Raw genomic sequence first — 230,686 nt, forward strand, 5'->3', positions numbered from 1 at the left:
CAATGTCTCTAATTTTCTCACGTACAATTTTTTGAAAATCTACCTGCGCGTTTGTGGTCACTTCACCAGCAAGAATAACCATTCCGGTACTTATCATAGTCTCGCAAGCTACTCTTGATTTTGGATCTTGTCCCAACATGGCATCTAAAACAGCGTCACTAATTTGGTCGGCCATCTTATCAGGGTGACCTTCAGTAACTGACTCTGAAGTAAAAACATAATCTTTCAACATTAACGCACCTCCCCCGTGACTAAATAAAAAAACTAAATAAATATTACACTATCTAATTGCACAGAACTTACACCATGCCTTCTTACTCGGCAAGTAAATTCAAACCATCGTTCATTGCTCTACATGAGTATTTTCAGGGCCCTTTTTGAAATAACGAAAATGGTGACGATTTCGATATTTATAAAAAGTTTTAGTTTGCGGATAATATGCGTATTTGTTATTTTTAATCTCAACAACTTTGAAAATTTTTCCATTGGGATCAATGAAATGATAGTAATACTCATATTTTTTTCTGTCATAGAGGTTAGAGAGCCTTTTAGAGTTTTTTATTTCATTTCCCGCTCTTTCAGGAATTGGAAGATAATCAACCCATAATCCAGACATATCTATCCTACCAAGCATTCCTCCACGTGAGAAATACCTGAGTCCTTTGAAATCATAATTAGGAGATCTTAGAAGCTTCAGTGCTAAATTTAAGTTTTCTTTTCTTAAAAACCTAGAAACTCTCGTTTTAGAGGGACAATAAATTCGAAGATTGCCATTAATAAAATAATAGGTAAATGAAAACTCGCCTTCTTTAAAAAGTACGTTGAGCCAAGGGTATTCATTATATTTTTCAATCCCTCTATTTATCAAATATTCAAGAATGCTATCTTCTTTTGAAAGTTGATTATAAAACTTTATCTCAGATCTATTGATAACAACTTGAAGAACATCTTTTCTCTCTAATGCATCTTCACCATCAATCCGTCCCACTTCATTATAAAGAATCGTTGATAAAGAATATAATGCTCTATTTAAGAGTGTTTGTTTTGACCAAAACTCAAATGATTCAGCTTGTTTTAATAAAGAATATTCCTTGAGGTTTTTGCGAGAATGAGCTTTTTCGAGAGAGAGCATTTTTCTAAGCTTTAGGCCTTCTTCATCGTTTTTGAGAAGTGAACTATAAAATACGTATGCTCCGGCCGTTCTTCTTTGCCATTCAAGTAATCTTTCTAAAATTTTTCGTTGTCCACGTTTTAGTTGAGAAGTAATTTTGTCTAAAACATAAACAACATCTGATCTGATATCTTCACTTAAAAAATCTTCTTTCTGTTCTAATTTTAAAAATAAAGCGTTGATTGAAGTTCTTAGAAACATATCACTACGTGAATGATCTTTATCTTGTGCTCCGTCTTCATAGATTTTTCTTACAAAGTAGATCATGTTACCCTCTGATTTTCCTACTTTATCATTTCTATGTTTTAGAGAATCGTACTTCCGTCTAAGCTCGAGATGGTCGACGGGAAATTTAAATGTTTGTAAAAATGTAAGTCTTTCAAGAAAAGATCGTAATTTGATTCTAAATTTTTCATACAAAGGCCCAGAGTTTCTTAGGACTTGATCTTTTATAGTTAAGTCATTCTCATCAAAATACTGTTCTTTCAAATCAAGTAATTCAGATATTAATATTTCTAAATCTTTAATTTCAACAAAATAATTTTTTAATGTTGTAATCTTTTCGAATTTTGCTATTTCGTTTTTTATCCATTTTTCTTTTTCAATAATCATTCTAATATGAAGTTCTACAACTTTTGTGTCGATATTATCTTCATAATCTATGGGAGTATAATAGCCACCACTATTAAATTTTTTAAAAAGATCCCAATACCTTGGTTCAACATCTGCAGGGCATACTTCTTGTGAGAACTCAGTATGGAGTTTTAAATAATTATCAATAATCTCAGTATCTTTGCCTTTGATTGGGATAATTCCAAAGGCGCTAGAATACAATAAATGAAATATTATAAGTTTTTTAAGCATGTTGAAGTTGATTAACAAAGTCTGATTGCCAAAGTCCAAGGCAAGTTCCATTACTCATTACACAAATTAAATTATCAGAACTCGTTCTTTGATCTATTTCACTTAAGAGTTCGTCAACACTTGTCACACTTACGGCATCTTTTCCTTTATTTTTCAAAGCTGTAGTTAATTTACTCACATCAAGTTGTTTGGCCCAAGTCACACTGGTTTTGATTTGAGGTGTAGCAATGATTACTTTGTTAACCTCATCAAAACAATTTTCAAATTCATTTTGAAAAATATCACTTCGTCCAGTTGCTGATGCAGGCTCTATTACAGCGACAATATTTTTACCCGGAAATCTTCTTTTTAATCCATTTAAAGTCATTGATATGGCCCTCGGATGATGGGCAAAATCATCTATGACAAGAGAGTTTTTATATGTTCCTCTCACTTCTTGCCTTCGCTTTACTTGAGCTAAATTCTTTACGGCCTCTGTCACTTTCTTCACTTCAAAACCTTCACTGAGGCAAAATAAGATCACTGCAGTTAGATTTAATATATTATGATCGCCATGTAAGTTTGTTGTAAATTCAATTTTTTTCTCATTGAATTCGAGTACGAATCTTGTCCCTTTATCATTATGTTCAATAATCTTAGGCGAAATTTCTAGGTTTCCATATTTTAAAATTGTCTTAGCTACTGCATCTTTTAAAATTTCACAAATGCCAGGATATGTTTCATTATAGATTAACGAATGATCTACAACTTCAAAAATTGCTTTAAACTCATCTTGGATTTGATTTAAATTTTGATAAATATCGGCATGATCAAATTCTAGCGACGTTACGATGAGATTATTGATATTATATAATCTAAATTTTGCAAACTTTTCAAAATAAGCGCTATCGTATTCATCTGATTCTATAAGAAAGTAATCTTCTCCTAAAAGCGAAGATGGCCTTCCTTCAATAACTCCACCAATTAAATAACCTGGTTTCTTACCAAGTTTTTCAAGAATCTGTGTAAGATAATATGTTGTCGTCGTCTTTCCATGTGTTCCTGAAATTCCAACTACATTTCTCTGTGCCAGAACAAAAGAACCAATGGTTGCAGGAAAAGAAGCAAAAGGAACTCCACACTCTTCAATAAGTCTAGCATGTTCACTCTTTCTATGGACTGCATTGCCCACAACAATGAGATCATATTCCTGCAATGTTTCACGAGTAACATCCTCAACTTTGCAAGTGGGAATAGACATTTTAATCAAATAATCACTCATGGGAGGATAAAAATTATAATCACACCCCCCAACATCATAACCGGCCTCACGTAGTAAACACGCGGCGGCCCCCATACCTGTACCACATATTCTAAAAAAGAAGATTTTTTTTACTTCTTTTTTCATTTTAACTAGATCTTCCTGACTTTTTTTATTAGTTAAATCCATTTGCCACCAATTTGATCATACATGTTGTGTTATCTTACATTTTCCAGATCATTTCGCCAATGGCCCTCCGCAAATGATTTAGGCCCCCTCGATCGTACCAAAAATTTTTAGTAGCGTTGCTTAGAATAATACTTCCTCTATCTTTTTGACAATCTATCCATATTGAAGTTCCTGTAAAGCCTAAATGTCCAAAAGTCTCCAATGAGCAACCTTTACCGGCCAATGTCTCTTCAGGTGAACTAATCGTATCCCAACCATAAATAAAACGTCCGTGTTTTTGCTCAAAAAAAGTTTTCATTTTCTGGTTGAGTTTAATCTTCTTGTTGGCCTGAATTAAAAAATCACATAGTGAAGAGATTGAAGAAAAAAGACCCGCATGTGAAATCTTCTGCTGCAAATAATAGGCATTATCATCATGAACTACACCTTGGATAATTTTTCCTTTTCTCATCCCTGTTATAACACATTTCTCTTTTTGATCAGCATTTAACTCAGTCCAGTGAGTTACTTCTTTGTTCGAATATTTTTCAACAAAACTGTAAACAGAATGACCAATTTCTTCTTCAATTAAAATCTGTGCCAACAAAGAAGAATAATCTGAATAACTTGTAGGAGAACTTATAAGCTTATAACCAAGAAGTTGTTCTCTCCAAGTCGTTTTAGAAAGTCTTCCCCCGATAGGAACACCCATTGTGTGATTAAGAAGTCCAAATATTTTTTTATTTTTGATTTTATCCAAGTTTGAAATAACACTTAAAGAATTTGTTAATGGTTTTGTAAGACTGGCCAGATCATAAATCAGATAGGGACTAGAGTGCCACTGGCCCTTACTGTATTCAAAACATTTAGAAGTACCTTTTTTAAAATCAAGCACTCCAACAGCAATACTGTCAAAGTGCTGATTTTTCATTAGTTTTTCAATCAGTTTTTTCATTGAAGATTTACTGCAGCTTGAGCTGCTGCAAGTCTCGCAATAGGTACCCTGTAAGGAGAGCAACTCACATAATCTAGGCCTGCCTTATGACAAAACTCAATTGATTTTGGATCTCCCCCATGTTCTCCACAAATTCCAATATGCATATTAGGATTTGTTTTCTTACCTTCTTTGGTAGCATGTTCAACCAAAAACCCTACTCCTTCAGTATCTATTGAAATAAATGGATCAACGGCCAATATCCCCTGATGTTCATACTCAGTCAAAAACTTACCAGCATCATCTCGAGATAGTCCAAAAGTTGTTTGAGTTAAATCATTCGTTCCAAAGGAGAAAAAGTCAGCATCTTTGGCGATTTCAGCAGCAGTAATGGCCGCTCTTGGGAGCTCTATCATAGTTCCAAGCTTGAAATTAACTTCTTTCTTTTTTTCCTTAAAGACTTCTTTAATTGTCTTCAATGAAACTTCTTTAAGTAAGATAAGCTCTTTACCGATGGCCACTAAAGGAATCATAATTTCAGGTTTAACTTCTATACCTTGCCCACTGGCATCGATGGCCGCTTCCATAATTGCTCTCACTTGCATAGTGTAGATTTCTGGATAGGTAATACCTAATCTGCACCCTCTATGTCCAAGCATTGGATTAAATTCATGAAGTGCTGATTCTCGCCTATTTATTTCCTCAATTGATACTTTCAAACCGTTTGCTAACTCTTGCTTTTCTTCAATAGTATGAGGCATAAACTCATGTAAAGGTGGATCAAGTAATCTAATATTAACAGGCCTTCCGTTCATGACTTTAAAAATTCCAAGAAAATCTTCTCTCTGAAAAGGAAGTAATTTTTCAATGGCCTTACATCTTCCTTCTTTATCCTTTGAAAAAATCATTTCTCTTACAGATAAAATTCGCTCGGCCTCAAAAAACATATGTTCAGTCCTACACAGTCCTATACCTTCTGCTCCAAATTTAATAGCTACCTCACTATCATGAGGATTATCTGCATTTGTTCGGATTTTAAGTTTTCTAACTTCATCGGCCCAAGACATATACTTAGCAAAGTCAGGAGAAATTTCTGCATCTATCGTAGGAACGAGTCCATCTAAAACTTCTCCACTTGAACCGTCAATTGTGAGTAGATCCCCCTCTTTAAAAGTTCTACCATTAATCACAAGCGTCTTCTCATTTTGATTGATAACGAGTTCAGTACATCCGGCCACACATGTTTTTCCCATTCCTCTGGCCACAACAGCTGCATGCGAAGTCATACCACCTCGCGCGGTTAGAATTCCCTCGGCCGCAACCATTCCCGCTATATCTTCAGGACTTGTTTCCTGCCTTACAAGTAAAACTTTCTTTCCACCTTCAGCAAAACTATGAGCTTGCTCTGAAGAAAAAACAATTTCACCTCCAGCTGCCCCTGGAGAGGCCGGTAGTCCTTTTGCTAAAACTTTCTTTGTTGCTTTAGGATCAAGCCTTGGATGCAGTAATTGGTTCAAATCATCAGGTGCAATTCTAAGTAGGGCCTCATTCTTGGAGATAATTCCTTCCTCTACAAGGTCAGTTGCAATTTTAATGGCCGCAGCAGTTGTTCTTTTTCCATTTCTCGTCTGCAAAATAAAAAGTTTACTTTTTTCTATCGTAAACTCAATGTCTTGCATATCTTTGTAATGAGACTCAAGTTTCATGTACAACTCTACTAATTCATCATACATTTTAGGTTGTACCTCACTTAACGTTTTTAAATTTTTGTTGGAGTCATTTTTAGACTCTTCATTAATTGGTGCAGGTGTTCTGATTCCAGCAACAACATCTTCCCCTTGAGCGTTCATGAGATATTCACCAAAAAATCTCTTATCCCCAGTTGAAGGATCCCTCGTGAAACAAACTCCTGTCCCTGAATCTTCACCCATATTTCCAAACACCATGCTTTGAACATTTACCGCTGTTCCCCAATTCCCTGGAATATTGTTAATTTCCCGATATTTGATAGCTCTTGGATTATTCCATGATTTAAAAACTGCAGCAATCGCTTGCCAAAGTTGATCATAGGGATCAATAGGAAAGGACTTACCACTTTCTTCCAAAATTGTTCTACGATAAACTGCAACTAAATCTTGCCAGTCTTCAGCTGTTAGTTCCGTATCTTCTCTGGCCCCGCGCGCTTCCTTTAAATCTTCAAGTGAATGTTCAAGTACTGAAGTATTAAAACCCATCACTACGTTTGCATACATTTGTATGAATCTTCGATACGAGTCCCAAGCAAATCTTGGATTTCCAGTTAACTTGGCCACTCCGGCAACTGTCTCATCATTCATTCCTAGATTTAAAACTGTATCCATCATCCCCGGCATTGAGACCCGAGCACCTGATCGAACTGAGAACAAAAGTGGATTACTACTATCCCCAAATTTTTTACCAGTTTGTTTCTCAACTTCTTTAATCGCATCTAAAATTTGATTGCGGATTTCTTCAGATATTTTTTGATCATTTTTTTCAAAATCAAGACAGGCCTCTGTACTGACAGTTAAACCAGGAGGAACTGGTAAACCCAAAGAGGACATCTCTGCAAGATTGGCCCCTTTTCCTCCTAAAATATTTTTCATTCCGCGATTGCCATCAGTGTTTTTAGCATTAAATCGATAAACCCACTTGTCACTCATACAAACCTCTTTATAAAAAAAAAGGCCCACATACGTGGGCCTTATATAGTAAACTATTTTGTCTATGATTAGTTTAATTTGCGATTCAAATAGTTGACAAGCTCTGAGATAGAAACCCTTTCTTGGGACATCGTATCCCTATCTCTTACTGTAACAGCATTATCTTCAAGCGTATCAAAATCAAAAGTTACGCAAAAAGGAGTTCCGATTTCATCTTGTCTTCTGTAACGCTTACCAATCGTACCCGCCAGGTCATATTCTGCCCTAAAATGCTTTTGAATGTCATTGAATAATTTCTTAGCTTCGGTATCAAGTTTTTTGACCAATGGAAGGATTGCCACTTTTATAGGGGCCAACGCTGGGTGAAATTTCATCACAACTCTTTCTTTTTCTTTATCACCTTCATTTTCAAGTCTGTATGCATCGCACATCAAAGCGAGAAGTGATCTATCACAACCTACAGAAGTTTCGATCACATAAGGTAAGTATTTTTCATTCGTTCCTTGATCTGTGTAGAGAAGATTTTTACCAGAGAATTCTTGATGTTGCTTCAAGTCAAAATCAGTTCGTGAATGAATTCCTTCCATCTCTCCCCAGCCATGAGGAAATTCATATTCGATATCGACAGCAGCATCAGCGTAGTGGGCCAACTCATCTGGCCCATGAGGGGCCCAACGTAATTTTTCTGCTCGCATTCCATTATTTAAATGCCATTGCCATCTAGTTTCTCTCCAAAGTTCCATTGATTCTTTTTGTGACCCTGGTTTTACAAAATATTGCATCTCCATTTGTTCAAATTCTCTTGTTCTAAAAATAAAATTACCTGGAGTAATTTCATTTCTGAAGGCCTTGCCGATTTGTGCAATACCAAAAGGAATTTTTTTTCTTGAAGTAGTTTGAACGTTGAGAAAATTTACAAAGATACCTTGAGCAGTTTCTGGCCTTAGGTACACCATTGAAGAGGTATCTTCTACAGGGCCCATTTGGGTTTTAAACATAAGATTGAAATCTTTTGGTTCAGTAAATTGATCTCTTGTTCCACAGACTGGACAAGCTTCATTTACGTTAATTTTATCTTCACGAAAACGAGACTTACAATTTTTGCAATCAACCATTGGATCATGAAATCCATCCACATGTCCTGAAGCTTTCCAAACAGTTGGATGCATAAAAATTGAAGCATCAACACCAACTACATCTTCACGAAACGTCATTGACTCCCACCATCTACGTTTTAAGTTATTTTTAAGCTCTACCCCTAAAGGCCCATAGTCCCAACAAGAAGCTAGCCCTCCGTAAATTTCAGAAGATTGAAAAATAAAACCCCGTCTTTTTGACAAGGCCACTAGGTCGTTCATTGATTTAATACTGGCTTCAGACACTGTATGCTCCGGTTTATTTTGCGACGTGTGACTTTATAAAATATTTTTAAAAGTGTCAGTAGTTTCTTGGACGAACAGTCTTTGAGAGATCATATAAAATAAATAGTATTTACCTTTACGGCCCAATTTTATTTTTGAACAGGACAAGAATAGGCAATACCTCGTATTTCACCTGAATCATTTTCTTCAACTTCAGATTCTGAGGAGATTTTATTAATATCTTTTGAAATGGTTGTCACATATTTCTTTTTCATTCCATCATTTGTAATAACAACTAGATTTGCTCCTATTTCATCAGCACTAATTCTAATCGTTTTACTTTTATAGTCATGGTTAAATCCATAACCATGAACTTCTCCAATTTCTGTACAATTCATTGGAGCATCTGATTTGTACAGAACTCGGATTTTTTTCTGGGCCGGAGTTAGTACTAATTCTGCACACGAAGTAATGAAAAAAACTATTAAAAAAGAAACAAATATTTTCATAAACTACCAAATCCTCTAAAAAGTAATCGCTCCGTTTAGGTAAAGAAACCATGTGTTTCGGTTAGATTTTTCTGTAGCTGTTAATTGTGATACTGCACCACTTTGGATATTTTTTTGACTTGTAGTTGTTCCAACATCTGGAAGTAAATTAAACCCAGAACCCAATGTGACTTTTGAATCCGTTGTAGTCAAAAAAGAAAACTCTAGCCCCATTTTTGTTTCGAAATAAGATTCTTGCGTTTCTCCATTTGTATATTGCATTGTAGTAGCACCTGAATTGAGATCATACGTCGTCGTTTGTTCTGGCACTCCTTTGAAATCCATGTACAATTTGGCAGCGACAGTAGGTGTGAAAAAGAACTGGCCACTAAAACCAAAAGCAATAGATAAGTATGATTCGATTTCTTTTTCTAAATCTTTTCTTTTTGTCAAATCTGAGCTTGTTGAATCTCCTTCGATTTCGGAAATTTTTGTCGTTGAATTAAAAATAGTATGAATATATGAACCGACTCTTAAATCTCCAAAATGTTTGTAAAGTTGTGCTCCAAAAACGAATTCGTGTGATCCACGAGAAGCATTTCCATCCGTACTATAAAATCGACTTAGGGCCTCGTATTGTACACCCCTCTGGGCATCTATGAGATTTGGGGAAAAAGATAAAAGTAGATCTAAATCAAATAAACCATGTGTGTTTCTCATGAGTCGATAAAGTACTTCTATTCCAAAATTCTCTAACCCCCAGTTGTTAATGCTTTCTCCGTTATAAATTTCATCATTAGTATTATTGACAGTACCTGAAGTTTTAACTGTCCCATCACTTTTTGTCGCAGATGAAATTTCTTTTTTATTCTTAAGCGAGAGATTCATGAAAATTGATGTCTTTAAAAATGGCATAGGAGAAAAACTAAACCTACCATCAATATTTAATTTTGGATTTTTGTATTCAGTTTTTGGATTTTCACTGTTTTGATTTTTGATTGTGTATTCTTGATTTAAATATTTGGTTTCTATTTCAAAATAGAGTCGATTCATTGGTACAAAATAATTTAAATCTAAAATATTTTGCTCCGCTTTTTTATTCTCACTAGTATCTTGCTTTGGATTACCTACTCTCAATTCTTTTTTGTTTTGTGCAAATAGTGAAATTGAAAATAAAAGAGTACTCAATACTAGAATTTTTTTCATTCAGAAGGCCTTGTTAAAAATATATATTTATATTTTGCTGGAGTTTTTTACTTTATTCAAATAAAAAGCAAAAAAGTCTTCAATGTTTTTTCTTTTAAGATAAAAAACATATCATTTGTCTAAGGTACTTAATTCATAAAGTTTAGAATATTCTTTTTTCTGAGCGATAAGATATTCGTGATTACCTTCTTCAACAAGTTCTCCATTTGAAAGAACGAGGATTTTATCAAAGTGTTGTATCGTGCTCAGTCTATGAGCAACTGCTATAACGGTTTTATGGCCAGCAATTTTTTCAAGTGCTTTTTGTACAAGCTTTTCTGATTCATTATCCAAGGCCGATGTCGCTTCATCAAATAAAAGTATATCCGTGTCTTGCAAAAATGCTCTGGCAATAGTGATTCTTTGAGATTGCCCACCAGATAATCTCATACCTCTATCTCCGACAATTGTTTCTTCTTTTTCAGGGAGCTCATTTACAAACTCAGTTGCATAGGCCATATCTAGCGCTCTTTTCAATTGGTCTTTTGAAATATCCATTCCCAAACGTAGATTATTTTCTATCGTATCGTGAAATAAAAAAATATCCTGACTGACAAGCCCAAAAAGATTTCTAAGTGATGATAGTTTGATATCTTTAATGTTCACCCCATCAATGAGAAGCTCTCCTTCTGTAATGGGATAAAGTCCAAGTAAAAGATTTATCAAAGTTGATTTTCCCGAACCAGAAAGACCAACTAATGCCACTTTTTCACCTTTTTTTATAGTCGCAGAAAAATTTTTAACAACGTTGTACTCTCCGTAAGAAAAACTCAGATTTTTAAATTCGATAGATTCACTAAATTGTCCAATTTCTTTTTGTCCATTATCAATTTCATCTTCAATCAAAAATAGTTCTCTCAATCTTTCACTGGCCGCACGGGCCTGATTGAGTTTTACATTGGCCTGAGAAAATTTTCGAATAGGGTCATTTATAAGGGCCAATCCTCCTAGAAAACTTACAAAGTCTCCAGTTGTCATCGCTCCCATTGTAACTCTAGTATGGGCCATATAAAGAACGATACAAACGCCAACCCCACTAATTACTTCGACTAATGGATGAGCTATTTCTTCTATTTTAGTTGTAAGCATTTGTGCGTTAAAAAACCTCAGTTCAGCATCCTTAAATCTACCTAAGATAAAATTTTGTAAATTGAAGGCCTTAAAAACTTTTTGACCATGAACACCTTCTCCCGTGAGGTGGGTAATGTTTGCAAGTTCATTTTGAACGTTTCTCTGATTATTTTTTACAATTTTGCCAGTTTTTTTGAAAGTTATTACAAATATCGGTGCCAAGAAAACAAGTACAAGAGTGAGCTGCCAATCTCGCATCAATAGGATAACAAAGAGAACAATTCCCGTAATTGGTTCTTTCACCATGTCGACCAGATTTCTAAAGCCTATGGCAAAGGTCATCGTATCATTGAGTACATTGGAGATAAGTTCTCCTTGTTTGCTTTTTGCATAATAGCTCATGGGGAGCTTCATTAATTTTCGGTAGATTCTTTGTCTTAGTTGACAGTGGGCCTCTGTACAAATATAGCGCACCCAGTAATAATGAAAGAATCTGGCCGGAAAATTGATGAGAACGACTCCTAAAAGTAAGAAAATGACCTTTAGCATTTCTTCTGATGTACCGGTTAGACCTTCATCGATAAAACGCTTTATAATTTCAACTTCGGCCCCTTTTACAGCTGCCAAGACGAAGGATAGTAAAATCGCTGAAAGTGCTTTCTTCCAATGAGGTGTAACATAAGGTAAAAGTTCTTTAAGTAGTTTGATCATTTTTTGACTATAACGTTTTTGGTGGAGGACGTAAATTTATGCGCAAGGCAATATTTTTAGATAGAGATGGTACAGTCATTGTGGATAAGCATTATCAATATTGCCCGAAAAGTATTGAGTATTTTAATGATACATTTAATTCACTTAAGGAGCTGCAAAAGAATGGATTTGATTTAGTCCTCATTACGAACCAATCTGGTATCGGAAGAGGCAAATTCACAGTTGATCAAATGCATGATTTACATAAACAAATGAATCAAGATCTAGAAAGTCATGGCCTGGATCCGTTTTTAGATATTTTTTATTGCCCACATGCCCCTGAGGAAAATTGTGAATGTCGTAAACCCGGCCCAGTCATGATTTTAAGAGCATGTGAAAAATGGAATATCGACCCAACACAATCATACATGATTGGCGATAAGGATATTGATGTTGAGGCCGGGACTAAAGCAGGGGTAAAGTCTTTTAAAGTAGATTATAAAAAAAAAGAGACTCTTTCAAATATACTTTCAAAAATAATTTGTTAGGTTGGAGAAGTTATTTTCTCAAAATATACCTGATATCCATCTTCTAGATCAAAGTCATCAGAGAATAGATTAAGAAGAGCTTGAGCTCCGTATTGTGCACCCTCGATGGTTTTTTCATCACTGGCCTCAACTAGTTCAATTTTTTGTCCATTTTCATCTTCTATAAACAGTTTATACATTTCAAACTCCTAAAATTTTTTTCTTCTTTGAAAGATTTTAACGCCAGAACTTTTACTTTTTGTTTTAAAAAAACTTCCTTTTTTTTGATTTTGTGTGGGAACTTCTTTCAAATTATTTACTGGAGTTGGAGAGTAAATTGGTGCAGCACTTTTTACTGAGATTTCATCACTTTTTTTGCTTAGCAATTTATCTGCAAGAACATTTCCGACTATACTTCCTGTGACAGCTCCGGCCGCTCCGGATATGAAGGGCCCCCAGCTTCCGACTTCTTTTGTTTCGTTTGTCTTAGAATCAAACTGTTTGACAGCAATTTTAAATTCTTCAGAGATAAACGCCTTATATTTCCCATCAGAATATTCTATATATGCTTTTTCTCTACTTTCTTCATTAATTCTAGCTAATTCAAGTTTTTGGATTTCGTGAGGTACTTTCAAACAAGAGGGAGCTCCAATCAAAATTGCTTCATAACTTTGTTTATCTTTCATGAGAGTTAAGTTTTGAATTGAATACTTGCCTTCTTTAAGTTCACATATTAATTCTTTCTCAATTTGAGTGTTCATCTGTTTTTGACAAGAAATAAGTCCTATGACAAGAGAATAAAGGATAAAAGGCTTCACAAAAACTCCTTATTTTCAAATAGTTACGCCGCATTTTCATCTTACTTACTTAGTGTTGTCAATTACAAAAATAGTAGTGAATACTCAAAAAATTAAAGCTGTATAAAGGATAATGTTTTCAAATCTTTTGAACTTAAATGTAGTTGATACAAGAAATAATCAAGTATGAGTTTTGAGCAATAGTCTCGAGTGATAGAAGTTTCTTTATATTTAGAATATTTTGTATGAAATATTTGGCCTAAAACAAGCCATGCAGACTTTCCATTTTGTATAGTATTTCTATCAATCTGATCAACCGATTCGCTCAGGGCAAAACCACCGTGTTCATTTAGCAAAACAACCTGATCGCTGGGAGTAAGATCATTGCCTGATAGGACACAGTTCATTCTCTCTGGAAAAACACCTTGCTCCATTAAGAGCTTTCCCAGGAAAAGATTAAAATGTTGATAGAAAGAAAACGTTTGAGATTTGATGGATTCTTCCAGATAAAAGATCGCATTGCTCAAGACTCGAAAAAGACCTACATCAGACTGATCAATATCATCATGGTTTTCAATGAGGTCATCTTTTTGTGCAATTTTACTAATAATTTCTATATAAAAACAAAGAAGGTTGAAACTTTGAAAACTATTTCTTAATTTTTCGTAATGCCATTTAAGTTTCCATTCTTTGACAGAATAAACGTCTGTTTTATTTTGTGAAATATTTAATGTTAAACTAATGAGATGCCCGATCTCTAGCATTGAACCTTTTTGTTTTTTTCCTCCACCTTGAGCTCCATAAAAATAAACTGAAATCGATTTTCCATTTCGAAGGAGAAGTCGAGCAAGTATATCCCTTTCTTTATGTGGAACTTTACTTAACACTATACCTTCAAGCTTTTGTTTCATGAATAGACCTCAATTTTTAAAGAAAATAAAACACAACAAAAAGTCAATCACAAGAAATTTTATCACATCTATCAATCTTGTTTTTACCATACTATAATTTTCAAAGGCATAGACATAAAGACCCAACCCATCTCTTCCACCCCTTGCAACCATTTGTAACCAAAAATCCTTGTTTTTAACGGGATAATCAAAATACACGCTTCTTATTTGAGGGAGATTGACACCATGGCCGATAGCAGTCGTTCCAATGATTAAACAAGGTGTACTCACTTTTTTTAACTCTTCACAGAACTGATCAACTCTTCCGCCAATACAATAGAGTACGGGAAATTTAATTTTTTTTTCGTAAAAACGTTTAAGTCTTAAAACATCAGATCTTTTTTTACAAAAAAGGAGTATGGATTCTTTTTTAGTATACATGTCCCATATTATCATTCTGTAATAACTATCACTTTTAATTAACTTTGAAGTGATAACTCTATTTGGATTATACTTTAATTTTTGATTTCCAAAATCAATGACATTAACCTGTTGAAATTGTTTTTGAAGTAAATCTCTCCATTCACTAAGCATTGCTGAATTAATAGTTGCTGTCATTGCAAAAACAGAAATTTTTTCACATGGCAACCCATAAATAAAATCAAGTAAATGAGGTCTAAAACTTTCACCCCAATAGAAAAAGAGATGTATTTCATCGAGTACAATAATTATATTTTTAAATAAAGGATCTTCAAAATTTAAAGAAAAACGCTCAACAGTTGAAATAATAATGAACTGTTTTTTTAATAATACGTCTCTCGAAATTTTTTCATCTAATTCACAATACACATTTTTTTCAGAATTCAATCTTTCATAGACTTCTTTGGCCAGTGCTCTAAGCGGAGAAATAAAAAGTATTTTTAATTTTTCACTTCTATACTTGTCTATAATATAGGTCGTTTTACCCCATGCAGGAGGAGCGAGTAAAAAGGTAAATGTGTTTTTTTCATACATCTGTACATATATGCAAAAAAATATTTATCGCATTTTCTAAATCGTTGAAATTTCAAAATTATTTTTGAAGTCATTTTCAATTTCTGAAAATACAAGTTCAGGACTAAATTGATTTAAGCAAATCATACTCTCACAATGACTTAGTCCACAAAAATGGGCCGTTCTCGTTCTACACTCTAAATCTTCTATAAAAAAATAGGGATGTTTTTGTCTATCATAAGGATGCCATTCCAATGGTTCTTCTGGCCCAAAAAAAGTGTAGCTTTTTATTCCTATGGCAGCAGCGATATGTTTAAGTCCCGTGTCGTTTCCAATATAAAGAATTGATTTTGCCAACTCGAAAGGCAATTCTGATAGAGGTCGTTCAACAAATTCAAGATTTTTAATATTTCCAAACTTAAGAAATTCTTTTTTCATTTCTTGATCTGTAAGTGATTTTGATAACGGTATCCTTATCGTAGTGTTTGGGAAATTATCTTCAATCAGTCTGGCCAGTTGAAAAAAATGTCCCAATGGCCACATCTTTGTTGATCGAGTTGCAACGATACCAAATAAAATAGAATTGTTTTTAAAAGGGTCTTCTCCCTTCAAATACATTCTGGGAGGATAGTTTAAATAATTTGGAATTTGAGTATCAACTTTTAATTTTTTTAGAACACTCCAACAAGCATCAAGATCTCTTTGGATATTAGCTTTGCGAATTCCTTGATCAATTATTATCGTTTTATCTTTTCGGTGGTGGTTATGAAAAAAATATTTTGTTTTAATAAACTTACAAATCATTTTTAACCAACGTCTTGAACTTGAAGACTGATTGAGTTCAATAATAAAATCGTATTTCTCAGAAAATATAACTTTAAAGAGTTGAAATATTCCAGAAATGCTTTTTGAATCAATTTGAATTATCTTATTAGCAGAAATGGAAGTTTTTAAAAACAGGCCTGCCAAGTTTTTTGGAACACCGTAGTGAATTTCTGCATCGGGCAATATTTCTCTAAGAAAACTTAGACTGGAAAGTGTGAGTATAGAATCACCAATCATACGGTTTTTAATAATAAGAACTTTTTTTATTGACTGCATACATTCAAAATAACATCCTATGACACATTCCACAACTTAAAGTTGTGTTTAAAAAGAAAGTCCTATCTTTACTGCGTCGAAGAATTGTTATATTTGATGATAAACAAAAGGTTTTTAAGATGCTTAGACAAATAGAAAAAGTTTTAGATGAACAGATTCGCCCCAGTTTGCAATCTCATGGTGGAAATGTTGAGCTTATAGATGTAGATAATGATAAAGTTTTTATCAAACTTATAGGCGGATGCCAGGGTTGTTCGAGCTCGAGTGCAACGTTAAAAAATGGAATTGAAGCACTTATTAAAAAGAAATTTCCTGACATTATTCAAGTCGTAGATTTAACAGATCATTCTGCTGGTGAGAACCCATATTATTCTTAATCCTCAATTTCTCTTTGGATATTTGATGGATTTCTGTATTCTAAACCCACAAAGGGGTTGTTCAGAATTGGATTAAACAGAGGTGCCAACATAATATGGTACCCTTTTCGTTTAATGTTCGAATTTGAATAATCACTCAAATACATTCCTGCAAATTCTATAACCTTTAATGGATTGAATTTTCTTAAATCTTCGTTGTATTTTCTTTTAAGTATACTTTTTTTGAACTCGTCCTTTTGTTTTTGACTAAAAAACTTCGTTCTATATTCTGCATCCTGAGTTGCTAAATCTATCGCGGCCTTAACTGCTGGAGATTTTGATGTATCTCCGAGTTTACTCTTTTCAATTCTTTCATCAAACTTTTTGTCAACATAATCACAAAGGTCTACCTTCTTATTTATTTTAAGTCTCCCCTTCTTGTCTCTGACAAGGTAGTTTTTTTGGCCAGAAAATAAATCGTAAAACAAATCGACCCCCTTCCTATTGGCCTCTATATCGGAGTATGAATAAACTCCAGTAAATTTGGTTCCATAACCTCCACTTTCCAGCGCATCTGAGTACTTTAAAACATCTTCTTTTGAAATATTAAAACGTTTATCTTTCGTAGCATTGTAAAAAGCAAATGCATCCATTAAAAGGTGTGAAATTTTATCAACTCCAAACCTTACTCCACACATATTTATGGTTGAAGCGACAAATGTCGTTGCAACTGGATTATATTTTGAAAATATACTTTCATTCGGTCGTATCAGAATTCTCTCTATTTTTACTCCTCTACAAACCCCATGATTTATACATTCTTCATAGGGATGAAAGAAGGGATCTTTGCCTAATTTTTCCAAATAAATACCCGACAATGAAAGTTCTATTTGAGTATCTGAAATTGAAGTGAAATCTTTAAATCGTCCACCAAGTTTAACATTTAAATCGAAAACGATATCATCTAAATCATCGTTAAAGATTGAGTTTATTTTTTCTTTCGAATCCTCTAAATCAATATCGCTATATGTGTAATTATCAGTTTCTGTCGCATAGAGATGTGAAATGAAGAGAACAATCCATATAATATAAATTTTCAAACTTTAGTTCCTTATTAATTTTTAAAAAAACTCTTTCTTGAATTGTAGAATCTATTATTGAATAAATCAAAGTTTTGACTTAAATCTTTAAAGACTCTTTCACTTTCACAAACTTTTAATGCATACATAATCGCTTCAAAGGTGCACAAGGCTCCTTCAAAAGGTGAAGTCCTTAAGAGATAATTTGATTTTTGAGAGTCTATTTTAACAGATGGTAAATTTAAACTTCCAAATAATCTCCTTTTGATTTTTCTGGCCTGTCTCCAAGATCCATCTGGAACGATTATATTTACGGGTTTTTCACAATTGGCGATAAATTCATCAAGTTTGATACTCTCTTCATCAGGAAAAAGGTATACATTCTCATAATTTTCAGAAATCAAATTTTTGACTTCAATTTGTTGATCTTCGTGTCCATGAATATGGACTTCGACATTGTCTAAAGATAGTTTTGCTAAATTTACAGTATTAGAAGTTAGAAATCTCTCCCTTCTGTGCATGATGACTGAAATTTTTGTGTTGATATGACATTTATTAATTTCATCACAAAAACAGTGCTCTTTAAAAATTTTACAATTTATACATCGGTCTCCCCGATTTCCTCTTCTACCTAACTTCATAAACCACCATTTTGAGAATAAATCATCTAGCGTCAAAAAAATAAAATGGCCATCGAGGAATAATAAACACATCGCATCTCAACGCAAAACATTTAAATCTTCACAATAATTTACATAACATATAGATTTTACATCTTTATGGATATTCAATAACAAATTTATTAAACTGAACTCTTTAATAAAAATGGAGCTTTTTAATGAAGGGTATTTTTTTTAGTTTTTTATTCATTTATTCAGCATATGCCTTCAGCGGTAGTAGAGATTTTTATGATGAAGATAATTTTGATCTAAAAAGGCTCGAATCTTTTGAAATTGAAGATGCCGATGATAGTGCTTTAAAAGATGAAATTAATGACTATATACTTAAAAAATTTGAGTATGAATATTCAATGGATGCCAGAAGAATAGCGATCCCCACAAAGTTGCCAAAACATGAACTAGATCTTTCTTTTTTTGATCGCCTCGATCAAGAAAACCCTGTCGAAAGTATTATAAGAAAAGTACTCTTTAGATTTTTTCCCCAACATCTACAGCAGGACTTCTTACCAAATAGTGCTCAAATTAAACGAGTTGAAATCATAAGTATTTTAAAAGGAAATGATCTTATTCCCTATTTAGGTTCGAGATCATTTTACGTTTACAATTATGGTTACAACCATGAAATAGAAACGATTACTTTTAAATTAAAAGTTTATAATTCTCATCGGAGATGGTTGATGGAAACAGATAGGATAGCGGGTAAGTATTTATCTCAAACCTTTCCAAATACTTTTGATGATGATGAACCCATTTATATTACAATTACCTATGCTCCCTACGCAGGTTATTTTGGTCCAAGTATTGTAAACGTTCACAGTGAATATATGTATTGGGAGAAAGATCTAGTAGGACATGAAATTAACTCTCGATCAGAGACAGTATTTAGATTAGAAGACATAGAATCTTTTTGAAAAGAAAAATTTTAGTCTAATACAATTTTAGATTTTATTTCTGAAATAAGAGATAAGTCGATATCAACATAACCAATTTTCTCACCTTCTTCTAGGTTTAGTAGTACTTCTCCCCATGGAGAAATCACTAAAGAATGGCCATATGTTGAAACTGAAGTATGATTTTGTCCCCACTGAGCACTTGCAACGATAAAAGATTGAGTCTCTATTGCTCTGGCCCTTAATAGTGTCTCCCAATGTGCTTTTCCCGTTGGAACAGTGAATGCAGAAGCAACAGTCATTAAATTGCAATTTTTTTTCCTATATGATTGAAAAAATTCAGGGTACCTTAGATCAAAACAAATATTTGCGCCAATTTTTAGCTCGTTGATTTCTACGACTGATTCAGAGTTTCCTTTTGAAAATATTCGCCCCTCATCTACAATTCTTTCTTTTAAATTACATTTAAAAAGCTTTCTTTTATCGTAATACCCAATGAGTTTTCCATTATCATCAATGAACAAGGCGCGGTTTTTGATTTTCTTATTTGAATCTTCAAAAACAACAGATCCACCAAGTAGGTAAACTTTATATTTTTTTGCAAGATTAACGATATTTTGCATGTGTTCATTATTTTCTGATACAACATCGTTCACTAAATCTCTACCATTAGAAAGAGCATAAAAACATTCTGGTAGAAAGATATATTTAGCTGGTTTTTCTTGAGTACAATTTTGTTCTAAAAATTTTTCAATTTTTTGAATGTTATTTTTTGAATTATCTGTTGATGTTAATTGTATTAATGCTAATTTCATTTTTTTATGAGTTTACCAATAGCATAGTAATCAAGTCCCTCTGCAAGAACCTTATCTGTTGGAAAAAGATTTCTTGCGTCGAATACAACTTTTTCTTTCAACAAATTTTTAATCATTTTAAAATCAGGATTTTTAAACTCTCTCCATTCTGTGATAGTAACTAGTCCATCAGTATCTCTAATACAATCATACATCTTAGAAAAGGATGTACAATTTCCTGAAAGTTGCTCACTTGATTCTACATAGGCCTCGAAATTTCTATCGGCCACTGGATCGTAAAAATTAACATGAGCACCCTCTGAAACTAATGCCCTGGCCATATCAATCGCAGCGGTTTCACGTATATCATCTGTATTTGCTTTGAATGCTACTCCCCAAAAAGCAAATGTTTTGCCTTTAAGATTTCCATTAAAATGCTTTTTCATTTTTTCAAACATATAAGTTTTTTGAACTTTGTTCACTTCTTCTGAGGCATTCACAACTTTCAAATCAAGATCACTTTCTTTTGCGGTTGCAACTAGGGCCTTTACATCTTTTGGAAAACAAGAACCTCCATAACCAGGCCCTGGATATAGAAAATGACCACCGATTCTTTTATCTGATGAGATCCCCTTTCTCACTTCTTCAATATCTGCTCCAACGAGATCACAAAGTTTTGCCATCTCATTAATAAATGAAATCTTCGTTGCAAGGTAGCAGTTCGCTGCATATTTGCTTACTTCGGCAGAGAGATTTGACATGTGAAATATTGGGTTACCTTGCATTACAAGTGGTGCATAAAGCTCATCCATTGCTTTTTCTGCAAATGGATCGTTACTCCCAATAATGACTCTGTCGGGTCTCATGAAATCATCAATTGCACTTCCCTCTTTCAAAAATTCAGGGTTATTCACAAGATGGTAGCGTACTGAAACCAATCCATCTAAAAATGTTTTTAGTTTTGTAGATGTATGTACAGGAACTGTAGATTTGATGACAACAACCGCATCTTCTTTAAGATGGGGAGCAATATTTTCTGTTGCTTCATATAAATATTTTAAATTCGCAGTTCCATCATTATTTGATGGTGTACCCACTGCCAGAAATATTACATCTGATTCATTTATTGAATCATTGCCTGCAGAAAAATCCAATCTTTCAGATTTTATATTTCTCTCAAGAAGATCATTCAGTCCAGGTTCATAAATTGGAGACTTTCCTGATCTAAGCTTTTCAATTTTAACTTGATCTATATCGATACAGGTAACACGATGTCCAATCTCAGCAAAACACGTGCCAGAGACGAGTCCAACATAACCAGTGCCAATCACAGAAACTCTCATAGATTCTCCTCATTTTTTCCTTTAAATGGGTGTTAAAGGTATGTAATATACATCCTGATGAAGATTACTGCCACCATTATCACTTTCAATGAAGAGAAAAACATTGAGCGTGCTATTCATTCTGTAAATTTCTGCGATGAAGTCGTTGTCATTGATAGTTATAGTTCAGATCGAACTGTAGATATTGCAAGAAAGCTTGGAGCAAAAGTTATCTTTCAGGCGTTTTTGGGATATGGACAACAAAAGAATTTTGCCGCAGAGCAATCATCAAATGATTGGATATTAAGTATAGATGCAGATGAAGAAATTAGTGACGAGTTGGCCCGCGAGATTAAAAAATTATCTTTAGACCCTTCAACTGTTTATCGTTTTCAAAGAAGAACACAATTTTGTGGAAAATGGATATATCACGGCGGCTGGTACCCTGATATTTTGTCAAGATTGTACCATAGGGAAAAAGCATCATGGAGTTCACCTCATGTGCATGAAGAATTGAGCGGTGAGTTTATAAGTAATTTTCATAGACTTGGTGGACATCTTAATCATTACTCATTTCCAAGTGTAGATTCACAAATTGAGACGAACTTAAAATATGCAAAACTAGGTGCCAAAAAATTAAAAGATCCATTCTTTGTCACAATGCTCATTCGCCCCTTCTGGAAATTTTTAGAATGTTTTCTTTTAAAAGGTGGGATACTGGATGGAAAAGAAGGTCTTGTTATCGCTATAAATGCTGCTCATTCTCAATTTATGAAATATTCTTTTGCTTATTATTCACAAAAAAATAAAGAGTTGGACCAATGATAAAAACTATCATTAAATTTCTGTTTGCTGCTGCGATTCTATATTGGTTATTTCAAAAAGGTGACCTTGATTTTTCACTCATCAAAAAATCCTGGGCCAGTCCAGAGAATTGGATTATGGGTTATGCTCTCATTCTTCTAGGTATCACCATGGGAATAATTCGTTGGCGCTCTCTCCTGCACACTGGAACTGATAAAAAATTCTCACTTTCGGATATTTCAAGACTCACTTGGATTGGACTTTTCTTTAGTGCTGTCTTACCAGGGGCCGTGACTGGAGATTTAATAAAACTACTGTACGCTAAAGATCTAGATAGAGGTTTTTCAAAAACATTTCTTTTAATGTCAGTCTTTATGGATCGAGTGATCGGACTCATGGGTTTACTTTTTATATTAGGTTTTTCTAGCCTTATTTTTTATAACGATATTGTAAATATTGACCCTAAGTTAAAAACGATCGTATACCTTAATCTTCTCATATTTGCGGGTATGGTTACTTTTGTTTGCTTATTATTTGTCCCGAAGAAAATTCAAACCATCATTTTAGAACTTGTAAAAAAAATTCCTATTATTGGAAATCGCGGTAGTTACACACTTACTCAAGTGTGGATATTTGGAAAATCAAAAAGGCTTGTCTTGCAAAATATTTTTATAAGTGCTGTCGCTCAGACTAGTAACATTATGGCGTTCTGGGTTCTGGCCTCCCCATTTTTTAACCAACCTCTTTCTTTGAAATATGCTTTTACCTTTGTCCCTCTAGGTCTTGTTGCCATTGCGATTCCCATTTCTCCGGCCGGAGTCGGTGTAGGGCACGCCATTTTTAATACTCTTTTTGGCCATTATGGAATTACAAATGGCGCTTCATTATTCAATCTTTTTTTCATTGGCTACTTCACAATCAACATTTTAGGAATCATCCCTTATCTTATGGCCGGAAAAAGACATACATTACATGAGGCAGATGAGCTTGAACATTCAGTTAGCTAGTATGAAAAAAGGGCCACTTAATATAAATGGCCCTTAAAAATCAGTTAAACTTGTAAATATAATTTAGATTTGAGTACGACACATTGAAACTGGAGTTTCATTAGACACAGTCAAGATAAAACAACTGTCGCCATTATATCCAGAAATCACACCAAAGTTTCCAACACTAGAACCATCTGATGTTTTTTGTCCCTCAATAAGGTCAACTTTTTCATTTGAAAACAAATATTTTCCTCTAATAAAGACAGGAGTTTCTCCATTTTCTGGTCTCACTTCCAAAGTTACAACATCAGAATTTTGACCTTCAAAATACAAAAAGATATCAATTCCAAATGAATCATGCCCTTTAAATACGGAATTATTTGTTTCGATAAATTCTTTAAATGATACTTCAGAAGCAAATTTTGTACTGGTTTCAGTTCCCTTAGATTTCGTTGATTTTTTAACACCACATGATGTTCCTAAAATTGCACTTAAAACAAAAAGACATGCTAATAATTTTTTCATTTTCATAATTACTCCCGGTTTGACCCTTTAGTTGAAAATTGTATGTAGGTTCTGGAGCAATATTTGTGCCAAAATGGTATTAAATATTCCCTACATATTTAAAGAGACTTAGCTCAAACTTCAAAATTAAAGTAAAGACAGCTGTCTATTTTTTTTTCACAAAAAAATCGGTATCAAATTTTTGGACGGCCTAAGTTTTTGAAATGTAAATACTTACTGAGCATTGAAGTGGTACCAATTTTGCAGAGATTATTATAAAGGATATGTAAGTAAAGACATCATTCTTCTTCTATTTATGTTTGTTGGCCCTCCCTACTCAAAGGAAGGGTCTTACTTTCAGCTTGGAGAAAAAAATGAAATACTTGATTTCATTATTAACTATTATTATTGCGACTTCTTGTGGTGAAATTATTTCAGAATCAAACTTTAAAACAATTGATTTCAAGACGTTTTTAAATCAAAACTTATCAGGAACGTATTACAAACTTGAATACACACTTATAATTAGATCAGATAAGTCCTATACCTTTACTCAAAAAGATCCAGAAAATTATAAAAATTCATTTACTCAAAAAGGTGGGGTCGTAGAAGTTGAGGGAAATCGCAAATTAATTAATGAAAGCGATGGTGTTTTTGGTGAAATCAAAATTTCATCAAAAGACGAAAACTGTATAAGACTTTCTTATGAATTAGAAGAGGATCAACGTGTTCATTCTGTCACGGTCTGCAAATAAATATTAAAAGACAAATATTTTATTCACATCAATATGTCCATATCGTAGCCACTTTGTTTTAAGTGATTCGATTTTGAACAAAAACTTTATCTCTTCATCTTTATTATTCATGTTGCGTACTTTTTTAGATTCCTTTTTAAGAGAAGGTTTGATCTCGCTAGGAACTAAACACATTCCGGGTAAAAGATAATTCTTATTATCAATTGATAAGATTCTTCCAGTAAATATATCACCCTTTACCAAAGTTGGTTTTGGATGTTCCTTATCTAAGGAAACCTTTTTGTCATGGAGAATATCCTTGAAAGAATATTGGCCTCTTATATTTTTGCCAGTGAATTCAAATATCGAGTAATTGACACTACGAAAACTCATTGCAAGATTTTCTTCAAGCCCTGAATCTTTGATATATTTTTCAATAACGACTTCCTCATCATTGCGAGAAGAAAACTGCAGAAGATACCAGTCATTAAAAAGATTCATTCGAGTTTCATAGTCTTCATCATCCTCATTCACTTTTCCTGTAAATGAAAAGTAATCATTCTTGGCCTCTAAAAGAAGATTGTAGAATTCATCTGTTGAAAACTTATGAAGTGCAGTTTCTAAATGTTTTTGTATTTCATCGTACATAGGTTTATAAATTCTCTTCCGAATCTTCAAAATTGTCCAGCCAAGAAAATTTTAATCTGTGTGTAATTCATATTTAAATTTTTTTGACTATTCAAAATAAAAAATGATTTGACATGTATTTGTCCGACCATTTTAGAACATTTTTCAAAGTATGATCTTAATCATCAACCTTAAGAACAGCTAAAAATGCTTCCTGTGGTATTTCTACATTTCCAACCATTTTCATTCTTTTCTTTCCGGCCTTTTGTTTTTCAAGAAGTTTTCTCTTTCTTGAAATATCTCCCCCATAACATTTAGCAAGAACATTCTTCCTTAGGGCCTTCACCGTCTCTCTGGCCAAAACCTTTGAACCAATTGCGGCCTGTATTGCAATGTCAAACTGTTGCCTATCGATAATTTTTTGTAGTTTTTGAGTCAGATCTCGTCCTTTAAACTGAGCTGTTGTTCTATGGGTGATAATAGAAAGAGCATCGACTGGGTCTCCATTCAGTAAGATATCAAGCTTTACCAAATCACTTTCTTGATACCCATTAAACTCATAGTCCATTGAAGCATAACCTTTAGTCATACCTTTTAATTTGTCATAAAAATCGAAAACCATCTCACTTAAGGGAAGGTTATAGATCACTTGTACCCTATCTGTTGTAATATATTTAATTTCAATTTGTATTCCTCTACGTTCCGTACAAAGAGTAATAATTTTCCCAACATATTCATTTGGAACATGTATGGAGAGAACTACGTAGGGTTCCATAATTTTTTCGACTAAGGCCATATCTGGAAGTTCAGAGGGATTATCAACTTCTATTTCTTCACCCTTTACAGTTTTCACCTTATAACCAACTGACGGTGCAGTAGAGATAAGATTCATATCGAATTCTCGCTCAAGTCTTTCTTGAATGATATTCATGTGCAAAAGACCTAAAAATCCACATCTAAAACCGAATCCAAGAGCAGTAGAAGTTTCTGGTTCATAAGTAAAAGATGAATCGTTTAAAGCAAGTTTTTCCAATGATTCTTTTAATGCTTCATACTCAGTACTATCAACGGGAAATATCCCACAAAAAACCATGGGTTTAATTTCTTGGTAACCGGCCAGTTTCGGAGTATCCTTCTTACTTGCATGAACAATTGTATCTCCAATTGATACATCTCTTATGTTTTTTATTCCACAAATAACCATACCAACTTCACCTGCAGTGAACTCATTTACTTCTGTAAAAAAAGGATTATTTACTGCCAGTTTTAAAACTTCATATTGTTGTTCAGAGTGTTTAAGATATATTTTTTCTCTTTTCTTTAGCGTTCCTTCTACGACTCTAATTAAAATAACGACACCTTGGTAAGTATCAAACCAAGAGTCAAAGATGAGAGCTTGTAAATTGTTATCTGGTTTACCTTTTGGACAGGGAATTCTTTGAACAATTGTTTCAAGTAAATCTTTTATGCCAATTCCACTTTTGGCAGAAACTTCATTGGCCTCTTGAGCTTCAATACCAATGATTTCTTCAATTTCATCTTTGACTTTTTTGGCATCGGCATGTGGAAGATCAATTTTGTTTATTACAGGAACAATTTCAAGATCATTTTCGATGGCCATGTAAACGTTTGCCAGAGTTTGAGCTTCAACTCCCTGCGAAGCATCCACAACCAGTAAAGCTCCATCACAAGATGCTAAAGAACGACTGACTTCATAAGTAAAATCGACGTGTCCAGGGGTATCAATAAGATTTAATTGATAGGTATTTCCATCATTGGCCTTATATTCGATACGAACAGTTTGGGCCTTAATAGTGATCCCTCTCTCTTTTTCTAAATCCATATTGTCTAGAAGGCGATCTTTTTTTTCTCTATCTGTGACAGCATTACATTCCTCTATAAGCCTGTCAGCAAGGGTAGATTTACCGTGGTCAATATGAGCAATGATTGAAAAGTTTCTTATAAATTTTTGATCCATTCCCCGTATATACACTAGGTAGAATATGTAGTCGAATGATAAAAAAGAGTCTAAACAAAGCGCATAACTCATCGCATCACCCATATAATTCATAATCTTTAGCAAGGATGTAGATCTATATATCCTTAAAACAGGTCCTCAACCCTAACTTGAGATCTGTCCAGAACAGCAGATTTTACTTTATAATGTTCAGACATATAAGAGCGCAGGAGAGATTTATACTTCCTTTTTAATTTATCAAACCTGGTTGAAAATGATCGTGAATTACGAGCAGTTAAATCTTTAATAATCTATTTCTTGATTAAGGCCATGATCTTTTAAGTGAATTCTTTTAGAGTTTCTAACTGAAAATCTTCAAACGTTTGCTCATTATTTATTGCTTGTGCAAGTCTTGGAAATATGACAGTGAGAAGTAAATCAATTGTTTCATAATCAGTTACAATTTCATTATTAAATTTGAGAATTTGTTCCAAATATTCTTGAGCTTGAGATAGGTTTAGAGACTCACCGTCTTTCTCTAATTCAGCTATCTTTTTACTCATTTTATTTATAGAGTTTAGGTATTCTTTTTCTGCTGAATGACCTGTAGTAAGTATTATTCCCAAAAAACTTAACATAAATAATATTTTCAAAATATATCTCCCAAAATGATTTTGTAAATCCTATGAAAATGTGATTAGAGTTTTGCTGTAACATGCATAATGAACTATTGCATTAACTTTATCATTTTTGGAAAATGCTCACTTCAGATGATTGAACTTTAAATTACCGAAAATAAACAATGAACTAGAAACACTGACTTTATTTATGTAAAAATTTTATAACATGATAGCAGCTAAATATAAACTTAAGCAAAAACTTCTCTAGAAAGAACCATGAGATAATAATCTAAAGAACTTTCTTTTCCTCTAATTGGAATGACGTTGGCAAATCCTTTAAAAATAGGTTCGACCTCTTGGACAACAGAACTTTCTTGATCTTCACCATCTATTTTATCATCATTTTCAACCTCATTAGGTAAGGTCGAATTATCCTCAAACTGATTTTTAGATTCCCCCTCAGAATCTTCCATATCCAATCTAGGAATGATCACTTCTGCATTTTCAATTTTTGATCGTCGTTTAACCGCCAATTCAAAACTATGAATGATTGATTCAGGCATGAATTTATCTGTAAGAGGTTTACCCATTACATCTTCTGTGGAAACCTGTAATAAATCATAAAGAATATTATTCATATAAACGAGATTCCCATCTGCATTAGCAACCAGAACAGGTCTTTTAGTAAGGTTTGCTAAGGCATCAAATTTTCTACGTTCGATATTAATTCTATCAGTTCTAAGTTCATCAAAAACTTTGAAATTATGAATCATTTTGTTCATCTCTTCTGCGATTTCACCTATTTCATCATCCTGATTGTAAAAAATTGAAACGTCAAAATTACAATCTTGAAGCTCTCGAATTGCATCTTTGATCTTTTTAAAAGGTAGAGCAATAGATCCAGGGATTATCAAAGTAAAAAGTATGGTTGCTAAAAAAACGATAATGAGTGTAATCATCATATTTTTTTTGATCTCGGCAATAACATCTTTTATTTGGCCATCTCTTTCTGATGCTTGAGCGTATTGAATTTGTTGAAAATCCGAGAAGGCCTCAAGTATTTTATCCGCAAACTCTGATATTGAAGCTAGGCCGGCCCTGTCTCGGTTGTAATCGAGGGCCTTGGTAATAACTAACCTCAATGAATCCACATAGGAGAGCATTTGTCCCACAGTTTTTTTAGATTCTGGATCAACATAAAGAGAATCAACTGTTTGTAATTGCTTTGTAAAATCCTCACATAAATCGATAAGCTTTTTCTTAGTTGCTTCATCATTTTTAACCAAAAACTTCCTTGAGTTCTTAAGAATTGAAATTGCTGAAATTCTTATTTCGGTTGTCAAAGTTGAAACTCTATTAGACTTCATTGCAATAGACTCTATATCCCTATTTAAAGAGCCTAGAAAATTGTAGACAATAAATCCTACGATAAAAACAATAACGTTAGTTGTAACAAAACTGAATGTAACTCTATTTTTGAGCGATAAATTCAAAATTCACCTCAATTTTCTGCTAAATCAGAAAAAAGTCTATTAAAGTTTTTTTCTGATCCAACTAATACGACAATATCATCAGCATCTATTATGTCCATTGGCATAGGACAATCATTTATTTTTACTCTCCACGCCGCTTTTCCATCCTCGGTGATATAAGGAACGCGTTTTTGAAGAGCTACTATGTTGAGAGAATAATTCTGTCGAATTTTACTTTCAACTAAAGTTTTCCCTTCAAAATTTTTTCCTAACTTTAGCTCCACAATGGAATATCCTGCTGCAAAATTATATCTTTGTAAAACGTGAGGAGCTACAATTTTGGAAGCAATGATTTCTCCCATTTCTTCTTCAACTTTGATAATTTCAGATGCTCCAATTTCTTCGAGCACATGCTGGTGCATGATAGAGGTGGCACGTGCAATAACTCTACCAACTCCTAATTTTCTTAACATCGCAACGGCCATAATAGATATTTCAATATTATCACCTATGGCAACAACTGCAGTATCAACATCTGAAATATTTACTGAACGAAGTGAACGCTCTTCAGTTACATCTAGCTGGACAGCATGAGTTACTCGATCTTTAATACGCTCAACGAGGGCCATATCTTTATCTATGGCCACAACTTCAGCACCTTTATCAAAAAGAGTCATCGCTGTTTTTGCCCCAAATGTTCCAAGACCTATTACTGCTACAATCATATTTTAATACCTTAACATTATTATCTTATTCTCTAGATTATGAATCAATGCGACATTTTTTCCGCAGGTATTAACCAATCATAATCCTTCCCTCAGGATAACTATACATTCCAATCATTTTTTTCTCTTCGCCCAATGCCAGAACTAGTGTAAGTGGACCTATCCTACCTATAAACATAAGAATGGCAATGCCCAATTTTCCTGCAACCGTTAGATAAGGTGTAATACCCAAGCTTAATCCAACTGTACCAGAAGCACTTAGAACCTCAAAAAAAATGGTCAAAAAAGGTTGGTCTTTTTCAAACTTCATAAGAAGTAAAATGAAAAAACTAGTTATTAAAATGGATATAAACGTCAAGGCCGTTGCCCTTACGACAATCGGTGGAGGAATGACACGGTCAAAGAGATTAACTGATTTTCTCCCCTTTAGGGTTGAAATTATTGATTGTGTCAAAATCGCTAACGAAGTCGTCTTAACCCCGCCACCAGTTGAACCAGGACTCGCCCCTATAAACATAAAAAGGGTCATTCCGTAAAGTGTATAAGTGTTCAGATTGGTAAGAGGAACTGTGTTAAATCCTGCAGTTCTTAAAGTTACTGATTGAAAAACAGAGACCTGAATTTTTTCCCAGAGTGAGTACGAATCAAATGCGTTTAGAAACTCACCAAAAAATATCATAATTGTTCCACCTGCGGTGAGAGCAAAGCTAGTGATAAGAACAATTCTGGAGTGAAGTGAAAGTCTAACAAAACTTTTTCTGTGTTGAAAAACTTCCTTAAGTTCCTTTAAAACGATAAAACCAAGTCCTCCAAGAGTGATCAGAGCACCTACTGTTCCATGAATCAGGGGTCTAGTGGCATAGTTTTCAAGAGATGTATTAAAAAGAGAAAGACCCGCATTACAAAAGGCCGAAACCGAATGAAAAAAACCATAATAAAAGGCATTGCCGAAGTCATATCCTTCAAAAGTGAAGGCTATCGTTAAAACAATGCCACCCCAAAGTTCAATAAAAAAAGTATATTTAATAATATCTACGATCATGGCAATCAGTTCTTCAAGACTTGAGACATCAAGAAGATCTTGCATGATAACTCTGTTTTTCATATCCATACTTCGACCGAGTAGGATGGTCATTGAGGCATAGAGAGTCATAATAGACAGCCCACCAATTTGGATAAGGATAAGGATAATAATTTGACCGAACAAACTAAAATGATCGGCCAAGGACAAAGTAGCAAGCCCTGTTACACATGTTGCCGAGGTTGACATAAAAAGAGCATCTATAAAAGGGGTCGTTACACCTTTGGATGAAGACACTGGTAACATAAGTAAGAAAGTGCCTAAGAGAATGACTCCACTAAAGGAAAGAAAAACAAGTTGCGCGGGTCTTAAGCTAATTTCTGAAAAGAGTGTCGTTCTATATTTTTTTACTTTCTTAGTCCCACCTGAATCGTAAAGAGTTAGTATAGATGAAAGTAAATGGGCCGAAGAGAGCCAAAAGGTAAATTGAATATCTCCAAATGAAATGACCATTGGTATGAAGACAACAAAAGAGAAGACATGTTTGCGTAGGTATTCTTCAAAACTGGAAGTTTGAAGATAGTTTATAAGAACGACAAAGAATAATACAATTGGAACGAGATTGGTACCAACTTGCAAGGCCCTACCAATGAGTTCTTGGGACCAACTATTGGGCAACTTGTCATTTTGGTTAAGAGAGTACAGCAAAATAAAACTACCATTAACGAATAGTTCTAAGAGAAAAGGTAATTTCTGAATAAGACCAAACATAATAGTATTTTAATCTGTAAATGCTATGGATAATACATGGTGCATATTGCCCAAATAATACTGTTATGGCCATTGCTAAATCTATTTAAAATAAATTTTTGAATTTTAAAATCAAGAAGCTTTCAAATGGTGCTTGCTTTGGTTATCTCTCATAGAAACAATTTTCTGAGTGCTAGAGTCAATTTTTGAGTCTTCTACACCTTTTAAAAGGAATTGTAATGATTCTACGACAGTGTTTAGCGCAAGGGTTCTTTGTTTTAATTCGATAGAAGATTGTTGTGATTTTTGTGAGAGACTTGTTATCTGCACAGAACTTCCATTGAGCTGTAAAATTGCACTAGAAATTTCTTCTGTTCCACTTGCTTGTTCATTTGATGCAATTGAAATTTCAGAGACTCTATCATTTACATTTCCAACATTTTTTAAAATATCTTCAAATACAGTTTTGCAGTCATTAGCTATTTTGACGCTTAAATTAACTTTTTCTTTTCCACTATCAGTATATTTTGTGATTCGAGAAGCTGAAGTATTTACTATAGTATTAACTTTATTAATACTGTTTCCAAGCAGTGAAGATATTTCAGTTGCTGCCTCTCCACTCATTTGAGCAAGATTACCAACTTCTTCGGCCACAACAGCAAATCCTTTTCCGTTTTCCCCGGCTCTTGCGGCCTCTACTGAAGCATTAAATGACAAGAGTTTTGTTTGAAATACAATATCATTTATAATTTGTGTTTTTTGTTCAATTTCTTTAATTAACTCTACAATTCCTTGAATTTCAGTATTATTTTTTTTCACCTCAGAGATAACATTATCACTGCTTTCAGCAACTTCATTGATTGCAACCATCATTTCTTCTATAGTTTTTTGACCTTCCATCACTTTGTTTTTGCTTACTTTGGATTGATCAAGGGAATAGCGAGTTGCTTCAGAATTTTTTTGAACCATAGTCGTTATTTCATCGATCGAAACAGAAGTCTCTTGAAGGGCCGCGGCCTGTTCTGATGACAGATCTGTTAAGCTATTACTTATTTCTTCTAGTGAATCTGATACCAAATCAACACTATCGACTTCTTTTGTAATGAGATTTACGATATTTGAAAGCTGTATTGTTAAATAATTTGAAAACCAAATTGATCCAGTAAGTGTTAGTAGGGATATTATTAACGTAATTACGTATTGTATCACTGTAGTACTTTGATTTTTGGCCTCTAACTCTTTTGCTGATTCTTCATATTCCTTTCTGATACTTTTAACATTTGCTTCAATTAACTCTGTTGTTTTATCGGCCATTTGATCAATTACATCATCATACTTACCCATTTCTTTTTCGCCCATACGTTTTTCAATTGCTTCTAGAAGGCCAGTACCTGCATCATGAAGTATTTTAAGATTAGTGAGAACTTGATTTAGATTTTTTTCCTCAAATTCTGTGTCAACTGAATCAATTAGAATTTGTCTGTTACTCTCTATATAGATAGAAAAATTTTTATGAGCATTTTTTATATCTTCATCAACTTTTCCAGATTCTGCATCTATAATAGCATCCATATATTGAAGAGTTAGATGTGTTACCTTCTGCTTTAATTCTAAAGAAGTAGACAATTGCTTAAACCTAATTGAACTAAGTTCTATTCCTGTTCTTATTGTAAAATTATTTAGTATTGAGAGTAAACTTCCAATCAGAACTAAGATCAATACCGAAAAAAAACCTGCAAAAATTTTCTTTTTTAATGAAATGTTCGTATTCATAACCCAACTTTGAAAATGTTTTAACATTTCAATTTTCGGATTATTTTCAAAATAGCTTAATTATGTATCCCAAAAGAAGTAAACAAATATATAATACAAACCAATTTACAATAAATAGATGTATCCTATTTTTTTATTCAACTATTGTTCGCTCAATCATCTAAGTCTCTATTTGGATACCACTGATAAGGACTGTGAATTTCTTCAGTTAAACCGTCAAGCTCATCATCTATTTCATCTTGGAGACTCTTTATGTTTTGTGCTGAATGGGCCTCTTTAACTTTTAAGAAAGGAATACCTAATTCTTTAAAGATAATTTCATCTAAATCCATATAGCTTTTATTCTCACTTTGCATTCTAGCAATAACTTTGTTTCTAATATCTTCAACATAAGATGTTTCAAGAAATGGATTTTTAGCATTATTATAACCAGTAAAATCTTTTTCTACTTTTTCATAGAGTTTATTTGTTTCCCTAGTGTTATTTAAAAGCTGAAAAGATTTTCCAATTTTCTTTTCATTAAGTTTCTTGGCCAAATGTTTTTCAAAGAATTTGTTTCCAGATTCATTTAATAATTCGCGATAACCCTGTTTTAAGGAACAGTTCAGTTGTCTTTTTGCCGTAAATCTCTGGATATAATCCATTGTTTTGAATAAAGTATACCCGCTAGTAATTGCAACCAAACTATTTAAATATGGTGCCAACTTTTGAATTTCTTGAGAGATTTTTTCAGATCTATCGATTTTCTCATCAGTATCAAAAAGTCCGTCCCAATCTATTTTGATATCATCATCTAGGAAAACAATTATTGTTCCTAACAAACCACCAATTGTTGCAAAAAAGGCACCTCCTCTGCATATTTTAGCTGGTTCAGATAAAATGTACTTTTGAATTACAGAATCCTGTAGCGATTTTGAAGTCATTTCTTTTATCATATTATTTTTCTGATACTGAGATGAAAAAATTCCTTTGTAATCTTCTTTATAAAATTCGATTAAATCATCTCTAAATTGTTGAGTCTCTACCTCCATGCCAGAAGTCAATTGGACAGATAAAGATCTGGCCATATTCATATACCAATTACTTTGGAATTCACTAATCGCATTCTTTATTTTTGATTTAATTTTTTTGTCTTCTAAATTGATATTATACTCAGAAAGTTCAATCTGTATTTTTTCAATAATTTCTTGCAGTTCAGTTTCGATTTCAACTTTAGTTACATATCTTATATTTTCCCAAAACGTATAAAAAACTTTTGGATGTGAAGAGATCTTTTTTTGCAGAATTTTTAGAATTTCATCATCCCTTTTCTTATTTTTACCTAAATTACTCAAAGCACTCTTCATTCTTTCAGAAATAATTTCGTGTAATTTTAGAAGTGCTTTTGCAGCGACATTAACTCCAGAGACGTCCGCATCTTTAATTTTTTGGATCATCTCTTTTACAGTATTTGAATAAAATTCCTCTCCAATTTCTTTAACAATAACCTTATTGAGCTCTTTAATTACAGTATCATCAAACAATAATTCACTCGCCACATCAGATTCATTCTTTATTATTTTTAAAATTATTGTCTTCATGAGATCTATACTATGATTCAAAACAACTGTATTTATTGTCTCATCTATTATTTTTGCTTTAAAAAATTTTGTGAAATTTATTAAATTTTTTCTTTCAATATCCTTACCTAAATTATTTAGATCTCTAAATACTATACCTAATTCTTCTGAGCTTTGACCTAAAACCGATAGTGGAGTCGATAAATCTGTACTATTACTACCAAGTTCCCATGCACCAATAATACGATTTCTTTTTCTTGTTTCAGAAATATCTGTGAACAATTCACTTACAACATCGTCAACATACTGTTGAGAAGTAAAAGTCTTATTTGCTAATGCATTTGGTTCGATAATAACTAAAACCTTTTTAGGGTGACTTTTTTTAAGTAATGCATTTAAGAGTTTCATTTCAGACATTGTTCTCGCATAATCACTTGTTAAAAATGCGACAACGACATTGCTCAGATCTACAATATTTTTTAGTTCGGTCTCACTTATATTAGAGTCCTTCAATGAAGGCGTATTGATAAAATGTAAATTTTTAAAACTAGATGCATAGCTAGATCGATAAAGTTTATAATGAGGAAAAATTCCTCCATTCTTATTCTTATCAAAGAATGACATAAATTCCTTATCTCCACGAAAGGTTGTTGAAATGTCAGACTCTGGAATTGAAAATACGGAACCAAATTCACTTTCTGACATAGGAATGTTTTTTGCACTTAAATTTTCAAAAAATGTAAACGCATATGAGGTAAGAACATTTGCATTGGATGGAGTTTTAAAAAGAACTCGTCCGTAAGAGGTGTCTCTGGTATAAACTGATAAATTTTGTATAAATCTTTTCTGGGAAATTTTTCCTTCACCAAACACAAGAATTTTTGCTCCCTTTAATTTTAGAGCATTTAATCGCTTTTCAACTTCCGCAAGGTTTTGACGAGGCAATAGTTTAGATGTATTTTGATTATTTTGCGCATTTACAAGTATTTTTTTAAAATCATTCAAATCAATTCTTGAATCATCTTCGCTTTTTTTTAGTTCAATTATATCTAGAATCCTAAGGAATATATCCTGCTCAAACTGTTTTGCCAGAGTCATTTTGGATTCACATACCTTAAGATCATTATCTATTGCTAGGGCCGAAAATGTTAGAAATACAATTAGATAACTAATAAATTTCATGAAAGCTCACCTTTTAAAATTTAACTTTCAGAACATAGCACATTGCAACATTTACATCAATCATTTGCGTAAATTCTATAAATGCACATATTTTTTATTTACAACCTAAAACTATTTTTTTGTTTCCCAAGTGAAAGACCTATCATATTGCTCTTCAATAAGCTCTCCTTCTGATACTTCAATGAATTCACTTCTTTCTTGAGCTTCATTATTTATATTTTCAAGTGCTTGTGGATCTTCGTGCATAAATCTAATTAATTTAATAATTTCGAAATCTAGGTCAGACTGAGTAATTAGACCCTTTTTATTTTCAATAAATTCATGAATTTTTTGCTCTATTCCAGTGATATATCTATCGCTAAGTAGCTCAAATTTTTGAATACTGTAATCTTTTGCAAACTTCCTAGTTCGCAAACTCAATTGACTTGAATCTTCAACGAGTTTTGAAAACAACGGGGTATTTTCAATTTTTTTATCACTAATTTTTGAGGTCAATTGATTCTCAAAAAAACCCTTTCCAGAGTTAAAAACTAGATCTCTATAACCTTGCTTTAAATTGCAACTTACTTGTTTATTCATTGAAGCATTCTGGATAAATTTTATTGTTTCAAATAGAGCATATCCTCCAGCAACGGCGATCATCCCTTTCTGATAGGGTTCTAATTCACTCATTTTTTGTGTAGCACTCTCTTCACCCTCATGATGAGATAATCCGGACACGTCGAGATTATGATCATCTTCAAGAATCACAGCGATAGTCCCAATCAGACCTGCAATACTGGCCAGGTATAAACCATCTCGGCAAACTCTTGGCACTACTGGGAAACTTAATTTTCCGATTTTTGAATTCGTTACTTGCTTAAATATTTTCTTATGGAGTCGGTTTTCATTCTCAGGGTATTGCGTGAATATACCTTTAAAACCTTGTTCAAAAAGACTAATTAAATCAACTCTAAACTTCTGAGTGTCTTCAGTGAGTGAGCGAGAAAACTTATTCGATAAACCTCGCACCATTTTGCCATACCAAGTATCCTGAAATTCTCTAATCGCTCCCTTTACCTTTGCTTCGACTTTAGAATCTTCCAAATTTACGTTTATTCGAGATAAATCAATTTGTATCAGCTTAACAACTTCTTTGAGTTCTTCATTCATTTCTTCTTTACTAATATACTTAACTCTGTTCCAAAATGATTTAAAGAGATACTTTTGAGATGCATCAATTTCTTTTAAATATTCGGCAATTTCTAAAGAAAACTCTTCATCATTTTTGAAGCGTGCAATACTTTTTGTGATTATATTTTGTACTTCTAAAAGTACTTTTGCACTCACATTTATTCCTGTGACTTCGGCACCTCTAATTTTTTGGGATACTTCATTTAGTTTCTTTAAATGAACATTTTGTTCAAATTCATTTCTTAGAATTTTTTTCATTCCCTTCAAAACTTTATCATTAAACAATATCTCTTCTAAATTTTTGGATTCATTGTATAGAATTTTTAAAATAATCGTTCTAAGAAAATTGATACTATGGTTATAAACTATTTCATTAATTGCACCCTCTCTAACTTTGTCCCGAAAGAAGTGAGAAAAATCAACAATTCTGCGCTTATCAAATTCACTTGTTGATTTATTCAGATCATTGAATACTTTTCTCAATTCAGGTGTTTGAAAATCATCAATTTTTAACGGAACAGCTCGAGGCGTTGTATTTGAAAAGTTATCCAATTTCCATGCCCCTAGGATTTCATTTTTACGTTTATCGTAAGGAAACAGTTCTCTAATCACATTCTGTACATACTCTTGAGGTGATAATTGAACTTTTTCAAAATAATTATGACCTAAAACGATCAATACTTTTTTGTTTGGATATTTTTTTAAATATCTACCTAACCTCTTCATCTCATCAATTGTACTTTGATAATCTTCTGATAAAAAAGCAATAACGATATTACTACCTGCAACGATATTTCGAATCTTTTCATTTTTTAATTCAAAGTCTTCTAAAGAAGGTAAATTAATAAAGTGAAGGTTCTCATAAGCAGAAGAAAATGTTGTATGAAAAAGCTTGTGAGAAATAGATTTTAAGAGAAGATTCTTTAAATCTGAAAACTTTGCGTTTTTGTCACCAGTATTTTTCAAAAAATGAATATCATTTTTAGGAATTGAAAAAATATTACTAAGACCTTCTGCCGTTGCTTTCGTTTCGTTTGGGCCCTTCGCATTCTCAAAATAAGTAAAGGCCTCAGCAATTAAATCATGTTGATGTTCGGGAAGATCTGAGGCAGGTTGAATAAATTTACTATCATTCGTGTAGTGACCTAAATTATAAAGAAATCTTTGCTGTGATTTTTTTCCATCTCCAAAAATAAGAATTCTTGCACCCTTCATATTTAAAGCAGAAAATCTCTCTTCAATTTCAACTAGATTTTTGGTTGGCAATATAGGTGATTCCGACTGCAATTTTTTTAACTTCAAAAACAGTCTTCTAAAATTATTTATATCAACCTTTTCCAAATTATCCACAAGGGGAGTATCAAGATAATCGACAATTTTAAAATATAAATCTAAATCTGAAATGCTACTTGATGAGAATTTGGACTGACAATTTCCAATCTCTTTATCTGAAGAAAAAACAGAGAAAGAAAAGACAAAGAGAGCTACTAAACAAATCTTCATATATATAACCTTTATTGCGAATTAGCTCTGAATTATTGCGACGAATAAATAATGTCAACATTTCTTTAATAAAGTGAGATAAATAAAATAATATATATTTATTCTTGATCTAGTTTTTCTAAAATTTGATTCAATTCAGATAGAATTTTATCTTTTTCCTTACCCACTAAAGGACCTTTTTCATTGATCAACTCATCAATGAAAACATTTGAATCTGAGACTTCTTCAATTTCTTTCTTATTTTTTTTGAAAAATCTTTTTTTCGGCGCACTTTCTTTTAACTCTTCGGCCGCTTGAACTTGCTTTTGTTGTTTGGTCCTTCTAAGTTTAAAGAATTTCCTTTTTGATTTGCCTTCCTCTTGCTTTACTTGATTTTGCTTATTTTTCTTTTCCCATATATAAGCTTCACTGATTTTACCAACCGAAATATCTGTAAGCAGAGGATTTTTTCGCGGATTAAAACTTACATTTTGTTGAACTTTAGCTTCTATTTTTTTTGCTTCCTCAAATACACTCACATATTCATGAATATTTCTTACTTCCAAATTTTGTAAATTCATCAGCATTTCTTTATATACATTCATTCCTTTTTTAGAATACGACTCTGCATAACTCTTTTCGAAGTCACATTGTCCTTTTTTCTTTGAACTAAAGTCATTCAAAACATTAAATATAGTGTAGAAACCATAGATTCCTGTAACAGTCGCAAAACCGTTTATAAAAGGTTCATATTTCTCATAGGGAGTTAAGTCTTTTTTTAAATTTCTTTTTTCATTCGATTTATTCTCTACATCAACTAACATCAAGACAGTACCCAAAAAGGCCCCTGTACTGGCCAAGACAAATGAATCACGACAGGTCCTCTTTACTTTAGGAGACTGGACTATTTTTCCAATAAAAGTATCTACAAAATAATCCTTTAGACGATTTTCAACTAAAATATCATCTGATCTTTTTCCCACAAAAAAATAAATGAAGTTTCTTTCTACAAATTCCTTAAAATCATCAATTACTTCACTGCCATTATAACCTGTAGTCGTTTGAATAATATTTCGATACCAATCTTCTTGCATTTTTCTTAGTTCTTCTATGACGTGCTTACGTACTTCAAATTTAGTTTGATTTATTCCATACTGAGTAAGTTGATGAAGTATTGAATTTAATGTCTCATTTAAAGCAATATCTATGTCAATTTCATTAATAAACTCAAATAATATATTTCCTGATACATAATCTCCACTTTGAGCATTTGACCTTAAATCTTGGATCATTGCCTTTACTGATAATCCTTTTTTATTAGACTTTGCATACTCTTTCAAATTTGCTTTCATGACGTCTAATATTTTGTCATCCAATTTTATTGAAGATGAATTCTGTGAGTTTTTTTCAATTATTTTTGTAAAGAGAGATACCAGAAAATCAATAGTCTGATTATGTATGACTTGATCAAAAATATCCTTACTAATTTGAGACATAAATGATTTAGAAAACTCCTCTAGTTTTTTTACATTTTGAGCGTTGGCCATCCTTTCAAGTTGTTTAAAATTCTCTCCCAATTCATTTGAAGATAGTCCTTCAATTGGCGAAGATTTTTTTCTACCCAAAATATCATATTCAAGTTTCCATGCCCCAAGGAACATTCCCTTCAACTGACTATTTAAAAAATCTGGATAGATATTATTTAAAATGATTCTAGCATACTCTTCTGAACTGATTTCTACGCCTTCTCCAATGATTTTTGAAATATTATGATCTAAGATAATCATTATTTTTTTTGAGTTATTTTCATTAACTATAGTGCTTAAATACTTAATTGACTCAATTGTTTGTTCATAGTTTTTTGTTGCATAAATTAAGATAACATCACTTGATTCTATTATTTTCTTAAACTCTGTATCTCTATGTCTGAAATAAGCTGACGAGGGAGAGTTTATAAAATGTACATTTTCAAATCCAGCTGAAAAGGATGATTGATAGAGTTCTTTGGGATATGACTCAGTAGATAAACTTAAAATTTCATCTTTAGATCTAAATCCATCTTTTTTTGAGCTTCTTTCAAAAATAGATTCTTTTTCAACTGGATAATTTGATTTTAAAACATTAGGACTAACTCCAGGTCTTTGATTTGCTAAAATGTTTTCATAAAAAGTAAATGAATAGGGAATAAACTTATCACTAGGAATATCAACTTCAGGGGCCTTAAACTTTTCGTCCCTAGTATATTTTCCAAGATCATGTATGAACTTTTGTTGAGAAATTTGTCCTTCACCAAATACAAGAATTTTTTGTCCTTTGAGATCAAGTTTGTCTAGCAATCTTCCAAACTCTTTAAATCTACCTTTTTGTAGAATATTTGAGCTTTCTCGAATTTTTGCTATTTTTAACAGTAGTTTTTGAAAATCATCTAATTCAACTTGTCCATTTAATGTGTAATCTGAACGATGGAGTACATCCAACGTTTTTAAATAAATTTCAGTTTTATATTTTTTTTGTGAGGATAAAGTTACTTCGCACCCTTCAATCGCAATAGGATTTGCAAGAATGACATCTGATATAAATATCAAAAAAAGGAATAAAGATCTCATTTGGAATTTCCTCATCAAAAATTTAAGCTTTACTTATCATGACATTACGCATTATTCAAGCCAGATAGGTCTACATTGATAATTTTACGTAATTTCAGATAGTTTTCCTCTATATAAACTACATTAATAAATTCATATAGTTTCTAAAGCAAAAAACGATGAATTTTCAATTTTGAATTTAACGATGATGGATCAGTTAATTTTTAATATACTTTTTACCAATTACAGGCAGTTGCTAGCTTCTTTTTCCATTCCATTGCATCCGTTTCTGAATCACAAAATGGTTCTCCAAGAATTGAACAAATACCACCGGCCATTGTCTTTATGCTTGAGCAAAACGGAGCATTCACGGCCTCACACAAAGCTTCTCCACTATTTCTATAAGATTCACAAAAACTCTTACCATTTGCTGCACAAACTCCTTGCTCCATCGTCTTCATACTACTGCAAAACCTTCCTTCATACTTTTTACATAGTTCCTCTGCGGAATATGTTCCCAAAAAACTATCATGTAGTATTTTGCAAAGCTTTGCTGAAGGAGCTGAACCTCCATATGAAATATTTGAAATTAGTAATAAAAAGAATATTTTTTTCATCATTTACTTCGTTTAATAATTTAGCAGAATCTATCACTCGTTAACGGATTGTATTCTTTTAAGAAACTAATAGCGCATAATTTTTTGACAATTGTCAGCTCTAGGCAAACCTTTTGTTCGTTTCTTAGGTAATAAATGAGCTTTATAACTAAAAAAATCACTTTTAACGTCCCATTTTGTTATATTACGCCTTAACTTATTGAAAATAAATAAACGGTATATTTCTTGCAGATAAATGGGTTTCAAACTATTAATTTATCGGACAGTAAAATTGTCTCATTTAAAAATAGGATTATGATGAAAGAGCATAAGGTGATATTTTTCTTTTTATTTTTCTGCTTTCCGACTTTAATAATGTCCATAGAAGACGATTCAGATTTTGTTGAATTAAAAGTTATTAACAACTCAACTGAAAACATCCAAGTTATTGAATTATATAATGAAATTCAAAAAGCAGCTGTTGAAAATACTGAGTTTATGGATTATTTGAGAACATCTCCAGATAAACCAAAATTTCAGTATATTGCTAAACATCTAATAAAAAGAGAGGAATTGACTAGAAGGATTGAAAAGCTGCTTTTAAATTTAGATCACACTTCCCTATCATTATTTGAATCAAAATTTGGACTTCCCCCACAAGAAATGATTAATGAATTTTTTCTTCAAACTCTTGGCCAGTTTAAGGATTCTTTTGATTTATTATTTGAAAATATAAATGAAGATTTTATACACATAAAAAGCAAGAAATACTTAAATGTTGCTCCATTAAAAGTCGTGCAGTTTGCTGACAATATCAACCATACATTGACCATTTACTTCAAAATGATGCTCTCGACTACTGGAAGTTTATACAAACATAAAAAGGTAGCTCTACTTATGGACTCTGGTATTTATAGTGAACTTTCAAACATCTCACAAAAATTTAAAATCATAGAAAAATCTAATCTCGTCATTCAGACTTTGAAATATATCTATTCATCTGGACAACAAGACAATAGATTTACAGAGTACTATAGAAATGGAAATATTGCCAAATTGATTGAATTAGCGGTGTTAAAAAATAAGGAACAACCCGATGTCTATATTCTTCAGGGTGTAGAAAACTTAATTACTGTTTTTGAAGAATATTTTCCTACTGAAACCGAGCAATATAGCAGACATGTCGAATCTATAAAAAGAAAATCTTCCATGAAAGCGGTGAGTGAATCAAGTGAAGTTCCAAATTATGAGTCGCGCACAAAAAAGATCGAAAAGCTTCAACAGTTTAAAGAAAACATGAGTTCTATCAGAGACAACGCTATAAAGATACTTCAGGAAAAAAGATCTCAGCAAAATAAAATGAATCATTCAAAGACATCAAGTTTTTCAGGAAGTCGAGTAAACAGATTTGAAGAAATGAAAAGTGACAATGAATTGCGAAGAAGAAGATGGATTGAAATCCAATTAAAACTAGACCAACTTTCTGAGAGAAAAGGAATTAAATTTAAATTGCAACCATTTTTCAATACTGATCCTGAACTGGTTGAAAAGTATATTCAAAATATAGAAGAGATGGGCAAGTCTACACTAAAAGAAATTAAAGAGGTTCATTTTAAGAAAAAGAGTTCTGAAATCATTGAAAGTCTCAGTGGTACGAAGGTGGTGATTGATATAACTAAAGGTGCCCCGGTCGTTGATCTAAGTGATTTTTTTGCAAGGGTTAAAAGCACAGAAGAAAAAAATCTTTTGAAAGCTAAATCACTTTCAAAAAGTCTGGGAATTGAAATTAAGATAGCAGATGAAGAATTAAACCAAGAACTTGTCTCAAAAATTCTTAGACGTTTAGACAGTATCACTCCTGATTCAGTTCCAGCAAATTTAAAAGGAATTCAAATTTCAAAAGGTGAGACGACAACGTACAGGGAATTTCCGGAAGTTTTTAATGTTTATGCAGGTATAGATAGCACTGCAAACAGTGAAATTCCTAGTTTTGGATTTAGATTTAAAAAGTATCAAGAAAAAAGTGAAACTTGTAAAAATGGTGCGGAAAAATTACTGGATTAGGCATAATTTATATCTGGAGTTTAATAAATTTGCCTGGTTCTTCTATGCATATTTGCACGTCAATATAGAGTCCATTATCGTATTTTGACTTTTTATTATTGATTTCAGTATTTACAATAAAGCTCTGGTTATCAATTAACCCTGGGTAGAGGATTTTAAAATCTACTAATTCTTGCAAGAACTCTGAAAAATCTTCTTCTAATAATCGTAAGCTCTCAGTATCTTGATGCTCTAGAACATAAGGCTCGGCTATTTTTACTAATGATTCCCGAATTGCCTTTAGCGTTCTTCTTGAAGATAAAGTTTCATCATCTGAAGACAAAGTGTAGTTTCCCCAAAGTATAAAATCCCCGGAAGAATTCTTTTTAATAACATTAACCCTATTTTCATTTAAAAAGCGAACGTCTTCAATGCTTAATACTTTTGAAGGGTAAACGTCTTGTGGTAGGGGTTGGTTTGCAATCGGTCCCAAAATAGAATTACGAAGATCACTTATTTGAAAGATTGCTAGAAAAAGTACCGATGGTGCGACAGGTCCATCTTCAAGGGTAATCCAAGGATAAAATAATGCACTATCTGATCCATTTAATTTTTCAGAAAATGTTTTTAATTCCTGCGTTCCTATATGAATTGGTGCATCTAATAACGCGATCATCATCGGAAGACTTAACACGAGATCATTAACTTTTTGATAAAACTTTATCAAATTATCTTTTTCTAAAAGGACTGATGCTTGAGGAAAAGCTAAGAGGTCTCCAAGAGATTCATAACTTCTCAGAAGATATATTCCTGACCTGTCAACATATGAACGATCATGTCCAAGTACTTCACTTAAATAGAGATCTCCACAATTTTTGTCTCCATTTTCGATTTTTATAAATTTTAGGATAAGTCTTCTACCACCCAAACGAAAAAAAGCGTCAATAAATTCATGGCACAATCTGTCTATGAAGGTCTTTTTATCTTTTACAATGCTCCAAAGTTGTTTGTAGGAGGAGATTTCAACAGGTTTTTCAGGAGCTTCAAATGTTGTCACAAGTACCATCACAGGGCTTCCCGTGACCCCTCTTTGTAACCCTGTTGGTGTATAATGTTGTATTTCATCGAAAGATGATTTACTCGTTTTTCTTAGCATTTCATATACCTAGTTGAAACTTGTTTTGAGGAATAGTATGAAATTTGTTAAAACGATTATCAAAAGGTAATCCTTCTTCTTTCACCTCAAACACATTAGCTTTATCTAATTTTAACTTTTTATCCAAACCCCTAAAAGAATTTTCAAAAATACCCCAATGAAAGTCATCGATATATTTAACTTTAGTTGCCACACCTAAACCCCTGAAAACAAGTTTTCCACTCTTTGCTGCTAAAGCAGATCCATAATTATCTTTCTCAATAGATTTATGAAGCTCAACACCAGTTTTGAGAACATCTTCTGATAAATTCGCTACGTGTTCTAATACTTTCGCATTTTTTAATCCTGGTATAAACTCTAGAACTGTTTGCCTATATATTTTTAATAGATCCCTTTCTCCAATAATTTTCTTTTTTCTGATAAGGTCTTCAACCTTTCCAAGGCTTTCAATGTGTCCTTTAAGTGCTAATGTTGTTTCTTCTGACACTTTTGAAAATTTAGTTAGATTAGATAATTTTGAACTCATTGTTGAAATGCCTTTTAAAACTCCTACCCCGGAGTACAATAAGTCTAAAAAGAATACCAATATATACAATGTACGTATTGCCGGTAAATCTTTCAAGATAGAATATTCTTCAAATTTCCCAGTATTTTTATACTTAACCAGATCATATATACATATTCCGAGCATAAAGGCATTCACCGCAAAAGACCAACCCAATGGGTTAGGAACAAAAAAAGTAAGTGCAATATACAATATAAAAGTAGCTATAAAGTAAGCAGGTATATCATCAGTATTTTGGATCATTTGTTTTTTAATTTCATTTAGCTGAATTGTATATTCATCATAAAACAATAAAAAATCAGACAAACCTCTCTCTGTAGAATCAGTATTTCTTATTGAAGAAAAATAATTGTAGAAATCTTTAACCTGTGATTGCTTGGCCCCCCCACTTAGAACATTAAAGCTTTCGGTCAACTGCTTATAATTCAAGTTAAGTACACCATCTAGATTACCTTTAAATCCTTTTACTCCATGTTGTTTTACAAATTTGTTCAAAGATTTTTGATATCCATGATTGAATGAAACTATAGCACCTGAAAAATATTCGATAAGAATGCCCATTGTCTCTGAATGATTTCTTTTTGAAATATTGAGCTCTTTTAGGAATGAATTCATATAGAAAACAAATATTTCTCGGTATGTGAAATTATTTCTGCTCAATATCTTCTCAGAAGACATAGTACTTATTGCTTTCAGAAGTTTACGACGTTCTTCAAGAGACTCTGTCTGTCTTGATGATTTAGTGTAACCATTTTCTTTTCGAAATGTTCTTTTTGTCTGATTTTCGTAAAGTTTAACGTTCATATTTCAGTACCGAATCTGATTCCTCTGATCCCTCTAAAGCAAGAGGAAACCCACAGTTAAGAGATAACTTTAAGAGATTTTTTCTAATATCATTTTCTAGCTGTCCAAAGTTAGGTGAGTTAGATTTAGGCAGCCTTCTTGAAGCTCTATTTGCATAAAACTCAACTTTTTTACAATCTCTATTCTTTCTCTCTGCAAGCTGAATAGCGTATCTCATATTCACAATCGGATCCAAGGTGTCCACATTGGTTGCAACATACTCAACTCCTTTCTCATAAAACTTCTGTTCCTCTTTAGTAAGCTGATATCTAAAAGAAAGTAAAGTATCAAAAATATCGTAATCCACTGAAAAATATACATCTGAATAATCCATTTTATTTCTATATTTTTTGTAATATTCATGAAACTCTTTTATTTTCCCATGGTAAATTTTATCCTCAAGAACATGTGAAAACTGAACCCAGTTGGAAGTGTTTTGTTCTACTCCGCTTGTAAATTCTAGATTATTAAATTTATATATGCTCAGTGAGGGCGAAATGCATTGTCTATTAATAGGCAAGCCTCCTGGATTTTCATATGAGTACCTCTCTCCTTTTTTCCAGGCCTCGTGAGTAAGATGCTGCACTTTTTTCGCTAATTCAAATGCTTCTTTGGTTTTCAAAGGTTCAAAATTGCCACGACTACGTTGATTGGCATAATTTTTACACTTAAAAACGATTTCCTCTGGATACTGCTTCATCCACCTTTTCACATCTTCATCGTAACTTTCATCTGTTTTAAATTTAAGAGATGTTGTTGCCCATATATCAAACCATGCAGGTCTTAAAGGCATTTCTTTAAACTCTAAATACTCTTTAAGATTATTCAAAGCTCTCGACGTTGTTTGCGTTTCAAAAACAATATAATTGTACATCTCCATTATATTGTCTGCCATTTGATCACTGTATTTTCTTACTTTTTTATACATTTCAAAACAGGCCTGATCATCTATTTTCAAATGAACATTTCGATTCATCGCTTGAACGTATGGATAAACACAATTATAGACAATCTCCTTAGCTAGAGGCATTGCTGATGCATAATATTTTTGATAAGGTTCAATTTCTAAATTTAAACCAATTGAATTTCCTTCTCCTGAAAAAGTCCTTGTCATATAGTCTTCAATATCTGAATAAAAATGCCTTGAGTTCGCTGATGCTGCCAAAAAATAGCTTCCAAGTTTAGTTTTTAAATCCTTTGGCAATGCACTTGTTTTCGCAAGACTATCACCTAAATATTCGTAACATGTAGAAAGTAGGCAATCTCCCAATTTAATGTTTTCAGCAAGAGATAGCATTTTTTTTGTGTCTTTTTTTAAGACTGAATCAGTTATTTCCAGACTTAGCAGAAGTTCTTTTTTATTTGCGTATTTGCTTTTAAGCATGGAGAGATATTTCTTATATAAATTATCATTCAAATTGAAATAAACCTCTAAAGCTTGATGAAAAATTCTCGCAATATAGCTACTGTCCGGAAAATCATTTAAAAACTGTGAATGAATTTTAAAATTTAGTTCAAGTAATTTATTCATTCTTTTCAAAGCCTCTAAATCATCTTTGGAATCCCAAATATTTGGATCCCAAATATTTGTCATCGAGACCCAAAGAACTATAAAGGGATAGTGACTTTTTTTATTGTTGAAAATTCTCTCTAATTTATTTAAAGCATTTAGTTTATCTGGACCAAAATTTAAATTATAATTAATTTGTATCAGATCTTTAAGTTCTTTAAGCTCAGGAAAATGATCCATATACTTTAGAAGTGTTGTACATTCTTCAAAATAACATTTTGTATATATTGCTACTTCCTCAACAACTTCTTTAGCACTACTATTTAAAAGAAGTGCTCTTAAAGAATTTGTATCGAGAAAATCATGTTTATCAAAAAAAGGATTTTCAAACATTTTTGATGGATTCAATGATGGATCGTTGAGAATTTTTATGTAAGAAATTAGAGCTGGAACTGACTCAGGATGTTTATCTAAATATTTTTGTAAAAATTCAGCTTTTAAAGCTACTTCACTTATTGTTTTTGGGTGAGTATATTTTGTCTCTTTTAAGAATTTTTTCTTTTCAGACTCATATTGCTTTGCTTTTCTTGGATCAAAGTTTAGCTTCTTCACAACTTCAGCGTAATATTTATTAAAGTGTGAAGTTCCATAGGCAATTGGGAGCATTTCTTCTGCCCAAAGATTTGAAGATAATAAAGATATTAAAAATATTATTAATTTCATTTTTATGTTCACAAATCTGGCTCCTCTGATCCCTCTCGTATAAGGAGAAAGCCACAATTAAGTGATAATTTTAAGAGATTTTTTCTAATATCATTTTCTAGCTGTCCAAAGTTAGGTGAGTTAGATTTAGGCAGCCTTCTTGAAGCTCTATTTGCATAAAACTCAACTTTTTTACAATCTCTATTCTTTCTCTCTGCAAGCTGAATAGCGTATCTCATATTCACAATCGGATCCAAGGTGTCCACATTGGTTGCAACATACTCAACTCCTTTCTCATAAAACTTCTGTTCCTCTTTAGTAAGCTGATATCTAAAAGAAAGTAAAGTATCAAAAATATCGTAATCCACTGAAAAATATACATCTGAATAATCCATTTTATTTCTATATTTTTTGTAATATTCATGAAACTCTTTTATTTTCCCATGGTAAATTTTATCCTCAAGAACATGTGAAAACTGAACCCAGTTGGAAGTGTTTTGTTCTACTCCGCTTGTAAATTCTAGATTATTAAATTTATATATGCTCAGTGAGGGCGAAATGCATTGTCTATTAATAGGCAAGCCTCCTGGATTTTCATATGAGTACCTCTCTCCTTTTTTCCAGGCCTCGTGAGTAAGATGCTGTACTTTTTTCGCTAATTCAAATGCTTCTTTAGTTTTCAAAAGTTCAAAATTGCCACGACGACGTTGAATGGCATAATTTTTACACTTGAAAACTATTTCCTCTGGATACTGCTTCATCCACCTTTTCACATCTTCCTCGTAACTTTCAATTGATTTAAATTTAAGAGATGTTGTTGCCCATATATCAAACCATGCGGGTCTTAAAGGCATTTCTTTAAACTCTAAATACTCTTTAAGATTATTCAAAGCTCTCGACGTTGTTTGCGTTTCAAAAACAATATAATTGTACATCTCCATTATATTGTCTGCCATTTGATCACTGTATTTTCTTACTTTTTTATACATTTCAAAACAGGCCTGATCATCTATTTTCAAATGAACATTTCGATTCATCGCTTGAACGTATGGATAAACACAATTATAGACAATCTCCTTAGCTAGAGGCATTGCTGATGCATAATATTTTTGATAAGGTTCAATTTCTAAATTTAAACCAATTGAATTTCCTTCTCCTGAAAAAGTCCTTGTCATATAGTCTTCAATATCTGAATAAAAATGCCTTGAGTTCGCTGATGCTGCCAAAAAATAGCTTCCAAGTTTAGTTTTTAAATCCTTTGGCAATGCACTTGTTTTCGCAAGACTATCACCTAAATATTCGTAACATGTAGAAAGTAGGCAATCTCCCAATTTAATGTTTTCAGCAAGAGATAGCATTTTTTTTGTGTCTTTTTTTAAGACTGAATCAGTTATTTCCAGACTTAGCAGAAGTTCTTTTTTATTTGCGTATTTGCTTTTAAGCATGGAGAGATATTTCTTATATAAATTATCATTCAAATTGAAATAAACCTCTAAAGCTTGATGAAAAATTCTCGCAATATAGCTACTGTCCGGAAAATCATTTAAAAACTGTGAATGAATTTTAAAATTTAGTTCAAGTAATTTATTCATTCTTTTCAAAGCCTCTAAATCATCTTTGGAATCCCAAATATTTGGATCCCAAATATTTGTCATCGAGACCCAAAGAACTATAAAGGGATAGTGACTTTTTTTATTGTTGAAAATTCTCTCTAATTTATTTAAAGCATTTAGTTTATCTGGACCAAAATTTAAATTATAATTAATTTGTATCAGATCTTTAAGTTCTTTAAGCTCAGGAAAATGATCCATATACTTTAGAAGTGTTGTACATTCTTCAAAATAACATTTTGTATATATTGCTACTTCCTCAACAACTTCTTTAGCACTACTATTTAAAAGAAGTGCTCTTAAAGAATTTGTATCGAGAAAATCATGTTTATCAAAAAAAGGATTTTCAAACATTTTTGATGGATTCAATGATGGATCGTTGAGAATTTTTATGTAAAAAACTAGAGCTGGAACTGACTCAGGATGTTTATCTAAATATTTTTGTAAAAATTCAGCTTTTAAAGCTACTTCACTTATTGTTTTTGGGTGAGTATATTTTGTCTCTTTTAAGAATTTTTTCTTTTCAGACTCATATTGCTTTGCTTTTCTTGGATCAAAGTTTAGCTTCTTCACAACTTCAGCGTAATATTTATTAAAGTGTGAAGTTCCATAGGCAATTGGGAGCATTTCTTCTGCCCAAAGATTTGAAGATAATAAAGATATTAAAAATATTATTAATTTCATTTTTATGTTCACAAATCTGGCTCCTCTGATCCCTCTAAAGCAAGAGGAAACCCACAGTTAAGAGATAACTTTAAGAGATTTTTTCTAATATCATTTTCTAGCTGTCCAAAGTTAGGTGAGTTAGATTTAGGCAGCCTTCTTGAAGCTCTATTTGCATAAAACTCAACTTTTTTACAATCTCTATTCTTTCTCTCTGCAAGCTGAATAGCGTATCTCATATTCACAATCGGATCCAAGGTGTCCACATTGGTTGCAACATACTCAACTCCTTTCTCATAAAACTTCTGTTCCTCTTTAGTAAGCTGATATCTAAAAGAAAGTAAAGTATCAAAAATATCGTAATCCACTGAAAAATATACATCTGAATAATCCATTTTATTTCTATATTTTTTGTAATATTCATGAAACTCTTTTATTTTCCCATGGTAAATTTTATCCTCAAGAACATGTGAAAACTGAACCCAGTTGGAAGTGTTTTGTTCTACTCCGCTTGTAAATTCTAGATTATTAAATTTATATATGCTCAGTGAGGGCGAAATGCATTGTCTATTAATAGGCAAGCCTCCTGGATTTTCATATGAGTACCTCTCTCCTTTTTTCCAGGCCTCGTGAGTAAGATGCTGCACTTTTTTCGCTAATTCAAATGCTTCTTTGGTTTTCAAAGGTTCAAAATTGCCACGACTACGTTGATTGGCATAATTTTTACACTTAAAAACGATTTCCTCTGGATACTGCTTCATCCACCTTTTCACATCTTCATCGTAACTTTCATCTGTTTTAAATTTAAGAGATGTTGTTGCCCATATATCAAACCATGCAGGTCTTAAAGGCATTTCTTTAAACTCTAAATACTCTTTAAGATTATTCAAAGCTCTCGACGTTGTTTGCGTTTCAAAAACAATATAATTGTACATCTCCATTATATTGTCTGCCATTTGATCACTGTATTTTCTTACTTTTTTATACATTTCAAAACAGGCCTGATCATCTATTTTCAAATGAACATTTCGATTCATCGCTTGAACGTATGGATAAACACAATTATAGACAATCTCCTTAGCTAGAGGCATTGCTGATGCATAATATTTTTGATAAGGTTCAATTTCTAAATTTAAACCAATTGAATTTCCTTCTCCTGAAAAAGTCCTTGTCATATAGTCTTCAATATCTGAATAAAAATGCCTTGAGTTCGCTGATGCTGCCAAAAAATAGCTTCCAAGTTTAGTTTTTAAATCCTTTGGCAATGCACTTGTTTTCGCAAGACTATCACCTAAATATTCGTAACATGTAGAAAGTAGGCAATCTCCCAATTTAATGTTTTCAGCAAGAGATAGCATTTTTTTTGTGTCTTTTTTTAAGACTGAATCAGTTATTTCCAGACTTAGCAGAAGTTCTTTTTTATTTGCGTATTTGCTTTTAAGCATGGAGAGATATTTCTTATATAAATTATCATTCAAATTGAAATAAACCTCTAAAGCTTGATGAAAAATTCTCGCAATATAGCTACTGTCCGGAAAATCATTTAAAAACTGTGAATGAATTTTAAAATTTAGTTCAAGTAATTTATTCATTCTTTTCAAAGCCTCTAAATCATCTTTGGAATCCCAAATATTTGGATCCCAAATATTTGTCATCGAGACCCAAAGAACTATAAAGGGATAGTGACTTTTTTTATTGTTGAAAATTCTCTCTAATTTATTTAAAGCATTTAGTTTATCTGGACCAAAATTTAAATTATAATCAATTTGCATCAGATCCTTAAGTTCTTTAAGCTCAGGAAAATGATCCATATGCTTAAGAAGTGTTATACATTCTTCAAAATAACATTTTGTATATATTGCTACTTCCTCAACAACTTCTTTAGCACTACTATTTAAAAGTAGTGCTCTTAAAGAATTTGTATCGAGAAAGTCATGTTTATCAAAAAAAGGATTTTCAAACATTTTTGATGGATTCAATGATGGATCGTTGAGAATTTTTATGTAAGAAATTAGAGCTGGAACTGACTCAGGATGTTTATCTAAATATTTTTGTAAAAATTCAGCTTTTAAAGCTACTTCACTTATTGTTTTTGGGTGAGTATATTTTGTCTCTTTTAAGAATTTTTTCTTTTCAGACTCATATTGCTTTGCTTTTCTTGGATCAAAGTTTAGCTTCTTCACAACTTCAGCGTAATATTTATTAAAGTGTGAAGTTCCATAGGCAATTGGGAGCATTTCTTCTGCCCAAAGATTTGAAGATAATAAAGATATTAAAAATATTATTAATTTCATTTTTATGTTCACAAATCTGGCTCCTCTGATCCCTCTAAAGCAAGAGGAAACCCACAGTTAAGAGATAACTTTAAGAGATTTTTTCTAATATCATTTTCTAGCTGTCCAAAGTTAGGTGAGTTAGATTTAGGCAGCCTTCTTGAAGCTCTATTTGCATAAAACTCAACTTTTTTACAATCTCTATTCTTTCTCTCTGCAAGCTGAATAGCGTATCTCATATTCACAATCGGATCCAAGGTGTCCACATTGGTTGCAACATACTCAACTCCTTTCTCATAAAACTTCTGTTCCTCTTTAGTAAGCTGATATCTAAAAGAAAGTAAAGTATCAAAAATATCGTAATCCACTGAAAAATATACATCTGAATAATCCATTTTATTTCTATATTTTTTGTAATATTCATGAAACTCTTTTATTTTCCCATGGTAAATTTTATCCTCAAGAACATGTGAAAACTGAACCCAGTTGGAAGTGTTTTGTTCTACTCCGCTTGTAAATTCTAGATTATTAAATTTATATATGCTCAGTGAGGGCGAAATGCATTGTCTATTAATAGGCAAGCCTCCTGGATTTTCATATGAGTACCTCTCTCCTTTTTTCCAGGCCTCGTGAGTAAGATGCTGCACTTTTTTCGCTAATTCAAATGCTTCTTTGGTTTTCAAAGGTTCAAAATTGCCACGACTACGTTGATTGGCATAATTTTTACACTTAAAAACGATTTCCTCTGGATACTGCTTCATCCACCTTTTCACATCTTCATCGTAACTTTCATCTGTTTTAAATTTAAGAGATGTTGTTGCCCATATATCAAACCATGCAGGTCTTAAAGGCATTTCTTTAAACTCTAAATACTCTTTAAGATTATTCAAAGCTCTCGACGTTGTTTGCGTTTCAAAAACAATATAATTGTACATCTCCATTATATTGTCTGCCATTTGATCACTGTATTTTCTTACTTTTTTATACATTTCAAAACAGGCCTGATCATCTATTTTCAAATGAACATTTCGATTCATCGCTTGAACGTATGGATAAACACAATTATAGACAATCTCCTTAGCTAGAGGCATTGCTGATGCATAATATTTTTGATAAGGTTCAATTTCTAAATTTAAACCAATTGAATTTCCTTCTCCTGAAAAAGTCCTTGTCATATAGTCTTCAATATCTGAATAAAAATGCCTTGAGTTCGCTGATGCTGCCAAAAAATAGCTTCCAAGTTTAGTTTTTAAATCCTTTGGCAATGCACTTGTTTTCGCAAGACTATCACCTAAATATTCGTAACATGTAGAAAGTAGGCAATCTCCCAATTTAATGTTTTCAGCAAGAGATAGCATTTTTTTTGTGTCTTTTTTTAAGACTGAATCAGTTATTTCCAGACTTAGCAGAAGTTCTTTTTTATTTGCGTATTTGCTTTTAAGCATGGAGAGATATTTCTTATATAAATTATCATTCAAATTGAAATAAACCTCTAAAGCTTGATGAAAAATTCTCGCAATATAGCTACTGTCCGGAAAATCATTTAAAAACTGTGAATGAATTTTAAAATTTAGTTCAAGTAATTTATTCATTCTTTTCAAAGCCTCTAAATCATCTTTGGAATCCCAAATATTTGGATCCCAAATATTTGTCATCGAGACCCAAAGAACTATAAAGGGATAGTGACTTTTTTTATTGTTGAAAATTCTCTCTAATTTATTTAAAGCATTTAGTTTATCTGGACCAAAATTTAAATTATAATCAATTTGCATCAGATCCTTAAGTTCTTTAAGCTCAGGAAAATGATCCATATGCTTAAGAAGTGTTATACATTCTTCAAAATAACATTTTGTATATATTGCTACTTCCTCAACAACTTCTTTAGCACTACTATTTAAAAGTAGTGCTCTTAAAGAATTTGTATCGAGAAAGTCATGTTTATCAAAAAAAGGATTTTCAAACATTTTTGATGGATTCAATGATGGATCGTTGAGAATTTTTATGTAAGAAATTAGAGCTGGAACTGACTCAGGATGTTTATCTAAATATTTTTGTAAAAATTCAGCTTTTAAAGCTACTTCACTTATTGTTTTTGGGTGAGTATATTTTGTCTCTTCTAAGAATTTTTTCTTTTCAGACTCATATTGCTTTGCTTTTCTTGGATCAAAGTTTAGCTTCTTCACAACTTCAGCGTAATATTTATTAAAGTGTGAAGTTCCATAGGCAATTGGGAGCATTTCTTCTGCCCAAAGATTTGAAGATAATAAAGATATTAAAAATATTATTAATTTCATTTTTATGTTCACAAATCTGGCTCCTCTGATCCCTCTAAAGCAAGAGGAAACCCACAGTTAAGAGATAACTTTAAGAGATTTTTTCTAATATCATTTTCTAGCTGTCCAAAGTTAGGTGAGTTAGATTTAGGCAGCCTTCTTGAAGCTCTATTTGCATAAAACTCAACTTTTTTACAATCTCTATTCTTTCTCTCTGCAAGCTGAATAGCGTATCTCATATTCACAATCGGATCCAAGGTGTCCACATTGGTTGCAACATACTCAACTCCTTTCTCATAAAACTTCTGTTCCTCTTTAGTAAGCTGATATCTAAAAGAAAGTAAAGTATCAAAAATATCGTAATCCACTGAAAAATATACATCTGAATAATCCATTTTATTTCTATATTTTTTGTAATATTCATGAAACTCTTTTATTTTCCCATGGTAAATTTTATCCTCAAGAACATGTGAAAACTGAACCCAGTTGGAAGTGTTTTGTTCTACTCCGCTTGTAAATTCTAGATTATTAAATTTATATATGCTCAGTGAGGGCGAAATGCATTGTCTATTAATAGGCAAGCCTCCTGGATTTTCATATGAGTACCTCTCTCCTTTTTTCCAGGCCTCGTGAGTAAGATGCTGCACTTTTTTCGCTAATTCAAATGCTTCTTTGGTTTTCAAAGGTTCAAAATTGCCACGACTACGTTGATTGGCATAATTTTTACACTTAAAAACGATTTCCTCTGGATACTGCTTCATCCACCTTTTCACATCTTCATCGTAACTTTCATCTGTTTTAAATTTAAGAGATGTTGTTGCCCATATATCAAACCATGCAGGTCTTAAAGGCATTTCTTTAAACTCTAAATACTCTTTAAGATTATTCAAAGCTCTCGACGTTGTTTGCGTTTCAAAAACAATATAATTGTACATCTCCATTATATTGTCTGCCATTTGATCACTGTATTTTCTTACTTTTTTATACATTTCAAAACAGGCCTGATCATCTATTTTCAAATGAACATTTCGATTCATCGCTTGAACGTATGGATAAACACAATTATAGACAATCTCCTTAGCTAGAGGCATTGCTGATGCATAATATTTTTGATAAGGTTCAATTTCTAAATTTAAACCAATTGAATTTCCTTCTCCTGAAAAAGTCCTTGTCATATAGTCTTCAATATCTGAATAAAAATGCCTTGAGTTCGCTGATGCTGCCAAAAAATAGCTTCCAAGTTTAGTTTTTAAATCCTTTGGCAATGCACTTGTTTTCGCAAGACTATCACCTAAATATTCGTAACATGTAGAAAGTAGGCAATCTCCCAATTTAATGTTTTCAGCAAGAGATAGCATTTTTTTTGTGTCTTTTTTTAAGACTGAATCAGTTATTTCCAGACTTAGCAGAAGTTCTTTTTTATTTGCGTATTTGCTTTTAAGCATGGAGAGATATTTCTTATATAAATTATCATTCAAATTGAAATAAACCTCTAAAGCTTGATGAAAAATTCTCGCAATATAGCTACTGTCCGGAAAATCATTTAAAAACTGTGAATGAATTTTAAAATTTAGTTCAAGTAATTTATTCATTCTTTTCAAAGCTTCTAAATCATCTTTGGAATCCCAAATATTTGGATCCCAAATATTTGTCATTGAGACCCAAAGAACTATAAAGGGATAGTGACTTTTTTTATTGTTGAAAATTCTCTCTAATTTATTTATAGAATTTAGTTTATCTGTACCAAAATTTAAATTATAATCAATTTGTATCAGATCCTTAAGTTCTTTAAGCTCAGGAAAATGATCCATATACTTTAGAAGTGTTGTACATTCTTCAAAATAACATTTTGTATATATTGCTACTTCCTCAACAACTTCTTTAGCACTACTATTTAAAAGAAGTGCTCTTAAAGAATTTGTATCGAGAAAATCATGTTTATCAAAAAAAGGATTTTCAAACATTTTTGATGGATTCAATGATGGATCGTTGAGAATTTTTATGTAAGAAATTAGAGCTGGAACTGACTCAGGATGTTTATCTAAATATTTTTGTAAAAATTCAGCTTTTAAAGCTACTTCACTTATTGTTTTTGGGTGAGTATATTTTGTCTCTTCTAAGAATTTTTTCTTTTCAGACTCATATTGCTTTGCTTTTCTTGGATCAAAGTTTAGCTTCTTCACAACTTCAGCGTAATATTTATTAAAGTGTGAAGTTCCATAGGCAATTGGGAGCATTTCTTCTGCCCAAAGATTTGAAGATAATAAAGATATTAAAAATATTATTAATTTCATTTTTATGTTCACAAATCTGGCTCCTCTGATCCCTCTCGTATAAGGAGAAAGCCACAATTAAGTGATAATTTTAAGAGATTTTTTCTAATATCATTTTCTAGCTGTCCAAATTCAGGAGAGTTAGATTTAGGCAGCCTTCTTGAAGCTCTATTTGCATAAAACTCAACTTTTTTACAATCTCTATTCTTTCTCTCTGCAAGCTGAATAGCGTATCTCATATTCACAATCGGATCCAAGGTGTCCACATTGGTTGCAACATACTCAACTCCTTTCTCATAAAACTTCTGTTCCTCTTTAGTAAGCTGATATCTAAAAGAAAGTAAAGTATCAAAAATATCGTAATCCACTGAAAAATATACATCTGAATAATCCATTTTATTTCTATATTTTTTGTAATATTCATGAAACTCTTTTATTTTCCCATGGTAAATTTTATCCTCAAGAACATGTGAAAACTGAACCCAGTTGGAAGTGTTTTGTTCTACTCCGCTTGTAAATTCTAGATTATTAAATTTATATATGCTCAGTGAGGGCGAAATGCATTGTCTATTAATAGGCAAGCCTCCTGGATTTTCATATGAGTACCTCTCTCCTTTTTTCCAGGCCTCGTGAGTAAGATGCTGTACTTTTTTCGCTAATTCAAATGCTTCTTTAGTTTTCAAAAGTTCAAAATTGCCACGACGACGTTGAATGGCATAATTTTTACACTTGAAAACTATTTCCTCTGGATACTGCTTCATCCACCTTTTCACATCTTCCTCGTAACTTTCAATTGATTTAAATTTAAGAGATGTTGTTGCCCATATATCAAACCATGCGGGTCTTAAAGGCATTTCTTTAAACTCTAAATACTCTTTAAGATTATTCAAAGCTCTCGACGTTGTTTGCGTTTCAAAAACAATATAATTGTACATCTCCATTATATTGTCTGCCATTTGATCACTGTATTTTCTTACTTTTTTATACATTTCAAAACAGGCCTGATCATCTATTTTCAAATGAACATTTCGATTCATCGCTTGAACGTATGGATAAACACAATTATAGACAATCTCCTTAGCTAGAGGCATTGCTGATGCATAATATTTTTGATAAGGTTCAATTTCTAAATTTAAACCAATTGAATTTCCTTCTCCTGAAAAAGTCCTTGTCATATAGTCTTCAATATCTGAATAAAAATGCCTTGAGTTCGCTGATGCTGCCAAAAAATAGCTTCCAAGTTTAGTTTTTAAATCCTTTGGCAATGCACTTGTTTTCGCAAGACTATCACCTAAATATTCGTAACATGTAGAAAGTAGGCAATCTCCCAATTTAATGTTTTCAGCAAGAGATAGCATTTTTTTTGTGTCTTTTTTTAAGACTGAATCAGTTATTTCCAGACTTAGCAGAAGTTCTTTTTTATTTGCGTATTTGCTTTTAAGCATGGAGAGATATTTCTTATATAAATTATCATTCAAATTGAAATAAACCTCTAAAGCTTGATGAAAAATTCTCGCAATATAGCTACTGTCCGGAAAATCATTTAAAAACTGTGAATGAATTTTAAAATTTAGTTCAAGTAATTTATTCATTCTTTTCAAAGCCTCTAAATCATCTTTGGAATCCCAAATATTTGGATCCCAAATATTTGTCATCGAGACCCAAAGAACTATAAAGGGATAGTGACTTTTTTTATTGTTGAAAATTCTCTCTAATTTATTTAAAGCATTTAGTTTATCTGGACCAAAATTTAAATTATAATTAATTTGTATCAGATCTTTAAGTTCTTTAAGCTCAGGAAAATGATCCATATACTTTAGAAGTGTTGTACATTCTTCAAAATAACATTTTGTATATATTGCTACTTCCTCAACAACTTCTTTAGCACTACTATTTAAAAGAAGTGCTCTTAAAGAATTTGTATCGAGAAAATCATGTTTATCAAAAAAAGGATTTTCAAACATTTTTGATGGATTCAATGATGGATCGTTGAGAATTTTTATGTAAGAAATTAGAGCTGGAACTGACTCAGGATGTTTATCTAAATATTTTTGTAAAAATTCAGCTTTTAAAGCTACTTCACTTATTGTTTTTGGGTGAGTATATTTTGTCTCTTTTAAGAATTTTTTCTTCTCAGACTCATATTGCTTTGCTTTTCTTGGATCAAAGTTTAACTTTTTCACAGCTTCAGCGTAATATTTATTAAAATGTGAAGTTCCATAGGCAATTGGGAGCATTTCTTCTGCATTAAGCTGTGAAAAAAGAACAAATAAGACTAACTGAATAAATAATCTTAGTTTCATCAATTCCTACCTTCCTTTCTTTTAGTTTTATTGGCTTCTTTTTGAGCGATATCCTCTTTGCTTTCTCCTTTTTTATAAGGAGTATCAATAATCTCATGATATTTTTTCATATCAATATTTTCTTCAAACGTTTTTAAATTTAACATCGCTGTAAAATCTAGGATTTTCATAGTAACTTTGTAAAAATTCTTCCTTCCAGGTAACGCTTGCACTGCAAGGGATGACATGTCTCCAAAAGCGACTGGAACCCAATACCAACCAGTACCTTTTTTTTTATCGTTCCTATATCTTAGATGAAATACCCCTACAATATGCTTTGAGATCGCAACATTTTCAATTCCATTTGGATAATCATCAGGAAGTGTTCTCTTTCCATATTTTCCACCATCCCTGCCTTTCCTATTGTTAAGATAAAGATTTCGTAAATCTTGAGCAACGCTTAAATCGGGTTCTTCACTTTTTATTTTTTTATCGTAAAATTCAAACTCTATCTGAGTTGATGGCAAGTCAATCCAAGAAACACTACTACTTGCCGTGGCTTCTAAATCTATCCTAAGTACTTCTGCGCCTTTAGATTTTTCATAGTTAAGATCTGGATTATTTCTAGGAACTACAAGTGATCTTTCAATACTCTCATGATCTCCGTCCTTGTATTTGATATATGCATAGTAGTATCGTTGTAGAAATTCTTCTTCATTTCCCAGATAATTCACATGAATAGATCTGCTTATTTTCTTTAAACTCGCTTCTAGTTGCAAGTCTTTATTTTGAGAATACATATACATTGATGCAATAAGTATCATAACTAACCTTCAATTTAACTTTGAATAACCTATAATCGCCAATCTACACTCGATTCTAGTAGGAATACCAAATGAATTATACTCACAACACGCGCTTTCAAAATCTTTAATTCTCCCAAAGAAATACTGACCTTTCCCTAGCGGAACAGCAAGCATATATGGACGAAATTTGTCAACGCCACTTCTATCATTCAAGTCTTTATCGTCTTTTTCTTCTTTTAAAAATATACTACCCATTGAAGAATAGAAGAAATCACGCATATCTTCTGAGTTTATTTTAAAAACCTTATCTTCAACCTCAAAGGATGAAAGTAGATTCGTTTCTAATTTATTTTGGATATCGGGATGGTACAGAAGTTCAAATTCTTGATCCAATGGATCTTTGAAATAAAATAAATTATTTATAAATTCTAGAATGTCTTCATATGCAGTTGTTTTTTCCTCTTCTTTTCTAAGGACATAACTCTCTTCCTCAACTTCCAAATTAAATTCTGTAGAACTATTTGACTGAGGAATTATACTTTTATCTTTGTAGCTTCTAAGGACTAACAATGTGAATAAGTTAAATGCATTTATATCTGATAGTATATATTTCCCAGTATTCTTACTCGAAGGAAAAATATTAAATGACAGATACATTATTTGATTATTGTTAAAATCAGCTCTTATAGGGTAGTTTATGAAATGAGTGTTTTTAAATATATTCTGAATTTTATCCGAATCATCAAAAAGCTTTGGATATTTTAGGTCTTTTTTTTCTTCATTATTCCCATCAGGGTAATAAATTTTTTCATCTTGATAAGATGCGATAGTGTACTCACTATTAAGAAATAATGGCATAAATTTATAAACTTCAGAGTTTTCTATATTTCGCATTACTGAATATTTATTTTCCCCAAAAGGCTTGATTTTCTTTAATACAATTGAGTCCATATTCTTATTTTTATAAACGGAAGATTCTTTTAAATCAAAATTACTCGTTTCACAATTAAAACTTAAATTAACATCACTACATGCTAAAGAAACACATATTCGATGGTTCTGTCCATGTGTCAAAATCCACTTGATGTCAACAATATAGCATTCTTCAAGCTCAAGTGAATAAATAAATGAATCTGTCTTATCCAATGAGTTCTCTTTTGAGTAAATGATCCTCGCATTTTTAAGATTTTGATTTTCATTTGATGTGGAATCATAGATTTCAAATAATCTTTTGATTGCAGATACAGTCTTGGCGATAGAACTTGTAGATATAGTTAGCTCAAACTCAGCAGGACATGAAAAAGATGAAAGATACCCAATTTGATTCCAATTATCATCTAAATCAGGTTCTGGATTTTCTTTTGGCCGATTAGGAGGAAGTACATCTTTATTATCTTTTCCTAATTCTTCTTTCGTTTTATGTATACACCTTGAATGGAGACAATAATCTACTTTCAGACCTGTCGTAAGATCACTCATCCTTTCAACTTTAAGACAATTAGTATTTTCAAATGCAAATAGATTGTACATTTCTACCTCGTAGCGTCCTAAGAAGGTCGCTTTGAATTTTCAATAAAATCATAGTGTATGACCAAACTTACATTATGATTGCTCCCTTCACCAACATTTTGAAATGAAAATCCCAAAGGAAAAGCACCAATTAAATCATACTTAAATTCCCCGATTTCATTTGAAAATATAATCTGCATGTCTGTTTTGTAACTTTTCAATAATGGGTCATTTTCTTCACAAAAATTAACTTTTATTTTTTTATGAAGTGACGATAATATTTCAAGTCCATTTAAGTTATCAGTTTTAGTTGGCTGAATTTCCAAAACAACCCGACCTGGCTTCTCACTGGTTGTAGGTAAAAGTTCTTTTATATATTTCTGTTCAGTAAACTTAGATGTTTCTAGCACATCAAATGAAACTCCTAAATTATCAATACTAACCAATTCAATTTTGACAGATTTACCTTTCCCACCATCGCTCTTCGGTAATAGATATAAAAAAGCAGGTTTATGATCATTTCCCATCACTGCACCCCTTCGATTTCTTTAAGAACTTTCATCGAATTTATCTTCTCCCAACTAGGCGAAACATGCTTCCACCACTGTTTATTATTAAAATCATCCTCATAAAGCTCGATTTGAAGCTTTTGAAACTCAAGTCGAATTCCATAGAGAATATCTTTCATCTTCACTTCCTCTTCGCGCAATATAGACTTAGAAAGCGCTAAATTACAAATGTTTTTAATAATTCCACCGGTAACTGTCATTTCTGAAAGAAACTTCAAATCCACATCTGCTGAAATCCCAAAATTATTCTTCAAATGATCTTTCCAAATCTGTAACTTTGCTTTTTCATTAGGTTTTGGAAAAGTTAAATCAAAAGTTATTCTTCTTAGGAAGGCAGGATCTATTTGATCCGCGTTATTTGTTGAAATAATCACTGTCCCATCAAAGTTCTCTAACTCCTGGAGTAGATAATTCACTTCTAAATTTGCATACTTATCATTACTGGACTTTGCATTCATCCTCTTTGAAAAAAGAGACTCTCCCTCATCAAAAAAGATTATCCCCCCACAACCTTTGGCACTTTTAAAGATTCTTCCCAAATTCTTTTGTGTCTCTCCAACATATTTACTCGTGACAGACGCTAAATCAACCCGGTACAGATCAACTCCAAGTTCATTTGCCAGGGCCTCAGCTGCCATGGTTTTTCCAGTTCCACTTGAACCCTTAAAAACACAAACCGTTGCGAGACCTCTTTCATGACTAGCAAAATGCGATAGCTTTTTTCTTTTCATTTGAGAGGAGATAAACATAACGATTTCATGGAGGCGCAATTTTGTTTTTTCTGGAAGAACACAGTCTTCAAACATATAATTAGGTCTGACTTTTCTGGTGTATTTTTCGATATCAATATTATTGTATTTTTTAGCAAGTTTTAAAACTTCATTTTTTGTAACTTTGCCAAAACCACAAGAGGCCTCTAGGCAAATATGGTAGATGTTTTTAAAACTTAAAGGGTAAATTGAAGCAAGCTTGGAAACTTCATCATTTGATAAATCTAAATTAAATTGCTGGTTAAATCCTTCCCATAACTCAAGACCTGAAACTTTGCTCTCTATCACTAGAGGCATGATATATTTAGTGTATTCTTTAGATAGAATTAGAATTCCACCAGTTTGAATGATCTCTTTATCAATAATTATTTTGTCTTCATCTAGTAATAGAACATTTCCGGTAATAAGAGTAAAACATCTCAAATTTTCATATTCATTGATATTTTCTACCTTGGCAATTACCCGGAAAAATCTCAAATTTTTCTCATGAAGGATTCGAGCAATTTCAAAAATATTTCTAAACTCAAATTCATCTTTAAGTAATTCTAAGGATGACTCCCGAAGAGTGGTTAGGTTCAAAAAGCTTTCAATTGTTCCTTGGTTCCAAATTGGAAATGAGTGGATTGGTTTTATTTCACTAATATGAAAGTATAAATTGGATTGAGTAATATCTATGCCTCTTAGATAATCATAGACAATCGACTTAATTGCCACTTGTTCAGTAATTGATTCAAACAGAAATCTAAGTCGTCCCAGTTTTTCGGATGAACCTTTAAATTTGATAAATTCATCAAGAAGATCATTAAATTGGATGTGAAAAGCTAAGAGAATATAAAAAGATTCAATATTATTTAATGAAAGATTTTGCTGTAAGGATTTAAACCTTGCTTCAAACCCTGAAATTTTCATCGTTTCATCAAATACATCCTTGGGAAGAGAATCGCTAAGCCCAAGATTTTTAACAAATGTTGAAAATTCAGTCCTTTTCATTTTTCCTACTTGGTTTTCACCTTTTGAGAAAGTACGACCAGTGGTTGTAATGGTACCATCGGTGGAGAAGAAGGTGCTCCGAGGTTTCCGACATGTGTGTGAGCATTAAAAAGCTGAACAAATGTCTTACCTTTTACAACTGCTTCCATTGCTGCCTCACCAAGTTCTATTCCGCTACTTCCATCCAGTGTGAGTTTTCCACTAGATTTTACTTTTATACTTTTTGAGCTTTGAATTTTTATTTCACTATCAGTAAGCTCAATTTTATTACCGTTAGAATCTTCCATTTTGATATTCTTATCAATTTTTATGGAGGTCCCATCAGCAGTTTTTATTTCAATAAGATTATCTTCTTCACTCATTGAGATTGTGTTTCCTGTTACGTCACCCAGAGTAATTTTTTTATTTTCAATACTTAATTTATGTCCTTTTTGGTGATTCAATTGGATTTTATCCTGCTCACCATCAACATCATCATCAAATATAAGCGTATGACCTGATCTTGTTTTAATTGCTCTAATATTGTTTTTTTCTTGGTTATAATTTTCAATATTTGATTGAAAGGTAGAGTCTATATCTTTATAAATTGATCCAATAACAATGGGTAGATGAAACTGTCCATTTTCAAAAATGACAAATACTTCATCGTTGATTTCAGGGACTGTCCAGTCTCCATAGCCTGTGTGTGAGTTTGGTCTAAGGATTCTGGCCCAAGGACTAGAATTCTCTCCCATACTTTCTCCTAAAAATGGGTATTGTAGTTTTACTCTACCTAAGTTTTCAGGATCTTTATTGTCTACAACTGTTGCAAGAACAATATTCAAATTCATTTTAGACTTCCTCTAGCATTTAAACTTTTTGAGTAGGCAATTTTTTTATCTAAAATACATTGTGATTCTTTTTCATCAATTTGATTAATTTTACAAAGTCCCAAAAACTTTTTGCTCACATATATTTTGAGTTCATTATCGACATTGATTCCCGCACTACTTCCCTTGCCTAGGATTAAGGATGTTTTTCCATTTCCAACAGGCCATACATCTACGATGGGCACGTCGACTAGATTCATAACTTCTTCTGATTGTTTTGTTTCACTTGTTTTCGTTTTAACTAAACTAATGGAATAATTCATACTTGGAGCATACTTGAAAGATTTTAATTTCAAATAGTATTCTCCTTCAAGACTAATATTAATTGGTTTGTTATTGCTAATATTGTACTTGGGAATTAGGTTTCCTTTTTGCATGCGGTACATTTTTATTGTATTTAGTTGGACAGGTGCTCCTTCTACGTTTGAATTAGCATTCACTGAAATTTTGAAATTGCTGAAGTTTTTAACATCAACTTTATACCAGTCGGTTCTATTTCCAAGCGCTGGGTTAAGGTCATCCTTTACGACACCTTCCTTAAGTTCTTTTGCTCCAGCATAGTCCATTTCAGAATCTTGTTGATCTTTTTTATGAGGAGGTGAATAGAAGATATATCCTTCAAGGTCTGTACGAGGAGTATTAGATTCATAAAAAAATGATAACGCATAATTGCCTGGAGCTAAATTTGTATAGCTTTCAGCGACCATAAAATCTCTACTTTGGCGACATGAAAATTTGTATGGCCCATATGTTTTGAATCTTGAAGCAATGACAAGTTTAGGTAATTTAATTCCACTTTTGTAAGAACAATATTTTTCATAATCTTTTGGAAGTTTGGCCATAATTTGTATTGATCCATCAATATAGTCAAATTGATAACCGCTAAGTTGTACTAATGTATTCACTTCATGTATTTTAAGTCTGTTTGACCTTTGTAAAACCGAGCAACTACTAAGAAGGCCAATTATGGTTAAGGTTAATAAGAATTTCATGAATGACTCCCGGCAAATAAAAATTTAAACACGTAATGCCCTATTTTGATTTCATCCCCAATTTTGAGAAATGTTTCTTTTTTCAGTAATTTTCCATTTAATAAGACTAAAGTATCTAATGAAGGTTTGAGTTCATAAGTTAATGGTGCCCTTCTTTCAATTTTAATATTTTGATTATTTGGAGTTTGAGCGAGACGAAAGTTATTTTTAAGTCCGCCTCCAATCAATACTTGTCTGTTTTCAAGAGTTAAAACTTGAGTTTGATAAAAGGGATGTTTAATAATAAGAATTGGAAAATTTCCTTTTACAGCAAATAAGTCTCCAATCCATTTTCTTGATAAGACAGATTTTTTATCTTGTCCGATTAAAGGTTTATAGTATCTGTAAACTAAATAAATTAAAAGAATTATACATAACACTGCTGCGAGAATCTTTGAAACAAACCATAACTGTTTTCTGAATTTAACTTCAGGGTTGATTGAGATCATGAGATTAGTTCGTAGAGAGTATTTTTTGTCAGTATTGGTAAAATTAATAACAAGTGGATAAGCTCCATATTCGAAATTTATAGGAAGCAACATTTCCACCACGAAGTTCCAATAAAACTCTATATGATCAATGATATTAATATCATCAGAATTTTTCCAAAGAATTGAAGATTCATCTTCTAATCTTAAATTTTCTATAACGTTTCGTTTTAAATCTTCATTTAAAAAAGGAGTATAGGCAAAGACGGAAACGTTATAATTTTTTGATCTATAAAGATCTTTCACCCGATCAGCGTCAAGGTCTCTCACTGGCCCTGCGTTTCCTGAAGAAATAACAATCATGTGTCTTTTGGTTTGAGGAGCAAGGGCATCCATGGTCTGGGCCATTGAGTGAATACCTTGGTTTATACTCAAAGATAATGCTTGTTCTTCACATGAGAAGAATTTTGAAGTCGCTTTGAGGCCTGAAGCTTTCTTTCCTTTAAAAATATTTTGAAAATGATTCTCCCCATTAATTTTCTTATTAAATACTGTTAAACTGATTAGTGATTCTGGAGATACTTTATTAATAAATTTCAGGATTGCATTATTAATAGGTTTTTCAAATTTTCTTCTCTCACATGATGAACTATTATCAATTAAAAAGACGTATTCAGTTTGTTGTGGACCCATTTTTTTAATATTTAAATTAAGCTTTTCAACTCCCACTAATAAGCTTGCTAAAGTTTTTTCTTTGGATAGAGATGAAACACCTTTAATGGGATAAGTTATTGAAAAGTCTTCATCGCCGACAGCTTTGGTCTCAAGATCAGAGGTAATAATAATTTCATCATTATTGCTATTTTCCTGGGCAACAATTGTGTTATTTAAAAAGGTAATAGCAAAAAGTAATATTGCGATTGAGTGAAGAAATACTTGTGTCTGAAAAGTTCTATTTGTGATGAGTCTAAGTTGATAGAATCTGTTCATCAATTCAATTTTTTCTCCATGGCAGTAATCGGTGATTTTATCATCTATATTTATGACAGCATTACAGTCTTTAATATCTGCTGTAGCATAGAGTTCTGTGTTGGGATTTCTCATTTTGCAAATTATGAGATCATCACCATCAAAGGAGATATAGTTTCTTCCTTTATGAAGGGCGAAAACTCGTCCATTTTCATCAATAAGCCATCCAACCTCAGGACTATTGGGTGTTTCCTTATAGGCGACTGGAGGTAGTTTTTCTCTGTTATTGTATTTATGAAATACAAGTTTTGCCTTGGCCCATCTGGTGGATAATTTCTCGAAGACATCACTAATCATTGGATACCTCCTAGTTTAATGAATACGAAATCAGCACCGAGAAAGGAAATTTCATCATGATCAAATATTTGAGCTGATTCGGTTTCTTGTCCGTTGACGATCAGAGGATAACTGAAATTGTCAGTTGTCACGATCACTGATTCGCCATTATATTTAACATACATTGTGGCCTCACATAGATCGGTCGAATTAATCACAATATCGCTGTTAATTTTAGTACTTACAGAGGTTATTTTCTTTGAAAGTTTAATATTTTCAATTTCGTTTTTCCCTTTGAGAACAACTAATGTTCCATATGGAAAAGTTTGAACATCTTCAATTTTACAATTGTAGTGGGCGTAGGGGTCTGCTCCTTGCCATTCTGCAAGCATAGGAAGTCCATCGCGATTATAAGTTACCTCATTATCGTGGGCCTTAATAAGCTCACATGAAGAATGATAAATTGCAGACAAAAAATTTATAATACTCATTTATAAATCCTTTGTTTCACTTTCTTGGTACATAGTTACTTCTAAGATACCAACGTCTAAGTCTGTGTTATTTACTTGGATGGTGAGTAAATTATCTCCATCTATTATTTTACTTGGATTAATGAGGGCCCCTAAATTGATGGCCTGGTTTACGAGTTCAGCAGAGGAAACATTAAAATCTTGTATTGGCTGTCCATTCATTATAAAAGTTAAAGATAGAGCTCCTCTTCTTTTTAAACATTTAAGCATGATGATGGCCAATTTATCATTTGTGAGATTGGCCAGATTAATTTCAATAGATCCCTTACCAACAAATTGACCTTTTATTGTCTCACTTTTTCCTTCACCCAAATTTACTTCGACGATTCTTTGGACAGTAAAATCAGAATTAATGGCCAATCTTTCTTTGAAATCAGTACTTCCAATAGAGTCAATTTTTTTGAAGATAGTTCCACCGAAAGAGTGTTTTCTATGATAGCCAAATGGGAATGCCTTTATATCGGCCAAAGACTCTTGGATAAGAGTATTTTTAGCATCAAGAGAATCAATTTTAATTAAGTGTGTTCTTAGATATGAAGCAAGCTCAGACAATGCTTTGAAATTATTCATATTAACATTGTCATCTTCACTTTTAAGACTCTCGGCCAAGGCAAAGAGATCTTGCCATACTTGCTCATAATCTCTTTGAGCATCTCTAGTGAGGTGTCTTAAATCTTCAACAAGATCGTTAAAGACTTTGTGAGTTTCCATGAGTAAATAAGAAATTTTGCTCATAATAAAAAATCTGTCTGAAATTTCAGCTTCAAGATAGACGACTCTGTCTATGCATCGAGGAAGACTTTTGAGTCCAACAAAGACGGTACCGACCTGAATTAAGGATGCTCTAAAGTCACTCACATATGTTTTTGCATTTTTTTGAAATGTATAGTCTACGAAATATCTGTTAAAAGAGTAGTAATAGGGTCTTAGGCAAGTATAAATGACACCAGGAGTATCGGATACTTCATTTTGAACTGTAAGTCTTTCAACATTTTTATCAAGTTTCACATGACCGATTGCTATTCCGTTTGCTGGAACTTCTTTTGAAATTCCAACTTTTCCAATATTTGTACGGTATTGGTGTCCACCGAGTTCAGGTATTTCATGATCGGTAACGGGATTTTCTAGTATTTGTTCTTCATAGGCGTAGAGAACAAACTGTTGAGGATCTTTTGCAACGATTCCATTTAAATTCATTAAGATGGGTTCATTGAATATGATCAATTGACCAAAATTCCCTAAAACAGCTCCTGGCATAATTGCAATCATTAATGGATCATTTTCAGAAACGATAATATTTAATTCATCCCCGTAACCTTTAACGATCCCTCTTCCACCGGAAGTAATATGCTCAATAACTTCATCTCTTTGTTTACTGTACTGGCCGATTGAATTTAACTGTTCGGGAACTAATTTTTGGCCAAAATTAAAATGTACACTTTTATCAGTCCACATAATCTAATACCTCTCCAAACTCAATATTGTCTAAAATGATTCCCTCATTTTTACAAATATTGCTCCTAACATCTCTGTTTGTAATATACAATTTGACGTGAGATGGGATTTCTTTTTTTAATAAATGTCTTAGTCCAAGTCGAGTGCTGTCATCTAGTCGTTCATCTAATTCTATAACTAAACTATCAAAATCAGACTCGTTATTAAGTATTCTTCTTGTAGAATTTAAACGTGATTCTCCAAGAATGTATGCACTCATTGGAGCAGGTCCCTGAATCAATCTGCATCTAGAGTTGGGAAGAACAATATTAAGTAGGATTTTGAGTCCTTTTATTGTTCCTCTCCATGTTGTGTATTCAAGGTAAAATTTAATAAAGTCTTCTTTTTGCTCTTCATCTAAAAATGAAATATCAATTCCAAAAAGGGATTTCCAAAATCCATATTTATCATTTGTAGGGTTTGAATGGAGGAGATTTACAAATTGATTAACTTCATTTTTTGTACTTCTCACTGAATCAAGAAAAGAGTGCCAAAATAGGAACATATCTTTTTTATCTTGTTCAAAGTAGTACTGTTGAAAATGAAAAGGAAATTGATTAGTTGACATAATTTCCCTCCTCAAAATGTACATCTAGCTTTAAACTAGGTAGTTCGTTTAAATTTAGTTTGTGAATTTTCTTTGATACTCCAGATCGATTATCTATGAGAAAGATATCTTTCACAAAAAACACATTTTCAATATCCATAATATACTTTGTGAGGTGATCGATATCGATGTTTATACCTGGAGCGACTTTTAGTCCTTGCTCACTATAGACGCTAAAATACTCTCTGATTTTATTTCTAATATCTTGAATTTCTTGTTTATTGATTTGTTTAAGATAAATTGTGGCCTGAAACAATAACTCTTTGAGTGAAAGTTTTTCAACATTTACTCTTGTTCCGATAAGTACCCTGTCTTCTAAATATTCTTTTAACGTATAAATATCACTATCGATGGGTAGATAATCAAGTTCTTTACTGTTTTTACTGTATTCAGCTTTTATCAAAGGATAAACATTTACGATATTATGTTTGCCACTTTGGCAATAGACTTTGCCTATTCTTGGAGAAGAAGTCATTGAAATATTAATAAAGTCATCAAGAGTGATGGCCCTATCTTTATTTTTAAGCAGTCCTGAAAACTGAGAATATAGCTTTTCACTATCAGAATAATTTGTACCACCGGTAGGGGCATCTACAAATTCGACACGATCAATGAGGTTTTTTTGCTTTTCTAAGTGGATTGGTGCAGAGATGTCTAAATTGGCGGCAGAGCCATTAGTCAATTCAAGTGATTCGATTACAACATTATCAAACCCAACTGGACATAATCTTCCTCTTACTCCATCTCCAAATTTGATAACCCCTTTGGCAGTATCAAATGTAAAATGAGAAGAGTTTTCGTTAGATAAGAAAAAACTTTCTACACAATGCCAGGTTTCAGTGATATCAAATTCGCCGTTGTATATTTTTAAAGTAAACTCGTTAAAGACCTGTTCACTAGGCAAGGTGAATTCTTGATGTGGTCTAGCTGTACCAGGGCCAAGACATATTTTTTTCAAAGTCTTTATATTTTCAACTTCTACGACATTTGGAATGACTCTTCGAACGGGAAGAATTTCAGAATAATTATTCCACTCCATTTCAAGCCAAAAGGCATTCACGCCATCTATTTCAGATTTTTCAATGAAAGTTGCTGAGGTATACAATTTAAAATATCCAGATTTAGAATATCCTTTTGTACAACATTCACTACTAATAAAGCGTTTTTCATTTTTTATAATATTATTAAATCTAACTTGTCCAAAATTGAGTGGATTTTCAAGTTCAACAAAGAGATTAATATTTACTCTGCCCGGAAATTTTTCAAGTCCTATAAGGCATGAACCATTTTGATTTCTTAAGTAGATTTCTCCATGATCACAAATTGTAACAGGGTCAGTTGAGCGAAAAGTAATATTATCAACAGATTTAAACTCAGTATGCACATCTAAAAGTGTATGTTCTTGATCTTTGAGTAAATTTTTAGGAATAATTTTTACTATTCCCTTGGCCGGTTTTGCCTTTCTGCAGTTGAGACCAAACAAGAGAGGAAGTTGGTTAACGACCTCATTTGGAATTTGGTGTATTTCGTTTTCAATTTCCGCACAGCTTAAAGCGATGGCCTCAGAAAGAATACTGATCGGGTTTCCGGCACTTGTAAAATCCCAATCTGGATAGATTTCACTCAGTTTTTTATTAATTTTATCATGATACTTTGAAGCAAGCTGAATATTAGGTGTTTTCATGATAACACCACCAAAGGAAACTCAAACGTACTAGAACTATTGAGTTCATTAATTGTATAATTGATCATTACTCTTTTTTGGGAGATTTCATCATTTGCGTAATCAACACTATTAACAGTAATTCTAGGTTCATTTTTAGTAAGTGAGTTTTTAATTTCACTACACATATTTCTGGCCATTCCGGATTTATTTAGCTGATAAAAATATTTTGAAATTTCACAGCCATATTCTGGTCTGAGTGCTCTTTCACCTTTTTCAGTGATAAGGCAGTGGTAAATATTTTGTCTAATATCATCTTCTAAATTGATTTCTTCCAAAGGTGCAAGCATCTTTTGGGTATTGGAATCTAATCGACCTAAACCTAAGTATTTACAGTTCATCGCCCATCCCTTCAAATTCTAGTGCATCAAACCTTGTTGGTTGAATAGGTTTTGATGGCATACTAGGAGCTTTGGGTTCAACTGGTTTGATGGGTGTTTCAATTGTTTTGTTTGGAATACTGGCAATTTCTTGTTTTTCTGAGATATTTTCAGTATTTATTTTTCTTGAAACCGACCATTTTTTTATAAACATATTATTCATGTTTAATCTTTTAACTTGATAGGCGTCTAATTCACAATCGATAAATATACAATTTTCAAATTTGCAAACGTCAAGATCCAATTTGGTAAAAGGCACTCTTAGAAAAGTACAACCAATGAAGTTTGTATTGGATAGCGTTGCAGAAAAATCTTCAATTTTGAAAAAACAAGATCTAAATTCACAGTAGGATAAATCAATGAACTGAAGTTTACAGTTTGTAAATTCACTAAAAGAGGCCTCAGTGTTTCTAAAATCACAGTTCTCTAAGACGCTCTGACGAAAGATACACTTATTCATTAAATTTTTTCTAAATGAACTATTTAAAATATTGGTATTTTCAAATACCGTTGACTCCATTCTACTATCATCGAGATTAGAGTTCGTTATATCAACAAAAGAAAAAGTTGAATTCCCTGTAAACCAAGAAAATAAAACTTTGTTAAATTTTGAATTCTCAAATCGAAGCGGCCCATATTTTTTAAAATCAATTTCAAGCTCATTCATTGAAACATTGGAAAGAGTCGGGGCATTTACTTGAATAAATTCTTCTAAAAAAATATCTTGATGTGCAGTAAATTCTTTCATATTTTCACCGCCGAGTAACTAATATTAAAGTGACTGTTTTTAACATAGCTTAGTTCGATATCAGTTATGCAATATTTTCCTAAAAGCGACTTAGCAAGAGTATCAATTTTACTGGTTTCTTCTTTGAGGGTGAATTCGACCACATGACCAATTTCCAAAACAATATCACTCACAAATTTTATTCTACAATTATTAAGACGGTTTCTATTGTATAAAGCATGTAACTGATCATCCATGTCTACTGAGGCCTGAGAGAAGTTATTTAAATATTCAACTTTGTAGTAACCAAGATCATTTGCATAATCAATTTTGTAAGGTGTATCATCATCCTCTGTTGCATCACCACTAAATGAAGTTGAGGGTTTCAATTCCTTTTTTTCTCTTTTTTCAGTAATACTTTCAATTTGTCCGTTAAGTTCGAGGTAGTTAATGCTGTATTCGAGGTAATCAGGATAATATTGCCCAAGATCTAAAGAGTGTTCGACTGAGAGATCTCTAGAGAATGGGTTTATCAACGAATAGTTCGTAAGTGAATTCTGATAATTAACAGTAAAGAGAAATCCATAATTAGAGCTTGTTTCATAGATAAATTTCAAGAGAGATTTGTTTGAATAATTATATCTAATAATTTGAGTTTCATTAAAATCTGCCCCTAAATTTGCTTCAAGTGCTAAATCTCTGTGAGTAAATTCTTCTAATACAGCTATATTATTTTGCAACAATTCATTTATTTTTATTGGTGCATTATAAGCACTTGAAGCTGGTGGATTAGTATCAAGAATTTTTTGTCCACCCACATAAGTTAAAACAATATTTTTGCCAGATAAGCTTTGATTAGAAAGTATTCCTTTAAAAATGTATTTAAAATTGTCTTCATCATCAGGAGTTTCTTTAAAGCTAACACCAAGTTGAATCATTAAAATATCTTGAAAATGCTCTGAAATTAGTTCATGTCCATGCTTACTTCCGAAGACGATGTGCAATTCATCTATTTGATGACCATTTTTTACTAATTCTAATTTTAAAATATGCTGAAAAAGTTCCTTTTTTCCATTTTCAATAAGGTTATCTTCTTTATCAATGCACTGTAGAATTACTTTGGAAATCATAGTGCCACCTCGCTTGATATTAATAGAGGTGTTGAAGAGCTTTCTAAGACTTGTTCAATTCTTATTTTCTCAATGAATTCAATCTTTCTAGTAATTGTATTAAAAAACTGATTCAAAATAGAAAAATATATTTGTCCCTTTTTTTTCAATTCACTTAGAAAGTTTTCAATTGCAACCAGTTCCTTATCCCATCCGGTGAAACTTTCAGTTGTCAAATGTCTAACAATTACTGTTTTATTAAGAATTAATAGTTGTTTGAGAGTTGACATTGTCTTCTTTGCAAAACCACTTGGTAATCCATGAAACTTCTCACATTCAATCGTAATCGCTTTAAAGTCTGGCACAAAGATGTCTACACAATCTTTAAGTTGTTCAATTTGTTCCGAAGATAATATACCTGAAAATTTATAGACAATTTTTCTTTCAGGATTGATCATTTTTATCCTTTTGCAAGTGATGGCAACTGATTGGTTATATGTTGAAATGACAAACTCAACGGGAATATCCTTTTCTAGTTTATAGGCAACGAATTCTACTAATTTTTGAATTAATACTTGCTTTTTAGGAGTAGAATCATAGAAATCATTTTGATAACAAAAATGGCATTTAAATGGGCAGCCATGTACATAAAAAGCAAAAACACCTTTTTTATTATCTATAATTTCCTCTTCCCCAAAAAGCATTCCAAATTGAGTTAAGTATATATAATTAAGATCAGCAGGCTTATTATCTCTATAATCTTCCACACACAGAAGATCTTCTAGAAGATGTTTTTTCCAATGATCAGTTACAACGGACTGTCCATTTGCAGCGAAAAAAACTTGTGAATATCGTTTAGGATATTTAGTCTGCACTATATTCCTCACTCTGAGTGTTTTCTTCATAATAGCTATCTTTGAGTTCTCTTTGCTTAACTTCTCCAAGAGCATTCTCAAGCATCTCTGTCCATTTCTCACATTCATTACCGACGGCATTTTGGACATCCAACTCTACTTTTCCAGTTTTATCTATTTTAATATTTACTTTTTTTACCATTGTGCCACCACCAGTTCGATATTTCCCTCTTCGTCTACAACTTCTTCATCTACTTCGTAGCCCTGTTGTTCTAAAGAATCCTTAACCGTAATATATGAATACTTTTGTAGCAAAGTTTCTTGAACTTTTTTTGTGTCATATTTCATTTTTTCGAGGAGTTCCCAATCGGCAACCAGTTCATAAGTATTGTCTTCTTTTAATCTGAGTCCAATATCATATTTAGTTCCGGTTTTAATAAGAAGTTCTACTGAGGTTTTATCTCCAAAAAAATTTTCGATTGTAAGAGAATCGAGATCACATACAAAGTCAAAACCCAGCTCTTTTAAGGCCTTCTTAAAAAACTCTAAGTTTTTAATTTGCGTTTTAACTTCCGTAAAATGTGACATTTAGCCTCCAAGTTCAACCTGTCTTACGTTAGGTTGTTCACCTTTTTTACTTTCAATACAGTTTGCATCAACTGCACGTTCTTTTCCCCATCGCCTAGTTTCTTCAATTTTTTCTTTCATAGTTATAGCAATTGGAGTGGTTTTTAATAATGCTTCAGAAAGATCATTCATTCTTAGTTCTCTTTCTTCAAAATAAGCATTATATCTAGCATCGATAAGAGCTTGTTCAATTTCAGCTCCACTGAATTCTTTAGAGAACTGGCCAAATTGTTCTTGATTAAAATCTTCAATTTGCCATTTTCTTTTTGAGAGATGAATGTTCAAAATATCAAGTCTATCCTTTTCTTCTGGTAGATCTGCATAGAAAAGTTCATCGAAACGGCCTTTTCTAAGTAATTCAGGAGGTAAAGACCTCACATCATTTGCCGTAGCAAGAACAAATACAGGTTTTTTCTTTTCTTGCATCCAAGTTAAGAAAGTACCAAAAACTCGAACGGTTGTACCACCGTCTCCGCCACCACTTGAAGCACCAGATAGACCTTTTTCAATTTCATCGATCCATAAGATACATGGGGAGACACTTTCTGCTGTTAAGAGGGCCTGTCTTAAGTTCTGTTCACTAGAGCCAACGAGTCCACTAAACACTTTTCCCATATCAAGTCTAAGAAGTGGCATTTTCCAAGCAGCACCAGTACAAAGGGCCGTAAGAGATTTTCCACAACCAGGGGGACCAACGATTAAAATTCCCTTTGGTGTAGGAAGGTTTAATTCTTTAGCGGCCTGAGAAAATCCACCTTTTCTCGTGGCCAACCAATTTTTTAAATAGGCAAGCCCACCAATTTGTCCAAATTTACCCTCAGTTGGGATAAAATCAAGAATTCCTGATTTTTGAACAATCTGGCGTTTTTCTTGAAGTATTTCATCGATTTTGATTTCACCAAATTTCACAAGTGATTTGGCGAAAATATTTTCAACTTCTTCTTGTGTAAGACCCAAAGCACTTTCGATGATATTGCTTTTTTCATCTGCACTTATGCCAAGGGATACACCTAATTCAACAGAGATTTTATCAAAAATTTGAGAGATTTCATCTCTATTGGGAAGAGGGATTTCTACGACCGCAAGTTCCTTAGAAAGTTCGTGAGGAACCGTCAAAGTTGGAGAAATAAATACAACATTTTTCTGACATAGTTTTAAGTCACATGCAAGATCTCTAAGTTTTCTAATAATAGTAGGATCTTTCATGTAAGGGTGGAAGTCTTTTAATAGGAAGCAGACTTTTCCTTTTTGCTCTACAATAAACTGGAGAGCTTTTTCGGGATTAGTTATCCCTTCAATTTTTTTGCTATAGGGGTCATAAAACCCTCTTGTTTTAGTCCAAACAAGAAATTGTCCACCACGAGAATGAGCGATGTTAGAAACCATTGTTTCAACACGAGCTTCTTCAAAGCTTACGCAAAATATCATAGGATATCTTGCTCTTATAAGAATTTCTATGTCTTTTTGTGTTTCTAACATCCTCTATTCCAATTTGATTAAGCAAGTTCAACAGATTGAACGTCTAAAACGATTCTTTCTGATGCTTCAATGCTTCCTTCAGTTGCATTACTTTGTCTTTTTGCAAATTTAGGTGCGATATAATTTGTAGGCCATGTAGCTTGCAAGTTATATCTAATAACCTCTTCATTGCTTTCATTTTTCACAACAATCGAAATGTTTTTCTTTAAATCTTCCGTATTTTTTGTTGTGCAGTCCTTAATCCAATTGAAGAAATCTTTGTTACCAGTGAACTCTCTAGAGATTGTTACACCTGGGTAATCAACATTTCCTCTTTTGCTGACTTTCTCTTTAGTCTTTTCGTCCGGAGTCTGGAAATTTGGAGTAATGTCAATTCCAATCCCATCTACAGAAATCGCCCTAAATGCTGGCATACCATCAATTGTCACTTCGAAATTACCTGTTTGTAGTAGATCACTCATCTTTTTCCTCCTCTACAATTGTTTATTCTTCTTCAACTTTTTGTTGAATATTTATATTTACAAATTCAGCTGGTTTTACAGGTGCGATACCGATATCAATATTTAGGTTTCCTGTTGCAATAGACTCTTCTGGGTTATTTGATTTATCACAAATAACATAGAAAGCTTCTTCTGGAGAATCCCCAACAAGAGCACCATTTGTCCATAAAGTCTTAAGAAACGCAGAAATATTTCTTTTCAAATTACCCCATAAACTAGCATCGTTTGGCTCAAATACGGCCCATTCTGTTCCATCCTGTAATGTTTCACGAACATTTAAGAAAAGTCGTCGAATGTTGATATATCTCCATTCAGCATCATCAGAAAGTGTTCTCGCTCCGTACACTCTGATACCTTTGTCACCAAAGTCTCTGATGACATTGATACCTCTTGGATTTACAACAGCTTGTTCTTCACGAACAAGGCTATATTTAAGGCCATTAACACCTCTAAGAACTTCATTCGCAGGAGCTTTAAAGATTCCTCTTTCACTATCAACTCTTGAGTACAGTCCTGCAACAAAACCACTTGGAGGTTGAGAAACATTTTGTTTTTTCTTTGGATCATAAACTTCTAACCATGGGAAATAACATGCTCCATTGTTAGAAGATTTTGGTCGGTACATTTGATCAAGTCCGCTACTTAATTCCTCTTCACAGTCAAGAATAGCAAAACGGTCACCGAGTTTATCACAATGATCTAAAATAATATTCTGACATTCTTTACTAGTTATACCAGGAGCACAGACAAGGCTAATATCCTTGATACTATTGAAAACATTTAACCCAGTTCTGTGGGCCGGACCTTTGTCCTCTCCCATCAATAAAGCAGTAAGATCGTTGTCTGTTTGACCTTCAGTTTTTGCACCAACATTGCATATATACGCCCTTGAACCACCGTTGGCAAAAAAGCCATAAACCGCATGAGCGAGGTATTCTGAGTCAGCAAAATCCCCAAATACTTTTTCGTATTGTGCCCAGCTTGTAACCATTAAAGATTCACTTACGGGCCCTTTTGCTGATTGTCCAATGAAAGCACAAACAGAACTTCCTTTCATTTCCATTGGTTTGTTTCCACTACTTTTGATGTTTGCGTATACTCCTGGTGCTACGGTACTCACTTAATGTCTCCTGTTTCGGCCTGTTTAGAGGCAAATGTTAAATTTCGCTTTCTTACAATTGATTCTCTCTTAACAATAGTTCCTGTGGATAATGGTACAAGGACGTCAAGAAAAAATATGGGAGTAAGGTTTTCGCTTAGTTTTTCTGATTTTAATAATTGTTTTGTTTGATTTTTTTTCTCTTCAGGGCTTACTAGAAGTTTTAATTGATGATCTTCGAAAGTTAAGAAAGTGTTATCAAAAAAAATACTATAAAGACTTGTTAGGATTTCTTGTGATGGCCTAGAAAATAGCGCCCCTTCTACTAAAATACTGAAATTTAAGCAATATTCTTCAGGTGATTTTCGAAAAACAACTTCATTCTCACCTTCGTATGATCTAATCAACTCTCCCTTCTGAAAATTGGGGTGAACTTTGGATAATTCTGTACAGAGTAGATAGAGTTTTTTTCTTTTAATAAGATCATTTGATGGGTTCCACCAACTTTTTTTATTCGATTCTTTAACAACTTCGAAAGTGTCTGAATCTTTACTCATAGAAACTTCAACATTTATATTGTAGTCTTGCGATAACTGATTAGTTATAAAAATTGCAAGTGAATTTGCAACTTTATCCGTTATCCCATGAATCTTAAGTGGCCCAGTAAAGCTCATGCTAAGCTCCTATTTCTTGAATGAATTCACAATCAATTCAAGCTAAAAGTACACATTCTGACCTTTTGACACATAGTACTCAAATATAAATTTGTTTCAATACTTTTGTAAAAACTTCACCACAAATTTCGTTTTTGAAATCAATTTGGTCATATAAACAATTCAGGAATATACATAATATGTTTATGAATATTCTCCCTGTATATAGTTGGACTAATCTGTCTAAAATTGAGTCACTTTACAACATCAAATTACAGTTGAAAACGAAACAATTCATATCAATTAAGATGAAGAAAATGTCAGGATATTTAACTTAGAAATTAAATATTTTTTCACCCTTGTAAAAGATGTAGTTTGAGCCACTAACAGGATCGACATAAACCTTTAAATTTTTCATACAGTTCTTTAGAGCTTTTGCAATTATTGATACTGTTTTACCTGAAGTAATCAATTTATCCTTATTTTCTTGAAAAGTATTAATCACATAGGTTAACTCATCAATATTTATTTGTTCTAATTCTCTTTTAATATAGAGCTCAGTTTTTTTCTCAAGATCACGTTCATCCATATAGTAGTCATCTATTGTTACATATGAAAAGTATCCAGCAAGAGCTCCAATGAGGACAGTCCAGGCGCTTTTGCTTCTTATTTTTTTCAATAATTCTTCTTTTATTGTAACATTATTAACAGTACCGCCTCTGGCGAATCTTTCTCTTAATACGAGGCCATCAGCTTCTACAGCGCTCTTTTTGAAGTAATATTTCTTAAATAACTTTTCAACGGCCTTATTTGTAACGTATGTAGGAATGAGAGCGGCCAAGATACTAACACTTATATTTCCCAACATAAATTTGATACTTGCTTTCGGTAAATGGAGTTCTGACGATAAATCATCAAACTGGTACTCAAGCTCAGAAGAAAAATACTTTGCGACGTCCTCACTCTTAGGCATAAAGTATTCACCTAGAATAGTACAGTTTGAAGAAATGACTTCAACTCTAGGTTCATTACATAATGCAAAATTGAAGGAATTATCTTTTTCAATCATATAGATTGATGTATTTGATTCATTAGATGTAAAAAGTAATTTCTTATAAGGGTACTCATCATCTTCTGCTATTGAGGAAATTTTTCCTTGAACAACTTCTTTTGGTTCAGTATCCTCAATAGTCTTCTCTCTATAAATTTCATCACATGAATTTAGAAATAAAACACTAGATATTAAAATTGAAAATAAACCAAAATTCATTTCTTCTCCTTATTTTTTACAAAAGCTCAATAACATTTTTGGAATAAAAAGCAATACATTTTATAAAGTTTACAATGCATTAGAATAAACAATACATATTTAACTGATACTTTTTTTATAGAATTTTATTCTTAAATTCAGCATCTTACAATTTCAAGAGTTGGGTTCAATCTCACTTTTTCAAAAATGAAAAAATTGATTCATTTAAAACATCAAAAATTCTACTCATCTTCAAATAAGACATAATGTAAAAGAGTGTAATATTTTTTACTCAGGACCAGCATAACGATTTTACTCTCTGAAACTAAACAGGTATTGAGAATTTATGAACTACAATTTTAAAATTGAACATGTTGATCCCTTAGGGCAAGGGGTTGATAAGCAATATGACAAAATTCACTTTATTCCTCGCACTTTACCTGGAGAAGAAGGAGTCGCAAAACTTTTAAATGAAAGCAAAGGTGTTCGGTTTCTTGAGGTTTTAGAACTAACCAAAAAATCTGTTTCAAGAATTAATGCAAAGTGTAATCACTATCAACATTGCAGGGGATGTGATTATCTCCATATTGATTACACAACTGAGTTAGATTTTAAAAAGAAAACTTTAGTTCGGGAATTTGAGAAAACATCCTTTAAGCTCCCTTTAGTAGAGGTTTTAAGTTCAGAAAATAGGGAAATGCATCGCAATAGAATTCAACTCCATTATGATTTGAAGAAAAATGAGCTTGGATATATTGCAAAAGGAAGTAAGAAGTTAGTATCAGTTCCTAATTGTCTACTGCCAAACGCTGCAATTTCAAGTGAAATCAATAAGTTATATAAGAATGATTCATGGAGAGAAAAAATTGGCCCATCTGCCCCTGCGAGAGGCCATTTGGTTATCTATCAAAAAGATAATGGGGATGAAGTTAAATTTGCAATAAATCAACCCTATAGCGTTGATGGATTTACCCAAGTACACACAGAACTTAACCAATCTTTTCTAAAATCAATAGAAACATCAATTAGTACATTTGCACCTCAAAATATCCTTGAGTTATTTGGGGGAGATGGAAATCTCACTCAAAATTTGAATTGTCCAGTCACGGTAATAGATTTTTACCTCCATAAAATGAGAAAAGATCATCAAAAATTCATACAATTAGATATCTTTAAAGCTGGCAAAGAGGATTTTAAAAAGTTTACAGACTATGATTTTCTGTTGCTTGACCCTCCTAGAAGTGGTTTTTCTGGATTAAGAGACCTTGTTGAGGCCAATAATTTTTCAACTATCGTCTATGTCAGTTGTAATCTACAAACTCTATTAAGAGATGTATCAGGGCTAGTTGGCCAATATTTCATTCACAAATTACAATTAATAGACTTTTTTCCTGGAACAAAACATTTTGAAACTGCCATAATACTTAGAAAGAGTCTTTAAAAAATGTTTAAAGATTTGTACACTATCTATGGTTTAAGTACTCAAGGATGATCCATGGAAAAACTCTTATTAAAATATTTAAATTCAATATTAGTACTCTCACTTTGTTCGTGTTCTTTATTCACTAGCAGAGAAGCCGAAGTTGCAAAGCGTAAATCAGAAATTTTCTATACACACGGCACTCAAGCACTAATGGATAAGGAATATACTAAGGCGTTATCCCACCTATTAAATGCTGAAAAATTGGACTCAGAGAATGCTGATATTCAAATAAATCTTGCAATGGCGTATTTTTATAAGGATGAGAAGGAAACTGCATTAAAGCATTTAAATAAAGCATTAGAAATTGAACCGGAAAATCCTGATGCCAGATCAAATGTGGCCTCGATCTATTTCTCTATGGGTCAGTTGGAAAAGTCTAAAAAACTATATAAGGAGGTCCTTAAAGATCTCACTTATGAAAGAAATTACAGAGTGTATTATAATTTGGGACTGATATCTCTTAAAGAAAACGATAGAGAAGGTGCAACAGAGAATTTTATGTTAGCAATTAAAAGTGAACCGGCATATTGTCCTGCACATTATCAGCTAGGAATAATCAATAAAGAACAGTATAAATATCAGGAAGCACTTGAAAACTTTAATATGGCCACTGAGGGAATCTGCTCAAATCGTCCTGGGCCATTTTATGAGCAGGCGTTGACACTCATGGAATTGAAACAATTCAGAAAGGCCAGGTCTAAAATGAATTATCTCATTCAAAAATTTAATAAATCAGAGTTTGCAAAATATGCCAAAGATAAGTTGAAAACGATTTCTATTCTTGAAAAAAGGGCCGAAAGAATGGATAGAATTGAAGAAAATAGTAAGGCCGAAAAAATTATAACTCCAAATTTTTAATTACCGAGGAATTATGTCAGAAGAAACAAAAACAGAGGAATCTACACCTGAGACATTGGGTGATTATCTTAGGGTGAAGAGAGAAAAAAAGGGACTTTCTTTGAAGGCTATATCTTCAAGAACTAAAATCAGCCTTTCAATGCTTGAGAACTTAGAAAATAATCAAATAGATCGTCTACCAAATTTGACTTATGTGAAAGGTTTTGTGAAATCCTACTCTAAAGTTCTTGGGATAAAGGAGGATCTCCCTCTTGAACTTTTAAAATCAGCATATTCATCTCCTAAAAAGACAGGTGAAATTATAAAGCAAAAAGTTGATTTGGAAGAAAAAGTAGGTAAAGGGATAAACCCATTTGTCGTTATAGGTGGAGGACTTGCTGTTTTAATTATATTAGTTGTTGCATTCACTGGAAGTGAAAAATCAGAAGAAGTTGCAAAAAATGAAGTAAAAGAAGAAATTGAGAAAAAGACCAAATATCAATCGTTAGGTGCAAATACTCCACTTAAGGAAGAGTTGAAAAGTGTAAACACGAAAGTTTCAATTTCGACATTTTCGGACATTGAGAAAAAAGAAAAAACAGATGTGGCCGTTATCGAAAATCAAGAGGAAAAAGAGGATGAAATTCATCAACCAGAAATAATGAATCCTCCAGAAATTAATAAAAAGTCTGTTGAAGTTGAAAAGAAGGTAGTTGAAGTTGAAAAGAAAGTTATTGATAAGCAAGAAAAGAAAGAAGTGAAAAAAGTTGAAGAAGAAGTAGATGAAAGTGAGAAAAAGATAGTTAAGTCTGAAGATAAGTCTGACATAAACTTAAGAAAAATTACATATTCACTTTATTCTGTAAAAAAAGAAACACCTCCAAATGAAATAGAAGAGTTTATTCCTGAAAATTATAGAAATGCTGTTGTCAAGGGTCTTGAAAATGTATTTATTCATGCGCATGCAGGAGATACATGGATCACGTATAAAAAGGATGATGATCCGATAAAACAATTTGTATTAAGAAAAGGCAGAAAATTACTTATTCGTGGAAATGATGTGAGACTCACTATCGGAAATACAAACACTGCGGTCGTTTTCTATAATAATCATTCATTAGATTTTAATCCATCAAAATCAGGTGTAAAAAGTTTTGTTTTTCCTCAAAAAGATGATCAAGATTATTATCTTCCCCTCTTTATTTTTGATGAAAATGGAAATGCTGTGACATCAAATGAATATTTAGCAAAAAGGGATAGTATAAAAAATTAAGATATCCAGTCGAGTTTTTTATATTGTCGCCAAGTAAACAGACCAATGACAATGATAGGTATGAGAAAGCCAGAACCATGCAATTTGCCTGATTTTACAAAACTCATGGCGGTAAAATGCAATACATGAAATAATACGACAAGAAGAAACAAGATGAAGTTTTGGTTTGAAGATTTACCCCTGTTTTTGCGTATTCCGTAGATACAACCTAAAAGAGTAAAGAGAATACATTGTAAGGGCAACACCATGCGAGAATATATCTCAATATATGCTTTATTTAGTGAAGTCCCTTTATAGAAATTATTTTTTATTCTTTCAATTAAAGTCCATGTTGAAAGCATACTAGGTGAAGTAAAATTTTGTTTACGATAAAAGTTATTAAATAATGGAAATTCATATTCTTCAAAGTCAACTTTTTCTATTTTTCCTTTTTCAAGATTTGTTCTAAAGATATTACCTTTTTTTAAAATGAGTCTCACTCTTGTAAGTTCTTTTCCGGACCTTTTTTGTTTCACAAAAACACCATTTTCTGCAATGATGAGTTGTTCAGATTTTCCTTTATTTTTATCTGTTTGAATAAATATTTTTTCTAGTTTATCTCCTTTATCTTTTACAACTTGGGCAAAAAGTATGAGGTTAGGAATATCAACAAAAAATTGTCCCGATTTCAATTGGGTAAATATGTTTTTTGAGGTGACATCTATGACTCTTTCTTTAAAATTTTTATAAGCTCTGGGAACAAGGTCATGTCCTATTAGAAATAACGATAATGAAATAATTCCACCGACAATCAGAAAAGGTCTCATAATCAGGCCCTTCGAAAACCCAAATGACATGAGAGCTACGATTTCAGAATCAGAACTCATTTTTCCAACCGAATAATTGGCCGCAAAGACAATTGCAAGAGGAGCTGCGATGGGTAAAAATGAGAGAGACGCACTGCCAAGAATCTCCACAACTTGATAAAGGCTCGACTCTGATCCTGCAACAAGTCCCGCGATTCTTATAAGTTGAGTCATAACTAGAAACGACATAAAGAAGAGTAATGATATTAAAAATGGAATTACAAAATTTGAGGCCAAGTACTTTGGAATAATTTTAGGGGCCAGATGTTTTAACAAAAGTAACTCCTGTTGTTTAGACAAAGACACAAGCAATGTGGTATTCTACCTCCCAATATCAGATATCACAATTGGTATCTTGTTGGCACAATAGGGAGTATTTTGTGAGTGGTATAAATTATAAATTGAAATTTGCAAATAAGAGTTATGAAAGTGATGAGCTCATTATTCTAGGTTCTTTCTGTAAATCTGAAGGTAAGAAAAAAATTTTAAATAATTCTACTTGGCCTGCAGAGTTTAAAGATTCATTTAATAGTCATAAGTATTCCTCTGAGTTTACTGGAGAAAAAGATTCTTCTTATACTTTTTTTAGTCAGGATGGAATTAAAGTTATCGCCTATGGTCTTGGCGATAAGAAGGAGTTAAATGAGGAATCGCTTAGAAAAAGTAGTGCTACACTTTTTAAATCTATTTCGAAAAAATATAAAACTATATCCTTCGATTTGGATTCCTTTACGATAAAAAACAATGAAGAAAAAAGTTTTTCAATAATCCAGGAAGCTTTTGCTTTAACTGATTATAATTTTGATAAATACAAATCGACCAAGGAAAATCTTAAACTTAAAACGATCATTTTCGAAACAAAGCTACCAAAAACAAAAATGCAGAAATTCAAAACGATTCAAGATGAATTGTTGTGTATTGCTGATGCAATTCACTTTTCAAGAGATTTAGTAAATGACCCACCAAATGTTTTAAATTCTGAAACTTACGCAAAAAGAATTGAAAAAGATGTGAAATCTTTCAAGGGCGTAAAAGTTAAAATATTAGATAAAGCAGACTTAAAAAAAGAAAAAATGGGTCTATTTTTATCAGTAAACGCTGGTTCCGCTTACGGACCTAGACTAGTCCATCTTACTTATACTCCTAGTAAAGCTACCTCCAAAACCAAGCATATTGCTTTAGTTGGTAAAGGTCTTACTTTTGATACTGGTGGATACTCACTAAAGCCAGCAGCATCTATAATCAATATGAAATTTGATATGGCCGGATCGGCGACTGTTTATGGAGCTTTTAGAGCACTTGTTCAACAGTCTCCAAAAGTAAAGATTTCTTGCTTTCTTGGAATTACTGACAACGCTGTTAGTGGACTGGCGACTATGCCAGATTCAATTTGCACTGGAAGAAACGGCAAAACGGTTGAGATCTTGAACACTGATGCAGAAGGTAGATTAGTTCTGGCAGATGTATTAGATTATGCCTGTGATCAAAAACCTGATGTCGTCATTGATGTTGCAACTCTGACAGGAGCATGTCTGATTGCATTAGGAAATGAAGTTTGTGGACTTATGTCTAATAGTGACAAGCTTGCAAATGAACTTCAAAAAAGTGCCAAAGAAGTTGATGAGTATATATGGCAATTGCCTATAATTCCTGAGTGGGCAAAAGATATGAAGTCAAATATTGCTGATTTGAAAAATATTGGCGGATCCAGAAATGCCGGAACTGCAAAGGCAGCTGCTTTTTTACAAGAATTTATAAAAAATGATGTCCAATGGGCCCATCTCGATATTGCCGGAGTGGGAGATTCTCAATCTCACCTTCCCTACTGTCCAGCAAAAGGTGCTTCAGGACTTATGATTAGAACACTCTATAGGTATGTGCAAAATGGAAAGTATTAATATTGTTTTAAATCAACCTGAAATTCCTGGTAACACTGGAAGCATTGGAAGAACTTGTGTCGCACTCAATGCAAGGTTGATTTTAATTAAACCTTATGGATTTGATCTAGATGAAAAATCTATACGTAGGGCCGGACTTGATTATTGGAAATATGTTGAGCTCACAGAATATGATTCTTTTGATGAATTTATTGAAAAAGAGAATCCACAGAAAGGCAAACTTTTCTTTTTTTCAAAAATTGGAAAGGAGTCATACTTCGATGCCAAATTTGTTGAAGGAAGCTATCTAATCTTTGGCCCTGAAACGAAGGGCCTGCCACTTGACCTTTTTGATAAATACTCAGGACACTTTTACTCAATTCCAATGTTTTCAAGTAAAATACGTTCATTAAATCTGGCCAATGCTGCCACTGCTGCTGCTTATGAAGTTGTAAGACAACTAGGTGCTCACAAGGTCTGAATGATTTGATTAACTGATGCCAGTGCTCTTGTAATGTGAGAGCACTTTCCTGGAAATTGAGCAAGTTCATCATCAGAATTGATTATTTTGAGAGGAGCGTTTTCTCCTACAAAATGTATATTTGTGAATATTTCATTTTCACCTTGAAAGTATTTTTGATCATCTAAGTTCTCTGAAGAGGCCTCTTCGTTGAGGGAGATAAATTCTTCAATAACATGACCTTCAGCGTCAGGATAGACTTTAAACAATTGTTTCTTTAAAAGTTTTAACTTTCTTGAGACATCGTCTTCTGTTGTATGATCACTATCAACGTGATGAATAAAAGTTGCACTTTGGAAATTATCTTTAAATTTTTCAAATTCACCAATAAAGTGTCCCCATTCATGTGTATAACTTAGAGGTAAAAAAAGTGTGTTAAAATCTTCAGTAATATTTTTATTAAAATTTAATTTAACACTTAGGATATTTGGTCCTTTTGCTTGTTCGCAAAACTCTATAAATTCATTACTTAGTATCGCCTTGTTTTCAAATTTCAAATAAAACTCAAAGGGATTTCTGGCAAAATAGAGGTTTTCACAATAAATTTTCTCTCCATTTGAACAAGTAAGCAAAATATTTTTCTTCTCTATAAGTTCGCTAGATTCAATTGTTTCAATTTGTGTGATCATTTTTTCTTTAAAAAATGTTCTATTGTTTTCAACAATATCCTTGGCCTTTAACGTTACTTGATCAAAATCATATTCAAAATATGGCCAGGTATAAAATTCTTCGTTATTTAACAATTGTTCAGACTTACTACGCCCACCAAATTGTTTTAGGGTAAGATCCTTAAAAAATTGGGAGGGCCCAGAAAAACTGGCGTCTATTTTTTCAATGTACTTGTTAAACACAAAAAAATTGATATCCCCCCTCAAGCTTCTTGGATAAGTTGTTTCAACATTCTGAGATAGAAGTTTTCGTGGAGTGATAAGAACGACATTATCAGTTCCATTTTTTTGCATGAGCTGTTCAAATATGAGAACTGCACTTAAATTGTCTCCGTAGACGATATTTTGAACATAAGATGTTTCAGATTTTTCTTCATCGACTTTTTTTAATTTTTTTAAGATACTATAAGACATGCTCTACGCTGAATGAAATCTATCTTATCTCGAGTTGATGTTCATTTCCTAATTCTGCGATGCAGGTTGTTTCTTAAATTTCAAACTTAAGAACCATTGCCGTCATCTCCCTAGGCGTGAATTCCGGTACAGCTTCCCGTATTTTAAATATTGATATCAAAACACTACTTATGCTGGACAACTTCAGTGAAAGTCATTTTCTAATTCTGATAAGTTATTTATTTCAATATACAATCAACTTACCACTTTCATTTTTCCAACAGTTTCTCAAATGCTTAAAACACACTCACGTGTTTGTAGTAGAGTAGCACAGAGGAGGTCATTTTTCATCAATATTTAGAGTTATTAACGCACAGCAAGTTTATCGCCGGCCCTGATCATTCTTCTTTTAATAATAGAGTAATTGGAAGCAATTATCGTATCAATTGAAACTCCTGATTTTCTAGCGACAGTCCACAAAGTGTCACCTTTTCTAACTGTGTAATACTCAGAAGGAGTTGAAATTTTTCTGCCTTTTTCAAGTGCCCTTTTAACTTGGGCCCAATAACGTCTTTTTCTAATAACACTTTTTCGAGGACGTTCGTAGAGATCAGAATACATTTCATCTCTAAAATCTTGACCTAGTCTGAAAGGCAGTATGATCTCATCACCTTTTTTTAAAACAGCACCGGAAGACATATTATTCAGATTCTCTAGGACATCACCTTTAAGCTTAAATTTTTGGGAAATACTTCGAAGTCTGGTGACTCTCCCATTGATTTTGTAAATTTGAAAATCCTTGGCGACTAAAACTTTGTTAAGACAGCACTCACTCCATGTACTACTCATTCCAACGGGAATTCTTAATTTGTAATCTCTTCCTGGTGGTGTAAACCAACGAAGGATTTCAGGGTTAAGTCTTTGAAGCTCTGAAAAATCCATATCTAAATGTTCCGAAACTTGATACAAATCTGTAAGAGGCCCAACATCTATTTCATCAAAATCCAATGGTTCATGGAAATCAATATCTTCAAATCCAAATGATTTTAAATTTTTACCAATTATGGCCAGTGCCATTATTTTTGGAACATAGTTTTTAGTTTCATTTTTAAGATATCGACCTTGGCGGATAGTCCAAAAATTGTCAGTTTTATATCTCCTTACAGCTCTAGATACTTTTCCTTCACCAGCGTTGTATCCTGCGGCGGCCAATTCCCATGAGCCAAAATCATTAAAAAGTTTTTGGAGGTATCTACTTGCTGCGATAGATGATTTTATAGGGTCTCTTCTTTCATCGACATACCAGTTAATTCTTAAACCATAGCGTTTGCCGGTATAGGGCATAAATTGCCAAGGACCAACAGCTCTGGCCCAAGATTTTGCATGATTTTGAAATCCTGATTCGGCCATTGCCAAGAAAATAAGATCTCTTGGCAGATCATGGTCTTCAAGAATTTTTCCTAGAAGTGGTGCATACCTCCCTCCTCTTGAAGAATATCTTTCAAAAAATCCTCTTCCACGATTTAAAAAATAGTCGATCCATTTTTTGACAGCATTATTATATACAACAGGTATATCAAAATAATAATTTTCTAGATTTAAATGTTCAGCACCATAGAGGTAATATATTTTTCTTTTGTATGAAGAGGCACTATCAATTTTTGAACTACCAACCATTTGTAAAACAACGTCTTGTTCTTTTTTCTCTTCAACTAGGGGAAGCACTTCCTTTGAACTAGAAGTTGAAAGATTTTGAATGACAACTTCTTGAGTGCTAAGTGATTCTCTTTGAGGTTGTTGATTCTGCTCAGTGGGAACAGTGCTAGTTTCTTTACTTGCACAAGATATGATCAATGAAATGGTCATAATATTACAAAGTATGCGAACATTCAAAATTTAACTCCTAAAACTGTGAACCTTAATAACGAAAGCAAACATCTCCCTATTGTCCCAAATTGGGCCCTTAGGGTCAAACCTGAAGTTTAAATCCCAGGAACTCGGGTAACTTTCTGAAATTATAGATAAGTAATAAATCAAAAAAAACGAAAATTGACCCATAAAATTGTCAATTCTTTGTAAAGTATTGAGTATACAGGCCTTTATATGTGGGTGATATCTGCCTCTTGCTAAAGATTTCGTGCCACAAGTTATAATGGATAATGATATGAAGTATCTTTTTAGACTCTTTTGCACAACTTTACTACTGTACCCTGGTTTTTTACTCGGCCAAGTGGAGTCTCCTAACTATGATTTCTCATTGGATCAAATAAAGAGTATTCTTCCGGATTCAAAAATTGAAGATGTAAAAAAAACTTTTCCTGACTTAGAACTTATTACAGATACTAAAAAGAAAAAAGTTTTCAAAGTAAAGTTAAAACATCAAAGATATATCATCCATGCCGAATTGAATGTGGTAGAAGACCTAGTAAGGGATATTTTTATACGGTTGCCCTCTTACTTTCTCCATGATGTTTTTCATCAATCTCTTATAAACAGGTATGGTAAACAAAATTTTTATAAACTTAAAAATGAACATGCAATCTATATTTGGGATAAATTAGAAAAATATAAAATTGTCTATTCTTCAACGTGTACGATACAGTGTTTTCCAATTTATTTAGCAATAATTTCTAAAAACACAGATCAATTGGGAGAATACATTTCAATATTTGATGAAATGAATAAGTCTTATATTCTTGAACTAAAAAATAAGTAATAGGAAGGTTTTGCAAAATCTTTGAATAGTATTTAAACTTGGATAGTAAAAGTTGCAAATTTTTGGGAGAAGTTAAAATGGAGATTATGCCTTGGGGACCAGAATTAGATGTAAACGTTCCTTCTATGAACGAACAGCACAAACAAATTCTTTCTTTAATGAATGAGTTATATGATCTCCACCACAAAAATAGTCATTATGATGAAATGTTTCCCGTATTGGAAAAACTTGTTCATACAACACAAAGTCATTTCAAAGATGAAGAGGCCTATATGAAATCGATCAATTTTGAAGGTCTGGAGCCCCATAAATTGATTCATGAAAACTTGCTCAAAGATTTATCAGAACATTTAATGAACTTTAAAGTAACAAGAAGACTTGACGATAGTTTTTTTACTTTTTTAAAAGTCTGGTTATCGGCACATATTAAGGGTATAGATAAAAAGTATGGTGAAAAAACTACTTAGAATTCACTTTTATAGGCATTGGATTTTTTCTGACGTATACCCACCAAGTAAAACCACATAAAAACATTATAAAACATAAAATTTGCCCCATGGTCGTTGTTCCACCTATATAATAGCCAAGTTGTGCATCTGCCTCACGAGCGAACTCAATAAAATATCTAAAAAAAGCATAACCACATAAGAAAATGACAGTTTGCTCACCATAACTTTTTACTCTTTTTCTCATAAACCAAAGAATTGAAAATAAGATAATCCCTTCAGCTATCCCTTCATAAAGTTGAGAGGGATGACGTGGATAGGGCCCTCCGGATTTAAAGATGAGGCCAAAGGGAGAATCGGTAACTCGTCCATAGAGTTCACCATTTATAAAGTTGCCAATTCTTCCAAAAAAAACCCCCTGGCAACCAGCTGTTACGGCAGTGTCGCATATTTGTCTGAGGGGAACGTTAAAGCGTTTTGAAAAGACCCAACCTCCGGTGAGGAGCCCAATGATTGCTCCGTGAAAGCTTAGTCCTCCTTTCCAGACTGCAAAAAGCTCATTGAGGTGTTGAGAGTAATAGTCCCAGTTATAGACGAAAACATAGGTTAATCTAGCGCCAATAAACATCCCAATAATCATGTAGAAGACCAAGGAATCTACATTTTCTTCTTTTGTCTCAATGAAACCTTCTTTAACTAGTTTCTTGGCCAAAAACCCTGCGATATAAAAACCCACAACATACATGAGTCCGTACCAACGAATTTGCAATGGGCCTAAAGAAAGAATTACTGGATCAAAATCTACAACCATAAGTAATCATAACAATAACGGAACTTAATCTTTTGGTCCATCTTGATTATGAAATTCTTAAAATTTTTTTAGAAGTTACTACGCGTTAATATTTGTAGAATTAATCTAAGCAGTGAGTTCTGTTCTGGGCCTAAAGTTTTCATAAGGGAAAATTTGTCCGACAGAATATTTAGCAGCATATTGGAGCATTTGTCTTATGGGAACACTTGGTCCGTCAGTATCTATATAAGTACAGTGTTGATAGAGAAAGCTAAGAAGTTCTTCTTGCTTCATACCGACACTCCTTCCCTTTAAAGTTTGATCTAATCTTATAAAGACATCATTAGGCCTAATTTTTTTATGGCCATCTACTGTTAAAACGATTTCATCTAGTAAATTAATAAAGACCGCCTCTCCTTGACCTTCAACTTTGCTTTGAACGACGACGCCTTCTTCTACAGGCACTCCCCAGATGCCAAAAAAACCACTCTGAACCAAGGCAAAAGATAGAAATCTATTCAAGAATATATTAGTTTCTATTGCATATTTATCATCGCCGAATTGTGGAAGTATTCCACATCGCCATTCCTTTGCAATAGGAGAATAGACGATTACACCTATCCCTTGAAATTTATAAATTCTATGGCCATTGTATTTATTCACAGATTCGGCACCAAATTGATGTGTTTGATTTCCTTTAAAAAAGCGATTTTTGAGTTTTGCTCCAATTTTTTCAAATTTTAGAATTCTGGCCAAATTATTTTTTTCTATCGCCTCTTTGACTTTGCCTTCGTCAATATTGGAAAAATGACTCCTTGCAAACAACATTTGTATGGCCGGAGTAATCATGTCCTGTGAGATTTCAATGTATATTGGTATTTTTAGATCTGCATAAAACTGCATATATACTTTTTTCTCATTATTATCCATGACTTATCCTCTATGAAAGCGAAATACTTTCATATTTTTTCTTTTCGGCCAAATTGAATTGTGAAATAAGCATGCGCACTGAAGAGGAAATATTTGCCTATGAGGAGGAAAATTATTGGTTCAATCTCGTTGACATGTGGGCCCAAATATCATAAAAATTGCCCTTCATGGGCCAATATAAATCGCTCACTGAGGGAGAAAAAGTTCTATATCAGACCCCTCAAGAGGATTTCAAGGAGTTAAAAGTGTACGGAATAGTTGAAATTTCTGGTCACCAGTACAAAGTAAAAGTTGGGGACCTTATTGATGTTCAAAAATTAAATGCTGAAGCTGGTACAACTGTTGATCTAGACAAAGTACTTTTCATTGGCGGTGAAAAACCAGTGGTTGGACAACCTGTTGTTAGCGGCGCCAAGGTTAAGGCCGAGGTTGTAAGAAATGACAGAAGTAGAAAGGTTATAGTATTCGTAAGAAAACCTGGACGATATCAAAAGAAAAACGGTCATCGTCAGCATTATACTGCTTTAAAAATTGTTGAAATCAATGATGGGCAAGGCAATATTTCAAAATAAAAAGTTAACTGGAGTAAAATAATGGCACACAAAAAAGCTGGTGGTTCTACAAGTAACGGACGTGATTCAAACCCTAAAATGAGAGGGGTTAAGAGATATGGTGGAGAGGCCGTTATTACAGGAAATATCATTGTAAGACAGAGTGGATCTAAATTTCATGCGGGTAAAAACGTAGGAATGGGAAAAGACTTTACTCTATTTGCTTTAAAAGACGGACAAGTTCAATTTTCTTACTACAATAAGAAACAACAAATTGTCTCTGTCATCTAAATAATATTTCTATTATTGATAAGAAAATATAGAGGGGAACTTAATGTTAAGTTCCCTTTTTTTTATCCTTATGTTAACAGTGGCCCTATGCGTTTTATAGATGAAGTAAAAATTAAAATTGTCTCAGGAAAAGGTGGCGATGGAGTAGCAAGCTTTCGTAGGGAGAAGTATGTTCCCTTTGGTGGGCCCGATGGCGGAGATGGTGGTGATGGTGGAAACGTCATCTTTCAAGCGGATGAAGGAATAAACACTCTTGTAAAATTTAGAGGAAAAAAAGTATATAAGGCCGAAGATGGTGAAAATGGTATGGGCCGTCAGAAACATGGACGCTTTGGCCAAGATCTTTATATTAGGGTTCCTGTGGGAACGATTGTTCGTGATGAACACACAGGAGAAGTCCTTGCAGACCTTACGCAAAACCTTCAAGAACAACGCCTTTTAAATGGAGGCCGTGGTGGATTGGGTAATATGAATTTTAAATCTGCAACCAATCAAGCACCACGTTATTCAAAACCTGGTGAAGAGAGTAAGGAACTTGATGTTGAGTTAGAACTTAAGTTGCTTGCAGATATTGCTTTAATTGGATTACCTAACGCAGGCAAGAGTACGTTGATTTCAAGTATTTCAAGGGCCAGACCTAAAATAGCTGATTATCCTTTTACAACTCTAGAGCCTAATCTTGGTGTTGTTGAGTTGGAGGAAGACTCTTTTGTTGTTGCCGATATACCAGGACTCATTGAAGATGCTTCAGTTGGGAAAGGGTTAGGTTTTAAATTTCTTAAACATATTGAAAGAACAAATGCTTTTGTTCATTTAGTTGATGTTTCTTGGTGTTTGGATGTTTTCGAGGCCTATGAAAGTTATATTACAGTTAGAGCAGAACTTGAGAAATATAACTCAAATCTTTTGAACAAAAGGGAGATCATTTGCCTTACAAAAATAGATGCATTGACAGAAGAAGAAATTCAAAAATATGTCACTTTTTTTCAAGATCATCTTGATAAAAAAGTACTCCCAATTTCATCTGTATCAGGTAGAAATCTGGATATATTAAAAAGTATTATGCTTAGAACAATTGATAGGACTAACAATGGCCAATAAATATTTTGAACAAGAAATAGAAAAGATCATTACCGACACAAAATATGAATTTCCTTTAAATAATGCCATGGCCGGTGCCTGGATTATGGGAAATTTTAAAGCAGAAAATCTAAAAATTATTGATGTGAGAGGAAGATCATCTCTTACTGACTATTTTGTACTGGCCTCAGCACAAAACCAAACTCAAGCTCGTGCGATAGCAGATGAAATCTCGCGAACGCTGAAATCTCATGGTTCACAAATTTTCTCTAAGGAAGGATTCGAACAGGGGGAGTGGATTTTAATAGATTCAGGAGATGTCATTTTTCATATTTTTCAAGATAATGTCAGAGAAATTTATGATTTTGACAATGTCTGGCGTGGTGCTGAAATTATTACTATTCCAAATGAATTCTATCATCAAGATCCTGTGAATAATAATCAATCTGAAGAAAGTGATGAGAGGGATTACTTTTAGTGAAGATTGATCTCATAGTCATTGGAAAAGTAAAAAACAAAGGTCTTAAAGAATTAGAGGACGATTACTTAAAAAGATTAAAAACTTATAAAATCAATATTCACGAACTAAAGTCTTTAGATGAAGACATCAAAAAAGAAGCTCAAAACATACTTTTAAAATTGAGATCATTATCAAATCCACCTTTTTATATTCTTAGTGAATATGCAAAAAGCTATTCAAGCATGGATTTCGCATGTTTTTTTACAAAGTTAGAAGAACAAAAACACATTAGTCTTTTAATCGGTGGATCTGCAGGAATAGATAAAGACTTATATTCACTTGCGAAGGGAACAATTTCATTATCGCCACTCACCTTTCCTCATCAGTTGGCCAGAGTTTTACTTGTGGAACAAATATATAGAGCTGAAACAATTAATTCAGGCCATCCCTACCATAAGCAATAGAACAGTCTTCAGGGAACAATATCTTTATTTATTGGATTATCTAGAGAAATAAATGTTTCAGAAGATTGGATACCTTCAATTTTTTGAAGTTTTTCTACTAAGAACAAATGTAGGTCTCTGGTTGACTTAGCATAAACTTTTAGTAGTAGACTGTATTGCCCTGTTGTATAATGGACTTCAACAATCTGATCAAGGTAATTTATATTTTTAAGAACTGTGTCTAATACTTTTGCATTAACTAAATTAACACCAATAAAAGCACAAACCTCCATTCCAAGTTTCTGAACATCAACTACAATTTTTGAACCCGTTATGATACCCATTTCTTTCATTTTATTGACTCGAACATGTACGGTGCCGCCTGAGACTACTAACTCTCGTGCAATTTCTTGAAAAGACATTCGAGAATCTTTAAGAAGATAATTAAGGATCTTACGGTCTATTTCATCTAATTGGTGTTCTTTACTCATTTTGAAATATTAGCGGAAAATATTAAAAAAGAAAACTGCGTTTCATTCAATAAAAGTGAAGTAAATAATTTCAACTTTTACATCTTGAACGAGAAGAATAGGATTTTCTAGTTTTATTTTATATTTAACGTTATTACTTTCGTCAATCTCTTCAATAATTGAATAATCCGTTGGAAAATCAATTCCATTAACCTTTATTTTAATGCTGAAGCCATCAGTTTCAGGTTTATTCGAGAGATAAAGCTCATTCAAATGATCTCTTTCATTTGCACAAATATTTAATCCATTTTCAGGCATGTTAAAAACTTCTGGCGGGACAATTTGCCAACCATCATCAGTAACCCTATTTATATTTTGCTTCCAAATAGTCTGTCCGCATAAATTTGATTTTTTCTTATGATCAGGAGTCTTTTTTCTCCAATACATCTGAAGTGCTATATGCCATCTTGGGCCTTGAAAATAATTCAATTTCATTTTATATGTTTTGCCCTTTGAAAAATCAATAAAGTGCTGTTTTCCTTCATCATCTCCACATAAAAACTTTGGAGCATGAACCTGTGGAGAATCAATATATTTTACCTCTTGTCCATCTTCATTTGTAAGAGTTAAAATAGAACCATCATCACTTAGAATAGCAAGTTCATACTCTCCTGCTAATTCATCAGAACTTACTGACATTTTTGAGTCGAGATTTACATTAAACCATTCGACAAGCCTTTCCCCATTTATCTCAATAATGCTTCTATCAATACTTTCAAATCCTTCATCAAATGGTCTTTCTGGCACATTTATATTTCCCATAAAAATGATGAAGTCACTGAGTTTATAAGATATTTCTTCATCAAGATATGAATATAAGTTTTTTCTAGCTCCACAATTAGATAGGCCCTTTTCATTGAGTAGCCTTATGTTTCCAGTAATCCCTTTATTATTTGCACCAAGTGATGAATTTTCATTTCCAGTTAATGGATCACATGAAGCATTTTCCACTCCAGGAATAGAATATGAATCAGTCACGGTATTGTATCCGATATATTCAGGGACATCACTTGAATCAGGTTCAATACTAATTTTGTCTTGAAGGTCATCTAAATTCATGAGAGTGAATTCTTGATCTTGGACACAACCATTGAGAAGTAGCAGACCAATAAAGAGAGTATTATGTTTTAAAAGTTTTGTTTTCATCGTCACCACACGTTAAAAATCCTTATTCATAGACTTTAACCGATTTTTTTTACAGAACCACTCTCGGGGTAACATATTGAAAATTTGTCTGAGCTTGTGCCAAGTATTCTTGCGCTACTTTATATTTTCAAATGGTTCAAACTTAGATCTATAGAGAGCGTTTTTCTTATGATCAATCTAATCTCGATAATTTAGAAGTTTTTACTGCTAATAAAATGAAAAAGGGAAAAGTTAAAGAAATGCTCAAATTTTTTGAAATTTTGTTTTCTTGCTTATCTAGTTTAAAATATGTTGGTTGCCTAAATAGTTGGCATTGATCTAAATAAGGATCATTCCAGAGGTCATAAAGTCATTATCTAACAAGCTGATTTCACAGTTTTATCTTAATTTCCAAGCGTTTTACTCCGATAAATAACTAGAGAAATTATAATCATAAATTGAACAATTAATGAGTAAATGTGAAAAATTATGAGGATTGCCAACCAAATCTGCTCAAGAATGGAGTGATTTTAGATCAAATCTTCCCGCTGGTGTTACTTTAGGGACCTGTCCTTGTTCTGGGTTCTATTATCAAAACTATTGTTATCACCAAGGGGATTTTGGAGAGAGTTGTGACCAAGTATGTTCAGACAAAGGAAGTTGCAATCAAACAGGAACACAACTTATAGGTTCAACTACTCCCGCAACTGATGCGCTAAATCATTGCAGAACTGTTACATCTTATTACGGTGCAACTTCGTTGGGAGACACTTCTACAAAAAATGAGCTGCCTTATGGACAGTTGGGATGCACTCTTGTGGATAGTACGAGCTATGGTTATCTCGTTGTTCACTTTAATGCCGTTTCCACAACTTGTGCTGCCTCAGAAGCCTCGGTAACAAGGTACTGTGCATGTTCGTTCTAAAACTACTCTTTTTATTTTTTCTTGGGTTTAATGCTTATAGTGATGAATGTTCTGAAATTAGAAAAAAGTTTACAGAAACAGTCACCAAATTTGATGATTTTCAAAAAAGAGTTGAATTAAAGATCAATGAATGTTTACTCTCAAATCAACCAATTCAAAAATATGTTGATGTTGTGCTTGATGAATATGGAAAACTTTATAATGAAGACTATACTAAAATTGCCAGGCCATCTCTAAGAAGTCGAAATGATTGTTACAAATCTAGAATTAATCCCTATAACAATTTGGTTGTATCGAAAAGAATGTTTGATGCAAATATGATCTATCTACTCAAATACTGTTCTAAAAAAGGTCGATCTATTAGAGAGAAGAAGCTAGCATTTTTCGAAGAAAAGAAAATTTTAAAGCAAGAACTTTTAAACATCTGTGGTGAAAAATGCAAATTATTTGGAAACAACGATTAATTACAATTTTAATTTTTTTCTCATCATCTATCCTGGCAAATGAGTACTGCAGACAAGTACAAGAAGATATAAAAAAAGTTACAGTTGGTATTTATGAACTCGCAAAGGAAGCACATGGAGTCTATATTAACTGCCTTTTTGATGGGAAAAACGAAGAAAGTTTTGATCATCTGATATCTAAATTTATCGACTATGGACGTAATTATGCTAATGTTCAAAGTCATTATTTGAATTACAAAGAAAATTTAGAAAAAGATTGTTTTCCCGTCAAAAACCCACAACTAATTGGAAGAATAATAGATAATTACCTTGCCATGAGATACAAGATAGGAATTCTCTCTGTTGCTTGTACCACAAAAGGTGAAAATATTTTCAACTCAATTAAAAACCCAATAGAGCGACAAAAATTATTCTTAAAATATCTCCATGAAAAAGCTTTGGGAATAAACAAAGTAGAATATGAAAAATTTCTAAAAGTTTATTTTGACACTGAAAAGTGGATTAAATCGTTACCTGAGACAAGACAATAACAAAAATTTAAGAATCCAGGATGTCTATTTTAAAATAAAAATATTCCTGAAATTTATTTAGACTCTGTTGCTCTTTGATTTTTTTTATTTTTTGACTTCAATTTTTATCAATTATTTCAGATATTTATTTCTGTCTTTTGGTCAAGTGATCATCATTTTTCAATTATGAAATATTTGGAACTAAACATGCGCTTATGATTTTCCCAAAATTATTTGGATGTTATTGTTAAATTGTTCAATCAATAACAATAAGGGAGCAAGTATGAGAAACGAAATGATTAAAGAAAATGAACTAGATTTAGACATCGCGATTGAAATCCTCGAGGAAGAAGAACTTACAGTTGGTAAGAATTTTCATGCCTTTAGATTTGACATCGAAGATTAATTTGAATTTAGAAGGAGGGATTTCCCTCCTTTTTTTTTATGAAAATAATAAAACCTTTAATCATATTTCCTCCCATTTCTGAAGCTAGATTATTTCCATATGGAGCACTTCCACATTTGTGTGGCTTTTTAAAAAGCATCGGATACGATTCGAAATCAATAGATCTCAATCTCAAAATTACTGAGGATATTGTAAGAATAGATAATGTGAAAAAAACATACTTAAAACTAGATCCTCATAATATAAAAGAACTCACTAGACGTAAATTAATTGAATATTATCTAGATAATTATAAAGAAATTAAAAATATCTTGTGGAACAACCAAAGACAAGATAAACATCTTGTTCTTGACTCTGGAATTACAGCAATCGAATTAACACTTAGAGTATTTGAACTTCTAACAGAATCTGCAAAATCAAGATGTGAAATTTCTAATTTTTCACAATTGAATCTGATTTTAGAATCTAATGAACTCAACACTGACCAAATTATAAAAAAATCAATAGATTTTCTTAGTCAAGAAATTCAACAGGGTAGAAATGTTCTTTGCTTCACGATACCTTATTTTTCTCAATTACTTCCTACACTTTATCTTTCAAAACAGATAAAAAAATTATTTCCACAATTAAAAATTATCTTAGGAGGACATCAAATATACCTCTATCAAAATAAAATCACCAATATAAATAATATAGGACATTATATCGATGCAATTTGTCCAGGTAGAGGAGAAAAACCATTAGAAGATTATTTGAATTATTTGGATGGAAAGTTAAAGTTCGAAAAAATTCAAGGTTTAATTTTTCCAAATAGCAAACTACCCCTTAAACATGTCATAAATTACAAATTAGATTCTTTGCCCCCTCCATCATACGAAGGCCTAGAAATCTTTAAGTATCTATCAGAAAAAACTCAACTCGGCATTACCACATGTTTTGGTTGTTCTTGGGGCAAATGTGACTTTTGTTCCTATGGGAACAGAAAATATTCAGACGGATATGACCAATATTCACAAAAAAAATTAGCAGAAATTTGTCTTAACATATATTTTCAAACGGGCATATCAAGAATTAATTTTGTTGATGAAAACACAAATATAAAATTGGTTCATTCAGCTGCAACTAAAATAAGATCAACTTTCCCCATCTCATACAGTGTAAGAGGTCGGCTTGATAATGATTTACTTGACGAAGATTATCTGCATTCCTTAAAAGATTCAGGGTTAGTTCTCTATTCAAGTGGACTTGAATCATTAGATCAATTCACATTAGACAAAATGAATAAAGGTGTTAATTCCAATAATTTCCAAAAAATAATAGATAAAATGAATCGAGTTGGTATTCCACTTCGGCTATCAGTCATGATGGGCCATCCGACACAAACGCCTGAAGATCATTTTGAAATGAAAAGATTTTTGAAAAAAAATGAAGATAGAATTGGAATTGACGTAACACAAGTGTACATTTGTGAACCAAACTCATTTATGGCCCAAAATTTTTCTCTTGGTGATGAACTTGAAAATAATAGAGTACTCAATTACGAAGGTGGTCGAGTTGGCCTTAAGATGCCATTAAAAACTCGATCTCAAGGCCAGTTTGATCAAGCTCTTAATTCACTCATTATGGTAAATAATGAGGTAAGACCTTTAAAGAATTATGGGTTTAAGAGATTTCAAACAAAAAACATAGAAATTAATTCAAAAATGAAATTTCAGTTAAATTCTTGGATTATTCCAATCGAAGAAGATATTCATAACTTCATGAGCTTTTATGATTGTATCAAGCAAAAAAAAATAAAAGTTCCATGGTTTTCAATGGACAGTATTGGACAGAATAAGAAGTTCACTGAAAAACTGCTTGATTTAAAAATTATTAAAATGAGAGAGGAAGCATATGTATAGAAAAAACTTTCCAAATTTTACTTCAACAAAAATGGGACTAGGAATAGACTTAACTTGGGGAACTGAGAAGGGATTCATAACAAAAGATGGCCAAGATGAAGTAGGAGAAGGTCTGAGGGCATTTTTACAAAAAAATATTAATCAGTATGATCATTTCTTTTTTTCTTTTCAACCAAAAAATTATTCGCAACTAGATCCCTCTGACTACATTCAAGTCTATAAAAAATTATTGCAACTTATTCCCAAGAATATGCCGGTAGGTCTCCATCATACGATGCTTAATATGGCCGGAGATGAGCTTTATCCTAAACAACAGATAGTCGATTTTACAAACATACTTATTCATGAGCTCGGACTAAAGTGGGTTAATGAAGATCTTGGAATATGGAGTTTAAATGGGAAATCACTGCCCTATCCACTTCCACCAATTTTAACCTCTGAAGGCCTAAAAAACTCTATTGAAAACATAGAGTTTTATATGAATGCTCTTGTATGTCCACTTTTGGTTGAATTTCCAGGATTTACTGATGGTGGAGGGTTAATTTTTGGCGAAATGAATGCTTTTAGTTTTTTTGAAAAAGTTGCAAAAGAAACAAATTGCGCAATGACTTTAGATACAGGTCACCTTCTAGGTTATTGGTATGAAGTCAATGGTACATTGAATGGATTTTATAACGCTCTATCAAAACTTCCATTGGATCATTGTTTCGAAATTCATTTATCAGGATCAAAAATCAAGGATAACAGATTCTATGATCTTCATAATGGAGTACTCATTGAGGAACAAATAGGTCTTCTTGGTTGGTTGTTAGAAAATTGTCAAAATGTAAGGGCAGTGAGTTATGAAGATCCTGTTTTTCATCATAATGGTTCTCTTATAGAGGCCTCACGGCCAATGTTATCAAAGGCCAGGAATATGGTTGAGAATTTCAATTGGGAGCAAGTTATATGAACCATTCAGATATTTATCAAATCCTTTATAAGAATTCTCCCTTGTCATTTCCAACTCAAGGATATCATGTCCAAAGTGAATTGAAGAAAGTGAGAAGAAAAATTGCTTCTCGATTCTCAAGACCAAGAGGATTTGACGAAATACTCGGGAAGTTTTTTAAAAAAAGTATTGAGCTTTACGCTAAAAAATTTCAGACAAACCCTTTGGAAGACTTTATCCTTTCAGATTTTTTCGATCAATTTTCTGACATATCATTAATCTCGGATACTTTGCCGATTAGTGAATGTTTTTATCAATTCTTGTCTTCTACCTTAGATACCAATGAAGATATCAAAGAAGAGTACCTAAAATCTTTACTGTACGAACATCATTTCTCACCGAAATCAAAATGGGCAAATACCAAAGAAAAGATACACACTTCCGACAGAGGTTCTCTCTTAATAAGAGAAAATAGAACTGAAGATTATCAGGTCTTTTTATACAAGGGTAATAAAATGAAAAAAATGAATATTAAGGCCAGTGATATTAGTCAAATTGAAAAATGGTATAAAGACGTATGCATGAAATAATATCCATAGAAGAACATGGACAAGTGCTTCCCATTTGGCAAAAACTTGGTTTAAAAAATCAAAAGCTTATAATATTTGATAGACATTTGGACTATAGGCCTATTCACCCGAAAAGAATAAATAATATTTTAAAATGGGAAAAAGACAAAGAATATTACCCTATAAGAAAATTTCATTATCAGGATGACTATACGTTTGCCTGGGGTATTGATGATTTTCTTTATGCTGCTCATAAGCTAAAAATTATTAGCGAAATCTTTTGGATCTATCCTCTAAAAAGTCAAAATCCAAATGAAATAGGAAAAAAACTTTTTCAGTATATGGAATATCTCCCTAATATTGGAGAAGAATTTGTCAAATCATTTAAGTTCACTTCTTATGGGGCCAAGACTCAAATTGAAGGATTAATTATTCATATACTCTCGCCTCAAACACTAGATTTTCTAGATGATGGAAATGAGTATCTTGTAGATTTTGACCTTGATTTTTTTGTGACCAAAAGTGGGACAAAATTATATGAGGTAAAAGAAATTGCATTACTCCTTAATAATTTTAAAAGCAAACTAACATATGCCTCAATATGTTATTCAGTCAGTTCAGGTTTTCTTCCTGAATCTTTTAGATGTTTAAGAGATGATCTCATTATTGAACTAAATTTGAAGAAAGATGTGGAGACTTTCAAAGACGAAACTTTCACCAACATAAAAATTATATCTGAACACCATATCAATCCGTCAGATCAAAAAGCTCTACATTCATTTACTTTGTTGCCTGGAGGGCACTCATATCTGTCACATTTTTATCTACAAAACTCACAAATCGAATCTTGTTTAGATAGTTTAAAAGAATCTAGAAAAAGTGGTGATTTATCTCGAATACCAATGTATCACTTAGCAAAATACTATTTTCAAAAACAAGAATACGAAAAGTCTCTTGAATTCGTAAAATGTGTTGAGGATGAAATTTTTGACAATTTAGACGTTCACATGACCCACCTCTACTTACTTAACTTATGTAAGTTGAATAAAGATAAACAGATTAATAAGTTCATACAAAAAAATATTTCTACGTTTTCTAGCAATTTTAAAATTCTCGATTTTTTTTCGAAAGTTTGTTCAAAAGATAAAAACTCAGATTGGTTGAATAAAATTCACCAACATATAAATAATATTCAGGAGATCAGTTATGCATTTATCGAAAATCGCTAATTTTTTAGAAGATAATAGACTCACTCTTTTACTGAGCAGTATAATCTTATCATCCATAATGAGTACTAGTATTTTATCAGTAATAACACCAGAATTAGCTAGCAACTTTGAATTTCATTTAAATGATTTTCAAATCAGAAACGTTCTATTCTTCTCAATTTTTGCAGGATTTTTATTGGTTTCTGGAAGAATAGCAGATTCCTACCAAACAAAAAAAGTTCTCTTATTTGCTTGTGGTTTGTTTTTAATTTCATGTATAGGTTCGACATTTGCAATCATCAATAAGTCATGGGTGTTTTTTCTCTGTTTCCAATCTATACAAGCACTAAGCGATGCTTTTTTTGTTCCGGTTATTTTGAAATTAATCAGAACAAATACTCCTAAAGAAAAACTTGGTACATCGATGGGTATATTTGTGTCTGCTCTAACAGTTGGAGGGATTCTAGGCCCAATTATTGGAGGTTTTCTTGCGGATTTTAATTTTTGGAAATATTGTTTTGTGATATTATTTATTTTCTGTTTTATGGGGTCATTTTTTTCTCAGAAATATTTAAAATCTGATTTAATGCTTGAGAAAAAACCAATCTTTATTAACTTAATAAGTTCATTTTTTCTTGTATTTGGAATTATCCTTATACAGTTTTATTCTAAAACAAATTCTAAACTTTTCCTCCTAGGGTCAATTCTGTCATTTTTAATATTGATTATCGTTGAATTAACCTTGAATAAGTCTCAAAAACTTATATCGACAAAACTTTTCTCATATCGAGAATTTAGTAATGCAAGTTTACAAGCTTTTTTCCTAGGTATTTTTTCGAATTTTACCATCTTAGTGCTACCAGGATATTTGAGAGAAATTTATGGAATTGAGCCACTCTATATATCACTTGGTCTCACTTTAGAATCAGTTGTAGTTTTTTTCATGGGAACTTATGCGGGAAAACTTGGCGACACAAAACAAAATCTTACCTTTACGATTGGTTACACCCTGCTTGTTGCATCAACTTTTATTTTTCTTCTTCCACTAAGTCTTTTTTCAGGAATGAGTACTCTAATTTTTTATTTAATCCTCGGGTTAAGCACGGCCTTCCTTTCTCCTGTTTTAAACAAAATGGCATTGGGTTCTATTCCTGAACAAAACTCAGGAGAGGCGGCCGGTGTATTTCATTTTGTAAAGTTTCTCTCTGGTGCGTTTGCTTCAGGTTTAATCATTAAAATCTTTGAACTTTTAAGTGAAATTAAAAGTATATCGAACTTATTCATAACATCTCTGACATTGGTTGTTGTTTGTATAATACTCTATTGCATAGGTCTAATTAAAGAAGAACAATCGATATGTTCTGATCTTTGATTGAAAAGATTGAGCGATTTGTTTACGTTAATTTTTTCGAAGCGAAACATGCAAATAAATTCAAATTTTAATGATTTCATTGCCTTTTCTGTCACTCTGATTTTATAATTAAGAATATTTCACGAGTGTAGTTTCAGGATTGCAAATGAAGAAAAAAGTAATTCATTTAATCATCATTTTTTTAATCTCAGGAATAAATAACGCAAAATGTATCGACGAGCATCACAAAGGAGAATTGAAATCTAATGTGGGTAAGGATCTAGATGAAAATCTACGAGAGGCGAATATTTATACTTCTCTATTTGGTCTAGGTTTAGGGAGAAAAGTGTTAACAGGTGAGTTTTCTCTTAGGGGCGGGACTTATATGTTTTTCGATATTCTAGGTTATGGACTTTTAATTGCTGCACTTGCTTCAGATGAAGGCATTAAGTTTGATGCTGGAGACGGAACTTTTACTGTTTTGGGTTGGTTGCTATCTAGTCCCAGTATTCCGATTTTAGTTCTGAGCAGGATTTCTCAATTTATGGACAATTACCATATTTATAAGTCAATGAAATACAAAAAGAGTACTCTATCTGTTGTGCCTATAAATTATAATAATAAAATCAGTCCAGTTCTTTTATTCTCGTATAGATTCTGAAAATTTTGTCTCGTTTATCTGTTTTTTCATAAACTCTTAAATTTCTTTAATAAATTAACCGTAAAGTTTCAAGCACTAAATACTTTTCAATATTTGTTTCATGGCCTTATGACTTGAATTAAATGCGGAAATAATGGAACCGCCTTTTTTTCCTGCACTCAAATCACCTATTAAAAATAGTCCTGGAACACTCGTTTCATACCCATCGGTTAAGATTGGATTTTTACCATCAAAATCTATTCCACAACTTTTAAGAAAATTCTCAGGAGTGCTACCACCAAGTGCATATACAACATTTGAATATGTACGTTTCTCACCACTTGTAAAATATACTTTTACTTTTTCACCTTCTTCTTCGAGGGAATTGATATCTGTTTTTCTAAGAACAAGAGCTTTTTCTTGCTTTTCTAGTTCAAGTAAACTCTCAAGATTGATTGAATTCATTCGAGAAAAATCACTCTTTCTGTAGCTTAATGAGACTTTATTATTTTTTTGAACAAGATATTGGACATATTCACTCGCACTATCTCCTCCGCCTACAACAAGAACTTCAGATTGAGATATATCTTGAGAAGTTATATCAAAATGAACTTTATCTTTTAAATTCGTAGGGATGCTGTAATTGGGTTTATTAGGTCTTCCAAAAATACCTATCGCAATGGCGCAAGTTTTAGCAGTGTATTGTCCTTTATCTGATTCTATATAAAATGTTCCATCATCATTTTGATGAATTTTATGTACACGTTCTTGATAATGGACATTAATTTCATTTGTTTCGATGGCCTGATCAAGGAGAGAAAGAGTTTCTTGCTTCGTGGAATCCATTAAGCACATGACTCCTTCACAGATAACACTCTTCCCCTTATAGTTTGCAGTTACTGCTTTATTATCAGGGTAAAATTTGCGGATGCTAAAGGAGTGTTCTTGTGTGGCCTCTAAGATTACTATTTTCTTGCGATTCACACCTCCCGCGATGGCCTCAACAGCTAATGAGATGCCAGCTGGACCTGCTCCAATAATTAGAAGTTCGTAGTTCACTTTCTTCTCCTTTGTGGGTGGGAAACACATCATATGAATTTCTACTTATTATGAATAGTAAATTTGTAGTGATAATTCAGATAAAAATGCAAATTCAGACTTTAGTCACGCTAGGGAAATTTATACTATCATATTTTTGTGAAATAATTATTGCTATAATTATGAGATATAAACTGTATAGAGATCTGAAATGTTACATAAAAGTACAAAAAAATTTCTCTCTAAGGAAGTTTCAAAATGGGAAATGGACGGAATTATATCCAAAGAAACTAGGTCTATATTAGATACAAGATATGAGGTCTCTGCTTTAAGTGTTCATCTATTTATAAAATATTTCTCATATATTGGGGGTATAATTTTAATATTTGGAATCTTGGGGTTTGTGGGATCTATTTCAAATAATCAAATATATACTTGTTTAATACTTATTGCCTCTTTTTTAATGTTTTACTGGTACGGAAATTCGTTATCGAGATCTTTGTCTTTACAACACAATTATACAGCTAATATTTTACTGAGTGTTTCACTTTTTTTATTCACAATTTTTCTTATCATGTTTTTCAAGATTCTTGGATTTACTGATGAGAATATTTTACTAACTGCAGGCCCTTTTGTATTATCACTGGCATTTTATTATACGTATCGCAATTATAATAAATTTTTGTTAAAACTCACACTCATTTCAATGTTCCAATGGGTTGGAAGTAGTTTTAGTATGTCTGGAAGATCAAGTTATAATTTCCATATTTCAGATACAAAAAGTATGATTATATTTTCTTGTTTTATTTTAGTATTTAGTTTTTTTCATAATAAGTTTTTAAAAAAATTTGATAGATTCAACACTGTCTATATTTCAATATCATTATTATATTTAAATATGTGTTTTTTGATTGAGACAATTCATAAGAGCATATATTGGGTTATTGCTTTTTTAATTATTAGTTTTGTTCAAATTCTAGTTGGTTCGAAATTAAAAAATAATCTTATTCTTGGATTTGGGATAACTTTTTTATGCCTCAATATTTATACTCGCTACTTTGAATCTCATTGGGATAATTTGTCAAAAAGTTTATTTTTTATCATTGGAGGAATTTCTTTATTTTTAATTGGGTTAATTCTTGAGTTCCTTTATGCAAAATATAGAATCGGTATAAAAAATGAATCAAACTTCTCAAAATAAGCAAATTTTAAATGAGCTCTATTTCCTCAGAGATCATCAGATCATTAATGAAAATCAATTCAATTTATTATGTGATCGATATCCATCAAGTCAGTGGAATTTAATTATTCTTATCCGCTGGTTCACGATCCTTGGAGTACTCTCCTTTTTAGGTGGAATGATACTCCTCTTGAGTGATCATCTAATGTTATTTTTAAGCAAGATAAATTTGGAACATCTCATTTTAGGTGTGCTTATTTTCTTTTTTCTAATCTTCACAATTTCGGGAAGATATTTAACAATTAAAGGCCGGTATACTAAAAGTGGTGCTTCACTAGAGTTATTGGGTATGTTGAGTCTAGAATGTACCTTTTTTTCATTGGGAAATATGTCCAATAAATACATATTAGATGACTGGCCATCATATTTGGGTGTATCAACTATTGTCTTAACTGCTTTTAGCTATTTTTTTAAAAATCGACTTATACTTATTGCAAGTTGTGTGAATTTTTTTATTTGGTTTGGAGGCTCTACAGGTTATATGTCAGGATGGGGAGCATACTGGATTGGAATGAATTATCCCTTACGTTTTCTTTTCGCCGGTCTTTTAATATGGGCACTTGGTTATATCCATTATAAAGACTATTCTCCTTTGCTTGAGAGATTTAGGCCCTTTTGTCGTGTCTATTTTCATTTTTCACTTTTAATAATTCATTTGGCGTTTTGGTTTCTATCTCTTTTTGGAAACTATGAATGGGACGTTAGATTTAGTGATTCATTGGGAGAAAGAATTCTTTTTACTTTTCTATGGTTCCTGGTTGCTTTGATGAGTATTTATCTTGGAACTAGAAAAAATTATCGTGTAGCAAAATCGTATGGTTTAGTTTTTGCTATTATCAATATTTACACAGCGTATGCACAATTTGTAATCTATTACACTTCGGGAGTCTCATTTTTGCATTTTCTTGTTATTGGATCAACATTACTAGCAATTGGAATAAAGTACGAAAAAATACTCAGCTCAATCGAAAATAAAATAGGTTCTTAAAGGGAGTGTTCGGTGTGTTCCACCATGAAGGCCTAAGATTGGTTGCGGGGGCCGGATTCGAACCGACGACCTTCGGGTTATGAGCCCGACGAGCTACCAGACTGCTCCACCCCGCGTTAAAGCTTTTTCTAAAGTAAGTGGATACTAATTCCTAGCTCCCACATTGTCCAGGACTTTTTACAGATCTTTTTTATCAAGTATCTCACCGACCCTTTCACTCGGTTTAAACAACAAATATTTTTATTAAATATGTGGAAAATATTGCCGATCAGGATACTGGAAGAAGATTTTAGAGGTGAAACCATGGCAACGAAAAAAGAAAAGACACTCATTCTAAAGATTGATACTGATATGTTAACCCAAGAGCAAATAAGAATGATTAAAACTCTACATGGGCAGATTTTGAATGTAGTAACCACCGACGATGAGTCTGAATATTTTAATGGTAGCTCAGAGGTGATGAGACTTTGTGCTTCACTTATTAAAAAATCTTTTTTCGGAGATAATTTAAAAAAAGAATCTTCAATCCCTTATGCCGAACAGGCCCTTGAGTTTTCAGTGGATAGTCTTCAAGACCAAATTTCCAATTCAAAAGTCATTATTTACGATAATTAGATTTTTTCTTAGGGCGTTCAGCTTTGCTTACTTTTAAAGGATTATATCGGTCTCCATAGGCCTCTTTTTTTGCATTCTCTATCATTAACTTCTTTTTTTCTTTAATTTTCTTGAGTGTCTCATAGTAAGTATCTTTCTTGAATCCGTTAAAAGTTTTATCATTAGCAAGAACACCTGTTTTTGGGCCTTTAAGTTTAAGATTGATTGATTTCTTTTGAGAAAAAAATTCACCTTTTAATTTCCCGTCAAGTCCCAAAGCGGATATTATTTCTTTTTTAGTTAGATATGTATATTTCCCAGGGGCCATACCTTCTATAGACAAGTTTTCAATGGCCACACGTTTAAGCTTATCGATGACAATATTATTGGCCTCACAAATTTTTCTAATTTCACGATTCTTTCCATCTGTTAGTCTAAACTCTAACCAGGTTTTGTTAGGAAGTTGTTTAATCACTCTTACTGATTTAGGCTTTACGTGAGTGTTTTCTATCTGAACACCACTTCTAAGACCTTTTAGGATGTTTTCATTAATTGCTCCAAACACTTTAACTTCATAAACTTTGGTGATGTTAAATGATGGATGCATAATTTTGTTGGCCAGTTCTCCATCATTTGTGAGCAGCAAAAGTCCTTCAGACAAATAATCTAATCGGCCAACTGGGTAAATTCTCTCAGGTACATTTTTACAAAAATCCATCACCGTTTTGCGACCTTCTGGATCACTTACCGTCGTCATCACACTTCTGGGCTTATTGAGCATAATATAGACTTTATTTGTTTGCATGGTATCGATGGCCTTATCATCAACTGCAACGACATCAATCGTTGGGTCAACTTTTGTCCCTAGTTCATCACAAATTTCACCATTAACTTTAACACGTCCACTGCATATTAGTTCTTCTGCCTTTCTTCTAGAAGTCACTCCACAGTCTGCGATAACTTTTTGTAAACGAATTTCTCTTGATTTAGACATACCTGTTCCCTTTCTGCCTCACGGCAGTAATACATAAAAGATTACACTTTCATAAACTTATAAATTTAAAAAAGCAAGAGGTGTGAAAAATGTTAAGAATTAGGATTTTCTGGATTATCCAAGAAAGACAAATCAATATCTAATTCATCTGCCTGCGCTAGCATTTTAGCTGTAAGAGCATCAATGTCGATTTCTTTTTGTTCTAAAGATTTATCATTTAGGTCTAATTCATCTTTTTCACATTCACTGGCCTGAATTTTGTTGAATGCCTCATCTAGGGCAATCGATAATGCATTTTCTGCATCGGTACTATCTTCAAACAGTTCATCATCTTCAGACATAGATTCATAGGTTTCATCAACCATCTCTTCAATCAAGTCTTCATCAATATCAAATTTGACTGCTTCTCCAGTATCTAAGTCAATCATTTCAAAGTCATCGTCAGTCTCGGGAACATTGAAAGGCCCGGCCAAAAGATCACTGACGACACTAATATCATCGGGAATAGCAAAAAGTGCAGATGAGGCAGCTTCAATATTTTGATATCTTATTTTATCCATTTCAACAAATTCTTCTAAGAGTTGAAAGGCAGATTTAATATTTTCATTCTGATTATTACTTCTTTTTTTCTCTTCTACTTTTAAACTGTTAATAAATGGAGTCTCAGGAATGATTTCATTAATTTGTTCACTAAGTTTATCAAGTTCTTCTAATTCATCGAATTTAAATTTTTCCTTGTCTCCAGCGCAAATAGACTGTATGTCTGAAATTTTTCCAAGTTCATTTTGTTGTGATAACTCAGTCAGTTCATTTTCTGTTGGTAGTCCAGATAAGTCACTTAGATTAAAAACCTCTAAGAACTCTTGAGTTGTACCATAGACAACAGGTCGACCAATATCTTCTGAACGACCGATGACTTTTACAAGTCTTTTATCGATTAAAGACCTCACAATATGGGATGAATCAACTCCTCGAATTTTGTCAACATCACTTCTTGAAATCGGTTGTTTATAAGCAATTATGGCCAAGACTTCTAATGCAGTTGGACTTAAGACTAGAGAATTCACCTTAAAAAGATCTTGTACAAAACTAGAAAAAGTTGGTTTTGTTCTAAAATGATATCCTTCAGCAACTTCCATTAGTCTTATACCATGATGTTTGGCCTCATATTCTTTTTGAAGTCTTTCAATCGATTCTCTAAGAACTCTTAATGGCATCTCTTCGTCTATGATTTTTCTAAGCTGTAAAAGAGAGACTGGCCTGTCACTCATAAAAACAAGAGTTTCAATTGCCCCACTAAGCGTGTCTTCATTTAGCCCTGTTCTTATTTTCCATAGTTTATCTTCTTGATCATTTTCTTCGAATGGTTCAAGTTCTAATTCAAATTCAATGTCATCTTCAGAAGGAATTTCAATATTCTCCTTACCTTCTTCTATTTCTACTTGTGAATTCTCAAGTTTTACCTGAATTGAATATATATTTTCGTCTTTATCTTCATTTAAAATACTTTCAAGTGCTTCGATATTCACTTCAAATTGATCATCTATCAGATCTTCGTTTTCTTCATTATTTTTAATTTCATCCATAATTAACTCATTTTATTGTATTGGAGTAACCACTTCCTGATTGATTAATTCTTCTTGTTCTTCGGTAGTTTCATCCTCTGGTTCAAAGCCATTTGCAGATTCAACATCAAAGTTCTCTAAATTATCGACTAGTTCAACGTAAATCACACCATTTTCTGTGTTTTGAAATATAGATATTTTTTTAAGTCTGGCCAGTTCTAAAAAAGATATAAAGGTAATAACGACATTATCAATTGTCCTTTCTCCGTCTGCCAAGATTACAGTTTCAAAATCGAATTTTTTCCCTTCTTCGAGATATTTTTTAAGAAACTGTAGTTTTTCTTTTATGGAAAGTCGGTCTCTTCTGACAATTGTGTATTTTCTTTTTTCTCTGGCCATAAAATCCAACATGGCCGCTAGGAGTTCGTTGATATCAGTCTGAGTTAAGATAGAATCGACTATTTCTTTACGCTTAACTTTAGGCCTAGTGAAAACGTCATGGCCTCTCTTAGGGAGATTCCATAACTTTTCACCTAACAATTGAAACCTTTGTAGTTGTTCTAGTCTTCGTATTAATTCAGCTTGCGTAGCAAATTTCAATTCATCAGGGCCATCCTCATTATTTTTGAGGATAAGGTCTTCGTCTTCAGTTAGACAATCTTTGGATTTTAAGTGAATTAATGATGCTGCAAGATATAAATATTCTCCAGCAATATCAAAATTAAGATTTTTCATATCATCGAGATATCTTAAATATTGCTGAGTAATTGTAGTAAGATCTAGCTGACGAATATCCATTTCTTCTTTTTGAATCAGAAGGAGGAGTAGGCCTAAGGGGCCATCAAAATGATCTGTTTTTACTTGAATAGAGGTATCTAGCATCTATAAATCCATTTACTTGAACATTATTTTAGAACTTAATTCATCCCAATGTCTCGAAATTTTTCCAGAAACTTTTTTGTTACCCTCTGCAATAATTTCATCGCAATCTCCATCAGATATTGATGACATTTTCTGAGCAATTGGCATTAGTTCTGACTTCATGGCCAGTCCTAGTTTCTGTTTACACTCTCCACAGCTAAGTCCTGCTGAACGGCAAGCGTCATTAATTTCAGAGCAATTTTTAGTGTTATTAAATATTTTGTGATAGTCAAAAACAGAGCAATTTTCTGGATTTCCTGGATTTTCAACTCCACCACGAAGATCATCAGTTTTCATTTTATTAATTTTTTTCTGCAAGCTCTTTTCTGTTTCTTGTAGTGATATTGTATTTCCTTTTGAACTAGACATTTTACTACCATCTATTCCTAATAATTTAGGTACTTTAGTTAGTAATGCCTCTGGCTCAGGAATATCAGTGTTATATAGTCGATTAAATTTTCGAATAATTTCTCTGCCAATTTCAATATGAGTAACTTGATCTTCACCTACCGGAACTTTTTGTCCTTTAACGATAGCGATATCGGTTGCTTGTAAAATGGGGTAAGTGTAGAAACCAAGATTATCAAGTTTTTTTTGTGGATTCATTTTTAAATCTTTCCAACTAGGGGACCTATCGGCCCATCCAGGAGGAGTCATTGTGAGGAAAAACTGATTGAGCTTTAGTATTTCAAAAAAGTCAGACTGGTTATAAATATGACATTTCTCTGGGTCAACGCCAGCAGCAATCCAACCTCTAACATAGGTCCTTCTGGCCTCTCTAATGACAGACAAATTATCATAGTTACTGGTTAAGGCATGCCAGTCTGCAACAAAAAAGAAACAATCATTGTCTTTTTGTAACTCAACCCAATTTTTAATAACACCAACATAATGTCCAATATGCAGCGGCCCCGTTGGCCTCATCCCACTTAAAATTGTACTACCCATTTTCACCTTGTCTTATAAAATCATTAAAAAAGAATTATAGATAAATTGCGCAAAAAAGAAAAAAGGTTGGACAAAATATCCAATAATATCAGTGTACCATATTACGATAAGCATAACAAACCAATATCTAGAAAGTCCTTCATACCTTCTAGCGGTTTCATGATCCATAAACATGGCCAACATTTTTGATCCATCCAGTGGAGGCCAGGGGATAAGATTGAAGGCCGCGATGACAACATTAATACGTATGGCCATGCTAATCATTTGAAGAATTGTTTCGTAATAAGAGAATACTGAGCCAATTTTTTTCTGAATAAAGGCAAGAAGAAAGCTAAAAATAATGACAAGAACAATGTTTGCCAGAGGGCCCGCAAAACTAACCCAAAAAACACCCTTTTTATAATTCTTATAATAACGAGGATCAATAGGAACAGGTTTGGCCCACCCAAACATTACTCCTCCAAGAAGGACTCCAACAAGCGGAAAAATAATAGTACCAATTAAATCAAAGTGCGCTTGTGGATTTAGAGTAAGTCTCCCGGCGTACTTGGCCGTTGGATCACCAAATTTATATGACATCATAGCATGGGCCCATTCATGGCACACGACGGCCAGAAGTAGACCTGGCAAACCTGTAGTTATGTTTAGTAATACATTATTTAAATTATCCATAAGCAAGTACTTCTATCAAAATTATCTAATACTCGCAATCATAACTCAGTACACCATGCAAGTTTTAAGACCCCACGACATAATAAATACATGTCAACCTCTGATAAAATCACACTTAAGGTACAGGTAGTCATCTACCATCCAAAAACTGAAGAATTTCTCATTTTACAAACAAATGAGAGAAGGGGTGGTTTTTGGCAAAATGTAACAGGGAGCGTAGAGTCAAATGAAAACATCTTAGATGCTGCTAGAAGAGAACTTATTGAAGAGACTTCACTTGAAATTGATGACATTAGGATCTTGGATATTGAATTTAAATTTGAAGATCAATGGAAAAGATCAGTGCAAGAGAAATGTTTTCTGGCCAAAGTAAAAAGTAAAGGTGTTTTGCTTGATCCCTTTGAGCATCAGTCTTTTATTTGGAAGAAGAAAAATCAAATATCTAAGGAAACTTATAAGTACTCATCTAATTTTGAATGTTTTTTGAAATCGTTGGAAAGAATATGAGGATTTTGTTTTTTATCATGATTTTTACTCTGGCCAAATTTGGATTAACTCAAGATGAAACTCCTGTTTTGATGGATGATGAGCTTGATAAAATTTCTGTTTCTGAAGATAAGGAAGAAAATACTAAACTTAATATGCAATCTACAAATGAAAATGCACTTGAAAAAATTGTAGATGAATCAGCAGTTTTATCTAGTGATGAACAAAATGAATTGGATAGTTTTTTAGAGGAAGCAAAAAGCTCTGAAGGAGACTTTATAAAGGGGGATAAGGAATTACTGTTAGGAGAAAATGAAAAAGATATTTCAGAACTTCTTGATAGTAAAGAATTAAATCATAGAGAGGCCTTAAAAAAAAATTATAAGATTGAAACAGAAATTTTAGATGAAAACACTGTTTTAAAAAAAAGAAAAATGAGAACGATAAGAAAAGGTTTTGAAAAATTTAGAGCTATTGTAAAAAAACGCTCCATTTTGGTTGATCTTGAAACTGGAGAACCTAGAAAAATACTTAAGGATATCATTACTTATGTTAAGCATGTTGATTTATATTCAGGTCGATTTTATATTTTAGATAAAGACGGTACATCAAGATACATCACACATGTCGATAATATCTACAGAGCTAATGAGATAACAAAAATCTTCCCAGAGGTTCAAGACCTATCAAATTACACCAGCAGGCAAAGGTATCAAGATCTAAATAAGACAGAAGTTGATCGTTTTACAGTAAGTAATAAATTAGCATTATTTTTGAATACAACTCAATCTACATTTTACAGTAATTATTTTGATATTGATGAATCAAGAGCAGCAGGTATCAAACTTGAATACCGCGGATATTATAAGTGGAATTTCCCGTTGGTTTATGGAGCATTAATCAATGTTTCGAGGAGTTATGTGATTGAAAGTTTAAAAAGTACCAAGTTGTCTTGGGACACGATTAATTTTGGTCCAGTTATTCGTTTTCCCTACTATGAAAATGATACGGCAATATTCTTTTTGGAACTAAATGCTCAAAAATCAATTTATGGAAATGCAAATTATGAAGAATCATATTCAATTTCTGAAATATCTTTTGGGATAGATTTTGATTTTTCATTTCCTATTACAAAGTTTAATACAGATCAATTAATCAATCTTGGAATTGGTGCGAGACTGAGTAAGACAAGTGTAAATGATGGTCCAGTCGCTTATACATATCCTGCAAACTCAACCCAAAATTTTGAAATTAGTCTTTATGTTGGATTTATGAATGACATTGTATTTTAAATTTTTTTTATTCTTTTTCATTATAACTGAACTCCTTGCAGGAAAAGGTGTTGTTCTTGTTCTAGAGGCCCCACTTCTCATAGCTCCTGATAAAAATGCTACGATCGTCCAATATGTGAGAAAGGGTGATATCATCTATGTTAATTATGAACATTTTCGCGATGGACAAGCTCCTCCTCTTCCTCCGAGTGAAAACCCGACTCTTGATGAGATATATTCAAGTTTTTATAAATCAATTGATCGAAATGGAAATACAGTCTATATTCCTCAGCAATATGTAAAACTTATTTACAAAGATGAAAGAGAATTTGATTCCAATGTATCTCCCTTTAAATATGACCCTACAGACTATCGAATAATTGAGCCCATTTCTGATACATATCCTTTTATTCCTCCCAATGATTATAGAATTATTGCAGGAGTTGGCGTTGGATCCCCTAGAAAGTTTAACTACGATTACCTTACGGAAATCATGAGTCAAAATTATGGTTTTGAGTTTGGAGGGACAGCAGCAATGTTGCAAAATATCAATCTAGATGAAACTGGAAGATTTTATTTTGGAGGAAAGGGGACACTCAAAATGGTAAGGAGTGAAATCATTTTCGATCAAGAATTTTCAGATGCTTCAGAAACTAAATATGAGGTTATCGTTTCTCCGACCATTAGCTATGATGTTTTTCGTAGTAATAAGCTTTTATTAACCTTATATGGAGGGCCATTTATTGGTTTTAATCAAATCACTATCAGCTTAAATGGTACAGACTTATCAGAAGATAGAACATTTTCAGGATATTTTTTCGGAGCAACAATAGGATCATATATCCAATTTTTAAATACGATTGAAAAGGATTTTAGTTTTATTTTAGGTGGAGATGCCTTTATCAATGCTCCTTATACCCTCATATCAGGTAGTGAGGGGGAAAGTGAAGACTGGAATTATGAAAACGATGTTATTTCTAATGGATTTGATGCAAGTTTTCAGATTTATCTTGGGTTTATAGTTAGAACACGCTAAGCACTTTTTTATCTTGAGAGAAAAGATCAATAATCAATTGAGTGTAAGGAAGCTTTATCACAAATTCTGCACCTTCATTTGCAAGAGATTCGACCCAAATCTTGCCATTTAATTTCTCTACTTCACTTTTTACAGCTGAAAGCCCTACTCCTCTGCCTGAAAATACAGATACATTGTATGTACTTGTAAATTGATGTGAGAAAATTTCTTGTATGATTTCATGATCTGGCCTATTCAGCTCACTAATCCCTTCCATTTTGTCTTTAACCTTCTGAACATCAACTCCTCTTCCATCGTCTTTGATTCGAATAATAAGACTATCGTCTTGTATTTTCCATGAAACATCTATTTCACCAAATTCATCTTTTCCAAGCTTGTTTCTCATAGATGGATTTTCAATCCCATGCTCAACAATATTTTTAAAGATATGAACAAAAGAATTAAATACATTTTCATATATTGGTGAGTATATTTTTAGTGAAGGTCCATCATATTTTATTTGTTTTATTTTCTTTCCTAATCGACTAGACATTTCTTTTAGAGTCAATTCGAAAGGTTGAAACATTTCTTGAATAGGGGTCATGACAAAAGTTTCTAAAAACGCCTTTCGTATATATTCATCTCCATGCTCTAATACGTTATTCAAAAAGTTATTAATGACAGACATCGGCATATGCTTATAAGTCTCATCTTCTTCAAAATCTTTACCTAAAATACTACTATGATTTTCAAGAAATCTCTTTTTCCATTCTAAAAAAAGATTTTTAATAGCAATCAGTTCATCAATTCTTATGACTTCATCTTTTTTTCGATCCATTAAAACATCTTCAAAGTTATGAATGTGTGATACTAGATCTGAAAATAAAAAAGAACTAGCGCCCCCCTTTAGAGTATGTAGGATATATTGAATCTCATTAATTTTTATCACATCCTTTTTTTCTATAATTGCATTAATTTTATTGGTAGTATTGTTGATTTCTGACAAGTACTTTGCAACCAATGACTTATTATTTGCAATACGTACAATTCGTTCTGCGTCTTCTTTAATTTTTTCTTCTTTTTTAATTGCTTGAAGTTCCTTTGATTTATCAGAAACAATCATCACTATAGCGATTATTTTTTCTTTTTTATCGTCATATATTGGTCTATAACTCAGTGTAATTGATTTTTCTAAATTTGAATGTTGATAACTAGTCGGTCCTAATATTGCTGCATCTTCAAATTCAAGTTGATTTGAGAAGATGAGATCAAGCCACATATTTATATTCTCAATTTCTAGCTCATCAGTTACTTTTAAAATTTCATGGATAAATTTTCCGGAAGGGTTTTGCTCTAAAAGTTTTATGCAGGTTTGAGAATATGTATTATCGCACTTTCCTTTTTCATCAAATACAATAAAGCCTTCATCTAGAGAATTTATCATCGAGTTGATTGAACCTGAAAAAAGTTTCAATTTGTAGACAGCATTTTCCAACTCTATTTTTTGAGTATTAATTTCTTCTGTTCTTTGTTCGACTCTTTTTTCTAAATCTTCATTTGAACTATGTAGCACATCGTTTAATTTTTTTATTTCATTGCTTTTATTGACTATTTCAACAAATGCATCATCGATCATTTTTCTAAAAATGTACGTAAAAAAAGCCCCTACAACCAATACTGAAAAAGCAGTAATGACTTGATAGATTTTAAAGAAATCATCAGTATAAATATTATCTGGTCTTGGGATGTCAGAGTATTCCCAAATACCCAGAAGTATTGTTAGGAAAATATAGGTTCCTATCCAAAAACTTGAATTATTTTTCCCCAAAAACATCTGTCCGACCATAGATGCAACAATTAACCAATACATATTTGGAGATATAATTCCACCTGAATATATTACACCCAGGTATATCGCAGAAGCTGCCAAGAAAAAAAGAATATTAAGAATAAAAACATAATTTTTGGTATACCTATAGAGAAATATACTCAAAATTGAAAATACCCCACATGAAAAATGACTAATACCTAAAACGTTGGATTCTATTACAAAATAATAAAAACAGGAATAACTGAAATAGATAAAACTTGTAATTGCTGAAATAATGAGAAGCGCTCTGACATTATGAACAGTATCAATATTTCTACCAGTTTTAGGATCTTTTATCGTATATTCAAATACAATTTGATATATCTTTCGCATATGGCCCCATCCCGTTAGTCTTATCGGTTATATGAGTGATTTTATTAAATTATCTGAGTAATATATTCCATTAATTTATTCACGAAATCGTAAACTTATTAAACACTTACAAATAAAAAAATGTTTAAAGTTTCATCAATTAAAGTCGAAGAGCTTAATGAAAAAGAGACACCAGGAGGGTGATTGTGAAAAAATATTACAAAGAGTTTGAAACTGAAGTTCTATTTCAAAAGCTAGGACAAGTTTGGTACGCTTTCACTGAAATCGACAATGAGATTGTATATTCTGGCCTGCCTGAAGGAGTTGATCCTTTAAATACTGAGCTTGAACTATACAGTGTTATTGAAGAACATTTAAAGAAAGTTGCTAAGATTCGTAAATCTCCAGATGCACTTGCATAATAATGTTTATGGGTTCACCTAAATACAAACAAAGAATACCTAGAACCATAAAAATGCAAAACCAAAATATTGGAGTTGATAAACGCAATAAGTCAGTACAGGAAACTGTAAATGACAAAAAAAGAATCGAATCCCTTAGAGAAATTATTGCAAAAAAAATAAGTTCTCCTGAATTAGCAAGAAAAGCTGCGCAAATAATTTCCGAAATGCTCAAAAACTATAAAAAATAAATCTATGCGAACACTGTTTCCTGGCAGTATTATGGTGATATTTCGTTCACTAAATACTGAGGAATTATTTTATGGCCGTAGCTTTTCTTGATTTTGAGAGATTACATCAAAATGAATTTCAAAAACAAGTAATAGATCGTTTTACTGAAATTGTTAAAACGAATGCATTTGTTGAAGGTAAATATAATGCAATGTTTGAGAAAGAATTTGCGAACATGCAAAATACAAAACATTGTCTCTTAGTGGCCAATGGTACAGATGCTCTAGAGATTAGTCTGAAAGTAAGCGGAGTCCAAACAGGAGACAAAGTCGGAGTACCGGGAATCACTTTTTATGCATCAGCTGAAGCAATCGTAAATGTTGGGGCCATACCTGTCTTAATTGATGTTGATCCACTGTCTGGTCTTATTTCACCATCATCTCTTAAAAACGTTTTAGAAAATCACAGACTCAAAGCTGTTATGCCTGTGCATATTTATGGCCTACCAGCGCCTATTGGTGAAATCAAACATATTGTTAAAGATCTCGACATTGCAATTATTGAAGATGGCGCTCAGGCCTGTGGAACAATCCTCGATTCAGGGCCTTGTGGGAGTAGCGGCAATTTAACAACTTTCTCTTTCTATCCGACAAAAAATCTAGCTGCATTTGGAGACGCTGGAGCGATTTTAACGAACGATGATTCAAAAGTTGAAATGATTAAAAGTATACGTAATCACGGCCGTGGTGAACATCCTATTATTGGTAGAAATTCAAGGTGTGATCACTTACAGGCCGCAGTGCTGCATGCAAAACTTGAAACTATAAAAAATGAAAATCAAAAAAGAAAAGAAATTGCGAAAAAATACCATGAGGGACTAAAAAACTTTCCTGTCCATATTCTCCATGACAAATTTATTGAGACATCCTCATGGCATTTATACCCCGTTCGTTTTAATAACAAAGATGAAAAACAAAGAATGCAACAACATCTAAGTCAAAAAGAGATTGGGACAGCTCCCTTTTACGATTTAGCGATGCACCATTTTCCGGCCCTTATGAACTGCGAGGGGGACAAAGAATTTGCGCAACAGTTTGCGGGCACAGTACTTTGTCTACCCATGCATCCACATTTAGAAGATAGAGAAATAGCAGAAGTAATACAGGCCATTAAAGAATTCTATTGATTATATCTAACGATAAAAGTCAAATCAAATACAATTCTTTTTGGTTGCGGATCATTAAATTTCTCAAGGATGAGAGCATTTAGTTTATTCTCTGGATTTGTGTCAATCTCTGATTCAAAAACTTGCCGGGTAATACCTAAAAGTTCATATATTTTTTCGTTCGATTCACTCGGTTCCCAAATATCAAAATAGACTTTCACTTCAGAAATCTGAACGTCCAAAATATCAAAACCCATCAGTTTGATTGTTGCGGCCATATATTGCCATGATTTGGTTCCTGGTAATATTTGCTTTATAACTTCTTCAGCATCAAAAATTTCATCTCCATGATTTAAATCTTTCCCTAAAATAAATTTTTGAAATTCTTCATTATAAAAAATTTGTTTTCCAGTAATTCTGTTATAGATTTTGGCCGTAAATTTTTTAAAGTTCTTCCATTTATCTATCGATGTTGGGCCTGCAAAGTTTTTTGCATGAAGTAGAGATAGAAATATACTGCTTGGAAAACCCTTATTGGGAATTAGGGCAGGAAATTTTTTTAAAGGAATAAAACTTGGAAAAAATAAAAATTCATTTGTATTTAAATCGTAGTACCTCAATTTATGATCTGTAAAAAAATAGATATTTCTTCTGTTATCGTAGACATTCATAAAATGAAATCTCAAACCTTTATCTAAAGACATTGTTTCGATAACTACTCCACCCTCTCTAACATATAATAAAAAATTATTATCCATATAATATGGAGTGAAAGGGTGTATCAGGGAAGGAATAGAATTAATGATTTCCCTTTTTTGACTTGGAGCTAGAGAATCAACATACTCTGTATAAGGTTTTGCATATTCAAAATAATCCAGACAATTTCCCAAAACAAATTGCGGAAAGGCAACTAGAATTATATATATTAACTTCATAACAGCTCCAAAGTTGAATTCTGCACAATATATGAAGTTAAAAAAAAATGAAACATCTATAGGATTGTTAAATAAAATAAATTGCTCTACTCGACAAAATATACAATATTGTAAAATATTTGATCAACTTTTTCAGTCTTAAATTTTTTCTTTATACAGTCACTTAAATCCTTTTCAGTGTTAGAGTGAAACCTTGAGGCCCCATTGGAACGATAAACACCATTGTTTTCAAACATTCCTTGTTGAACAGTTGTATATTGATCTGGAAAAGTAATGCTCGTAACTTCATAATTTTTAATTTTAAATCCCAAAATTTTTATTGCGGCCTGAACATATTGGTTTATTTTCGTTTTAATTGCAGGTTCATGTAAAACGGCTGATAGTATTTCTTGGTCATTTATACTAAAAATATCACTCGAGAGAAGTAACTGAAACTCATCACTATAATACATCTGGACAGCACTGATAAAATTTACAACACTTATATTAAAAGACTTAGGAGAAGTCTTCCACTGGCCATATTTCTGTCCAAAAAACTGTTTAAAATTATAAAGGATAAAAAATATACTACTTGGAAATCCCTCTCCAGGTACCAGTTCAGGAAAACCTTCAAGGGGAATAAATTTTGGAAATCTGACAAACTCTCCAAATCTGTATTGATATTGGAGCTGATGGCGATTAAAAGTATATTTACCTTCGTAAGGATCATAATTGTCTGTAAATTCAAATGGAAGTAGAATTTGATTATCCATATAATAGAATAAAATTCCCATATTCGACGATTGAATTATCATTCCATTATTAAGTTTGAAGTTTCTTGCAGACGGTATGGCATCAAAAATTTTTAATTTTTGTTCATATGTTAGAGAATCCACGAGTTTTATATAGGAAACTGCAGGATTAAAAAAACTTTCACATGAGCAATAAGATCTTTTAAAAGATAGAAACGAAATCAAAATAAATAATATATAAGTAGTTTTCATACAATTCTAATTGGAATATACAGCTTAATCTCAGCAATTGATCAAAAAAGCAATCTCTTGTAAAAAATACCATTTAGCGAACAAATCTAAATCACTGAAACTAAATAACTGAGTTAATTTTCCTAATAATACTAAAAACGATAAAGGATAAGAATCAGTGATTATGTTGACGCATCGAATTTTAAACATTATTCATGCTAATTATTATTTTGAGGAACTTATGGATAAAACCCTATCACAAGATTTTAAGTATACCCACAAATCCCGAAACCCCTACCATGATAAGCTAGAACAATATAAGCATATTGTTATGCGAGATGAAGAGGCCGAGTTATATCAAGGAAAATGGAATGAAGTCATATTTAATCGTGATGCCCCACTTTATTTAGAAATTGGTTCAGGATATGGACATTTTATGGTTGAATTTTGTTCAAAATACCCTGATGTAAATTTCGTTGGTATGGATTATCGATTTAAAAGAAGTTTCGAATTAGCGAGACGTTTAGATAGAAATGTTAATGAAATTTATAATTTTAGATATCTCAGAGCAAAAGGTGAGAGGACTGGCCATATTTTTGGAGAAAATGAACTTGATGGAATTTTTTATTTTTTTCCTGATCCATGGCCAAAGGCCAGACATAACAAAAAGAGACTTTTTAAAAATGAAGTACTCCCTTACCTCCATCGAACATTAAAACCAGAAGGAAAGATCTATATAAAAACAGACCATGATGGGTACGCCGAACAAATGGCAGAAGTTATTGACAATTCTAACCTTTTCAAATTGCAATTTAAAACTCATGATCTTTGGAAAGATGCTCCAGAGCATTTTCTAGCAAGTTTCTCTACTAAATTTGAAAAAATCTTTCTTGCACAGAAAGTAAACATTAAGGCCTTTGAAATATCGGCCATTAAGTAATGGAATTTTAATGGCCTTAAATGACCTAAAAGATATTATAAAACAGATCTCCATTTCTGAAGGAATCTCACGTTATATCGATGTTGAGAAAAAAGGACGTAAGCATATAGCAACTTGTCCTTTTCATGATGATCATGACCCTTCTCTCCAAATTGATGATGATAAATCTCTCTTTATGTGTTTTGTTTGTCAAACTGGAGGAGATCTCATTACATTTGTCGAAAAATTTAAAAATCTAGATTTTGGAGATGCTCTAAAGGATCTTGCTGAGAAGTTTTCAATTCCCTTTGAGGAACATTTTGGTCAAAAAATGCAGTCCCCTCGCCAAGAGATGGCCCAAAAAATACTGCATAAAGCTTCGTTGATTTATAAAAGATATTCAGAAAAAGGAGATCCTGGAACATTTCATAAATTTTTAAAAAATCGCGGACTAAGTGATGAGACCGCACAAAATTTTAAAATTGGCCTAGCTCCAAGTCATAATATTATTTGGAATTATTTGAATTCAATTCCGAATACTGAAAGTAAAGAAAGTGCTTTAAAAATGGCCATTGAGATCGGGTTAATTAGACAGAACAAGGAAAATAAGTCTCACTATGATACTTTTCGAGATAGAATCATTTTTCCGATCTGGGATCATTTTGGCAAAGTAGTAGGATTTGGAGGTCGTGCTTTGCATGATTACCAGAAGGCCAAGTATTTAAATTCATTTGATTCATTTATTTTCAACAAGCGAAATATTGCTTATGGCCTTCATATTGCTAAATCCTCTATACGGCAAAAAGATGCCGTTATTTTGACTGAAGGATATCTTGATACAATTGCTCTTCATCAATATGGTTTTTCAAATTCAGTTGCCATTATGGGTGTTGGTTTAAGTGAGTATATGGCCCAATATTTAATTGGACTAACTAAGAATATTTATATGGCCTTGGATTCTGATAAAGCAGGCCTCATGGCCATGGAAAGAGTAAATCAAATTTTTATGCAAAAAGGCATTCTTCCAAAATATTTAAACTTCACCCCTTTTAAGGATCCGGACGAATATCTGGCGCAGAAAGGGGCGGTGGGAATGTGTGAATTGATTGAAAAGGCAAAAACATTTATCGATAACTCACTTGAAAGATTACTTCCAAATCCTATTCCATCAGTTTCTGATCAGAAAATCTTACTACTTGAGATGGCCTTTGAGATTTTATCGCCATTAAAAGAGCAACTCAGTGCAACAGAACGAGTTGTTCAATTTGCACGTTCACTTGAGATTAGATCTACGCCGGAGATGATTTTGAGTCATTATCGGGAGTATTTAACCAAGAAAACTAGTAAATTGAACGTAAATAATGATAGGCCTCAACGTGAAGAACAAGTAGTTCAGGGCGAAAGAGTAGAAAAAAAGGAATTTAAATCTTTATCAACAGGGGAAAAGCTATTAATTAAACAAATAATACTTCATCCAGATATAATGCAAGGTTCTAGATTTGCAGAAGTACTTGATTTAATCACCAATTTTGAGGTAAAACGATACATTTCGAGTATAGAAAAACTTTACTATGAGGTAGATGAGACAGAGTTCATGAACCTGCTTAAGGGTCTTCACCTTAATAGTGAAACTCCAGCAGAAATCGGAGAGGCCGTTGGAGCGGTGTTGTTTCAATACAGAAAGGAAAAGAGATTCACTGAAGAACAAGAAAAAAAGTTTTTTACTGATTTAATTAAAAGATTGAAGGAAGACTATTTGATTTCACAAAAGAAGGCCCTAAAAGCACAAAGTTCTCTATGTCATACTGAAAGAGAGATGAAACAACTGATGAATGAAATTATTTCCATAGATAAAAAGTTAAATGAACTAAAAACTCAAAAGATAGAAACTCATTAAGAATAGGAGAGAATATGTCGGCGTTGCCTACTTTCTTAGAATCCAAAGAATTTTATAAATTGATCACAAAGGGTAAAGACCAAACTTTCCTAACTCCTGAGGAAATAAATGATGCAATTCCTGCTAGTATTGTTGACGTTCATAGTGTTGATAATATTCTAGAAAAAGTAAAGTCAGCGGGTATTGATATTCAAAACTTTGAATCTGAAGAAGAAGAAGAAGGAATCAGATTAGATGGTACAGAAATTATCGAAGAGACACTTTCTCGAGAAGAAAAAGCTGAGTTAAAATCGGCCTCAACAGATCCTGTCAAACTTTATTTGAAACGAATGGGATCAGTTGCACTTCTCACAAGAGAGGGAGAAGTTGAAATTGCTAAAGAAATTGAAGAAGGAGAAAGGGATATTATTCTTTCTTCGCTGACTTCTACACACGCTCTTAAAGAAATTGTTAAATTGCGTGATAAAATTGAAACTCAAGAAAATCAAGATGAATTTGTTAAAGAACTTGTTCGTGGTCTAGACGATGAATCTACTAAAGATGAGATAAAGAAAACCAAAGATGAGATATATAAAGTTGTTGCTAAAATAGAGAATTTGTTAAATGAGACAGAACAAGAAGATGGTACATTAAAGAAATTCAACACAGATCAAAAATCCATGTTCAAGGATATTTCTGAAACTTTGGCCGATCTGACTTTTAACAGAAAAATTATTAATAGTTTTGTTGAGCCTGTGAAAAAGTATTATCTACAATTTTCAGAATTATATGAACAACAAGAACGAATTTTTAGTTTTTTAGAAGTAGAAAACGAGGATAAATACAAAGTTCTCTATGATAAAATCATGGAGGAAGATTCATTTAAAAGAAAACTGGCCAAAGATCTCTTCACAACTGATGCAAAAATTGAGCAGCTTGTGAGAAACCAAGAAGACATACTCAGAAAGCTAAGAAGACTAAGTCTAGAAGCAGGTATGGAGTTTGAAGATATTGAAAAAGTTTACCTTATTATCTTAAAAGGTGAAGAAAAAGCAGATAGAGCTAAAGCACAGCTTGTTGAGGCCAACCTTAGACTTGTTGTTTCAATTGCAAAAAAATATACAAATAGAGGTCTTCAATTTTTAGATCTTATCCAAGAAGGAAATATTGGTCTTATGAAGGCCGTTGATAAGTTTGAATATCGACGTGGTTATAAATTTTCAACCTATGCGACATGGTGGATTCGTCAAGCAATCACGAGAGCGATTGCTGACCAGGCCAGAACAATTAGAATTCCTGTTCATATGATCGAAACAATTAATAAGATGGTTAGAACTTCCCGTCAATTAATTCAAGAGCTTGGACGAGAACCAACCCCTGAGGAAATTGCTGATCGCATGGAACTTCCAGTAGAAAAAGTAAAAAAAGTTCAAAAAATTTCAAAAGAACCAATCTCTCTTGAAACACCAATCGGAGAGGAAGAAGATTCAAGTTTAGGCGATTTTATAGAAGATAAGAAAATTATCTCTCCGGCCGATGCTGTTATGAGTATCACACTCTCTGAGCAAACAAGAGCTGTTCTCAGAACTCTTACTCCACGTGAGGAAAAGGTTTTAAGAATGCGTTTTGGAATTGGTGAAAAATCTGATCATACCCTAGAAGAAGTCGGGCAAGACTTTTTTGTCACAAGAGAGCGTATCAGACAGATCGAAGCTAAAGCTTTAAGAAAATTACGTCACCCATCTCGATCCAAAATGTTAAAAGCTTATATTGATAACAATTAGAAATGAGTGCCTTTTATAAGGCACTCATTTTTTTTTCTTTCTGACATATCATTATTAATCGAGACAACGATATCCGAAGTTTCTAGTCTATTTCAATAAAAACATTTTTTAAGTCAAGCGTATAAAACTCTACGATTATGACTTTTATCACATTTTTGCTCTCTTAGTTTAAATAAGATAAATATACTGTTCAAATTGAGCTTTTGGATATTACAATACGATCGTATTCAGCAAGGAATAAAATGATGGAACATACCAATAAAGAATTTTTTAAAAAAATTGAAATTGATCAATCTGTTCGCTTAGAGTTAAGAGAAACGCTCAATATAAATAAGTGGACTCCCGCAGCATTAAACTTTTTAGAAAATGTTAAAAGGGAACTGAAAGACAATAGAGCAGTGCTTTTGAATCTGGAAAATGAAAATCATGACTTTTTTAGCTACAAAGAACTTCACCAGTTGAATCCGTTAATCGGCAGTTATTTTGGTAAATTACTTGAACAAAACGAAAATGGTGATCAAGTTATTATGGTTTACGATAGGGATAGAAATTCTTCTATGTGGAATGGTGCTAGATATCATCAAACAAGAGAAGGTGGAAGCATACACACTGACAATGTAAACGTTCCTGAAAAATGGGATTACCTCTACCTATCATGTATTTCACCTGCTCTCGTTGGTGGAGAGAGTATTCTTGTCGATGGAATCAGAGTACATAATGAATTGCAAAAAAATTATCCAAAAGCATTGAAAGTTCTCGAGAACAACTTTATTTGGGAAATGCGTGGAGTCGCTGACAAACTCTACGAAGCACCAATAATTACCTATGACAATGGAATACCGGCCTATAGGCACTTAAGACCTTATATGGAGTCGGCGCACCAAAAAGCAAATACACCATTAACAAATGAACAGTCATATGCAATTGATGTTCTTGACGCTATAACTAATAGTAGTGAGTATCAAGCACATTTTAATCTTAAAAAAGGTGATATTTTAATTGCAAAAGATTCCCAAGTCCTTCATGGTAGAGCATGCTTTTCTGATGACTTGGAGGCCATTTCATTTGAAGATTATCTCCTTGGAAAAGGAAAAGTATTAAAAAGAACAATGGAACGTTTATGGATACAAATCAACTGAATCAAGATTATACTGCAATCGTTCTCGCTGCAGGTTATGGATCAAGAATTAAGGAAATGGTTGATATTCCAAAGTGCTTAATCGAATTAAATGGAAAAACACTTCTTGAGCGAAATTTTGAAATTTGGAAAAACCTCAATATAAAAAAAGTAACACTTGTATTAGGTCACAAAAAAGAAATGATCGAAGATTTAGTTGAAAAATATACTGAACATTTTGAATTTAATTTGTGTGTCAACGAAGACTACTACAACAAAGGCAACACATACTCTCTTATGCTTGGCCTTAAAGATGTAACTGGCCCAAGCCTAATCTTTGATGCAGACCTCGTTTATGATCAAAATATTTTGGAAGAATTTATTTCGGATGATCACAATGACCAAATTCTTGTTGGACCTTCTGATTTGTCAGATATTGAGTGCGCTAAAACATTAACTGATGAGAAAGGTTATGTACGTAAAACTGTTGATAAAAGAGCTGTCTCACAAGAAGAGCTTGAAAAATTTTCTTTTGTCGGAGAGGCCATTGGAATTCTCAAATTTTCAACAGATCAAACATTGAAACTCTACCAAGAAGCTAAGAATTTTTTATCTATTGATAAAAACCTAATTTTAAATTGGGAACATCTGTTAAATGATTACTTAACTCATAATCTCGTTGGTTATCATATGTTAAAATCTGGACGCTGGATCGAAATAGATACTCCAGAAGACTATGAAAATGCTAAGAGAATTTTTCAATAACTCCAAGGAAAGTGATAAAAATGAAAAAGACAACACAACTAAAAAATTTGATACAGAGAAAAAAGATTTCATTTTTGATGGAGGCCCACAGTGGCCTTTCTGCAAAAATAGTTGAAGAGGCCGGTTTTGAAGGAATATGGGGCAGTGGATTGTCTATTAGTGCTGCACAAGGAGTTCGAGATAATAACGAACTTTCTTGGACCCAAGTTTTAGATGTCGTTGAGTATATGAGTGATGTTACAAGTATTCCTATATTACTTGATGGCGATACGGGACATGGAAATTTCAATAATATGAGACGCTTCGTCAAAAAACTTGAACAAAGAGGAATTGCTGGCGTTTGTATAGAAGACAAGATTTTTCCAAAAACAAACAGCTTTTTAAGAGGTGAAAAACAACCTCTGGCCAATATTGACGAGTTTTGTGGAAAAATTAAGGCCGGTTTGGATGTTAGAACTGATGATGATTTTTCTATTGTTGCCAGAGTTGAGGCCTTTATTGCAGGTTGGGGGCTTGAAGAGGCATTAAAAAGGGCCAATGCCTATTATGAAGCAGGAGCAACAGCTATTTTAATGCATAGTAAATTAAGTAAACCAGACGAAATTTTTAGTTTTATGAAAGAGTGGGGAGATAGATGTCCTGTAGTTATAGTACCCACAAAGTTTTACTCAACTCCTACTGAACAGTTTGCTGAACATTCTATTTCTACAGTTATATGGGCCAACCATTTACTCAGATCTTCGATTACGGCCATGCAAAAGACTGCTCAGCAAATATTCAACGATCAATCTCTTATTAATGTTGAGGACAAGGTTGCTTCTGTTCAAGAAATCTTTAGACTTCAAAATGACCAGGAATTAGAAAATGCTGAAAAAGTTTATTTATCCAATACAAATTCCAAAAAGGCCATCATACTTGCTGCTAGCCGTGGAAAGGAATTAGGAAACTTGACACTAGATAAGCCTAAAACACTTATAAAAATCAACGGAGAAACGATATTACATCAACTCGTAAATAAATATCAAAATCATGGTGTCGATGAGGCCGTAGTCATTCGAGGTTATAAAAAAGAAATTTTTCCAGATATTAAGTGTACAACCTACATTGACAATGATGAGTATGAAGAAACTGGTGAGTTGACTTCCCTTTTCAAAGCAAAAGATTATATTTCAGGAGACATCATCATTAGCTATGGTGATATAGCATTTAGAAATTATATTCTTAATGAACTCAATGAAGTCCCTTATGACATTGCCATCGTAGTAGATGGAAATATTTCAAGAAGATCAAAAGAATATTTAGGAGATTATGTCTATTGTACAAATAGTTTCACTAAATCTTATAATCGAGAAAACTCAATGCTTATTGAGTGCAATCTCAATTCGATTAAAAATTTGAAAACAGCGCCACAAGGCGAATGGATAGGTCTCATCAAAGCAAATACCCACGGCTCTAAGGTAATCAAAGAGACTTTAGAGAAGATGAATAAAAATCCTGATTTTAAAACTAAAAAAATGGGCGATCTGTTTAATCATATGATTAGTAAAGATATACAGATCGGAATATGTTACATAGATGGACACTGGCTTGATGTAGATAATATTGAAGATATTGAACAAATGCAGGTTTTTTAACTATGATTTTAGCTTCAGATTTTTTAAGAGAATGTAAAAAAAGAGAGATCACCCTTTTCACAGGAACTCCTTGTTCCTATTTAAAACCTTTTATCAATTCAGTCATTGATGATTCTGAATTAGATTTTGTAGAGGTCACGAATGAAGGCGATGCTGTTGCTATCGCTGCTGGAGCATATTTAGGAAATAGAAAATCTATAATCATGTTTCAAAATTCTGGACTTGGTAATGCTGTCAACCCTCTTACATCTCTGGCATATACAATGAAGGTTCCATTCATTGGGATCGTCACCTTAAGAGGTGAGCCTGATGGCCCATCTGATGAGCCACAACATGATTTAATGGGACAAATCACAACAAAGCTATTAGAAGAAATGGATATTCCTTGGTCCTATTTTCCAACAGAAGAAAATGCGATTTCAAGATACCTTGATGAAGCAGAAAGTTTCTGTGAAAAAATAAATCGTCCCTACTTTTTTGTTATGAAAAAAGATAGTGTAAAAAGCTACGAACTCAAATCTTCTGAATCAAGTGAAGTTCTTATTAATAGACAAGTAAATATTAAATCAACTTGTACTTCAACGAAAAGTTTTACAAGGTCTCAGGCATTAGAGTGCATTATAAAACATACCAAGAATCAATTTCCAGTGATTGCAACTACAGGAAAAACTGGACGTGAGTTATATGAGCTATCTAATTTAGAAAATCACCTCTACATGGTTGGTTCCATGGGTTGTGCTCTACCAATTGGACTTGGAATTGCTCTTAGTAATTGGAAAGAAAAAATCATTGTGATTGATGGTGATGGCGCCTTACTGATGAGACTTGGCAATATGGCACTTGCTGGCCAATTAAATCTTTCAAATATTATTCATATACTCCTTGATAATGGAGTCCATGATTCTACAGGTGGTCAAAAAACATATTCTGAATTAATAGATTTTTGTAAAATTGCCCAGGGCTGTGGTTATGAAAACATAAAAGAAGTTGACCAAATTGAAGATTTTGATTCTAATTTGGCCGAATCAATTCAATTATCTAAACTAACTTTTATACGTTTTCACATTAAAAAAGGTTCTCCTAAAGACCTCGGAAGGCCAACTGAAAGGCCCTTCGAAATCTATCAGAGATTAAAAAATTTTTTGAGTCACCAAAAATGAAACAAACAATCAATAAAAGTATTAAAAGAAATATTTTACTCAATCCAGGGCCTGCAACCACAAGCGAATATGTGAAGAGTTCCTTGGTTGTTGCAGATATTTGTCCACGGGAAAAAGAATTTGGAGATCTCGCACTTGAAATAAAAAAACAAATTTTAAACATATATGATATGCAAAATTTTGAATGTGTACTCCTATCTTCTTCCGGAACAGGGGCCATTGAAAGTGCTCTGAGTACTTGTGTTGATAAAGATCAGTCCGTGCTCATCTTAAGCAATGGTGCCTATGGAAAGAGAATGGGCAGTATATGTCAACGTTTAGAAATAAAACATGAAATATTGGCATTTGCTCATGACGAGGTTATTGATCCGAAAATCTACCAAGACTTTTTGAACAAAAACGCCAAAAACTTTAGAACGGTTGCTTTTGTCCATCACGAAACAACATCTGGGTTATTGAATCCTCTAGAAGAAATCACATCGATTTCTAAAGAGTATGGTTTGAAAGTTTTAGTTGATACAATGTCTTCTTTTGCTGGAATCAATATCGATATAAAAAAAATACCTGCTGATTATTATGTTTTTTCATCTAACAAATGTTTGCATGCTATGCCTGGAGTTGGAATTGTAATCATTCAAAAGAATGAACTAGATGTAATCAAAGGCCATAAAAAAAGAAGTTTCTATTTCGATTTACATGAAAATTTCATTTCTCAGAGCTCTAAAGGCCAGTTTTTATTTACTCCACCTGTACAAATTCTCTACTCCTTAAATTATGCATTAAAAGAATTTGAATCTTTAGGAGGAGTTAAGGCGAGGGCATTACAGTATGGAGACTTATATAATACTCTCATCGAAGGCATGATTGAACTTGGTTTTAAATATTTAGGTGATAAAAAAAATCATTCCAAAGTGTTAACTTCATTTTACGAACCTAATCATAAAAATTATGTTTTTGAAGAAATGCATGATTATTTATATAAAAATAATTTCACTATATATCCTGGAAAAATTGAAAATCAACAGACTTTTAGACTCTCTACTATTGGAGATCTAAATCAAAACGATATCGTCGAGTTTTTAAAAACATTAAACTCTTACCTTAAGGATAAAGCTATCGCTCTATAAGTTTTAAAAGCGTGAAACATAATTTCTTAAAAATACATGAAATAAAGGCCAGGCCTTAATTAAAATTATACTTTCCTTATTAAGCAAATTATAGATCTCAAAGCTGTTCAATTCTCATTTTCGATTTGCTCTTGCAGCATCCTTTTGAGCATGAAATAAATTTTACCTCTGGCCCTTTTGCGCATATAATTGTACCGAAATTATTGGGATAGTTTACAAAGGGCCAGTATTGAGAGAGTCTAGAAGGGATCAGACTATTTTAAAATATTGGCCTGTATTGACTTAGATGACATTAGTCATCAATTTAGTTTTAGTAGAACTTATATAGAGGATATTTGTGAGTTTAAAAAAAAATAAAAATTATCAATATAAAAAAGACGATCAGTCGATTCTTGATCCGATTATTAGAAAATATCTCACTTCACATATACTAAAGATTATTCCTTTGTGGGTTCCCGCAAATTTTATCACACTTTTTTCCGCATCATGCATTTTTACTGGACTTATTTTACTTCAATTAAATGTAATACCACATCATCTTCTCATTATCGCTGAAATTGTTTGTATTCTAACTTATATAATCGGCGACTTAATTGACGGTGAACAATCAAGAAGAACAAATACCTCTTCTTCTCTAGGGGAATTTCTAGATCATTATTGTGATATCATTGTGACTGCATGCGTTCCATATATCATGTTCAGACTACTAGGATATGAAAACTATACATTTGAAATTTTAATTTATTCTTCTTTTTATTCTTTTATTGCTGCACAGTTCATAGAACATTATATGGGTGGTGTTTTCGTTGGAGAGAAACTTGGGAGTCTTGAAGGGCTATTTCTCACAATTGGGCTTATCATTTTAGGAAATATTCCTATAACAAAGTCTATATTAAACAAAGAGCTTATATTTTCATTATCAGGGCTAGATATCATTTTCTTAAGTATTGCACTTTCAACATATTTCGAAACGATTAAACGTATTTTCAAATACAAATTTTTTAAACATTTAAATATTTCTCTCTACTTTGCTTTACTTTTGATTGCGACATATCTTCTGCTACATGTAAATTCTACCTTATACTCTATGTTATTCTTATCGATGTTTGGAACCCTATTTGTGGGAAAGGTTCTCTTAGCAAAAGTTTCTAAAGACAAACTTCCCTACCCTGATTTTGTCTCTTTGCTAATACTTTGCACTGCTTTTGTAAATAATGGATACAAATTCAAAACTATTGCAATAGCGTACTTAGTGGCCATGACCTTGAAACTTACCTATTTAAGTATAAACAATTTTTTTGATGGAGCAGATCTTGGGAGAAAAAAATTCATTTAAAAGTAAACTTATGAGTGTTGTACTTATATTTTTTATGTTTACTACTTTTCCACTTTTCTGTTCCGAAAATGCTGAGATTCAATTGGTCGACAAGATTTTCACTCTTGCAAAGTCTTCTGACTTTGCAAAAAACAAAACTTCACAAGAATTCGTAACATCTCAGTTTGATTTCGCAACTATGTCTAAAAATATATTAGGAGCTGAATTTACTAAACAAAATCAAAAAGAAATTGAGTGGTTTAACGATCATATAAAACAAATCATTACAAAAACAATTTACCCAAAAGCTACTGATTTTTTAAAAAATGTGAATGTTGAACACGAGCTTATTTCTAAAAAAGATAAGACATTTTCAGTTCTCACAATTGTGAAAAAAAGAGGTGAAGAATCTGAGGTGTTAAGTTCTTTTTCTAATAGTTCAAACGCCTGGAAAATTATAGATATTTCAATTGATGACGAGAGCTGGACTAGTAATATAAAAGAACAAGTTAAAAAGAAAATCGATAAAGAGAAGTGGATTGGATTAAAAAAATCTTTAACAAAACGTTTAGAAGAATTAAATAGTGAGAAAAAATGAAAATATTATTTATTTTTTCCTCCCTTATTTTCTCCTCTATTTGCCTACCCCAACTAGATAAATCTTTTACATTAAAAGAAATCCTTAAACTATCTGAAAATCTGGATGAAATTTCTGAAATGAAATTTGAAGCTCAAAAATCCCAATTAGATTCTGAAATCATTAAGGGTAATTATAATCCAAAATTTGAAGTCGTTGCCGGAATTGGGCCCATTACAGAGGCCTATGGAAACGCAATAAGTTCTCAAAACTCTAAAATTACAGATGTAAAAAACTGGAATGCAGTCTTTCAATTCAGTATTGGTGCAAATTATCCTATTTATACATGGGGACAAAAAAACGATTATCTTGAGGCGGCCCGATTAAATGAATTAATAGGTACAGAAAAAGTTAATGCCGCTTTAAACGAAATCAAATATAAAATAAAAGAGACCTACTCTGCACATTTACTCACAAACAATCTTATAGACTTAGCGTCTGAAACACTCAGTGAAATCGATGAAATTTTGGCAAAAGTTTCCAACAAAGATGTTACCTACAGGTTAAATATATTAAAATATCAACTTGAATCTAAAAAAACTGAATTATTAAATCATCTCAAACTATCTGAAAGTGCTTTCAAATATTTTACAAATGATGAAAGTCAAGAAACTAAAATTACTCTCAAAGACAAATGGTTAGAGTACAACAAAAGAGAACTTAATGAACTAAAGCATTATTTACAGATTTTAGAAAGTTCACGTCCTGAACTTAAGCAAATTGATTACGGTATTTCAGCTAAAAACCTTTTATCTAATGCTGTTAAAAAGTCGAACCTCCCACAATTTGGGGCCTATATAAAATACCAATATTCTTACACAAGTGCCCGAGAACCTCAAGATAGCGTATATGCATACGATCCATATAATGAAAACCGGGCAGTAGGAGGAATTGGTGTAAAATGGAATTTTGATTTAGGCATTACAAATGGCCAGTCGGCCAAACACAAAGTAGAATCTATTCAATTAAAATCGAAAAAAATTGATGCCTTCAAGAAATTGTCCTTACTCGTAAAAAAGAATTGGATTCAAATTAAAACATTAGAACAAAATATTAAAGACACATCTAAGGCAATGAAATTTGCCAAAAAATTATTACAACGAACACTAGCTGCTGGAACTTTTGGATTATCAAATTCAAAAAGCATTGTTGATTCTTATGAAGAAAGAATTTTAACATACAAAGATTATGTACAAAAGATCCACGAATATAATATGGCCTGGGCAAATCTTTCACTTTCAGTTGGCCAGGAAGTTGATCCGTTACTCTTAGAATAAACGTAGTCTTTAGCTTTAAAACAAAGTGAGTTTTTAATGAAGAAAATAATACTTCATTTCCATTTAAAATATCGATCCACTGCATTTTTACTAGTTATTCTAATTTCATTTTTTGGTGCCACTAAAATCTCTAAAATACCTATCAATTTAGAGTTAGATAAACTTCTTCCGGAAAATAGTGTCAGCGTAAAAGAAATGAAGGAAGTTTCCAAAGAAGTTGGAGGTATTGGCCATCTAAACGTACTTATTGGGCCCACCCAAAACCCTCAAAAGTATCTGGATGCATTATCTCGTGAACTTAAAAAAATTGATGATATAAAATATTTTTTTTACAAAACCGAAAATTTCCTTTTGCGAGATAAAATTCTTTACTTAATAGAAAATAAAGAATTTTTAGAACTACAAAAAAATGCACGAATTCTCTTTAATAAAGGACAAAGTAGTTTAATCAATTTAGGAATTGAAGATGAGGCGGAAAAAAAAGCAAATCTTGACTCTGCAAAAAAATACTTTGAAGACTTCAAATCGAAAAATGAAAAAAATGAATATCTTATTTCCGAAGACAAAAAATATGTTCTACTTATGATCAAACCAAGCTTTGAGTCTGTTGATCTAGAACGATCTGAAAACCTTGAACATAAAGTTAATAATTTAATTAAGACAAAATTTAGCAAACTTCCATTTATCCTAATGGGAAGATATGTTGAAAAAGTTAAAGACACCCGCCAAATTCAAAAAGATATACAAATTACAGGTATTTTTAGTTTGAGTTTAATTATTATTTTTTTAATTGTTGGGCTTGGTTCATTTAGAGGAGCATTATTTGTCGTTCTTGGGGTCTTCTTATCTCTTGGTTGGACTGTTTTAATTACTTATTACTTAGTTGGACAAATAAATATTTTAACTGGTTTTCTCGTTGCCATTTTAGCTGGCCTTGGTGCCGATTATGGGATTCATTTATTTAAAAGATTTAGAGAAGAACTTGATAATGGGCTTACAATTGAACAGGCCATGTCTGAAACATACCTATCAACAGGAAGAGCACTTTTTTCATCATCAATGAGTACCGCAACAGCATTTCTTTGTCTCATATATAGTGATTTTAGAGGTTTTTCTGAACTCGGCATTATTGCAGGTTTAGGAATTGTTTCAATATTTATCGTTTTTATGCTTACGTTTCCAATTTTTGGACATTTCTTAGGCAGTAAAAAGATATATAAAACTGGAAAGCTTTTTGACCACTATCCATTTAAGTCTTCATATCTAAAGTTTTTAACCCCAATAGTATTTATTATCTTCTATGGAATTATATCAACTGAATTTGAATACGATTTTAATAGGATGAGAGATCTTTCTGCCGAAAATTATAATTTGAGAATCTTTGTAGACAGTCTCTATGGAAAAACAACTTCTCCGGTTGGAATCATGTCAAACAATCAAGAACATGCAGATAAAATAAAAGATTTTTTAAAAAATGAAAAATATAATTCTATCGTAAATAAAGTTGTTTCTCTATCTGATATTTATCCAACTGATATGGAAAGAAGATATAGAAAAATTAAAAAACTTGAAAAACTTCTAGATGGTGCAAGTGATTCAGAAATATCAAATAAAACAGGTCTTGATCCACTAGATGTGAGAAAGTGGTTTAAAAAGAAGCCTTTTTCCCAAGATGATTTACCAGGCCATCTAAAAAATGCTTTTGGCCTTAAAGGAAATATTGTACTTCTCTACCCTATTAAGCAAATTGACAATAAACATGACCTTGATGATCTGGCCACTGTTTTAAGAGAGGTTAAATTAAATTTTCCCGAAGCTATAATAGGAAGTGATACAATTGTTTTTAATGAAATTATCGATCATATCTTCGAAGATGGTAGAGTCATTCTCGTTGTATTTTTGATTTGCTTACTTATTACATTCATAATTGATTTTAGATCTTTAAAAATTGCGCTTGCACTTGAAGTTCAAATTATCTTTGGAGTCTTGCTATTGTTTGGGCTCATGGGGCTGTTTGATATTAGATTTACAATTATCAACGTGGGCATATTTCCCGCGATTTTGGCCATTGGTATAGATATGGGTGTTCACGTCATGCACAGATATCTTGAAAAAAATACGCCTTTAAAAAGTGCAAAACTCTCGGCCGATGCTGTTCATATATCTCAAATTACAACCATGGTTGGGTTTGGATCTCTTTTTATTTCACAAGTTAAAATTTTAAATGGTATTGCATGGTTGGCAACCTTGGGGATGTTTGGGATGTATTTTATATGCATGGTTCTTTATCCCTTATTTTTAGATTATTTTAATAATGTAAAATCTAAAAAAATTGCTTCGACAAATGTCATTTTAAACAAGTAATTTCGCCTATGTTAAATACGCAAAATACCAAATAAAAAGAAGACCTTGGGTAAAGTGTCTATCTACTTGTATAATGTAATTTTTATTTACTAATCTTTTTTTTCTTAACATTTAAATCTTTCATAGATATTTTGCAAATTGATTTATTTTTTTGAGATAATTTATGCCTATTAATTTTTTAAAAATGTTTTTCATTATAATATTCAGTAGTTCTTGTTTTAGTGCTGATATTATCCATATTGATTTCAAAACTAAAAATCAAAACAGTTCCTTAAGAAATAGAAAAATACCTTCTGCCGGAGAAGTCGAAACTCAACTCACCTCTGTTTTGCAAGCATTAAAGGGTCATTATTTTTTTGATTATGAAATTCCAGATAAATTAAAAATTTACGGCCGCTATAAATCTACATGGCTTTTAAAATTCAATCCCCGCAACTTCGAAGTCTATCAATCAGTAAAGGTTTCATCTCTGGCCAAACAAGTTTATGAAGAAATTCATAAACTTATTGAAATATTAGAAAATGAATTTGTTTTTATTAATGGAAAACTAGACTATTTTCACAATCATCCTCTCCTCCAAGAAATCAAGCAATTTTCCAAATATAAAATCAATCATTATTGGTCTTCTCTTCTTATTCGCAAAGAATCTTTTTTCCAGTCTAAATTTAGCGTTGTATTTGATTATCTTAAATCAAATGGACTTGAAACAGTCTATTCTTATTTGAAACAAAAAAACTATTTTGAATCTTATTTCAGACTCTTTCTTCAATTAGATAATGTAACATATTTTAGAGCTATACACAGACATTTGGATTATAAAGATCTTGGCCAAAGATACATGGATTTTTTAAAAAGAGAAATTCAATATTTATATTCTAATGAACATCTACTAGGTATTGTTCAATCTGAAGATGTTAAAAAATTACTATATCATTTTAAAAAAACGGTTGAACTCATTTCATATGATGATACTCATATTGAATTTCTCTATATACAAAAAAATATTGCAAATCAACATTTATTTGGAACACATCCTTGGAGCATATATATTGATGATATCGTTACTGAAATATTCTATGAACATCCTGAATTTAACAACAATATTCAATCTGATTCTCTGAGAAATAAAATCAAAAATTCTAAAATTCTTTTATTACCAAAAAGAATTTGTCAACTCCTACTCCAAAAAGTTAAACGGTAAGAATTTCTGATTTTATCAACCATTTTAAAATATCACTTAATGTAATCAATCCTATGAATTGACCTTGCTTATTTACAACAGGAATAGAAGAAATTTTCTCGTTAAGAAAGACCTCTGCAATCTGAGTCATTCCAGTATCTTCATCACAAACAACAACAAGCTTACTCATAAATTCTTCAATATGAAGTCTCTCAAAATCCCTAAACTTATCAATATTGAAAATATCGCGATCTGAAATCAAACCTATCAAAGTTTTTGACTTAACAATTGGTATATGCCGAAATCCTTTACCTTTAAATATAGAAACCGCTTTACTAACACTGTCCTTTGGCCCAAGAACAATTACTTTCTTTATCATGATATCAATTGCATAAGCCGTTATTTTATCCGTTTTTTTTCTCAATGGAAAAGCACGAAATTCTCCAGAAGATCTGGTTTTTTCTACTCTCTGAGGATAGTCTGAAACATAATCAAATTCATGAGGAGTTAGCAATCCTCTAGTCAATAAGTAAAAACTCATTGCTTCTCCAGTAAATCTAGCAATATTTTTATACAATTCTCAAAATACCTATGCTTTAATATTATGGAGTGAATTTTTATAGATTGCAATAATGGAGACAATATGGTTTCAGGGCCAATTATTTTTACGGTTGTCATACTCTTAATTTTGGCAATGTTCTAAAAAAAGCTTACATATCTTTGCATCACTGCATTCGAATAATCTTTTGGCCTAATGTTCTTTTCCAAAGATTTTTTAAGATTTCCAGGGCCCATATTGTAGGCAGTAATATACTTTCTACCATCGTCTTCATACATACTTTTTAAGAAATATAAATAGGCCATCCCTATTTCTATATTTTTTTCTATTGAATAAAGTTCATCTTTACCAGAATAATCAATACCAAATAAATCACTAATCCATTTGGCCGTTTTTGGTAAAATTTGCATAGGACCAATTTCACCATCGTCTCCTTTTATCTTTGCGTTGTAAGAAGATTCATTTTCAATCACAGCAAGTATAAACATTGGATCAAAATTATATGCCCAAGTGTTTTTCAAAATTGAATTGATTATAGTGTGGCCCTTTATTTTTCTAAATCTTTTCAGTCCAACACGTTTTTTTAAAAACTTTATTATCTCGTCGCGAGTATGATAATTTTTGGAAATATGGTCTAGGTTTCTATTATAACTCTTTAACCCTAAAATTTGTTTAGCATGCTCAAGTCTTATTTTCTTCTTCAGTTTGCTTGGAATAAATTCCAAAGCAAAAGAATTTGAAGTAAAAGCAATTAATGTAAATAAAAATACCTTTTTAAACATTTGTCATTTTCTCCGTTAGCTCACTAATATATTCAATAACGATGCCACTTTTAGTGGGATAAGAGCTTAATTTCACATAATTTCATTTAAAAACCTTAGCTACTTTTTAGTCAGTACTGTCCAAACTTTTACCAATAAGCGCTGAATGAATTATAGAAAGAAAAATTGCCCTAAATTCTCTCTTTTAAGAATTAATCATCCGTGTTAAAACGCCCCAAAGAGTACATTAATTCTAACTAGATACTGCGGTGCAATCAAAAAAGGGGTCAACTCATGGAAAAACTAATTCTAGCTATAAGTACACTACTCGTTTTAGTTTTTAATCTTTCTTGTGTTAAGCAAGAAAAACTTGGATCTCAAAATAATCCTATAAAACTATATTTTACACCCTCAGTAGATAGTGACACAATCACAACTAACTCTGATGTTTTCATCAAATTCTTAGAAAAAGAAACAGGGCTTTATTTTAAAACAGGAATACCAACTTCCTATATAGCAGTTGTCGAATCTTTTGGTTCAAAACGTGCTGATATCGCGGTAATGAATTCATTTGGATATTTGCTGGCCCATTCAAAATATGGAGCGCAAGCAAAGTTAAGAGTTATTCGCTACGGACATGACTATTATCAAGGACAAATTATTGTAAAAGCAGACAGTGGAATTGAAAAGCTATCTGATCTTAACAACAAAAAATTTGCTTTTACAGATTCCTCTTCAACATCTGGATATATGTTTCCACTGAAAATACTTAAAGATGAAAAGATAAATTTAGGTGGACAGGTATTTGCGATGAAACATGATAATGTTGTAACAATGGTATATCAAGGACAAGTGGACGCTGGAGCTACATTCTACTCAGAACCTGATGCTGATGGAAAAATACGAGACGCCAGGGCCAGAGTTAAAACACAGTTTCCAGATGTAGAAGAAAAAATTAAAATACTTAAAGTAACAGAAAAAATTCCAAACGACCCCTTTGTTTTTAGAAAAGAACTTCCCAAGGAAATAACTGACAAATTTATTTCTGCAGTAAAAAAATTCATTACTACAGATGAAGGTAAAACCATTTTTGAAAATATCTATAGTGTAAATGGTTTAGCTGATACAACTGATGAAGATTATGACGGACTAAGAAATATGGTTAAGGCAATAAACGTTGATGCCGAATCAATTCTCAAAAATAATAAGGGCAATTAAAATGTTAGAGATTACTAGACTACAAAAAATCTATCCAAATGGATGCCATGCACTTAAAGGTGTAGACGTCAAAGTGAAAAAAGGAGAATTTCTTGTCATTATAGGTTTAAGTGGCTCCGGAAAATCTACTTTTCTCAGATGCATCAATCGACTTCATGACCCTTCTTCAGGCTCAATTAAGTTAAATGGAAAAGAAATTACAAAAATTAAAGGTCGTGAACTTAGAAAAACAAGATCTAAAATTGGGATGATTTTCCAGCATTTTAACCTTATACCCAGAAGAACTGTACTCACAAATGTATTGTCTGGAACATTAGGACGCACCGGTATTATTAACTCAATTTTAGGCAATTATTCTAAGAAAGATCTTGAAAGAGCAAAGAGATATATTGATATTGTTGGTTTATCTGGTAAAGAAAACGTAAGAGCAGATAATCTCTCTGGAGGACAACAACAAAGAGTTGCAATCGCTAGAACACTTATGCAAAATCCAGAAGTTTTATTAGCAGACGAACCTGTTGCTAGTTTAGATCCTGCTACATCTCATTCCGTGATGCAATACCTAAAGAAAGTAAATGAAGAATTGGGTGTCACTATTTTGTGTAATCTCCACTTTCTTTCCTTAGTTAGGCAATATGCAACCAGAGTAATAGCGTTAAAAGGTGGAGAACTTATCTATGAAGGTTGTCCAAATGACATAGATGAGAATTGGTTTCAAACAATATATGGCGAGGACGCTGTCGAAGTGACAATTGACTAGGGATAAAAAAGATGGCCAATGAAAAAATACACAACACAACTTTTATCTTAAACAACGAGCAATTTTCTATGAGAAAAATAATATATTCTATACTTACAGATATTCTTTTATGGTCCTATACAATTTTAGCTGTATACAAAATAATCTTACAAAGAATTATTTTAAATCTTAGACATATAGAATTTTCATGGATTGAACCAAGTTTTGCGCTTAGTGCAGGAATTTCAGTCGCTGGACTCCTCTATTTTATACCTCGGTTTTCAATTGGTAAGGCCATCTTTAAAATTGAAAAAACAATCGACCCTAATAAAGGTTTATCAAGAAATCCCTTCTTTTGGATCGGTTTTTTTATGCTTGTTGTAACTTTTATTGCAGGTCTAAATATCTCTCAAGTATCAATCTATGAATTTTTATCAGCAGATGGATTAAGTGGCGCTAAAAAAATATTTAAAGCACTCATTACTCCTAATTTTGGAATTTTTGAAGAAGCACTATTTGCTGCAATCGAAACGATCTATATGGCATTTATGGCCACAGCTCTTGCGATTCCATTTGCTTTTATTATTAGTTTTCTAGCAGCTAGAAATCTGATGAAAGACTCACGTCTAACAATGGCCATCTATTCTCTCACAAGGTTTATCTTAAATGTTACCAGATCTTTAGAACCACTTGTTTGGGCCATTATTTTTTCAGTGTGGGTTGGAATTGGACCTTTTGCAGGGATGCTGGCCCTTATGCTTCATTCCATTTCTTCGCTTGCTAAACTTTATTCAGAGCAAATTGAAAATATTAATGAGGGCCCGATTGAAGCGATGACCGCCACAGGAGCACATCCTATTCAAATTATATGGTTTGGAGTTGTACCTCAAATCGTTCTACCTTTCTTGTCTTTTACAATCTATAGATGGGATATAAATGTGAGGATGGCCACAATTATTGGTTTAGTTGGAGGAGGAGGAATTGGTACTATGCTTATGCAATACCAAGGTCTGGCAAAGTGGAATGAAGTGGGACTCCTAGCTGTTGTTATCGCGGCCATTGTTTGGGCGATGGATTGGTTGTCTTCGAAAATAAGAGAATCTATCAAATAATATAATCCTGAAAACTCTAATATTTCTGGACAAAAATAGTCATACTGATTTACTTCAATATGTTCAGTGCGCCCGTTTACAAATGCTATGATTTGAGCAAAACTGGTGCTAATATTAAAAGATATTTAAGGGAGATTTTGATGCCATCATTTGATCTTGTGTCTTCAATGGACATGGGTGAGTTAAAGAATGCAATTAATATGGCCCAAAAGCAAATATCAGGGCGTTATGATTTTAAAGGTGCTAAATGTGACATCATCCTTAAAAATGATAATGAACTAGAAATCATTGGAGAGAGTGAATATCAAGTAAAAACTGCACTTTCTATTCTTTACAATAATATGGGAAAAAGGGGCCTTTCTTTAAAAGGTATCGACCCACAAGATATAAATCCATCCGGTCTAAAGTTACATAAACAACAAATTATAGTTCGTTCTGGAATAGATAAAGAAAAAGGTAAAATCATCAATAAAATCATCAAAGATTCAAAACTAAAGATCACTTCTCAGTATCTAGATGAAAAAATTAGACTTACTGGAAAAAAAATTGATGATTTGCAATCTGCTTTCAAGCTCCTAAAAGAGCATAAAGATATTGATATCCCCTTAGGTATGGAGAATATGAAATAATGTTTACTTTAGATGAACGATTAGAAAGTGAGTTTGTTCTTATTGGGCAAACAGAGGTCTGTGAGGTACTTGTCAAAAAAAATAGTGAGGTCCCATGGGTTGTTTTAGTTCCCAAAGTAGAAAATGTCTCAGAATATTATGAACTTCATCATGGTGTCCAATTTATTTTGCTTGATGAAATAAACTTCTTTTCTAAATTTATGAAGAATAAATTTGAAGCCGATAAAATCAATATCGCAATGTTTGGAAACATCGTCCCACAGCTACATGTTCACATTGTTGCCAGATTTAAAACTGATCGTTTCTGGCCAGGAAATATTATTGGTCATGAACTTGAGGAAGAACACGATAAATCTGAAAAAATTATAAGTGGGATAAAAGAAGTTTTAGCTTCTAAAGATTCATTTGTAGTTCATCAGACCTAGTTTTTGAATCCATTCAAGAACTAGGCAGCTAACATTTCTTAAGTGAAATCTTTAGATTTTAACAAAGTTGCCATTTTGATTCATATTTTTTGGCATCTTTTCAAGTTCTCTTCTTTTATCTGTCTCTTTGGTCATTTTCTTCACGAGTCGTCTTACAAAAAACATTTTTAAAAGCATAATAGGATTTCGGTAACCAAATGGCATCCATCGTTTTTTCATTTTATATCCATAAGCATCTATTTGAACGGAAAAGGGAGCGGCCAAAACGTGTCCACGTTTGAGTAAAATTTTCATGGCCTCTGTTGCACAAATTGCCGAAGCAATATTGATTCCCATTGGAGTTGATGGGACTAGATGGGTTGCTAAATCAACACGTGATGGGTCTATAATATGCGGACGGTGTAAAAGACTAGGTGCAACTCCTAAAACAAATCTTGTAACTTTCTCTAATTGTGTTTTGGCCTTATGTGTACCAAAGTAATCAGCAAAACTCATGTTTCCTTTTTTTGGTATGAAATTAATCATGGCAGAGCTCATACCCATAGGCCCAACATTTACGGCCGGAATTTTAAGTTCCCAAAGTCTTTTAAAGAGAACTTCTCTTAAGTCTTGAACAAAAAGATCTAGACTATCAATATAAAGGTCAACGTCTTTTAAAAACAGATCAATATTGTCTTCTGTTATTCCTTTATCAAAAGTAGTGATTTCAAGCTCAGGATTTATATCAAGGGCCATTTGTTTTAATGTTTGAACTTTAGATTCACCCAAAGTCGTAATATTGGCACCAGCTTGACGATTAAAATTTGCTAGTTCAAAATTGTCTAAATCTGCTATATGAAATTTTCCAACACCAAGTCGAACAAGTGTTAAAAAATGAGTTCCACCAACTCCACCCATACCACCTATAGCGACTCTAGAATTTCTAAGTATTTGTGCCTCTTCTGGGGTTATCCAACCCAAGTTTCTCTCAAAAGCTCTGTGATAGTTAAATTTTTCTTTATTTTCTGCTCCAGTACTCATGACATCTCCCTATTTGGTGTTAATCATACTATTTGAATCAATTATGACCTAATTTAAAAAAAATTTCAGAATTATGAGAAAATACTAGACGTCATATTTATTTTTTTTAAACGTATAATATCAATTACTTAATAAGATCTTTTGCTCACTATTTTCTCGCTTTTTATATTATAATAAAATTTATAGACGTCAATTCGAGGCCAAGATGATACGACCGAATGTTTTTGCATATGCCAACTATAAACAATATATTGAGGACATGATGTCCTACAAAAAAGGACTTTCACCCAATTATTCTTATCGAAAATTATCAAAAGATTGCGGCTATACAACTTCTGACCATTTTAGACAGATTATCAAAGGTAAGAAAAAAATGGGCCAAGGAGGTCCTGAAAAAATCATCAAAGTATTCAATCTCAAAACCAAAGAAGGACAATTTTTTAAAGACCTGGTTGATTTCAATCAAGCAAAAAATCATGAACAGAGAAATAAATATTTAAAAACTTTACTAACATACGAAGAATTCAGACTAAAAAATCCTCTCATGGAAGCACAATACCTCTACTTTTCTAAATGGTACTACTTAGCTATTAGAGAACTTGCACAAATTATCTCCTTCAAAGATGATCCAGAATGGATTGCTTCGGCCTTAAATCCTGCAATTTCACCGGCCCAAGCAGTAGAGGCACTGATCAATCTCCAAAAATTAGAATACTTAGAGAGAAATGAATTTGGTTTTCTGGTCCAAGGAGGAGGAAAAACAATTGATATGTCTGGAGAAATTTTCTCAACAGGAGCAATTAACTATCACTTTGAGATGATTGACAAAGCAAAGGAAAGTATTGAAAGATTTGACCGTGAACACAGAAACCTGACAACTCTAACAATACCTTTCAATCTATCGCGAATGGAAAAAATGAAAGAGCTTATTTACGAATTCCAAAAACAACTTATAGAACAATTTGAAGGTGATGTTGAAAATGATCAGATATATCAATTAAATATCCAGTGTTTCCCTCTTTCTAATAAAATTAAATAATTCCAATAAGTGAAAAGCTCAGATTTTTGGCGGTTTGTCCTTTAATTCCTGATAACTGAACTCAATAATTGCAAGGGGTTACTCTTTGTTCTATTACGTAAAGTACTTTCAATTTATTATTGTCAAATAAGAATGAAAAAAGAGTTTTTATGAAACCAATATCGATAATTTTCTTCTTCTTTTATTTCCTCCTATCTTGTGAACAAGGGAAAGAGGGAAACTCTACAATTATTGGAAACCCTTTAACAAAAACGGCACAATTTTTGGATAAAAATAATAATTCATATATCAGATTTGACGAGGCGTATACACAATCTCTTTTGGCCGGAAATTCTATTGGGAAAAAAATAAATGACAACGAAATAAATCTAGAAAAAAATAATTTAAGTCTGATTGATTACAATCAAGATCACATATTTGATGAGCTTGAATATCAAACATTTCTTAACTATCGTACGCAAATATTTGAAAACCAAGATGGAAATTATCTGTGTACTAATGAAGAACTTTTTAATGATTTTTTTAAGCTCACTGATGGATATTTTTACTTTGACGAGTTCTGGCCGGGAAAATTATCTTCAAATCTCTATAATAGTAAATGTTTAACTTCCTCTTATAATCAACTGCTTCTTAAGGCACTTGAAGCAATAGACCAAAACAAAGACGGACAATACGATTCAAATGAATTTCATAGACTCTATGGCCATATTAATGGTTACAAAGATCCAAATGATTTAGATAATCTATTTGGAAATAATATGGGAAAACATTTTTTTAATCTTTGGAACATGGACCATAGAGGAATTTTGCCCAGAACACTTACTTATGAAAATGTGATGACAGGTGCCATCTTAGGCATTTCATTTTCTTCATGGAGAAATAATTCAAGGTTTATTAGGCAATGGATTAAAGATGAGATGTATTCATTTCAAATTAATAGAGTAAGTATGTCTATTTCACTTCTTTATCCTATTTATGGGATTGGAGAAAATTATCGTGGACCAATTCCAGATAAACAAGAATATCCTATTGCCGACAATAAAGATTTATCTCAATTTGATTTGAACGAAGATGGAGTTTTTAATTTTGTAGATAAAATTGGAATAGACTACTTAACTCATATATTATTTTTGAATAAATCTTCCAAATGCACTTACACCAGTTGGAACTACTCTATTTTTAGCGTTGAAAGAGAATGTGAAGAAGGTGTTAAATACATAGATAGGGATTTCTTCACTTTTCCTTTTGAAAAAAATGAGATCTATTTCACAAACATTAGGATAGAAAATGATCCAGAAGGAAAACTAAAATCTCAAAGATTTTTTTATAAAACACTGCAACGTATTCTACCATACTCCCTCAAACATCGAAAATACATGACTGATATTTTTCTTGAAAATAATTTGGAATTCCCAAGAAATGATCTCTTCGTAAATTCAGATATAGGTAATATCTTACTTAAAAATTATGATGGAAATTATTACGATCATCCTCTTATGAGTTATGATTATCCTGATGATGTCTATAATCCTGATATTTCATGTAACCTTTTGGCCTCTTATATTAAAAATATGGACTACTCAATCAAACTTGAATCGAATGAAGTTCAAGAAAAATATTTTATAGAAAAGGAAAGTCTTAAAAAGGACATTTTATCTGACGAAACAATTGCTCAAGATTTACAGAATAATGACCTCTCAAAAGATGTCCTTTCACACTTTTTGAAATAATAAGTCTGAAATGCCCTTCTAAAAAGTCCTCTGCCATGTGCATTGACACTATCTCTTTTGATTGAAAAAATGCGCTAAAAAAGGATGCATATATGAAACGTTTAATCATTATTTTTGTGTTTCTTAGTTCTTGTTCAGGAACGCGACCAAAAGATCTCGGAACTAAAGAGGGAAAACTACTCTCTTGTCCAGAAAAACCAAATTGTGTAAGCTCTTTTGCTGATCCCTCTGATTCAGAACACTATATTAAACCAATTGATGCTAGCAAATATTGGGATAAGGCCTACACGGCAATTCAATCAATTCTTCAGAATGATAAAGTCAATTTTAAAAAATCAGAAAAGTATTTTTATGCCGAATATGTCTCAACTATTTTTAGATTTGTAGATGATGTGGAGTTTTATTTTGATGAAGAAAAAAAAATTATTCATATGCGAAGTGCTTCAAGGATAGGACATTCGGACTTTGGAGTTAATAGAGAGAGAATGGAAATGATTCGTTTAAAATTCATTCAAAATGAATATTAGGTATTTTCTTTTTTAAATTTATCTTTTCTGTTGTATTTTGACTTATCTCTATGCACTCTTTGCTGTTTTGTCGAAGGGGCCTTTGTTGATTTTAAAAATAAAAAAATTTGAAGACAAACTTCACAATTGTATTTAGGCAATTTTTTCCCTTTATATTTTTTATGTTTTTCACAAATGAGTTCTTTCATATTTATACCTATGTTTTAAATTCTACTCTAAAATTAAAAATTTTTCCTACATTATAAATTTTAGTCTTGTGATAGAATAAAGACCTCAGGTATTTTATGAAACTATTAGCACTCATTATCTTTTTTAACGTAATAAATTGTTTTGCAGCACAAGACAGGTTTTCTTTATCTTTTGGCCCCGTTAGAGTTGGTGAATCTAGAATTCCAATTAATATTGAAGATTTTTCTCATATCGTAAAAAGCTCAAAATATAAAATTCAAGCAAAATTTGAAAAGAATTCTGTACAGTGGATTAGGAATGAACACAATCTGCTCACTCCAAGGGCCAGATTTTCGATTAAAATTTTTCATCCTGATAAGAAACTTCTCATTCAATACTTAGGTCGAACGATCACGCTACAAAAGTCTGAACATTATTTGAAAACAGATATATACGTACCACTGTTTACACCTTCTACTATAAATATTTTTGAGCAATCCAAAAATGTCGCTCAAATTACATTTCATAGTCGTCCTCCAATTGATAAAACAGAGACAAAACTCATCGACTACTCCTGTATTCGCTATAAACTCAATTTTGAAGGTATTGAAAATGACTACGTTTCAGTTGGTTGCCATATGGAAAGAATCGGCAAGCTTGGAAAAGAAACACCAAGACTTGAGGTAACTTGGACTACCACAAATTATAAAACAGTTGATGGAGCTGAACCACCTTACATGACCGTTCTCACCTCTTCAGAACCTTCAATAATTCCTGTCATTGATCCACATGGAAATAAAAAAGATATTACATTAACTGCAAATCTTCCTAAAAGAATACATAGAGTAAATACGGCCTGGGGTTTTGGCCCATATCTCTTTCGTTCACAAAGATTAGGTCAAACTCGTGATTATGATTGGGCACCTTCGGCGATGTTCTATGGAAAGTTCGAGTTTGACAACACAACTTCTCTTCGTTTTTTTGATGCTGCTGTTTTGAGAGATTCTCTTTTTAATAATTTTGGACTTTATTTCGCTTACGAACTTGCAGAAGTTTTTGATAAAAGAATCTCAATTATTCCACTTCTTGGAATACAAGGTCTCACTTTTAGATACGGCCCTAAGGGTGAAGTAAAAACCGATCTGATTTATCCTCAAGGCTTTGAATTCAGTTTCCGCCATCCCTTTGGCCTTAAGAACTATGTTTTAGGTGGAGGAATGTTTCTAGATGCCTCAAGCGTTTATGACTATTCGAATGCTTGGATTCGTTTCGGAAAAGGTATTTTTTGGGAATTAAATTACATTAGCTGGGATGACAAGGCCGGAGATAAAACTGCCATGTATGGGATTTCAGTAGGTCTACCACTAGTCTCTTTTTTTTAAGCATAATTTATTTAATATATTACAGTTTGACTCTTGTTGTTAGAAAGTTTATCTATACATTTTCCTCCAAACGTTGAGATCAAAAATGAGAATTTTATGTTTATCTCTATTTTTACTTATTTCAAAAAATCTACTTGCCCAAAGAAGAATCGATTCAAATCATTCAATGAGAAAAGAATATAAATGTTCAAATTTAATGATAAATCAATTTCAATTTAAAAAACTACAATTTGATCAATATTTAAAAAAAAATCCTACTGAACACGAAATTAGAGAACATGTTCTTACATCTGCTCCCTACGTGATCGATGTTATTTTCGATAGATACAATAAAGAAATCACTCACATGGAAAAAAGAAAATATCGTATTAAAGAAATTAAAAAAACCTATCAAATATTATCCTGTCCAGTGTGTTCTGGTTCGAGTGTTATTTTAAGAAGAGTATTACTTGTTTTATTAAAATCATTTCCTAATATAGAGTCACTTATAAAAATTGCTAAGACCAAAGATTCTATAGGTGATTCTGGGTATCTCCATGATTTTATAATAATTGAAAACTACTATGGTAAAGATAATCATCTCATTATTGATCCTACGATACGTCAGTTTTTTTATGGAAAAATTTTTAATCCAAAAAGAATTGAAAATAATATTCCACTAATTTTTGTAGGTTCTTTTCCTGAACTTGAAAGAATATATAAGGCAAATCTACCTCCAACATTTGACTCTAAAAGATGGTCTGATCAATATAGGGATTACTATTTACTTGATGAAGAAAATTATTAATATTCTATGCTTAAAATTCTTTGAGCTCGTTTAAGTATGTGTTTTTTGCGATTAAATAACTTTCAAAGTGATTGTGGTAAATAGCACATTCTTCTTCAGACAAAGGTCTTTGCACTTTTGCTGGGGAACCCATGATCAAAGAATTCGGGGGATAAACTTTTCCAGGTGGAACGACACTCCCAGCAGCAACAACAGAACCACTAGAAATTACTGCTTTATCTAAAATTGTAGAACCCATTCCAATTAAACAGTTATCTTCAATTGTACAACTATGTAAGGTAACCTTATGTCCAATTGTAACATTTTTACCAATTTTTAAATCAATGCCATCTGATACATGTAACAGGGATAAATCCTGAATATTTGTATTATCTCCAATACTAATAGAAGCAACATCTGCTCGTATCACACTTTGAAACCATGTACTCACGTTGTTGCCCATCATTACTCTACCAATTACAACAGCTGTAGGAGCGATAAAGCAACCCTGACCAATTTGTGGTTTGTATTTTTGAATCTGATAAATAGGCATCTTACCAAGGAAGCTTAGAAAGATAGTTACCCAAATCTTTCATGTCTTGTGGAGTAAGTTTTTTAAGATAAGGATTCATAATTTTGTTTTCACGAATCCCATTTTTCATATCAGAAAGTTGCTTTTCAATATACCAATCATACTGTCCGGCCAATTTCGGTGCGTTCTGTCCCTTTTTCCCTTCTGCTAACTTTCCATGACATGTCACACATTTGGAATTATAAATTTTTGAACCGTTTTCTAACTCTGGTGTATCAAGCACGACTACAGGTACGCCCGCCTCCTTGCCTTCTTCCATTGTTTTATGTTCAGACCTAGGATGCTTCAACTCTTCCAGCTCTTTCATTTTAGATTCATAGGCATCCTTCTCATTTTTAAAAGAAAACCTATCATTAACAACTTTACCATTTTTGAAATAGTTAAGTGATGTTATAAATGCAAGCGTAATACATATAGTGACAAATACCACGAGTCTGGCCATGATTTCTCCAAATGCTTATTTTCAAATTAGGACTAAATATAAGTTTTAAGTCAATAATTGGCAATAGTACCAAACTAGCTAAGTTTCTCAAACAATTCTTCGACTGTGTTGACAACCCGTATTAACTCTCTGTCACGTTTAGAGAGAAATCCTTCTTCAACTATTTTGTCAAAATGAGCTATAAGGTGATCGTAGAACCCAAAAACATTTAATAAATAACAAGGTTTATTATGCTTTCCAAGTTGTGACCAAGTTACGATCTCACAAAACTCATCCAATGTGCCAATTCCTCCCGGAATAGTAACAAAACAGTCTGAACTATCATACATTAATTTCTTTCGAGCATGCATTGAGTCGACAATTTTCAATTCAGTTAGACCCATATGTGCCACTTCGAATTTAACAAGAACTTCAGGCATTACACCTAATACTTTTCCACCATTTTCTAAAACAGCATTAGCTACTTTACCCATGACCCCAATATTTGCCCCTCCGTAAACAAGTTTAAAATTTCTTTTTGCAAGCTCTATCCCTACTTTTTCGGCCAAATCTAGATATTTATCCCCAAGTCCTTCGCTCGATCCACAGAAGATATTCACGCTTTTCATACTTTAACCCACCTTAAACTCATTATTAGGGCAATATAAAAGGCCTAATAAGAACTTCTACAAGCTGCCCCTCACTTTCGTAGGTTATTTTTTTCTTCTCGCCAAGGGATATTTTCATTTGTTCACCAGAATAAGTATGAATATGCCCTCCATCTGTATCAAACAGCTGAACCGTCAAATCGATATTTGCTGTTGGGCCATAGTCACCATTGTTTTCTGAAAATTGTGAATTGAAATGAAATCGATGGCCATCTTTCATAACAAGGTCAAGACCCTTTTCATTATCCATCACTTCAAGCGAATGTAATTCACTTACTAGGGTTAGGCCCTTATCAATTCCTTTTCTATGAGTAATACTAATTTCAAGGTTTATGTAGGCCATTGCCACGTTTGTGAAGAATAAGGCGAGGATCACTTTAATCATAAGGGCATTGTAGAATGTTAATAAGTAAAATAAAAGCTATAAATATTCAGAACACTTTTGTCTTCCTTCTAGGGCAAACGATAAGAATGTCAGTCATTTTTTTAAGCCTAATGGATTCTTCCAATATAAAACCCCTTTTTCCACATTTAGATAAAATAGTTCATTTTTTTATGTATTTTGTGATGACTTTGCCGTTTCTTTTTCTTTATAGAACACCAAGATTTATTGCTATTTCACATATATTGATGGGAGTAACGATTGAATTAGTCCAACCATATGCAGCAAACAGAAGTTGTGAAATACTTGATATGGCCGCAAATACATTAGGTGTAATTGCTTCTGTCATTTTATTTAAAAAATTCTGGTTCAAATACTCCTTGGTAGACAATTGCAACAGGGCCTAGGATTTTCATACAATTTATACCTTGTGATAAATCTACCTCTAACATTCCACCGGGCATATGCACTTTGACATTTTTTATTTCAGGATTTTGACGATAAAGATAAACGGCCATTCCACATGCACCTGTCCCACAGGCCAGAGTCTCTCCCTCAACTCCCCTCTCATAAGTTCTCATATTTACTTCATTATTAGATTTGAATTGGAAAAAATTGACATTTGTGCCTTGTGCAAAGTTCTTGTGATGTCTTATAGCTCTACCCTTTTCTTCAACTTGAAAATCTTTTAAATTATTCACTTCAAAAAAAGCATGTGGTACTCCAGTATTGATAAAAAAGTTCTGAGTATAACCATCAAAAATATTAAGATCGTATAAATTTTCATCTTTTGGAGGATTCATATTAAGTTCAACAACACCTGATTCAGAAACTGATCCATTATAAAATCCTTCTTTAGTTTCAAAGTAGTAATTTTTCTTGTTTATTCCTAAAATTTTATCAACAAAATGAAGTATTGAACGTCCACCATTTGCACAAAGTTCGCTTTGCCCACCATCAGCATCAAAATAGCGCATTTTAAAATCACTTTTTTGAGATTTTTCAACTAAAATTATCCCGTCTGCACCAATGCCTTGTTTTCTTTTGGCCAATCTGGCCCAGAATTCTTTTGGAAAAGTTTTATCAAAAAGATCTTTGCGGTTATCAATAAGAATAAAGTCATTTCCTTGGGCCGAATATTTAAAAAATGTGATTTTCATAAACTTCCTTTATATGCAAGACGTCGTAGGAATCGCTTGGCAATTATAAGACAAGGATATATAATATCCCTTGCGAAAATTCCAATTGAGGGCCATTAGCTCAGTTGGTTAGAGCCCCCGGCTCATAACCGGGTGGTCGCAAGTTCAAGTCTTGCATGGCCCACCATTTTTTGAAAAAGGTCCTTTTTAAGGGCCTTTTTTTTGATTCAACGATTGATTGATTCAGATTCAACACACTTAATGGTGGAGCACACCGCACTCAATACCTCAACAACAGACATGGTGCCTTCAATGATCATTTTGAGGCAACATGACACTATTTTGTAATAATTACAATCGTTAATTCAAGCGTTCTTTAACATGTTATATTTCATCAATCGTTAATCTGCAAAAGGGAGATATTTTGTTTCATTTCTTACCACTAATCTTCTTATTTAATTTGTTTTTGGATGGCCCAAATTATGTTGACCTTAATCAAAACACATTCGATTTATGGAATAAAGCAGGACTTGATACACAAATTGTTAGTGAAGAAATCATCAACAATGAAAATTGTAACCAAAATAAAAAATCTATTATAAATTGTATCTACGCTTTCAACAAACTTCTTGAAATCCTTCCCGAACAAAAAATTCTTTTTCCTCCCTTAAAACTGACATTAAACAATAGTGAATATCCCTATGTTGAGAATATCCTAGAGTCAAATGAACAATATCATTTATTCCAGCTAAAAGATGAAAGTACTGATCCTGAAAACTATGTTTTATCAGATGTTCTGAGATCAAAAAATAAAACACAAATAAATGCTATTAAAAATTGGATTACATTTATTGAAAATGAAAAATCTTATTATCTTAAAGCAAATAATATATTAGAATACATTTCTACTGAAACTAAGAACTATCTCAACTCATTAGATAAAAATACGACTGAAATCAATACAGAAGATCGGATTGAAGCATTTATTTCCTATACTTTATTCAATTCTTTCATGCAAGCAAAGTACGGTGATAACTCTGGAATTGTTAATAGATTAGAATTCGAAAAACAAATGGAATCAAAAGGAACAAGTTTCGTCGGTATTGGGGCCGAGCTTTTCAAAGTAGAAAAGGGATTATTATTAACTCGTATCATACAAAGTGGAAGTGCACAGGAAAATGGGCTTTTAACAGGAGACATTATTACACATGTTAACGGTAAGGATGCTGCTGGTAGACCAATAAATGAAGTTGTTAAAGAAATAAAAGGGAAGGCAGGCACGACAGTTGATCTTACTGTTTTGAGAGAAGATAAAATTTTCACCAAATCTATTCCTCGTAAAAAAGTGAATCTCAAAAATGTTGATTATTCTATTCTAAACTCTCCTTCTGGAAAAATCGGTTATATCAAACTTGCAAGTTTTTTGAATTTGCATGCTGATAAAGATATTTCGCTCGCAATTGAACATATTGAAAAAAATAATGGGGAAATAATTATTTTGGACCTAAGAGATAATGGTGGAGGACTTGTCGATCAAGCAGTTGCAATTGCTGACTTATTTTTAGATAAAGGTAAAGTCGTTTATTCAGCACATTACCTAAATTCAAATATGGTCCAAGTATTTAGAACTAAAAACAATCAAAAAACTAACTTACCAGTAGTATTACTCCAGAACTCTAACTCTGCAAGTGCTTCTGAACTTGTTTCTGGAGCTTTAAGAGACCATCATAGAGCACTCATTGTGGGTCAAACAAGTTATGGAAAAGGTACAATTCAAAATGTTGAACCATCTGATATTTTAGACAATTTGTATTTTACGATTAATGTGGCCAGATTTCATCAACCAAATGGTAGTAGTAATCATATCTATGGAATCATTCCTGACATTGAAATCAATACAAAATTCTCTGATGTTAAAAATAAAGGCATATACCGAATTGGTGATATATCTGTCTTTCCTATTCCTTCTGTTAAAAGCACATTTATACCTAAAATAAGTTCAGAACTTGAAAATTGTTATCAAAATGACGGAAGTGCAGATCAGGATTTTAAGAACAGCTCGATTGAAAGAAGTTATGATTATGAACTGCTTAAGACCATTGATATTGCAAAATGTATGATATCAATTCATTAGAATAAATCTTGTCAATTGATATTCTCTCGACTAGCTTAGTTTGAACATTTCTATCTATTGAAGGAGATATATGAAAGCTTTTTTAATCGCAAGTCTTCTCATTTTTGGATTATCTGCAAATGCAAAAGATATATTTAGAATAGAAATAGGTCAGGACTACAATAATTATTCAAATCAGGAATTAAAACAAAGAATTTGGCGTTTAGAAAATGCAGTTGAACAGCTACAAGTCCAAGTATTTAACCTCAAACATTCTGATACAAGAAAAAACCAAGTTGAATCTTGGTCTTGTACAATAAAGGCCATGGGAGAGGATTTTATAGCAACCGGCAATTCTAAGGCCACAGCAAAAGCAAACGTAATAAAGGAATGCAAAAAAGGAAATGGAGGAGATGGATTTTTTTGCAAAAACCCAAAATGTGAGCAATAATTTATTTATTTTTAATTGTATTATCGTAATCATCTACCAAATGAACAACATTTTTCTTATCATCTATAGACCAAATATCGAAAACTTCATCACTGTCCAGATTTTTAAATGCCAAAACTTTGAATGACTTATCAAGTATTATGCACTCAGAACAAATTTCTTTAAGTCCTGGATTTTCATCTAAATTGCTTATTACACTATAAGTATACCCTTTGGACTTAAGATCATCAGAAAAATCTAAACCCATATCGTAGCGCCCGTATTTGGAGAAATAATCTGTTTGAATTCTGTGATATTCATTCAATACCTTTATGGCCTCGCCAGACAGTTTAGCATATTTTTCTTTTTCTAATGAGATATAAACGTAATAAGCAACTGCTGCTAGTACTAAAACTGCTATTATACGTTTCAAACCCTCACTTTGTTTTATTTTCTGATAATATACAGAGGTAGATGTCCCCTCCTTTACTGGTCTATATCCACTAATGGGAAGACCTTGTTGCGCTCTGTTGGCCATAATTCTTTGCTTATATTTACTTTTTCCAGACAAATCTGCAGACTTAATCGAAATAGACTGTGTTTTGAAGGTAAGATTGAGTTCGTCAGCAACTAGAAATTCTCTTGTCATTTCACGGCTTAGACCACAATTGGGGCATTTAACTTTTTTTCCTATGTATTTTTCATCAATTTTCAACTTTGTGCGACATTTAATACATTCAAAAAGCAAACTCATAATTAAATCCAAAAATTATTTGACTATTTTTCGTCAAATTATAGGTAAATCTTTAGTCAAATTCGAAAAATTCATGCTAATGAGATCATTCAACGTAAATAGGAAAAAAGAGACAACTTGTTAAAATCATTTATTAACTTATTCTGGATATAATATGTTTAAAATTATTGGCCTTATGCTTTATTCAACTTTAAGTTTAAATCTTCTAGGACAAGTAGCTAAACTTAACCCAAATGCTTGGGAAAAAGTTTATTCAAAGGACAGAATAGAAGTATACTCTCAAAAAACTGATCAGTCTAAATTACTGGCCTTCAAGGCCATAGGTTTAATAAAAGGAGATACTGGACAAATGATGGAAATCCTCAGAAACGTTGAAGATTCCCACACCTGGATGCCAAATTTGATTGATAAAAAAACTATCAAAAATATATCTGATTTTGAGGCCATTACCTATAGTGTAAATAATATGCCCTGGCCATTAAAAGACCGTGAGATGATCCACCACAATAAACTAACCATAAATTATAAAAGAAAATTTTTAGAGGTGGATGTTCATTCTGTTGAATATGAAACAGATATGTCTAGCGACAAAAACATTCGGGCCTTTATGCATTTTGGAAGGACTTTAGTTCGCCCATCAAAAACAGATGGCTACACGGAAGTTGAGCTAATCGTACTCGTCGAACCTATGGGATTAATTCCTTCATGGTTAGTAAATTTTGTTCAAAAAGATTTACCTTTTGAATTTCTAAAAGCATTGGAAAAAAAAGCGCAACATTCAAATTACAAAGTAAGACCTTCATTTCAAAAATTGCTTGAAGAACTGAAAAGTATATCTCATCAACAATCTTCAGTTGGCCTAAAGTCCTTCAAAGTCAATCAGGTTGAAAACATTTAATCCAGATTTTTCAAGTTTTTCTTTACCCTTAAGCTCAGGTAAATCAATAACTGCTGCAAACTCGCAAACTGTGCCACCTAGTTTTTCTATGAGATTTTTAGCTCCCATGGCCGTTCCTCCTGTGGCCAAAAGGTCGTCAACAAGTAGAACTTTTTGTCCTTTTTTTATTGAATCAGTATGCATTTCTAAAACATCAGTTCCATATTCAAGTTGATATTCTTGAGATACAGTTTCCCCTGGAAGTTTTCCTTTTTTTCTAACAAGCACAAGTCCTTTATTGAGTCTATAGGCCATGGCCGCACCTAGAATAAATCCTCGAGATTCAATTGCTGCAATAAGATCAAAATCGTAATGTTCATAGCGATTACAGAATTCATCAATACAATAATGAAATCCATCAGAGTTTTTGAGAAGGGTTGTTATATCTCTAAACATGATTCCCTTATGTGGAAAATCTGGCACAGTTCTGATAAGTTCTTTTAAGTTCATATTTACCTCGCGCTAGAGAGATTGCCAGAATCTTGACCTTTAGACAAATTTAACGCGAGAAATATTAGGCCAAAAAAAAACCTCCGTGACAGAACGCAATGAAAAAGTTAATTAAGAAAATAAATTGGTAATAGAAGGAGACCTATTAATGCTAGACATCAAATTCATTGCAGCTAATAAAGATATTGTTTTAAAGGCAATTACAGACAAGCAAATCAAACTTGATGTTGATGAAATATTGAATTTAAATAATCAAATTATTGAAAAAAAACAGGCACTTCAAGTTTTACAGGAAAAACGAAACTCTAATTCAAAAGCTGTTCCTAAGGCCAATGCTGAAGAAAAACAAAAATTAATTGCTGAAACTAAGGAAATTTCTTCTCAGATTAAGACGATTGAACCTGAACTCACTCAACTAAAAAACTCTTTTGATACACTTATGCTACAAGTGCCTCAGATCCCATCAAAAAAAGCGCCCTTTGGAAAGAGTGATGCTGATAATGTGGTCGTTGCTGAAATTGGAAATCGCCCTGAATTCTCATTTTCTCCAAAGAGTCATATTGAAATCCTCGAAAAAAATAATTGGGCCGAATTCAAAAACATTGGAAACGTATGTGGATCTAGAAGTTATACTCTCCTTAACAAAATGGTAATTTATGAACAGGCCGTACTAAGGCTAGCAATGGATATGCTTATTGAAAAAGGATTTAACTTGATGTCAATGCCTTCCCTGGCCAGGGGTGAAGCTTTAATGGGAACAGGTCATTTTCCTGCTGGAGAAGATCAAGTTTACCTTATGGAAAAAGATAATATGTATCTATCTGGGACTGCTGAAGTTCAGATGAATTACCTCAATGCTAACAAAATTCTTTCAGAAAATGATTTGCCAATTCTTTATGCTGGAGTTTCTCCTTGTTTCCGCAGAGAGGCAGGGAGTTATGGGAAAGATGTTAAGGGCCTAATTCGAGTCCACCAATTTTTAAAAGTTGAACAATATATTCTATGCAAGGCGGACATTGCTGAAACTGAAAAATGGCATGAGATCTTGCTCAATAACTCTAAAGAAATGGTTGAAAAACTCGAACTTCCTTATAGAGTCATTGAGTGTTGTACGGGTGATATGGGTGCAGGAAAATATAGAATGTTTGACATTGAATGTTGGGTTCCAAGCGAACAGACTTATAGAGAAACTCACAGCTGCTCAGCTCTACTAGACTGGCAAGCAAGAAGAACAAATACTCGTTACCGAGTTGGTGAAAAAGAAGTCGAATATTGTCATACATTAAATAATACGATGGTAGCATCACCAAGGATTTTAGTGCCCTTAATTGAGTGTCATCAAGATGAAAATGGAAGAATTAGAATTCCCAAGGCATTAAGAAGTTATATGAGAAATGAAGAATATTTAAATTAGTTATTCTTCATTTGAGTTATCAGCAATCTGATCAATCAATTCTTTATTGTCTTTTGAGAATGGATAAACCTCATTAGAAAAGGTTAGAAGTTCATTTTCAGAAGTATTCTTTTTGAAAGCATATTCCTTTACATGGAGATCATTATTAATTTGAACAAGGACTACTTTTTCATAAATTTGAGGCCTGTATAAATTGTCAATTTGGCAAAAATAATCAGAAACATATACTTCAGGAATTTCAGTAAAAGGTTCATTTTTTATAAACTCATACCTACCTCCAATCGATTCAATGCATGTTCCTCTGCTTGAGACTCCGCTTAAAACAATTTCATTAATTTGCGCAAGAGCTGATAAAGATAAAATAAGATTTAATACACATAGAGTTTTTTTCACCAGTTCCTCCTTTTCGAATGAAAAACCTTAACATCGAAATTACGTTTATTCGAGTAATTTTATAGAGTTAATGAGTAGTAACCCAGCTTTTTACTTTTTTGATTAGGATTCTATCTTGTTGATATTATATTCATAAATCACAATAATAAGTCCTAGGTAGCTAAAAATAAACCCTGGCCATGAGTATTGAGTAAAGAATAAGAGTAAAGATTTTGCCTAGTACACCCGAGAAGTTCAGTAGAAATTAAAGTTTTAAACTGGTGATAACGGAGATAATAAAAATGTCTACAATTTCAAATAAGGGTATTCTTCTTGAAACAGGCACGAATGAGTTAGAACTCATGGAGTATTATGTTGCCAATTACAAGCAGGCCATTAATGTCCTTAAAATAAAGAGAATCATTCAATTTGATCCGAATGCCGTTACACCTGTGCTTGAAGTTCATAAGTCAGTTCTTGGAATGATAAAAAATGAAGGAGATATGATTTCAGTTATTGATTTAAGAAAATATTATGGAATAACTGAAGAGTTTGCTGAAGGCCAGGGCGTTGTTGTAATTACAGAATTTAATGAGAAAAAAGTAGGATTTCTTGTAGATAAAATAATCGCAATACGTAGAATTATGTGGAGTGACTTAGAAACGGCCCATGATGTAAAAGAGCAAGGAAACATTACGGCCATGGCACCCTTGGGAGATCATTACCTTACAATTGTTGACTTTGAAAGTGTTGTTGAAGAAGTATTTCCTTCTCACAGTGTAGAAAAAACACATGTTAAAGGTGATAAAGAACTTAGGGCCGATATTAAAATCGCACTGGCCGATGATTCGATAACTATTCAAAAAATGCTTGTGAAAATATTAAATGACAATGGTTATACTAATGTTACAGTCTTCAACAACGGAAAAGAGATACTTGAAAATGTGCTAGCGACCAATTCTGTCGAAAACCCGGCAAATCATTATGACATCGTTCTATCCGACATTGAGATGCCTGTAATGGATGGGCTTACGATGTGTAGACAGCTGAAAGAGAAAATGCCTAGTGTAAAAGTTATTATTGTCTCATCATTAATTTCAGAGCAACTCATTAGAAAATGCCAAACTGTAAAAGCAGATAGAGCAATCCCCAAAAGCCGTCTAGATGAAGTAATCCATGAAGTGGATAAAATGTGTCTGGAAAATGATGGACTAAAAAAAGTTGCTTAATTCATCACTTCAAAAAAGTTTTTAAATGATTTATTTACGTGAATATAATTATTCAAATGACCGCCTTTGTTTACTCTTAAAAAAAGGTAGGCCATCATTATAATTCGATGATCTGCGGGTAGATTTGTTAGATCTATTTCACTTGATTTTTTGACTCCTCCAACAATAATCAAAGTATCATTTGCATATTCATGTTGAACACCAAACGCACGAAGAATTTTTAAAATCTCTTCAACTCTATCACTTTCTTTATGTCTAAGGACTTCTAGGTTTCTGAGATAGCTAGTCCCTTCACAGTAGCTACAAACGAAGGCCAATGTGGGAACAAGATCAGGAAAGCCTGAACAGTCTTTATCGATAGGATGCAAAGTTTTCGCTTTCTTTAGACTTAATCCATCTTCATTTAATACCAGTTTTCCACCCATTTCAGTGATAATTTCCAAAAAAATTGAATCTGCTTGAAAAGGATCTACTACTTTATAGTTTGAAACTGTTACGTTTCCATGAACAAGCGCCAAGGCCAATGGATATGAAAGAGAGCTAAAATCAACAGGTATTTCAAATACGTTTTTACCACTCTTAAATTCATCTATTAAACTTAAAGTCATTTCAAAATACTTTACAGAATTTTCCATATTGAGTGGAATAATTTGTAGCGAAGTGTTTGCAAAAGCAAGATAAAGTCCAGTAGCAAATTGAGTAGTTTCATGGGAAGGAATTTCAACCGTACCTTCTGTATGAGCTGGCCCTTTAATTGAAATCCATGGAGACTGATCAAGATTTAAACTCGTTACTACTTTTAGTTGATTGAGTGAATTTAACAAATCTTGCATCGGACGTTTTCTCATATGTCCTTTTGCATTTATATTGTATTTTCTTCTACCTCGACTAAGTAGTGGAATCAAGAAACGGTTTGTTGTCCCACCATCACCTGTTTCTAAATCTACTACTTCTATTGAATCTTCGCATTCAGGAAATGAATTTAGAATTTCAATTGAATTTCCTTCATCTATAATTTCTAAACCTATTGCTCTTAGACAATTAATCATTGCTGTCACATCAGATGACGATGAAATATTATTGAGTCTAATTTTGCCAGGGAAGATACTGCTTAAAATCAGCGCTCTATTTGCATATGATTTTGATGTAGGGACGCTTAATGTTTTATCAAAAGAAGTTGATGTAACATGAAAGGTATCAGACATTGAGAACTCTTTTAAATCTAGTTTTAAATTCTTTAAGTGACATTTTTGTGATTAATGGATTTCCAATTTTAGGTATATCTATTAATTCAATTTCGTTTTGATTCACAATCTTCTTATCTTTAAGGATATATTCCATTAATTTGTCTATATTGACTATTTGTTCTAGTGGTTCTTTAAGAGGAAAGGAAAAGGCATGTCCATATTCTAATAGTTCATCTACCAATTCATCTCTTCCAAATAATTTCAATTCGTAAAACATTCCCCAAAATACGGCCATTCCATGGGGATACTTATATTCACTTTCAATGGCGTGTCCAATAGTATGCCCAAGATTTAAATACTTTCTTTTTCCACTTTCTTTAAAATCTTCTTCTGTAATTTTTAACTTATAATCGGCACAAGATTTAAACAACTCCCCTGGAGTGAAATCCCCTTGTGTTAGATAATGAATATCATCTGATAAAAAAATGTACTTTATGATTTCACCATCACCACTGTGTTTTTCATCAATGGAAAGGGTATCGACAAAACTCTCATCTATAAAAATATTGTCTGGTAGATGAAAACCTCCCACCAGATTCTTACCTGAAGTTGAATTAATTCCGACCTTTCCGCCAATTGAAGCGTCTACCATGGACAAGACTGTTGTAGGAATGGCCGACCAGCTTATGCCCCTCAAAAGTAAAGAGGCCACCATGCCTCCAAAATCTGAAGTTGCTCCCCCTCCAAAAGTAACAAGGTGAGCTTTTCTGTGGATGCCCTCCTTAAGAAAAAATTCTAATGCTTTTTCTAACTCAGAAAAATTTTTAGTTGATTCACCTTCTTGAGCAATGAAAGTAATCACTTTGTGCCGGTCAATATTTTTCAATGACTGACATGGCCCGACATAGAGCTCATCAATTTTTTTGTCTATAACAAGTAAAAGCGTATCAGTTTCAATTTTCTCAATTTTTTTAAGAATATCCGAAAAATTCAACCTGTAAATTTCAGTCATACTCTACTCGATATTTTGATAAGCATTTTGTCTCAAGTAATGATCGGCAATAATAAACTTTACCATGGCCTCTGCAACAGGGACGGCCCGGGGGACAATACATGGGTCATGTCGACCTTGTTTTGCCTTTTCTCCAATTGTAGAAGTGGGTTTAAAAGTAATAGAAAAGTACATTCTATCTCCATTTGATATTCCCCCTTCAATTCCACCAAAATGGGCCCGATTCTTCGAGACCTCTTCTCCCGAAAGTTCGGCCATCTTAGATCCGAGTCCATATTCAAAGGAAGTTACTGCACCAATAGACATTAGGGCCTTGGCGATATCTGCTTTAAGTTTATCAAATGCAGGTTCTCCGAGTCCTGCTGGAGCGCCATCGACAATTATAGATATTCGACCTCCAACTGAATTACCACTTTTCTTAAGATCTAGAAGATACTTTTCTATTTCTGAATTTTTGCTCAAAATAGGAAAATGATATGGAGAAAAATCTTGATTAACGTCGATTAATAAGGGATCTTCAATCTCAAAAGGTCCCATTTTTGTTATAAATCCAGTGACTTTTATATTCGGAATGATTAAAGATGAAAAGTGGCCAGCAATGACTCTGGCCAAGGTTTCACGACCACTTGAGCGTCCACCTCCGCGGTGATCTCTTCTCCCATATTTTTGCATATACGTTTTATCAGCATGTCCTGGGCGATAATCATCCTTTATCGCATCATAATCTTTACTTCTTTGGTTGGTATTTCTAACAATAACTGCAATTGGAGTACCTAAAGTATGGCCTTCAAAAACACCAGAAAGAATTTCGGCCTTATCTGGTTCTTTTCGAGCAGTGGTTCCTTTCGTTTTCCCTGGCGCTCTACGATCAAGTTCTTTCTGTAGATCATCAATATTAACCTTTAAACCAGCTGGAATTCCGTCTAAAACAACTCCTAATGCTTCTCCGTGAGATTCACCAAAAGTTGTCATTGAAATTAATTTACCAAATGAATTTCCTCTCATGAAGATAATTTACTTGTACTTAGACCAATTCGTCTACTTGTATTTAGTATTATTCTACATAGGTTATATCTGCAGCACCTCTTTTTTCAATAATTTGTTCCTCATAAGGCATAATCTCATAGACTGGAGCAATATTTTTAAATGGAATGGAAAGATCGTTTATGTAAATCTCGCCCAATTCTAAAAGAGGCCCTTTATCACTTGGGACAATCTTTAAGTCCACTAATCCGCTTTGCAAATTATATTTACCTTCTAAGGAATCAATTTCTATAATTGAATCTATTGATTCACTTTCTTGAGAGACAATATGTACTTTTCCAACTAAATTACCTTCGTCGTTATAGGCATAAAATCTCATAATATCTGCAAAATCAATATTAAAACAAAGTAGAGAAACAAACTCCATGTCCAATTCAATTCTAAATTTCTCACCCTCTTGATTAACCTTATCAAACGATATTAATTCGATTTGGCCTAGTTTATCTTCTACATCGATACAGTTTGCATAGGTATACGAACAACAAAAAATTAAAGACCAAAAAAAGAAAATTAATATTCGCAATTTCAAAATTATCTCCTTTTTTAGAGATAAATCAATGCGTTTTTAAATCACAAATTGCTTTCAATATATTAGATCTTTGCAATACGCCAACAACTTTTCCTTCTTCATCTATAACAGGATAAACGTGAAAAGGTAGCTTTAAAAACAAATCAACTGCTTCAAAAAGTGGTGAGTTTGTCCTACACACAACAACTTGTTTCGTCATGTAATCTTTTGTCACCCCAGATGGAACTTGGTTATATTTTTCATCGTAAGCGTGCTTCAAGCAATCTTTCTCAGACAAAAAACCTAAGAGTTTTCCACTGCTGTTTACAACAGGAGCCCCTGAAATATTTGAATTTAACATCGTATTCGCTGCAACTGTTATGCTGGTTTGTGGATCAAGACATAAAACAGGTGAATAAGTTACATAATTATCAATTGTGAGTTCCTGCTCATGCTCATTTTGATCAATATGACCTTGGTGAACATATTTTGCAAGTTCAGAAACACTTTCACTCATATGGCCTCCTAAAGCATACTGGGCAGTATGCCACTCCTTTAATATGCTCCTCCTCTATTAAAAATGAGTGATAAAACCTTCAAATACAAAAAGAAAGATCAAATCTCCTGTTATTTTAGATCTTTATCTAGTCTCTATTTTCCTTAGGCCAGTAGAATCTAACTTCTTGAATATGTCTATTTTCTTCGCTATACAGTCTCTGATTACAAGGGGATAGATGTGTATAAAGATGATGTAGAGAATTTAAGGGAAATTCAAAGTTTAATTAAAAATAGTATACTCAACCAAAAAAAAATTGATGAAGAAAATTCGAATATTGACACTGTAGAGAAAAATGTTTCTAAAAGAAGCCTCGAAGGTGAATTATTAAAAGAAGAACTTATCATTACTAAAGACCTAATAAGAAATACAGAAAAGGCACTCGATGATTTCCAAATCAAATTATCACAGCTTCAACGAAACCAAGATTTTATCAAAACACAGAAGCAATTGAGTGATTATGAAAAAGAAGAAATATTTTTAGAACAAAAAAAATCTGAAACTGAAGAAATACTCCTCACTCATTATGAAAAAGTCGAAGATATTGAGCAAAAATTGTTAGATCTAGATCAGTTTCTTCAAGGTGCCAACGAATCTATAAAAAAAATGCAAGAAGTTGCATCGCCAAAAATTGAAAGATTTAATAGAGAAATTCAAAACAATAGCAATCGAATCAATAATCTTTTAAATCTTTGTAAAGTAGAAACAAAAGATATATTTCTACATGTTCAAAATATTATTAAGAACGGACAACTCTTGGCCGAACTTAGAGGCAATAGTTGCGGAGTATGTCGTATAGAAGTAGATAGAGTAACGCAATCAAAAATTGAAAATTTCCAGTCTATTGAAAACTGTCCAGGATGTAAGAGAATACTAATTTCAATTTAAAATAGAAATTCGCAGTGTTTTAGAATATGTTGTTTAGTATTTTCAATTTGAAGATATTCTCTATACGAATTCTCTAAATTATTTTCTAGTTTCTTTAAGACTTTAGGTCCCATAAAGTATGAATTAATACCTAAAAAAGCACTATTCCAAATCGTGTATATTTCAAAAGGGAAAGAAAAACTAGTTTCGAGAATTTGATTACCATCTCCATAGACTGACATTGCACCAATCTGAATGGCAATCGAAACACCACTCAATATCCAGCTTAATTTACTAAATGATAATCGACTCCCATCTAAATCATTTGATTTGAAATCTTTAAACGTTTTTAGCTTCTTATCAGTTGTTCTAAATATTTTTTCAATGAAGTATTCATAATTATTAGGAGCAAGAATAAATTTAACATCTCTAATAAATTGAGCACATTTATTTGGAAGATGGTTATTTTTTTCATCCTCAGAAAATTTGATGAGATAATCTTCTAGATGAAGTTTATTCTTGTCTAAGTCATCAATCAAAAATTTTCTGTATTCATCAATTAATTCTTTAAAAACACTTACTTCAATCTCTTCTGTTAAATTTTTAACAATTAATTGTTCTTTTTGGGGAGGAAAATTATCTAAACCCATTCTTATTTTCAAAATTAAATTGAGTTTATGTAAAAGCAAAATATAATTTTTCTCTCCCCCTTTGAGTCGACATAAATGAGAAATCAATTGTTGTGAAAAACTATTTTCATCTAAAATACTACTTATAAACCATTTAATGATTTGGATATGCACTTCATCTGAAATTTTCAATTGATTCTCAGAAACACCATATAACCATTTACTTATTGCATCATAGATTACTTTATAATCTGACTGGGAATCAATTTTCTGATCATCTCTCAAAATAAGTTCTGATTTTTTTGTATAGATTAGTTTTTTCCCAGAAGACGTTGATATATATTTTGGAATTGAATAGAGGTCTCCTAAGGGGACTTTTTCATGAGCAAAACATGTGTTTAGCACCATAAGGCCAAAGAGAATGTGGACCAAACGCATATAATTACTCCGTTACGACAGACATAAATATTAAGTTTCTTAAAAAAAATCAATATTTTTGTAAAATTTATAGCGTTTTGGGGAATAGAAATTTTTCTAATCCGAGAATTAATCAAGATTACTTTTCAGAGTTAATTATTTCATTTATCAGAATTTTTGATACTTAAAAAAAACATCTAAGAATTGTAGGTTATATGATTATTTTAAAAATCTCTGTTCTTCTTTTATCTTTTAAACTTTATTCAGAAACTTTGAAACAAATTATTCCTTCGATTGTATTAGAGAGATCATTTCAAAATATTGAATCTCATTTCAATAATCTACACCTTGATACAAAGGATATTTCAAAAACATTTATTAATCGAGTACATATTAAAAATTTGAAAGATGGTAATTTTCTAAAAGAAAGAATAAAATCTATCTATCAAGCTAGTATAAAAGATGAGTTAAAATCTAATGCCAAATTTACAATTACAATCTTTGAATTTAAACAAGGAATCAATTTATTTTCGAGCTCAATGAAACTTAAATTATTACTCAATAAACTACTTGGTCACCCACAAATACTACCAAGTTCAGAAAAATTAGATTCATTTCATATTGGCGAAGATAAATTTCAAATCTATTCAAATGGAAAAGATTTAACTGTTTTCTATCCTTATAAAAACCTATTTATAATGCTTCAAGGACATTTCGTAGGCAATGAAGAATTTAAAAAGTTTTTAAGTTATAGTGATATATTTTCGTCTCTCAACTTTGAAAATTTAACTTGCCAAGAAAGTTTAAATTCGAATTGAAATTATTTTTTTCAAAATTTTTGCAGAAAACTCTGTTATCTTAACATAAGCATAATAGGCACAAGGAATAAATATTAAGGTAACACCTGTTGCAAATAATAATCCATAAGCAAAACTAACGGCCATTGGTTTTAAAAAGGGATCACCTCCTGGAGAGTGAGCAATTGGCAATAATCCAGCAACTGTTGTAACGGTTGTCAAAATAATAGGCCTAAAACGACTTCTAGCTGCTGTACGAATGGCCCCTTTGAGATCCTTTATTTTTTCACGTTGAATATTAATAGAATTAACGAGAACAATTGAATCATTTACGACGACTCCTATTAGTCCTACAATTCCCATAAATGCCATAAATCCTAAAGCTATCCCCATTATTTTAAAAGTAAAAACGACTCCAATCATTCCTAAGGGTATAGTTGACATAATGACCAGTGGTTGACCAAGGGAAGTAAAAATGGCAACTAAGATAAAAAAGATTGCAAGTATTGCAATGATTGCAGACTTTCTTAGGCCCGACATTGACTCTTTGGTATCTTCATTCTCACCACCAAATGAAAAAGTCATTTCATTAAAATTTTGAACTTCTTTTTTTACTTCATCTTTGAAAGTTTGTTCAATTTTTAGAGGTGTTGTTTTTCGCTTATCAATATCTGCATATATTGTAAAAACTCTTTTATAATCATAACGTCGTATGACAAAAGCACCAGGGTTTGAAGTTTTCTTGATGACTTTATTAATTGGAATTCTCATCCCTTTTGAATTCAAAATGAAGATCTTATCAATAAAATCTAAATTTTCTTTTGATTTTTCATTGAAAGAAAGTGTGATATCAATATCTTCATCTGACTCTCTGATTTCAGTTATCGGATCACCGGCCAAGGCCCTTCTTAACTCTAATGCAATAGATTTTGTATCAAGACCTAGTCTCTTTGCTTCTTCGTCATCAACATTTATGACAATTTGTTGCTTACCTTCCTCAAAATCAATTTCAGCAGTCGTAATTCCCTCTTCTTTTTTGAGTTTTTCTAATAAATTTTTGCTGGCCTTTTGTAAATCTTCAATTCTGGTAGATTTCAGATCAATTGCAACAGGTCTACCTTTTGGAGGGCCACCTTGAACCTTTTTTACTGAAAGAATATATTTTCCTATGATCGGTTCAATTTTTTTTGTTAAATCATCAATAATTTTATCTGTTGAACGCAATCGTTCATCGGGTGGAGTAAGATATAAAGTCATTGAAGCGTAATGTGTTCCGGTTTTATTACCATGTTCTCCCCTTAACATTCCAAGCCTTGTTGTGACTTGTTCGAATTCTTCCTTTTTTAAATCTTCAATGACGATACTTTCGAGTTCTCTCATTTTCATATCAGTCACATCTAGAGAATTTCCTACAGGACCTTTAATTTGAACGAAAACAATGCGAACATCATCTCCAGGAAACAATTCAAAATTCATAGACTTTCCAACAATTGCAGAAATTATGAACGTTATAAAAAAACAAGTTATCATAATGTAGGGATGTTTAAGAATTTTTTTCAATAATAACTCATATATTAGAGAAATTTTATCATACCATCTACGACCCTGATGTTTAACACTGAGATGACAAAAATCTGCTAAATGTGATGGTAAAATAAAAAAACATTCAAAAAAAGATGCTGATAAACATATAATGACCACAGCTGGAACAGACCAGAGAAACTTTCCCATAATCCCTCCCATAAAGAAAAGTGATCCAAAAGCGACCATTGTTGTAAGTACCGTTGCTAAAACAGGCCTGACCGTTTCAAGTGCGGCCTCCTTGGCAGCTTTTTTGGGGTTCATCCCATGTTCCAGTTTCTGATAAAATTGTTCCGCAACTATAATTGAATCATCTACGAGCATCCCTAAAACAAGAATCAGCCCAAACATAGAAATAAGATTTAATGAGACTCCTAGAAAATCCATACAGATAAAAGAAACCATAAAAGCGACAGGTGCTCCGAGTGAAGTCACCAAAGATGTTCTAAAATTTAAAAAAAGTAATAAACAAGAAAAAACTAGCACGATACCAATAAGACCATTGTCTTTCAAAATGTTTAGTCGTCTTTTTACATAATATGAAAGGTCATCAGCAAAATTATATTTCACTCCATTGTTTCTTGGATCAAGAAACTGTTCTTTTACAATTCCTTTGATATGTTCAGTACTTTTTATAATATCTGCAGTTTCATTAATTTTTACATTTAAAAATATAGAGTTCTTACCCATTGCCCGATATCGAAAATCACCTTCTTCAGGTTTTCGAGTAACCTTAGCAACATCTAAAACTTTAACCTTTTGACCTGAATCATTTGAACGAATAACAACTTCTTCAATATCCTTGACGGTGACAAATTCAGAGATAACTCTAACCATTATTTCTTCATTTTTTGTCTTTATATTTCCTGAAGAAAGATTGAGATTTCGATCTGATATCGATTTCGCTACTTCTCCCATTGTTAGTTGATACTGATTTAGCTTATCTGGATCTACCTCTACTGATATTTCATCTTTGTTATAACCTTCCATCTGGACGATAGCGACCTTTTTATATTCTTCAATTTTATCTCTTAACGCTTTTGCAACAGAGCGAATTTTTAAATAATCTTCACCAACTAGAGCGATATTTAGTACCCCCTTTTGTTTATTTGTTAAACTCGTGACAATCGGAGCATCTACATCGTCTGGTAAATCCGTAATTGTATCAATAGCATTTTTTGTATCTTCAAGGACATCATCAAGTTTGAAATCTGGATCAACTTCAATGTAAACAATAGATCTTCCTTCTGCGGATAAGACATTCAACCGCTTGATTCCGCTTGTTCCTTTAAGTACTCTTTCAATTGGAATTGAAACTAATTTTTCTACGTCTTCAGAAGAAGATCCTTTATAAGTGGTGGTGATTAAGATGACATCAAACTCAACTGCAGGAAAAGTTTCTTTCTGGAGTGAAAAAATTGAAAAAATCCCAACCACTAAAATGATAAAAGTTAGAAGATTTACAAGAAGTGACCGTTCAATAAAATAATTTATTATTCCTTTCATATTACGCTCCTATATTTGATACTTTTTTACAAAAGCATCAAATTCTCCACTCAGCATGTAAAAAGATGATTGGATGAGAAACTGATTTGTCAGGAGTTCATAAAAAGTCTTTTGAGAATTGATTAATTCTTCTTCTGAACGTATAACAGTATCAAGATCAGTTCTGCCAAGATTGTACCTTCGATTATTTTGTTCAAGTAATGATTTTGCTAAATCTATTCTTTTTCTAACGCTAATCAATGTATTATTCAAAGATATAGATTCATCTATCAATTTTTCTTTACGAATTTCTAATTGTTTTTCAATCGTACGAATTTCATATTCCTTTAGTCCCTTTTCTATTCCAGCTTTTGCAATGGCCGACTCAGTTAATCGATCATCAATATTCCATGTAAAACTCAAAGAGATGCCAATTTCTCTGTTTTCGCCTCCTAAAAGGCCATCAGTAAATGCATCTCCAAAACTATTTGCAAAATTATTATTAACCCAGGAACTTTTTAAAAGAATTGAAGGTATTTTTGTTCGTTTAACTGATTTAAGATAATTTTCAGATGAAGCTAATTGATACTTTTTCAGATCAATTTCTTTAGAATGTCCATTTGTTTGATTATTGAGATTATCAAACTTAACTGTTTCCAATATTTTGTATTGAGAAATCTGGGCCTCTTCAACATTTCTTTCTAACAGCTCAGATAAATCTTTTAAGGATGATTGATAATTCATTTGAGCATTTATTAATGCTTCTTTTTTACCCTGGTATGCCATCTCTGACTGAATGTAATCAACTTTTTCACTAAGTCCATCTTTTAATCTCTTTCCAATTAAATTTAGTCTGGCCTGCGAACGTGTCAGTGCTTGGATTGCAAGATCACTTTTAGCCTGATTTAATATTACTTTCAAATAATAGGTAAAAAGTTTACCGGCCTGTACTTCTTTTAAATAACTTAAATTTTTCTTCTGTGTTTCAACTCCAATTACTTTACTTTCTAGATCTATTTCATATTTTTTTCCAAAAAAGTTAGCTCCCAAATCTTGAGTGTAAACTAAACCTTGTTTAAATTCTTTAGAGCTTGTTGCTCCACTATATGTAGAAACTGAATCTGAATAATTATATTCGTTTTGAAAAGATAGTGTTCCTCCCCACGCAAAACTTTTATTTAATGAAATTACCTGCGAGAGAGACTCTATATTTGTTGGAAAAAAACTGCTTGTTGAGGGCGAATTTGAAGATGAGTCATCTAAATAAGTACTACTTGCACTCAAACTTAATTTGTTCTCCCCCTCTTTTGCTAATAGATCTAATTTGGAGCTATCAACTTGGGTTTTAGCTCTAGCTAAATCGATTGATTGCTCAATATAAATTGATAAGAGCTTTTCAAAATTTTGACAAAAACATTTGTATGAATTAATTGCGCAAAGAGAAAAAACCATCCACTTCAACTTAGACACTACAAAACCTCCATGAATTGTAAGAAAACCAATTTAAAACATTTAAAAAATATAGTTCCCCGCCTTGTAAAATTTGTACCACAGACGAAATACGTTGACTATAATTTCAGCTTGTTGCATTAATAGTGTCTAAAAAAGAAGGGCCAGGTCATTGCTGGTGTGAGAACACGAGAGGAAGGTCCGGACACCATATGGCAGCGCAGCGGGTAACGCCCGCCCACCGCAAGGTGAGGACAAGTGCAACAGAAAGAATGTACAGGTAATGCTGTAGTGAAATCAGGTAAACTCTGCGTGGTGCAAGCCCAAATAGGCCAATGCTTGAGAACGGCCAGTTTAAATTGGCGGGTAGGGTGCTTGAGGTTAACGGCAACGTTAATCCTAGATGAATAATGGCCCATGACAGAATCCGGCCTATGGCCCTTCTTTTTTTTTCAATATATTCAAAACATTTTCTTATAAATTTAATCTATTGACTATCACTTGTGTAGCTTATTCAATATTTAATCAATAAGAAGGATTACGTATGTCTAAATCTTTTATTAGAGAGTTTTTAATTTTATACATTTTTTTCTCTGATACAACACTGGCCAATATTTCTAAAGAAGCTCAGCAGCTGGTTGATCAAATTAATGAAGATTCACTAAATTTATCAGATCTTTTAAATTTAGAAGTCATCACGGCAACAAAAACAACACAAAATTTATCCGATACTCCATCTACGATGTCTGTTATTACAGAAGAAGATATTGAATATTATGGTTGGTCTACACTTCCTGAAGCATTGGCCCATATACCTGAACTCTATACTAGATATGAAGGACATAACTGGAGTACAGACTTTAGAGGTTATTTCACAAATAACAATCGAAGACAAACTCTATATTTACTTAACGGCCATAAAATCAACGATAGATTTCACTTTGGAGATTTTTATCCAGATATTATTTCTGATTTAAAAAATATCCATCGAATTGAAGTTATTCGAGGCCCTGGAGCAGCTATTTATGGAAATTGGGCCATTACTGGTGTTGTAAATATCATTACAAAAAAATTTGATGAGCTAAAATCAAGGCCTTCTATTTTTGAAGCTGACTTTGTGGCCGAAGATCTTATGCCTTTTAAAAAGGGAATTGATTCTTCTTTTACCCATAAATGGAGACTGGCCTATAGAACTAAATTTTCAGGCAATCAAAGTTTTTCATTAAACACTTATTGGTTTACTGGAAATATAGATTACGATGCCGGAAATAATTGGAAAAGTCCTTATGGAGATGGAAATAGTGTAAAAACAATTAAAGAAACCTCTCAGTATTTTAGTGTAGGCCATAAGGCAAATTTCGAAGGAGGAAAACAAATCCCAAGTTTTGAAATTGATTATAAATATTTGGATCTTACATTAAGTCTTTTCAATCATTCCAAAAGAGTTAATTGGATTCCCCCAAAGGATACAGCAACTTTTGGCCATCCTGATAATGATAGACAATGGGGTACATCTGGCATTGTACTAGACTGGACCCCAAGTGAAGGAGTTTTAAATAATTTAGAATTTAAAACACGAATTTCTTACAATATGAACACAAACAGTGAGATAGCTGATTACGCAACTGATGTAACAAGAGTTGATACAGGACTTTCGTTATTTCTTGATCGTTTAAGAGATAGAGTATTTTTATCATCTGAAAACAGTACTCAACAATATATCAATGGAATACTCCAAAACTATAGGAGCTATATTTCGACTCAACAAAGTAATTTTTCGGATGCTGTTGCAAATTCAAAAGGCGGAGGAGCTCAATTTGTTTATTACGGCATAGACAAAACTTTTGCGGCAGAGTTTCAATTGACCCCTTATAAATCGAGCAATGTCCATTGGTCTATTGGAACCAATTTTGAAAAAGCTGATTATGAGAATAGTCAGTATTTTCGTTATCGAAATGGTGAATTTATTGGTTGGGCCCCATGGGGTGGTATTTCAGATGAAGGTTGGTATACAGGTGTTTATACTCAATTACTTTATGGGGTAACTGAGTTTTTTACCATTTCTGCAGGTTTAAGATATGATTTTCAAAAAGTCGATAAGGTAGAAAGACAACTTGGAGGAAATGTAAGAATAGATTCAAGTGGAAATAATGTGGAGCTGAATGATAAAACTTCTGATAACCTCACTCCAAGAATTTCATTAAACTATAGATTTAGTCCTAGAAATAATTTGAGACTTATCTACGCACAGGCATTTAGATCAGTTCCACCTCAGGAACTTATCCGTCTAGACTTTGGATTGAAAGCAGATTCTGAAACAGTAAAGGACTATGAAGTTATCTACTCTCATCAGCTTTCAAATCATATTAATTTTGATTTAAATTTCTTTTATATGGATAGCAATATTGCATACAGCTGGAATCCTTCTACAGCAAGTTTTAGTAAAATTGACGATGGATGGTCAGTAAAAGGTGCATCGCTTGAATTAAAAACGAACTATGAGTATTTTAGTTATTGGTTTAATACTACTTTAATGAATCATACCAGAACGGCCAATGCTTCAGAAGATTCACCAGAGATGATGTTAAAAGCTGGAGGTCTATATCATTTTAATAAATCATCTTTATCTTTTGAACTTTTTCATCTTGGATCTACAAAACAAGTTGTAAGTGGAGATCAAAACGCAGGAGATACAGGAAATTCAAATAGTTTTAGAGAAAATATTGTCGATCAAACTACCTTTACAAATATCGTTTTTAGGCATCAGTTTTCAAAATCTTATGATGTAACGTTTAAAATTAATAATATATTTGATAGTCAGGTCGACTATGCAATCCCAACCGAAAGTCAAAATTGGGATAAATATACATATACAAAACCCAATTCTCTACCAGGTCTAGGACGCACTATTTATCTAGAATTATCCTATAGAAATTAATTTTTCTACCTCAATAGTGTTGCATTGTAGTTGAATGGCTGATTAACCTCGACAATTCCACCACCTGGAGGTTCTGGAAACTTGATACCACGAATAATGTTTATGGTACACATTTTTACTTCTGAAGGAATTGAGCCCGTTTCTGATTTAATTGCAGCTCTTGAAACATGACCTGAAGCTCCGATTGTAAAATTAAAGCTAACAATACCATCGAACTTTTGGGTTCCAGAACTAAGTGCTCTTTGATAGCATCTCGTAAAGAGATCAGCTCTTGCAACTAGTTCTTTCCAAATTAAATCAGGATCCATGCCACCAAGGACAACTGTTTTATTAGGGATTCCTGCTACATAGTTCACTTTCTTACTAACAATTCCTTCTGTGCCTTGGGTGGTATCAAGTTTTCCATCAGTAGCTCCACTTAAATCCCCCACATGTTGACTGACTGCAGCCTTAGTAGGACGAGTAGCAGTTGGTTCATTTGAAAAAGTTCCGGACTCAAATCCATCTGAACCAGAGTTATTAAGTGCAGATCCCTGTCCAAGTCCCCCCTTTGAGAGCATCGAAGATAAGGCACTGGTAAAATTTTTAGACTTGTAAGTGTCCACATGACCCCTATTTACTCCCCTATTTTTTGAATTTGACTTAGCAGAGCTAGATGAACTTTTAGACTTCGTACTTTGATTTGGAATAACCTTAGTTAGTTTATTATCTTTTCCTTGTTTAGGATTTGCCTTTTTTGGGATATCTGTGGATTTTGATGTTTTCGTCCCTATGGGCTCATTCTTTTCGTTCTCAACTTTTTTATTTGTTTGCTGAGTATCTTTTTTGACTTCTTTGGTAACTGTTTGTTTAGGTGATTTTTGAATGACATCTTTCGGTTTATTTTTAGTACTTGAAATTGCAGGAGATTTTTTTACTGTTAATTTTTCACGATACAAAATAGTTGCAATCCTCTTAGGAGCTTTATCTTTTTCTTCCTCCTGATCAATTTCATAGTTCATAACAATACCAGTAAATAAACTCAAAACAAGTAGCATGATGAACAGAAAGAATCGAAATCGTCTATCTCTTCTAAAATATGGAGCAACGGCAACTTTCGGAGGTTTTTCTGTATTTCTCACAAAGATTTGAATTTGATCTTTGGAAAATTGAAATATGTCATCATTTTGCAATTCAATAGTATTATTACTATTAATTTGTTTTTTCTTACTTTCATTATCTGAAATAATATTCAAATCATATCCATATAGAGGATGAACTAAAATACTTTTATTAATTGTAATGAAATCTACTTTTTCTTCTTTTCCAAGATAAGGATATACAATCTGATCTTTTCCTGGATTAACTCCGACAAGTTTATAAGTATTTTTTACATCAGGAAGATAATCGATTGAAAAAATTCTATCTTGGAAGAGAATAATTACTTCAACCGAGGTTTTATTATGATTATATTTAAATATCGGATAGAGATGTTCAACATCTTCAAATATGTATTCAGTAAAATCGGCCTTTGGATCTTTTGCCAAAGGATATTCAATCCTAGGTATAATTTCTTCGAATAAAGGCGCCTCTACTGGTAGAGTGATATCAAGAGTTGAATCATCAAAAGTAGGTGGAATAATTTGAGGAATATCAGTTAGCATTTCAAGAGGTAGGTTTTCATTTCGAATATTTTTAAGAGATTTTTCAAAGATGAGTTCAACATTACCTACTTTGAGAATATCTCCTTGTTTCAACGTTTCAGAAATAATACGTTTTGAATTTACAAAGGTTCCCGTTCGACTATTTAAATCGTATACTTTTGCTTGAGCCGAAGAAACTTCAACAACACAATGAATTGCGGTCACTGAAAGATCATTTAGAACAATTTCACACGCTTCAGTTCTTCCAACAAGCATACGATTTTTTCTCACAAAAAATAATTGATTATTTTTTGGGTTTCTGAATTGAAATAAGCTTCCTTGCTTCTCTAATGTATTTTCCACTTTAAACGTCCATGTTATCTAATTCTTTCTACTGACCTTCTGATTTTATCATTGAAACTTTTTCTATAAGGTAATTTATTTCGAAACATTTTCTGAAACCTTGGATTCAAAGAAAGGTCTCCAGGAGCACCCAATTGTCCCTCTATATAAAAGTTTTCAAAATCAAATTTTTCATATTTTTTATATTTATAAATTATGTTTTCTTCTTTATTTGTAACTTCTTTTTTTTGGGCCATACATATATTACTAAAAAGAAGAATGCCTACTAGGAAGAATTTAAATAAATCCATTTGTCACCCCTAGAAATTGTGAAATATTTTTGTAATATTCTTTGTCTTCTTTTAATTGATCTGTTTCAACCATCAAAAATATTGCCTTGGACTTACCAATTTGCCCCAAAAGCTTAAGTGTTATTGAATAATTAATACCTATAAAAGGAATTTTAAAAGCTGCTTCATTTAATCTTTCAAATTCATCTTTTGCATTTTTTAAATCTCCAGATAATAAATATGCACTAGCAAGAGCAGCTGTTACTTCAACATCACGCATATTAGAGTTTTGTAAAAATTTAAAGTATTGAATGGCATTATCCGTGAAACCAAATTTTAATAAAATTTGAGCTAAATTAAAAACTGGAGTCAATGAAACACTATTTTCCTTGATTGCTTTTTCATATGCAAGTTTTGCTTTTGGGTAATTACCTTTGAGTTGGTAAATAACTCCAATATTATTTATGGCCGGCGAGTATGATTTATCAAGTGATTTAGCCTTATTATAAAAAATTAATGCTTTTTCAATTTCACCTTGCTTTAAATAGCAAGTACCAACTTGATTCCAGTAAGATGGATTTTTCTTATAAGTTCTATAAAGATCATCAAAATGATTGCTTGCAAGATCAAAGCTAGAAGCATGACAAAATGCTGCTAGTTTTGAAATTTGACCTTGAGATGTAGTATCAACTTTGGCCTCAACTAATTTTACGACTTTTTTTACTTTTTGATCAGATACTCTATCCAATGTTTCAGAATAAAGAAGATCATCTTTTAGATCTAGATCCCAATAATTATCAGGGTAATAATCTTCTGACCTCACATATTTCTTATAGGATGTTTTTTTAAAATCTTCATTTGAAATATTATCAATGCTTTCTACATTTTTGTTAGTAGTAGAGCATGAAACTATCATTAATGAAAGTAAGACAAAAAGTAAGTTCACTTTTTCCCTCCTCTGTCCATAACAATTCCGCTTCTTGGATAATGGTATTCAATGTTTACCGGGAATCGCTTCTCGCTAAAAAACCAATAATTATCACTTGATAAAACCTGATTCTTTTTAATATATGATTTTGCTTCATTGATGAGTACTGGAATTTTGTTTATCAAAGGAATGTGATCTCTTTTTAGATTTGCTCTTAAATCGTTTAAGTCTTGTGGGTCTATTCCTTCTGGTGAAAATTTCAAAAGCTCATCAACATATCTTGTATAAGTTTCTACCATAATTCTATATACCTTTACGCTCCCATCTCCTGAGGGAATTTTGAGAATATTATCTGCAAAATTCACAAATTTATTCAGCTTTTGAAATCTTTTAGTGAATTGTTTAACAAAGAGGTTAAATGGAAATTTGAGTTGTATTTCCCAAATTTCATTTTCCATCTTTTTGAGTTCTTCTATTTTCAGTAATGAAACAACGTCAGTTGATTGTGCAGTAATTTCATAATTATTTTTTAAGGTTTCTGAGTAATAGTTAAATATTTTGTTTTCTATGATCTTTGATTCTTCAAACCGTACTTTAGTTTTTAAATATGTCATATACTCATACAAACTTGATATAATCCTTCCCCGTAAAACTCGTTCATTCTCTACTGTTTCTAACCAATCTCGGTATCTTTGCCAGTCCTTTTTGTCTGCATAGTAATCTAGAATATTATATTTTGCGTCTCTAATCAGCGAACTTTTAACACCGCAACTACTTCCATCGAGGGCAATCATCTGAGCTTTTTCAAATTGTTTATTTAAAAGCAATGTCAATACTGTTTCATTAAAAAGTTGATCAGACTTATTCGTTTTTAATGAACAAATTTTACTATATGTCATGTTATAAATTTCGGCCGATTCTGCAAATAGTCTACGGTTGAACAAATCTGAAGCAATTAGAATATAAGAGCTTAAAAATTTTAAAACTTTTTTTGAATTTTTTATTTCTAAAGATCTTTTTGTCCATTGATAAAGTTTTTTTCCGTGACCTAATTCATAAAAAAGAGTGGCTATATTATAGGCAGAATTAACTTTAGCATCCCAATTACTGTCAGGAGACTTATAAATGTCGATATATGCTTTTAAGGCCTCTTTTTTTAATCCATTATCATTATTTTTTTCAATATCTTGAAGTTGGATTATTGCTGCAATCTCTCTTAATTTTTTGTAATAGCCCTTAGAAACCTTAATATTTTTAATTCTTATATTTTTTACCCAGGCAACGACTTCTTTTTTCTGTCCGTTTTTTCTATACGCATCAACAATATTTCCTATCATAATCTCAATTGTTTTTGTGTCGCTTGGGAATTCTTTAGAAAAATTATAAATTGTTTCTTCGGCCTTAGGATAGTTCTTTCGCTCAAGATAGAAAGAAAAAAGTCTTTGATAAATTTTATTAATTTTTTTATTTTTTCCTGAATTTGCAATTGTTAGAGTAAAGACTTTCTCTAAGTAGCTATCTTTTTGCTTTTTCGTAACGTTTGGCAAACCCATTGTTGCAAGCATTCCTTTTAGTGCCAATTCTTTAAATTTTTTGTCTCCAGATTTTTCAGAAAGTTCTAAGGATCTATCATAATAATTCATTGCTTTATCTACTTCACTATTTGCATACATTGCCTCTGCTGCTAAGAAATAACTTTCAGTAGAATCTTTTGGAGAAATCACACCCAATAAATCATAATATTTTGCTGCTTCATATGCTCTTTTTGCTCTTAATTTAGGATTTCCTTTCATAAACTTGCTAACGCTCTGTTTTTGAGCACTTGCGGCCTTTCTTTTGATTTGATAAACTAATGTTTCTTTTTGTGTTTCATTCAAAAAATTTAATTTCTTACTAACTAGTACTGCACTGACATCGTAGTGATTATCAATATCTCCTGATTTGTCATAAACATTGAGTAAAGAAAAATAAACTTTGACCTCATCTTCTTCTGTATGTGTGTATTTCTTCGCTCTGATTAGGACTTTTGCAGCACTTTCAAATTTTCCGTTGTCAAATAATATTTTTGAAATATTTACTAGACCATCAATTGTATTTGTATTTGTATCTTCAAAATATTTAATTCCTTGATCAAGTTTACCGGCCTGAATATAAAAATACCCCAGATCTTTTTGTGTGTTTTTCCTCATATCTACAAACTCTTTTCTCGAGCTGTAATTATCAACTTCCAACATCATTCTTAAGGCCATATCATATTTTTTAAGGCGCATATAAGTCCATGCCAAGTTATACGCATCTTTAGTCCACCATTTTTCAAGTTTTTTTCTTAAAGCACTCTCATAAAGTGGAACTGCTTTTTGATATTTTCTTTGATTATAATACAATTCGGCCAAGGCCAGTTTAGATTTATAATTAATTGTAGAATCATTTTGAGATAAATTTATGGCCTGATCAAAATATTGGATTGATTTTTTTAGATCATTAAATTCTTTGGCATTGTAAGCTAAAATATAATAGACATCTGATTTTCTTTTGAAGTTTTTAAACTTTTTTAACATTAATAAAGATGTTTTTTGTGCTTGTACAAAATATTTTCGTGATTCAAAAAAATATTCAGATCTTTTATGTTTATATCTTTCTTTGGCAGGAATAGCTAAATATTTATCTAATTCCATTTCTTTAAGAAATCTGGCCTTTTCTAAAAGAAGTTCGGCCATTCTTAGCATAAAATTTGGACTTGTTCCCTTTGAGTTTTTATTTAGACGAGTTACTTCGGCCAACTCTTCATCAATAATTGAAATAATTTCTTTAACTTTTTCATTGGCCAATGATATTTGTCCTATAAATAAAAAAATGAATATTAATAGGTTAAAAAATTTCATCAAATACACTCAGATTTTAGGGAGAACACATAATCACCTAACTCATCGGCCCAGAACTCCCCTTTAAAGGGCCAAAAATATTGTCTGTCTGTTTTTACTACATTATTGATATTTCCTCTAAATCGTGAATTATTTAAAGGTCTATTATAGAGGCCCATTTTTTTTCGTCCAAGAATCTCGAGTTTAATATAACTCATACCTTCAAATGATTTTAGCATTTGGAGCTCATAGACTTTTATTCTTTTTTGAACATAAGCTCCAATTAAATCCCTTTGCAATTTCAATGTTTCCCTCAAGGATTTATCTAAATATCTTGTAAATCCCAAGTCCTTTAAGGAGGAAAGTACCTCAATTTCTTTTAGCCCACTTGTATAAACTTGCAATAGATCTCTAAATGCAGGATCCCAAGTAATATCTTTAAGAATATTTCTCAATAATTCATTTCCTCGTTGCTTACCATCTAAAAATGTTTTTGATAATAAGTAATAATACTTATAGTCGTTACGATGTGTTTTCGATAGCTCGAGTATATTTTTATAATCTTTTTCATAACGTTGATAAAAATCATCTACAACAAATTTAGTATCATTCCACAAACAAAGTTCCATATAGCTAAGAGCACGTAAAACATCTATTTCTGGGTTGAAAATAAAATTTAAAATTGGCGCTTTATAAGTAACAAGCTTTCCAAGTGCGCGATTATAATCTCTTTGATAAAAACTATTCCAGGCCTCTTCAAATAAAATCTCCGGCCAAATATAAGACGATTTTGGCAAATTAAGATAAGATCTGTTCGCCAAATCATGTTTCTTAGCTGTGAACAATGTACGAGATTCACCGATAATGCAATAGTCGCGATTAATCTCCATTTCCCTTCTTCTATCTTTGTCTTTGAGGTCCCCAATCATTTTTTGAGATAATTCAACACAATCTTTGAAAGCGAGTAGAGCATTTTCATAACTTTCTTTCATTACATACAAACTTGCCTCTAAATGTAGCGCAAATGGCCGTATGGGGTGAACACGCGGTATTGCTGCATTCAAAGTATTGATTGATTCATCATATTTCCCTTGTCTAAAGAATTTCTTGGCCAAAATGTATTTTATCGTAGGAGATTTGCTTTTATTTAAAATCCTATCTGGTAAAATTTCAAATTGTGTGACACCTACTTTGGCAATTAATCTTTCAATAATTGGGTCAATTTCAGAGTGAACAATTTTTTTATTTGAGAATAAATATTCTTTTACAAATGGGACTGCAGATAAGTACATTTCTGAGTCCATCAAAGAGTTGGCAACTCTATGATAGTTTTGAGTTGAAGACCTTGAATCTTGATAATATCTCCATGCCTCCGTCACTGATGATAGGGCAGCTTGAGAGAAAAGGATTAAAGTAATTAAGGACAATATTATTTTCATTAAAAATGTATCCCCATCGAAGCCGTAAAGTCATAGTTACTATCCCAAATTTGAACTGAAGTATCAGAGGCCTTATCTGCGCGAAAGTGGTTTGTGGCCAAGTCTAATCTAAGATTAATTAATTCCGTAACGTAGAACTGTAGGGTTATCTGCCAAAGAAATGAATTATGTGTTTCAGATACACTTTCATTAAATAGGTCATTTCTAAATTGCGGTCCATTATTTGATTCTTTGAATTTAGCATACCCCACGCCAAGAAAGACATCGTAATACAAAATCGCATTAAAGGTGTTGATTTTTGAATAAAATGGAGACCAAAGAAACATTGCTCCAAAATAATTATCGACGAGTCTTCTAAAAGGTGTCGATCCTGCGCCTCCATTATTTCTGACAAGTGCTGCGGTTTCGTTTTCTTTAGCACTTTGTTTAGAGTATAACATTTCAAATCCATAATTTTCAGTTGCAAAATACCCAAGCCTTCCTTGTAAAACTGTAGTATCAACAAATGCTCCATTTGTAGTTAGTCCTCCTCCGACATGAACATGTATTTTTTTTTGCTTGAGAAATTTCCTATTTTGTAAAACGTACACCTCTTTATCTTGATCTAACCAACCAAAGTCATAGACAGAATCTAAAGCAGCATAGAGCTGAGATATTGGAAATAGTAAGATAATGAATAATTTTGACATATTCTCCCTGCTTTTTTTTGCTCAAGATAGAGCTTCTCCCTAATTAATTCTAACATGAAGAAATTAGGTCGCAAGGGAGCAAGGTTGGCAAATATTTCTATATCCGCAAGAAGCACAAAAAGTTTGATCCATTTCATCAAGATTTGACAGTCTTTTCCAGTGGCCAAACAATTCAGATTCAACCTCACTAAAAGTTAACACCTTAGTAATTTTCTCTTGGGTATCCAGATAGAGAATTTCTAACATACAAGTAAATTGTGTCGTATCCAAATTATATATTTTTGCTAATCCATAAGCATAGCAAAGTAGTTGACACCAGTAAGCAGATTCTTTAGTTGATTTTCTTTGTCCACTTTTAAAGTCCCATACTTTTAATCTTTTATTATCCGAGTTTTTTGGTAAAAAGAACAAATCTGGTGTTCCTGAAATCATTTGTCCAAAGATAGGAAATTTAACTGGTAACTCACTATGGAATTCAAAGTTAACATGTTCACTTGAAATCAGATCAAGGCACCATTGAATTTTTGTTACATCCTCTTGTTCTATGTATCTAGGTATAACCATATTATGTTTTAAAGCGTACTCAATTGCACTATGTAGATTTGTTCCTCTTTTGGCATCTGATTTCATTTCAAAATCATTTTTTTTATCAAATTCATCTGATGTGAATTGTTCAAAATTTTCTTCAAATTTACATATAACATTAAAAAAGAATTTCCTTGGACATTGAGCGATTTGAGCTAATTTTGTAACCGAAAGCTCGGCAATTAATCCTAATTGCTCACCCTCTAAACTCAATTTTGTTTGAATTCCTAAATTATCAGAATGAAACAAAGGTCTATCAATAATTTTTTTGTTCGCAACAGGTTGGTTAGGTAATTTTATGACTTCAATTGGAGAGGAGACTTCACTTTCTTTCCATTTTCTTATTCCTTCTATCCAGCTTTCTTTTGAATAAGATAGTTCTCCTTTAAAATTAGAAACATTCACCCAACTAATACTTTTCACGGCCCTTGTGCAGGCAACATAAAACAACCTTTTTGATTCTGAAAATTCTTTTCTTTTTAAAATAAGATTCTCTAAAATCAGAGAAGGGGATGAATATGCTTTTTTATCACTTGCATTTACCTTCCATTTTATTGCACCAGGTAATAATCCGAAAAAATCTCTATTCGCAGGAGACATACCATTGGTATGTATTCCTGCGAGAACAACATGGTCAAATTCTAGTCCTTTAGAAGCGTGAGCAGTCATAATAACAATTTTTGGATTAGCATTGAATCTAAAGTCTATAGAATAAGTTTCATTTGAAGAGGAATTCAAATAGTCCCAAATGCTCTCTACTTGTCCAAAATTTATATCAATTAAAGAAAATATTTTATCTAGATTTTCGCCGTGGAGTGAATTGTGAATATTGTGAAAGACCAAAAAAGATTTAAACGCATATTTCAGTCCAAAAGATTTTTGATTTCTTTCAAAATTAAAAATGCTTTGTTCAACTAATTTTGAATCATTTTTAATTTCCAAGTAAGAAAAAAAACCATCAATTAAAATTCTTGTTCTATAAATTGGTTGCTTCTCATCAAGTGAATATTCCAATAGAGCTTTAAAAACACATAAAATAGGATCATGTGCCAGCTTCACTTTGGTCTGAGCAATAAAGCTAATATTACTTTCAATTAGTTCATCTATTAAAAACTTTAAGGGAGATAATTTTCTATACAACAAACAAATTTTTTCATTTGGAGATTTTTTTAGTCGATCTTGAATTATTTGAATTATTCCCGATGCTTCAATCTGATCTATTTGTGTACTTGTATACCGTTCTTCACTCATAACTAGCAATTGATACTCGTTTATGTCCCCAATATTACTTCTCTCCAGTATTGGGTTCTCCTGAGGATCTACATCAACGCTAAATAAATCTATTCCGCTAAAATCAGAACCAAGTTTAAAAAGGTAATCAAAGATCCTATTATTAAAATTTATTACATTTCCGCAAGAACGATAATTATTAGATAATAGATGACATATTTTAACATTTTTCATACATTCTTTAAAAACAGCTACCTCACCTCCCCTAAAACCATAAATTGCTTGTTTAAGATCTCCAACGCAGAATATATTTTGGAAATCATTCAAAGCTAATGCTTTCAAAATATTAAATTGTATAAAAGAAGTGTCTTGAAACTCATCTATAATAAAATACTGATAACATTTTCTAATCCGTTCTAGAACCTCAATATTTTTAACGGTCTTTGAAATAATGTATTCGAGATCAGAGAAAGTTATTCCGTAAATAGAATTATAATTTACGCTAACGTTTTTATAAACATTTACAAAAATATTCATCCAAGATTTATATACATTTTTACTCTCTACAAAACAGTTTAAAGCTTCATAATTTTTAGCTAAAAATGTTCTCAGTCCCTTCACTCCTTCAATTTGTTTTTCAAGAGCAATGTATCCAAGTTTTTTAGGAGGTGACGTTACATGTTTAAATTCTTCGAAGTATTTATTTATATTAACCAGCAAGTTTTCTTGTTCAGCATTAATTGATTCTAGAATGTCTAAAAAATATTCTAAATGTTGATACCATTTTTTGTCATAATGAACACTATCAACAATACCCATTTCACTTTTCAAAGTGAGAACATCTATCCCTAAAAGAGGAATAATTTCTTGGAGATATTTTGCTATAGAAAAATGATCAATTGATTCGAGAGTAAATAAGTCCCAATATTCACGAAGAGTTGGATCAGAAAATATTTTGTACATCCCATTGGAAATTTCTTGACGATGCCCAACGATAAGATCTTTGTCTAGAACAAGATCATCTTTAATAAGTTCGTTTAAAGCATTATCTACGAGTGACTTAATTTTTAATCGAGATTCAGTGGAACTCAGTAATGGAACTTCTTGATCTATACCAACTATTAAACCCGATGAAATTAATTTAAAACAAAATCCATGAATTGTAGTAACATTCAAATACCCTATACAATTGGATACTACATCCCAAATTTTATTAATTGTTTTACACTGACCAAATCTTTTTTTGATTCTAATAGACATTTCACCAGCGGCCTTTTTAGTGAATGTCATTAAAACTATTTTTGAATAAAATTGCTTTAATTTAATTTCAAAATCCACGACATCAGTATATTCTTTTTTTTCAATAAATTTTTCAGTTAAATAAACAATATGCTCAACTAAAACAAATGTTTTTCCAGATCCAGCACCGGCCCGAAGAAGCATATTCCCGTTATGTTCGATCGCAACTTTTTGTTCTTCATTTGCACTAGTCATTGAAAATTCCTTTCCCACATAGTGACTCTACCGGACAAAACGTACACGCTTTAGATGATTCTGGAGATGGATAGTAATGGCAATCGGATATTATTCGTTCAAAATTTTCTTGTTCAAAACCTATGTACTGTTTTAATCTTTCATTAAAATTTTCGATAAAAATTATCCCCAATTTATTATTTAACAATTCTTTGTTTGATGTAAAAATCAGAGATTCCTCGAGATTTGATAAATTTACATATCCAAAAATTGAATTCATAAATTGTTCGTTACAATTTTTCAAATAAGTCCAAATTTGTATTTTTTTAAAATCTAAAAACTCTTTTTTAGAGGGAATTGATGAACTTGATCGTTTAAAGTCTAAAATGATCAAATTATCTGGACCTTTTGCAAAATAATCAACTCTCCCGCGATAGAGTAAATTTTTATAGTGATATTCAAACGGATATTCAAACTTACTAAATTCTAAATGCAAAAATTCACTAATATTTTTGATAAACGTGATTCCATTAAAAGCATAATGTGAAATTTCAGATAGAGTTTTTAATTCATCCAAAATTCCAATATTTTTCATTTTCTTGCTTTTATACTCTTGATAGATTTTTTTTGAGAGTTCGCCAATCACTGTTTTATCAATCTCTACGTCTTCTTTAAAAAATGTTTCTATTACTAAATGTTCTAATTGCCCCAATTCAGAAGGTGTCATATTTTCATGTAAAATTCCATTAAACGACAATTGATCAAGGTTATTTACCTTGAACTTCTGTGGGCAATCCAAATAATTTTGATATGAAGAAGGAGATAATCGTTGAACAGTCTTGTCATTTCTGGGAGCTTTCCAAGTATAGTTTTTAGATTTTGTCTCTACATTTTCTTCCAAGTAGTTTAATTCAAAATTTTCAAATATTTCATTCCAAACAACACTCTCTTCAAGCATGGACTCCTCCATGAAAACTGTCGTATTCCCTCCATTAAACAAGTTCTTTATTGAGTTCACTAAAAACTGTATTTCCAACTCACCACTTCTGACTGGAGCTACGGCCTTTAAAAATTCAATTATCTCATCATTATAATTTGTATTGGTATTTCTTATGTCTGGATAATTGGAGTTAATACAAAAAATTGATTTACCATTTTTATCAATTTGCTTCAAATCTTCAATTCCATAAACATTTATTTTAGATTTTTTATGAACTGGAATAATTGAACTTCGTGGTAAGTTTAATTTTGAAACATAACAAAAAACTTTAAATTCCAAAACACCAAAGGTAGAATACAAATCAGATAATTCATTCCAATCTTCAATCGTCTTATAAAAAATGCTTATAACTGTTAATTCAAAATATTTTTCAAAATGTTTTTTCCCAAGTATATCTGATTTTATTTTATTCAAAATTTCGAAAGCTGAAGCTATATCAATTTGGCCACTCTCTTTGAAAAAAAGTCTATTTAAAAGAGTCTCATATTTTTTATGGTATTGTTCAAAAATTTGATTTTCATCTTTGAAAAATAATTCCCCGATAGGGATTTCCATAAAATCACAAAATGTGGGCCCTTTTTTTGCGAGAATCACATTTTCAATTTCTCTTACAAATTCAATTTTACTGACCATTTTTGAGGCCATCTTTCCCTTAACAAATTTGATAATATTAATTTTTCTCTTTTCCTCAAAAGTTATCTTTTCAGAAATATCTATGATTTTATCTATCCACTTTGGCCAATCACTCTCTTTGGAAAAATTGAAAACCTCCACAGGACAAATAACCCACACTGAATTATGAATCCCAAGAGCTCTTAAAAAGTCCAATTGAGTTCCTGAAAAATGAGTAAATCCAGTAAAGACCATTTGATTTTCGCGAATTTCATGATCAAGATGTCTTAAACTATGTGCAATTCGTTGATAGTTTCCATGTTCATCTTCAATATTTAATTCATTAAAAATTTGCCAAAATAATTTAATTCCCTGAGACATTTTTTCATCAAATTCAACTAACACCTCTTCCACTAATTTGAAATCCAAAGTAAAACTTCTTAGTTCTGTAAAAAGATTATAAGTTTGCAAAAAATATTCAAAAGGTAGATCATTAAAAAATTTTCTCCATAAAATACTTAGATAGAGAAATTGATCGGCCTTTCGTTTTACTTCCGTTTTGGCCTCCTCTCCTAATAACTCTAGGACAATATCACTTTTAATTTTTTCTATCGTAACAACATCTGTGATAAAACTCTTATTTTCAATCGCTAAGAGTGTTTGTCTTGTCGAATCAGAAATTCCAGGGTTAGGACAAATATTAATAACCTGTGTTTCATGATTTGGAAGATCACTTTTATAAAATTCTAAAATATTATTACAAAGTACTAAACTTAACATTTATCACCGGCCTTAAGGGTTTGTTTGACAAAATTGGCCAAAACGCGTTATAACCCACCGCAAGGATATATAATGAATAATAGCAAAATATACAAATTTCTAGACGAAAAGCATAACTTTACCATTCATTTTCTTGAAGGACAGAAACTGATTTCAGATCTTTCAACAATTCATCACAACAATCAAAAAGCATTTCTATATTTAAGAGATTGCGTTCTCACTTTCATGCCTTTTATTGGATTGTTAAAGAATGGAGAAGGATTAGGTCTTTACATTGATAATGATGACCCCTATTTTCGGTTTAAGTTGGAAACAAATTACAATGGAAATCTGAGAACACTTATTTTGCCTGAAGAGTTAGAATCTATTCCAAATAAACTTAATGGTAGAGGAAGGATCACAAAGTTGTATGATGGCGGACGTGGCCCATATACATCAATTGTGGAGCTCAAAAATATCCCTTTTTCAGAGATGGCCAATATTATTCTCAAGGATTCCTATCAAGTTAACGATAGAATTATTTTATCTGATTACTCTGACCAATCTTTAAAAATTGCAAAACTTCCGACTCCCCCCATCGATCCAGAAGCACCAATATATTCAACTAAAGAGTATTTAATGATATTCAAAAGTGAATGGAATGATATTTTCAAAATGGCCTATGACGATGAGGAAGAGATTATAAAATCTTTTGCAGATTTAGGGGCAAAATATATCGGAGGACATGAAATTAACTTTCACTGTCCATGCTCTAAAGAACGTATGCTTTATGGAGTGTTGGGATTAAAATCTGTGGATCTAGATGAATTATTTAACGAACAAGAAAATGCCATTGAAGCAAAATGTGACTACTGCCATAAGGTATATCATATTTCAAAAGATGAAATTAACCAGTTAAAAAACCGAAAAGATCTTCATTAATTAAAAAAATATTCATACCAAGTCTTTGACTCAGGTGTCCAAAAAATAGTTCTTGAAATGTCCGCCTCATTAAGAACTGAACAAAAATTTTCTGCATTAGACCCCTTAGCAAATACAGGTGAGAGCAGTTTCTGTTTTTTATAGTAAATTCCTTCACCTGTTAGATCAAAATTCTTCCAATCTTCACCCATGTTTGGAAATTCAATTCCTTGGGCCCCTAAAGAAGTCACTAATACGAGCAAACTATCGTCTTTTTTGGATATGTCCAAAAAGTAATCTAAAGTTTTATTGATATCGACAAGGGTCTCACTGACTAACCTAATATTTCTATTTTTCAAATTATTTAAATAACTAAAATCTGTAATCGTAAGTAGAAATCTTTCTGTCGTGGACTCTAGGTAGTCATACAGAGCTAAAGCATTGTTATAAATAGTCGAATAACACCTGCCCTCTAAACAATTTTTATCATATAGAATCTTATTTTTAACAATTTTCTGGTTATCCTGAAAATGAAACTTTTGAGACTCTGAAATTTCATTTTTTGGCTTGCTCATTCGAATAGTCGTAACATCACTTAAGAAAGTATCTATAGGACATATTTTGTTTTCAAAATCTCCAACCACAATATTTGCTACTTTATCCTTAAAGTAAGGATCCTTCCAAATTTTCTGTCCTTTAATTTCTTCACAACTATTTCCAATATTAAAAGAGCCGTTTACTTGAGAAAAATAACTTTTTATCACCCCTGGACGTAAATCGGTAATATTATACCTCCATACTTTTCCAAGACATGACATTCTTTCAAATGCTGTTATATTCACTTCCCTGGATATTTTTAGTAATGCAAGATGTTCTTCGTCAAAACCTGCAATTTGCAACCAAATGATTCGAGACACAGGTTTACCAAAAGTATGAGATTTTTTTCCTAAATAACTTTTTGATGCACATGAAAAGTTGATTAAGAGGCAAATGAACAATGTAATTTTATGATTTATTGATTTGATACTCAAAACATCTACTCCTAAGGACATTATTTTTACGATTTATTAACCATTTTGGTGAATAAATATTCAAAGTTTACCTAAAAAAAGATATCTTATGAACATATTATAATAGATTGGTTTTTCTCTAAATTCCACAACAACGCAAGGAGTTAGTTATGGGTACGCAATTATCAGAAGCGACAAGGGAGATTTTTTGGAACATTCCAATTTCTTTTAAAATTGCGATGTATGTTTTTTTCTTTGTAGCAATGGCCATCTTTATCAAAGGTACACTTGATAAATTATCATTTGTTCATGCTGGAAAAGGCCTGAAGTCATTATGGGGTAAAGAAGGTCTCTTTCCTGAAAAGTTGAATTGGTCTGCCTTTTTCAAAACTATTTTTCTAACCGGAAAAGTTCCAAGACAAAAGAAAGTAGCAGCATTTCATAATTTAATTTATTTTGGATTCATTATTCTCTGGATTGCGACCGATTTAGTTGCCATTCATGCCGACACCCCTTTTAAAATTTATAAAGGTCCAGTGTACATTGTTGTTTCATTTTTAGCAGATTTTGCAGGCCTGGCCATCATCGTTGGAATTATTTTTGCCTATAAAAGAAGATATATTGACACGCCTGACTATTTGTCTTCAACCGAACCCAACAAAGAAAAGTTCATGTACTTCATGCTTTTAACTCTTGTTGTCCTAGGTTATCTCATTGAAGGAGTAAGGATATTAGGGACGAATTCATTTGAAAATGAAACATTCTGGTCTCCTGTCGGTACTTTTCTGGCCAAAGTATTTAGTTCATTCGGGCTAGAAGACAGAAGTTGGGCAATGATCTATAGAGGAATGTGGATGCTTCACATGATAAACACAATGGCCTTTGTTGCATCTATCCCTTATTCAAAATTCTGGCATTTCATTGCCATACCATTTAATGCTCTCATAACTCCTGAAAGAAGAGGAGCTGTTTTAGATCCCATGAACTTTGAAGATGAAAATGCCGAGACCTTTGGGTTAGGAAAAATTTCAGAAATGTCGATGAAAAATCGTTTTGATTTACTTGCTTGTGTCGAATGTGGGAGATGTACTAATGTTTGTCCGGCAAAAAATGCAGGTAAAAATTTAAACCCTAAAACTATCATTACGAAGGCCAGAGATTTTGCAATCGATATTTTAAACAAGAAGGTTGAAGATAAAGATATTTGGGAAAATCCAATCTATTCATCAAATGAGTTGGACGCATGTACAACATGTGGTGCTTGTATGGAAGAATGCCCTGCTCATATTGAACATGTTGATATCATATTGGAAGCAAGAAGGTACAAAACATTAACTCTTGGTGAAATTCCTCCTGCGGCGGCAGATGCAGCAAATAAAATTAAAGTTAACGGAAACCCATGGGGGATTGCGCAAGACGATCGTTTCAAATGGGCCGATGGATTAGAGGTTCCAGTAATTGAAGCTGGAAAAAAGGTTGATTATCTCTATTATGTGGGTTGTGCAGGTTCATATGATGCTTCAAATCAGAAAGTCGTAAAAGATACTGTTGAACTCCTTAAGAAGGCCGGAGTAAGTTTTGCCGTCATGGGAAAAACGGAAAAATGCAATGGAGATCCTATAAGACGTTTTGGTGATGAATATACTTTTTTTGAAGTTGCGATAGAAAATATTGCTAATATGAGACAATATCAATTTGATAAAGTTGTCACACATTGTCCACACTGTCTTCATACGATAGGAAAGGAATATGCCAAATTTGATGATGGAGACTTTGAAACTGTTCACCATACAGAGCTCTTAGTTGACCTTTTAAAGTCAGGCAAGTTGAAACCTACTAAAAAAGTTGAAGAGGAACTTACATTTCACGATCCTTGTTACCTGGGTCGACATCATGGTGAATATAATGCACCAAGAGAAATTCTAAACTCTATTGAGGGTGTAAAAATCAATGAAATGGATAAAAATAAAGACAAAGCAGTTTGCTGTGGAATGGGAGGGGGAAATATGTGGTATGAGCTCCCAGAAGGTGAACATTTGGCCAAGAAAAGACTAGAGGATGTTGCTCAGGTATCCACCAAAAAATTGGCGACTGCATGCTCTTATTGTATGATTAACTTTAATTCATCAAGATCATTAGTCCAGGAGACTGAAAATATTGAGATTGAAGACATCGCAAGTATATTGGCAAAATCTATCGAATAAAGTCATTTTATGCTTGGCCTGTGTTTTTTTTTCAGGCCAAGTTTTTTGTGAAATTGAAACACCCGAATCTGGGTTCTTGAAAGATCTTGATAGACTCATTAGTGATGATAAAAATGAGATCCGTTATATTGAAAATGGACTTGCAGAAAAACTCAATAAGAGAGTTGACCTGATTAATTTTAAAGAAATGAGTATCACAAAATCTCAGATTTTCTCACTATTGCTTTATACCGATCCACAGTTTCTTGAAACATTAAGATATGATGAGTGTAATATTTATTCACTCCTTCTTAATGATCTTCTACGCTGGACAAAGGGACATGTTTTAAATCTATACACCGATGTAACTTATAATGATGGTGAAAAGAAAATCGTATCTTTACGCAATAAAACATTTCTTAATGAAGTTTTTAAAAAGAAGTGTTCTAAAATTAATGATTACTCTGAAATTTTTTCTCCTGATAATATTCTAAAAACACTAAACCGTCTTGAATTTCGAAAACCAACTCAAGAAAATTGTTCACGTCTTGTTGAGGAATGGAAAAGAAATCCATATTTTTCTTCTCTTTGCAGAGTGGGTGATCTATTTAGAAATCGAAAAACTTACGAATATATTTATAAAAACACTTCTCCGCTAAAAGATCCAGAGTTAAGGAGACATATCGGGAGTAAACTCTCTGAAGAAAAACTATATCGTAGTAATATAGATTTTTATCGAAGAAATTATATAGAAAACCTATGTACCTATAGTAGTGATCCAGAAAAATTTTGCGCTCCTTTTCTAAAAGAAAATATTTGGGAGAGGGTTATTTCAGGAGAATTTCCTTCTCACTATTTAGATAATACCTGCGCTACTGTTCTTAAGAAAAAACCACTAACAGAAGCAGAAAGAAAAAACTGTGCCCAAATAATAATCAATAAACCAGAACTTTGTTCTCTTAGAGGTTTGAAATATAATAGAGTTCTTTTTCCTAGATCTGATTGTGACAATGTTTCAAAAGCATTGATTAGTTCAAGATTGCGTTTCGATTATTCTGATTGTTCTGGGATAATTTCAAATCATGCAATTACAAACACCTATAGAATCGTTAAACATTTCCATCCTGAATTATACAATAGTGAAAGTGCAACTTGTCATGATTCTATGAATGAAGTTTTTCTTCTTACCTCCTACAAAGATGAAAATGATCCTAAATGGCCGATGAAAATTTGTTATCAAAATAAAATTTTAAATAAAAAAGAATGCTTAAATTTTGTTCCAGGCAGATCTGACAGTGATCGTTTGTCTGAACAAAGAGTGGTTGCCAGTGCACTAAGTATTCTTAAATCTGCTCCAGAAAGTCTTACCTGTACAATTGTTGCCAAAGATCAGTACAATCCTAGAAGATTAAAATATGCACAGGGCTGTTTTATATTATTTAATAGACAAAACTGTACGGCCGCATCTTGCCCTAAAGAAGTCTACTACCGCGATAAACATGTTAAGGATCTAACATATGATGGGATGGCCAGATTTGACTATTTTCCTAATACCTACAAGACAAACTTGGATTCTATATCAAGTAAGCTTGAGGAAAAATATAAAATCAAATCGAAAAAAATTTTAAATTTCTCATTATTGAAATTCTTCTTTGATATGCATAAAGATGGAATCGTTCATGGATTAGGTTGCGCTGAAGATATTCATCCTAGAAAGTTTTCTCGTGATCTCTTCAATCAATGTACTCCGATTCCATTTATCGTAGATGGTCTTAGTGAAAAAAATGATATTAAATATTTAACCACCCGAAGTTCTTTGGATGATGTTTACTCTCCTCGAAGTATTAGATGGAATATCATTTTTACTTCTGTGAGAAACTATCAAGAGTTTCATCCCCTAGGATCATGGAATTTGTATGGACTCTATAAATAAACTTATCATTTTAATGTTGTTCTGTACTTGCAACTATGCCCAAGAAATGAAAGGCCTCCCAATTCTTGCGACCAAACAATCGCCCTTTAAATTAAGATATTTTTCACATGATGGCAAAGTCACTTACTACCAAAATCGTTTTGGAAATTTATTACTCTCTACTAATTATAAAGTTGAGACTGTTATACAAGGCGATTCTCAAACTAATTACTTGATTACCGCCTCTGAATTCAAAAAAAAGATATTGGTTTCCGAAAGATCATCATTTCACTCTTTTCTTTCAGTATCTTCTCCCTATAAGATTTATTCAGTCGATCACGGTACAACCAAATACAGACAAATAGGCCAAGGGTTGGCCCCAAAGATTCATCATATGGATAAATGGGCATCTTACTACGATAATAATGAAAATTTAATTTCATTTTATAATCTTGAAAGTGATATTGTTGAGATGAAAGTTAAACTTCCCGATAATTTTGACAAATATTTTGTACCCGAAGTCGCCATGTTAAATGCAGATAATATTTTCTATTCCGCAATCAACAAGAAAGGAATACAGGCCGTTTTTAAATATAATCGCACAACAAAAAACTCAACTGTATTTTATCAAGAAAAAACTGCTTTCAAAAAAATTTACCTATGCCAAAACAAAACAGGTCTATTTTTAGCATCTTTTCCATCAAGTGAGAGTTTGAAACCAGAAACTTCCTCTGAAATTTATTTTTATAAACGAGATGAAAATCATGTTGATACAACTCTCCCAAATCTTATTTATAATTCCAAAGGACATGATTTAGGTAAAATAGATTGCACCGCTTCCTCATCCAAGATCTTTTTTATAAAGGATTTTACACCTCAGTCTCAAAAGAAATCCTATGATCTAGTTGAATATGATCATAAAAGTAAAAAAAGTATAAGATTGTCAAACTTCAATTTTGTGACAAGCTTTGTAAATATGGATGGACAGATTATTCTTTACTACCGGGGGAAATACTATCTGGCCTTTGGCAAAGTCGAATTGAAAGGTGATAATATCGAAGGGATACAAGATAATGTTAAGTTTAATTGAAGTCTTTTTTATTGTCATATTTACATTGCAAACATTAAGCGCTGCCTATTTTGATATTTCAAAAAAGGAAAAGCTAGAAGAATATAGCAATGCTTTTCTAACTGGAATAAGTGAGCAAATCTTTGATGACAAACTCATATTTGCATCCCAAATAAAACTCAAAGCATTAGGACGATATCAAGAAATCTTAGGAGAAGATTTTGAAAAAATAATTAAAATGTGTTTTATAAAAGAAATTGGTGGCAAACATATTTCAATTCAGCAATTTGATTTTTCAAGGTCATTTATTACTGAGTTTGAAAAAGCTCTCCCTGAATATAAAAAGAAATTTTCTTCACAATATCATAAATGGTTTATTCAAAAAATTTATAATGATTTATATCTTATTGGAAAATCACCTTTATTCACAGATTTACAGATTAAAATGGATACAATAAAACCTGTCTCTTCCCAGAACACACTCAAATTTAAGAAAAAGGCAGATCTTATTTTTAACTGGGGAAATTTTTTGCTAAGAAATGATACTATCGACATCAAAGTTGTTATAGACAAAATCCTTCTTAATGTACTTGAAAAAACTCTACTGTTTTCAGAAATATACAGCGGACTTACATACAATCAAGTACTATCTGTTGTTATTTCTCCATCCTATTCTCCAAAGGCATTTAATATAAGCATTTCAACAAAATCAGAAGATGAGAAAAATTTGAGCAAAAAAATAAATGATCTTTAAGAAACGTTTTCTAATATGAGACTGAAATATTCATTTCTCTTTGAGAATGTCTTCCCTGATCATCGACAACTTTTACAAGATGCTGGCCAGATACTCCCTTCCAGAAAAGTGGTTTTAATGGAGAAGTTTTTCCTAGAAACTCCTCATCCACATACCAAAAAATGTTTCTGACATCAGAATCTACTTTCGCAGAGAGTGGAATGAGGTTTTTATCGTCATTCACCCTAATATGATAATCTATACCATGCTGGGGAGAAAGTATCACCGGATCATTATCAGATAAAACCCTATCAGAAATTTTACATTCATTTGAATATGAAGGTAACTCTTTAAGCGGTAAACCAATATTTTTTTGTATTTCCAATATTTTTGAAGGCCAGACCTCTACAATTTTTTCTTCAATACTATCATTTGTCGTACTACAAGCTCTAAGTTTTGTTTTTTTATTAATTTTGATTTTTCTATGAACATTACATTTTTGAATTGATGAAACTCCAGGCAGATAAAGAGAACTTACAGTGCTTTTACAATTTTTAGTGGGAATCATACCGCTTTTTGAACAAACATCTACATGAGATAATTTATAAGAATCTTGTTTTAAATCAATAAAATTATCAGGAACAAAATTCTTTAACTTATCTACAATATCAAAAAAAAGCGGCGAGGCCGTATCATGTCCGATAAAATAAGGATTACCCTGTCCATCAAAATTTCCAACCCATACACCAACAACATAGGGCCCATAAAGTCCGATAGACCAAGCATCTCTTAAACCAAATGAAGTTCCTGTTTTCCAGTAAACTTCGTGCTTTCTTTTCGTAAATTTCTCAATCATACCACTTGAAGGTCTTGGATTATTGGCCAATACATTCATTAACATAGCTACCGCCTGAGGACTAAGAACTTCAGTACTTGCAGATTCAATATTATCTTTTTTCCATTTAATTTCTCTTACTTTTCCTTGATTTCCTAAAATAGAATAGAGTTTTGATAAATCTAATAGTGACATTTCTTTTCCGCCTAAAACAAGAGAGCTACCATAAATATCTAACTCCTCATCTTCTATGACACCTGTACTTTTTAAAAAAGCAAAGAAATTGGGATTCTTAATTTTAGAATATAACCATACTGCAGGAACGTTTCTACTCGTAATAAGTGCGACTTCAGAAGTCATAGCACCTCTGAATTTTTCATCAAAATTTCTAGGTGTTTTGAATGTAAGAGGGATATCGTACATAATTGATTTCGGGAATATAATTCCGCGTTCAAAACCAAGGGCATATAAAAAAGGTTTTAAGGTCGATCCTGGAGATCTTTTAGCAAATACACCATTATTTTGCCCGAGAATTTGATTGTCAAAAAAATCGGCTGATCCTACCAGAGTTTCAATTTCCATAGTATTATAATTGACAACAATAGCTGCAGCATTTTTAATCCCAATACTTCTTTTATGATGAATATAATTCTTAACAGCAGCATCAACTTTATTTTGAATTTTTAAATTTAATGTCGTTTCTATGCTATTTTCTTTAAATTCTTTTCCAATGATAAAATCTGTAAAATGTGGAGCTAAAAAAGGGATATTATTTGTAGAATAAATATTATTTCTCTCTACATTTTTAGCATTGAATTTTTTTCCATCTTTTTGTAACACATGCCATTTTTCACTTAACTTCACTTTTTTATGGTAAATCTCGATTGGAATGGACCCCAATTCATTCAAAGAATTTAAAGCTGATGGATTCTGTGGGATAACACTAAGGAATAAATGCTCATTAAGACTGAGTTGAGTAATAGGTTTTTTAAAATAAATAAGACTGGCCGCACTTACTCCTACAATATTTCTACCAAATGGGGCAAAATTCAAGTATGCCTCCAAAATTTGATCTTTTGAATAAATTAGTTCAAATCCTAAAGAAATCAATATTTGTTTTAATTTTCCAATAATAGTTCTTGTTTGAAGATTGTATATTAATCGTGCTAGTTGCATTGTAATGGTCGAGGCCCCTACCATGCGCTCGCCCCTTAGATAGGAGACATTAAATGCCTTAAGTAAACTAATTGGATTAAATCCAATGTGATATTTGAAATATTGATCTTCTTTTAATAAAAATGTTTCTTGTAAACCTATTGGAATATCTTTAAGATCGGCCCATAATCGATATTGCTCATCTTCAGATAAAGTCATTCTTAATAGTTGATTGTCTTTTGAATATATCGCTTTTGAATAAGTGAAAAAACTCTTTATTGGATACATTTGTCTACAAATAGAGCAGCATATAATCCATCCAGCGAGGATTATAAAAGAAATCTTTAATTTCTTATTCAACACTGATTTCAGATAATTCTCCAATTCCCTGACAATTTGGATTATACATATGTTCACTATATGATGGCGGAATTTTGAATGTTCCCGAGACAGTTGCCTTTAGTTTATATTTCATAGTAAAAACTGAATCCTTTAATCCTCCATAGAACACAACCCGGTCTTCTCTTTTATCTATAAAATCTAGGGATTTTTCACCACTAATTTCTAAATTTGAATTCAAATCTAGTTCAAATCCTGTTGGAAATAAATCTTTGACAATAATATCTTCAGAGGTGCAATTTTGTGGGACTCTGACTTTAACTAAAACCTCAACGTTATCACCTCGCTTAATTGGCCCTTTTATGTTTTCATTTTTAAATATATACTCCTTAGATATTTCAAAGTTTTTTATTTTATGACTGGACAAGTCTTTCGGAAATCCTGAATCTGTAAAAGAGTAATATAAAGGTACACCACTTTTATTAATAATTTCAATTCCGATGATATCTTTCTTGAAACTTAACTCTCCTTTACCAATTTCAAGTTTGTTTTTAGTTTCTTTTCCATTAACTAGTGTAAGTGAATAAACTTCAACATTATTTACTTCATCATTTTTATCCGGTAGAGAATTTAGAGCATAAAGAGCATGGGCGGCAGCGAGGGTATTTAAATTTTTGTTTAAAGTAGTAAATACTTCGATAGTTTTTTTATTATCATTTTCTGAATTGATCTTAGAAAAATGCCTTTTATTCAAATTCAAAAGCATTAAATCCTGCACATTTTTTGTGTAGTGAAGATAATTTTTCTCACGTATTTGATCTTTACTCATTGCCAGTGAATGAAGCTTGTCGGCCTGTTCCTGATTTCCAAGGAGCTGGTATGAACTGGCCAAAAAAACAATACTCAATTGATCGAGAGTATTTATTTTTCCTTGGGTTTCGAACTCTTTAATCAATTTATTCATCTTTTTGATGAATGGAGTTGTAACAATCTGATTTCTAGTCATTAAGTAAATAGCATATGTTTTTTCGAAATTATTGCTTATTGAATCAAATCCTTCTTTCAGAACTCTGAGTTGCGTTTCAATAAGTTGATGATTAATAGGAAATTCATTCTCTTTGGCCACTATTAAAAAATGTAGCACATGCAATTTTAACCAACTCTCAATTTTTTCAGTCCCAGGATAATAGACAATATCTCCATTCTGATTAATTCTATCTTGAAGTTGTGCAAGTATCATACGTATTGACTCATAGGATTTTTTTTGAAATTTACCTAGAGTAATGTATGGTATCCCTTGTGATATAAGTTGCTCAGTACATAAAAATGTATACTCATCTAAAAAATTAATAATATTTTTGGCAAATACCAAAGGTGTTTTTCCAACAATTATTCCTTTTTTTCTATTCTCGTTATACATTTTCTGACCAAAATAGAGTTTTTTATCTTTTTCAATAACACCTAAGTTTCCTTGATTTATATATGGAATTGTAGGTCTTACACTTATATTTTCTTCTATTTGATTTTCGAATTTATTTGTTTTTGCAATATATCGTAACGAGGACTCTCCAATTTTTTGTCCTACTTCATAGTTGAAGACATACTGATGATCTTTTCTATAACTTATTTTTGACTTCAGTTTGTTATTTCCAGTATTTTTGATAAATTCGTCTGTAATGCTTTCAACTGAAACTTCATATTCTTTTTTATCTTCAATATTATTCATAACTGTTATTGGAATAGAAAGTTTATCTCCAGGTGAGGTCACTGAAGGAAGTGATGAAGACATAATCAGATCTGCTCTGACAAAGGAATGACTTAAAGCTCTGCCCATTCTTTCTTTTGAAACGGCCACAGCTATTAACCTCATTTGTCCATTGAAATGTGTAGGAACTTTAAAATCCCATGTTTTGAAGTGAGTAGAAGATTTCAAAATACCTGACCAATAGGCGACCGGGGCCTTTCGCTTTTTTTGAAAAGGGTTAAGATTTGCAGATAGAGCTCCTCCACTCCCTCCTCCTTCGGTTAACATATCCTTAATGAGATTATCTTCAGGCATAATTTTGTATATATTCTGGATAGTGCGAGTATCTAATGATTTTTTTGCCAGGAAAAATGCAATTGGGTTTGGATTTTTATAACCAGCAAATTGTAAAATTCCTTCATCAACTGCAAAGATAACAATGTCACTATTATGATTTGTTTTATAGTTAACTTTAAGTGTTTCTCCTGGTCTAATAACTTCATCATGCTTTAGTTCAATTTTCTCGGCCAGATTTTCTTGATTAATAGAAATAGGAAAAGCACCATAACTAACAGCAGAAGTGTAAATCTCTGGAGAATTTATACTTCTAATTGCAACGATATTAACATATGCATTACCTTTTACATTTGCTGGTACTATTATCTTTTGCATGGTTGTTTTCTTATTAAGTTTTACCCATTTATGCTCATATACTTTTTCTTTTTCTATAGTGATTAAAGCGTGTCCTGTAAAAGGTGCTTTAATTTCCATTTGAATATTATCTCCTGAATTATAACTCTTTTTGTCTAGTTCAACTTTCAATTCCGCATTTCTTTCTAATGAACGTGTTAAATTTTGTTCTCCTCTAACGGTATATTTAAAATTGAATAATTCATTGTTTTGTTCATCGAATATTTGCAACAAATATTCTCCCACGTTATTAGTATCCAAGTTAAAAACGATTCCTTCTTCATTCATATTAAACTTTTCATCTTTTAAAACAGATTCTGTTTTTGTTGATGAATATGCAAAGGTTCCATTACTTTGCTTAGTCAAGATATTCTCATAGGTAATTTTAGATATTGTTTTTTTAAGATTATTAATTTTTGTTTTTTTATAATTTTCATTTACCCCTATTATTGTAATAAAAGGACTATCTCCTTGCTTAATAAAAGAGTAATCGCCTGTAAGTTTATAACCTATCAAGTAGTCTAAGCTAGAAACAATTGTAGAATCAGTTGCTATTACGGATCTTCCACTTTCTTTTTCAAAAGCTTCAGTCACTACCGTCATTTGATAAATTTTGGGTGCATATTTTTCAAGGTCTATTTTCAATTCAAGCTGGCCAGATTCACTAGTTATTCCAGTACCTATTTCATCAGAAACTGTATCGAAATATTTCTGAGGATTTGAAAAAGTGAAATCAGGAAACTCTGAAACATTTATTCTGGCCTGGGTTAATAATAGTTTTGATTTAACTTTATTTCCACTACTCACGACTCCAAAAAGATTTTTTAATTCAATATCTAAATTCAATTTAAAGCTTTTTACCCATCCTCGACTTATTTTTTCTCTGATAAAAGAATTTAACTTGAGTTTATCTGGTTCAAATTCTTCAACTTGAAAAGTAGTTGATCCAATCGAAAATAAACTTTTATCCGCCCCTTTATTATCTACACCAAAAAGGTTGGCATAATAGGTTCCCGTTTTAGCATATTTACTAAGCTTAAATATAGTATCATTAAATCCTGAAGCATTTGCTTCGAATTGTTTTGATAGGATTTCATCACCTGAAGAACTAATAATATTAATAGCAAGTGGAATTCCCTTTAAATCATTTGCCCAGTTTTCTTGTTTGATAATATGTCCAAGTCTGACTTCCTCACCTGGTCTGTACATTTGTCTGTCAGTAAAGAGATAGGCCTTAAATTCATTCTCAGTATTAGAGTTTTGTTCACCTCCAACATCAAAACGAGAATATTCTAGATTATCTTGGTAATCGTTAAAATTCATGAAAGCTAAATCTGACCCTTTTTTTAATATAATTCCGTTCGCTCGTTTAGTATAATCATCTGTTTTATAAACTGGGAAATTTACGATTCCATCACGATTGGTTTTACCTTTTAATACTGGAAATCCATTTTTTTCAACCATCGAAATTTCTACGTCTTCTACAGGCTCTCCATTTGAAATAGAAGATACAAATATTGATTTATTTCCAACGATATCATCTTTAATGATAATTCCTAAATCTGTGATTTGAACAAATTTCTGATCGATAACTTTTTCATCGTCATCGCCTTTAATTTTGACAAAAAACAAACCTTTTAAGTTTTGACCATTTTTAACTTTATTAAGATATTCTGAAAAATCAAGCGTAGTATAACTTGGGGATGTTCTTGAAGGATTTTGAACAACTTTTTTAAATTTTTGAACGTAGGATAAATTTTCATGTGAAAAATAATAAGGCGAATTAAAAATTATTTTATCCTCTGAGCTATATGCGTTGGACAATATATGATGAACCTGTTCTTCGATTACCTGCCCAATTTCAATATTCAATTTAGATGTATTAATTGAATAAATGCTAAGTTTTTTTTCTCCTTTCAGTTGCAATATCTGTCCATCGCTAAGAAACTTTACAGTCTTAGGAAATTGTTCGACATAGAGGACATCATTAAAATCTTCTACTAACTTAAATTCACTTGCAGAATTCATTCCCTTCTTTATATGAAAATAAATATAACTACTATGTTCGGGGAAAATTTCTATTAAATGAGTTCGAGGAAATTCTTCAGCTGATGGCAATATATTATAGGTTAATTCTTTGTACTTTTTACTTGCTTCAACAATGTCTATGTCATATTTCTTTTTTTTCCAATTAATTTTTTTTCTTCCATCATTAATTGGAAGTTGAAATAATCTTAGTGATTTTTTCAAATCATCAACTTTAACACCAATTGATAATGGAACTTCTAGAATATGTTGAGGTAGTCCCTTTTGATTCTCAATTATATTTATACTAGGCACATTTACATGAAAATAATCATAGATGCCTGGTATTCTAAGTTTTTCAGTGAAACTTATCTCACTTTTTCCTTTTCCATAAAAGGGTTTCACTTCTCCTTCGAAAGATAAAAGAACTTCCCCCTCATTTTGAGGAATATCAATTTGTGAAGAGAGAACATTGACTCTATCTTGCAATTTATTAGCACTTAGCGTAAATGACAGCGGCTTCACATTTTCTTTTTTACCCTCGTAGTTAATTTGTTTAAGTCTGATTAACTTTTCCATTTCAGATATATCAACTGGATTATTAAAAATTATGGTAAATATTGCGCTCCGATTTTTTGGATTCCTTGGATCTTCATACAACTCTGTGACAACAGAGTTTTTAACAAGTAAAGGTGTTTTTATTTCAAAAGATTTTTCTTTAAGAACAAATTTTGGAGAAATTAATTCATCTCCTAGTTTAATTTTTATTTTACTACCAAGTTCCCAAGTTTCATTCGGTTTGAAAATAAGCGTACTCTCATCGGTCCATTTCCATTCACCTTTAATATTTGGTTCTAAGACTATGCCTTCATTTATTTTCTTTCCAATATTTTTAAGGGGAGCAACAGATTGTGAAAAAGTTATAATCAAAGGAGATATATTTTTATCTACTTTTTCATTTGAGATTGAGTAATAGGTTTGTTGTATAGGTTCGACAGCAATTGATACGACATTTATTCCACTTGGAGGTGGTTGTAATAAATAAACTGCTCCTCCTAAAAGAGTAACAAAAAGTAAAATAAATAGAGGAATAACTATTTTTAAATTATTTAGAATATAACTTTTGATTTTTAGGAAAATATTCTCTTCTAATAGGACTAACCAAGCAGGCCTTTGCCATTTAAAATCACCAATAATTTTATGAATTGGCGATAGTCCTACAATTAAGCTTAGTACAATCAAAAAAAGAAAAATTCCATGTAAATAATAGAATATATATGTTGGAAAAAATCTAATCCCCACAATAAAATTAAAGATTATTAAAAAAAAGAAAACCATAAAAGGTAATTTTTAAGGGTTTTGAATAAATATTCTTTAATATAAGCAATATACTTCTTCATATTAGTCCTTTTCAAATTCATCACATTTTAGCAACAATTCATTGTCAAAATGAAGAAAAAAATATGCTAAATTATTTAAACTAAAGTTTGTCCTTAAAAGAAAATTTTAAGGCCTCAACTGATCTTTTAATAATATCTGGATTAAATTTTTTACCTTTATCAAATTCTATTACCTTAATGGCCCTTTTGTACATTTCAGCAGGTCTATTCTTACTTTCAGTTAAAATATTATCAAATGTATTGGCCAATGCAACAATTTGGGAAAGATCATATATGTCATCACCCTTCAAACCTTTTGGAAAACCCTGCCCATTCCACTGTTCATGGTGTTGCTCAACAATTGTTAAAACTTGTTCTGGGATCTCTGGCAATTTAGCAACCGCTTCTTTACCTTTTGCTGGGTGATCTTGAATTGCTTGCGAATATAATGCATTTGAAGGATTTGTTAAAATATTTTCAGGAATTTTTGATTTAGCATAATCATGTAGCAATCCACCTAGATAGAGGTTTTCTAGAACGAACTGATGTCCATGCCCATTTACGATTCCTAAATATACGGCCAAGTTAGCAACGTTTACTGAATGATCAGCAATAGATTGATTTTGAACAGTGAGTTTTGCTAAGGCCGCTTGAGCAAGTTTATCCTTAGATACTTCTTCTATAAAATTGGCCACTGTTGCTTGGATCACTTTTAGGTTTTCTGAATTTAATTCTTGATCAGCAAATGTTTCAAATACTTTCTCTTTAATCTCTTCACGTGCAATAACAAGGGATCTCTTTTCCTTTCCAACGACGTCGACCATTTCCTGGATAGCTCGTTCCTTTTCTTTCTTCATCCAACTCATGAAGTCGTTAACTTGAGAAATTTTGATATAAATATACTTAAGGTGCTTGGATAGAAAAAAATTATACTTCTCATCATCAATGGAATCCCCAACTTCTTTGAACTTTATGTATTTATCAGCTATGCGCAAATAAACATCTGTAGGCAAAGGAATATTTGGCTGCACTTTTATTAAAGGAACTGAAGTAAAATCTTTTGAAGGATCATTGGAACCATTTTCTTTACTCATATCTATCTCCTTGATTTCATTATACTGCCTCTATGCACCAAATACCTCAAGGAAATTTCTAACTCTACTTGTTAATTTGGCCTTCCTCTTCAAAGTTTGATAGTATGCGTCTTCGAAATGGCCATAATAACCAAGTACAGGAATAGGATATGAGTCTAACTAAACGTCCTTATAAGGGAACGAGAGATTTTTTCCCAAAAGAAAAAAGAATTCAAGATTACATATTTAACATCATGAAATCAGTCGCCCATAGTTTTGCCTATGAACATTATGATGGGCCCTTACTAGAAGAAGTTGAACTTTATAAAGCTAAGTCTGGCGAAGAACTTATTAACGAACAAATTTACTCTTTTTATGACCGAGGAGAAAGGTTTGTAGCAATTCGTCCAGAGATGACTCCAACTCTTGCACGAATGGTTGCTCAAATACATAAAGAAGAGCCCAGACCAATTCGTTGGTTTTCAATCCCTAATCTTTATCGTTATGAAAAACCTCAAAGAGGTAGACTCAGAGAACACTGGCAACTCAATTGTGATATTTTTGGTGCGCCAAATGGAGAAGGTGAATTTGAGATCATTCAAATGCTTATTACATTACTGACTAAGTTTGGAGCAAATAACAAACATTTTTCGATTTGTATCAATGATAGAAAGATTGTCGATAAAGTATTTGAACATATACTAAAAGTTAGTGGCGAACTTTCATATAAACTTTATAAAATCATTGATAAATCAAAAAAAGTTTCGAGTGTTGCACTAGATAAAATGATTGATGAAACCGCATTGTCCACTGAACAAAAAAATCTATTCAAAAAATATATTCAATCTAGCACTATTGAAAAAATGAATTCTTTTTTAAGCGAAAACTCTCAAGTTGATGCCCTCGATGATTTAAATAAGCTCTTCAACGATGCAAAGAATTTAAACATTAATCAATTTCTAACTTATGATCCTACAATTGTAAGAGGTCTTGATTATTATACTGGAATTGTGTTTGAGGTATTTGATCTAAATCCACAGAACCCTCGTGCGATTTGTGGAGGTGGTTCTTATTCAGACCTTTTGAAAATTTTTGGAGAAAAACCACTCCCTGGAATAGGTTTTGGAATGGGTGATGTTACTCTTACTGATTTTTTAAAAACACATGATCTCTTGCCAGATCTTTCTACTCCGAAAAATGATCTATTTATCTCTTTTCAACATGACGATTGTAGAATATTCAGTTTTAAACTCGCACATGAGCTAAGAAAAGCAGATCTCAGAGTTGTATCTAATTTTTCAGCTTTGAAATTTAAAAAAGTTTTTCCTTTAGCAGAGAAAAAAGGTGCTCACTTTGTTGCTTTTATGGACGAACTAGAACTTAGAGATCAATCCGTACAAATAAAAAACACACAGACCAAAGAACAAAAATCTTTCAAACTCAATGATATTGAAAGTATTGTCAGCTATATTTTACAAAAATAGGAACAAAAAATGGAACTCTCTACGACGTATTCACCAAGTGATGTTGAAGATAAATGGTATAAAAAATGGGAAGAAGGAAACTATTTTGCACCCAAAAAAGGTAAAAAAGGCGAGGCCTTCACTGTACTAATTCCCCCTCCAAACGTAACAGGTAGACTACATGCAGGACATGCTCTAGATGTGACGACACAAGATGCACTCATACGATTTAAAAGAATGAAAGGTTATGAAACATTATGGATCCCTGGAATGGATCATGCGGGAATTGCAACCCAATCCGTCGTAGAAAGACAAATTTTTGAAACTGAAAAAAAAACCAGACATGATTTTACAAGAGAAGAGTTTGTAAAACTCATTTGGAAGTGGAAGGAAGAGTATGGCGGCATAATTCTGGATCAACAGAAAAATATGGGCGTAAGTTGTGATTGGAATTATTCAGTTTTCACAATGGATAAATCATTAAATAAGGCCGTAAGAAAAGTTTTTGTAGATCTTTACAAGGAAGGGCTGATTTATCAGTCTGATTATATCATCAATTGGGACCCTGTACTTCAATCAGCTATTTCTGATGCTGAAGTTGAGCATAAAGAAGTTCAAGGAGCATTCTATCATCTTCTATATGAAGTTAAAGGAACAGATGAAAAATTAGAAATAGCTACCACTCGTCCTGAAACACTATTAGGAGACACAGCAGTTGCTGTTAATCCAAATGATGCTCGATTTAAACATCTTATAGGAAAGATGGCCATCATCCCTATAGTCAATCGTGAAGTACCCATAATTGGAGACGAGTATGTTGACATGGAACTTGGAACTGGGGCCCTTAAGGTAACTCCAGGACACGATTTTAATGACTTTGAAATTGGCGTACGTCACAAATTAGAGGTCATCAATATTTTAAACAAAGATGGAACTCTCAACGAAGTTGCAGGTGAATATGCTGGACTTACTTGCAAGAAGGCCAGAACAAAAATTGTTTCATATCTTGAAAATCAAGGTATTTTGATCAAACAAGAAAAACACATTCACCAAGTTGGACATGGAGATCGTTCTAAGGCGATTATCGAACCAATGGTATCCAAACAATGGTTTATGAACGTTCAAGAAATGGCCGCTCAGGCCGTTAAAGCAGTAGAAGAAGATAGAACACGTTTTTATCACAAATCTTGGGAAAATACTTTTTTCTCTTGGCTTCGTGAACCTAAAAACTGGTGTATTTCAAGACAACTTTGGTGGGGGCATCAAATTCCAGTCTATTATTGTCAAAACAAAAAATGCGAGACAACCTGGGCCAGTGAAGAAGATCCTACCAACTGTCCTAAATGTGGTGAGAATAAATTTTTTCAAGACCCCGATGTTTTAGACACATGGTTTAGTTCAGGTCTATGGCCCATGAGTACATTAGGTTGGCCTGATGAAGATTTAATGAAACAAAAACGATTTTCAACATTTTTTCCAACTTCTACTCTGGTTACAGGTTTTGACATTATCTTTTTTTGGGTCGCTAGGATGATGATGCTTACCTTAAAATTTACTGGAGAAGTTCCCTTTAAACATGTCTATATTCATGCCATCGTAAGAGATAAATTGGGCCGTAAGATGAGCAAGTCCCTAGGAAATGGAATCGACCCTCTAGAAATGTGTCGTCAGTATGGAGCAGACTCTTTTAGATTCACTCTTGCAGCTGGTTCTGGTTATAATCGAGGACTAAATTTGGATCCTGAGCGCATAGGAGGCTATCGAAATTTTATCAATAAAATTTGGAATGCTTTCAGATTCATCTCTCCTACGTTAGGTAATGCTGATCATGTACTTCCTGATATTTCAAAATTATCTGTCCATGAGAAATGGATCCTACATGAATTAAATGAAACGACCAAAGTTATGAACGAATCTATGGAAGAATATAGATATGATGATTCCTGTAGCGCTATCTATAAATTTGTCTATGATAAATTTTGTTCGTCTTTCATCGAACTTTCAAAACCTATTTTAAATGGAACAGATATTGCAGCTATAAGACAAAGATCAACTGTTTTAAAACATGTCTTTAGAAAAATAGTGGCCCTACTACACCCATTTAGTCCATTCATTACTGAAGAACTGTGGTCGCATCTTAAAAATGAAGTTGAAGATCTGTTAATTGTGCAAGAGTATCCAGAGTATAACAACTCTCTATTCTTTTCAAAAGAGGCCGAACTGACCCATGTATTTTTAGAGAATGTAACAAATATCAGAAATCTACGAGCAGCTGTCAATATTAAACCAAAAGAACAAATTAAAGTTGAAATCCATTGTGAAAACGAGGAGTATAAGAGCTTTTTTATGGACTCAATTGATGGTTTTTCTTCACTGGCCAAGGTGGAAGAACTTTTGATTAAAAACAAAAACTCAACTCGCCCTTCAAAATCAATTGTATTTGCTAATACTCATAGTGAAATTTTTGTAAAACTCGATGGAGTGATTGACTTACAAGAGCAGATTAACAGGTTAACAAAAGATCTTGAAAAGAATAAAAAAGAGTTCGAAAAGATTAATAAGAAACTTCAAAATGAAAATTTCATGAAAAATGCGCCAGAAGAAGTTGTCACAGAGGTCAAATCGAAGGCCAGTGAATTTCAAGAGTTGATCAGTTCAATAGAGAAAAATATTGAATCATTCAAGTGAGAATGATCAAATAACTATTTTAATAGCGGCGTACTTAGTATGCCGCTGAATCAAATCGAAACACTCCGGCCGAAAAATCTTGAGATAGTGGATAAGTCATAGCGCTACCAGCAAATTGAATGAGCACATTGTCTTTCACGCTTTGAAAATCAACTACGACTGGATTCCCAGGACAGTTCTTGTCATAGATTGCAAAATGAACTTGGTCCTGTTTCTTTCCCCATCCATAATTAGACTTTGCCTGTGGAAGAATAATCTTATCTACTTTGTTATCTACAATAACAGAGACTCTTGCACCTAAACTAACGACATCATTAGAACTGGTATGAGAACCAAGCATATAAGCTGCCCCGGACATGACATCTTTAGAAGACCCATTCATCTGTACAACATTCATATTGCTCCCAAAAGATGGGTATGAACAGTTATTGACACTAGCACCTGAAGATATAGAACCATTACCACTACCGGAAGCATTTCCAGATTCGGAATTAATTGATGAAATATTATTATTAGTGCTTTTAGATTTCTTTTTCCCGCTTCCACCACTTGGAACACAAGAAACGGTAACTAACGATATAATAACCATAAAAGTTTGAATTTTCATAGTGTACTCCCTCAAGATTGACCCAGACATATTATCGCCACTTTATTGTCTTATATTTAGAGATTTCAAACAAGAATTGCTTGATAAAAGTATGTAACCTGTTGAAATCATGATATTTCTTCAACTAAGTCCGTAAAATGGAGTGCAATAAAAACTTGGCGAATTTGAGCTTTTAGAATGTTAACTGCCTAAAATTTGAGAACAATTTCATCGATAACAATTTTGCTAAGGTTCAAACTTTGATTAAAAAAATCGACGAACGCTCTTTGAGGAGTGTTTTTTTCAATGTACTCTTCAACATCAATTTTACTTGGATATCCACCTGGATCAGCGGCCAGTTGTTTTTGAAATATGATGACGTTATCATTGATCAATAGATCGTTGACTCTTTGAAAATTAAATTCTTTTGTTGAAATCTTCTTCAAATCAATTCCATGGTCACTTACAACCAGCAATCCGTCTTCAAGACAGACTTTCATCCCATTTTTTGCTGTTTTATAACTTGATTTCATAGAATAGGAATCGATACTGATAATCATTAAGGACATAATCATCAATATTCTTAAATAATTTGTCATTTTCAAACCTCCCGTTTTTGGAGACAAACTCCCAAGCAGCAAAAAGTCTAACAGACAAGGTCATTAATTCAAAATTCGAATCTAGTGTCAGTTTGCACCGTGAAAAAATGGACTTACTTAAGCTGTATTTTTAAATATTTAAATACTGGTGAATATAATCTATTGCTTCAGACATATTTCCAATTCCCTTGGTTTCACTTCTGGTAGAAATTAAAAATGGTATTTTATTTTGATTGAGGTGAATTGAATTTGGATAAATTCTAAAATGCCTGTGTTTATCTGGCCCATGTGGAGCTTTATTGAAAAAGAATGATGAAACTCCAAAATAAGCACAATACGTACTGGCCCACTGAGCATCTGTGAATACACATTTCGAACCAAAAATGAGTTTATTCAACTCACTTACATCTGGATTTTTTGAAAGGATATATTCATTATCGTCATTCAGATCTTCTATAAATTTTTTGAAAAATTCCTCTGTTTCATATAAATTTTTCTGAATATCCTTATTCCAAATAATAAAGTTAGTTTCCTTAAAACCTTTAAAAAAAGATTTCCACATTTTTAAATTTTCATCAGTTGTCTTTTCGTTTTCAAAGATTATTAAAAAATAGGAATATTCCAAGTATTGATTTTTAACATATTCAGTATCATCACCAATTACCTTAAAACCATTTACAGGTTTCTTAAAATTGGATTCATAATAAGACAAAAAGTCAGAGTCAGAATTCAAATATGATTTTCTTTCAACTTGGTGATTAATAATAAATTTTCTCATCCCTTCTCTATTACCAATTCTGTTTTTTGCTTTAAAAAATAATCCAATAAGTGATGATTTAAAATTATTGGCAAAATCAAAAAAAGTATCAATGTTAAAAACATCTTTCAAATTATAGGCAAAGTGATGAATTCCAAGAATTGTTTCTTTTTGTTGTGGAATTTCAAAAACCCTTACATGAAATGGAAGGGCCCTATAAATATTATAAAAATCTTCAGGAACAATTATGTTTATTTCTGCCTGTTCATCTTCTTGGTGAAGAGCATGCAAAAACGGAAAACAAAGGGTTGCACTATCTAAATCACGAGCTGATGCAATGAGATACTTATTCATTCTTGAATTGATCCTTTTAAGAGATGCTCTCTTGTAAACATTACTGTAAAATAAACAACTGCAAATGGAATCGAGAATATATTAAGGACAGGTATCATAAATAACACCTGAAACAATAATCCGCTGAATGAATTCATCACAAAATTCTTTTTTAAAAATCCAAAGCAACTAGACATTGGAACATGATTTCTTGACCAAGAATAATCTAAAAAAGAAAAAGACAGTAAAAGCGCGGTAATGATAATTGAAACTGGTACAAGAATTGGAAATAAACCAGCTATAAAAGCAATAGCTGTCAAAATTAAAACGACAAAAACTTTTTTTATTTCATTTGAAATAACTCCTGGAAGATTAGAAAGTATAGAACTAAAAGAATCTCCCAGACCAGGTGGTTCTTTCCCTGAAATTTTCTTTTCAACTCTTTCGCTAATAAAGTCATTAAAAGGAGAAGCAAGCATCGATACGACTAAAACAAAAGTCCAACTCACTATAAAATACAACCCAACTGTTACGATTCCTACCATTAGATAATAAAAGAACCCAGATAGAATTTCGGCCGAGATATACTTTGCTATGAAACTCTCTCCCCAATCAAAAACTGGCCCTACAATCCACCATCCTAAAAAAAAATAAAACGCAAATCCAATGACAATTGGAACCAATGACAAAGTAATAACTACCCGATCTTCTTTAAGAATATCAAAGGTCTCATTAAGGTATGTGAATATATTCTTCACGCAAAATCCCATTGTGATGGATCAATAAATTTAAAATCATAGAGATCATTATAGCGTTCTATGTCACCATTTAACGGCGCATTTAAAATTTTTTTCTTAAACTCTTCCCAACTCAAATATTTCTCGAGAATGTCGGTTTCAACCTTTCTTCTTTCACATTCTCGCACTTTTTCTTGCGCCTTCCTTAGTAGACCCTGAACTCCCTTGATATTATCCTCTCTAAGATGATACATGGCAACTGCATATTGAAGAACGGCCCAATAAACATAACGAGCATTATCAGTCATATCTTCTAACCAAAGAGCTTCTAGAAATTCATGACATTCAAAAAATTTTTCTTCATTGAATAGAATGATTCCATCACGCATTTTAGATAAATGCTCTAAGGTGAATTGACCAAATTGATAATTCATCTCTCAACAAACACCTAATATTGAAAGCCCCGAATCAACATAAAGAATTTGTCCAGTTACTCCATTACTTAAACTCGATGATAAATATAGTGCTGCTCCTGCGACATCACTTTGAGTTACATTTCTTCTTAAAGGGGCCTTTTCTTCAACAACGTTCATAATAGACCGAAAACCACTTATACCTGAGGCCGCAAGTGTTTTAATTGGGCCAGCAGAGATACAATTAACTCGAATCCCGGCCTTACCTAAATCATCGGCCAGATATCTTGCTGACGCTTCAAGAGCTGCTTTTGCAACACCCATGACATTATAATTTGAAATCACCTGCTGTGAACCATGATACGTCATTGCTATCACTGAAGCATTTTCTGTCATCAATGGCCTTAAAGCACGGCACAAACCAATTAAAGAATATGCTGAAATATCACATGCCATCAAAAAGCCATCTCTAGAAGTCTCGCTAAAAGGTCTTTTGAGATCATCCTTATCCGCGAAGGCCAAAGAATGCACCAATATATCAAATTTCCCCCAATTGGCTTCTACTGTTTTGTAGAGATTTTCGTAATGATCATCCTTTGTAACATCCATTTCACAAGTGAAATCAGCGCCAACTTCATTGGCCAAAGGGATAACCCTTTTTTCTAAAGCTTCATTTAAAAATGTAAGTCCTATACTTGCACCCTGTTCTTTAAGTTTCTGAGTGATTCCCCATGCAATACTTCTGTCATTTGCAACACCTAAAACAAGTGCTTTTTTGCCGGCCAATATACTCATAAGTTTCTCCAGTTTTAATTTTGCAAACAATATCAAGCTCGTTTTCTAAAATAAAGGAGAAACATAGGCCAGTTTTCGCTACTTCACAACGCGCCACAGGATATGCAAAGCAATAGTCAATTTAAAAATTCCGGGCCATACTTTATTTTCGTCTGTCACTAACAAGGAAGTGTCATTTGACTGAGTCTGAAAAAAAAGAACTTGTTCCCGAATATATTAAAAACCTCAAAGTATATCAGGCCGGTAAACCCATTGAAGAACTGGCCAGGGAAAAATCTCTTAAAAAAATATCTAAGTTAGCTTCCAATGAAAATCCTCTAGGGCCGTCACCTTTTGCGATTAAAGAAATGACTCAAGGTCTATGGTCTCTTCATCAATATCCAGATATGCATGCATTTAGATTGAAACAGGCACTCTCAGAATTATACAATCTTAAGCATCAAAACATTATTTTAGGGAATGGCTCAGAAGGAATCTTGGCCTATATCGCTAGGGTTTTTGTGCAGCCCGGAGATGAAGTTATTACAAGTGAAGGAACTTTTATTGGTTTCAATATTATGTTTAAAGGACAAGGTGCAAAAATTACGAAAGTTCCACTTACAAAGGATTTTAGATTTTGCGTAAAATCAATTGCTGAAAAAATCACTGATCAAATAAAGTTGATCTATATTGCTAATCCGAATAATCCAACGGGTACATATATTACAAAACATGAATTTGACTACCTCATGAAATATGTCCCCAATCACGTTCTTGTGGTTTTAGATGAGGCCTATTTTGAATTTGCAACTCATGCTGAGAATTATCCAAATTCTATGGACTATAGATATGATAATGTGATCACATTGAGAACATTTTCAAAGGCCTACGGCCTTGCTGGAATAAGGGTCGGTTATGGATTTGGACATGAAACTTTAATCGGTCATTTACATAAAGTAAAACTTCCTTTTGAGCCTAATTACATAGCTCAGTTAGGCGCTTGTGGAGCGATACACGATCGTCCACATTTACAAAGAACTCTCTTAAATAATATGGCCGAATACCAAAAATTGTTAAAATATTTAAAATCTAATGGATTCTCACCTATTGAATCACTTACAAATTTTATATGCTTTCATGTTGGATCTATCCAGGCCAGTGATTGGTTGTTTGAGAAACTTCTAGATCAAGGAGTTATTATAAGACCATTGAAAGGAAATGAATTACCCCATCATATGAGAGTTTCTGTAGGTCTCCCTGAAGAGAACTTACATTTCATGGAGTCTATGGATAATTTAATCTCAGAATTTAGAAAGAAATTTGGAGAAAAGCAATGAAACTTACACAAATAGTGACCGCGAGTGATTACCGAACACAATTATCGATTGCAGTTTTGTATGATGATGAGAAATTTTTAAATCTTAATCAGGCAATGGATGTTTATTTTAAAAGTAAAGGTCATTATAACTATATTGAAAAATCAAACCACAAACTTGTAAATTGCTTATCTACTTTTTTATCTCTTTCATCAAATCCACTTGAAGAAATTTTGGAAATTGAAGAACTCTCAAAAAGTTTATTAAAATCAGGTGATATAAATTTGATTGATTCTAAAAGTTTGACTCTAAAAGCACCTCTACAAAAAATCCCAACTTATCGAGATTTTTATGCTCACGAATTACATGTGAAGAAAGGATTTGAAAAAAGAAATGAACCTATGCCTAAGGCCTGGTATGAAATCCCTGCTTATTACAAGGGCAGTACACTGGGTTTTATAGGGCCAAATCAAGATATTCTATGGCCCTCTTATACAGAAGTTTTAGATTATGAATTAGAACTTGGCATGGTTATAGGAAGGGATTGTTTAAATGTGAAGGCCGAAAAAGCGGTTAAAAATATTTTTGGATTCACGATACTTAATGATATTTCAGCTAGAGATATTCAAAAAAAAGAGATGTCTATTCGCCTAGGGCCTGCAAAAGGAAAGGACTTCTGCAGTGTTATCGGGCCGGTTATTACAACTATTGATGAATTTGAGTACAAAGAACCTAATCTAAAAATGACAGCTAGTGTAAATGACAATATTTGGTCTACGGGATATTCTGGTGATGCTCATTTTTCATTTTCTGAAATGATTGAGCATGTTTCTAAAGACGAATGGGTTGTTGCAGGTGATTTATTTGGGAGTGGCACAGTCGGTACTGGCTGTGGACTTGAACTTGGAAAGTATCCACAAGCTGGGGATCTACTAGAATTAGAAATTGAAAAAATTGGAAAGCTAAAAAATAAAATTAGTACAAATCGAGGATATCTTGGAAACTTTTAAATCAAGTGGAACTGTCACGAAGCAAGCACATGTTAAAATACCAAAAGGTTTATTTGAAGAAGAGCACGGTAGAAAAGGCTTTTTTGGAAGAGTTAGCCAAATATATCATGAAAATCCTCCTGTAAATTGGACAAATATTGAAGGAGATTTAAGGCCAAGATGCTTACCTCCATTGTTTGAAGATAAAAAGCTCGATCAAATGTTCGTAACCATTCTTAGAAACAATGATTGTGAAATCAGTGTTGGAACTTTTATGAATTCATTTGAAAGTTTTTTTAGAAATGCAGACTTTGATGAAGTTTATTTTATTCATGATGGAGAAGGAAAACTAGAAACTATCTACGGTCATTTAAACTATAAAAAAGGTGATTATTTAATAATTCCTAGAGGAACTACTTATAAACTTTATCCGAAGAGTCCTACTAAAGTTTTGAGGATTGAATCGGCCAGTGAATTTGAACAACCCACTCGTGGGATTTTAGGGCCAAATGCTTTATATGATCAAACTGCAATTCGTATACCAGAAGCTGAAATTGGAAGTGAAAAGGGTAAAAAAGAATATGTTCTCAAAATTAAAAGGTTGGGAAAACTTACCAGTGTAACATATCCAAACAATCCATTGGATGCAAAAGGTTGGAAGGGATCTGTTTATCCATGGGCAATTTCAATCTATGACATATGCCCTATCATGAGCCATAGGTATCATATCCCTCCATCAGGGCACAGTACTTTTATTGCAAATAATCTTGTTATCTGCTCTTTTGTTGAGCGTCCCTTAGAAAGTAGTGATCACGAGGTATTAAAAGTCCCATTCTATCATTCTAATATCGATTATGATGAAGTTCTTTTCTATCATAAGGGAAATTTTTTCAGCAGAGATAATATTGATATCGGTTCATTTACCTTTCATCCTCAAGGTATTCATCACGGCCCTCATCCCAAGGCATTTGAAAAAACTATGAATAATGACTACACTGATGAGTATGCAGTTATGATTGATACCCGTTATCCATTGATACCAACTTCGTGGTTTCATGAAGTTGAGATAAGAGATTATTGGAAATCCTGGAGGTCATAATGCTCTCTTTTAGTACAGATGAATCTTTTCAACAGAACTATAAATTTCTCATAGGTTCCTTGGTTCCTAGGCCAATTGCTCTAGTTTCTACTAAGAATGAAGATGGTTCAAATAATTTAGCACCGTTTTCTTTTTTTACCGCGATTAGTGCAAGGCCTATGATTATTGCTTTTTGCCCATTAATTCGAACGAGTACAGGTTTGAAAAAAGATACAGTTATAAATATTGAAAGGACGAAAGAGTTTGTCATTAATTTTGTGAGTGAAGAAATTATTCAAAAAGTGAATTTAACTTCCACAGAAGTACCTTATGGGGAAGATGAGTTCAAGCTCTCAGGTTTAACTCCGTTAGAAAGTGAGATTGTTTCGGCCAACAGAGTTCAAGAGTCTAAAATACATTTTGAATGTAGACTCAGAGATATTTTAAATTATGGAGATGAACCAGGAGCAGGAAGACTGATCTCGGGAGAAGTCGTTAAAGTTCATATAAACAATAAAATATATTCTGAAGGAAAAATTAATACAAATCAATATAAACCAATCGGTCGTGGGGCGGGAAATGATTGGATAAAATGTACAGATATTATTCAATTAGAAAGACTAATGACGGCCCAAATTCAAAAATGAGTTTCAATTTAGATGATTATAAAAGATTGATTATTGGACCTTAGGATTCGTGGGATCGGTAAGATCTAAAATGACTAATCCATTTCCATCTGTTGTTAAAAAACCCTTTGTGCCATCTTTAGATATAACAAGTTCAGATGGAAAACCCTTTATACTCAAAGTTCTTACGAAAGATGGGGAATTTCTGTTAGTCACATCATAAATTGCCAGACCATTTTATCCTGAAGAGACATATGCAAACTGTTCATTATTTGACAAAGTTATGTTAGAGGCATTTGTGGCAGAATTTAGTCCTGTTAAAAGCGTTGGACTTAAAATATCTGAAACATCATATATTTCTATTCCATTATTACCAGCGGCAGCAAAAATGATTCTTTCATCCTTTGAAAGCTTAATATCTTTAACATCTCCTCCTGGCGTTGAGGCGGAACTAAGTGGAGTTGGGGCCGTACTAGAACCATTAATAATTGCTGATATGTCGATAATATTTATACCACTAGTTCTGTTTGCAACGAAAACGGTTTGACCATTTCCTGAAATTTCAAGAGAAAAAGAAGCTCCAAGAGATATATTAGGAGTTACAGTTGGAACGTCAGGATTAGTGACATCTGCGACTTGAACCCCAATATTTGTCGAAACCAATATGTAATTTGGATTCAGTGTGCGCTTAATAAAATTCACCGTGTTGCCCAAAGACTTACTTCCAATTTGTATAGGGTTAGCAGGATCATTATAGTCAATAACTTTAAAAGCATTGGATATATCAGAATAGTAGGCATAATGTTTATCAATTGAAGTAGTAAATGCTCTTGCAATACTATTTGGTCTAAAAGTCTGAAAAACTTTTAAGTTTTTCTCATCACTAAGATCTAACTGAACTATAGCGAAATTGTCATCTCTAATCCAAGCCATTTTCTCATCATCAGAAAGTTCAATTGACCATGTTTTAGAGATTGTCTTGTAGGTAGATAACTCTGAAATTGATGTAGGGAAATTTGAAAGATCAACTGCAACAAGACCATTTTGCTCAACGGATACGATTGCTACATTTTCACTTGGATCAATATCAATATTCAGAGGGTTTCCATGCATATCAAGGTCTTTTACAATTGTTACATCACCTAAATTAGATATGTCATATATTGATAATCCATGTAAACCAAAATTTCCATTATCAGCAACATAAAGATAATTGTCGTCATTTGAAAGTTTGATATCGTTCGTGCTACTCCCTGCTTGTAAATTAAATGTAATATAACTAAAAGAATTAGCTGAAAGGTTCGTTAGGTCCACAACTGTAATGCCAGAGCTATTATTTGAAACAAGTGCCCTACTCCCATCTGAGAGAACTTCTATATCAACCGTTTTGCCAATCAAAGATAAATTAGCACCATATACAGGAGTTGATAAATCTGAGATATTTAGAGAAACTAGTGAATTATTTCCATCAGCTACTAATACATAATCACTATTTGGAACAATTGCGACTTTATATGCATTTCCACTAGTATCGTAACTACTCAAAACCATAGGATTATTAATATCTGAAATATCTAAGATATAAACTCCAATGTCGTCATAAGCTAAAAATGCAGTGGATTCATCAAGAGAAAGTGTCACGCTCTTAAGATTTTCATCTATAATAGAGTATTTTGAAATTTCTCTAATTGATAAAGGATTGCTTATATCAAATATTATTAGTCCATTAAGGTCATCTGAAAGAAATAACCTTCTCCCATCTTTTGAGAGTGTGATACTTATTGCATTTGTTGTTTCGACATGATTAATAGGAAACATATTCGCTGGATCTGAAATATCATAAACCTCTAAACCTTTATACCCTTTAGCAACAAAAGCATATTCTCCATATATTTTTGCATCATTCACAAATCCACCAAAACCATTCATCTTACGAAAGTATTTTGAAGAATCTTTGAGCAGAAGATCTAATTGTTCTCTATTTTGCAAAGATGTTTTGAAAAAAATGTTACAAGAACTTAATAATAAGATGAGAGGTACTACTAATAAGCAAAATTTTAAAGAATGAAAGAGTGTATTTAGTTTTTTCATATATCCCCTCGTAAGTATTCTATCAAAATTCAAAATTTAAATGAGGACAAAAACTTGCATCTCAAGTTAATTTGTAAAATCAACATCTTAAAAAAGAATAAATTATCCTATTGATAGTTGCAGACATTTCAATGTCGTTAAGTTGTGCAACAATTTATTGCCAATTAGCTGAAATTAATGAATTAATGCTTACTTATGAGTACTAGTCCAACTCTTTAGTTATCTTTTTGAATATATTTAAAATAATTACGGATAAAGCTAGAAACTCTGAGATTTTTTATATTTGCATTTTTAAAATAGTAATTTCGATTATAGTATAAGAGAATCCAAGGCAAGTCTTTGAAAACCTCATCTTCAATCTGTTCAAGTAAACTTAGGACTTTTTCATCATCAGTCGAAAATCCTATCTCTGATATAAGTTTATCTACTTTTGTATTCTGGTATTGTGATTTATTTAATCTTAGTCCTGAACTTGGACTTATAAGAAGTTGTAGAATATTTCTTGGATCTGGTAAATCAAATATCCAACCATCAGTAAAAAATTGTAGATGGCCTTCTCGTCCTTCTTTTAAAAATGTTGGGAAATCAATTTCTTTAATCTTGATATTAATCCCAATTTTTGCGAGCTCCTCTTTAAAAAAATGTGATTCCTTAAGAGATTGATCGCTGATACCTCTGGTTGAATATGTAATCGCAGGCAGCCCTTCACCATTAGGAAACCCGGCCTCTTTAAGATAAACTTTAGCTTTTTCTACGTCATAATTTACCGGATTTACTTTGGAAGGGTTATAGCCTTTAGTTCCTGGAAAATATATTGAGTTAGCTCTTTGAGTTGTATTTTGCGTTACAACTGATAAATATCTCTCATAATCAATTCCATATGCTATTGCTTTTCTCAAATTTAAATTATTACCTAAAATTGGATCATTCATATTAAAACTTAACCAAAGAGATGAAAATGAAGGGAAAATTAATAGCTCAATATCTCTTTGCCGCAAGTTCTTTTTAAGTGTACCAATAGGAGTAATATTACTGGCCAAAATAGTCTTAGGAACTTCAATCCAATCCAATTTTTTTTTCAAAAAATCTTCCCATAAAAGTTTGTTATCTTGAATAACTCTCATCCTGATTCCATCTACAAATGGAATTGTCTTCTTTTTGTTTTTAAGAAACTTTCGAGTATGTGAATATCTATCCCCTGTTGTAGGATAAAGGGAGTTTCTGTATCCTGTAAAAGACTTAAAAACCACCTCATTTTTTTTATCAAGTTTTATAGGGATAAAGGGACCTGTTCCTATCATTTCATTTGAGAGTAAATCGAATTTTGCTTCTAAAACTTCAAGCGGAACAGGAACAACAAATGTTAATGCCAGTAAATGTGACAAATCTGGTACTGGGGTGGTAAATGACATTTTTAAAGTATAGTCATCAGGGGCACTCAGACCTGAAATGCTTTCACTAAAAAATAGATCTGTACTTTCACCTACTTTTTTTGAAAATTCATCAAAACCTTTCAGTTTAGATTTAAAAAGCCATAAACCTGAACTCTGAATAGGATTGAAGGCGATTCTCTTTATTTGATTGATAAAATCTTGTGCAATGACAAATCTCTTTTTCCCTTTAAAAATAGGGTGATTATGGTAAGCAACGCCCTTTTTAATTTTTATTGTTGCCTCAGTTTTTAATTCATTCCATATTGGCAAAGATTCAGCGATTAAGGGAATGACTTGATATGGACGTTTCAAATAATGATATTCATAGAGTGGCTCATATGTTTGTGATACTACAGTTAGAGATCCATCATCATAAGCGACAGCGGGATCAATGCTCGTAATGCTGGAAGTTAGTGCTGTTTCAAGAATTATTTCACGTTGAGATAAACAAGAAATATTCAAAAACAATATACAACAACATATGATTCTTAACATATTTTATTTTTGCATGGATTGTATTAATTGTAGACAAAAAAAAGGCCCTCATCAGAGGGCCCTTAGTTTTTTGAAATTATATTACAGTTATTTTTTCTTTAATTTTCTCAAAAGTCTTTTCTTCTTTAATTGCATAAAGCATATTCTTTTTAATATTCTCATTAGATTTATAGTATTTTCTGATTTCATCTGCATTTGAATTCGTCATTGCAGCAGTTTCATCAATTTTATTATCCAGATCTTCATCTGTGGCCTCGACACCATAATCTTTACCAAGTGTATCTAGAAGAAGCCCTGATCGAACTTGAAAAGTAGCTTTTTGAGTTAAGTCATCTGCCCATTTTGAGAAATATTCGTCGGCCATCGTATCCGTAAAACCTTGATACTTTAATGTCTGAAGGAGATCTTTTTTCAAGTATTCTTCCTGTTGTTTAATCATGGTAGAAGGAATATCAAATGGGTGAATTTCAATTAATTTTTCAAGAATTTCTTGATGTAACTTTTCATTGGCCTGTCTTTCTTTTTGTGAAAGAAGCATCTCTTTTGTTTTTTTCTCAAATTCTTCTACAGACTCGTGTCCAAGTTCTTTTGCAAGCTCATCATTAAATTCTGGTAGAATTTTTTCTTTGATTTCATTTAGTTCTATATGAAATTTAACAAGGGCACCTTTTAAATCTTCAGCATGATAATCTTCAGGAAATGTGACTTCAATCGTTTTCTTTTCGCCCTTTTTCATTCCTACCATTTGCTCTTCAAAACCTGGAATGAATTGTCCAGATCCGATTTCTAATTGAAAATCACTCCCTTTCATATTGTCTGGCCTTGAACCATCTTGTAACTCCCCTTCGAAGTTCATGATTGCAAAAAGCCCATTTTGTAATTCTCTAGATTCATCATCAATTTCTTTGATTTCAGCTTTTTGTTGCACATGTGATTTTTTAGAAGTTTCAACCTCTTCATCAGTCACTTCAACATTATCTTTTTTTACTTCAATAGATGAAAAATCTTTGATTTCAACATTGGGGAAGATTTCAACAATTGCGTCAAAATTAATGCTTTCACCTTTTTCGTAATTCAAATTCTCAAATGATGGATAACCTACTGGAGTTAATTTTTCCTCATTTATGGCCTGATAAAATTCTTTTTGGACAAATCTATTTAAGGCATCATTTTCAACTTGTGGGCCATAGAGTTTTTTAATCATGTCTATAGGGGCCTTACCTTTTCTAAAACCTTTTAAATTTGAAGCTTTTCTTTTTTCTTTTAAAGCTGCTTCGATCTCTCCAGAAAGATCAAATTCTTCAAACTTGAAAGAGATTTTTTTTGTGCACCCATTAACATTTTCAACAGTATAAGACATATCCACACCTACATTCCTTATCTATGATACCTGTACGGTTCTTTTGAAATTTACAATGGGTGGAAGCTATTACGGGGTGGGCCAACTGTCAAGAGTTCCACAATTGTAAAGGGACAAATCAATAACTTACATTAACCAAGTAGAGGCCTTGTGGTTGTGCAATGGGAGCACAATGACCTATTTTTTCGACATTGATATAATGCATCAATTCTTCAAGTTCTAATTTTCCTCTCCCTACAGAAATGATGGCCCCACTAATTGCGCGTACCATTTGCTTAAGAAAGCCGTTTCCTTCAAATTCTAAACTGATTACAGAAAGTTTTTTATCAAGATCTATTGGATGACAATATTCTATTTCTCCAACTTTTACACTGTATATCGTTCGTAGAGTAGACTTTACCGGTGTCCCTGTGCATTGGAAATTTCTAAAATCATGTTCACCTTTAAAACACTCACAAGCGAGTTTTAAGAGTTCGAAATCAAGTTTGTAATTTATATGAGTAAGGTAGTGATTATAGAATGGATCTACACTCCCACTGTATAACATATATCGATAGAGCTTCTTTTTTGCTTGGAAGATTGGATGAAACTCTTCATTCGAATCACAAACACTCAAAACCTGTATATCATCTGGAAGGAGTGAATTTAGAGCTTTTAATAAAGCAATATCTTCAATGAAAAATGGCACTTGAATACGTACGATTTGTCCTAGGGCGTGAACTTTTGCATCCGTACGGCCTGACCCGATACTTTTGACTGTATCAGTTTTAAATATACAACATAGCACTCGGTCTAACTCTCCCTGTATGGTTGGACAATCAGGTTGATTTTGCCATCCAAAATAATTTTGCCCATTGTAAGAAATGCATAATTTTTTAAAAAATTTCATAAGGGAGTATATATACTAAAGATACTCAAAGGAAAAACCAATGCCGTATGACATTCCTTTAACTGAAAGATTTTCATTCTTAAAACCATTATAAACATTCATTCGAGCAATTAAATTGAGAAACATACCAGTAATGTCAAACTGATCATACATTTTCTGTCCATCATTTACCCAAATTTTATTTAAATTGATTTTAAATCTCCCTTCTGCATAATAACCTGTGCCGATTTGCTTGTAGGTCTTATCTGAGTCTTCATCATCTAAATCTGTTCTATTTTGCCAAACTCCAAGAGCACTAGCACCACCAACAAACGAGAGTTTTAACCAATTGTAAAGAGGGAGTTCGACACCAAGACCAATATCAAGTGGTAGAGTCCACAGAAATAGGCTTGTTCTGCTACTTACAGTACTTGCAGAATCTGCAAATCGAGCATGACCTTTATTGTATCCTAGTCCCATTTGTACATTTAAAGTCATCTCAATATATGAACGAAAAAGAAAATAATCAAAGCCGAATTTAAGCATGGCCGGAAACTCTGGATCAGAGGCGTCTTCGCGAAAAACCTTGTTGAAAAGATCATTGGTTGAGGTGTAATCGAAAGTATCTTTAAATAAAGAGAAACTAAAAATTTTGCTTCCTGAATATTCGTATTCAGCATAGAGTTTTCTATTGTTAATCGTTGGATAATTTGAATTTGTATTTATAACACCAGGAGGAAGTACTCCAATTTGTTTTTTTGATTTTGGATTTTTAATAATTTTTTCTGATTCTTCTTTGCCAAGTTGATTTGTAACAGAAGCATCTTTATTGATCTTGGGGTAATTTTTTATCTCTTTAGTTTTGGAAGGGTCGAAATTCTTGTACATCCTATCAAATACAGACGTATCTTTAATTTGTCCGCCAAGATATTGATCGGCAAAGCTAACTGCAGGAATGGCGAAAAATAATATTAGATAAAATCTAGTTTTCCCATCTAAGTACATCTGATAATTCACCTCTGTGAAATAAAAAATAAATCACACTTCCAACTACATATAAATTTATAAATAGTATGAAAGTGAATGTTTCATAAATCGCAGTGAGACACATTACAAACAAGATTATTGCAAAGGTCTGCTTTTTATGTTTTCGCACCCATTCTGAATTCTTAAATGATGGAAATGGGAAGCTTGTAATCATTAATATAGAATATATAAATACATAGATTGCAACCGGAATGTTATATTTTAGTAAAATTGGAAATTCGGTAGTTAAAAGTACAAGACCTATAATGGCAATAGCTGCTGATGGTATGGGAAGACCTTGAAAATAATTTGAATCTACTTTTGATATATTGGCATTGAATCTTGCAAGCCTCAATGCTCCGCATAGCAAGTATATAAATGCCACCAGT

The 230,686-nt window shown here is 32.4% G+C and carries 201 protein-coding genes, 2 tRNA genes and 1 other RNA gene (2 of these 204 cut by a window edge); 82 read left to right on the forward strand and 122 right to left on the reverse strand.

Annotated features, from left to right (window positions below):
• From H6622_00920 to H6622_00960, 9 genes are all read right to left on the reverse strand, one after another.
• Positions 1-232, reverse strand: partial view of a methionine adenosyltransferase gene (locus H6622_00920; GenBank protein ID MCB9060066.1) — the 5' end (the start) only. It extends 932 nt beyond the left edge of the window; the window shows 232 of its 1,164 coding nt (coding positions 1-232); its start codon is at positions 230-232; the stop codon falls past the left edge of the window.
• Between the two features lie 111 nt (positions 233-343).
• Positions 344-2,035, reverse strand: coding sequence for a hypothetical protein (locus H6622_00925; GenBank protein MCB9060067.1), 1,692 nt, complete (start codon positions 2,033-2,035; stop codon positions 344-346).
• A complete protein-coding gene (locus H6622_00930; protein ID MCB9060068.1) occupies positions 2,028-3,464 on the reverse strand; it encodes a hypothetical protein in 1,437 nt (478 codons plus the stop codon). The genes H6622_00925 and H6622_00930 overlap by 8 nt, the downstream gene beginning before the upstream one ends.
• A gap of 34 nt (positions 3,465-3,498) precedes the next feature.
• Positions 3,499-4,398, reverse strand: a complete 900-nt coding sequence (locus H6622_00935; protein ID MCB9060069.1) for a serine hydrolase — start codon at positions 4,396-4,398, stop codon at positions 3,499-3,501.
• Positions 4,395-7,058: a pyruvate, phosphate dikinase gene (locus tag H6622_00940; protein ID MCB9060070.1), complete on the reverse strand. Its 2,664-nt coding sequence runs from the start codon at positions 7,056-7,058 to the stop codon at positions 4,395-4,397. The genes H6622_00935 and H6622_00940 overlap by 4 nt, the downstream gene beginning before the upstream one ends.
• 68 nt (positions 7,059-7,126) lie before the next feature.
• Positions 7,127-8,425, reverse strand: a complete 1,299-nt coding sequence (locus H6622_00945; GenBank protein MCB9060071.1) for a glycine--tRNA ligase — start codon at positions 8,423-8,425, stop codon at positions 7,127-7,129.
• Positions 8,426-8,568: 143 nt separating this feature from the next.
• Complete coding sequence (locus H6622_00950; protein MCB9060072.1) at positions 8,569-8,928, reverse strand: hypothetical protein; 360 nt, start codon at positions 8,926-8,928, stop codon at positions 8,569-8,571.
• A gap of 15 nt (positions 8,929-8,943) precedes the next feature.
• Positions 8,944-10,113, reverse strand: coding sequence for a hypothetical protein (locus tag H6622_00955; protein MCB9060073.1), 1,170 nt, complete (start codon positions 10,111-10,113; stop codon positions 8,944-8,946).
• Positions 10,114-10,224: 111 nt separating this feature from the next.
• Positions 10,225-11,934 carry an ABC transporter ATP-binding protein gene (locus H6622_00960; protein MCB9060074.1) on the reverse strand — a complete coding sequence of 570 codons (1,710 nt, stop codon included), beginning with the start codon at positions 11,932-11,934 and terminating at the stop codon, positions 10,225-10,227.
• Between the two features lie 38 nt (positions 11,935-11,972).
• Here H6622_00960 and H6622_00965 point away from each other — a divergent pair, with 38 nt between their 5' ends.
• Positions 11,973-12,461 carry an HAD family hydrolase gene (locus H6622_00965; protein ID MCB9060075.1) on the forward strand — a complete coding sequence of 163 codons (489 nt, stop codon included), beginning with the start codon at positions 11,973-11,975 and terminating at the stop codon, positions 12,459-12,461.
• Here the strand turns inward: H6622_00965 and H6622_00970 are convergent.
• The 5 genes from H6622_00970 to H6622_00990 all read right to left on the reverse strand — a co-directional run bounded on the left by H6622_00970 (position 12,458) and on the right by H6622_00990 (position 16,221).
• Positions 12,458-12,640: a hypothetical protein gene (locus tag H6622_00970; protein MCB9060076.1), complete on the reverse strand. Its 183-nt coding sequence runs from the start codon at positions 12,638-12,640 to the stop codon at positions 12,458-12,460. The two genes, H6622_00965 and H6622_00970, sit on opposite strands and share 4 nt — an antisense overlap.
• Positions 12,641-12,649: 9 nt before the next feature.
• Positions 12,650-13,258, reverse strand: a complete 609-nt coding sequence (locus H6622_00975) for a hypothetical protein (protein ID MCB9060077.1) — start codon at positions 13,256-13,258, stop codon at positions 12,650-12,652.
• A gap of 92 nt (positions 13,259-13,350) precedes the next feature.
• Positions 13,351-14,148: a recombination protein O N-terminal domain-containing protein gene (locus H6622_00980; protein ID MCB9060078.1), complete on the reverse strand. Its 798-nt coding sequence runs from the start codon at positions 14,146-14,148 to the stop codon at positions 13,351-13,353.
• Positions 14,149-14,157: 9 nt separating this feature from the next.
• Positions 14,158-15,141, reverse strand: coding sequence for a DEAD/DEAH box helicase (locus H6622_00985; GenBank protein MCB9060079.1), 984 nt, complete (start codon positions 15,139-15,141; stop codon positions 14,158-14,160).
• A gap of 36 nt (positions 15,142-15,177) precedes the next feature.
• Positions 15,178-16,221 (reverse strand): glycosyltransferase family 9 protein, encoded by a 1,044-nt coding sequence (locus tag H6622_00990; GenBank protein MCB9060080.1) that lies wholly within the window; start codon positions 16,219-16,221, stop codon positions 15,178-15,180.
• A gap of 119 nt (positions 16,222-16,340) precedes the next feature.
• On the opposite strand from H6622_00990, the gene H6622_00995 reads away from it, so the two are divergent.
• Positions 16,341-16,598 (forward strand): NifU family protein, encoded by a 258-nt coding sequence (locus H6622_00995; GenBank protein MCB9060081.1) that lies wholly within the window; start codon positions 16,341-16,343, stop codon positions 16,596-16,598.
• Here the strand turns inward: H6622_00995 and H6622_01000 are convergent.
• Positions 16,595-17,677: a hypothetical protein gene (locus tag H6622_01000; protein ID MCB9060082.1), complete on the reverse strand. Its 1,083-nt coding sequence runs from the start codon at positions 17,675-17,677 to the stop codon at positions 16,595-16,597. The two genes, H6622_00995 and H6622_01000, sit on opposite strands and share 4 nt — an antisense overlap.
• A gap of 14 nt (positions 17,678-17,691) precedes the next feature.
• Positions 17,692-18,369 carry a DTW domain-containing protein gene (locus H6622_01005; protein ID MCB9060083.1) on the reverse strand — a complete coding sequence of 226 codons (678 nt, stop codon included), beginning with the start codon at positions 18,367-18,369 and terminating at the stop codon, positions 17,692-17,694.
• Between the two features lie 125 nt (positions 18,370-18,494).
• Between H6622_01005 and H6622_01010 the strand changes: the two genes are divergently transcribed.
• A complete protein-coding gene (locus tag H6622_01010; GenBank protein MCB9060084.1) occupies positions 18,495-19,247 on the forward strand; it encodes a hypothetical protein in 753 nt (250 codons plus the stop codon).
• Positions 19,248-19,258: 11 nt separating this feature from the next.
• Here H6622_01010 and H6622_01015 read toward each other — a convergent pair whose 3' ends face one another.
• Positions 19,259-20,041 carry a hypothetical protein gene (locus H6622_01015; GenBank protein ID MCB9060085.1) on the reverse strand — a complete coding sequence of 261 codons (783 nt, stop codon included), beginning with the start codon at positions 20,039-20,041 and terminating at the stop codon, positions 19,259-19,261.
• Positions 20,038-21,363, reverse strand: a complete 1,326-nt coding sequence (locus H6622_01020; protein ID MCB9060086.1) for a UDP-glucose/GDP-mannose dehydrogenase family protein — start codon at positions 21,361-21,363, stop codon at positions 20,038-20,040. Before H6622_01020 ends, H6622_01015 begins: the two co-directional genes overlap by 4 nt.
• A gap of 57 nt (positions 21,364-21,420) precedes the next feature.
• Here H6622_01020 and H6622_01025 point away from each other — a divergent pair, with 57 nt between their 5' ends.
• Both H6622_01025 and H6622_01030 read left to right on the forward strand, forming a co-directional pair.
• Entirely contained in the window at positions 21,421-22,167 is a 747-nt protein-coding gene (locus H6622_01025; GenBank protein ID MCB9060087.1) for a glycosyltransferase family 2 protein, read from the forward strand.
• A complete protein-coding gene (locus H6622_01030; GenBank protein ID MCB9060088.1) occupies positions 22,164-23,153 on the forward strand; it encodes a flippase-like domain-containing protein in 990 nt (329 codons plus the stop codon). Before H6622_01025 ends, H6622_01030 begins: the two co-directional genes overlap by 4 nt.
• Before the next feature lie 63 nt (positions 23,154-23,216).
• Here the strand turns inward: H6622_01030 and H6622_01035 are convergent, their stop codons facing one another.
• Positions 23,217-23,666, reverse strand: a complete 450-nt coding sequence (locus H6622_01035; GenBank protein ID MCB9060089.1) for a hypothetical protein — start codon at positions 23,664-23,666, stop codon at positions 23,217-23,219.
• 347 nt (positions 23,667-24,013) lie between these two features.
• Between H6622_01035 and H6622_01040 the strand changes: the two genes are divergently transcribed.
• A complete protein-coding gene (locus H6622_01040) occupies positions 24,014-24,394 on the forward strand; it encodes a hypothetical protein (GenBank protein ID MCB9060090.1) in 381 nt (126 codons plus the stop codon).
• 3 nt (positions 24,395-24,397) lie between these two features.
• Here the strand turns inward: H6622_01040 and H6622_01045 are convergent, their stop codons facing one another.
• The 11 genes from H6622_01045 to H6622_01095 form a co-directional block, all read right to left on the reverse strand.
• Entirely contained in the window at positions 24,398-25,021 is a 624-nt protein-coding gene (locus H6622_01045; protein ID MCB9060091.1) for a hypothetical protein, read from the reverse strand.
• 157 nt (positions 25,022-25,178) lie between these two features.
• Entirely contained in the window at positions 25,179-26,978 is a 1,800-nt protein-coding gene (gene lepA, locus H6622_01050) for an elongation factor 4 (protein MCB9060092.1), read from the reverse strand.
• A gap of 317 nt (positions 26,979-27,295) precedes the next feature.
• Complete coding sequence (locus tag H6622_01055) at positions 27,296-27,610, reverse strand: hypothetical protein (protein MCB9060093.1); 315 nt, start codon at positions 27,608-27,610, stop codon at positions 27,296-27,298.
• A 215-nt stretch (positions 27,611-27,825) separates the two neighbouring features.
• Positions 27,826-29,070 carry a hypothetical protein gene (locus H6622_01060; protein MCB9060094.1) on the reverse strand — a complete coding sequence of 415 codons (1,245 nt, stop codon included), beginning with the start codon at positions 29,068-29,070 and terminating at the stop codon, positions 27,826-27,828.
• A gap of 8 nt (positions 29,071-29,078) precedes the next feature.
• Positions 29,079-29,774: a TrkA family potassium uptake protein gene (locus tag H6622_01065; GenBank protein ID MCB9060095.1), complete on the reverse strand. Its 696-nt coding sequence runs from the start codon at positions 29,772-29,774 to the stop codon at positions 29,079-29,081.
• A gap of 70 nt (positions 29,775-29,844) precedes the next feature.
• Entirely contained in the window at positions 29,845-31,566 is a 1,722-nt protein-coding gene (locus tag H6622_01070; GenBank protein ID MCB9060096.1) for a Trk family potassium uptake protein, read from the reverse strand.
• A gap of 111 nt (positions 31,567-31,677) precedes the next feature.
• Positions 31,678-33,318 carry a hypothetical protein gene (locus tag H6622_01075; protein ID MCB9060097.1) on the reverse strand — a complete coding sequence of 547 codons (1,641 nt, stop codon included), beginning with the start codon at positions 33,316-33,318 and terminating at the stop codon, positions 31,678-31,680.
• 152 nt (positions 33,319-33,470) lie between these two features.
• Positions 33,471-36,059, reverse strand: a complete 2,589-nt coding sequence (locus tag H6622_01080; protein ID MCB9060098.1) for a hypothetical protein — start codon at positions 36,057-36,059, stop codon at positions 33,471-33,473.
• 111 nt (positions 36,060-36,170) lie between these two features.
• Positions 36,171-38,735, reverse strand: coding sequence for a hypothetical protein (locus tag H6622_01085; GenBank protein ID MCB9060099.1), 2,565 nt, complete (start codon positions 38,733-38,735; stop codon positions 36,171-36,173).
• Between the two features lie 98 nt (positions 38,736-38,833).
• Positions 38,834-41,320: a hypothetical protein gene (locus H6622_01090; GenBank protein ID MCB9060100.1), complete on the reverse strand. Its 2,487-nt coding sequence runs from the start codon at positions 41,318-41,320 to the stop codon at positions 38,834-38,836.
• A 215-nt stretch (positions 41,321-41,535) separates the two neighbouring features.
• On the reverse strand, positions 41,536-41,916 hold the full coding sequence (locus tag H6622_01095; GenBank protein ID MCB9060101.1) for a hypothetical protein: 381 nt from the start codon (positions 41,914-41,916) through the stop codon (positions 41,536-41,538).
• A 354-nt stretch (positions 41,917-42,270) separates the two neighbouring features.
• Between H6622_01095 and H6622_01100 the strand changes: the two genes are divergently transcribed.
• Positions 42,271-43,959 carry a hypothetical protein gene (locus H6622_01100; GenBank protein ID MCB9060102.1) on the forward strand — a complete coding sequence of 563 codons (1,689 nt, stop codon included), beginning with the start codon at positions 42,271-42,273 and terminating at the stop codon, positions 43,957-43,959.
• Positions 43,960-43,966: 7 nt separating this feature from the next.
• Here H6622_01100 and H6622_01105 read toward each other — a convergent pair whose 3' ends face one another.
• The 30 genes from H6622_01105 to H6622_01250 form a co-directional block, all read right to left on the reverse strand.
• Entirely contained in the window at positions 43,967-45,094 is a 1,128-nt protein-coding gene (locus tag H6622_01105) for a hypothetical protein (protein MCB9060103.1), read from the reverse strand.
• A gap of 1 nt (position 45,095) precedes the next feature.
• A complete protein-coding gene (locus H6622_01110) occupies positions 45,096-46,463 on the reverse strand; it encodes a hypothetical protein (protein MCB9060104.1) in 1,368 nt (455 codons plus the stop codon).
• Positions 46,453-48,747, reverse strand: coding sequence for a hypothetical protein (locus tag H6622_01115; protein ID MCB9060105.1), 2,295 nt, complete (start codon positions 48,745-48,747; stop codon positions 46,453-46,455). The genes H6622_01110 and H6622_01115 overlap by 11 nt, the downstream gene beginning before the upstream one ends.
• A complete protein-coding gene (locus H6622_01120; GenBank protein ID MCB9060106.1) occupies positions 48,744-51,020 on the reverse strand; it encodes a hypothetical protein in 2,277 nt (758 codons plus the stop codon). Before H6622_01120 ends, H6622_01115 begins: the two co-directional genes overlap by 4 nt.
• Complete coding sequence (locus H6622_01125) at positions 51,017-53,293, reverse strand: hypothetical protein (protein ID MCB9060107.1); 2,277 nt, start codon at positions 53,291-53,293, stop codon at positions 51,017-51,019. The genes H6622_01120 and H6622_01125 overlap by 4 nt, the downstream gene beginning before the upstream one ends.
• On the reverse strand, positions 53,290-55,566 hold the full coding sequence (locus H6622_01130) for a hypothetical protein (protein MCB9060108.1): 2,277 nt from the start codon (positions 55,564-55,566) through the stop codon (positions 53,290-53,292). Before H6622_01130 ends, H6622_01125 begins: the two co-directional genes overlap by 4 nt.
• Positions 55,563-57,839 (reverse strand): hypothetical protein, encoded by a 2,277-nt coding sequence (locus H6622_01135; GenBank protein MCB9060109.1) that lies wholly within the window; start codon positions 57,837-57,839, stop codon positions 55,563-55,565. Before H6622_01135 ends, H6622_01130 begins: the two co-directional genes overlap by 4 nt.
• Entirely contained in the window at positions 57,836-60,109 is a 2,274-nt protein-coding gene (locus tag H6622_01140; GenBank protein MCB9060110.1) for a hypothetical protein, read from the reverse strand. Before H6622_01140 ends, H6622_01135 begins: the two co-directional genes overlap by 4 nt.
• Entirely contained in the window at positions 60,109-60,912 is an 804-nt protein-coding gene (locus H6622_01145) for a hypothetical protein (protein MCB9060111.1), read from the reverse strand. Before H6622_01145 ends, H6622_01140 begins: the two co-directional genes overlap by 1 nt.
• A gap of 9 nt (positions 60,913-60,921) precedes the next feature.
• Entirely contained in the window at positions 60,922-62,424 is a 1,503-nt protein-coding gene (locus H6622_01150) for a hypothetical protein (GenBank protein MCB9060112.1), read from the reverse strand.
• 17 nt (positions 62,425-62,441) lie between these two features.
• Positions 62,442-62,930, reverse strand: coding sequence for a hypothetical protein (locus tag H6622_01155; protein MCB9060113.1), 489 nt, complete (start codon positions 62,928-62,930; stop codon positions 62,442-62,444).
• Positions 62,930-64,732 (reverse strand): ATP-binding protein, encoded by a 1,803-nt coding sequence (locus H6622_01160; GenBank protein ID MCB9060114.1) that lies wholly within the window; start codon positions 64,730-64,732, stop codon positions 62,930-62,932. Before H6622_01160 ends, H6622_01155 begins: the two co-directional genes overlap by 1 nt.
• 5 nt (positions 64,733-64,737) lie before the next feature.
• Positions 64,738-65,562: a hypothetical protein gene (locus H6622_01165; GenBank protein ID MCB9060115.1), complete on the reverse strand. Its 825-nt coding sequence runs from the start codon at positions 65,560-65,562 to the stop codon at positions 64,738-64,740.
• On the reverse strand, positions 65,559-66,593 hold the full coding sequence (locus H6622_01170) for a hypothetical protein (GenBank protein MCB9060116.1): 1,035 nt from the start codon (positions 66,591-66,593) through the stop codon (positions 65,559-65,561). Before H6622_01170 ends, H6622_01165 begins: the two co-directional genes overlap by 4 nt.
• The gene (locus tag H6622_01175) at positions 66,590-68,386 is read right to left on the reverse strand and encodes a VWA domain-containing protein (GenBank protein MCB9060117.1); all 1,797 of its coding nucleotides are present in this window, start codon (positions 68,384-68,386) and stop codon (positions 66,590-66,592) included. Before H6622_01175 ends, H6622_01170 begins: the two co-directional genes overlap by 4 nt.
• On the reverse strand, positions 68,383-68,856 hold the full coding sequence (locus H6622_01180; GenBank protein ID MCB9060118.1) for a hypothetical protein: 474 nt from the start codon (positions 68,854-68,856) through the stop codon (positions 68,383-68,385). Before H6622_01180 ends, H6622_01175 begins: the two co-directional genes overlap by 4 nt.
• The gene (locus H6622_01185; GenBank protein ID MCB9060119.1) at positions 68,857-70,350 is read right to left on the reverse strand and encodes a hypothetical protein; all 1,494 of its coding nucleotides are present in this window, start codon (positions 70,348-70,350) and stop codon (positions 68,857-68,859) included.
• Positions 70,340-70,957, reverse strand: a complete 618-nt coding sequence (locus H6622_01190; GenBank protein MCB9060120.1) for a hypothetical protein — start codon at positions 70,955-70,957, stop codon at positions 70,340-70,342. Before H6622_01190 ends, H6622_01185 begins: the two co-directional genes overlap by 11 nt.
• Positions 70,947-72,680, reverse strand: coding sequence for a baseplate J/gp47 family protein (locus tag H6622_01195; protein ID MCB9060121.1), 1,734 nt, complete (start codon positions 72,678-72,680; stop codon positions 70,947-70,949). Before H6622_01195 ends, H6622_01190 begins: the two co-directional genes overlap by 11 nt.
• Entirely contained in the window at positions 72,677-73,060 is a 384-nt protein-coding gene (locus H6622_01200; GenBank protein MCB9060122.1) for a GPW/gp25 family protein, read from the reverse strand. The genes H6622_01195 and H6622_01200 overlap by 4 nt, the downstream gene beginning before the upstream one ends.
• Positions 73,050-73,847 (reverse strand): pentapeptide repeat-containing protein, encoded by a 798-nt coding sequence (locus H6622_01205; protein MCB9060123.1) that lies wholly within the window; start codon positions 73,845-73,847, stop codon positions 73,050-73,052. Before H6622_01205 ends, H6622_01200 begins: the two co-directional genes overlap by 11 nt.
• A complete protein-coding gene (locus H6622_01210) occupies positions 73,844-74,956 on the reverse strand; it encodes a hypothetical protein (protein ID MCB9060124.1) in 1,113 nt (370 codons plus the stop codon). Before H6622_01210 ends, H6622_01205 begins: the two co-directional genes overlap by 4 nt.
• Entirely contained in the window at positions 74,953-75,810 is an 858-nt protein-coding gene (locus H6622_01215) for a hypothetical protein (GenBank protein ID MCB9060125.1), read from the reverse strand. The genes H6622_01210 and H6622_01215 overlap by 4 nt, the downstream gene beginning before the upstream one ends.
• Positions 75,800-75,991, reverse strand: a complete 192-nt coding sequence (locus H6622_01220) for a DUF2997 domain-containing protein (protein MCB9060126.1) — start codon at positions 75,989-75,991, stop codon at positions 75,800-75,802. Before H6622_01220 ends, H6622_01215 begins: the two co-directional genes overlap by 11 nt.
• Complete coding sequence (locus H6622_01225) at positions 75,985-76,377, reverse strand: DUF1257 domain-containing protein (GenBank protein ID MCB9060127.1); 393 nt, start codon at positions 76,375-76,377, stop codon at positions 75,985-75,987. Before H6622_01225 ends, H6622_01220 begins: the two co-directional genes overlap by 7 nt.
• Positions 76,378-77,895, reverse strand: coding sequence for an AAA family ATPase (locus H6622_01230; protein ID MCB9060128.1), 1,518 nt, complete (start codon positions 77,893-77,895; stop codon positions 76,378-76,380).
• Positions 77,896-77,912: 17 nt separating this feature from the next.
• Positions 77,913-78,356, reverse strand: a complete 444-nt coding sequence (locus tag H6622_01235; GenBank protein MCB9060129.1) for a phage tail protein — start codon at positions 78,354-78,356, stop codon at positions 77,913-77,915.
• Positions 78,357-78,378: 22 nt separating this feature from the next.
• The gene (locus H6622_01240; protein MCB9060130.1) at positions 78,379-79,452 is read right to left on the reverse strand and encodes a phage tail sheath family protein; all 1,074 of its coding nucleotides are present in this window, start codon (positions 79,450-79,452) and stop codon (positions 78,379-78,381) included.
• Positions 79,453-79,511: 59 nt separating this feature from the next.
• Positions 79,512-80,168, reverse strand: a complete 657-nt coding sequence (locus H6622_01245) for a hypothetical protein (protein ID MCB9060131.1) — start codon at positions 80,166-80,168, stop codon at positions 79,512-79,514.
• A gap of 313 nt (positions 80,169-80,481) precedes the next feature.
• Entirely contained in the window at positions 80,482-81,417 is a 936-nt protein-coding gene (locus H6622_01250; GenBank protein MCB9060132.1) for a hypothetical protein, read from the reverse strand.
• Positions 81,418-81,742: 325 nt separating this feature from the next.
• On the opposite strand from H6622_01250, the gene H6622_01255 reads away from it, so the two are divergent.
• Genes H6622_01255 through H6622_01265 form a run of 3 tightly spaced genes read left to right on the forward strand, consistent with a single transcriptional unit; the run spans position 81,743 to position 84,989 of the window.
• Positions 81,743-82,837, forward strand: coding sequence for a class I SAM-dependent RNA methyltransferase (locus tag H6622_01255; GenBank protein MCB9060133.1), 1,095 nt, complete (start codon positions 81,743-81,745; stop codon positions 82,835-82,837).
• Between the two features lie 54 nt (positions 82,838-82,891).
• Positions 82,892-83,737 (forward strand): tetratricopeptide repeat protein, encoded by an 846-nt coding sequence (locus H6622_01260; protein MCB9060134.1) that lies wholly within the window; start codon positions 82,892-82,894, stop codon positions 83,735-83,737.
• A gap of 13 nt (positions 83,738-83,750) precedes the next feature.
• On the forward strand, positions 83,751-84,989 hold the full coding sequence (locus H6622_01265) for a helix-turn-helix domain-containing protein (protein MCB9060135.1): 1,239 nt from the start codon (positions 83,751-83,753) through the stop codon (positions 84,987-84,989).
• On the opposite strand, the gene H6622_01270 is transcribed toward H6622_01265, so the two are convergent.
• A complete protein-coding gene (locus H6622_01270) occupies positions 84,986-86,134 on the reverse strand; it encodes an LptF/LptG family permease (protein ID MCB9060136.1) in 1,149 nt (382 codons plus the stop codon). The two genes, H6622_01265 and H6622_01270, sit on opposite strands and share 4 nt — an antisense overlap.
• 80 nt (positions 86,135-86,214) lie before the next feature.
• Between H6622_01270 and H6622_01275 the strand changes: the two genes are divergently transcribed.
• Both H6622_01275 and H6622_01280 read left to right on the forward strand, forming a co-directional pair.
• Positions 86,215-87,732 (forward strand): leucyl aminopeptidase, encoded by a 1,518-nt coding sequence (locus tag H6622_01275; GenBank protein ID MCB9060137.1) that lies wholly within the window; start codon positions 86,215-86,217, stop codon positions 87,730-87,732.
• On the forward strand, positions 87,719-88,192 hold the full coding sequence (locus H6622_01280) for a tRNA (cytidine(34)-2'-O)-methyltransferase (GenBank protein ID MCB9060138.1): 474 nt from the start codon (positions 87,719-87,721) through the stop codon (positions 88,190-88,192). The genes H6622_01275 and H6622_01280 overlap by 14 nt, the downstream gene beginning before the upstream one ends.
• On the opposite strand, the gene H6622_01285 is transcribed toward H6622_01280, so the two are convergent.
• Together H6622_01285 and H6622_01290 are read right to left on the reverse strand one after the other, a co-directional pair.
• The gene (locus H6622_01285) at positions 88,180-89,313 is read right to left on the reverse strand and encodes a hypothetical protein (protein MCB9060139.1); all 1,134 of its coding nucleotides are present in this window, start codon (positions 89,311-89,313) and stop codon (positions 88,180-88,182) included. The two genes, H6622_01280 and H6622_01285, sit on opposite strands and share 13 nt — an antisense overlap.
• Positions 89,314-89,658: 345 nt before the next feature.
• Positions 89,659-91,185, reverse strand: a complete 1,527-nt coding sequence (locus H6622_01290; GenBank protein MCB9060140.1) for a transglycosylase SLT domain-containing protein — start codon at positions 91,183-91,185, stop codon at positions 89,659-89,661.
• Positions 91,186-91,456: 271 nt separating this feature from the next.
• Here H6622_01290 and H6622_01295 point away from each other — a divergent pair, with 271 nt between their 5' ends.
• On the forward strand, positions 91,457-92,008 hold the full coding sequence (locus H6622_01295; protein ID MCB9060141.1) for a hypothetical protein: 552 nt from the start codon (positions 91,457-91,459) through the stop codon (positions 92,006-92,008).
• A 77-nt stretch (positions 92,009-92,085) separates the two neighbouring features.
• Entirely contained in the window at positions 92,086-92,475 is a 390-nt protein-coding gene (locus H6622_01300) for a hemerythrin family protein (protein MCB9060142.1), read from the forward strand.
• Here the strand turns inward: H6622_01300 and H6622_01305 are convergent.
• Positions 92,468-93,265 (reverse strand): prolipoprotein diacylglyceryl transferase, encoded by a 798-nt coding sequence (locus H6622_01305; GenBank protein MCB9060143.1) that lies wholly within the window; start codon positions 93,263-93,265, stop codon positions 92,468-92,470. The genes H6622_01300 and H6622_01305 overlap by 8 nt on opposite strands.
• 105 nt (positions 93,266-93,370) lie before the next feature.
• On the reverse strand, positions 93,371-94,174 hold the full coding sequence (locus H6622_01310) for a hypothetical protein (protein MCB9060144.1): 804 nt from the start codon (positions 94,172-94,174) through the stop codon (positions 93,371-93,373).
• Between the two features lie 245 nt (positions 94,175-94,419).
• Between H6622_01310 and rplU the strand changes: the two genes are divergently transcribed.
• The 5 genes from rplU to H6622_01335 all read left to right on the forward strand — a co-directional run bounded on the left by rplU (position 94,420) and on the right by H6622_01335 (position 97,020).
• Positions 94,420-94,746, forward strand: coding sequence for a 50S ribosomal protein L21 (gene rplU, locus H6622_01315; protein ID MCB9060145.1), 327 nt, complete (start codon positions 94,420-94,422; stop codon positions 94,744-94,746).
• Positions 94,747-94,767: 21 nt separating this feature from the next.
• Positions 94,768-95,016 carry a 50S ribosomal protein L27 gene (gene rpmA / locus H6622_01320; GenBank protein ID MCB9060146.1) on the forward strand — a complete coding sequence of 83 codons (249 nt, stop codon included), beginning with the start codon at positions 94,768-94,770 and terminating at the stop codon, positions 95,014-95,016.
• A gap of 87 nt (positions 95,017-95,103) precedes the next feature.
• Positions 95,104-96,117, forward strand: a complete 1,014-nt coding sequence (obgE, locus tag H6622_01325; GenBank protein ID MCB9060147.1) for a GTPase ObgE — start codon at positions 95,104-95,106, stop codon at positions 96,115-96,117.
• Complete coding sequence (gene rsfS, locus H6622_01330) at positions 96,107-96,574, forward strand: ribosome silencing factor (protein ID MCB9060148.1); 468 nt, start codon at positions 96,107-96,109, stop codon at positions 96,572-96,574. Before obgE ends, rsfS begins: the two co-directional genes overlap by 11 nt.
• Complete coding sequence (locus H6622_01335; GenBank protein ID MCB9060149.1) at positions 96,574-97,020, forward strand: 23S rRNA (pseudouridine(1915)-N(3))-methyltransferase RlmH; 447 nt, start codon at positions 96,574-96,576, stop codon at positions 97,018-97,020. The genes rsfS and H6622_01335 overlap by 1 nt, the downstream gene beginning before the upstream one ends.
• Before the next feature lie 8 nt (positions 97,021-97,028).
• Here H6622_01335 and H6622_01340 read toward each other — a convergent pair whose 3' ends face one another.
• Together H6622_01340 and H6622_01345 are read right to left on the reverse strand one after the other, a co-directional pair.
• Positions 97,029-97,490, reverse strand: a complete 462-nt coding sequence (locus tag H6622_01340; GenBank protein MCB9060150.1) for an Lrp/AsnC ligand binding domain-containing protein — start codon at positions 97,488-97,490, stop codon at positions 97,029-97,031.
• Between the two features lie 42 nt (positions 97,491-97,532).
• Complete coding sequence (locus tag H6622_01345) at positions 97,533-98,675, reverse strand: hypothetical protein (GenBank protein MCB9060151.1); 1,143 nt, start codon at positions 98,673-98,675, stop codon at positions 97,533-97,535.
• A 475-nt stretch (positions 98,676-99,150) separates the two neighbouring features.
• Between H6622_01345 and H6622_01350 the strand changes: the two genes are divergently transcribed.
• From H6622_01350 to H6622_01390, 9 genes are all read left to right on the forward strand, one after another.
• Entirely contained in the window at positions 99,151-99,579 is a 429-nt protein-coding gene (locus tag H6622_01350; GenBank protein MCB9060152.1) for a hypothetical protein, read from the forward strand.
• A complete protein-coding gene (locus tag H6622_01355) occupies positions 99,567-100,043 on the forward strand; it encodes a hypothetical protein (protein MCB9060153.1) in 477 nt (158 codons plus the stop codon). Before H6622_01350 ends, H6622_01355 begins: the two co-directional genes overlap by 13 nt.
• Positions 100,016-100,573 (forward strand): hypothetical protein, encoded by a 558-nt coding sequence (locus H6622_01360; protein ID MCB9060154.1) that lies wholly within the window; start codon positions 100,016-100,018, stop codon positions 100,571-100,573. The genes H6622_01355 and H6622_01360 overlap by 28 nt, the downstream gene beginning before the upstream one ends.
• Before the next feature lie 423 nt (positions 100,574-100,996).
• A complete protein-coding gene (locus H6622_01365) occupies positions 100,997-102,859 on the forward strand; it encodes a radical SAM protein (protein ID MCB9060155.1) in 1,863 nt (620 codons plus the stop codon).
• On the forward strand, positions 102,852-103,811 hold the full coding sequence (locus tag H6622_01370) for a DUF692 family protein (GenBank protein ID MCB9060156.1): 960 nt from the start codon (positions 102,852-102,854) through the stop codon (positions 103,809-103,811). Before H6622_01365 ends, H6622_01370 begins: the two co-directional genes overlap by 8 nt.
• Positions 103,808-104,380, forward strand: a complete 573-nt coding sequence (locus tag H6622_01375) for a hypothetical protein (protein MCB9060157.1) — start codon at positions 103,808-103,810, stop codon at positions 104,378-104,380. The genes H6622_01370 and H6622_01375 overlap by 4 nt, the downstream gene beginning before the upstream one ends.
• Positions 104,368-105,588: a hypothetical protein gene (locus H6622_01380; GenBank protein ID MCB9060158.1), complete on the forward strand. Its 1,221-nt coding sequence runs from the start codon at positions 104,368-104,370 to the stop codon at positions 105,586-105,588. The genes H6622_01375 and H6622_01380 overlap by 13 nt, the downstream gene beginning before the upstream one ends.
• Entirely contained in the window at positions 105,566-106,939 is a 1,374-nt protein-coding gene (locus tag H6622_01385; GenBank protein MCB9060159.1) for an MFS transporter, read from the forward strand. Before H6622_01380 ends, H6622_01385 begins: the two co-directional genes overlap by 23 nt.
• Before the next feature lie 145 nt (positions 106,940-107,084).
• Positions 107,085-107,579, forward strand: coding sequence for a hypothetical protein (locus H6622_01390; protein MCB9060160.1), 495 nt, complete (start codon positions 107,085-107,087; stop codon positions 107,577-107,579).
• A 75-nt stretch (positions 107,580-107,654) separates the two neighbouring features.
• On the opposite strand, the gene H6622_01395 is transcribed toward H6622_01390, so the two are convergent.
• Positions 107,655-108,617, reverse strand: a complete 963-nt coding sequence (locus H6622_01395; GenBank protein ID MCB9060161.1) for an NAD(P)-binding domain-containing protein — start codon at positions 108,615-108,617, stop codon at positions 107,655-107,657.
• 190 nt (positions 108,618-108,807) lie between these two features.
• Here H6622_01395 and H6622_01400 point away from each other — a divergent pair, with 190 nt between their 5' ends.
• Positions 108,808-109,797, forward strand: coding sequence for a hypothetical protein (locus H6622_01400; GenBank protein MCB9060162.1), 990 nt, complete (start codon positions 108,808-108,810; stop codon positions 109,795-109,797).
• Complete coding sequence (locus H6622_01405) at positions 109,775-110,824, forward strand: hypothetical protein (protein ID MCB9060163.1); 1,050 nt, start codon at positions 109,775-109,777, stop codon at positions 110,822-110,824. The genes H6622_01400 and H6622_01405 overlap by 23 nt, the downstream gene beginning before the upstream one ends.
• A 39-nt stretch (positions 110,825-110,863) precedes the next feature.
• Here the strand turns inward: H6622_01405 and H6622_01410 are convergent.
• Positions 110,864-110,940 (reverse strand) — tRNA-Met (locus H6622_01410).
• A gap of 187 nt (positions 110,941-111,127) precedes the next feature.
• Here H6622_01410 and H6622_01415 point away from each other — a divergent pair.
• Entirely contained in the window at positions 111,128-111,439 is a 312-nt protein-coding gene (locus H6622_01415; GenBank protein MCB9060164.1) for a hypothetical protein, read from the forward strand.
• On the opposite strand, the gene H6622_01420 is transcribed toward H6622_01415, so the two are convergent.
• The 5 genes from H6622_01420 to H6622_01440 all read right to left on the reverse strand — a co-directional run bounded on the left by H6622_01420 (position 111,423) and on the right by H6622_01440 (position 116,518).
• The gene (locus H6622_01420; protein ID MCB9060165.1) at positions 111,423-112,376 is read right to left on the reverse strand and encodes an rRNA pseudouridine synthase; all 954 of its coding nucleotides are present in this window, start codon (positions 112,374-112,376) and stop codon (positions 111,423-111,425) included. The two genes, H6622_01415 and H6622_01420, sit on opposite strands and share 17 nt — an antisense overlap.
• Positions 112,377-112,504: 128 nt before the next feature.
• Positions 112,505-113,998, reverse strand: a complete 1,494-nt coding sequence (scpB, locus tag H6622_01425) for an SMC-Scp complex subunit ScpB (protein MCB9060166.1) — start codon at positions 113,996-113,998, stop codon at positions 112,505-112,507.
• Between the two features lie 12 nt (positions 113,999-114,010).
• Positions 114,011-114,859 carry a segregation/condensation protein A gene (locus H6622_01430; protein ID MCB9060167.1) on the reverse strand — a complete coding sequence of 283 codons (849 nt, stop codon included), beginning with the start codon at positions 114,857-114,859 and terminating at the stop codon, positions 114,011-114,013.
• A gap of 12 nt (positions 114,860-114,871) precedes the next feature.
• A complete protein-coding gene (trpS, locus tag H6622_01435) occupies positions 114,872-115,846 on the reverse strand; it encodes a tryptophan--tRNA ligase (protein MCB9060168.1) in 975 nt (324 codons plus the stop codon).
• Positions 115,847-115,858: 12 nt separating this feature from the next.
• Positions 115,859-116,518 carry a site-2 protease family protein gene (locus H6622_01440; GenBank protein ID MCB9060169.1) on the reverse strand — a complete coding sequence of 220 codons (660 nt, stop codon included), beginning with the start codon at positions 116,516-116,518 and terminating at the stop codon, positions 115,859-115,861.
• A gap of 90 nt (positions 116,519-116,608) precedes the next feature.
• Between H6622_01440 and H6622_01445 the strand changes: the two genes are divergently transcribed.
• The 3 genes from H6622_01445 to H6622_01455 are packed head-to-tail and all read left to right on the forward strand — an operon-like array spanning position 116,609 to position 119,311.
• On the forward strand, positions 116,609-117,025 hold the full coding sequence (locus tag H6622_01445; protein ID MCB9060170.1) for an NUDIX domain-containing protein: 417 nt from the start codon (positions 116,609-116,611) through the stop codon (positions 117,023-117,025).
• On the forward strand, positions 117,022-118,296 hold the full coding sequence (locus H6622_01450; protein ID MCB9060171.1) for a hypothetical protein: 1,275 nt from the start codon (positions 117,022-117,024) through the stop codon (positions 118,294-118,296). Before H6622_01445 ends, H6622_01450 begins: the two co-directional genes overlap by 4 nt.
• Positions 118,280-119,311: a hypothetical protein gene (locus H6622_01455; GenBank protein ID MCB9060172.1), complete on the forward strand. Its 1,032-nt coding sequence runs from the start codon at positions 118,280-118,282 to the stop codon at positions 119,309-119,311. The genes H6622_01450 and H6622_01455 overlap by 17 nt, the downstream gene beginning before the upstream one ends.
• Here the strand turns inward: H6622_01455 and H6622_01460 are convergent.
• Positions 119,298-121,493: an Hpt domain-containing protein gene (locus H6622_01460; protein ID MCB9060173.1), complete on the reverse strand. Its 2,196-nt coding sequence runs from the start codon at positions 121,491-121,493 to the stop codon at positions 119,298-119,300. The genes H6622_01455 and H6622_01460 overlap by 14 nt on opposite strands.
• Positions 121,494-121,678: 185 nt before the next feature.
• Here H6622_01460 and H6622_01465 point away from each other — a divergent pair, with 185 nt between their 5' ends.
• The 3 genes from H6622_01465 (at position 121,679) to H6622_01475 (ending at position 123,290) form a co-directional block, all read left to right on the forward strand.
• Positions 121,679-121,894 (forward strand): hypothetical protein, encoded by a 216-nt coding sequence (locus H6622_01465; protein ID MCB9060174.1) that lies wholly within the window; start codon positions 121,679-121,681, stop codon positions 121,892-121,894.
• Positions 121,895-121,902: 8 nt separating this feature from the next.
• Positions 121,903-122,124, forward strand: coding sequence for a hypothetical protein (locus tag H6622_01470; GenBank protein MCB9060175.1), 222 nt, complete (start codon positions 121,903-121,905; stop codon positions 122,122-122,124).
• Positions 122,125-122,195: 71 nt separating this feature from the next.
• Complete coding sequence (locus H6622_01475) at positions 122,196-123,290, forward strand: DegT/DnrJ/EryC1/StrS family aminotransferase (GenBank protein MCB9060176.1); 1,095 nt, start codon at positions 122,196-122,198, stop codon at positions 123,288-123,290.
• Here the strand turns inward: H6622_01475 and H6622_01480 are convergent.
• Entirely contained in the window at positions 123,284-124,204 is a 921-nt protein-coding gene (locus H6622_01480; protein ID MCB9060177.1) for a hypothetical protein, read from the reverse strand. The genes H6622_01475 and H6622_01480 overlap by 7 nt on opposite strands.
• 86 nt (positions 124,205-124,290) lie before the next feature.
• Positions 124,291-125,079: a hypothetical protein gene (locus H6622_01485; GenBank protein ID MCB9060178.1), complete on the reverse strand. Its 789-nt coding sequence runs from the start codon at positions 125,077-125,079 to the stop codon at positions 124,291-124,293.
• Positions 125,080-125,407: 328 nt separating this feature from the next.
• On the opposite strand from H6622_01485, the gene trmB reads away from it, so the two are divergent.
• From trmB to H6622_01550, 13 genes are all read left to right on the forward strand, one after another.
• Positions 125,408-126,106, forward strand: a complete 699-nt coding sequence (trmB, locus tag H6622_01490) for a tRNA (guanosine(46)-N7)-methyltransferase TrmB (GenBank protein MCB9060179.1) — start codon at positions 125,408-125,410, stop codon at positions 126,104-126,106.
• Between the two features lie 10 nt (positions 126,107-126,116).
• Positions 126,117-127,982, forward strand: a complete 1,866-nt coding sequence (gene dnaG, locus H6622_01495; GenBank protein ID MCB9060180.1) for a DNA primase — start codon at positions 126,117-126,119, stop codon at positions 127,980-127,982.
• A gap of 14 nt (positions 127,983-127,996) precedes the next feature.
• A complete protein-coding gene (gene rpoD / locus H6622_01500; GenBank protein MCB9060181.1) occupies positions 127,997-129,745 on the forward strand; it encodes an RNA polymerase sigma factor RpoD in 1,749 nt (582 codons plus the stop codon).
• Between the two features lie 245 nt (positions 129,746-129,990).
• Positions 129,991-130,884 carry a TauD/TfdA family dioxygenase gene (locus tag H6622_01505; protein ID MCB9060182.1) on the forward strand — a complete coding sequence of 298 codons (894 nt, stop codon included), beginning with the start codon at positions 129,991-129,993 and terminating at the stop codon, positions 130,882-130,884.
• The gene (locus H6622_01510; GenBank protein ID MCB9060183.1) at positions 130,866-131,627 is read left to right on the forward strand and encodes a phosphocholine cytidylyltransferase family protein; all 762 of its coding nucleotides are present in this window, start codon (positions 130,866-130,868) and stop codon (positions 131,625-131,627) included. Before H6622_01505 ends, H6622_01510 begins: the two co-directional genes overlap by 19 nt.
• 20 nt (positions 131,628-131,647) lie before the next feature.
• On the forward strand, positions 131,648-133,261 hold the full coding sequence (gene aepX, locus H6622_01515) for a phosphoenolpyruvate mutase (protein ID MCB9060184.1): 1,614 nt from the start codon (positions 131,648-131,650) through the stop codon (positions 133,259-133,261).
• A gap of 2 nt (positions 133,262-133,263) precedes the next feature.
• Entirely contained in the window at positions 133,264-134,421 is a 1,158-nt protein-coding gene (gene aepY, locus H6622_01520; protein MCB9060185.1) for a phosphonopyruvate decarboxylase, read from the forward strand.
• Positions 134,418-135,548 carry a 2-aminoethylphosphonate--pyruvate transaminase gene (locus H6622_01525; protein MCB9060186.1) on the forward strand — a complete coding sequence of 377 codons (1,131 nt, stop codon included), beginning with the start codon at positions 134,418-134,420 and terminating at the stop codon, positions 135,546-135,548. The genes aepY and H6622_01525 overlap by 4 nt, the downstream gene beginning before the upstream one ends.
• Positions 135,549-135,885: 337 nt before the next feature.
• On the forward strand, positions 135,886-136,884 hold the full coding sequence (locus H6622_01530) for a CDP-alcohol phosphatidyltransferase family protein (GenBank protein MCB9060187.1): 999 nt from the start codon (positions 135,886-135,888) through the stop codon (positions 136,882-136,884).
• On the forward strand, positions 136,862-137,461 hold the full coding sequence (locus H6622_01535) for an ABC transporter substrate-binding protein (protein MCB9060188.1): 600 nt from the start codon (positions 136,862-136,864) through the stop codon (positions 137,459-137,461). The genes H6622_01530 and H6622_01535 overlap by 23 nt, the downstream gene beginning before the upstream one ends.
• A complete protein-coding gene (locus H6622_01540) occupies positions 137,458-138,777 on the forward strand; it encodes a TolC family protein (protein MCB9060189.1) in 1,320 nt (439 codons plus the stop codon). Before H6622_01535 ends, H6622_01540 begins: the two co-directional genes overlap by 4 nt.
• Positions 138,778-138,813: 36 nt before the next feature.
• Positions 138,814-141,141, forward strand: a complete 2,328-nt coding sequence (locus H6622_01545) for an MMPL family transporter (protein ID MCB9060190.1) — start codon at positions 138,814-138,816, stop codon at positions 141,139-141,141.
• A 163-nt stretch (positions 141,142-141,304) separates the two neighbouring features.
• The gene (locus H6622_01550) at positions 141,305-142,342 is read left to right on the forward strand and encodes a hypothetical protein (protein MCB9060191.1); all 1,038 of its coding nucleotides are present in this window, start codon (positions 141,305-141,307) and stop codon (positions 142,340-142,342) included.
• Here the strand turns inward: H6622_01550 and H6622_01555 are convergent.
• Together H6622_01555 and H6622_01560 are read right to left on the reverse strand one after the other, a co-directional pair.
• Positions 142,332-142,862 carry a CBS domain-containing protein gene (locus tag H6622_01555; protein MCB9060192.1) on the reverse strand — a complete coding sequence of 177 codons (531 nt, stop codon included), beginning with the start codon at positions 142,860-142,862 and terminating at the stop codon, positions 142,332-142,334. The genes H6622_01550 and H6622_01555 overlap by 11 nt on opposite strands.
• Before the next feature lie 158 nt (positions 142,863-143,020).
• Complete coding sequence (locus H6622_01560; protein MCB9060193.1) at positions 143,021-143,662, reverse strand: transglycosylase SLT domain-containing protein; 642 nt, start codon at positions 143,660-143,662, stop codon at positions 143,021-143,023.
• A 273-nt stretch (positions 143,663-143,935) separates the two neighbouring features.
• Between H6622_01560 and H6622_01565 the strand changes: the two genes are divergently transcribed.
• From H6622_01565 to H6622_01585, 5 genes are all read left to right on the forward strand, one after another.
• Positions 143,936-144,859 carry a phosphate/phosphite/phosphonate ABC transporter substrate-binding protein gene (locus H6622_01565; GenBank protein MCB9060194.1) on the forward strand — a complete coding sequence of 308 codons (924 nt, stop codon included), beginning with the start codon at positions 143,936-143,938 and terminating at the stop codon, positions 144,857-144,859.
• Between the two features lies 1 nt (position 144,860).
• The gene (phnC, locus tag H6622_01570; GenBank protein MCB9060195.1) at positions 144,861-145,619 is read left to right on the forward strand and encodes a phosphonate ABC transporter ATP-binding protein; all 759 of its coding nucleotides are present in this window, start codon (positions 144,861-144,863) and stop codon (positions 145,617-145,619) included.
• 350 nt (positions 145,620-145,969) lie between these two features.
• Complete coding sequence (phnE, locus tag H6622_01575) at positions 145,970-146,710, forward strand: phosphonate ABC transporter, permease protein PhnE (protein ID MCB9060196.1); 741 nt, start codon at positions 145,970-145,972, stop codon at positions 146,708-146,710.
• A 140-nt stretch (positions 146,711-146,850) separates the two neighbouring features.
• Positions 146,851-147,339: a YajQ family cyclic di-GMP-binding protein gene (locus tag H6622_01580; GenBank protein MCB9060197.1), complete on the forward strand. Its 489-nt coding sequence runs from the start codon at positions 146,851-146,853 to the stop codon at positions 147,337-147,339.
• On the forward strand, positions 147,339-147,764 hold the full coding sequence (locus tag H6622_01585) for an HIT family protein (GenBank protein ID MCB9060198.1): 426 nt from the start codon (positions 147,339-147,341) through the stop codon (positions 147,762-147,764). Before H6622_01580 ends, H6622_01585 begins: the two co-directional genes overlap by 1 nt.
• Positions 147,765-147,815: 51 nt before the next feature.
• On the opposite strand, the gene H6622_01590 is transcribed toward H6622_01585, so the two are convergent.
• Positions 147,816-148,784, reverse strand: a complete 969-nt coding sequence (locus H6622_01590) for a ThiF family adenylyltransferase (protein ID MCB9060199.1) — start codon at positions 148,782-148,784, stop codon at positions 147,816-147,818.
• A gap of 205 nt (positions 148,785-148,989) precedes the next feature.
• On the opposite strand from H6622_01590, the gene H6622_01595 reads away from it, so the two are divergent.
• From H6622_01595 to H6622_01605, 3 genes are all read left to right on the forward strand, one after another.
• Positions 148,990-149,823, forward strand: coding sequence for a TIGR02147 family protein (locus tag H6622_01595; GenBank protein ID MCB9060200.1), 834 nt, complete (start codon positions 148,990-148,992; stop codon positions 149,821-149,823).
• 149 nt (positions 149,824-149,972) lie between these two features.
• Positions 149,973-151,553, forward strand: coding sequence for a hypothetical protein (locus tag H6622_01600; GenBank protein MCB9060201.1), 1,581 nt, complete (start codon positions 149,973-149,975; stop codon positions 151,551-151,553).
• A 92-nt stretch (positions 151,554-151,645) separates the two neighbouring features.
• Complete coding sequence (locus tag H6622_01605) at positions 151,646-152,080, forward strand: DUF1499 domain-containing protein (protein MCB9060202.1); 435 nt, start codon at positions 151,646-151,648, stop codon at positions 152,078-152,080.
• Here H6622_01605 and H6622_01610 read toward each other — a convergent pair.
• Positions 152,077-152,268, reverse strand: coding sequence for a hypothetical protein (locus H6622_01610; protein MCB9060203.1), 192 nt, complete (start codon positions 152,266-152,268; stop codon positions 152,077-152,079). The two genes, H6622_01605 and H6622_01610, sit on opposite strands and share 4 nt — an antisense overlap.
• Before the next feature lie 96 nt (positions 152,269-152,364).
• Between H6622_01610 and H6622_01615 the strand changes: the two genes are divergently transcribed.
• Both H6622_01615 and H6622_01620 read left to right on the forward strand, forming a co-directional pair.
• The gene (locus tag H6622_01615; protein ID MCB9060204.1) at positions 152,365-153,630 is read left to right on the forward strand and encodes a hypothetical protein; all 1,266 of its coding nucleotides are present in this window, start codon (positions 152,365-152,367) and stop codon (positions 153,628-153,630) included.
• Positions 153,631-153,715: 85 nt separating this feature from the next.
• Positions 153,716-154,417, forward strand: coding sequence for a hypothetical protein (locus H6622_01620; protein MCB9060205.1), 702 nt, complete (start codon positions 153,716-153,718; stop codon positions 154,415-154,417).
• Between the two features lie 10 nt (positions 154,418-154,427).
• Here the strand turns inward: H6622_01620 and H6622_01625 are convergent, their stop codons facing one another.
• From H6622_01625 to H6622_01640, 4 genes are all read right to left on the reverse strand, one after another.
• Positions 154,428-154,949 (reverse strand): gamma carbonic anhydrase family protein, encoded by a 522-nt coding sequence (locus tag H6622_01625; GenBank protein MCB9060206.1) that lies wholly within the window; start codon positions 154,947-154,949, stop codon positions 154,428-154,430.
• Between the two features lies 1 nt (position 154,950).
• Positions 154,951-155,430: a c-type cytochrome gene (locus tag H6622_01630; protein MCB9060207.1), complete on the reverse strand. Its 480-nt coding sequence runs from the start codon at positions 155,428-155,430 to the stop codon at positions 154,951-154,953.
• A 74-nt stretch (positions 155,431-155,504) separates the two neighbouring features.
• Complete coding sequence (locus tag H6622_01635; protein ID MCB9060208.1) at positions 155,505-156,038, reverse strand: TIGR00730 family Rossman fold protein; 534 nt, start codon at positions 156,036-156,038, stop codon at positions 155,505-155,507.
• 25 nt (positions 156,039-156,063) lie between these two features.
• Positions 156,064-156,462, reverse strand: coding sequence for a hypothetical protein (locus H6622_01640; protein ID MCB9060209.1), 399 nt, complete (start codon positions 156,460-156,462; stop codon positions 156,064-156,066).
• Between the two features lie 14 nt (positions 156,463-156,476).
• Between H6622_01640 and H6622_01645 the strand changes: the two genes are divergently transcribed.
• A complete protein-coding gene (locus H6622_01645; protein MCB9060210.1) occupies positions 156,477-156,866 on the forward strand; it encodes a VanZ family protein in 390 nt (129 codons plus the stop codon).
• Here H6622_01645 and H6622_01650 read toward each other — a convergent pair.
• Entirely contained in the window at positions 156,810-157,619 is an 810-nt protein-coding gene (locus tag H6622_01650; GenBank protein MCB9060211.1) for a diaminopimelate epimerase, read from the reverse strand. The two genes, H6622_01645 and H6622_01650, sit on opposite strands and share 57 nt — an antisense overlap.
• 89 nt (positions 157,620-157,708) lie before the next feature.
• Here H6622_01650 and H6622_01655 point away from each other — a divergent pair.
• The 3 genes from H6622_01655 to H6622_01665 all read left to right on the forward strand — a co-directional run bounded on the left by H6622_01655 (position 157,709) and on the right by H6622_01665 (position 160,162).
• Positions 157,709-157,785 (forward strand) — tRNA-Ile (locus tag H6622_01655).
• Positions 157,786-158,022: 237 nt separating this feature from the next.
• Positions 158,023-159,732, forward strand: coding sequence for a PDZ domain-containing protein (locus tag H6622_01660; protein MCB9060212.1), 1,710 nt, complete (start codon positions 158,023-158,025; stop codon positions 159,730-159,732).
• Between the two features lie 70 nt (positions 159,733-159,802).
• Entirely contained in the window at positions 159,803-160,162 is a 360-nt protein-coding gene (locus H6622_01665; GenBank protein ID MCB9060213.1) for a hypothetical protein, read from the forward strand.
• A 1-nt stretch (position 160,163) separates the two neighbouring features.
• Here the strand turns inward: H6622_01665 and H6622_01670 are convergent, their stop codons facing one another.
• The gene (locus H6622_01670) at positions 160,164-160,895 is read right to left on the reverse strand and encodes a hypothetical protein (GenBank protein ID MCB9060214.1); all 732 of its coding nucleotides are present in this window, start codon (positions 160,893-160,895) and stop codon (positions 160,164-160,166) included.
• A 154-nt stretch (positions 160,896-161,049) separates the two neighbouring features.
• Between H6622_01670 and H6622_01675 the strand changes: the two genes are divergently transcribed.
• Entirely contained in the window at positions 161,050-161,793 is a 744-nt protein-coding gene (locus H6622_01675; protein ID MCB9060215.1) for a hypothetical protein, read from the forward strand.
• Here H6622_01675 and H6622_01680 read toward each other — a convergent pair.
• Complete coding sequence (locus H6622_01680) at positions 161,755-162,282, reverse strand: adenine phosphoribosyltransferase (GenBank protein MCB9060216.1); 528 nt, start codon at positions 162,280-162,282, stop codon at positions 161,755-161,757. The genes H6622_01675 and H6622_01680 overlap by 39 nt on opposite strands.
• A gap of 148 nt (positions 162,283-162,430) precedes the next feature.
• Here H6622_01680 and serS point away from each other — a divergent pair, with 148 nt between their 5' ends.
• Positions 162,431-163,696, forward strand: coding sequence for a serine--tRNA ligase (serS, locus tag H6622_01685; GenBank protein MCB9060217.1), 1,266 nt, complete (start codon positions 162,431-162,433; stop codon positions 163,694-163,696).
• Here serS and H6622_01690 read toward each other — a convergent pair whose 3' ends face one another.
• Positions 163,697-164,089, reverse strand: a complete 393-nt coding sequence (locus H6622_01690; protein ID MCB9060218.1) for a hypothetical protein — start codon at positions 164,087-164,089, stop codon at positions 163,697-163,699. It lies immediately after the preceding gene.
• A 281-nt stretch (positions 164,090-164,370) separates the two neighbouring features.
• Here H6622_01690 and H6622_01695 point away from each other — a divergent pair, with 281 nt between their 5' ends.
• The gene (locus tag H6622_01695; GenBank protein MCB9060219.1) at positions 164,371-165,297 is read left to right on the forward strand and encodes a chemotaxis protein CheV; all 927 of its coding nucleotides are present in this window, start codon (positions 164,371-164,373) and stop codon (positions 165,295-165,297) included.
• Here the strand turns inward: H6622_01695 and H6622_01700 are convergent.
• Genes H6622_01700 through H6622_01720 form a run of 5 tightly spaced genes read right to left on the reverse strand, consistent with a single transcriptional unit; the run spans position 165,294 to position 169,565 of the window.
• A complete protein-coding gene (locus H6622_01700; protein ID MCB9060220.1) occupies positions 165,294-166,502 on the reverse strand; it encodes a hypothetical protein in 1,209 nt (402 codons plus the stop codon). The two genes, H6622_01695 and H6622_01700, sit on opposite strands and share 4 nt — an antisense overlap.
• Positions 166,495-167,496 (reverse strand): 3-dehydroquinate synthase, encoded by a 1,002-nt coding sequence (locus H6622_01705; GenBank protein MCB9060221.1) that lies wholly within the window; start codon positions 167,494-167,496, stop codon positions 166,495-166,497. Before H6622_01705 ends, H6622_01700 begins: the two co-directional genes overlap by 8 nt.
• A gap of 3 nt (positions 167,497-167,499) precedes the next feature.
• Positions 167,500-168,501, reverse strand: coding sequence for a chorismate synthase (gene aroC, locus H6622_01710; GenBank protein MCB9060222.1), 1,002 nt, complete (start codon positions 168,499-168,501; stop codon positions 167,500-167,502).
• Positions 168,502-168,550: 49 nt separating this feature from the next.
• Positions 168,551-169,069: a hypothetical protein gene (locus H6622_01715; protein MCB9060223.1), complete on the reverse strand. Its 519-nt coding sequence runs from the start codon at positions 169,067-169,069 to the stop codon at positions 168,551-168,553.
• 25 nt (positions 169,070-169,094) lie between these two features.
• Positions 169,095-169,565, reverse strand: coding sequence for a CBS domain-containing protein (locus H6622_01720; GenBank protein MCB9060224.1), 471 nt, complete (start codon positions 169,563-169,565; stop codon positions 169,095-169,097).
• A 219-nt stretch (positions 169,566-169,784) separates the two neighbouring features.
• On the opposite strand from H6622_01720, the gene H6622_01725 reads away from it, so the two are divergent.
• A complete protein-coding gene (locus tag H6622_01725; GenBank protein ID MCB9060225.1) occupies positions 169,785-170,492 on the forward strand; it encodes a hypothetical protein in 708 nt (235 codons plus the stop codon).
• On the opposite strand, the gene H6622_01730 is transcribed toward H6622_01725, so the two are convergent.
• Positions 170,489-171,538 carry a hypothetical protein gene (locus H6622_01730; GenBank protein ID MCB9060226.1) on the reverse strand — a complete coding sequence of 350 codons (1,050 nt, stop codon included), beginning with the start codon at positions 171,536-171,538 and terminating at the stop codon, positions 170,489-170,491. The two genes, H6622_01725 and H6622_01730, sit on opposite strands and share 4 nt — an antisense overlap.
• A gap of 194 nt (positions 171,539-171,732) precedes the next feature.
• Between H6622_01730 and H6622_01735 the strand changes: the two genes are divergently transcribed.
• Positions 171,733-172,335 carry a hypothetical protein gene (locus H6622_01735; protein MCB9060227.1) on the forward strand — a complete coding sequence of 201 codons (603 nt, stop codon included), beginning with the start codon at positions 171,733-171,735 and terminating at the stop codon, positions 172,333-172,335.
• On the opposite strand, the gene H6622_01740 is transcribed toward H6622_01735, so the two are convergent.
• Both H6622_01740 and H6622_01745 read right to left on the reverse strand, forming a co-directional pair.
• A complete protein-coding gene (locus H6622_01740; protein MCB9060228.1) occupies positions 172,321-175,401 on the reverse strand; it encodes an efflux RND transporter permease subunit in 3,081 nt (1,026 codons plus the stop codon). The two genes, H6622_01735 and H6622_01740, sit on opposite strands and share 15 nt — an antisense overlap.
• 9 nt (positions 175,402-175,410) lie before the next feature.
• On the reverse strand, positions 175,411-176,850 hold the full coding sequence (locus H6622_01745) for a TolC family protein (protein ID MCB9060229.1): 1,440 nt from the start codon (positions 176,848-176,850) through the stop codon (positions 175,411-175,413).
• Positions 176,851-176,985: 135 nt separating this feature from the next.
• Between H6622_01745 and rnpB the strand changes: the two genes are divergently transcribed.
• Both rnpB and H6622_01755 read left to right on the forward strand, forming a co-directional pair.
• Positions 176,986-177,279: RNase P RNA component class A (gene rnpB, locus H6622_01750), an RNA gene on the forward strand.
• Positions 177,280-177,373: 94 nt separating this feature from the next.
• Positions 177,374-179,767 (forward strand): TonB-dependent receptor, encoded by a 2,394-nt coding sequence (locus H6622_01755; protein ID MCB9060230.1) that lies wholly within the window; start codon positions 177,374-177,376, stop codon positions 179,765-179,767.
• A gap of 5 nt (positions 179,768-179,772) precedes the next feature.
• Here the strand turns inward: H6622_01755 and H6622_01760 are convergent, their stop codons facing one another.
• From H6622_01760 to H6622_01795, 8 genes are all read right to left on the reverse strand, one after another.
• On the reverse strand, positions 179,773-181,752 hold the full coding sequence (locus H6622_01760) for an FHA domain-containing protein (protein ID MCB9060231.1): 1,980 nt from the start codon (positions 181,750-181,752) through the stop codon (positions 179,773-179,775).
• Positions 181,753-181,766: 14 nt separating this feature from the next.
• Entirely contained in the window at positions 181,767-182,042 is a 276-nt protein-coding gene (locus tag H6622_01765; protein ID MCB9060232.1) for a hypothetical protein, read from the reverse strand.
• Positions 182,029-182,967, reverse strand: a complete 939-nt coding sequence (locus H6622_01770; protein ID MCB9060233.1) for a hypothetical protein — start codon at positions 182,965-182,967, stop codon at positions 182,029-182,031. The genes H6622_01765 and H6622_01770 overlap by 14 nt, the downstream gene beginning before the upstream one ends.
• Positions 182,964-185,777: a tetratricopeptide repeat protein gene (locus H6622_01775; GenBank protein MCB9060234.1), complete on the reverse strand. Its 2,814-nt coding sequence runs from the start codon at positions 185,775-185,777 to the stop codon at positions 182,964-182,966. The genes H6622_01770 and H6622_01775 overlap by 4 nt, the downstream gene beginning before the upstream one ends.
• A gap of 53 nt (positions 185,778-185,830) precedes the next feature.
• Positions 185,831-187,249, reverse strand: a complete 1,419-nt coding sequence (locus tag H6622_01780; protein MCB9060235.1) for a tetratricopeptide repeat protein — start codon at positions 187,247-187,249, stop codon at positions 185,831-185,833.
• On the reverse strand, positions 187,249-187,938 hold the full coding sequence (locus H6622_01785; protein ID MCB9060236.1) for an outer membrane beta-barrel domain-containing protein: 690 nt from the start codon (positions 187,936-187,938) through the stop codon (positions 187,249-187,251). Before H6622_01785 ends, H6622_01780 begins: the two co-directional genes overlap by 1 nt.
• Before the next feature lie 63 nt (positions 187,939-188,001).
• Positions 188,002-191,247 carry a UvrD-helicase domain-containing protein gene (locus H6622_01790; protein MCB9060237.1) on the reverse strand — a complete coding sequence of 1,082 codons (3,246 nt, stop codon included), beginning with the start codon at positions 191,245-191,247 and terminating at the stop codon, positions 188,002-188,004.
• Positions 191,240-193,618 (reverse strand): PD-(D/E)XK nuclease family protein, encoded by a 2,379-nt coding sequence (locus H6622_01795; protein ID MCB9060238.1) that lies wholly within the window; start codon positions 193,616-193,618, stop codon positions 191,240-191,242. The genes H6622_01790 and H6622_01795 overlap by 8 nt, the downstream gene beginning before the upstream one ends.
• Before the next feature lie 72 nt (positions 193,619-193,690).
• Here H6622_01795 and H6622_01800 point away from each other — a divergent pair, with 72 nt between their 5' ends.
• Entirely contained in the window at positions 193,691-194,539 is an 849-nt protein-coding gene (locus tag H6622_01800) for an Hsp33 family molecular chaperone HslO (GenBank protein ID MCB9060239.1), read from the forward strand.
• Here the strand turns inward: H6622_01800 and H6622_01805 are convergent.
• Positions 194,536-195,549: a hypothetical protein gene (locus H6622_01805; GenBank protein MCB9060240.1), complete on the reverse strand. Its 1,014-nt coding sequence runs from the start codon at positions 195,547-195,549 to the stop codon at positions 194,536-194,538. The genes H6622_01800 and H6622_01805 overlap by 4 nt on opposite strands.
• Positions 195,550-195,698: 149 nt before the next feature.
• Between H6622_01805 and H6622_01810 the strand changes: the two genes are divergently transcribed.
• The 4 genes from H6622_01810 to H6622_01825 are packed head-to-tail and all read left to right on the forward strand — an operon-like array spanning position 195,699 to position 201,446.
• Positions 195,699-197,732, forward strand: a complete 2,034-nt coding sequence (locus tag H6622_01810) for a (Fe-S)-binding protein (protein ID MCB9060241.1) — start codon at positions 195,699-195,701, stop codon at positions 197,730-197,732.
• A complete protein-coding gene (locus tag H6622_01815; protein MCB9060242.1) occupies positions 197,686-199,644 on the forward strand; it encodes a hypothetical protein in 1,959 nt (652 codons plus the stop codon). Before H6622_01810 ends, H6622_01815 begins: the two co-directional genes overlap by 47 nt.
• The gene (locus H6622_01820; protein MCB9060243.1) at positions 199,628-200,713 is read left to right on the forward strand and encodes a hypothetical protein; all 1,086 of its coding nucleotides are present in this window, start codon (positions 199,628-199,630) and stop codon (positions 200,711-200,713) included. The genes H6622_01815 and H6622_01820 overlap by 17 nt, the downstream gene beginning before the upstream one ends.
• On the forward strand, positions 200,697-201,446 hold the full coding sequence (locus H6622_01825) for a hypothetical protein (protein MCB9060244.1): 750 nt from the start codon (positions 200,697-200,699) through the stop codon (positions 201,444-201,446). Before H6622_01820 ends, H6622_01825 begins: the two co-directional genes overlap by 17 nt.
• Before the next feature lie 10 nt (positions 201,447-201,456).
• Here the strand turns inward: H6622_01825 and pbpC are convergent, their stop codons facing one another.
• The 3 genes from pbpC to H6622_01840 all read right to left on the reverse strand — a co-directional run bounded on the left by pbpC (position 201,457) and on the right by H6622_01840 (position 210,686).
• Positions 201,457-203,703 (reverse strand): penicillin-binding protein 1C, encoded by a 2,247-nt coding sequence (gene pbpC, locus H6622_01830; GenBank protein MCB9060245.1) that lies wholly within the window; start codon positions 203,701-203,703, stop codon positions 201,457-201,459.
• A gap of 64 nt (positions 203,704-203,767) precedes the next feature.
• Positions 203,768-209,455, reverse strand: coding sequence for a hypothetical protein (locus tag H6622_01835; protein ID MCB9060246.1), 5,688 nt, complete (start codon positions 209,453-209,455; stop codon positions 203,768-203,770).
• Between the two features lie 238 nt (positions 209,456-209,693).
• Entirely contained in the window at positions 209,694-210,686 is a 993-nt protein-coding gene (locus tag H6622_01840) for an HD domain-containing protein (GenBank protein ID MCB9060247.1), read from the reverse strand.
• A 149-nt stretch (positions 210,687-210,835) separates the two neighbouring features.
• On the opposite strand from H6622_01840, the gene H6622_01845 reads away from it, so the two are divergent.
• Together H6622_01845 and H6622_01850 are read left to right on the forward strand one after the other, a co-directional pair.
• Positions 210,836-212,149: a histidine--tRNA ligase gene (locus tag H6622_01845; GenBank protein MCB9060248.1), complete on the forward strand. Its 1,314-nt coding sequence runs from the start codon at positions 210,836-210,838 to the stop codon at positions 212,147-212,149.
• 9 nt (positions 212,150-212,158) lie between these two features.
• The gene (locus H6622_01850) at positions 212,159-214,816 is read left to right on the forward strand and encodes a valine--tRNA ligase (GenBank protein ID MCB9060249.1); all 2,658 of its coding nucleotides are present in this window, start codon (positions 212,159-212,161) and stop codon (positions 214,814-214,816) included.
• Positions 214,817-214,850: 34 nt separating this feature from the next.
• Here the strand turns inward: H6622_01850 and H6622_01855 are convergent, their stop codons facing one another.
• The 6 genes from H6622_01855 to H6622_01880 form a co-directional block, all read right to left on the reverse strand.
• Positions 214,851-215,423 carry a hypothetical protein gene (locus tag H6622_01855; GenBank protein MCB9060250.1) on the reverse strand — a complete coding sequence of 191 codons (573 nt, stop codon included), beginning with the start codon at positions 215,421-215,423 and terminating at the stop codon, positions 214,851-214,853.
• Positions 215,424-215,611: 188 nt separating this feature from the next.
• The gene (locus tag H6622_01860) at positions 215,612-216,001 is read right to left on the reverse strand and encodes a hypothetical protein (GenBank protein ID MCB9060251.1); all 390 of its coding nucleotides are present in this window, start codon (positions 215,999-216,001) and stop codon (positions 215,612-215,614) included.
• A gap of 130 nt (positions 216,002-216,131) precedes the next feature.
• Complete coding sequence (locus H6622_01865; GenBank protein ID MCB9060252.1) at positions 216,132-217,112, reverse strand: hypothetical protein; 981 nt, start codon at positions 217,110-217,112, stop codon at positions 216,132-216,134.
• Positions 217,109-217,849 carry an EI24 domain-containing protein gene (locus H6622_01870; protein ID MCB9060253.1) on the reverse strand — a complete coding sequence of 247 codons (741 nt, stop codon included), beginning with the start codon at positions 217,847-217,849 and terminating at the stop codon, positions 217,109-217,111. Before H6622_01870 ends, H6622_01865 begins: the two co-directional genes overlap by 4 nt.
• Complete coding sequence (locus H6622_01875) at positions 217,846-218,262, reverse strand: DUF309 domain-containing protein (GenBank protein ID MCB9060254.1); 417 nt, start codon at positions 218,260-218,262, stop codon at positions 217,846-217,848. The genes H6622_01870 and H6622_01875 overlap by 4 nt, the downstream gene beginning before the upstream one ends.
• 3 nt (positions 218,263-218,265) lie before the next feature.
• Complete coding sequence (locus H6622_01880) at positions 218,266-219,036, reverse strand: enoyl-ACP reductase (protein ID MCB9060255.1); 771 nt, start codon at positions 219,034-219,036, stop codon at positions 218,266-218,268.
• A 176-nt stretch (positions 219,037-219,212) separates the two neighbouring features.
• On the opposite strand from H6622_01880, the gene H6622_01885 reads away from it, so the two are divergent.
• From H6622_01885 to H6622_01900, 4 genes are read left to right on the forward strand one after another with little or no spacing between them, the layout of a single operon-like run.
• Positions 219,213-220,352 carry a histidinol-phosphate transaminase gene (locus H6622_01885; protein MCB9060256.1) on the forward strand — a complete coding sequence of 380 codons (1,140 nt, stop codon included), beginning with the start codon at positions 219,213-219,215 and terminating at the stop codon, positions 220,350-220,352.
• Entirely contained in the window at positions 220,349-221,341 is a 993-nt protein-coding gene (locus tag H6622_01890) for a fumarylacetoacetate hydrolase family protein (GenBank protein MCB9060257.1), read from the forward strand. Before H6622_01885 ends, H6622_01890 begins: the two co-directional genes overlap by 4 nt.
• Positions 221,328-222,419 carry a homogentisate 1,2-dioxygenase gene (locus tag H6622_01895; protein ID MCB9060258.1) on the forward strand — a complete coding sequence of 364 codons (1,092 nt, stop codon included), beginning with the start codon at positions 221,328-221,330 and terminating at the stop codon, positions 222,417-222,419. Before H6622_01890 ends, H6622_01895 begins: the two co-directional genes overlap by 14 nt.
• Entirely contained in the window at positions 222,419-223,045 is a 627-nt protein-coding gene (locus H6622_01900; GenBank protein ID MCB9060259.1) for a flavin reductase family protein, read from the forward strand. The genes H6622_01895 and H6622_01900 overlap by 1 nt, the downstream gene beginning before the upstream one ends.
• 30 nt (positions 223,046-223,075) lie before the next feature.
• On the opposite strand, the gene H6622_01905 is transcribed toward H6622_01900, so the two are convergent.
• The 7 genes from H6622_01905 to pssA all read right to left on the reverse strand — a co-directional run.
• Positions 223,076-223,240, reverse strand: a complete 165-nt coding sequence (locus H6622_01905; protein ID MCB9060260.1) for a hypothetical protein — start codon at positions 223,238-223,240, stop codon at positions 223,076-223,078.
• Positions 223,241-223,261: 21 nt separating this feature from the next.
• Positions 223,262-225,115 carry a hypothetical protein gene (locus tag H6622_01910; protein ID MCB9060261.1) on the reverse strand — a complete coding sequence of 618 codons (1,854 nt, stop codon included), beginning with the start codon at positions 225,113-225,115 and terminating at the stop codon, positions 223,262-223,264.
• 215 nt (positions 225,116-225,330) lie between these two features.
• Complete coding sequence (locus tag H6622_01915) at positions 225,331-227,043, reverse strand: hypothetical protein (GenBank protein MCB9060262.1); 1,713 nt, start codon at positions 227,041-227,043, stop codon at positions 225,331-225,333.
• Between the two features lie 76 nt (positions 227,044-227,119).
• Complete coding sequence (gene tig / locus H6622_01920) at positions 227,120-228,403, reverse strand: trigger factor (protein ID MCB9060263.1); 1,284 nt, start codon at positions 228,401-228,403, stop codon at positions 227,120-227,122.
• A gap of 118 nt (positions 228,404-228,521) precedes the next feature.
• Complete coding sequence (gene truA / locus H6622_01925; protein MCB9060264.1) at positions 228,522-229,292, reverse strand: tRNA pseudouridine(38-40) synthase TruA; 771 nt, start codon at positions 229,290-229,292, stop codon at positions 228,522-228,524.
• 15 nt (positions 229,293-229,307) lie between these two features.
• Positions 229,308-230,276, reverse strand: coding sequence for a hypothetical protein (locus H6622_01930; protein MCB9060265.1), 969 nt, complete (start codon positions 230,274-230,276; stop codon positions 229,308-229,310).
• Positions 230,254-230,686, reverse strand: the 3' portion of a protein-coding gene (gene pssA / locus H6622_01935) for a CDP-diacylglycerol--serine O-phosphatidyltransferase (protein MCB9060266.1). The gene runs 335 nt beyond the window's last position; 433 of the gene's 768 nt are visible here — the last part of the coding sequence; its start codon lies off the right edge, out of view; its stop codon occupies positions 230,254-230,256. Before pssA ends, H6622_01930 begins: the two co-directional genes overlap by 23 nt.

Source organism: Halobacteriovoraceae bacterium, assembly GCA_020635115.1.
Taxonomy (GTDB): Bacteria; Bdellovibrionota; Bacteriovoracia; order Bacteriovoracales; family Bacteriovoracaceae; genus JACKAK01.

What these genes read in the sequence shown, in the direction of transcription:
- H6622_01600 (MCB9060201.1), top strand. Translation starts at nt 149,973, where the DNA reads ATGAAACCAATATCGATAATTTTCTTCTTCTTTTATTTCCTCCTATCT.
- H6622_01800 (MCB9060239.1), top strand. Translation starts at nt 193,691, where the DNA reads ATGAATAATAGCAAAATATACAAATTTCTAGACGAAAAGCATAACTTT.
- H6622_01635 (MCB9060208.1), bottom strand. Translation starts at nt 156,038, where the DNA reads ATGAAAAGCGTGAATATCTTCTGTGGATCGAGCGAAGGACTTGGGGAT.
- H6622_01155 (MCB9060113.1), bottom strand. Translation starts at nt 62,930, where the DNA reads ATGGGAAATGATCATAAACCTGCTTTTTTATATCTATTACCGAAGAGC.
- H6622_01230 (MCB9060128.1), bottom strand. Translation starts at nt 77,895, where the DNA reads ATGTTAGAAACACAAAAAGACATAGAAATTCTTATAAGAGCAAGATAT.
- H6622_01180 (MCB9060118.1), bottom strand. Translation starts at nt 68,856, where the DNA reads ATGAGTATTATAAATTTTTTGTCTGCAATTTATCATTCTTCATGTGAG.
- truA (MCB9060264.1), bottom strand. Translation starts at nt 229,292, where the DNA reads ATGAAATTTTTTAAAAAATTATGCATTTCTTACAATGGGCAAAATTAT.
- H6622_01310 (MCB9060144.1), bottom strand. Translation starts at nt 94,174, where the DNA reads ATGGATAATAATGAGAAAAAAGTATATATGCAGTTTTATGCAGATCTA.
- H6622_01550 (MCB9060191.1), top strand. Translation starts at nt 141,305, where the DNA reads ATGCCTATTAATTTTTTAAAAATGTTTTTCATTATAATATTCAGTAGT.
- H6622_01430 (MCB9060167.1), bottom strand. Translation starts at nt 114,859, where the DNA reads ATGCTAGATACCTCTATTCAAGTAAAAACAGATCATTTTGATGGCCCC.
- H6622_01075 (MCB9060097.1), bottom strand. Translation starts at nt 33,318, where the DNA reads ATGAATACGAACATTTCATTAAAAAAGAAAATTTTTGCAGGTTTTTTT.
- H6622_01340 (MCB9060150.1), bottom strand. Translation starts at nt 97,490, where the DNA reads ATGAGTAAAGAACACCAATTAGATGAAATAGACCGTAAGATCCTTAAT.
- H6622_01095 (MCB9060101.1), bottom strand. Translation starts at nt 41,916, where the DNA reads ATGAAAAAAATATTCTTTTTATTACTAATTTCAAATATTTCATATGGA.
- H6622_01090 (MCB9060100.1), bottom strand. Translation starts at nt 41,320, where the DNA reads ATGAGATCTTTATTCCTTTTTTTGATATTTATATCAGATGTCATTCTT.
- rpmA (MCB9060146.1), top strand. Translation starts at nt 94,768, where the DNA reads ATGGCACACAAAAAAGCTGGTGGTTCTACAAGTAACGGACGTGATTCA.
- H6622_01525 (MCB9060186.1), top strand. Translation starts at nt 134,418, where the DNA reads ATGAAACAAACAATCAATAAAAGTATTAAAAGAAATATTTTACTCAAT.
- H6622_01875 (MCB9060254.1), bottom strand. Translation starts at nt 218,262, where the DNA reads ATGAATTATCAATTTGGTCAATTCACCTTAGAGCATTTATCTAAAATG.
- H6622_01675 (MCB9060215.1), top strand. Translation starts at nt 161,050, where the DNA reads ATGTTTAAAATTATTGGCCTTATGCTTTATTCAACTTTAAGTTTAAAT.
- H6622_01100 (MCB9060102.1), top strand. Translation starts at nt 42,271, where the DNA reads ATGTCCATAGAAGACGATTCAGATTTTGTTGAATTAAAAGTTATTAAC.
- dnaG (MCB9060180.1), top strand. Translation starts at nt 126,117, where the DNA reads ATGGCCTTAAATGACCTAAAAGATATTATAAAACAGATCTCCATTTCT.
- rpoD (MCB9060181.1), top strand. Translation starts at nt 127,997, where the DNA reads ATGTCGGCGTTGCCTACTTTCTTAGAATCCAAAGAATTTTATAAATTG.
- rsfS (MCB9060148.1), top strand. Translation starts at nt 96,107, where the DNA reads ATGGCCAATAAATATTTTGAACAAGAAATAGAAAAGATCATTACCGAC.
- H6622_01150 (MCB9060112.1), bottom strand. Translation starts at nt 62,424, where the DNA reads ATGTACAATCTATTTGCATTTGAAAATACTAATTGTCTTAAAGTTGAA.
- H6622_01160 (MCB9060114.1), bottom strand. Translation starts at nt 64,732, where the DNA reads ATGAAAAGGACTGAATTTTCAACATTTGTTAAAAATCTTGGGCTTAGC.
- H6622_01140 (MCB9060110.1), bottom strand. Translation starts at nt 60,109, where the DNA reads ATGAAACTAAGATTATTTATTCAGTTAGTCTTATTTGTTCTTTTTTCA.
- H6622_01610 (MCB9060203.1), bottom strand. Translation starts at nt 152,268, where the DNA reads ATGAAAGAACTCATTTGTGAAAAACATAAAAAATATAAAGGGAAAAAA.
- H6622_01625 (MCB9060206.1), bottom strand. Translation starts at nt 154,949, where the DNA reads ATGCCTATTTATCAGATTCAAAAATACAAACCACAAATTGGTCAGGGT.
- aroC (MCB9060222.1), bottom strand. Translation starts at nt 168,501, where the DNA reads ATGAGAGGAAATTCATTTGGTAAATTAATTTCAATGACAACTTTTGGT.
- phnC (MCB9060195.1), top strand. Translation starts at nt 144,861, where the DNA reads ATGTTAGAGATTACTAGACTACAAAAAATCTATCCAAATGGATGCCAT.
- H6622_01540 (MCB9060189.1), top strand. Translation starts at nt 137,458, where the DNA reads ATGAAAATATTATTTATTTTTTCCTCCCTTATTTTCTCCTCTATTTGC.
- H6622_01590 (MCB9060199.1), bottom strand. Translation starts at nt 148,784, where the DNA reads ATGAGTACTGGAGCAGAAAATAAAGAAAAATTTAACTATCACAGAGCT.
- tig (MCB9060263.1), bottom strand. Translation starts at nt 228,403, where the DNA reads ATGTCTTATACTGTTGAAAATGTTAATGGGTGCACAAAAAAAATCTCT.
- H6622_00930 (MCB9060068.1), bottom strand. Translation starts at nt 3,464, where the DNA reads ATGGATTTAACTAATAAAAAAAGTCAGGAAGATCTAGTTAAAATGAAA.
- H6622_01080 (MCB9060098.1), bottom strand. Translation starts at nt 36,059, where the DNA reads ATGAAATTTATTAGTTATCTAATTGTATTTCTAACATTTTCGGCCCTA.
- H6622_01505 (MCB9060182.1), top strand. Translation starts at nt 129,991, where the DNA reads ATGGAACATACCAATAAAGAATTTTTTAAAAAAATTGAAATTGATCAA.
- H6622_01015 (MCB9060085.1), bottom strand. Translation starts at nt 20,041, where the DNA reads ATGAAATTAGCATTAATACAATTAACATCAACAGATAATTCAAAAAAT.
- H6622_01255 (MCB9060133.1), top strand. Translation starts at nt 81,743, where the DNA reads ATGAACTACAATTTTAAAATTGAACATGTTGATCCCTTAGGGCAAGGG.
- H6622_01880 (MCB9060255.1), bottom strand. Translation starts at nt 219,036, where the DNA reads ATGAGTATATTGGCCGGCAAAAAAGCACTTGTTTTAGGTGTTGCAAAT.
- H6622_01165 (MCB9060115.1), bottom strand. Translation starts at nt 65,562, where the DNA reads ATGAATTTGAATATTGTTCTTGCAACAGTTGTAGACAATAAAGATCCT.
- H6622_01145 (MCB9060111.1), bottom strand. Translation starts at nt 60,912, where the DNA reads ATGATACTTATTGCATCAATGTATATGTATTCTCAAAATAAAGACTTG.
- aepY (MCB9060185.1), top strand. Translation starts at nt 133,264, where the DNA reads ATGATTTTAGCTTCAGATTTTTTAAGAGAATGTAAAAAAAGAGAGATC.
- H6622_01890 (MCB9060257.1), top strand. Translation starts at nt 220,349, where the DNA reads ATGAAACTTACACAAATAGTGACCGCGAGTGATTACCGAACACAATTA.
- H6622_01860 (MCB9060251.1), bottom strand. Translation starts at nt 216,001, where the DNA reads ATGACAAATTATTTAAGAATATTGATGATTATGTCCTTAATGATTATC.
- H6622_01305 (MCB9060143.1), bottom strand. Translation starts at nt 93,265, where the DNA reads ATGGTTGTAGATTTTGATCCAGTAATTCTTTCTTTAGGCCCATTGCAA.
- H6622_01645 (MCB9060210.1), top strand. Translation starts at nt 156,477, where the DNA reads ATGTTAATAAGTAAAATAAAAGCTATAAATATTCAGAACACTTTTGTC.
- obgE (MCB9060147.1), top strand. Translation starts at nt 95,104, where the DNA reads ATGCGTTTTATAGATGAAGTAAAAATTAAAATTGTCTCAGGAAAAGGT.
- H6622_01105 (MCB9060103.1), bottom strand. Translation starts at nt 45,094, where the DNA reads ATGCTAAGAAAAACGAGTAAATCATCTTTCGATGAAATACAACATTAT.
- H6622_01910 (MCB9060261.1), bottom strand. Translation starts at nt 225,115, where the DNA reads ATGAAAAAACTAAATACACTCTTTCATTCTTTAAAATTTTGCTTATTA.
- H6622_01210 (MCB9060124.1), bottom strand. Translation starts at nt 74,956, where the DNA reads ATGATTTCCAAAGTAATTCTACAGTGCATTGATAAAGAAGATAACCTT.
- H6622_01615 (MCB9060204.1), top strand. Translation starts at nt 152,365, where the DNA reads ATGAAACTATTAGCACTCATTATCTTTTTTAACGTAATAAATTGTTTT.
- H6622_01260 (MCB9060134.1), top strand. Translation starts at nt 82,892, where the DNA reads ATGGAAAAACTCTTATTAAAATATTTAAATTCAATATTAGTACTCTCA.
- H6622_01065 (MCB9060095.1), bottom strand. Translation starts at nt 29,774, where the DNA reads ATGATTGTAGCAGTAATAGGTCTTGGAACATTTGGGGCAAAAACAGCG.
- H6622_01175 (MCB9060117.1), bottom strand. Translation starts at nt 68,386, where the DNA reads ATGATTAGTGATGTCTTCGAGAAATTATCCACCAGATGGGCCAAGGCA.
- H6622_01085 (MCB9060099.1), bottom strand. Translation starts at nt 38,735, where the DNA reads ATGAAGATTTGTTTAGTAGCTCTCTTTGTCTTTTCTTTCTCTGTTTTT.
- H6622_01510 (MCB9060183.1), top strand. Translation starts at nt 130,866, where the DNA reads ATGGATACAAATCAACTGAATCAAGATTATACTGCAATCGTTCTCGCT.
- H6622_01580 (MCB9060197.1), top strand. Translation starts at nt 146,851, where the DNA reads ATGCCATCATTTGATCTTGTGTCTTCAATGGACATGGGTGAGTTAAAG.
- H6622_01705 (MCB9060221.1), bottom strand. Translation starts at nt 167,496, where the DNA reads ATGACTGAAATTTACAGGTTGAATTTTTCGGATATTCTTAAAAAAATT.
- H6622_01390 (MCB9060160.1), top strand. Translation starts at nt 107,085, where the DNA reads ATGAAGAAAAAAGTAATTCATTTAATCATCATTTTTTTAATCTCAGGA.
- H6622_01205 (MCB9060123.1), bottom strand. Translation starts at nt 73,847, where the DNA reads ATGAAAGAATTTACTGCACATCAAGATATTTTTTTAGAAGAATTTATT.
- H6622_01845 (MCB9060248.1), top strand. Translation starts at nt 210,836, where the DNA reads ATGAGTCTAACTAAACGTCCTTATAAGGGAACGAGAGATTTTTTCCCA.
- H6622_01370 (MCB9060156.1), top strand. Translation starts at nt 102,852, where the DNA reads ATGTATAGAAAAAACTTTCCAAATTTTACTTCAACAAAAATGGGACTA.
- trpS (MCB9060168.1), bottom strand. Translation starts at nt 115,846, where the DNA reads ATGGGTAGTACAATTTTAAGTGGGATGAGGCCAACGGGGCCGCTGCAT.
- H6622_01585 (MCB9060198.1), top strand. Translation starts at nt 147,339, where the DNA reads ATGTTTACTTTAGATGAACGATTAGAAAGTGAGTTTGTTCTTATTGGG.
- H6622_01700 (MCB9060220.1), bottom strand. Translation starts at nt 166,502, where the DNA reads ATGTCTGATACCTTTCATGTTACATCAACTTCTTTTGATAAAACATTA.
- H6622_01250 (MCB9060132.1), bottom strand. Translation starts at nt 81,417, where the DNA reads ATGAATTTTGGTTTATTTTCAATTTTAATATCTAGTGTTTTATTTCTA.
- H6622_01295 (MCB9060141.1), top strand. Translation starts at nt 91,457, where the DNA reads ATGAAGTATCTTTTTAGACTCTTTTGCACAACTTTACTACTGTACCCT.
- H6622_00960 (MCB9060074.1), bottom strand. Translation starts at nt 11,934, where the DNA reads ATGATCAAACTACTTAAAGAACTTTTACCTTATGTTACACCTCATTGG.
- H6622_01665 (MCB9060213.1), top strand. Translation starts at nt 159,803, where the DNA reads ATGAAAGCTTTTTTAATCGCAAGTCTTCTCATTTTTGGATTATCTGCA.
- H6622_01930 (MCB9060265.1), bottom strand. Translation starts at nt 230,276, where the DNA reads ATGTACTTAGATGGGAAAACTAGATTTTATCTAATATTATTTTTCGCC.
- H6622_01245 (MCB9060131.1), bottom strand. Translation starts at nt 80,168, where the DNA reads ATGAGCTTTACTGGGCCACTTAAGATTCATGGGATAACGGATAAAGTT.
- H6622_01790 (MCB9060237.1), bottom strand. Translation starts at nt 191,247, where the DNA reads ATGACTAGTGCAAATGAAGAACAAAAAGTTGCGATCGAACATAACGGG.
- H6622_00985 (MCB9060079.1), bottom strand. Translation starts at nt 15,141, where the DNA reads ATGTATGAAAAAAACACATTTACCTTTTTACTCGCTCCTCCTGCATGG.
- H6622_01405 (MCB9060163.1), top strand. Translation starts at nt 109,775, where the DNA reads ATGAATCAAACTTCTCAAAATAAGCAAATTTTAAATGAGCTCTATTTC.
- H6622_01850 (MCB9060249.1), top strand. Translation starts at nt 212,159, where the DNA reads ATGGAACTCTCTACGACGTATTCACCAAGTGATGTTGAAGATAAATGG.
- pbpC (MCB9060245.1), bottom strand. Translation starts at nt 203,703, where the DNA reads ATGTATCCAATAAAGAGTTTTTTCACTTATTCAAAAGCGATATATTCA.
- H6622_00980 (MCB9060078.1), bottom strand. Translation starts at nt 14,148, where the DNA reads ATGAAACAAAAGCTTGAAGGTATAGTGTTAAGTAAAGTTCCACATAAA.
- H6622_01415 (MCB9060164.1), top strand. Translation starts at nt 111,128, where the DNA reads ATGGCAACGAAAAAAGAAAAGACACTCATTCTAAAGATTGATACTGAT.
- H6622_01300 (MCB9060142.1), top strand. Translation starts at nt 92,086, where the DNA reads ATGGAGATTATGCCTTGGGGACCAGAATTAGATGTAAACGTTCCTTCT.
- H6622_01780 (MCB9060235.1), bottom strand. Translation starts at nt 187,249, where the DNA reads ATGAAAATAATATTGTCCTTAATTACTTTAATCCTTTTCTCTCAAGCT.
- serS (MCB9060217.1), top strand. Translation starts at nt 162,431, where the DNA reads ATGCTAGACATCAAATTCATTGCAGCTAATAAAGATATTGTTTTAAAG.
- H6622_01225 (MCB9060127.1), bottom strand. Translation starts at nt 76,377, where the DNA reads ATGTCACATTTTACGGAAGTTAAAACGCAAATTAAAAACTTAGAGTTT.
- H6622_01025 (MCB9060087.1), top strand. Translation starts at nt 21,421, where the DNA reads ATGAAGATTACTGCCACCATTATCACTTTCAATGAAGAGAAAAACATT.
- H6622_01185 (MCB9060119.1), bottom strand. Translation starts at nt 70,350, where the DNA reads ATGTGGACTGATAAAAGTGTACATTTTAATTTTGGCCAAAAATTAGTT.
- H6622_01670 (MCB9060214.1), bottom strand. Translation starts at nt 160,895, where the DNA reads ATGAGTTTGCTTTTTGAATGTATTAAATGTCGCACAAAGTTGAAAATT.
- H6622_01555 (MCB9060192.1), bottom strand. Translation starts at nt 142,862, where the DNA reads ATGAGTTTTTACTTATTGACTAGAGGATTGCTAACTCCTCATGAATTT.
- H6622_00965 (MCB9060075.1), top strand. Translation starts at nt 11,973, where the DNA reads ATGCGCAAGGCAATATTTTTAGATAGAGATGGTACAGTCATTGTGGAT.
- H6622_01480 (MCB9060177.1), bottom strand. Translation starts at nt 124,204, where the DNA reads ATGAAGTTAATATATATAATTCTAGTTGCCTTTCCGCAATTTGTTTTG.
- trmB (MCB9060179.1), top strand. Translation starts at nt 125,408, where the DNA reads ATGGATAAAACCCTATCACAAGATTTTAAGTATACCCACAAATCCCGA.
- H6622_01720 (MCB9060224.1), bottom strand. Translation starts at nt 169,565, where the DNA reads ATGAGTGAAAGTGTTTCTGAACTTGCAAAATATGTTCACCAAGGTCAT.
- H6622_00940 (MCB9060070.1), bottom strand. Translation starts at nt 7,058, where the DNA reads ATGAGTGACAAGTGGGTTTATCGATTTAATGCTAAAAACACTGATGGC.
- H6622_00955 (MCB9060073.1), bottom strand. Translation starts at nt 10,113, where the DNA reads ATGAAAAAAATTCTAGTATTGAGTACTCTTTTATTTTCAATTTCACTA.
- H6622_00995 (MCB9060081.1), top strand. Translation starts at nt 16,341, where the DNA reads ATGCTTAGACAAATAGAAAAAGTTTTAGATGAACAGATTCGCCCCAGT.
- H6622_01470 (MCB9060175.1), top strand. Translation starts at nt 121,903, where the DNA reads ATGGGTTCACCTAAATACAAACAAAGAATACCTAGAACCATAAAAATG.
- H6622_01365 (MCB9060155.1), top strand. Translation starts at nt 100,997, where the DNA reads ATGAAAATAATAAAACCTTTAATCATATTTCCTCCCATTTCTGAAGCT.
- H6622_01010 (MCB9060084.1), top strand. Translation starts at nt 18,495, where the DNA reads ATGAAGGGTATTTTTTTTAGTTTTTTATTCATTTATTCAGCATATGCC.
- H6622_01235 (MCB9060129.1), bottom strand. Translation starts at nt 78,356, where the DNA reads ATGAGTGATCTACTACAAACAGGTAATTTCGAAGTGACAATTGATGGT.
- H6622_01565 (MCB9060194.1), top strand. Translation starts at nt 143,936, where the DNA reads ATGGAAAAACTAATTCTAGCTATAAGTACACTACTCGTTTTAGTTTTT.
- H6622_01345 (MCB9060151.1), bottom strand. Translation starts at nt 98,675, where the DNA reads ATGAAAACAAAACTTTTAAAACATAATACTCTCTTTATTGGTCTGCTA.
- H6622_01020 (MCB9060086.1), bottom strand. Translation starts at nt 21,363, where the DNA reads ATGAGAGTTTCTGTGATTGGCACTGGTTATGTTGGACTCGTCTCTGGC.
- H6622_01030 (MCB9060088.1), top strand. Translation starts at nt 22,164, where the DNA reads ATGATAAAAACTATCATTAAATTTCTGTTTGCTGCTGCGATTCTATAT.
- H6622_01035 (MCB9060089.1), bottom strand. Translation starts at nt 23,666, where the DNA reads ATGAAAATGAAAAAATTATTAGCATGTCTTTTTGTTTTAAGTGCAATT.
- H6622_01280 (MCB9060138.1), top strand. Translation starts at nt 87,719, where the DNA reads ATGGAAAGTATTAATATTGTTTTAAATCAACCTGAAATTCCTGGTAAC.
- H6622_01735 (MCB9060227.1), top strand. Translation starts at nt 171,733, where the DNA reads ATGATTATTTTAAAAATCTCTGTTCTTCTTTTATCTTTTAAACTTTAT.
- H6622_01440 (MCB9060169.1), bottom strand. Translation starts at nt 116,518, where the DNA reads ATGGATAATTTAAATAATGTATTACTAAACATAACTACAGGTTTGCCA.
- H6622_01785 (MCB9060236.1), bottom strand. Translation starts at nt 187,938, where the DNA reads ATGTCAAAATTATTCATTATCTTACTATTTCCAATATCTCAGCTCTAT.
- H6622_00950 (MCB9060072.1), bottom strand. Translation starts at nt 8,928, where the DNA reads ATGAAAATATTTGTTTCTTTTTTAATAGTTTTTTTCATTACTTCGTGT.
- H6622_01220 (MCB9060126.1), bottom strand. Translation starts at nt 75,991, where the DNA reads ATGGTAAAAAAAGTAAATATTAAAATAGATAAAACTGGAAAAGTAGAG.
- H6622_01605 (MCB9060202.1), top strand. Translation starts at nt 151,646, where the DNA reads ATGAAACGTTTAATCATTATTTTTGTGTTTCTTAGTTCTTGTTCAGGA.
- H6622_01450 (MCB9060171.1), top strand. Translation starts at nt 117,022, where the DNA reads ATGAGGATTTTGTTTTTTATCATGATTTTTACTCTGGCCAAATTTGGA.
- H6622_01040 (MCB9060090.1), top strand. Translation starts at nt 24,014, where the DNA reads ATGAAATACTTGATTTCATTATTAACTATTATTATTGCGACTTCTTGT.
- aepX (MCB9060184.1), top strand. Translation starts at nt 131,648, where the DNA reads ATGAAAAAGACAACACAACTAAAAAATTTGATACAGAGAAAAAAGATT.
- H6622_01360 (MCB9060154.1), top strand. Translation starts at nt 100,016, where the DNA reads ATGCAAATTATTTGGAAACAACGATTAATTACAATTTTAATTTTTTTC.
- H6622_01385 (MCB9060159.1), top strand. Translation starts at nt 105,566, where the DNA reads ATGCATTTATCGAAAATCGCTAATTTTTTAGAAGATAATAGACTCACT.
- H6622_01730 (MCB9060226.1), bottom strand. Translation starts at nt 171,538, where the DNA reads ATGCGTTTGGTCCACATTCTCTTTGGCCTTATGGTGCTAAACACATGT.
- H6622_01740 (MCB9060228.1), bottom strand. Translation starts at nt 175,401, where the DNA reads ATGAAAGGAATAATAAATTATTTTATTGAACGGTCACTTCTTGTAAAT.
- H6622_01285 (MCB9060139.1), bottom strand. Translation starts at nt 89,313, where the DNA reads ATGTCTTATAGTATCTTAAAAAAATTAAAAAAAGTCGATGAAGAAAAA.
- H6622_01195 (MCB9060121.1), bottom strand. Translation starts at nt 72,680, where the DNA reads ATGAAAACACCTAATATTCAGCTTGCTTCAAAGTATCATGATAAAATT.
- H6622_01045 (MCB9060091.1), bottom strand. Translation starts at nt 25,021, where the DNA reads ATGTACGATGAAATACAAAAACATTTAGAAACTGCACTTCATAAGTTT.
- H6622_01545 (MCB9060190.1), top strand. Translation starts at nt 138,814, where the DNA reads ATGAAGAAAATAATACTTCATTTCCATTTAAAATATCGATCCACTGCA.
- H6622_01190 (MCB9060120.1), bottom strand. Translation starts at nt 70,957, where the DNA reads ATGTCAACTAATCAATTTCCTTTTCATTTTCAACAGTACTACTTTGAA.
- H6622_01695 (MCB9060219.1), top strand. Translation starts at nt 164,371, where the DNA reads ATGTCTACAATTTCAAATAAGGGTATTCTTCTTGAAACAGGCACGAAT.
- phnE (MCB9060196.1), top strand. Translation starts at nt 145,970, where the DNA reads ATGCTTGTTGTAACTTTTATTGCAGGTCTAAATATCTCTCAAGTATCA.
- H6622_01400 (MCB9060162.1), top strand. Translation starts at nt 108,808, where the DNA reads ATGTTACATAAAAGTACAAAAAAATTTCTCTCTAAGGAAGTTTCAAAA.
- H6622_01820 (MCB9060243.1), top strand. Translation starts at nt 199,628, where the DNA reads ATGGACTCTATAAATAAACTTATCATTTTAATGTTGTTCTGTACTTGC.
- H6622_01865 (MCB9060252.1), bottom strand. Translation starts at nt 217,112, where the DNA reads ATGAATAAGTATCTCATTGCATCAGCTCGTGATTTAGATAGTGCAACC.
- H6622_01560 (MCB9060193.1), bottom strand. Translation starts at nt 143,662, where the DNA reads ATGTTTAAAAAGGTATTTTTATTTACATTAATTGCTTTTACTTCAAAT.
- H6622_01110 (MCB9060104.1), bottom strand. Translation starts at nt 46,463, where the DNA reads ATGAACGTTAAACTTTACGAAAATCAGACAAAAAGAACATTTCGAAAA.
- H6622_01620 (MCB9060205.1), top strand. Translation starts at nt 153,716, where the DNA reads ATGAGAATTTTATGTTTATCTCTATTTTTACTTATTTCAAAAAATCTA.
- H6622_01765 (MCB9060232.1), bottom strand. Translation starts at nt 182,042, where the DNA reads ATGGATTTATTTAAATTCTTCCTAGTAGGCATTCTTCTTTTTAGTAAT.
- lepA (MCB9060092.1), bottom strand. Translation starts at nt 26,978, where the DNA reads ATGGATCAAAAATTTATAAGAAACTTTTCAATCATTGCTCATATTGAC.
- H6622_01840 (MCB9060247.1), bottom strand. Translation starts at nt 210,686, where the DNA reads ATGAGTAAAGAAAATGGTTCCAATGATCCTTCAAAAGATTTTACTTCA.
- H6622_01240 (MCB9060130.1), bottom strand. Translation starts at nt 79,452, where the DNA reads ATGAAAGGAAGTTCTGTTTGTGCTTTCATTGGACAATCAGCAAAAGGG.
- H6622_01455 (MCB9060172.1), top strand. Translation starts at nt 118,280, where the DNA reads ATGACATTGTATTTTAAATTTTTTTTATTCTTTTTCATTATAACTGAA.
- H6622_01755 (MCB9060230.1), top strand. Translation starts at nt 177,374, where the DNA reads ATGTCTAAATCTTTTATTAGAGAGTTTTTAATTTTATACATTTTTTTC.
- H6622_00935 (MCB9060069.1), bottom strand. Translation starts at nt 4,398, where the DNA reads ATGAAAAAACTGATTGAAAAACTAATGAAAAATCAGCACTTTGACAGT.
- H6622_01810 (MCB9060241.1), top strand. Translation starts at nt 195,699, where the DNA reads ATGGGTACGCAATTATCAGAAGCGACAAGGGAGATTTTTTGGAACATT.
- H6622_01005 (MCB9060083.1), bottom strand. Translation starts at nt 18,369, where the DNA reads ATGTGTTTATTATTCCTCGATGGCCATTTTATTTTTTTGACGCTAGAT.
- H6622_01460 (MCB9060173.1), bottom strand. Translation starts at nt 121,493, where the DNA reads ATGCGAAAGATATATCAAATTGTATTTGAATATACGATAAAAGATCCT.
- H6622_01650 (MCB9060211.1), bottom strand. Translation starts at nt 157,619, where the DNA reads ATGAAAATCACATTTTTTAAATATTCGGCCCAAGGAAATGACTTTATT.
- H6622_01825 (MCB9060244.1), top strand. Translation starts at nt 200,697, where the DNA reads ATGTTAAGTTTAATTGAAGTCTTTTTTATTGTCATATTTACATTGCAA.
- H6622_01900 (MCB9060259.1), top strand. Translation starts at nt 222,419, where the DNA reads ATGCTCTCTTTTAGTACAGATGAATCTTTTCAACAGAACTATAAATTT.
- H6622_01475 (MCB9060176.1), top strand. Translation starts at nt 122,196, where the DNA reads ATGGCCGTAGCTTTTCTTGATTTTGAGAGATTACATCAAAATGAATTT.
- H6622_01200 (MCB9060122.1), bottom strand. Translation starts at nt 73,060, where the DNA reads ATGAACTGTAAATACTTAGGTTTAGGTCGATTAGATTCCAATACCCAA.
- H6622_01070 (MCB9060096.1), bottom strand. Translation starts at nt 31,566, where the DNA reads ATGTTTGGTCTTATTCAGAAATTACCTTTTCTCTTAGAACTATTCGTT.
- H6622_01380 (MCB9060158.1), top strand. Translation starts at nt 104,368, where the DNA reads ATGCATGAAATAATATCCATAGAAGAACATGGACAAGTGCTTCCCATT.
- H6622_01795 (MCB9060238.1), bottom strand. Translation starts at nt 193,618, where the DNA reads ATGTTAAGTTTAGTACTTTGTAATAATATTTTAGAATTTTATAAAAGT.
- H6622_01265 (MCB9060135.1), top strand. Translation starts at nt 83,751, where the DNA reads ATGTCAGAAGAAACAAAAACAGAGGAATCTACACCTGAGACATTGGGT.
- H6622_01445 (MCB9060170.1), top strand. Translation starts at nt 116,609, where the DNA reads ATGTCAACCTCTGATAAAATCACACTTAAGGTACAGGTAGTCATCTAC.
- H6622_01915 (MCB9060262.1), bottom strand. Translation starts at nt 227,043, where the DNA reads ATGTTAAGAATCATATGTTGTTGTATATTGTTTTTGAATATTTCTTGT.
- scpB (MCB9060166.1), bottom strand. Translation starts at nt 113,998, where the DNA reads ATGGATGAAATTAAAAATAATGAAGAAAACGAAGATCTGATAGATGAT.
- H6622_01640 (MCB9060209.1), bottom strand. Translation starts at nt 156,462, where the DNA reads ATGATTAAAGTGATCCTCGCCTTATTCTTCACAAACGTGGCAATGGCC.
- H6622_01355 (MCB9060153.1), top strand. Translation starts at nt 99,567, where the DNA reads ATGTTCGTTCTAAAACTACTCTTTTTATTTTTTCTTGGGTTTAATGCT.
- H6622_00990 (MCB9060080.1), bottom strand. Translation starts at nt 16,221, where the DNA reads ATGCAGTCAATAAAAAAAGTTCTTATTATTAAAAACCGTATGATTGGT.
- H6622_01595 (MCB9060200.1), top strand. Translation starts at nt 148,990, where the DNA reads ATGATACGACCGAATGTTTTTGCATATGCCAACTATAAACAATATATT.
- H6622_00970 (MCB9060076.1), bottom strand. Translation starts at nt 12,640, where the DNA reads ATGTATAAACTGTTTATAGAAGATGAAAATGGACAAAAAATTGAACTA.
- H6622_01855 (MCB9060250.1), bottom strand. Translation starts at nt 215,423, where the DNA reads ATGAAAATTCAAACTTTTATGGTTATTATATCGTTAGTTACCGTTTCT.
- H6622_01170 (MCB9060116.1), bottom strand. Translation starts at nt 66,593, where the DNA reads ATGAAATTCTTATTAACCTTAACCATAATTGGCCTTCTTAGTAGTTGC.
- H6622_01375 (MCB9060157.1), top strand. Translation starts at nt 103,808, where the DNA reads ATGAACCATTCAGATATTTATCAAATCCTTTATAAGAATTCTCCCTTG.
- H6622_01630 (MCB9060207.1), bottom strand. Translation starts at nt 155,430, where the DNA reads ATGGCCAGACTCGTGGTATTTGTCACTATATGTATTACGCTTGCATTT.
- H6622_01680 (MCB9060216.1), bottom strand. Translation starts at nt 162,282, where the DNA reads ATGAACTTAAAAGAACTTATCAGAACTGTGCCAGATTTTCCACATAAG.
- H6622_00925 (MCB9060067.1), bottom strand. Translation starts at nt 2,035, where the DNA reads ATGCTTAAAAAACTTATAATATTTCATTTATTGTATTCTAGCGCCTTT.